The sequence below is a fragment of the Fibrobacter sp. UWB4 genome (assembly GCF_002210345.1).
Classification (GTDB): domain Bacteria; phylum Fibrobacterota; class Fibrobacteria; order Fibrobacterales; family Fibrobacteraceae; genus Fibrobacter.
Map to the genome: position 1 here is coordinate 173,014 of NZ_MWQI01000001.1, position 230,686 is coordinate 403,699.

The following is a 230,686-nucleotide window of genomic DNA, read 5'->3' on the forward strand; positions in this document are numbered from 1 at the left end:
TATTGAAATGCGGTCTGCCAACTGCATCACAATAAAATCAAAGGATTTAAGATGAATAATTCTGTGCGATGTTTTTAGTTCTTCACGACGCGCTGTGCGTTGTATTTAGTCTTCAAAATGTAGGCGCCTTGATGAAGCTTCGGCTTGATTGTCCCGTTGTCATTAAGGGCTTCGTTCTTGAGTCCCTTCCATACAAGATTGCCGTTCAGGTCGAAAATCATGGCTTCGCCGTTGTTTCTGTCGGCAAAGTTTGTTCGGATGTTCTTGATAGAAGATGTTCCGCAGCCTTTTGCGACAATCTTTGCAATGTAAATGCCTGCATTGTCGCTGTTGAACGAAAGCTGGGTTGAACCAAACGGAGCGCCTGTAGAGTCAATTTCGTTGTCAAGTGGAACAGAAACTTCGGCCCAAGAACCGGCGGGAGCTGTGTTGCCGTACTGGTAGTTTTGCCATGTGCTGCCGCCTGCGCCGCCGATATTTACGGAAGCGTCTTCAGTGTCGATGCTGCGCATGGTGAATACAAGTTCTTTGCACTTGATCAGCGGGTCCTTTACGGCTGCTGCATCTGGGATTGTAAAGAGAGCATGCTGGTAGCCGCAGTCATCCTGAGCACAGTTGGCGAGCGGAACCTTCACGTACTTGGAAACTCCATCGAGAGCCGTTGTTTCAAATGTCACGGCGTCGAGGGTCTTGTCGCTTGTCCAGCCTGCGGCGGACGATTCGTCTGCATAGTTGACAATGACGAGAGAATCACCGATTTGCTTTGATGGATCGATGTAAGGGTCTTCAATGGGGGAGTCTTCGCACTGGAGCGCAGCAGTGTTGCTCGTTGTGAACACGACCGTCGTAATGGACTTTGCCGGGGCGTCGATGATGGAGCCTGCGGTAATGGCCTTGCTCTTGTCGCCGCTTTCAACGGACTGGACTGCAGATACCGGAGTGTAACCATTGACAGAAAAGCTCAAGTTCTGTGCTGAACCCTTGTTGATGGCGATAACAGAGATGGAGTCGCAGTCGGCACTGCGGAAGGCAACTGCGTAGAGGTCTTTTCCGTCGCTTGTTGTGCTAACGACGCGCCAACCCGGGTTTACGAACTTGGAGTAGTGGCGCATGGCGTGGTATTCAGGGTTGATGTAAAGCTTTGCTTCGGTACAGCTGCTCCAGCCATTGCCCGGGCATACGCCGATGAGCTGGCCGTTTTGTTCACCCCAGAAAAGTTCCCAGGCGATGTAGGCGTTGAGCTTGCCGCTCGTAAAGCCGACCTGCATGATGTGTGCAAGGCCGAGCATGTCCTGTTCGCGCACGGCATTTTCCATCGTGCAGAATTCCGTCATGATGATGGGCTTTGCGTCACTGCCGTAGTTCTTGCCGATGGCGGTCATCGCTTTGCGGAAGTTTTCCGGGTTCAGGTAGTTCGTGCCGGAATTGTCGTTGCCATCGCCTGCATGGTACAGGTGGTAGGCGTAGCCGTCGAGATTGTTGTTGTCGAGAGCCTTTGCGTATTTTTCAAAGTTGTTGTAGCCAATGCCGAGCGGTTCTGGTCCGAGGATTTTCGGCGGATTGGCGAGCGAACTCACAGAATCGCGCACAGCCTGGAGTGCCTGCTTGTAACCGGCAATTTCACTTGTTTCGGTGGGTTCGAACAGAGTTTCTTCGTACGTCGCTTCCATATCGGGTTCGTTTTGGAGGCTGATGTAGTCCGGGATGATTCCCATCTGTTCGTAGGACTGCAAGGAGGTTTTCCACCAGTGGGCAAATTCGCTATAGACGTATTTGCCGTAAGGGTCGTTGCTTGAGGTCTTAAGCGATTTGTCGCTCTTGGAATGTCCATCCGAGCCGTTCACGCTGCCACTTGGCTTGAGACGGCCTGGTGCTGACCAGCTGGACATTTCGATTTTGAGGTGGTTGCCGAGACGCTGCTTGCCGGCTTTGACTATGGCTGCATCGGCTGCAATGCTTGTTGTGTCTTCCTGTTTCCAGTTGCCGATGCGGAGCAGCGAGAGGTTGAGTCCTGTAAATGCTGTGTCGTAGAAGTCCTTTTGCAAGGAAGAACTCATTGCTGTAATCCAGCTTTGGTAATAGGCGGCTCCTGCGCCAAATCCGACTACCTTCTGAGCTGTAGTGGCTGGGTCAACTGAAATTGTTGCGGCAAATGCACTTGAAGCGAGCAATGCCGTGGTAATGATTTTTTTCATAAACGCTCCTTATATCACACCAAGATATACCATACACCGGGAGAGAAAGATACAAAAAGTAGTAAGGAGTTTCAAGAATTTTAAAGCTTGGGATTTAGACGAAATGTGATCCTGACCACGTAAGGAGCAGGATCCAGTAAAATTATTTACTAGAAAAAATGGATGCTTCGTTCTTCGAATTCAGCATGACGAGTGTGAAAGGAGCATTTCACTAAGGAATCTGAATAAAAGTTCCTAACTCCTAATTCCGAATTAATATGCCCCGTCACCCTTGAACACGACCTTGAATGTCTTGAGAATGAGCTTGAAGTCATCCCCAAGCTTGCCGTCGCGACGGATGTAGTCGTTGTCGAGACGCATCTGACCTTCGAACGGGATGTTGCTGCGACCGCTGACCTGCCAAATGCAAGTAAGGCCCGGCGTCACGGAGAGACGCATGCGGTGCCACGGTTCGTATTCGGCCACTTCGGAGGGAATTGGCGGGCGCGGTCCGACAATGGACATGTCGCCTTTAAGGATGTTGATGAGCTGCGGCAGTTCGTCGAGACTGAACTTGCGGAGAATATGGCCAAACGGATAAATACGCGGGTCGTTCTTCATCTTGAAGGTCTTGCCGCCTGTTTCGTTCATGGCCATGAGTTCTTTTTTGCGCTCTTCGGCGTCGGCGTACATGCTGCGGAACTTGTACATTGTAAACAGGGTGCCGTTTTTGCCGACTCGTGTCTGCTTGAAGATAATCGGACCCTTTGGATCGCTGATTTTTACGGCGAGTGCGCAGAACAAAAGGAGCGGGGAGAGCACTATCAATGCTGCAGAAGTGCAGGTGATGTCCACAATTCTCTTGATGATGTGCCTAAAACGGATCTTGTGCGGGTGGACCCAGATGTCCGAAAGGTTCAGTCTGTTGAGCGTGAAGAAACTTCCGTTCGTACTGTTGAATTCCTTCAGCTTATCGTCCATTTCGAGGTTGTCCTTTTCCTGGTAGCCGGTGTAAAGGTAAGCCTGGAAGATAGGGGCCTTTGGCTTGTGGCGGAGTGCCTGGATAAGCCCTGCATCGTTTAGCTTGTGGAGGATTTCCTTGCGGATGCTTTCGAGCGTACTCATGTCTGAGTTCAAAAGGATAATGCCGATACCGCTGTTGTCGCTCAAGTAACCGAGGACGTCGATAAAGCGCAGATGCGAAAACATCGTGAGTACGCTGATTTTCCAGGTGTTCTCGACAATCTTCGAGGGACGGCCCCAACCGAGAACATCGAACTGGTGTGAATAAATCTTGATGAAAAGGAAAGGTTTTCGGGTGCGATTCGCGCGCAAAAATTCTTCGTTCAGCCTAGCTTTGAAGAGCTTGGCTGGATACACAATGTTCTTTAACTTCTGTTCGTTAAGAATCGAACCAATTGCGGGATTGACGGTTTCCTGTTCCATGCGCTTAAATATAAAAAAAAGGGGATTGCTTTCAATAAGGGTGCTTTTTTAGGCGTTGTAAATCAATGTTTTCAAATTGAAGAATTTTTATTAGATTTTTCATAGAAGGATAGAAAATGAAAGTTAGACTTTTTTGGATGCTAATTTTTGCGGCATTTTTTTTGGGGTGTCATTCGGAAGGGGGGAGTTCTCCAGGCGAGGATATTCCGTATTCGGTCATGCAGAGGCAAATGTTGCTTGTCGAGGGGTCCAAGGATACCGTTGTTTTGGGTACAAACAAGAAAGGTGCCAAAATAGACGAATCTCCGGAAATGGAAGTTTTGCTCGACTATGACTATTGGGTGGACGGACATAAAGTAACTTGTGGTGAATTTAAATCGGTCATTGATGAATCGGTTGTTGAAAATCGCATCGATTGTGGCCCGGATAGCTTGCCTGTTGTCAATGTGACTTTTTTTGATGCCGTTCTCTTTGCGAATGAAAAAAGTAAAACAGAAAATTTGGACACTGTCTATGAATATTCTAGTGCGGAATTTGACAAAGACGGCCGTTGCGTGAATCTTGCTGGGCTATCTTTCCTTCTCAATAGGAAGGGGTTTAGGCTTCCGACCGAAGCGGAATGGGTTAAGGTGGCCTCACAAAAAGATAAATGCCTGGATTGCTTCGAAAGAGAGAAGGAGTATGTCAACGACTACAAGGGTATTTTCAAAAATGAGGTCATGATAAATTATGCGGGCGCTTCCAGTACAAATGATGTCGATGAGCGAATTATCAAGGGTGGAGCTTCGTCAAGCCTTTATTCAAGAGGGGGAACGTATCCTGTAAGTCCATCTACCTATGATGACTATATTGGATTTCGTTTGGCGATTGGCGTAATCCCTGATGCGGCTTTTTTGGATCAAGGCGGAAAAATCGTAAATTCTCCTGTCAAAGTGGTTTCATCGGTATTGAAACTGTGGGATTATACAAAGACTTCTAAAGTTAAGCTTGTCTTTAAGAACGAAGCTACAGGGAACCTCAATTACATTGATTATGACAACGAAAGTAAAGTTGTTGAACTAGTGGATTCGGTGCCGGCTTATCACCCGGATATTTCACCGGATGGGAGCAAGGTAGCCTATTGTACGGGGATTGAGGGGCTAGATCGCAAGTCTCAGGTTTATGTCCGTAATTTGGATGATGGCAACTCTGGTATTGTGAAATTGGATGTAGAGAGTGCCGCAATTCCTCGCTGGAATGTTTTAGAAAATGGTGATACCGTTATTACCTATGTGACGGGAGCCGGTAACAATTCGAGCGGAAAATCCTTCAAGAGCATGAGCACGTGGCAAGTTCCTTTTGCAAACGGAAAGTTCGGAAAACCTGTTAAGTTGTTTGATGGTTCGTACCATGGTGGTGTCAGCGAAGACGGAAGGCTTGCCGTTACGGGGGCGAAAATTCTTCGGGCTAATGTCAACGGAAAAGAGACTGTCTGGTATAATGGGGAACAATCTTGCAATGTGTCGCTTTCGAGAGATTTTAGCAAGCGTACGTCATTTCTCGATTTCCATAGCGCCACGGGTGAAAAATTTGTGGGCGATAAGTACAAGGTTCATGAAATTCTATTTGTGGCGGATAGTACCGGAAACCTTATTCAATATGTAAAGGCTCCTTATGGCTATGCTTTTGACCATCCTGAATGGGTGACTGGGCGCGTGAACCAGAATATTGTGGCGACCTTTACAAATTCGGATGGCGCTCATTCAAAAATTGTCCTCGTCCATTTGCCCGATAGCTCTATTACATATCTTGTCGAAGGCGATGAACTGTGGCATCCGAGTCTTTGGATTCAGGGGAAAACGAAGGCGCTTTCTAGTTCTAGTGCGTCTGTTGAACGTTCCGAATTATCAAGCAGCAGTGAAGAGATTGCTTCGAACTCTTCGAGTTCTCGCAATGACGAAAAAAGCTCTAGCAGTTCTTCGGAAAATCTGGTTGAAAAGTTTGTGCTGGATGAGGATAGCGCAGGATTTTATGTGAAAAACAATGAATTCCAGGAAGCGCATTGGAGTTATAAGATGGAGCTTGTCTGGACCTATATGGACCAGGCCGATGTCGTTGTTTTTGGGTCTTCCAGGCCGCATCATGGCATAATCCCGGACTTGTTCAGTAAGCAGTTCTTTGTGGTGAACCTGGCTAGTGCTCATGGCAATCTTCATAGTTCCTATTATATGGCGGTAAACTACGTGTTGCCCCATTATAAAAAGTTAAAGTACATTATCATTGAAATTGCGCTGGATAGGCTTTGGCTGACAAAGCAAAACAGTTTCTTTTATCTTAAAAGTCCAGAAATCAAGGGGTATGTTTACGATGCCAATCACGATTTCTGGAAGTTGGGCGTTCCCGAAGGTTTGTTGGAGCATACGCAGAATGTTCCTAAGGCTTCCTCGTATTCAGCCAACTTGACCGAACGGGGGTATATGCCTTTAAAAGGATGTAGCGACTGGAGGTCGTCTGTTTACGCCGAAAGGGATGTGGCGTGGCTTGATACGGGGCGTGTGCGCCTTGAAGAGACTTTGGGGTACTTGACTGAAATTATCCAGTTGGCAAAGGCAAAAGGTATTAAGGTGGTCGGTGTAGAAATGCCGCTAAATCCGAATTACAAGAACGTGAATGCTTACGGAAAGTACGGGCTACGCAATAGCGATGCTCCAGAAATCATTGAACGTTTAAACGCGCTGACCCAGAAATATGACAATTTCACCTTCTTTGACCAGCATAAGATGGGGGAGCACGATTATCTCAATGGCATGAACTACGATGATGACCACCTCTGTCGAGCTGGTGCTGAGCAAATGACCCACCGTCTGGATTCCCTGTTGAAAACATTGAAATGATTTTTCTACATTATAGCGCGTAAAATTTAAAATGGAGACGCTATATGTTGCGTATTGGTTTAATTGGCACGGGTACCGTTGGTGGTGGTGTCATTCAGATTCTTGAACAGAAGATTGCCGAATATAAGGAAAAGCTTGGCGTTGAACTGCAGCTCGCTTGCATCTGCGCTAAGTCCGAAGAAGAAGTGGCCCCGTACAAGGCTAAGGGCTACAAGGTCTCGACCAATGCCGACGAAATGATTGCTGGCGACGATATCGATGTTCTCGTGGAACTCGCCGGTGGCTACAACATGCCGCGCAAGTGGATCCTCGCTGCTCTCGAAAGCGGCAAGCACGTGGTGACGGCTAACAAGGCTCTCCTCGCCAAGTACGGTCACGAAATTTTCCCGCTCGCCGCAAAGAAGGGCTTGCATGTCCTGTTCGAAGCTGCTGTCGGCGGTGGCATTCCTATCATCCGCAGCGTCCAGGAAGGCTTCGTTGGCTCTACGGTCGAAAGCCTGAGCTGCATCATTAACGGTACTTGCAACTACATCTTGAGCCGCATGGCTGAAGAAGGTCTCGACTTCGACGTCGTCTTGAAGGACGCCCAGAAGCTCGGCTTTGCTGAAGCTGACCCGACTTTCGATATCGAAGGTATCGACTCCGCCCACAAGACGGCCCTCCTTGCTAGCCTTTGCAGCGGCAAGCGCGTGGACTTCGAAAAGATTCACGTCACCGGTATTTCCAAGATTACCGCCCAGGATATCGCATTTGCCAAGGAACTCGGCTGCTGCGTGAAGCTCCTCGGCATCTACCACCGTGACGGCGACCGCGTGGACGCCCGTGTCCATCCGTGCTTCGTCCCGAACACGAACTTGCTCTCTAACGTGAACGGCGTCATCAACGCTGTTTACCTCAAGTGCGACAACCTCGGCGAAACGGTCCAGACCGGTGCCGGTGCAGGCCGCCTCCCGACCGCATCTGCAGTCGTGGCAGACCTCGTGTCCCTCGCTCGTTCTACCGACCAGGGCAGCCGCAAGGCACTCCCGATGGGCTGGTTCAATGTCGAAAACTCTGCAACGCTCGTTCCTATCTCTGAAACTAGCGCCCGCTACTACCTCCGCTTCACATCCCGTGACGCTTGCGGTGTGCTCGCCAAGATCACGAAGATCCTTGCAGACAACAACATCTCTATCGAAACGATTATCCAGAAGAACGTGAACGACCCGGGCAAGGTGTCCATCGTCGTCATTACGGAAAAGACTCTCGATAGCAAGCTCTCCAAGGCTGTCGATGCTGTGAACTCTCTCTCCGAAATCGTTGAGAAGAGCCAGGTCATCCGCTTCCTCGCTTAATTAAAGTTAAAGGTCGTATATGATTCGCGCAACTACTATGGAACGAATTCTTTTAATCCTCTCGGATTTTGCCGCTTTGTCGATTTGTTTCGCCTTGGCGTTTTGGGTTCAGTTCCATAGTGGCCTTATCGTAGACAAGTTCGACCCGACCAAGACATTCGAAAGCTATTGGCAGTTCGGACTCGTCTTGAATATCGGGTGGCTGACCTTGTTTGCTTTTGCCGGATTGTATCGCTCCTGGCTTTTGTTATCAAGAACGCATCAGGTTTTACGAGTCCTCCGTGCAGTCGTAATCGGTGTGGTCCTGATAATTGTTTGTCTTTTCGGTGCTGAATTCATGGGGAAGGTCTTCACGAATCAACCGCTCAGCGAAGGCTATCTCTATGGATCTCGGTTCCCGTGGATATTTATATATGGCGGTTTAGCCATTTTGCTCGTTGGCTTGTTCCGCATGTTCATCTATATCTTCTTGCGGGCGTTGCTCCGTAAGGGCTATGGGGCGAACAACATCCTTGTGCTTGGTGCTACGGAAGCGGGCCGAAAGATTGCAGAAGATTTGGCAAGGACTCCTGCACGCGGTCAGCGCGTTGTAGGCTTTGTCGATGAACGCTACCAGGTCTTGCCGAAAAAGTTTGCGAAGGTCCCGGTTCTCGGTAAGTATTCCGATTTGCCTGCACTTGTCAAGAAGTACAAGGTCAGCGGCATTATCATTGCGCACGAAAGTACTTCTCCGCAAGAGATTATGCGCGTGCTCGTCTGGATTTGCGAACTCCCGCTCCATATTTACATTGTTCCTGAACTTTATAGCGTCGTGAATGGCCGCTTCAAGGCAAACCTTGTTTACGGTTTTGAATTGCAGGAACTTTTTGCGTTTACGATGCCGCCTTGGCAGGTGCGTGTCAAGCGCATTATCGATATTGCTTTTGGCTTGTTCCTCGGGCTTTTGTCGCTCCCGGTCTGCTTGTTTGCTGCCATTGCGATTAAACTCGATGACCATGGCCCTGTTTTCTATTCGCAGGAACGCATTGGCCTTTACGGCAAGCCGTTTACGGTCTACAAGTTCCGCACGATGCGTACCGATGCCGAAAAGTTCGGTGCCCAGTGGGCGACCAAGAAGGACCCGCGCATTACGCGAATCGGCCGCTTCTTGCGCAAAACCCGCATTGATGAACTTCCGCAGATTCTTTGTGTTTTGAAAGGCGACATGAGCATGGTGGGTCCGCGCCCGGAACGCGCCGTGTTTATCGGCAAGCTCCGTGAACAGATTCCGTTCTACATCAGCCGCCTCAAGATGAAACCGGGCCTCACTGGCTGGGCTCAGGTTTGCCACCATTATGATACGAGCATCGAAGATGTGCAGATCAAGCTCCAGTACGATATGTATTACTACGAGAATATGAGCTTGCTTTTGGACTTCCAGATTCTTGTACGAACAGTTTACGTTGTTTTAACCGGAAAAGGCGCACAGTAATGTACGGCGATAATTCTACTCCAGTATTCCCAACCGAAGATGCTTTGACCATGATCCGCCTCGCTTTGGCGGAAGACGTTCGCACGGGCGACGTGACCAGCGAATGGACCATCCCCGCAGACCAGAAACAGCATGCCCGCCTCATCGCCAAAGAAGATGGTGTGCTCGCCGGCCTCCCGATTATTGAACTCGTGTTCCAGGAACTCAAGGCAAATGCCAAGGTGACGCTCCACAAGAAAGATGGTGACGTCGTGAAGAAGGGCGACCTGATTGCCGAACTCGACGGAACAACGCACGAACTTTTGACAGGCGAACGCACGCTCCTGAACTTCATCCAGCAGCTTTCCGGCGTGGCTACTGTGGCTCACACGTTCCAGGAAGCATTGAAGGGCGGCAAGACCAAGGTTCTCGACACCCGCAAGACGATTCCGGGTTTCCGTACTTTGCAGAAGTACGCCGTTCGCGTCGGTGGCGGTTCCAACCACCGCATGGGCCTCTTTGACATGGTGCTCGTGAAGGATAACCATATTGCAGCTGCCGGTGGCGTACTCGAAGCTCTTGAAGTCGTCAAGAAGAACAACAAGCAGGGCTTGATGGTCGAAATGGAAGTCGAAAATTTCGACCAGCTCCGCGCTCTCCTCAACAAGGGTGTCGATGTCATCATGCTCGACAACATGAGCAACGAAATGATGGCCGAAGCCTTGAAGATTATCAAGGAAAGCGGCGACAAGTGTCTTGTAGAAGGTTCTGGCAACATGACGCTCGAACGTGCGAAGCAGATTGCGACGCTTGGTCTCGACTTCATCTCTGTCGGTGCCCTCACGCACAGCGTCAAGGCCCTCGACATCTCGATGAGAATTTAATTCGAATTTGTCATGGCGGGCATTGCCCCGCCATCTAGCTGTTAAGCTTGATGCTGAATTGTCATGCCCGACTTGATCGGGCATCTCCTATTTATAAGTCTACTAAGCTCTAAGTTCTAAGTTCTAATAACTGCGGCAAAGCCGCTCCTTTACTATATTTCCACTATACAGACGCTTTATGGGAGTTTTTATGCGTTGTTTAGTTACTGGTGGTGCTGGATTCTTAGGAAGTCACCTTTGCGAAAGACTTTTGAATGACGGTCACGAAGTCATTTGCCTGGACAATTACTTCACAGGCCGTATGGCTAACGTTGCCCACCTGCGCGACAACCGCAATTTTGAACTCATCCGTCACGATGTGACCGAGCCGATTCTTCTGGAAGTGGACCGCATTTTCAATTTGGCCTGCCCGGCAAGCCCGATTCATTACCAGTTCAACCCGGTAAAGACCATCAAGACAAGCGTCATGGGTGCAATCAACATGCTCGGCCTTGCAAAGCGCGTCAAGGCCCGCATCTTGCAGGCCAGCACAAGTGAAGTCTACGGCGACCCGGCTGTGCATCCGCAGACCGAAGACTACTGGGGAAACGTGAACCCCATCGGCATCCGCAGCTGCTATGATGAAGGCAAGCGCGTCGCCGAAACGCTCTTCATGGATTACCACCGCCAGAACAAGGTCGATATCCGCATTGTCCGCATTTTCAATACGTACGGTCCGCGCATGCTCCCGAATGACGGCCGCGTTGTTTCGAACTTCATTGTCCAGGCGCTCAATGGCGAAGACATTACCATTTACGGTGATGGTAGCCAGACCCGCAGCTTCTGCTACGTGGACGATCTCATCGAAGGCTTTGTCCGCATGATGAACCAGGACAAGATTATCGGACCGGTCAACATCGGCAATCCTGGCGAATTCACGATGCTTGAACTCGCTAAAGAAGTGCTTGAACTCACGGGTTCCAAGAGCAAGATTGTCTACAAGCCGCTTCCGGGTGACGATCCGAAAATGCGCCGTCCGGACATCACGCTTGCCAAGAGCGCCCTCAAGTGGGAACCGACAATTCCCTTACGCCAGGGCCTCGAAAAGACAATCGTCTACTTCGATAACTTGCTCAAGACGAAGTAACCTTTTATCTTAAATATTTGTCATTCAATCTCTTAATTGGAGGAGTTGTCGAGACTCCTCTTTAAATTTTTGTTTCAAAGTTCTACTTTTTACTCCAAAGAGTGTGATATGTTGTATCGAAAATTATTGCCATTACTTTTATTTTTGTCGGTAAGTGTATTTGGTGAAGATATTTCCAAAGGCATGGTCCCTGATGTGACGAACCCTATTCCGTTGGGCGTTATACCCTTGTTTTCGGTTCCGCCACAGACATTATCCGAAGATTCTATCAATGTCGAGTATTCTATTACAAATACGACTTTTGAGGATACTCTTGATGTGGAAGTCTTGAACAAGCCCAAGGAGCTGTCTCCGTTCATTGTTCTGGGCGAAATTTTTGGATTTAACGGGTTTGTATGGGCTTGGGACCGCTATGTCCTTGATAAGGATTATGCCCGTACTGGCCCGAGTTTCTGGAAGCGCAATTTTAAGGAAGGGTGGGAATGGGATCACAACCATTGGGCCATTAATTTCTATGGGCATCCTTATCAGGGGGCGACTTATTACAACTTTGCTCGCGGTGCGGGGTATGGATTTTATGCGAGTCTTCTGTTTTCTGCAATTGGCAGTTACACGTGGGAAATGTTTGCAGAAACGGAATATCCGGCTCCGAACGATCTTATTGCGACATCTATTGGCGGAGCCGTTTATGGCGAAGTCCTTTACAGGCTTTCGCGAAAATTTTATGGGGTTGATGAATCTTCCTGGTATAAGCAAGTCGGTGCGTTTGGACTTGCCCATGCCGCATATCTGCAAAGAAAGGTCTTTGGAAATCGCGATGGCATTACAGGAAACACTCCGATGGACTTGTCCTTGTTCTTAGGAGCTGGTTCCCGTTTTGGAAATATCTACAGGTTTGGTGGCCGCAACGAGGATGATCTGGACCAGCGCTGGGATGATAAGCATATCATGTATGGTGGCGAGATCGAATATGGTAAACCGTTCAGGAAGGTCAAACGTCCTTTTGATTATTTTACTTTATTTGCTATGGGGGAAGTAGGCCCCGATGGTACGCTTTTTCAGCTTGATGTGACTGGAAAACTTACAAACGTTGGGGTTCATGGTCGTGGACACTGGGTGGACTTTGCAACCTATCTCGACTATTGTACATTCTATGGCGACTTCGCAACGGTCGGCACAATTTCTATCGGAACGGGTATCGATTTTTCGCTCTGGCTCTTGCCATCGCTTCGCTTCCGCATGTACCACCAGATTTATTTCATTCTGCTTGGAACAACGGACATGGGCTATGATGACTTGATCCAGGCTGTACATCCGGAATATGAATCTGATATGGACAATTACCAGTACAACATGGGCGCAAAGTATGTTTTAGGTGTTGAAGTGCTGGTTGGGAAAAAGTTTCGTTTGAAAAATAAAATGATTATCGATGTTCTGCATACAATTCCTGGTTCGCTTCCGCACTATGGCGCCGATGGCTGGGATATGTTGCTGATGAATTACACTTCGGTTGAGTATGATCTGACGGATGTCTTTTCTGTAGGAGGCCGCCTGGATACTTATGCAAAGATTGCTGCATATTCCTCTGAGTTCTTTGAACCCATGAGCCGAGGCGTCTTTGCGTACACCATGTATTTCAGCTATAAACTATTCTAATGGAGTTATTAGTCCTTAGTTACTGGTTTTTAGAAATGTCATCCTCGAAGCGAAGCGTAGGGAATCCATCATTTCTCGTAATGCAATTGGGTGGAAATCCATTTTTTTAATAATTGACATTCATTCTACTTTTTTCTATGATGTTCATATAATGAATGACATTCCTTTTCATAAAAATGCGAATATCCGCACGGCGGATTTTTCGATATTGAATTATTTACAGCAAGTAAATGTGTTGCCTGACAAGATTGCCATGTTTAGCAATCTCAAGGAATTCGGACTTGAAAATTATGTAAAAGTACAGGCGGCAGTGCTCCTCTTGGTGAAACGAGGCTCTGTGGATGTTGAACTTGACCTTAAGACCTATCATCTTGAGGCGGGTGCTTTGTTTGTCGTTTTCCCAGAGCAGGTCTTGCGAGCCAAGAAAGCGTCAGAAGATTTTGATCCAATCTGTATCGCTTGCTCCAAGAATATGATTGATGAACTGATCATTCGCTTTGACGACAATACGCGCTTGATTTTAAGGTTCCGGGAAAATCCGCTTCAGCAACTGAATAAGGATGAGTTCGATCGCCTGAATACAAGCTTCGAATTCCTGAAGAAAAAGTTTGAAACGACTGAAAACAATTCATGCCGCTTGCAAGTTCTCAAGAATCACCTGATTGGCCTCTTGTATGAATGTATCGGCTTTGTCGAGGAACCGCTTACAACGGATGTGGTCAAGAGCCGTGGCCAGGTGCTATTCGCGCAGTTCATTGACCTCGTTGTCGAAAAGCATCGCGAGCAGCATTCTGTGAAGTACTATGCCGATGAACTCGGAATCACGCCGAAGTATCTCTCTGCCGTTGCCGAAGAGCAGACGGGCAAGAATGCCAAGCGTTGGATTGACGAACACATCGCTCTCGATGCAAAGGTGCTATTGCGCTCGTCATCCAGAGACATCCAGAAAGTCTCCAAGATTCTGAACTTCCCGGACGTCTCGTTCTTTGGCAAGTTCTTCAAGCGCCTCGTCGGAGTTTCTCCCAAAGCTTACCGCAAAACCGCAGAATAAGTTCGTTAAACCAATGTTGTCATGCCCGGCCTCGACCGGGCATCTCCTTTTATTTACGATAATTTAACTGATTGTCTATAATCAATCGTGTGTGCAAGTTGTAAATTGCTGAAAGTTATTAATTTGCAAAATAAACGAGTTTGATTATGAAATTGAGAAATGTCGTCTTATTCACGCTGCTTTTTGCCTCTGTTTTGTTTCTTGCTGCTTGCGATGAAGAAGAACGTAAGGAATATTACGGTAACGGTGCGTTAAAATCCATTACGACATATCGTGATAGTGTAATAGATGGCCCGTACATCTCGTATTACGAGAATGGAAAAGTATGGGAAAAGGGGCAATATAAAAATGACGAGAAAGATGGGGCTTGGAATACATATCGCGAAAATGGAAAAATCGCAGAAGAAGTAAATTATAAATCGGGTCAAGTAGATGGAGAATGGAAAACTTGGTATGAAAAAGGAAAATTACGTAGTGTAAAATATTACAAAGAGAATTTGGAAGATGGCTCTTGGAAAGAATGGTTTGAAAACGGTCAACAGAAAACTGAGGTGAAATACGAAGCTGGTGTTTGTGACGCATGTTTTTGCAAATATAAAGCCGATTATGATAAAGTTTGTTTTGAAAAAGAATGGTATGAAAATGGACAATTGAAGGAATGGCGTTATAAAACTGAAAATGAGGAAAAATGCGTTGTGAAAATATGGTATATGAATGGACAATTAAAAGAGGTTCTGGATTATAAAGATGGTAAAATATTTACTTATAAATGTTGGTATGTAAATGGCAATCTGCAAGAAGAAATAGTATCATCTAAAGGGTTTGATGATGGAAAATGGCGCACTTGTGTTGAAGAATATGGATCTCGTAAGTTACTTGCAGAGTCTTTTAGTGAAGAAGGATTTTTGAAGGAATGGTTTGAAAACTGGAAATGGAAAAATATTGAGAACATCAAAAAAGGGTGGAAAAATGGTGCTACGTCTATTCGGAATGCTATTCGAAAAGAATGGTATGATGATGGAAAATTACGAAGAGAAAGATATTACAAAGATGGACGTGATAGTCTTTGGAAATCATGGCATGAAAATGGTCGTTTGCAATCGGAATGTTCATATAAATTAGGCAAACAAGACGGAAAATGCCAGGAATGGTATGAAAACGGCAAATTAAAAAATATCGAGAGCTACAAGGATGGATGGAAAAATGGTGTTTGGAAATCATGGCATGAAAATGGTCGTTTACAATCGGAATGTTCATATAAATTAGGTAAGAAAACTGGAAAATGTAGGGAATGGTATGAAAACGGGAAAATAAAGAAAAAAGAATATTATAAAGATGGTGAACCTGATGGTGTTCACAAGGAATGGTATGAAAATGGAAAATTGTCTGCAATACGAAAATTTAAAAAAGGCTTGTTTACGGGCTTATGGCGTTCATGGTTCGAAAATGGAAAGGTTGCAACAGAAATAAATTACAATAATTGTCAGGAAGATTGTATTGAGAGACATTGGTTTGAATATGGAGCGTATTTTAGGGATTATCATGTTCCTTCAAGTAATGTTTATTCCAAATAAATGATATTTTGCAATAAACGAGTTTGATTATGAAACTGAGAAATGTCGTCTTATTCACGCTGCTTTTTGCTTCTGTTTTGCTCCTTGCTGCTTGTGACAAAGAAGAACGCAAAGAATATCACGGTAATGGAGTATTAAAATCCGTTACAACATATTGCAAAAATATCAAAGAGGGCAAATACATCTCTTATTATTGGGGTGGAGAAGTAAATGAGATGGGTTTTTATAAAAATGACAAACCAGAAGGTGCTTGGAAAAAGTGGCACGAAAATGGACTACTAGCATTTAAAGGCTTTTATTATGATGGTATGCGGGATAGTGTTTGGAGATGGTGGCATAGCAATGGGCAATTGTCGAAAGAAGAATTTTATAAAGGTAAAATGTATAGTTACTGGATTCAGAATTGTCGTCGAATTTCGGATTGTAAAGATGAATTTATTCGAGATGGCGTAAGTAGAGAATGGTATGCGAATGGAAAAATAGAATCAGAAGAACATTATAAGAACGGAGTGCGAGATGGGTCTAGTAAAGGTTGGTTTGATGATGGTCAATTGCGTTCTGAAAAGTTTTATAAGTCAGGAAAAATTGATGGCATCTGGAAGATTTGGCATAACACTGGGCGAGTGTTTGGGGAATATAGTTACAGATTGGGTCAACAAGAAGGTGTGTCAAGAAATTGGCATATAAATGGTCTTTTGTCACACGAAGGAATGTACAAGTCTGGTAAAAAAAACGGGACTTGGAAATCTTGGTATTGGAATGGACAATTGCAGGAAGAATCTTTTTATGTATCTGGTATAATAGATGGTGTCAGAAAAAAATGGTATCAAGATGGCAAATTGAAAGAAATGATTTCGTATAAGTTAGGGAAATTTGATGGCGCTTGGAAAGCGTGGCACGAAAATGGACAATTGAAAGAAGAACGGTTCTATAAGAATGGCGAGTATGAAGGTACCTGGACAGAATGGCATAGAAATGGTCGCCTGAAATCGAAGGTCATTTACAAAGATGGTAAACGTTATGGAACTTGGAAATGGTGGTATGATAACGGCAAAATGCAATGGGAAGATAATTATGTATTAGACAGAGCTCATGGAGTATGGAAAAGATGGTATAAAAATGGAAAATTGAAATCCTTATTTTATTATAAAGATGGTCATTTAGAAGGCGCTCGGAAAAAGTGGTTTGAAGATGGAAAAATCGCTGAAGAAGAACATTATAACGATGGAAAGCTCGACGGCGTTAGAAAAACGTGGTTTGAAAATGGACGTTTAAAGGCTGAAGAATACTATGAGTTAGACAAGCCCATTGGTGTATGGAAAAAATGGAATGAAAACGGAGAACTGATAGAGGAAGAAACCTATAAAGACGGATTTAAGACATCCGTCCTTGATAAACCTGTTAGTCGCGATGATGGCCAATATAAAAAGAAACGGAGACGAAAGTCTGTACCAACAATGAGTGTAATTGGGAGACTAAGAAGTTATAATATTGATGATTCTTTAAAAGCTCGGCAGTCTATTACTGACGAGCCAATTTGGAAACGGAAACTCGATTGATCCGCCACCTCATTAAACTTTCATCGCATCGACTTGATTCACGATTGCGGTAACGGCTTCGATGTGCTTGTTGATGTTTGATATAATCAAATTTTTGTCGTCGGTCATGTTTGGAATGCGTACTCCTGGGAACATCTCGTAAACTTGTTCGTGATTTTCAGGATATTTGCCGGTCGCAAGGAAATAGACGCCGTAAAGCAACGGCAAAAGCGTCGGCTGAGAACGCACATAAATTCCATGAGGATGGCGATCTTCCTTGATGTAGAGGAATGCCCGGCGTAAATGCACGAGCAATCCGCGCAGTTCGCGTTCACATTCGATTCGCAGTTCTGCAAGGTTCGGGCTGAAGTCTGCAAGCGGCGTCTCGCCACAAATCGTTGCATTTCGGCTTTTGATATGCAAAAATTCCAGCGGGAACACGTCCTGCGAAGACTTGATTTCATAACGGGTGAATACGTGATTGAACTCGATGTTCTCGCGCTTTGCCTTTGCTGTGAGCTTCTGCAAGGGGAGCATGTCTTCGACGGAATTGGACTTCAAGATAAAGCTGACGGTCCACGGAAATTCCAGCGCAGAATATCCTTCCATAAGGCAATCGCCGTGAATGAATGCCGATACGAGATTGTCGCCGAACGCTTCTTCAAAGAGCTTCGGCCATTCCGAATTCTGAAATTCTGCAACACTTAAAATCTTTCTCATAGGGAACCTCTAAATTACCAGCTTCCGCCGGAGCCGCCACCGCCAAAGTGGCCTCCTCCAAATCCACCGCCGAAACCGCCTCCAAAGCCGCCTCCGCCAAATCCCCCGAATCCTCCGCCGAAACCGCCGCGGTGGTGACCACGACTGCTATTGCTAAGGGCGTTTCCGAGCAAGAACCAGAGGCATCCGTTTCCGCGTCCGCCGCCGTTCTTCGAAACGAGCAAGAACAGAATCACGAAAATAATGAGTGCGAGTCCGAACGGACTGTTTTCTTCTTCTTGCGGGAGCTGGTCAGTGTTGACCTCGATCGTAATGCCTTTTTCCTTAGCGACAACTTGAGCGATTTCCCAAGCCAATAGCATGACGCCTTGACCGTACTTTTCAACTCTGAATGCTGGCACAATCGTCTTTTGCTGGAGCCGTTCCACAAGCACATCGGGCAAGTAGCCTTCGGCTCCATAGCCGACTTCGACGCTGCGCTTGTGCTGCTTCATCGCCGCAAAAATCAGGACACCTTCGTTCGTCTTGCCGCCAACGCCCCAGCTTTCGGCAATGTTCAAGGCATAATCTCTAAAGTCTGCAAAGCCGATGTCATGGATGAGTGCTACAGCAAGCCCAAAGCCTGTTTTCTTGTAAAGTTCTTCAGAAAGTGCGTTGATGAACTGAATTTCTTGTTTTGAAATCAAGCGATCTTCATCGTACACGTAACTGTTCTGCGGGCGCTTCGGGAGTCCCGCCTTGTTTACGCGAAAACCTGCCGCAACTGGGATTGCGAGCAACAGAATAAACAGTATTGATAAAACTCTTTTTCTCATAGAAAAAAGCCGCTAACCAGCGGCTTTGTAAAGATAAAAACTATTAGGCCCGAAGTTGTGCCAACTAATTCTTACAGAGCGGCAACAGCTGTTTCTGGAGCGGGCTAAAGTCCGTTTTCTTGATCGCGCTAATTGTGGCGTCGACTTCAGTCTTGCCGACACCTTTGGAAGTCGTGAAGAAGTTTACCTTGTCACCTTTGATAGCTATGGAGAAATCGAAAGATGAAATGAATCCGAGCCTGCCTCTGAATGTGTTGTCAATTTCAACGCTGAGTTCCGGTACGCTCGCTTCTTCATCGGAGGTGACGAATATGGACTTCTTGGAAAGTGCATTTTCGAGAGCGTTGCAAGTGTTTGCAATCATGTCGCATTCAAGCTTGATTTCACAACGAGAAAGCTTCACGCGGTACGGAACTTCAAGAGCGTTTCTCAAACCTGTTTTTTTCAGAAGTTCTAAAGGAAGATTGGGTTCCACGGTGATTACATAGGGTCCTTTTTCGTAGTTCACGTTGCGGAGCTTGAATGTTGCAATGCCGTTTTTCTGTGTGCGGCGTTCAGAGAGAGTCTTGCTCTGGCGGGCAACTAACGGGAAGCTCGGCACAGGACCGACGGAATCCTTGACAATCACATTCCAGGACGGCATTTCTGCACGAGTCAATTCAAAATTGGGTTCAGTTGTAGTCGTGATTGTTAGGCTAGAGAGCTTTTCGATGAGGACTTTCTCGATTTCCGGGAGACCGTGCTGTAAGCGGTGGCTGTCATTGAGCGGATAGACATCGGCAAGCTGCAGTAAGTAGAAGTTGTATTCGTTGACTTTGTCTTCTGCGGTTTCAAGGTCGTTGGCCGCATTGACGTAAACGCGTGTATCGATTGCTTTTCTTGCAGATTTTTCGAGCTTTGCAATTTCTTGCTGTAGCGTTTTCAAACGGAACTGGAGACTTGCTGTGAACTCGTCCATATCAAGAGTCGCAGTTGCCTTGAATCCCTTATCGGCTTTGACCGGAGTGACTTTGACGCCCTTGAGAACGACATTGCTTTTCACGTTATTCTTTGCGCGGTAAGTTTCACCAAGAACACTTTTCCCGTTGGTGATGTCTTCGTACTTGGTTTGCGTCTGTGTTGCTGAAACCTGGGATTTAACTTGTTTAGCAACACCTGCAATAGCCGCGTTGTTCGCTTCTTCTTGTGAAACTTTCGACGTTGCCGTATAGGTGACGATTTTCCCTGCCATTGCTGGAACTATAGCGAGGCAAGCGCAAAGGATAAGGGATTTTATATTCATTGCTAATTCAGCTCCATCAAAATCAGCTTACGTGTGATGTTGATTTTCTTTGTCTCTGCGATTGGCTTGAAAATCTGTCTGATCTTCGAGTAAACTTCCTGGGAATCCCTGTACTTTATGGGATTGGCATAGATGACAAAGTCCAGAGTCTTTGCGGTCATGACATTGACTTTCACGGAACTAAAGTTTCCTTTGAGACCTTTCATGATGGCATCGTGCAAATCTTCAGTCTGGCTGTCGGAGTATTCGCCTTTGATATTTGCTACAACTTTATACTGGGTACCCTTGGCAAGATCCATTTTCCAGTAATTGAGGATCTTTTGTTCCAGTCCAGGCATTGCCTTGCGGACTGCAGCGCCAATGTTTGAATTGATGTTGATTTTGGAAGTGTGTCCATTGTTGCGAACGACAGCGGACTGTGAACCGAGGAGACGGGCGGTCGAGGTCTCGTATGCAGAAACTTCAACGGAAACTTCTTCGTTTGTAACTTCTGGAGCGTACTTGATATAGATGTCGGCATCAAGAGCGACACTAGCAAGGTAAGACAAGTCGTCTTCGGTATTGGCGATGTCGCTTTGCATCTGGAGGATACTGCTCAATTCGGACTGGCCATCGATGGACTTAACCTCGTAGTTCTTCTTGGTGAGGAACCCGTTGATGGCTTCTGCTGTTGTGCGGGAGTACGGACTTTCAGCGGACATGTCCGGGACGCCATCCTTCATGGTTAAGACTGGAGAAACCATGATGACGGGCTGGGATGCTCCTTGTACGGCATCCTGGTCGATATACGTTTCGGCTGCCGCAGCCGTTGCCGCGACCTTCTTGGATGCTGTGTTGATCCCAGATTTGGTGCTACTTCCGGCTGTGGAACCATAGCCATTTAATTCGTCGTAGGCGCTTTCTGCTCTTTGACGTGTAGCCGCGTTCTTTTGACGTGCATCAGAATCGCCACGCTTTACAGCGTGCGGTGCGGAACAGGCTGTTTCGGCCAGAAGGAGTGCTAAGCAGAGAGATGGAATCAAGTGTCTCATATTACAAAATCTCTTTTTAAAGAGTTTCCTACATTTTTTATACAGATAATATACAATGTTTTGCCTTCGAAAGTAAACAAATAATACGAATTGTAAAATACTTTTTTTAAGAGTTGCTATCAAAGGGAAAATTGGATATATATACCATTAGAGCTACGTTTGTTAAAAAAATTTCGTTGATATTGGGAAGTTTGTTAACAATTATGTAGTTTGGAGAGTGTTAGGTAGATTCTTCACTTAAAGTGAGGTTGAAAATGAGCGAAAAATGGATCTGGCTGCCAGATTGGGCTTCAAATTTGGGTGTTTGGGAGGATGATCTGATGGACGTCGCTCCTTCAGCAAACCATAATTATGTGGCTTATAGCTTGATGGCTGATTTTCTGGAAAAGCCGGAGAATATTCCTGATTTCAAGAAATGCTCTACGGTTGTGGCTTGGGGACTCGGTGCTTTGTCGCTGATGTGTTCTACGGAAGGGCCTCAAAAGGGGCAAAAGTGGATATTGCTTTCGCCTTATGCCGATTTTTGCGATGAAATCGGTAACTGGACTGTGCCGAACTTGCATTTTATGGCTCACCAGCTAGAAACAACTACTGAACCTGCGCTCAAAGCCTTCATGGAACTGTTTGAGGATGATTTTGGCGACTGGCAGGACGACTGGTTCAATGAAGCCAAAAAATACGATGCGGAGTCTCTGGCTAAGGGGCTTATGTACTTGGCGTCGCATCGCGTAGAATCCGTAATCCCGAACAGCGAGAATATTCAGGTGCTTTATGGACGACTGGATGCGACTGTCCAACCAGAATGGACGCTGAAGCTTAAGGAGTTTTTGCCAAAAGCAGAATTTAAGGAACGCCCCAAGGCTGGCCACTGGCCGCCGATGCTGTTGCTTTAAGTGGTCCTTTATGCTGTCATGCCCGCCGCCGAGCGGGCGTCTCCATTTTCACTTAACAAGAAGGAGATTCCCGCTTTCGCGGGAAAGACATCATTGAGTAAGGTTTGCTATAACTTATTTTTCAATTTTCCAAGCGCAAACATCGCTACAAGGTAGATCGCAAAGAACCAGAGCAAGAACTTTTCAAAGAATTCACCGACAGATGTGTAGATGGTGCTCCTCGTCTTGAGGGGCATCTTTCTTTGTATGACGCGTTCTTCGAAAATGTTCGTGTTCTGATCGTAGTGACCATACTGGTCGATGAATGCTGATACGCCGCTGTTTGCAAGGCGAGCAACCGGGTAACCGTAAGTTACAGCGAGGTGGCGTACGATGTTCAGGTGCTGGAAAGGCGCTGTGCTGCGGCCGAACCATCCGTCGTTCGTGATGTTTACCATCAGGCGGGAACCGGCCTGGATTGCTTCTCGGATGAGATCTCCGAAAATCGCGTCGTAGCAGATGTAGGGCGTCCAGTTGTAAGGACCGTAAACTGGAGTTTCCTTTCCGGGAACGAAATCGCCTTCGCCAAGATCGACATAGTTCAAAATGGGGAAAACGTCATCGAAAGGAATGCGTTCGCTAAAAGGAACGAGATGCTTTTTGATGTATCGCTTGGGAAAATCATTGTCACCTGGCGTAAACAGGAATGATGCGTTGTAGATCTCGAAGCGACGCGGGTTGTTCATGTCGTTTGAAATTCGCTTGTAGTCCAGCGCTCCGGTCAGGATGCTTGCGTTTCTCATGTCTGCCATTTGGTGCAAACGTCTGAGAATGATCGGCTGCCTACGGATGTGGTCTGGGATTGCTGTCTCAGCGAGGAGGATTATGTTGGTGCCCGGTTGAGCGCTGTCCAGCGCCATGTTAAATGTCTTGGTGATTATGGAATCGAAACGGGTTTTGCTCCACTTGACGCCTTGCGTAATGCTTGGCTGCACCATGGCAATTGACGGATTTTCAGGAGCGTCGGCGTTATAGTATGGAGAAGCTTCAGAGGATGAGAGTACACAAGATCCGTGAATCAAAAGAGTCAGGAAAATCACGAAAGGAATGGCGAAGATCGCAAATTTTTTGCGGCCTTTCTGCAAGAATGCATAAGCGACGGCCTGGTTCGAGGCGACAATGAGAATGGAGTAGCCGAATACGCCGATGATGGAAAGAGCCTGAATCAGTTCGAGGTGGTTACCGAATGTGTAGCCGAGATGACTCCACGGGAATGCGAAGTCACCTGTTGTGCGCACCATTTCAATTCCTGCAAAGAAAACCGGGAAGAGGATCAGCAGGTAGGCTTTGCCCTTGATCTTTAAATTCTTGGCGGTGGAATAAGCAAATGCGGCGAGGACATTGAACAAGCTGAGGTATGCGATGAGGAGGATGAGGCCGAGGAAGATGAGTCCCGAAGGCGCTGTCTCTACGTTCATCACATTGCGGATCCAGTAGTAATTGATGGTATTGTAGACCATGCTTGCCCAGAATGTCGCAAAGACTGCGGTCTCGCGATTGTACTTGTTGAGCATGATGAACCATGGTACAAGTAGCACGAGCATAGCGGGACCAAGCGGCAGGGGCGGGAATGCGAATGCGACGAAAATCCAGGAAATTGTAGCCAGGGCGAGAGCGATGCGGGCGTCTTTTTGCTTAAAGAGCTTCACGTTCCAGCGTGCAAAAAGCGAGAACCAGTAAAGCATCATCGGGATGAACGTCGTTACAATCTGGAAAAGCCCTGCATGGCTGCGCGTGACGTAATCCAGCGCTAGGAACGCAAAGACGATGATGCCGTATGTATTCATGAACCGCGCAAACGGGCGGCGGGCGTTTTTGAAGAACAGGAACGGGATTGCTGCAACGATAGGCAAAAGCTGCGGAAGTTGCGTGTAAAGCCCCGGCGTATCCGGACGCAACAAGAATAACACGAATTCAACGGCAACAAGAATCGCGACGTAAACCTTGTACGCCCGCGGAAGAGTCTTCAGTTTATTTAAAATATGATCAGTAGTCATTTTTATCTATGGGGTCGGCGCGTTGCGCCTTTGGGGTCGCTTCGCTTTGAGGTTGTCAGGTATGGGATTGTGAGGTTGAATGCTTTTTAGAATTTGCTCATAGCCGAAAGCGTAGCGTGCTCAGAGAGCGAAGCTCGACCTCATGCCCGAATCTCACAAACCGCTTTTGTCTTGAGGATTGAACACGAGTACGAATTCGCCTTTGGGCGGGTGCGATTTGAAGTGCGCAGAAATCTCCGTCGGCGTTCCGATGAGGTGTTCCTCGAACTTCTTGGTAAGTTCGCGCATCAATGCAATCTTGATATCTCCAAAGACAAGCTTGATTTCTTCGACGAACTTGTCGATGTTGTGCGGGCTTGCGTAGAAAATCTGTGTCGCTTCTTCGTCTTTCAGCTTCTCGAGCAAGTGGATGCGCTGGGCGCTCTTCTTGGGAGAGAAATACTGGAACGTAAAGTGGTCGGTCGGCATGCCGCACGAGACGAGTGCGGTAATCATCGCGCACGGTCCCGGGATGGCACGGACATCAATTCCTTCGCGAACGCATTCGCGCACGAGATTGAATGCCGGGTCTGCAACGCCGGGCGTTCCAGCATCGCTTACGAGTGCGATGTCGCCAGTGTTCTTCAAGAAGTCAACGTACTTGGGCGTGACCTTTTCTTTGTTGAAGTCATGGTAGGCTTCCATGGGCGTCGTGATGCCGTAATTGTCAAAGAGAATTCTCGAATGGCGGGTGTCTTCGGCAAGGACGAGGGGAACTTCCTTAAGGATGCGCACAGCGCGGTAGGTGATGTCTTCCATGTTCCCGATGGGAGTCGCTACGATGTATAAAGTGTATGACATGATGTAAAAATAGATTTTAGACGGGAGACGAGAGACGAAAGACGAAAGAAAAATAGTGATTAGTGGTTTGTAGGCGGTAGGAAGTAGGAAGAATGTGTCATCCTGAGCGAAGTCGAAGGATCTAGTTAAGTGCCGAAGTTTCTTTGTGGTATCTAGTAGTGCGTAGACAAGAATTTACTGGATTCTTCGTCCCTACGGAACTCAGAATGACGTTTCTCTACAATGACTAATAACTAAGTGCTAATAGTCGCTTGCGCTGTTTAAATCGGTGAGCCTGTTTGCGTTGAGTTCAAACGCCAGACGCTGCACGAGCTTGCGGTGCATTTCATTGGAAGCCTTGTTCACGAGGTCTGTGCGCATGCGCCCGTAAAGAATGGCTTTAACGTCTTGCTGCTCAATGAATTCCACATGGCGTACAAGCGCCCCGTTGCAGAATATTCTGGCCGAAAGGGCGTATGTCCAGGATTCATTGACGGGGAGAATTGGCCATAGCGGAATGAGGACGCCGATATTCCAGGCGGAGTTCGGTTCGTTTTGCTGGACTGTTGCCTTGATAGTCGCTTCGCCGCGGCAGGCTTCGCGCGGAAAATCTGTAGCGCTTGCAGCTTCCGTGTAGGCTCGCAGCAAATCCTGTGATAGCTCAAGAGAATCACCGCCATAAATGAACGGTATATTTCCGAAAAAACTGTTTTTTTCGGTTGTCAGGGGGATTCCTTCGAGGTTCCCCTGTGTAAGTTTCATGGAGCATCCAGAGAAAAATGCTGCTAAAGCGACGGCTAAACATGAAAATTTGACGATGGAGCGCATGTCTCAAAGATATAAAAAAACGAACGTCATCGATTTTATTTAGATTGTGCCTATGGAATTGCCTGCTTATTTTATTAGTGACGCTCATTTAGGAATCGACCCGCCGGGTGCGGTCCCCGACAGGGAGCAAATGTTTGTTCGGCTTCTTTCTTCGTGGAAGGGCAAGGCGAGTCATGTCGTCGTGGTTGGCGATCTTTTTGAATTCTGGTACGAGTACAACTATTATATAGCGTCGGCACATTTCGATTTATACCGCGCCTTTGCAGAACTTGTAGAATCTGGTGTAGAAGTCCATGTCTTGCAGGGAAATCATGATTTTGCCTATGGAGACTTTTTCCCGAAACATTTGGGTGTTCCTGTCCATAAATCCTTGATTCTCGAAATTCAGGGTAAGCGCGTGTTTTTTACACATGGCGATGGCGTTCCCAAGTCTGATTCCGGTTATCGAATAATGCGCAAAATTCTGGATTTACCGTTAAATAGGTTCCTATTTAAGCAGATTCATCCAGACTGGGGAATGGGGATCGCCCGTTTTGTCGGGCGCAACAGCCGTAAATGTGGCGAACATCGTGTCGTCCGGATTGATGAATATCTAGAATGGGGCGACCGCATGCTGAAGAAGGAACATTGCGATTACTGCATTCACGGTCATCACCACCATGCAGGAATCTGGAATACGCCCAATGGCGTAGTCGCTTCTCCCGGAGAGTTTATAAAAAATCCCGCCATCCTCTGTATGGAGAATGGCGGGCTGAAACTTGTTTCGCTTTAGTCGAAGACTGGTAGAAACCTATTTCTCAAGGTCTTCAGCGTGTTTTTCTGATGATTTGACCAGTTTCTTGCTTGAGTTTGTACCCCAGAGCTTAGCAACTAGGTCCACGCTGGCGAACTTTTGCCAATATTCTTCTACCCAACACCAATGGTGAACAACGCCTTTTTCGTCAGTAATCGTCCAATTTTTCTTTACAGAGAACGTCATTGTCTGAGGTTGCTGTGTATAGAATGGATCGGACGACGGTTCCGGATCGATCGTTATTGTCCACTCCCTGTCTACGGTGCGCTTATATATACCGATATTAAACGCTAAGAGCAGGATTAAGGTGATGATGCTCCACTTGTAGTTCTTTTTCGTCAGCAGATATATTAATAGGAGAACCAGTAATATACATAACGCTGCGAAATTATAGTGAGTCGGATAAAATACTTTGAGAACCTCAATCATTTTATCACCTCTCTTCTGGAACTAAAGTGAATTACTTCTTCTTTGCTGCCTTCTGCTGAGCGACGAGGGCTGCGACGCTGAACGTGAGGACGTTCTTGTCGACCTGGCTTTCAGTACGGAAGCTCTTGAGCGGAAGAGCGATGCCGTGAGAGGAAAGCGTACCCATGAACGATGCATTGGCATGGCTTGCGATTGTACGGACGTTGATGAAGCCCTTGTTCTTGCTGAAGGTCAGCTTAAAGGTCTTCTTGGCTGCATCATATTCAGCAACCATCGTCTTGTTTTCCTTAGTATTCAGAGCATTTTTGGTGTTGTGGTCAAAAATGATGGTACCACGGGTGTCGATGGAAAGCATGGTCTTGTTGCCCACAGCGTTACGGCATGCGAGAGTCGTCCATTCGCCCTTCTTCTTGGAACCCTTTGCAGTGAAGACATACTTGTTGCCTTCCTTGACCAAAGTGTAAGCACCGGTTGCTACCTGAAGACCGATGGCATTGAATGCGCCCTTGAAGTAAAGGAACTTAGACTTGGAACCGATGATTCCGTTAATGAAGCGGAAAGATGTGGACTTCGGGGTCTTGATCGGCGTGATTGCAATGCGCTTGCCTGCCGGATCGACTTCGACGTCTACATAAGGACCGACATCGACTGTTCTGCCATCTTCAGTCTTGGTCTGAGTGGCAAGCTTGTCGAGCTTGAGGGCCTTGACAGCTTCTTCCGGGAATCTGATGAAGCCGCGAACATCCATTTTAACGATTACGTTTTCCATTTACACCTCTTTTGTTTGTTTTTTGTTTTGATTGACGATAAAATAAAAATTTATAGTCCAAATGTCAAAGAATTTCACGAAAAAAGCATGTACAAATGATAAAAATAGCTTTTTCGTAACCAATAACATCTGTTGTATAAAAAATAATAATAAAAAAGTAAAATGTTGCAACAAATGAAAAAATTTTTTCTTTATTTGCGGATAATCACGTTTGATATGGCTTCGGATAGGGTTTGAGAGCCTCGCTTTGATAAGTTAATGTCCTCAAATGACAGCTTGAATGTATTAGTTCGCTCGTTAAAACGGGCCCTGTCTGACAGAATCACTACGTTATTGGAGGTGGAAATGTCCTTTTTTTCGATCTTTACGTCAGCACGGACAAGAAATTTTGGGTAAAGGAGGCGATATTTGTCGGAAATTGCATCGGCAATACTCCAAATTGGATCAATTAGAAGGATGTTGTTTTCCTTTTTGACCATTTTTGTCGCTAAAATGGCTCCTGTCCCGCGTCCAGCGACGATTTTTGGTGGTCTCCCGTTTATCTGTGTTGCGCATTCGTGAATCATCTGTGCGTCGGATATGAATGTTTCTTCAGAAGGTGTACCTTTGTTTTCTCCGCTTCCACGGTAATTGAATGTTGCTGCGGCATAGCCGGGGAGGCTGTCCAGTTCGGCGAGGAACTGTGCTGCGTCTTCGTCGGCATCGGGATAATAAAGGAGGACATTGTTCTGTTCGTTTCCGACAATGAAGCCTTCAAGAACCGTGCCGTCATCGAGTGTGCAATTGATGTTTTTTGCCTTGTCTGCGATAGCGGCTCGAGCTTCGTTGTGGGTGATTGCGCGCGGGAATGCGTTTCGGCGTTCGGTAAGCGCCAGGTAAAAGATCATGCTTACATATATAATAAGGAGGATGCCTGCAAGGCGGAGGATGCGGCTAAGCGTTCCCAGAGCAAGTTCTTTTATTTTCATAAAGTAGTCGTTAGTCATTAGTCGATCGTTATTAGTTAGTAGTGAATTTAGAAAAATGCAGACATCCTGGCCCATCGCCGTCATCCTGACGCTGAAAGCGGAAGGATCCAGTGAAGTCTTGTTGTTGGTGGAGTGTGACTGGATACTTCGCTGCGCTCAGCATGACGGGAATCAAGATTGCATGCTGGGTCCAAAAACACAAATGCGTAGGCCGAGAGTCGCGAAAGAGGATGGTGTGGGCAAAAAAAACACAAATGCGTAAGGCGAGAGTCGCGGCCATGCTTGCATGGACATGACCGAGCCGTAGTGTTTGGTTTTTTGACCCTTTGGGTCAAAAACAAAAGGACTTCCGGTGGAGTACAACCGGAAGTCCGAGGGATGGGATTGGGTGTTCCTTTAAATTAAGCAATTTTTTTTGAAAGCGTATCACCTAAAAAATAAAAAGTGTTCTCGAAGTGTTCTTTTTTGCCGAATTTAGAATGGTATAGGGCATTTTTTCGGTATGTTTTCAAAAACAGGTGTTCCCAAAAATTTCAAAAAAAATTAGATTTCTTTTTGATGAACGTATATGCCTACTACAATTATCGAAAGTACCTTCAGGACTACTATGAATATCGTAAGTCCGTGCAGAGGTATTTCTCGTACCGGTCTTTTGCAAAGAAGGCTGGGTATTCCTCGTCCGGTTTATATCTGGACTTGATTCGCGGACGCAAATCTCTCACCCCGCAGATGATTCCAAAGTTTATTGAAGCTCTTGGACTCAATGAAAGGGAAGGCCGCTACTTTACCTTGATGGTTGATTTCACGCATGCGACGACAGCGTCTTCGAAACAGCAGATCTTTGATCAGATGTCGGCGCTTTTGCCGCGTACCATCAAGAACTTGACCAAGAACCAGCAGGAATACTACAGCAAGTGGTACTATGTTGTAGCTCGCGAAGCTCTTGCCGTTTTGAAGATTAACGACAAGAACATTCAGGAACTCGCGCTTTTCCTGAATCCGAAAATTTCTCTCCCGCAGGCAAAACAGACTATTCAGCTCCTTCTCAATTTGGGACTTATAGAGCTTGGCGATGATGGATTCTACCATTCCGTAAACAAGGCAATTACGAATGGCAGTGAAATCGCCCCGCTTTTCGTTCATCAGTTCCAAAAGCAGATGATTGATTTGGGCAAGGATGCGCTAGATCACTACAGTACGGAACGTAGAAATGTATCTTGTATGACGATGAGTGTATCGGCGCAGGGATTGGAACGTATAATTAGCAAGATTGACTTGTTCCGCAAGGAAATCGTAGATATAGTCCGCTCGGATGAAGGCGAATCTATGGTTTGCGAATTGAACATCCAGTTCTTCCCGCTGAGCAAGGAAAAGTTGGCTCTTCCGCCAGAGGCCGATGATGGGGAGGGTGAAGATGAAATTTGCTAAGTCTTATCTAGGTGTACTTTCTGCACTTTGTGTTTGCATGTTTGCTTGCACGGGTGAAAATGGCGACATTGCAGGTACCGTCACGGATACGGGGAATACGATCGCGCTTGGCGGCGTCGTGACTCGTACCGATGGATCCCGTGCTGTTGCCGCTATGGTTCGCATGGCTCGTGAACCTGTTGTCGGTGATACTCTTTCTGAACTGGAGTATGTTGAAACGGTAACGGACTCGCAGGGCGTGTTCTCGTTTGATTCTGTGTTGGCCGATACGTTCCAGCTGGCCGTCGTTGACGCTGAACACCAGGAAATTTCGTATAAGCCGCGTGCGACTGTGACGAAAACGAAGAAGGGTACGGTGTTGGATAGCATCAAGCTTGAAAAGGCCGCCGTGTTTAGCAGTGTGCTTCTGTATGAAAATGTGTCCGAACCATCTGTGGTGGTCGGGGATCATTTCAAGGTGTTCATGCCGGGTACGCCGTTCTCCCAGAGTGTGTTTGCTGGGGATTCTTTCTCCATGCTTATTCCTGCTGGTGAATGGTGGTTTGGGTTCTGTCCGGGCGATCCTCAGATCGTGGCTCGACTTACTGATTCCGGTATGGCCGATTCATTAATTTATCGTACATGGAGCATGGACGGTAAGATAAAGTCGGGAGACACGCTTTCTAAAGGCCCGTTTATCTGGAGCCCGACGATGGAGGTCGATTCTCTTATCAAGCTCGAAGAACGAAAAGCCAAGAAGCCTTATATATCCGGTGTCGTGAAGTGTGGCTCTGAAAAGACTTGCTCGAATGTTCAGGTTGGCGTGATTACTGACTTGTATGGCTTTGACTTTGTTGAAGGTGATTCTACAAGTTTTGTGTGGCAGACGGTGACGGACTCTTCTGGACGCTGGGTGTTGCCTGCTCCGGAAAAGGTCCCTTATGATAGTCTTCGCATGGAATATCGATTGCTTTCCGAAGAAGGAAAAGTAATTTTGGCCGGTGTAAGTCGCTATGTAAGAGCTTCTGAACTCAAAGGCTTGAAAGATACTCTTAAGCTTGAAGAATCTGAGCTTCTGCCGCCATCGGTGCTTGTAAGTGGTGTCAAGCTTGCTATTGACGGTGCCGATACCGATACGACAGAAATCGATAACTGCATGGCCAACAGCGTGGTTGTGGGTCTGAAGGGTACAAGCCATTTTGTGAGAGAAATGGTTTGCAATATGCTCAAGATTGAAAATATTCCGGCCGGTGGGCATGATATCGTTTTGTACTCGGGCGATCCTAAGGTTGTGAAGACACTCCAGGAATCGGGTGCCGAAATAGGTGATTATGTGAGAGCTGCTCATGTCCAGTTGCCGAAAAATGATACTCTGGATCAGCAATGGATGACATACGAACCGCCAACTTTGCAATTTGTGAAATAATTTTTCAATTACCCCTTGCAAAACTGAAAATTATTTTCTAAAATTGGTGCGCACTGATGAGCTATGGTGTAACGGTAGCACAACAGATTCTGACTCTGTTTGTCTAGGTTCGAATCCTGGTAGCTCAACTAAAGTCCCTCTACTCCGAGGGGCTTTTTTTTGTGCGGTGGGTGGCGCCGAGATGCCGCCGGATGTGCGGAAATGTCGCGGGGGCGCGCGAAATTTTGAAAAAAGTGCGTTTTTTTACGTCAAAAATGATGGAAAAGTACGGAAAATGACGTAAAATTTTGTACAAACTAAGTAAATCTTGCGAAAAAATGATTGAAAATGGGTGAGGTGCCTGCTTGCTTGGTGCTTTTTGGTGCTTTGGGGCTAAAAATTTGGCTTGGAAGGGCGCCAAAATGTTGAAAAAAACTAAAATATTACATACAAAGTTAAAATTTTACGTCAAAAATTGATGTTTGTGGGCTTTTTTTACGTAAATTTGGGCGATTTTCGAAAATTTGAATTTTTACAGGTGATGTAGTTTGTTTGTACCCAGCCGATTTACCAGTTTTTATTTTGCATTTTTGCCAGCTCTCGTCTCTCGTCTCACATCTTTCGTCTATATTTGTGCTATGGAATTTTTCGACTACTTTGAAGAGGTTTATGGCGAGCGCTGGCCTGCGTTGCTGGAATCGCTGAAAGGCGAGGGCTGTGCTACAAAGCTTCAGTTCGATGAAGCCTTGGAACCATACTTTTTGGACGAGGCTTCGGTGTTTGCGGCTAAGGCGCTTGCGGTAGAGCCTGGAATGGACGTGCTCGACATGTGTGCCGCTCCGGGCGGTAAGTCGCTTGTGATTGCCTCGATGCTCAAGGGTGAGGGTTCGCTCCAGTGCAATGACCGCTCGCCGGATAGGCGTCTGCGTTTGTTGCATGTGCTCGAAAATTCCTTGCCGGAGTCTTGGCGCTCGATCATCAGCGTCACGGGCTACGATGGCGTGAAGTTCGGTATGCACAAGAAGGAATGCTACGACCGCATTTTGCTTGATGCGCCGTGCTCTTCGGATAGGCATGTGCTGAATTCGCCTTCGCATCTGGAAGTGTGGTCGGTGAAGCGCGTGAAGCGCTTGTCGGTGGAACAGGGGTCGCTCCTTGCATCGGCGGTGGATGCGCTTAGGCCGGGTGGCGAGCTGATTTACGGAACTTGTGCGCTTTCGCCTCTCGAAAACGATGCCGTAGTTGCCAAGATCCTGAAAAAACGCAAGATGATGGAATTTGTTCGAATTGAGGACTTGCCGGAGGGCGCGGACCGCACGGAACTCGGTGTTCATATTTTGCCGGACAAGACCCGTGGCTGCGGACCTATCTATTGCGCGAAGATGGTTAAGAGGGTTTAGGTGAATTGTCATCTTGAGTGAAACGAAAGATCCAGTAAAGTTATTTGCTAGAAATAACTGGATTCCTCGTCCTGACGGACTCAGAATGACGTTGTAGTTTGCTATATTTCCTATCGGTATATAGGAGATTTTTTATGGCAGCATTGAATCTTACTGCAGAATCCTTTGATAAAGTTATTTCTTCGGGGCAGCTTGTGCTCGTTGACTTCTGGGCTACCTGGTGCCGCCCGTGCATGATGATGGGTCCGGTGGTCGAAGAACTTTCCAACGAATTTGATGGCCGCGCAATCGTTGCAAAGATCAACGTCGATGACGAAGGTGTTTCGGACATTTGCGCTCGTTTTGGCATCACGAACATCCCGAACATGAAGTTGTTCAAAAACGGTGTCGAAGTGGGCAACGTTGTCGGTGCCGTGCCGAAGAACACGCTCAAGAACGCCATCGAAAAGAATCTCTAATCGCTTGGAAAAATGCGTTTGAAAGAGCTCGGTTTGATGTACCGGGCTCTTTGTTGTTGACGGCTTTTGCCAGTTTTCTACATTTGGAATATGCTCACGAAACGTTTAATTGTTTGCTTGGATGTCCGTAACCGCAAGGTCACGAAGGGTGTAAAGTTTAAAGGTAATATCGACATTGGCGATCCCGTAGAAATGGGTGCGCGTTACAGCGATGACGGTGTCGATGAACTTGTCTTTTATGATATCACGGCGAGTGCCGAAAACCGCCCGTGTGACATGGAAATGATTCGCCAGATTGCAAAGCGCGTGTTTATCCCGTTTGCAGTGGGTGGCGGTATACGCAACTTGGACGACATGCACGAAGCTCTCCTCGCAGGGGCCGAAAAGGTGAGCGTGAACAGCCTTGCTGTGCTGCACCCGGAAATCATTGCCGAAGGCGCGAAGGCGTTTGGACGCCAGTGCATCGTGCTTGGCATGGATGCGAAGTTCGTGGGCGTTTCGGATAAGATTCCGAGCGGTTACGAAGTGTTTATTCGCGGTGGCCGCCAGGCGATGGGCATCGACGCTTTGCAGTGGGCAAAGCGCGCCGAAGATCTCGGCGTTGGCGAAATCTGCTTGAACTCCATCGACACCGATGGCGTCAAGAACGGTTACGAACTCACGATTACCGACATGATTGCAAAGGCTGTGCAAGTGCCTGTGATTGCAAGTGGCGGTGCTGGAACTCCGGCTCACATCGTGGACTTGTTCCGCAAGACGAGTGCCGATGCGGCACTGGTCGCGTCGATGGTACATTTTGGCGATTATACGGTCCCTGGTATCAAGGGCGAAATGCTTGCTGCCGGAATCCCGGTGCGCAAGAAGATGAACGGCGAGGTATAAAGTGAATCCGGAAGTTGCCGTCAAGATTTTTGAAGCCGGCAAAAGTGCCGGGGCTGACTTTGTTGAAATTTTTGAAGAAGAGACCCGCAGTTCAAGCCTCGGCTTGAAGGATCGCCAGATTGAAACGGCGACCGCGGGTACCGAGTACGGTATCGGCGTTCGCCTTTTGTACGGGACGGAAGTCCTGTACGGGTTCACGAGTGACGACAGCGAAGAAGCTCTTATAAAGCTTGTGAAGACGCTTGCGTTCGGGCGCATTGCCGCCGCAGCGGGGGCGGAAGGCGCGGCTGCAAGGCCGTTTGAATTTGCGCCTGAAAAGCGCGTTTGCGATTTTAACACGGCTGTTTACAAGGATCCGCGTGTGCTCGGACAGGCCATGAAGCAGGACTTCTTGTTCCGTGCAGACAAGGCGGCCCGTGCGCTCTCGCCGAAGATTGCTCAGGTGGGCGCTAGCGTAACCGACAGCTGCACTTCGATTTCTCTTTTGAATAGCGAAGGCTTGCATCTGGAAATGACTCGTGGCCGCTTGCGTGTAAACGTGAACGTGACGGCAACGGACGGCACGGAACGCTTGACGACGCACGAAGCTCCGGGCGCTCTTGGCGGTTATGAACTTTTAGCAAACTATTCTCCGGAAGCTTTAGCAACGGAATGTGGCGAGCGAGTGCTGCGCATGCTCGATGCCGGCTACATCACAGGCGGCCAGATGCCGGTCGTGATGGGCAATGGCTTTGGCGGCGTGATTTTCCACGAAGCATGCGGCCATCCGCTGGAGACTGAATCTATCCGTCGCAATGCAAGCCCGTTCTGCGGAAAGCTTGGTGAAGCGATTGGCCAGCCTTGCTTGACTGCTATTGACGATGGCACGATGGATGGCGTGTGGGGTAGCCTCAAGTACGATGACGAAGGAACGCCGACGCAGCGCACGACGCTTATCGAAAACGGCATCTTGAAAACGTACATGAGCGACCGTGTGGGCGCCATGGAAGTGGGTGTGGAACGCACCGGAAGTGCCCGCCGTGAAAGCTACAAGTACGCGCCTGTAAGCCGTATGCGCAATACGTTTATCGCTCCGGGTAAGGACACGCTTGATTCCATGATTGCAAGTGTGGATAATGGTCTCTATGCGGCCCGCATGGCAGGCGGTTCTGTGAACCCGGCAACGGGCGAATTCAACTTTGCAGTCGATGAAGGTTACGTCATTCGTAATGGCAAGATTTGTGAGCCGGTCCGCGGAGCAACGCTGATCGGTAAAGGTCACGAAATCATGCCGCGCATTAGCATGGTCGGAACGGACTTTGAGCAGGCCGCAGGCGTCTGTGGCGCCTCGTCTGGACACGTGCCGGTAACCGTTGGCCAGCCCTCCATTAAGGTCGATCAAATCCTCGTCGGTGGACGATAGTACAGCATCGTCATCCTGAACGCGGAGCGTGAAGGATCCAGTTATATCTGGTTTGTAGAACAAGACTTGACTGGGTTGGGCTAAAGCCCCCAACTCTTTGGCTCGGTTATAAAAATGAGCCAGCTCATTTTTGCAACACTCGCCTTCTGAGTTGTCCTCACTTCGTTCGGAATGACGGTGAAGCATCGTCATCCTGAACGGCAAAACTGCTCGTCATCCTGAACGCGGAGCGTGAAGGATCCAGTTATATCTAGTTTGTAGAACAAGATTTAACTGGGTTCTTCGCTACGCTCAGAACGACGAGATTTTGACTTCGACTGGGTTCTTCGCTGCGCTCAGAATGACGAAATTATAACTTTAACTGGATTCCTCACTTCGTTCGGAATGACGGAGATGCTACGGAATGACGGTGTTCATAAAGGAAAAGCCCTCGTAAGAGGGCTTTGGAGTATTATGGGTTGTCATTTCGAGTAAAGTACAAAAATGTTTTGAATAAAACAAGAAAAATGGATAAAAAAGAAACAACGGCATCTCCGAAGAGGTGCCGTTGTTTTGGTGTATGGGATGTTTGGTTTTGTATCCATAAAATAGTTTAAATTGGAATAATCGTGGTATATTTTGGTTCTTTTTCTGATGTAAAGCTTTACAACGCTTACAATATTTAATTTTCACCCTTGGTGGAACTTTTTATCCCATTTTTGTTGGGCGACTTATATAAAAACTTTTAAAAAACTTACAAAAATTAGAATTATATATTGCAAGTAAGAAGATTTTAATGTATTTTGATGTCAACAATTAAGAAGAAGGACGAAAAACCATGAAAAAATTACATCTGACACGTTATGCCGCTGTGGCGACTGTCGCTCTGATGGGTTCTACGGCAGCCTGGGCTGCAACAGGAGCCAGTGCAACGGGTTCTACCTTGACGTTGCAGTCGAACGTATCATATGATAACGTTTCGATTGCTGGGGGGGAATTCTCTGGGATTAGTACAATTGTAGTTGACCGTGGAAACGTTGCAGCACCAAAATATTCGACCATCATGCTTCCGGTGACCGTTAAGGTGAGCGAAGCTGTTGAACATACTGCGAATGAAGGAAAGGTGAAAGCTGCTTATTACCCGACGAACTACAATTCGGAAACGTTCACGCTTGACATGCAAAGTACCGATGAAATTGTAGCGAACACGCCATACATTGTTGAGGTCTCGGGTGCTCCTCAAAGATTTGATTTCGAAAAAACTTCAGGTTCTTATACAATTGTGTCTACCGGCGATAACGAACATGCTACTACGTTGAGTAGTACTTGCTGGCAATTCACTGGTTCATATGTGCAAAATAGTTGGGGATCTGCGGAAAACCTTTATGGTTTCGATGCTGCTGATGGTGTTTTTGTTAAAGCTCTCAGCGCGACAATTTATCCAATGCGTGCTTACTTGACCTGTAAAAATGCTAGCCCTGTGTATGGTTTGGGTAAAGTTGCAGCCGAGGAAACTCTCCCGGATGTCATCAAAGTTCGTTTCTTGGATAAGGACGGCGGTATATTGTCCATCGGCAAGATGAACACCAGAACCGGCGACATCCAGATGCAGGACCGTTACTATGACCTCAAGGGCCGCAAGCTGAACGGCAAGCCCCAGAACAAAATCATGTACGTCAACAAGAAAGTCATTAAGCACTAGTCAAAAGGAGCATAAATTATGAAGAAAAAAGAATACGAAACTCCTAAGATGGATACCATTGATTTCGAATACAAGACAACCCTTTTGGCCGGTTCTGTTAGGGAAAATGTTATCTTTGGCATGAATAATGATGATATTACAGATCCCAAGGCTTAAGCCTTGAAACGTTCCCTTGACGAAATGTTCTGTGAACTCCTGCGAGTCGCCCTCGGGCTCTCGCAGGTTTTTCCGTATATACCGACCGACAAGGAATGGCAAGCGCTCTATACAATGGCGCATCGCCAAACACTGTTAGGGGTCGCTTATAACGCCATAGCGCGTTTACCCAAGGAATCTCAACCGCCACGTTTGTTAATGTTGCTTTGGGCAAGAGATGCCGAGGCTATCTGCGGCAAAAACCGCCTTATGAATCAGGAATCGGCCCGTTACACGCAACTGTTTGCCGAACGTGGGTTCCGCAGTGCGATCTTGAAGGGCCAAGCCAATGCGCGTTTGTATCCTGATCCATTTTCAAGGCAACCCGGCGATATTGACATCTATGTTCCCGGCGGTTACGACAAGGTTCTGGAGTTGTTACAATGTCTTGGGATTCCAAACCTTGAACATCTGACGCCTGATTATCACGACATTGAATTTGTAAATGAGAAAGGCGTCCTTGTGGAAGTTCATCACAAGCCCACGTCTGCAACATATGCTGTCCGCTTGAACAAGACTTATGACGAAATCCTGAAAGTCCTGGAACCAGAGCTTGAAAACCTGACGCTTACGCCTGAAGGCTTTTACAGCCCAAGTATCCGATTTGCGCTGCTGATGCAGCTCGTTCATTTGTACAAGCACGCTTTACTTTCGGGAATTGGTTTTAGGCAGTATATGGATTACTATATGCTGCTGACACACTCTACCGAGGCGGACCGTCAGTACACATGGGAATTCGTCAAGAAAATCGGTATGCGGCAGGGTTGTGCTGCTATTATGGGGGTCTTGGGGCGAGTCTTCAAGTTGCCAGAAGATAAAATGCTCTGCAAGCCAAGTAAATTGGGTTGCAATGTCCTGTACCGCGCGACATTTGCCGAAGGCGATTTTGGAGCTAAAAGAACATACAAACGGAATGTGAATGTGTTTAAACGATGGTTCAACGATCGTGTAAATAACTTATGTATATTTCCTGTTGCTCCTCAGTATTGCATTTACAAAGAATCTAAATATTGGATCAATACCATTTCGCTTATTCCTGAGCGTATCCGGCGTCGGAAAATTGCTCTTTAGTTTTCTTGATTGCTTGGAAACAATTCGGTTAAGCTGTGAAGAAGACTAATGAATAAGAGATATTTTAAAGTAGCAGAACATCTTTTTTCGGTTGATGCTTGTGATGAAATTGTATCGCAAATGGATAATTATTCGCCATTTGCAGTGAGTTCAAGCGATGCGTCTTGTGAAAATCCGGTGTTTTCGCTTGTGGTGCAAGAGGCTGTAGCGCCTGAATTTACCGAGGATACTCGCCAAGAAGATGAGGGCCAGTCCATTATTTGCGGGTGTACTGCGGATGGTTTGCCGGTATTTGACTTTTGGCTTATGGAAAAGTCTACGGGTGTGCTCGTATGCGAAAAGGATTTTAAGTACGCGGTGCTGTTTTTAGGTGAAAAGGGCAATGGTGCGAATGCTGCAAGTGCGGCGATTGCCGGAATGCGCCAGTTTGCGCTGAACAATGCGCTGATGGTCTTGTACGCCCTTGCAACGGCTGGGCTTGGCACGGCTCTATTCCATGCGGCGAGCGTGAGCTATAAGGGGCTTGGTTATTTGTTTTTGGGCAAGAGCGGTACGGGCAAAAGTACGCATGCAAGGCTTTGGCTCAAGTACATCGAAGGTACAGAATTGTTCAATGACGATAATCCTGTAGTGCGTTTATTTGAAAAAGACGGTCGAAAGTTTGCGGTTGCTTATGGCTCGCCGTGGAGTGGCAAGACGCCTTGCTACAAAAATGTCAAATTTGAATTGGGCGGTTTTGTGCTATTGTCGCAGGCTCCATTCAACAAGATTACTCCGCTGAAAGGCGTATCTGCTTATGCGGCGATTCTGCCGGGCATTTCGGGAATGCGCTGGGACAAGAAAATTGCCGATGGCTTGCATATGACGCAAAACGGGCTTGCATCGAATGTGCCGGTGTGGTATCTGGAATGCTTGCCCGATGAAAATGCTGCAAGGTTGTGTTGCCAGTCGATTGTTCGTGAGATTCAATGATGGATTCCGCGAAAAAAAGTGATGTGTTCATCATGGCCGAGGCGATTCGTCTGGTGGGCGAGGGTGTGAGTGTCTCGTTTCCGGTGAATGGCTGTAGCATGTTGCCGTTTATCGTGGGCGGTCGCGATAGTGTGATTCTGGAAAAGCCTGAGAATCTGCGTGTAGGCGATGTGGTGCTGGCGCATGCGATCCCGGATAATGTCGCGCTTTTGGAAAATGCAGAAAAGCGTTATGTTATCCATAGAATCGTTGCGCTCTCGGACGAAAATGTGGTCCTCATGGGAGATGGGAACCTTGTGCAGCGGGAATACTGCAAGCGATCTGAGGTCTATGCAAAGGTTGTTTGCGTGGTCCAGCCGAACGGGAAAAAATGCCCGACGGGAGCTTTTTGGGGACGGATTGCTGCAAAAGTTTGGTATATTCTGTTACCAGTGAGACGTTATTTACTTTGGATTTATCGAAGGGTGAAAAGATGAAAATCAAGAACGGTTTTGTATTGCGCGATGTGTGCGGTGAACAGGTTATCATGGGCGAGGGCATTGGTGCCTTGGATTTTGGCCGCCTTTTGTGTTTGAACGAAACGGCTGCATGGCTTTGGAAACAGGCCGAACAGCAAGGTGATTTTACTGTGGAATCGCTTGCTCAGGCGCTTTGCAACGAATATGACGTGAGCGAAGAACAGGCCAGGGTCGATGTCGCTACGATTGTCGGTGAATGGCAAAAGGTGAACGTGCTCGAATGAAGTACATCGCTTGGCTGTGGCGCGGAACGGAAGGTGTCCGCGTAAATATTGTCATCCGCATTTTGGCGGGGACCGCGCGCGTAGCGTGTGGCCTTTTGATGATATGGCTCAGCAAGCGGTTTATCGACGAGACGATTCGCACCGGGACGCAAGACGACATTGTGCAGATGATCTTGTTCCTGGTGCTTACGGTGGTGGGGACGATTGTCCTTAGGCTTTTGTATTACTACATGACGGCTGCTGCTACGGTCAGAAAGACGAATGCACTTAGGCTGTTCTATTTTGGTACGCTGTTCAGGCGCAAGCTTTTTGACGGCCATGAACTGCATTCGGGCGATGTGTCTTCGAGGCTTTCGAAGGATATCGAAACGGTATCGTCTTCTATTATTGATACGATTCCGCAGATGGCGGTGACCGGAATCCAGCTTGTGGGCGCGTTTTTGCTGATGCGCTGGTTCGATGCGCGGTTGGCGTGGGCGCTGTTGCTGCTGACCCCTGTTCTGGTCGTGGTTGGCAAGCTTATTTCTCGGCGTTTGCGTAACATGACGCTTGAAATTCGCGAAGGCGAAAGCCGCATCCAGATGCAGGTGCAGGAGGGCGTGGAATATAACGCTGTTTTGCGCTCGCTCGAAAGCGAAAACTGGGTGCTGGAACGCCTTGGTTTGAAACAAAGTAAGCTTGAAAACGACGTGATGCGCCGTACGCGTTTTACGGCGGTGGCGCGCTTTGCGATTGGCTCTGCGTTTGGGCTTGGGTACTTGCTTGCCTTTATTTGGGGCGGGCTTGGACTGCGCGAGGGGACCATCACGTTTGGTGTGATGACGTCTTTTTTGCAGCTGGTCGGGCAGATTCAGCACCCGATTTTGACGTTGCTTGGAATGGTGCCGCAACTGGTGCATTCGACGGCGAGCATTGATCGCCTGGATGAACTCGAAAAAGGCGCGGATGAGACTCCGGAGCTTGTGCGCGAAGGTGTAACGCGCGAGATTGAATGCGCGGGAATGCGTCCGGGAGTGCGCGGGCGGCTCGGGTTGCGCTTGGACAACGTAAGTTTTGGGTATAAGGGTGGGGACCGCGAAGTTTTATGCGGGTTCTCGCACGATTTTAAGCCGGGCAGCAAGAACGCCATCATGGGCGAGACGGGCAAGGGCAAGACGACTTTGTTCAGGCTTTTGCTTGGATTTATAAAGCCTGATTTCGGTCGAATAGATGTTTATTCGGAATGCGAAGACGGTGCTGTCACTGGACTTGATGTGGAAATGTGCGGCGATTCGGTTGAAATTTCGGAGGCGACCCGCTCGAATTTTGTGTACGTGCCGCAGGGCAATACGCTGATGAACGGTTCCGTGCGCTATAATCTGCAACTTGCAAAACCTGATGCGACCGATGACGAAATGAAGCGTGTCTTGCATATTGCCTGTGCTGAATTTGTGAATGATTTGCCGGATGGTCTGGACTGCGAAATCGGCGAACGCGGGCATGGACTTAGCGAAGGCCAGGCACAGCGTATTGCGATTGCCCGTGGACTTTTGCGCCCGGGCAGCATCCTGCTTTTTGATGAAATTAGCTCGTCGCTGGATGAGGCGACCGAGGCGGAACTTTACCGCCGGCTGTTCGAGGCTTTCCCGGAAAAGACGATGCTTTTTGTGACGCACAGGACTGCCATTTGCGAAATGTGCGATGAGACCGTAAGGCTTTAGCGCGCCGCCTTGGGGGCTGTTTCAAAAAAATCCTCTGAATCGTTGCTTTTGAAACGCTGGCGTGTTATTTTTTGAATAGGTGGGGTTTGGGAACGGCAGAAAATTGATGTTTTTTCGCTGAAAATCGCGATTTTGGGGAGCTTGGGGACTTTTGGCACGCTGTTTGCATAGGGTAAGGCGTAAAAAAAGAGGATTAGATCATGTCAGATTTTACTAACGATGCAGAAAAGGTCTTGGCCAAGGCGCAAAGCTTGCGCGACCGCTGTTCGCACTCTTACCTGGGTGCGGCTCATTTGGCCGTTGGTCTTGTTGAAGGCCCCGATGCAACCCTGAAAAAGCTTTATAAGTCCAAGGGCGTCAAGACGAACGAACTCCGAGGCCGTTTGGAACCGTTTGTCCAGAAAATCCCGCGCATGGAAGGCGTAAACCCGGATGTGGAACCGGATAGCGACTTGAACCGTATTTTGCGTGCCGCTGTGCAGGCGGCCCGTCAGGTCAGCCGTATGGTGACTCCGGGCGATTTGCTCGTGGCCTTGATGAAGTTCTCGGGCGACCGTGGACTTGCCAAGGTCTTTGAAGATGCTCTTGGCTCGACCGAAGTGGTGGAAACCTGGCTTTCGGACCCGTTTGCGGGAGCCGCGAACGCCGAGGAACAGTCTCCGCTGAAACTCTACGGTCGTGAACTCGTGGAAATGGCGGCTGACGGAAAGCTTTCGCCGGTGATTGGCCGTGAAGAAGAAATCCGTCGTGTGATTTTGATTTTGAGCCGTAAGACAAAGAACAATCCATGCTTGGTCGGTGAACCGGGCGTGGGTAAGACGGCTATTGTCGAAGGCCTTGCCGAACGTATTTACCGTGGCGACGTGCCGGATGCGTTGAAGGGCAAGAAGGTCTTTGCACTTGATTTGTCTGCCTTGATGGCGGGCGCCAAGTACCGTGGCGACTTTGAAGAACGTCTCAAATCTGTGATTGACGCTATTGAAGAAGATGGCAATACGCTTATGTTCATCGACGAACTCCACAACATTGTGGGGGCGGGCAAGACCGAAGGCTCGATGGACTTGGGCAATATGCTTAAGCCGAAACTTGCTCGTGGCGAACTCCATTGCATTGGTGCAACGACGACTCAGGAATACCGTAAGTACATCGAAAAGGATTCCGCTTTGGAACGTCGTTTCCAGCCGGTGCAGGTTTCGGAACCGAGCGAAGACGAAGCTATTTCCATCTTGCGTGGCATTAAGGATGGCTTTGATGCGCACCATGGCGTGCGTCTGCACGACAATGCGCTTGTGGCTGCAGTGAAACTTTCGAACCGTTACATCAGTGACCGATTCCTCCCGGATAAGGCTATAGACTTGATCGATGAAGCCGCTAGCCTTGTGAAAACTCAGATGGACACCGTGCCGGAAGCGCTCGATACATTGCAGCGTAAGGAACTCCAGATGAAAATCGAGGAGCAGGCGCTATCGAAGGAAACGGACGAAGCAAGCGTCAAGCGCTTGAAAGAACTCCGTGAAGACCTTGCCGTGACCGACGCTGCCGTCAAGCAGATGCAGGAACGTTGGCAGGACCGCCGTGCCGCATTTGCCGAAGTACAGGACTTGAAGAAATCCTTGAAGGCTGCAAAGGACGAGATGGAACAGGCCGAAGCCCGTTACGACTTGAACCGTGCTGCTGAACTCAAGTACAACAAGATCGTGAACATCGAAAAGGAACTGGCTCAAAAGACCGAAGCGCTCCGCAAGAGTGCCGAAGAAGGTGGCTTGAGCGAAGAAGTGACCGAAGAGACGATTGCGCTTGTGGTGAGCCGTTGGACGGGCATTCCGGTGACAAAGCTTTGCGAAGGTGAAAAGGCGAAGTTGTTGCACTTGGACGAACGTCTGCATGCCCGTGTGATTGGCCAGGACGAGGCTGTGGAAGCCGTGTCCGAAGCGATTTTGCGTAACCGTAGCGGCCTCTCCCGTGAAAATGCGCCGATTGGAAGCTTCCTCTTCTTGGGCCCGACGGGCGTGGGTAAGACGGAACTTGCAAAGGCTTTGGCTGTAGAACTTTTCGATAGTGAAAACGCACTTGTCCGTATCGACATGAGCGAATACATGGAAAAGCATAGCGTTAGCCGTTTGATCGGTGCTCCTCCGGGATACGTGGGCTATGAAGAGGGCGGCCAGCTGACCGAAGCTGTGCGTACGCATCCGTACTGCGTGATTTTGCTCGACGAAATCGAGAAGGCGCATCCGGACGTGTTCAATACGCTGTTGCAGGTGCTCGATGACGGTCGTTTGACGGACGGCAAGGGCCGTACGGTGAACTTCAAGAACACCTTGATTTTGATGACCTCGAACTTGGGTGCCGAAAAGTTCCGCTTGAGTGCGGCTAGCGCCAAGAACGGTGAACCGCCGCAGGTGGCGCTTGCGGATGTCGAAGCTGACTTGCATGCGTTCTTCCGCCCAGAATTCTTGAACCGCTTGGACGAAGTGCTTGTGTTCCAGAGCCTCTCGAAGAAGCAGATTCGCGAAATCGTGAAACTCAAATTTGCAGATTTGGCGAACCGCGCTGCCCGTCAGGACTTGGTGCTTACACTTTCGGATGCGGCTCTTGAGGCGATTGCGGAAGGTGCTTACCAGCCGGAATTTGGCGCACGCCCGATTCAGCGTTACATCGAACGCAATATTGAACGTCCGTTGAGCCACGCGATACTCTCGGGAACCGTGAGTGCGGCAAAGCCCGCTGTCGTGGACTACAAGGACGGAATGTTTGTGGTGAAATAGGGGTATGAGGTCTGGGCACGAGGCTAAAGCCTCTTTGGGGTCGCTTCGCTTTGAGCAATTTGCTCATAGCTCAAAGGGAGCCAAAGGCGACCGACCCCATAGCTCATAGCCCACAGCGGCGAAGCCGCTACAATGCTGTCATAACGTAAAGGGCAATGGTCTTTCGATCATTGTTCTTTTCTTGCATAACGCCGACGTCAAAGTCGATGCGGACGTGTGTGTCGCCGAAGGTGAGCTCAATTTTCGGGATGATGTCTATCATGAAGTCATCGCGAATATTTCCGACGCTAAACGACGAATTGATCTCTAGGAAAATTCGAAGAACTTGTCCAAAGATGAGCGTAGGGATCATGGCTCCTGCGATTTTTGCATAGCCATCTTTGCCGGTGGCGCCTTCGAGAAAGCCTGTGCGGATTTCATAATAGGTGGCAAAGCACTTGGCGATAAATTGCTGTGTCCCGAGGGTAAAGGCGATTGCACTTCCGTTCATGTCGCTTAAGTCGAGGTAGCCGTCAAATGCAATATAGGAACTGGGTTTAAAACGGTAACGAACGCCTAGGTCTAGGGCAGTCTTTATTTCTTCTAGTTTATTGTAGGTGTTGATGTCGAGCTTTGCGCCGACGTCAAATTCTTTGTTCAGTCGTGTAGTCAAGTTGATAGGAAAGAGCACATCGGAATTGAATGGAGAACGGATACCGAGGCCGACTCCGATTTTTGGCGATGGGCGGCTTTCGGGACCGAAGTTGTAGCGCATGTCCCAGAAACGGTCCACAGCAAATGCATTTGTTGCTAAAATGGCAAATAGCAGGCAAAGAATGTGTTTCATGTCCATCAAAGTTAGATAAATCGTTTGGTAAAAGCTAAATTTACACGCGTTAAAATGGAGGTATTTGTGGTCGAACCGCGTCCAGAACTTTCAAAACTTTCCGATTACGTCCCGGGCAAGTCCATCGACGAAATTCGTGAACGTTATGGTCTTAAGAATGTTGTAAAGCTTGCGTCTAACGAAAACCCGTTGGGTGCTTCTCCGAAAGCGGTGGAAGCGTTCCACGAAATTGCTAATTCGTTGCACTTGTACCCGCGCGGTGATGCTCCGAAGCTCATTGATGCCATTGCAAAGATGTATGGCGTTTCTACCAACCAGATCGTGATTGGTAACGGTTCCGATGAAATCATCGACATGGTGGGCAAGGCTTTTATCCGCCAGGGCGACAACTGCGTGGGCATTACGCCGACGTTCTCCGTGTACAAGTTTACGACGCTTTCGAACGGTGCCGATTTTATTGGCGTTGGCGAAGGTGACGAAAAGGCAACGCTTGATAAGCTCGCCGCAGCCGTTAACGAAAAGACTCGCGTGGCTTTCATTTGCAACCCGAACAACCCGACCGGCCACTATTACACCGAAGCGGAAATTCGCAGCTTCCTTGCGAAAGTGCCGTCGAACGTTCTCGTGTTCTTGGACGAAGCTTACGCTGAATTTGCAACGGCTGCGGATTATCCGAAGATGGCTCCGCTGCTTTCGGAATACCCGAACTTGTTCCTCAACCGCACATTCAGCAAGATTTACGGTTTGGCCGGGCTCCGTGTGGGTTATGCGATGGCTAGTGTTGAAGTCGTCCGTGCCATGTGGAAAATCAAGCCGCCGTTTGACGTGAACCAGGCTGCTCAGGTGGCTGCCGTGGCAGCGCTTGCCGATACCGCTCACGTCGAAGCGACCCGCAAGAATAACGCTGTTGGCTTTGAGTATTTGAACCGCGAACTTAGTGCGCTCGGTTTCAAGGTGCTCCCGACGCAGGCAAACTTTATTTGCGTGCACATCGGTGAACGTGCTAAGGAACTCGTTTCGTTCTTGGAACAGAACGGTATGATCGTTCGTGGCCTTACGAGCTTTGGCATGCCGGAACACATCCGCATCACGGTCGGCAAGCCCGAAGAAAACGAACTCCTCGTTTCCCTTGTCAAGAAGTGGGTCGGCTAGGAGCTTGCTATGGAAAATCGTGAAATTGCAAAGGCCGGTGTCTCTCCCGAGAATTTGGAACTCTTGAAGATTGCACTCAAGACGGCAGAACTTGCCGAAGAGAACATCCTCAAGTTTTACCAGAACGATGTTGGTGTCGAATGGAAGGCGGACAAGACTCCCGTGACGATTGCTGACAAGGGAACGGAAGAACTCGCCCGCAAATTCTGGGCAAAGGAAACTCCCGGCTTTGGCGTCATTGGCGAAGAATTCGGCATTGAAAGCCCGGATGCGGAATACCAGTGGGTGATTGACCCGATTGACGGAACAAAATCGTTTATTCACGGAGTGCCTTTGTTCGGAACGCTGATTGCGCTTTATCGCAAAAACGTTCCGATTGCAAGCGTAATCCGATTGCCGGCAATGAAGAGCGCTGTGTGGGCGGTGAATGGCGGCGGCGCTTTCTTGGACGGTCGCGAAGTTCGCGCTTCGAAGGTGTCGCAGTTGAGCGATGCGCTTGTGCTTTCGGGAACGGTCAATACGATGGAAGACAAGGGCTTTGGCGAAGGCTTTACGAAGCTGCGCCGCAGCGCTCGTTTGCACCGAGGCTGGGGCGATTGCTACGGCTATTACCTCGTGGCTGCTGGCCGTGCCGAAATCATGGTGGATCCGGTTGTTTCGCTGTGGGACATTGCTCCGTTCCCGCTTTTGATGAAGGAAGCGGGCGGTAAGTTCAGTACCATTGACGGTAAGACGGAACTCTTTGACGCAAACGGCAAGCCGACGGCTCCGATTTACGAAGGCTTCACGAGCATCGCGACGAACGGCCTGTTGCACGATACTGCACTGGATTTCCTTACACGTCGTTCTGAAGGCTGAAAGCCTGAAGAATCCAGTTAAGTTAAGTAATTACAAGATTTGACTGGATGGGGCAAGCCCCAACTCTTTGGCTCGGTTATGCCCATGTAAGCATGGTCGCAACACTCGCCTTTTAAGTAGTCTTCCACCTTCGGTGTCAGGATGACAATGTGTGTGACTTTACTGGATCCCTCACGAGAGGGTGGTGCCCGCTCGGTGGCGGGCATGACAAGCTGTTTACCACATTGTTGTATAGCTTACTGAATCAGGGACGAACGTGAACGTTATCGTCCCTTTTTTTGCGGTGTTGATGTAGGGGATGTGGAGCGAATCGAGGCGGTCGGTCACTTGCTTGTGCGGGTGTCGGAACTTGTTCTTGCGACCGCTTGGGATGATGGCGTACATGGGGGAGACGGCTGTCACGAACGGCACGCTGCTGGATGTTTTGGAGCCGTGATGCCCAAGCTTTAGCACGTCGCTTTTCAGATAAGCGTCTGTTTTCATGATTTCTTTTTCGCCTTTGACGGTGAGGTCACCGGTGAGGACGGCGGAATGCCCGAACCCTTTGAGCCGAAGCGTGATGCTCCCTTCGTTCGCTTCAACGCAGACATCGTTTCGCGGGTGGATCGTCCGCATTTCAAAGTATTTCTCTTTCCACAGGATGCCGCGATGGATGTTGCGGATGGGGATGTTTCTTTTGCGGGCTTCGCTGAGGACTTGTTGCCAGTCGGGTTTGCTTTCTTTCATAGAACAATCGCTTGCCCAGAGTTCCTTGATGGGAAACATTTTCAAGAGCGAAAGCGCTCCGCCGAAATGGTCCTTGTCGGGATGCGTGATGATGAGTGCGTCGAGCTTGCTTACGCCAATGTGGTGTAAAAATGGTACGATGATGTCTTTGCCGGAATCTTGACGACTGTTGTCGCCTGCGTCCACGAGAAAATACCTGCCGGATGGCGCCTTGATGAGATGGCTGTCGCCTTGTCCGACGTCAATAGTCGTGAGCGTCCAAGACGGATGCCGTATTTCTTGGTAAGCTTCAAATGCGAACGAGGCTGAGGCGGCTAAAATGCATAAAAACATGTACTTGCGGGCGATGTAATTCTTGTAGCAAACCGGCAAAAGTAAAATCAGGATTCCGAGCGCAAGCAGAACCGCAGGTGGGAACGGCCCGACTGTCATCGATGCGGCTGCGCAGTCCGAGAGGATGCGCGTCAATAGCGATGCCAACCGCAAAAAGAATCTCGCGGCGGCGCAGAATGTTCCGCAGATAAAGTCTACGGGCGAAAGCTGTGCAAAAAGCCCCGCCTGCATGCCAAGCGAAATCGCAGGCACGATGATTAGATTCCCGAACCATGCGAACGGCGAAAGCGTCTTGAAATGGTGGATGAGGAATGGCGCTGTGGCGAGTGTTGCGCAGAGCGTGACGTAAGTCGGGTCAATTGCGAATGATTGAATCTTTTGCCAAAGTTTATTTTGCTTGAAACTGTCGGGCAAAAGCTTTGTCGGGTTGTGCGGTGTGCCGATGATTATCCCTGCGGTGGCGGCAAAAGAAAGCTGGAATCCCGGATTCCATATGACGCTTGGCTCTGGCAAAATGATCAGCAATAGTGCAACGCCCAGACTGTTGAGCGTATTTGCGGGTTTCCCGAATAAAGTGCCGATTTGCGGGATGACAAACATCATGACGGCGCGGCGCACGGCTGGCGAGCCTCCCGTAACGGGAACGTAAATGGTGAGAAGAATTGAAGCAATGATAGTTACGATTTTATGTGGAATCCCGGTCGCTTTCAGGAAAATCATGAGCATTCCCGCAAGCAAGACGACGTGAAAACCGCTAATCGCAAGTACATGCACAAGTCCCGACCGCTGAAAATCGCTCCGCAGCACTTCTGGAATCCCCGAGCGGTCGCCCGCCAATAGCCCCATCAAGAGTCCCGTTTCGGCTGGATCGAGGAACTTTGCGAATCTCGCCTGCATAAATTGCCGAAACTTAAAAAAGCTCCGTTCGAAAGTCCAATCACCGGGGTACGCTTCCCAATGCTTAAATTTGCCATAAGCGGCCAAATTTTGCGATTTTAGCCAGTTTTGCGTGTCAAATGCGCCGGGTACGCTCGGCGGCGTCACGGGGTACCATGACGCTTCAAAACAGATGGAATCTCCAGGCAGGGGGAGGTCCGGGAGGTTTCTTTTTTCTGTCAGGCGTACTTTATACTCCCCGCGCGCATTCTTGCGAACCGTTTCCTCGGCATTTGCTGAAACATTGATGATAAACGCCGTCCCTTTGGGCCGTGGGAGCCTAGATTCGACTTTCCCGCACCCGAAATTGCTTATGGCATCATTTTTGCGAACCTCATAAGACCGCTCGGTTAATACCGGGCGTTTGTTGCTCACAAATTGCTCGTTCGATAGCTCAAAAATCCCCGGAATCCCCTCGTGGGCGACAATTCCTGCGGCTATGGAGATGAATATGACCCATTGGATGCGTTTTCTGAATAAATGCGTCGAAAAAAGCAGTGCTCCTAGTAGAAAAAATGCGTATTCGGGCTTGTCGATGGATACTAACGTGATGACGGTCGCTGTTGCGCTCACTAGGGCCGGTTTCCCATTTAGCGGGGCTAAAAGATCCCTAAATGTGATAAATATTTTTTCTTTGATATTTTTTTTCATTTTATGATTTCTTTTGTATTTTAAGTGGGTGTCTGTTTCTTATACACGCATTTGAGGAGAATTTGGGTCCGCTTTTTATGAAAAATGTTTGTAAAAAAATGTGGGTTTTGGCGCTTTTTTGCATTTTGTGGACAAGCTTTTTTACATCATGTTCAGACACTGTTGGTGCCGATGGTGACGTGACGTTACCTCCGAAAAACCTTACGATTGTACATAAGCTTTATCCAAACGACTTGGCGAAAAATGATTCTGCTGCGGCAAATCTCGCTTTTGGAGTAATGCTTGTCGTTCATCCTAAAGCGTCTTATACTCTATCGTTTGATATTGATTCTACGCAACCGGCTCCGGAATTGCAGTTGTTCCGTACTTTTGATATAAACGATTCTGATGGGCGTGTCGGCTATAACAAGGTGCGTACGTTATTGCCGGAGATTGTCGGGAATCGCTATGTCTATTCTTTTGTTTGCGAAGAAAATAAAATGTCGATATGGTTTACGACACTGGGCGTTGATGGAAATTATTATGAAGGTAAAATCAATAATATAAGCTTTAATGGTACTGGCACGTATAGCGATCATTTTTCTATTAATTTGATTGTTGTTGGTGCCATGGAAAAAACGTGTGACGGGAAAAATGTCGATGAACTTTCCCGCTACATGCTAGATCTTTTTCGCGAAAAGTATTACGGTGTAACCATTGATACTCTTTATGTGCGTTATGCGCATGAACATCCAACGTTGGGGAGTAAATATCCGGCGGATAGGCCCTGGGTCGCTGGTGAAAGTTCCGAAGACACGTTCCTGAGTGAACTGGCGGGGTGGCCCGAAGACAATCTTCGCAATTCGCTGAATGTTATTTTGGTGCATAGCATTGGGGAAAATGAAATTATGGGTTTTGCCCGCTTGTTCTCGGGCGTTCTTGGCGCAGGAAAGGAAAATTCTGTTGTGATTGGTGCGCATGTCAGAAAGTCGTTGAATGAACTGGAACTTCTTTCGTCCTATAACATTGTGATGACTGCCGTTCACGAGACGGGACATTTCTTTGGGCTAAGGCATACGTCGGCAACGCGGCGTGATTTGAAGGGCGATATGTCAAACATCGAAGATGGGCTGACGGATACTCCGTTCTGTGGGTATTTCTTGACGAGTACTCTTTATAAGCAGTCTGGGCGTTCTGATTTTGTTTCCAGTGGTTGCCGTGAAAATTGCGCCATTTCGAGAAACGATCCGATTTATGCTTGTCCGGATTTAGATAATATTATGTTCCCTGTGACGGTTGACTGTAATGAGGGCGCCTCGTTTACGAACCAGCAGATGGAAATAATTCGATCTTCCTTGATGATTTTCCCGCACTAAAAAGATGAAAGCTTCTCAATTTTCCGAAAATGCGCAATTGATTGCGTTTGTGTTGCAGAAAGGGTCTGAATGGGACCCGAAAGTAATTGAACTTCTTGAAAAAACTTGGGGACCGATCCGCCATAAGGGTCGTCTTTTTGCGTTTGACAAGACGGATTACTACAAGCCTGAAATGGGCGATGACCTTTATCGTGGGGTCGTTTCTTTTGAAAAGGAAATCCCGCCAGAGACGATTGCAGAAGAAAAGGAACGCAGCAATGCGCTAGAACTTACGACCGCTTCGGCTGAAGCTCCTGAACTTCGCCATGTAAACATTGACATTGGCTACATGGACATGGACAAGGTGGTGCTGCCAAGTTATAAGCGTGGACCGTTCAAGCTTTATGCGGGCAAGGGCGTGTGGCTCGACATGCTTTTAACATACGCCAAGGGCGTTTTCCACCCGACGGCATGGGCTTTTGATGATTTTGTACGGAATCCCTACCAGCACGATTTGCAGCTGATACGCGAAAAGTTCAAAAAAGCGCGTAAGGGATAATTCGGAATTAGGAACAATCGCTCAATATCGCTTGATTCCCTCCCTTTGGTCGAGAAGGACGATTCTCTAAGTCTAAATCTTTTTATATTGCATATTGATGAATAAGAAGCATTTACTCCTTGGTCTTTTGACCACCTCGCTTATTGCGTGTTATTCCCCCGATCCGTTCGAGGCTGAATCATTGAATAGTTCTGGTTCCAGTGTGGAATCGGAAATTGGAAAGGTTTACCCGGTGGATGGCGATGCCAAAGATGGAGAGCAAACTTGCAATCCCTCTGTGAGCAATGATCCCGTAAAATTCCCGGCGTCGATGCTGTGGCTCAACTTCGGTAAAATCAACGTGGGAAAGCATGATTCTCACTATAGCGTAGAAAAAGTAAGTGTGCATGACCGCTTAACGGTTTCGGATACGGCTAACGATGTGAAGTGGTACTTGATGCGCGATGTATCCAAAGGCGAATGCGAGTTCCAGGACCCTGAATGGAGTACGCATGCTGATTATATCGTCGCCTTGCGTGGTTATGATGTCAATGGCAGCAAGGCCTGCGAAGATCTGGACTACGGGATTTTTGCCGTTCGCACGTCGGATAAGGAAAAATTCTGGTTCTATGAAAAGAAGATTATTGGAGAAGCGACACCGCATGTGTGGGTTGATCCTATGGCGGAAGCTCCTGAAGATGGCGATGATTCAACGATTGAAGGTTTCTTTGGTACAAAAAATGTGCACCTCACCTACATTGAGGGGGAACAATATCCGCAAAGGAAAATCGTGTTCGTTGATTATGCGAACGGAGGCAAGGCCGTTAGGCTGAAAAAGCCGTCTGATCGCGAGAACTGGAATATTGATAGCCCACTGATTTCGCCGGATGGAAAGTTTGTCGTCTATAACATGAAAAAGAGCGAAAACACCTGGGAAGCCTATGTGCAGGAACTTTCCGAGAATTCTAAAGCTGTAAAGATTGAATTGACGAAGGACATGATGTCTGAGCCGGCACAGCCGCATTGGTTCCAGTTTAATGGTCGGCTCTTTGTTTTGTGGGCAGAGTTCCCGCAGAGTTCGGAAATGCAGATGCTGAATAAGCACAAGCTGAATGAAGCATCGAGCCAGGATGGTTCTGTCGGACGTACGGTGATGCGCGAGATCCGCTTGAATGCGGGGGCGCCTGCTGACCTTGCCGTGGAATGGGTCGGAAATAATATCGAGATTGCGCCTGTGCCAATGACGGGTGGCCGCTCTCCTGATGGCAAGTTCCTGGCGACTGGCACAAACAATGCCTATTTGATTAAGCTTCCGTGAGGTCCGACATGAAAAAGAATTTATTGGTTGAAGGCTCTTCTTTAGTCGCGCTTGTTGCGGTTGCTTTTTATGCAGGCTTTAATTCTCCTGTGACGCCTGCGACTCCGTGGCAGTCCATTGGCGGTTGCGGTGCGGGTGGATCTGGAGGTGGCTCTGGCGATGGCATTAAGTGGATTGGCCAAGGCGTTTCTGGCGGCTATCTTGAAGCCGAGGTCTTTACGAAGTACAATGTTGGGCAGAACTTCTCGGCACTTTCTGTAAATCCGCATTTTTCGATTAAGCCGACCTGGGATACGAAGCTTGGTGTTTCTATTCCGCTTGTGAGCCATCAGGGCGAAGTACAGTACCGTAGTAACCAGGCTCCGACAGACCGCAGTACGGGTGGCCTTGGCGATATCTCGTTTGACTTTTCGAAGACGATCGGCAGTGGCGGTGCGGCTTCACTTTCGGCATCGCTCACGATTCCGACTGGGCAGTACGATATCAAGCGCGGTACGGATAATTCAAAAGAAATCTTGCCGAGCAGCTTCCAGAAAGGTAGCGGGCTTTATTCGCTTACTCTTGGATGGGATTACAGCCGCGATACGGACAAGGGTATTTGGCTTTATAGCCTGAGCTACACGCACCCGTTTGCAATGCACTTGTTCTCGGGGAAAAACGAGTTTAACGACAGCTACTGGAAGAATATCAAAAAACACGGAGATCGCTTCAAATACCGCTTTAAACCGTATGGAGAGAATGACCTCGGCGCATTTACGCCTCCGTCCGTTGGCGGCTCGGTGGCTTACGGTTATCGCGGCCGTACCGGCATTGTGCAGTCGTTCGGTTTGAACTTCTCTGTTCCGCTTGGCGTGGCCTGGATTCCTTCTGAAACGGAGGGCGTCTATGACCCGAAGCCGGACCCGGATCACCAGGCTTGGTCGTTCTCACTTGTGTATGGCATTGAGTTCTCGAATCCGGATTTCCCGGTGTTCCTTGCGCTTTCGTTGCCGATTCACGACAAGGCAGGTGGCGCTAATGCCAAGAATGAATACGATGAAAGTCCTATGAAAAAGTGGAACGCTCCGGACTGGAAAGATATTGGCCAGCAGTGGACGATTGCCGTCGGCGTTAAGGGAAGCTTCTTTTAGTTAGTAGACAGTAGGCAGTAGTCGGTAGGAAGTTTTATAATCGCGGCTGCGCCGCCTGACTTGGTTCGCTGCGCTTGGGCTATTGCTCATACCTCAAAGGCACGGAGTGCCGACCCCATACCTCGAAGCACCGTAGGTGCGACCTGTTATGCCCTGGGGTGAGTCTTCTTGAAGGCTTGCTTGAGGCGTTCTGCGTTTACATGCGTGTAGATCTGCGTGGTGGAAATGTTTGAATGTCCGAGCATTTCCTTGACACTCATGATTTCGGCGCCGTTTTCTAGCAGGTGCGTTGCGAAACTGTGGCGCAGTACGTGCGGGCTTGCCTTGCCTTCCCAGCCGATTTCGCGGAGCAGGTCGTGGATATCGTTGCGTAATGTGCGGATCCCAAACGGTTTGCCGTCTTCGCTCAGGAATACAAAGCTTGTGGCGCCTGGGGCGTGTCCTGCATTGATCTCTGCCGCCCTGAATTTTTCGAGCCAGGAAATGAGCGAATCTGTAATGGGGACGATGCGTTCCTTGTTTCCTTTACCGATCACGCGGACAAGCTTTTCTTTTATCTGTAACTGATTCCAGCAGAGGCTTTGGCATTCTGAAATTCGCAGCCCTGAACCGTAAATGAGTTCGAGCAGGAGGCGGGCGCGGACTTGCTTTAATGACGGATTCTCGGGGAGTTCCGGGAATTTTTCTTCGGCGAGATCTTTCTGTCCGAGAAAGGAAACGAGACGCTTGGGACGCTTGGGCATGGGGATTGCTTCTGCAGGATTTTTTTGCAATACCATGGAACGTACGAGGTACTTGCCAAAGCTTTTTAATGCGGCCAGGTGCTCGCAGATGCTTGTGGGTGCTAGTTTCTGCTTGATTTTCAGGTCCCAGACAAAAGCCTTGATGTTCATTTCGGAAAATGCTTCGAGCGGTGATGCGCCTTGTTGCGCATTTGGATCGGGGGACTTGTTTTCTGCCAGTGATGTGATATATTTTTCGAGTGATTTCCGGTAGGTTTCGACCGTTCTTTCGGAGTACCTGCGCTGTGTTTGCAGGTATAACAGGAAATTTTTGATGTATTCGTCTAAAAGCATTGTTCTTCGCTGTTGTCAAAAAGAAAAATAATCTATCTTAGTTGACACCAAATGTCTTTTTTGAAAAAAAATATATCTCTTCGGATTTGTTTTCTTGCCTGTGCGCTTGTGCCGGCGGTTTTTGCCGCTGACCGCGTTGTTGGGGCGAATGCGACTCTTGATGTTGAACCGGGTGCACGTTCTGCGGCGCTGGGTTCGGCGACCCTTGCTGTCGAGGGCGACTATCTTGGACTTACGACTAATGCGTATCAGCTTTCCCAGGCTAAGTATATGTGGGCCTCGTTCTCGCATACGGCTTATTACGAGGATACCAAGTACGATTATGCGTCTATGGTGATTCCTCTTCCTGGTAACCAGGGATTGGGTGTTGCGTTTTCAAGATTTGGTGCGGATGACATCCCGTATATCAAGGATGGCGAACCGTTACCCGAGGGTTCGAATTACAATACTCTTTCTATAGCTGACTGGGTGGTTTCGGCGGCCTGGGGGCGTCGCATCATGGACCGACTGGACTTGGGTGTTGCGTTTCACGTGCTGTACCGCGATATGGACCAGAGTGGCTGGGGCTTCCGCGGCGATGCTAGCGCCCGCTATCGGATCAAGGACGATTTTTATGTATCTGGTCTATTGAAAGGTTGGACTTCGTCGGCTGCAACCTGGGATTCTGGCGAGTTTGAATATTCTGCGCCTGAATTTTATCTGGCTTTGAGCTATGGCCTACCTGTGGAATACTTGTATGGCAAGTTCAATTTCTATTGGCAGAGTGCAGGCTTGTTCCATCGCGAGGCGAGAGACCTGGATCTGGATACCGATACTAAAGGCAAGCGCATTTGGGAAAATCCTATCGACTGGCTATCCGGTGGCCGTGGTGGTGTTGAATTTTCTTTTGACTTTGGACTTAAGTTGCGCGTTGGCCTTAGCAGCTTCACGACGTTCAAGAGTGTAACGGCGGGTGCTGGTCTTACAATTGCGAACTTCCTTGTTGTGGACTATGCATTTGAATCTCATCCGGTTTTTTCTCCGGTGCATCGCGTGAGCGTAAGCTTTAGCCCGTACCTCTTTGGACACAAGCCTAGAGAACAGGGGCACTTGGACAAGGCTGCTGCATCAAGGAAACTTGTCACTGAAGAACCAGAAGAGCTGCCTACAGAAGAATTTGTGGAAGAGAGTATCCAGAAATCTGTTGCTCCGACAGCTCCGGTGGAACCTCCGGCTGAAACGATTGTTCCTGCGGCGCAGGCGACGGCTGCTGAATCTGTGTCTTCGGACGCACCTACAGCTCCTTCAGCTTCGGAAACGCCTGAAACTCCGGCTCCTGCGGTTACGCCTGCTCACCCAGCTGCGATTGTAGAAACGGATGACGAAATTCTGGAATAGAGGGCTACAAGATGGGAAATGTAAAGAGTGTGGGTTTGTTTCTTTTGCTTCCGGCACCACTCAATCCGATTGGGGCTTTTGACGCGGAAACCTTTAAGGCGGATTTCCGCGCTGCGGTTGCTGCAAATTCAAAAGCGAAGTTTATAGGAGTAGACTTATCGGGCCTTGATTTTGTCTATAGCGATGCCTACAACGCTTTTATGCAGTTCCATCAGGAGCTTTCAAAGCGCAAGGGCGCCTTTGCGGTTCTTGCCGATAAGGAATCGCTTGCCAAGAGCTTGAGAAAAGTGGGGCTTGAACGGTTCATTCGCATCTTCGGGAGTGTTGATGAAATGGCTGCGTACACTCCGGTTGATCAAAAGAATCCGACAGCAGTTGTTGATGAACCTGCAAAGCATGTAGAGGAGGCTTCTTCGCCGACGAGTGCATCGCAAGTTGAATCTCCGGTTCACCAGGCTCCGGCGGTAGACCCGAAAGTCATGGATAAGAATCCGCTTGTTGATGAATCGTCGTCTTCAAAGGGTTCCTGCATTGCGGTACTTGTCCTTTTGCTGGTTGTTGTCGCTGTTGTTTCCTATTTAGTTTTGTAATCGATGGCTGTAGAATTTTCTGAGTATCAAGGGAAAAAAAGAAAACCGCGGGAACATGGTAAATTCCCGCTGATAAGGATTGTCCTTGTCTTTACGTTGATTGTGGTTGCCTATACGAATGGGTGGTTTCACAAACTAGTGGAGCTGCTTCCGCTTCCAGGGAATGAAGAACCTGTGGCGCCTACGGTTGAGGAATGGATTGCGGGATGCACGTTGTATGACGGAACTCCCTTTGAACTCAAGAAAGAATATGCGCAATGTTCCTGGATTGTTACGGATTCTTTGGCGCTTCCCAATTCGTTCTTGCGCTATGTCAAGAACTTAGCCAGTGATGGTTCCAAAATCCATTGGGTCGCTTCTAAAAAGGATTTTGGCGATGCACTTCTTGTCGTCCTTGAGGATTCTACCCGCAACGTCTATTTGCATATGACCCGCGAGGATTCTTCGAAGGTCTGGGTTTCAAGCAAAACTGGATGCCTTTTCCCGGGACCGTGTCCGCATGTACCTCTGGGATGGTCGGCGCTTGCGATTGTAGACAACTTTGACTTTGAAGGTATGGAACAGCTGCTTTCTGCGGATGTCTTTACTGGACTTGGCGAAGCTCCGATCTATCCTGTGCTTCCTGGTGTTGTGCTGGAAGCGGGGCGTGATTCTCTTGGGAATTTTGTTGAGCTTAATCATGGTAACGGGATTACTTCGCGCATGTTTGGCATTGGTTCATGGAAGATGGCGCCGACGGTTGGCAAGGTGCTTGGTGTCAAGGATGCGGTGGGCCGCCTTTCGCCACAGGATAGCTCCACGTTCTTTTTGACTGTTCGTCAAAATGGCTTGTTCGTGCGTTGGAAGGATTTTTACAAATCAACGCATCCGGTGGATTCAACCCAAATTGCTATATTCAAAAAGAATCTGCCTTTTTGAGTGAGTCTGTATGAAGCGTAAATCCGCAGTGCTTAAATTCCCCTTTTGCTTGCTTTTCTTTTTGGCGCCTTTGTTTACTAGCTTTTTGTCTTCGTGCGCACAGGATGGCGATGGTCCGCTTGACGTGATGCCGAACGGAAAGGCTGTAGAAGGTAAAGGCTATTTCCTGGAAGCGACGCTTGATTCTGGCAAGGCCATTCACTTGATCTCGGATACGCTTTATGTTACGTTATCTCAAATATGGTCTTTTTCGAATTGCTCGTTGACGTCGATCGATTTGAAATATTCCTTTGTAGATTCTGTTCTTGTCATTTCTCCAACAGTACAGATAAAGGTGAACTCGGATGATTGCCCTGCTCCGATGTATCGTCCTGATTCGACGTTTAAGATGCTGATGGATAAGGACATTCCTTCTAAGATTACAGAAATTGTCGTGAAAAATGATGTGGATTCACTTTTAGATTCCATTATGCTTCGCCGGGGAAAATTTGTGCGGGATACCTTTAGCATTTTTGTGGATTCCGCATTTGGTGAACCGGGGCAGTTTCCGTTAAGGACGAAAGGATCCCCTTCGATTTTGCGCGTACTGGATTCGATTACACCGCAAAAGTTTTTCTGGCGTACACTTCGCGCAAACTGCGCCATGCGCGTAGATATGTGTGATTCCGTTGTCGCCGATACTATTTATCCTGGACAGTGGATTGCTGATGATACGGTGCTTGTGCCGGTGCGTCGTGCTTGTGCCTTTGAAGATTCAACGTATTGCCTGGAAGCAAAGTGGGAATATGATTCTACCGCTCTTGGCAAGGTGAATGAACGCCTTGATACGGTTTGGCATACGAGCTTGTATTACATAGAGAATATTCCTTCGTGTGGACAGATCAGCGAATTTTCGCATACGGGATTTATCCTTGGTCAAAACATGGTGTTTTGGCGCGAACTTTTTGAGCCGGATGAAAGTGAACTCTCCTGTGGCCCTTCGACAAAGAAAGATTGGTTGGTCTATAACCTTGCTACGGATAGCCTGGTAACTGAATCCGAAGAAAAAGAATTTATAGATAGTTTGTATAAAACCTGGAAGTCGGCAACGGTTGCTAACGATACGCTTAAGGCCGATTCGACGGAGTCAAAATGATTGAATATTCCTTTGCTGCTGAAATTGCCGAAGAAGACAAGCCGGTAATTCTCGAAAGCAAGATTTATAAGCAGTGGCTAGAAGCTTCCGAGAAAAAATTCAACATCACGAAGGTGCATTTTGCTTCGGTCGATTACTTTAGCAAGCGCCATGAACCGCTGTTCATCAAGCTGAATGCGACGGCGTTCTTGCCGGACGGAAAGCCTGTGCATGGGATCGTGCTTGTACGAGGCCATGCGGTGGGGGTGCTTGTGGTGCTCCATTGCGAAGGCAAGCGTTATTTGCTCCTGGTGCGCCAGCCGCGATTTGCAATCTCGGAAACGGATTCGCTTGAAATTCCGGCGGGGATTCTTGACTGGTCGGGCGATTTCCGCAAGGTGGCGCTCTCGGAACTTGAAGAGGAAGCTCAAATCAAGGCGAAGGATTCAGAGCTTATTGACTTGATGGATTTCTGGTACAAGGGTAAATACGACGGCTTTGCTGGAAGCTGCGGGCTTTTGGATGAACGCATCCGCCTTTATGCGATTGAACGCAGCGTGACGCGCGAAGAACTTAATGCGATGGACGGCAGGAACCAGACCTACACTGATGAGAACGAATGGATCCGTACGGAGGTCTTGCCTTACGAAGAGGCCGCTCACCAGTTTATCGACGGAAAGAACTTTATTGCGCTGTTCCTCTACGAACGCTGGCTCGAATCGCAGAAAGTGTATTACTAGCTATTAGTTTTTAGTTCCTAGTTATTAGTTCGAAGTTAGGCGGCTACGCCGCGGTTACGATGCAAATGACCAAAGACTATTGACTAAAGACTAGAAAATCGTATTGTTGATCGTAAGTCCAGCGAAGAACAGGATGAGGTAGCCGTACCAGAGGCCGGTCGGAACGTAGTTCCAGATGCGCTTGTACTTTTTCGGTTCGTCCTTATTTTTGTCCTTAATACGGATAATGTTTTTCTTGAGGTAAAAACCGCAGAGCGCAAGCCCTCCGAAACTGATAAGGATAAGAAGTACGTAAGCCATGCCACAAATATAGCATATTGCCCCATTTTTATACTCTATCAGTTGCCTAGTGCAAAAAAAATTTCTCTATTTGGTGTGTACTGACGTTCGTGGGTTCAAATTTGGCTTGAACGAGCCGGATTCGGGTCCGAATACGAACGCCGTTTATTGTAAGAGGTTTATTTGGTCGCCCAAGAAAAACTGAATTCTCTCATTGCCGATGCATGCAAGTCCGCATCTGTTACGCTTGTGGAAGCTGATGTGTTCCGTGCTGGCAAACGCAAGACATTGCGAATCTTTATCGACAAGCCCGAAGGTGTAACTATCGATGACTGCACGAACGTGAGTCATTTCCTTTCGGATGCGCTGGACCTGGATCCCGAGTTGATCGAGGGCGCTTATACGCTTGAAGTTTCTTCTCCGGGAATAGACCGCCCCCTCAAGTCTATGGCGGATTTTGAACGCAACAAGGGGCGCCTGCTCCGTGTGACCCGCTCGACGGGCAAGCCAGTGACTGGTGAACTTTTGAATGCCGACGAAGAAAATCTGACGCTCAAGCTCAAGGGCAATGCCGGCGAAATCGTCATACCGCGGTCCGAAGTGCTTTCGGCCAAGGTCGAAGTAGAAATTAAATAGGAAGGTCAACTATATGAAGAACGAACCGAAAGTAAACTTGCTCGACGTACTCAAGGAAGTCGTTGAAGACAAGAGTGTCGATGATTCCGTGATTTTGGACGCCCTCAAGAAGGCTCTTATTTCTGCGGCCCGCAAGTATCTGCACATCGAAAAGAAGATCAACGTCGATATCGACATGGAAACAAACGAAGTCCATGTGTTCTTGAATGTCGAAGTTGTCGATGACTATCCGGACTACGACCCGAACATGACTGCCGATGAAGTGGCTGAAATGGACGAAGGCTACATGCTCGTCGAAGAAGCCCGCGACTTCAATGAAGATGCTCAGGCAGGCGACAGCCTTTATATGGAACTCCCGACCTCCTCCTTTGGTCGTCAGGCCATCCAGACTGCAAAGCAGCTCTTGACCCAGCACATCCGCAGTGCCGAATGCCAGCGCATCATGGACATCTACCGCAGCCGCATTGGTACGATCATCAACGGTACGGTACTTCGTTTGGAACAACGTAACGTGATTGTTGACCTTGGCAACAAGATTGAAGCTGAACTCCCGGCTCGCGAACAGATTCCGCACGAACGCTTGACTCAGGGCGCTTCTGTGAAAGCTGTGATTGCCCGCGTGGAAGAATCTACGAAGAGCGGTGCTCAAGTTATTTTGTCTAGATCCAACGCCGACTTCCTCAAGGCGCTTCTCCGTCAGGAAGTTCCGGAAATCTACGAAGGCACTGTCGAAATCAAGGCTGTTGCCCGTGATTCCAAGAATCGCCGTGCAAAGATTGCCGTCTATTCTCGCGATGAAAAGATCGACCCGGTTGGCGCTTGCGTCGGCATGAAGGGTGCTCGCGTTCAGACGATTGTTCGCGAACTTGGCAACGAACGTATCGATATCGTTCACTGGGACGAAAACTTCGACGTGTTCGTTCAGCGTTCCTTGGCTCCGGCTTCTGTCCTTAAGATGTTCCCGGTTCCGGATACGGACCGTATCGTGATCATCGTGGATGACGAAAACCTCGCTCAGGCTATCGGTAAGGGTGGCCAGAACGTGGAACTCGCCGGTCGCTTGGTGGATCGCAAGCTTGACGTTCATGGAGAACAGGAATGGTCTCAGATGGACGAAGAAGCCAAGAACAACATCCTCGCTCCGAACTATGAGGATGAAAGAAGAATGAGAGCGAAGCGTATGGACGAAGACAGAAAGGCAAAGGCCGCAGCTGTCAAGAAGGACGTGAACGCTTAAAAACTTTTGCGCAGGGCAAATAGTTTAACGGAAGAATAAGAAAAGGAATTGAATAGGCTATTCATGACGAATGAATCTCAAATGAAACCTAAGGATTGGGCAGATGCTCATGGATTGAAGGTTGATGTGGTGATGAAGCTGCTCCGCGATGCAGGCGTTGCAGTTCGTACCCATATGTCCAAATTGGATATGGCAGACTTTGCTAAAATCGAGGATGCTGCCGCTGCCGAAAAACAGAAGCAGGATGCCCGCAACAAGAATCTCAAGAGGCCTACAGCTTCTGAATCTGATTCTTCCGCTTCCGCTCCTGCAAAGAAGAAGGAAACGTCGGTTGCGACGAACAGACTTGGCTTGAAGGTGAGCCTCAAGAAAGGCCCGGGTCCTCGCAAGGAGGCTCCGAAGCCTGCTGCTAAACCGGAATTGAAATCTCCGGTTGCAAAACCCGCTGCTCCGGCTACCGTAAAACCGGCCGCCCCGGCCCCGGCACAAGTTGCTCCGAAGCCTGCCGCACCTGCTCCGGCTCAAGTGGCTCCTGCCGCTCCGGCACCGAAGCCTGCAGCACCTGCTCCCGCACCGGCCGCAGCACCTGCTGCTCCAGCCGCACCGGCTGTAAAGCCCGCTGCTCCTGCCCCGGCCCCGGCACCGCAGGCAAAGCCTGCCGCCCCGGCGCCTGCACCGGCTGCCCCGAAGCCCGCTGCTCCTGCTCCGGCTGTAAAGCCAGCCGCTCCGGCCGTCGCAAAGCCCGCTGCTCCGCAGCCGACAATGATGTCTGCTTCTACGGAACTCAAGCAGCCGCCGATGAAGGCTCAGGTCTTCAAGCCCGATGCTGCAATCCTTGCCCGTATCGAAAAGTCTCGCCAGCAGGCTCAGGCCGCTCGCAACAACCATCGCCCGAATGGTGGAAATCGCAATGGCGGCAATGGTCAGGGTTACACGGGTACGTTTGGCCGTCTCTCGAACAACGGCAACGGCGGTAACGACAACCGCAACAATAACAACAATAATCGTCGCCCGAACGGCGGTAACGCTAGCAGCAGTAGCCGCGGCTATACCGGTCGTAACGGCGGATTCTCCAGCGGTTCCATGCAGGAAGCTTTCAACGCTTCCAACAACAATAACCAGGCTCTCGGCCAGAACAACCAGAACGGAAAGGGCAATGGCAAGGGCCAGAACGGCCGCCACGGCAACGACAAGAACCGCCGTAGCAATACTAAGGACCGTCAGGAAATGCAAAGGGAACAGCAGCAGGAAGCCGTTCGTCAGAACGTCTCCCGCGTGATGGCATCCCTCTCCAAGAACCCGGTCAAGAAAGTTTATCACAAGGAACATTCCGAAAACAACTCGGGTGAAGAAAAGAAGATCCTCAAGACTTCTGACTTCATTACCGTGGGCGAACTCGCAGGCCTCATGGACCAGATGCCGGCACGCGTCATTGCAAAGTGCATGGAAATGGGCATGATGGTGACCATCAACGCTCGCCTTGATTTCGAAACGATCCAGATTTTGGCTGATGAATTCGGTTACGAAGCTCAGCTGATGGAAGAATACGAAGAAGAAGCTCTCGGTATCGAGGAAGAATCTCAGGAAAATCTCCAGCCGCGTCATCCGGTGGTTACCGTCATGGGCCACGTTGACCACGGTAAGACTTCTCTCCTCGACTGGATTCGTAAGACCCACGTGGTGTCCGGCGAATCGGGTGGCATTACGCAGCACATCGGTGCATACGAAGTCACCACCAAGCAGGGCAAGGTTACCTTCCTCGATACTCCGGGTCACGAAGCCTTCAGTGCTATGCGTGCTCGCGGTTCCCAGGTGACCGACGTTATCGTTCTCGTCGTGGCTGCAGACTCCATGGTCATGCCGCAGACGGTTGAATGTATTGAACTTGCAAAGCGCGAAAACGTCCCGATGGTCGTCGCCATTACAAAGATGGACCTTCCGACCGCAAACCCGGACAAGATTCGCGCCCAGCTCGCAGAACGCGGTGTGGAAGTCGAACAGTGGGGTGGTCAGACCAGCTGTATCGAAGTTTCTGCACGTACGGGTCAGGGCATGGATGTCCTCCTCGAAACGCTCGCTCTCGAAGCTGAAATTCTTGAACTTAAGGCCAATCCGGATACGCATGCCCGTGGCGCTGTCGTTGAATCCAAGCTCGACGTGGGTAAGGGTTCCATGGCTACGATCCTCGTGCAGAACGGTACGCTCCATGTGGGTGACCCGTTTGTTTGCGGTATCTACGCTGGCCGTGTCCGTGCCATGTTTAACGAACGCGGTGAACAGATGAAGGAAGCTCCTCCTTCTGCTCCGTGTCAGGTGCTCGGCTTTGATGGTACTCCGCAGGCCGGTGACGAACTTGTCGTGGTGGAAGACGAAAAGACCGCACGTGAAATTGCTTCCAAGCGCCGTATGGCCGCTCGTGAACGCGATCTCCGCGCCCGTAAGACGGTCTCTCTCGAAAACTCCTTCAACGCAAAGAAGGAAGGTACGCTCTCCGAACTCAACCTCATCGTCAAGGCCGACGTGGGTGGTTCTGCAGAAGCTTTGGCCGCTTCCCTCGAAAAGCTTACCAACAAGGAAGTCCGCGTCAACATCATCCGCAAGGGTGTGGGTACGATTACGGAATCCGATATCCTGTTTGCAACGACCGCACAGGCTATCATTATTTCCTTCCACCTTATGCCGTCTCTCGCTGTCCGCGAAATGGCTCAGAAGGAAGGCATCGAAATCCGCAACTACCGCGTGATTTACGACTGCATTGAAGATATTAAGAACGCTGTGGAAGGCCTCCTCAAGCCGATCATGCGCGAAGAACTCGTTGGCGAAGCCGAAATCCGCCAGGTGTTCAAGGTCCCGAAGGTCGGTCTCATCGCTGGCTGTATGGTTACCGACGGCGAAGTCGACCGCACGAGCCATGTCCGCGTTTACCGCAACGGTATCGAACTCGGTACGACCGTGGTCCAGTCCTTGAAGCGCATGAAGGACGACGTCAAGTCTGTTGCTCGTGGCTTTGAATGCGGTATCGGCCTCAAGGGTTACGACGATATCAAGGAAGGCGATAGCCTCATCTTCTTCAAGGAAGTCAAGGTCGCCCGTACGTTGGAAGACGTTGCCCGCGAAGAAGCTGAAGAAAAGGCAAAGAAGGCTGCTGAAGAAGCTGCCGCAGCGAAGGAAAACGCTTAATGACTCGTAGAACCGATAGATTAGGCGAGCAGTTCCGCGAAGAAATCTCCAAGCTCATCCAGAAGGGCTTGAAGGATCCGCGCGTGAGCACTCTCGCGAGCATTACCCGTGTGGACATTACTGAAGACCTGAGCTATGCAAAGGCCCTCGTCTCGGTGATGGGTTCCGATAAAGAAAAGCGTGATACGCTTGTCGGACTCAACAATTCCGCCGGCTTTATCCGTGGCGTCTTGGGCAAGGCCTTGAAGATTTTCAAGGTTCCGGAGCTCAAGTTCGTTCTTGACGAAAATCTCGAACATGCCATGCACATTGAAGAAATCCTTGCAGAACTGAAGCAGAAAGGGGAACTTTAATTGTCCTCTTCCGGCTTCGTCCTCTTGGACAAAATTGCAGGTGAAACATCTTTTAAGGCCCTTTTCCCTCTGAAAAGGGTCTTTTGTACTAAACGCGTGGGCCATGCGGGTACGCTTGATTTGCGTGCAAGCGGGCTCATTATTGCTGCCACTGGTCGTGCAACGCGCCTTTTGCCCTACATTGAGGCGAAGGACAAGTGCTATACGTTCAGGCTCCACCTTGGCTACGAAACCGACACTTTAGAGTGGGACGGGGAAGTGGTTAAGGTAGACGACAAATGCGTGGGGCGAGAGTCGCAGCCATGCTTGCATGGATATGACCGAGCCCAGCATTTGGGACTTGAGCAAAGCGAAAGTCCAAAGACGAGAGACGAGAGTAGTTGTCATCCTGGAGCCGAAGGCGATAGGATCCAGTGCGGAGTGCCTTCGGTGACGCGCGCGGACCTCGAAGCGGTTTTGCCGCAGTTCATTGGCGACATTGACCAGGTTCCGCCGAATTACAGTGCTGTGAAAATTGACGGCCATCGCGCAAGCGACTTGGCGAATCGTGGTCGTGAAATTGAACTCAAGCCTCGCCGCATTCATATCGAATCGCTCAAAGTCGTGGACGAGGGCAAGGTTACGGAAGGCTGTACCGGCAAGTGCTTTGCCACGTTTGATTTGGAATGCAATTGCAGCAAGGGAACGTACATCCGCTCGCTCGGTCGTGATTTGGCTCGTGCGCTTGGTACGTGCGGCTGCGTCTCGATGATCCGCCGCCATCGCATTGGTGATGTGACGGTAGACCATGCCGTTCGCGGGGACGCTCTCACGCCGGAACATTTGCTCCCTGTGGACCAGGTGCTTGATTTCCCGGTTGTCCGCTTGAATGACGACCAGGTGAAAGCGATTCGTTTAGGAAATTGGGTGCCGTGGCGCACTCCTGTTGAAAATTTAAGCACGACGCCAGGGGCGGAAAAGTTTGTCTTTACCGCTGATAAAGATGGCGCTGTGATTGGGCTTGGCGTTTATGACCCGGGCCGCATTTGCCCCAAGTTCTTTTTAGGTGATGATTAAAAAGGTGATTCCCGATCAAGTCGGGAATGACAGATAAGGTGATGATTAAATGAAACGCGCTGTGACAATGGGTAATTTTGATGGATGCCATTTGGGGCATCAGGCGCTTTTTCGCACGCTGAAAGCGGTTGCCGAAGTGAACCATTTGCAGCCGACGGTCATCAGCTTTGAACCCCATTCCAATTATGTTTTGCGTGGGCCGGGCGATCCGTTGCTCCTCACGACGACCGAAGAAAAACGCGAATTTGTCGAGAGCCTTGGCATTGAATTTTTGGTTTTGCCGTTCACGAGCGAATTGGCTAAACTCCCGTTTGATAAATTTGTCCGCACGGAACTGATTGAAAAGCGCGAAGTCGTTTCGATGTTCTTTGGCCATGACCATTGCTTTGGTGCTGGCGGCAAGGGCAATTACGAGACGATTACCGCTGCGTTCCCGGAACTCTCGACGCAGATGCTTTCAATGGTTTTGCACAAGGGCGAACGCGTGAGCTCTTCTGCCGTGCGCAATGCTCTTTTGAACGGCGATGTGGACCGTGCGCAGACTTATCTCGGCCGTCCGTATCGCTTGTCCGGAACGGTTGTGGTCGGCAAACGCCTTGGACATACGATCGGATTCCCGACGGCAAATGTGCAGATGGAACAGTTCAAGTTCTTGCCGAAAGGCGGCGTGTATGTTGCAAGCGCTAGACTTTCGGATGGTCGCATTTACCGCTCCGTCGTGAACATCGGAACGCAACCGACAACGCCCGGAACGCATAACCTTGCGGTCGAAGCGTATCTGCTTGACTTTAACGAAGACATTTACGGCCAGCACTTAGCGCTGGACTTGCTCGCCTTCTTGCGCCCTGAAAAGAAATTCGCAAGCATCGAAGATTTGGTCCGCCAGATTGGCATGGATGCCGATACCGCCAAGAATTACAACGGAAATCACTGGGCGGAGTAGGGGAAGTTTTTGTTCCCTCATATTCCTTTGGTGCAATCTTCCACTTTTTTGACGACTTCTTCAGGTGTTACGAAATTAAGAATGCTGAATGCAGTCATTTCATTGCCCATATCCTTAAATGATGCTCCGAAGTGATATACAGTGTCATCTATAAGCAAAAAACGGTCGTGAATTGTACGCATCGTTTTTAATTCTAGTCCAGGATATTGTTTGTTGTGCAGCTTTTGGGCTTCCTTAAATTCTGGGGTGATTCGTGCTGCGTAGATGATTGCTGTAATGCCTTTTGATCGCATTGCTGCCAATTTTAGTACTTCGATTGTAGCAAACGGGTCTATGAATATAACTGAACGCTTGGCTTTTTTTACGAGGTCTGCAATCAAGACAAATCCATCGAAACGAGTTCCTGTTGCTAGAATCCCGCTAGTTGGTGTTTGTGCCGATTTAATGAAGAAGTCTATATGTTGCTCTACTGTCGAAAGTCGGGAGTTTTGTTCTACGATGGTCTTACGAACATCTGCGATTTCTGAACTCTGCTTTTCGATGAGCCGCTGTTGCTCGTGTAATCGATCTGCAATTTGTAGGTCTGTTGCCATTTTTCGTTGGTTGATGGCATAGCCCTTGAGCATGTAGTCTTTAAGAACTTGATTTGCCCAACGGCGAAACAAGGTGGCGTTTTTACTATTGACGCGATAGCCGATAGACAGAATTGCATCAAGGTTGTAGTATTTGGTTTCGTACACCTGTTTTGAATCGTTACCCATATGTTCCAAAACGGAACATGTGCTATCTTCGTCAAGTTCTTGCGATGCATAGATGTTTTTTAAGTGCTTGGTAATTGCAGGACGTTTTGTCCCAAATAGATCTGCTATTTGCGCCTGTGTGAGCCAAACGGTTTCCTTTTCAACGCGTACTTCTAGCTTGGTTTCGCCCTCCGGCTGATAAAGTACGATTTCACCAGTTTCTTCGTTCTTGTTCATTTTCTCCTACGACGCAATAGATATTGTTGTAAAAAATGCCGGGCGAGCATGGCGCCTGCCATGTTCAATCGGTATCGCGAGATACTCTTTCACCCCCCCGGCGTAGGTGTACCGGCTTCACCAAATGTCGTTGCCGTAGCAGAGCGACCCCCCGGTATTGTTTTTTCGATGAAATTAAATAATGTGCGGAATCGGAGCAATAGCTGGAACTTTTGGTAAAAATGGCAAGAAAGGATTGTTTTTAATGTCTTTGCTTTCGATTTCATTAAAAAACTTCGTTTTTTGCGAAATTTGGGGGATTGGGGTGGGTCTGATTCAATGTGTGTAAAATTTTGGAAATGAATTTTAGTGTTGTTTTATTCTAATTTGGAATAGCATTATCAAGGATTTTTGTCAAAAAAAGCATTTTTTGAGGAGAATGGGTGGTCAATTGTAAATTTATTGAATGATGTAATCGTTTTTAAGCTATCTTTAGAGTGTATAAAGAGTTTTTGCTCTTGTTCTTTGGACGAAATCTAGACAATTTCTCTAACCGAGAACAAGGCGAACGCTCACGCAGGCATACCGTTTTGCGGTATGTTTCAGTTTGCTGTACCGACTATGCAGTCGGTCTTTGGCCGTATGGTCAGAGGGCAACAGCCCTTTGGGGGCGTGGGTCGTTTGTGTTTGTCGGTTAGTGGCAGTCTAGAGCCCCGTTCAGATAAATGCAACGATCTGCGTCCTTTTTTGTATTCTCAAAAATCGGCCAAATAATTGCTTGCAAGGGAGAAACTCCATAGGTGTATAAACAAATGGAGGCTGTTATGGCTACTAACGGAATGTTCAATGCAATCATCACGAAAGTGACATTGACCTTTGTATTTCTCCTTGCGGCCTGTGGCGGTGGTGACAGCGGTAATCAGGCTGTTGCTCCTGAAAATGGTAGCGAATTATCGTCTAGCTATGATTATGGTAATGGTGCATTCACAACATCGTCTTCATTTGGTTTCGTAAATCCTCAATCAAGTAGCTCTGTTCAGTTCTTTTATGGGTCTTCTAGCTCTTTTCTGATTTCTTCTCCATCATCTAGTTCTAGTCAGATTTATTCGAAGTCATCGACTTCTATAGTGAAAAGTTCCAGCTCCAGTAAAAAAATACAGTCTTCGTCATCTGTGAAGAAAAAATCTAGTAGCTCGTCTGTTCCTTATAGTTCGATGACCGATTCTCGAGATGGACAAACTTACAGAATTGTCAATATTGGCAAACAAACATGGATGGCTGAGAATTTGAATTATAAAATAGAGGGGAGTTACTGCTATTTAGGGAAAAATGAATATTGCGATAAATATGGTCGATTGTATGATCGGGGGGCTGCTTTTATTGCATGCCCTAGTGGGTGGCATTTGCCGACAACTACAGAATGGTTTACTTTGAATAGTTATGTTGGTGGTGAAAGCGGAAAAAAACTTAAGTCAAAAAGTGGCTGGGATAAAAATGTTAAAGCATTGGATTCGTATGGTTTTTCTGCTCTTCCTGCAGGTTATGCGTTATCTGATATAAAAGGATATACATGCGAAGGAAAGCAATCGCGTTTTTGGAATTATGATGAAAATAGTATTTTTTCTTTTTTTGAGATAGATAGCAGTGTTGCCGCAACCGTTTGGCAAATGAAAAGTGATGAGCATACATATGCTTATTCTATTCGTTGTCTTAAGGGAAAGGCTACATACATTTTGCCTTCGTCAAGTAGCAATGTTTCCCTTTCTTCTTCCTCCTATTCAAAATACTCTTCCTCTCAAAAAAGTTCTTCATCACGTTTGTGGTCGGAACATACGATGACAGACAGCAGAGATGGAAAGATTTATAAAACAATACTTTATGGGTCTGGTACTGGAACTACCCTTTTCGAATGGATGGCTGAGAATTTGAATTACTCAGAAATGGGTGTATGTGATGTCCATGACAATTGTAGCGAATATGGACGATATTATACTTGGAACGAAGCGTTACAAGCTTGTCCCCAAAATTGGTCTTTACCAGACACTTCTGAGTGGAAAAAATTCACTAAGATTGCATATGGAGACGGAGCCTTATTAGATAGTTTTTCTGCTGCTAAAGGAGGATTGATGATAGATTATCTTGCTACTCATCATGATCGTATGTACTCCTACTATTGGACTCGATCGACTGGTTTAAACGGAGGTAAACCAATCTATGCATCTTATTGGTCTTTCAAGAGCACAGCATCAGGATCTTGGAGTGCTCCTAGAGATTACCGCATTCCTGTGCGATGCATACGCGTCTACTACTAACAAACCCTAAAATAAAGGTGTTCTTTATGAATTCAATGTTTTACAAATTTCTTCATGATGATGAAAATCATACTGTTTTGAAAAGTTGCCTTGATGGTAATTTACTGTTTTCGCGTATTCCCGAGTTGAATGATTTTTCAGAAACTTTTGCTGTTGCGGATAAAGAAGAAATTGATCGTTCTTTGGCTGAAATGCGGCGAGATGGATGTAGTGAAGAGGAACAAAGATGCTTTTATGAACATGTAGAGTTGATGGAAAAAGTTTTTCCCGAATTTAAGAATGTTTTTGAGTCATTTAAATCATTGAATCTTTCGCGACCTTTTCCATTTTCTCAAATAGGTGGACTGATACAAATGGTTGCTGGAAATGGGTTGGAAATTAATCCCTTAAATAAAATGATGAATATTTTGCCAAGTTTTTTGCAGTTGACGAATGAGCTAATCCAAGATAGAGTTGGAATTTTTTGCGTGTCAGAAGATGTTGATAATTTTCCAATGTGGGCTCATTATGCCGATAATGCAAAAGGTTTTGTCGTAGAGTATAAGAATCTTGAGGTGCTTTTTTGCGGCGATGGAACTAAAATGTTGAATCAAATTCAGGAAGTTGACTATTATGGGGTGGAACGTCCTGCTGTTTCATTAAAACCAGATAAATTGAATGCGTTGTTTTTCTCAAAACAGGGTAAATGGAGCTATGAAACTGAGTGGCGAGTTGTTAAGCCTCTCGCTGAATGTAAAAAGAAATCGGTGGGTTGCGGTAGCGAAAGGAGCTTTTTCAAGATGGAAAATCCTAAAGATTATATCAGTCGAATAATTGTTGGATGGAATGGAAATCTTGAAGAAGTAAAAAGTATTGTTGATGAAAAAATGGGTGTTCCTGTAGTTCAGGCTAATGTCGTTAATGGCAATATTGAAATCCCGCAAAAATGAATGAATAATTGCTTTTGTTCTTAGAAAAAACGGCAGGCATTTTGTCTGTCGTTTTCTTTAGCTATAGATAAAGATATAGCTAAATTTAGCACAGAGACTTTAATTTCTAAGTGTTGCTAATCTACAAAATAGAATTTTAAAAGTCAAGCGACCTGTTTTACACAATCGTGTTGTCCAGGCAGAAGACTTCGGCGAGTTGCTTGTCGTCCATGTCGGCGAGCCATGTTTCGCCAGCGTTCACGGTCAAGTTGGCGATGGCTTTTTTGGTTTCGAGGAGGGAGTTGATCTTCTCTTCGAAGGTGCCTTTGGTGATAAAGCGGTGGACTTGGACGTTGCGCTTTTGGCCGATACGGAAGGCGCGGTCGGTGGCTTGCGCTTCGATGGCGGGGTTCCACCACAAATCGTAATGGATGACTTGCGAAGCGGCAACAAGGTTGAGGCCGGTGCCTCCAGCCTTGAGCGAGAGAATGAGCACTTTGCAGTCCGGATTTTCCTGGAAATCCTGGATCATTTCGGAACGCTGCGTTTGTGTGCAACCGCCGTGGTAGAAATGCGTACGGAGGCCGAGTTCGCTTTCGATTGTGGATTTTAGCAGGTGCCCCATTTCGGCAAATTGCGTGAAGATGAGCGTCTTTTCGCCTTGCTCTTGGATGGATGTGAGGAGGTCCAGGAGCATTTGCATCTTGCCGGATTCGAGCTTGCTGGATTTAGGAACGTTGGACAAGACTTCACTGGATGGGGCTTCGCCCCTCCCTTTGGGCTCGGTCATGCCCAAGCCTGCTTGGTCGCGACACTCGCCTTTAAGGTAGTCTTCCTCCCGGTGATCGTCTGGATGACGTTGGGACGGGGAATTCGCGCTTTCTGTAGGGACTGCCGCGGCGTCTTGTGCTGAGGTTGCGGCGAGACCTTTCAGGAATGTGGCGGGGTGGTTGCAGATTTGCTTGAGGGCAAGAATCATCTGCAAAATAATGCCCTTGCGCTTGAATAGTGCGTGGGCATCGTTTGCCTTTTCGCTGAGCGCCTGCTCCATCTCGAGCTCTTGCATAAAATGTTCAAGTGTCTTTTGATAAAGAGCGGCTTGTGAGCGCGTGAGTTCGGCGTATTCGTCTTGGATGATTTTATCGGGCAAGTCGCTGATGATGCTCTTGTCGGTCTTGAGACGGCGCAGCATGAATGGTGCTGTAATTTTGCGGAATGTTTCGGCGACAATCTGGTTGCCGTTCTTTTGAATTGGCGTTTCGAATTTTTCGCGGAATTCACTTGCGCTCGGGAAGAACCCGTGGTTCGCAAAATCCATGATGGTCCAGAATTCCATAAGGCGGTTTTCGACCGGGGTGCCACTCATCGCGATTTTCATCGGGGCGCGCATGCGACGGAGCAATTTACTCTGTTCGCTATCGGCGTTTTTGATGTTTTGTGCTTCATCGATGATAATCGTTTGCCATTCGTGCTTGTCGAGTTCGGCAAAGTCCTTGCGGAACGTGGCATATGTCGTGAGCAATACGTCGGCGCTGAACTTTTGTAGGTCGCGGCGGCCTCCGTGGTACGCAAAGAATGTGAGTTCCGGCGCGAACTTCTTGATTTCGACTTGCCAGTTGCAAAGGAGGCCGGCGGGCATTACGACAATGGCTTTTTTCTCCGCGAATTTGCCTTCCTGTTTCATCTTGAGGAGGAACGTAATGACTTGCAGCGTCTTGCCAAGACCCATGTCATCGGCGAGTATGCAACCGAATCCGATTTCTAGATTCTTGTACATCCAGGAGTAGCCGCGCATTTGGTAGGGGCGGAGTGTCGCGTTTAGATTCTCGGGCAATGGAATGTCCGTTTCGGCGCGCCAGGCGTCGAACTGTTGCTTGAAATCGCTTGCCATTTCCACCGGGATGTTGTCGCATTCACCGGTGAAGCAAGCTTGTACGAGTTTGGCTTGCGTGATTTCTGGAACGGAATCTTCTTCGAGGATTTCGTCGGCGTTTTCCGCGGCATTATCAGAAGACGTTCCCGCATCATCCCCAGCAGTTTTTTTGCCTTTGCCATCTTTGGCGTCTGCGCCAGACTTGCCTTCAATTTTATCGCGGATGGATTGCAAATCCTGTTCAGTAATTTGCACGTAACTGGACTTGTATTTTAAAAGTCCGTCCGCTTGTTCTGCGAGTTCCAAAAATTCCTTTGCCGAAATGTTTTCGTCTCCAATCGCAATTTCCCAATCGAAGTCTAGCAAGTCTCCGGCTGTAAATGCACCAAAGCTCATGCTTCCTTGCAAGCGCATCTTGGGCTTCGGCTTTCCGATGTTCAAGAGGTTCTTTGGAATTTCCGTCTGGATGCCGAACAGTTGGAGTTTTTTGAGGCAATCCTGCAAAAATTCGAGGAGTTCGGCGCCTCGCATCAAAATCGGTTCGCTTGCTCGGCGTTCCAAGTACGCATCGAGCGGCTTGAAGCCATCGGCAATGCCGTTCAGAACGCTCATAATCGAGAGCAATCGTGAGTCGTTGTTTTCGAATAATTCCGAAAGCGGCGTGCGTCTCGGGGCATTCACAGGTCCCGCCGCATTCCCGCTTGCACTCGCTGCATCTTCGTCAAGTACAAAAACGTCCAGTGCCACATCTTCGTCCATTTCGCTACAGACAAAGAGAATCTGCGTGCGACAACCGAGGCAAGAATACACCGAGAGCCATTGCTGGATTTTCCCCGGAATGGCATGTGCGTTGTTTGCGAGCTTTCCTGAAACGCTATCGAAAAAGAACGAGAGCAAGTTGCCGTGATTCGTCTTGAGAGGTGTCTTGTATTTGCGCGCAAATTTCAAGAGCTGCGAGATGAACAGCGACAGAATGTGCTCGGCGGGCTCCGCAATTTCAAAGAAGGCTTCTTCTTTGCTTGTCCACGCGAGTTCTCTCGGGGCGGTGACTTCGAGGTCTGCGACAATGTAGAGAATCTCGGGGAGCATCTCGGCGGGGAGCCAGCGCATTTGCGCTACGTCTTTCCCGATCCAGAAAACTTGCGGGTAAATCGCTCCGGTGCGCACAAGGTAAAACGCCACTTGCAACATCAAGTGCAAGTAACGCACGGAGTAATGGTGCCACGAAAAATTCCCGGCGCTGAGGCAGCAAAGAGCGCCCATCACGTTTGTGACGGTAAGATTGCTATTGATGACCTTGTCTGCCATGGACTGCTCGAAATTCCAATGCCATCCGGGCTTGTGGAATAGTCGCAGTTGCTCGTTTTCCATTAGGAACGTCTTTGCGTTGTTCACGCGGAACTGTTCCGAGAAAGCGTCAAAATTCTCGAAGTCGGTAAAGAACTTGTGGCACGATTCTAGTTCGTCCGTAAAACTCTTGCGGAAATTTCCGGCGGGGCAGAACTTCGGGAAGTTTTGCAACATCGCGGGCAGAATGTGCGAGTAGTCTTTCCAACTCTTGAAATCGAATGTTGGCAGTTGCTTGGGTGGAATGCTGTTTTGCGATTCGCGGCCTGAGCCTTTATACCCACCAAATAAACTTGCGCTCGCGTCTTCCGCATGAGAAAGTTCGGCGGCGTTTTGGGCCTCGCGTTCATCGCTTTCTCCGGCGCTTCTCGCAACAGCACTATCTGCGCTTTCCCCATTACTTCCTGCGACATTCCCGTTTGCGGATGCATTCCCGGCGGCATTTTCGGCATTAGAGCCTACGAGTCTTGTTGCCTTGCTGAACGACCTCACGAGATTTGTTTCGCTGGGTGCTTCCATTTCCATGGAGTCCGGCTTGTAGTCCTTGATAAAATCCAGGTCGAGTCCGTGAATCTTGAAAAGGACGTTCGGCTCCTTGTCCGCCTGTTCTGCGATTTTCAAAAACGTGGCGACGAGGTATTTGCACGGGCGTTCGTCACGGCAGTCGCAACCCATGTTGACTTTGGCCGGATCGTCAAAAAGCTGGAGGCCGCTTTTGCTCATCAAGAGTTCAAGCGACGGGCTAAGCGCCTTGTTGTTTAGGGCCAATAGTTCCGCAGGCTGCTGCTTCAAAAAGCTCACGAAAATTTCGGAAGATTCTTTAGAAAATTTCGGGAAGACGATGTAGTTGTTGTGGAGGCCTCCATTCGGGCCTTTCACCACGGAAATCACGCGGTTATCGACGATGTCGATGCTTGTGACCTGGCCCCGCGCGGCGAACTTGAGTCCTTGCAAAACAGCTTGATCGCTTGCTGTCGCAAGAATCGAGTTCAGCCATTTGTTTGCCCACCAAGTCTTTCCGTAATTTCCAAAATCCATGCGTTCAAATATAGTAAAAACTGCTCAAATGAACAAATGAATTGAGCTTGCTGGGGCTTAAAAAATAGCCTTGCTATCTATTCTTGTGGCTTGTTTTTTCTTGGAGAAATGGCGATGAAAACGAGAACGCTCACGAGAAGCAGGAATGGATAGAACATGTAGGGGATTACGTCAAACGCGCTGATGTTTGCGTCTGGAATTGCTGTCGAAATGGCTGCAAGCGCCACAAGCATTTGTGCACCGTAAGGCAAAATCCCTTGAACCACGCAGCTGAAAATGTCCAAAAGTGATGCGGTCTTTTTCGGCGAAATCCTGTATTCGTTACCCATTTGCTTTGCGATGGGGCCAGCCATTACAATTGCAACGGTGTTGTTTGCTGTTGCAATGTCGAGAGCGCTTACCAAAAGACCTACGCCCACCTGCCCGCTGCGGTGCCCCTTAAATACTTTGTGAATAAAGTCAAGTAACGCTGCAAAACCGCCGTGAATGCGGATGAGACCGCATAGAGCGCTCACCAGAACGGCTACAAGGATCGTTTCGTACATTCCGGAAATGCCGTTCCCGATGTTTTGTAAAAGTCCAATCATGTCGAGAGGTCCAAAGCATACCATAATCACGGATGCGGCGACAATGCCGACCAGCAGCACTGTAAACACGTTGATCCCCGTAAGGGCAAGCACCAGTACGAGTACGTATGGAATCAGTTGAACGAGGTTGTATGGGCTTTCTGCAACGGTCTTTGCTTCTGTTGCAAAAGAAATTGCCGTGATAATTAAAATGGCAAGGATCGCCGCAGGGGAGGCAATCAAAAAGTTCACGTGGAATTTGTCTTTCATTTTGCAGCCTTGCGTTGATGTTGCTGCAATTGTTGTATCAGAGATAAAACTCAGGTTGTCTCCGAACATGGCGCCGCCAATCACGGTTGCAACGCAGAATGGAACGCCGAAGCCTGCAACTTGCGCAACCTCGACGGCAATAGGCGATACGACTGCGATTGTCCCGACGGATGTCCCCATTGCGGTAGAAACAAACGCTGCCACGACGAATAACACCACTACGGCAAACTGCGCCGGAATAAAATCCAGAAGCAGGTATGCGGCTGCCGAAGCGCTTGACCGCCCGAGAATCCCGGCGAAAATGCCTGCACAGAGGAATATCAGAATCATCAGGAAGATGTTTCTGTCGCCAAGTGCTCCTGCCATCACGTTCATCTTTCTGTCAAAATTCAGTTTACGGTTTTGCACACATGCCACAAAAATGGCCACCAAAAATGCCGCAACAATCGGGATGTTGTAAAATCCCATCGGAATCTTGAGTACGTATTCGAATGTGATGCCGAGTCCAAGATAAAGTATCAAGAAAACGGCGATGGGCAAAAGGGCGATTGGGTTACCCTTGATTTTTTCTTCTGTATATTCGTTTTGCATGTTCCAAAGATAAAAAAAGGTTTTCTGCCAGATTCCCTAAAAGCCTCGATTTTTGGCGTTTCGTCGGAAATTGCGGCGGACACAGCTATAGGTTTATGGGGATATTTATATATTTCTACGCATGAACACGAAAAAGTCGTTTACTGAAAGATTTTCACAGTGGTATATTCCGCTTGTCTGCCGGAATAAAAATAAGGCTCTAGCCTTTTACATTCTACTTGCCATTTTGATGGCTTTCCCGATTCTTGTAAAGCCGGGATTAAAGCTGGACGCCGACCTTTCGCACCTCTTGCCCGAGAATACGCCGAGCGTAAAGGCTCTTGAAGAGTCTTACCAGCGATTTGGTTCCACCGACAGATTCATGATTGCCATTCAGAGCGACGATGCGTACTTGGTCGCCGCCTTGCAGGATTCAATCAGTGACTATATTCGCAAAAATTGGCAGGGCGATGTTGTCTCGACTCAGGTTGATAACGACAATAAGTTCTTCAAGGATAATGCGCTTTTGTACCTCCCGGTCAAGCACCTTGAACGCATTCGCGACAACTTGGAAGATCTTCAGCTGGAAATTGGTCGAAAAAATGGGCCGCTTGTAGTCGATTTGCTTGGGGATGCCTCTGCCGATTCTTCGTCTACAGAAAAAAAGGAACGCATCTGGTTTGATGCTAATTTACCGCAGGAGCTGGGCCTTCCCGATGAAGCTGCTGGTGCTTTTGATTCGTTCTTTAAGAAGAATAAAGAAAAAACTGAACAGCAGGTTGCATCGTCGGACAAGCCGAAATGGGATGGCAAAAAGCCTGTTCCCGAAGATTTGAAGACGCGTCTTATTGGTTGCCCTCGTCCTGACAGTACAGGGAAAATCTTGTTCAATGGTATTGTCAATGCAAAGCTCATCAGGCCATCTACGGATTATGAGTTTGTAACGCATATTCTTGAACGCACGGATTCCTTGCTTGCTTTCTTCCGCAGCAAAACTTATCCTGTTCCTACACGATTCTCTGTAGAAGGAACTTATGAGGGGCTTAAAGAAGTCGATGAAGTGGCAAATGATTCCATTTTCTCGTTCGGCGTAAGCCTTGTCTTGATTGTGCTTCTGACAATGTTCTTCTTTAGGAGCGTGAAAGGCCCGATCCTTGTGACGGCATCTGTGCTTTATGCTTGCATTCCGACGCTTGCATTTACCGCTTTGTTCTACGGTAAGATGAACCCGTTTACGGTTTTTGTGGCGTCCATTATTCTTGGCATTGGTATTGACTATTCTATCCATATTTTGGGAACGGCACAAAAATTCTTGCAGAAGAGTTCTACGCTTGAAGAAGTTCTCGAACTTGCCCAGAGAAGGATGCTTAAGCCCTTTATTCTTGCAAGTTTTACGACGGTGGCCGCATTCCTTACGCTTTTGACGGCTCATTTCCGCGGCTTTTATGAATTTGGTCTTGTGGCATCGATGGGCGTGATTTTCAGTATGCTCACATCTGTGCTTGTGCTTCCTGTCTTTATCAAGTGCATGGGCGGGATCCCTGCTGCACCTAAGGGGAGTTTGTTACCAAAATCCTGGAGTGATGCAAAAATTGTCAGCTTTTTCAAGGTCCTTGCCTTTATCGGCTTTGCTCTTGGTATTGTGGCAATCTGGTTTGCACGAGATGTTGATTTTGAACACAACCTGCGTAATTTGCGCCGTGTTTCCATTGAAAAAACAGAAAAGAAAGACCGAATTGGGACTGGTGAAGCGCGTAGCAACAATCGCGCGTCATCGACTCCGGCGGCAGTTATGGGCAGCAAGTCAGAACAGCTGGATCTGCTGTACGACACCTTGATGGTGCGCTTGCATGTTGAACATGATACGTTGCTTCGCAGCTTCTTGACGCTCAAAACATTTGTTCCGCCTCTGGATTCCCAGGAACGCCGCCTTGAGGTGATTGAAGAAATTCGAGACCTTGTTGAGGCTAGAGTTTTCGACCGCGCTGAAGGGGAGGACTCCGCAAATGTGGCGACGCTCAGAAAACTTTCTTCGGTGGATAGAGCTTTTGAAGCTAAGGATATTCCTGATTGGGCTTTGGACCTGTTGCGTGAAAAAGATGGCAGCTATGGAAAAATTGGCTTTATCTATGGCGGATTCCAAAGCTGGGATGCTAAGGCTTTGCATTTGTTCCAGGACCGTTATGGACACTGGGATTTTGATGGCGAAAAATTACGCACATTCTCTTCGCAGTTCATTCTTTCGGATGTGATTCAGTCTGTGAAGGAAGATAGCTTTAGCCTTGCGTCTGTTATTATTATCGTCATTTTTGGTACGTTGGTCATTTCGTTCCGCAAGCCAAAATATTTCCTGGCGGGTTGCGTTTCGTTTGGCATGGGAACGCTGTTGACTCTTGGCGTTTTGGGTTGCTTGACGCATTTCTTTGAGTTTGGAAAAATCAGCATCTATAATGTGATTGTGATTCCGATGACTCTTGGTATCGGTATTGATGCGACGATTCACTTTATCACATCCTGGACTTCAAATTCTAATAAGAACATGTCGATACGCCAGCTCTTTGACACGACGGGCCGTAACGTGATGGCTAGCTCCACGACGACGATTGCGGGCTTTGTGGGGTTCCTCTTTACGACGCATCGAGGCTTGCAGGGCATTGGACACCTCGCTTGCATAGGAATCTTTATGTTCCTCGTGACAAGTGTTATCTTCTCGATGTATTTTTGTGGTTCCTGGCTCAAGAAAAAGGATGAAACGAAATAAGGATGATTTATGAGTAAGATCAACACAATAGTCGTTGCCGGTGGAACGCATGGCAACGAGCGCACGGGCGTGAGCCTGGTCGAAAAGTGGAAGGCTCATCCTGAATGTTATAACACGCTTTGTAAATCGGCAACGGTTGATGTAGTGCTTGCAAATCCGGAGGCGGTTCGCCTTAATCGCCGTTACCGTGACCATGACTTGAATCGCGCTTTTTCGCAGACTTGTTTGGATGTGACTGTAGAGCCTGCGCCGTATGAATTCCGTCGCGCTCGTGAACTCAATAAGATTTATGGCCCCAAGGGTGAGAATACGCGTACGGACTTGATTCTGGACGTGCACAATACGGGTTCGAACATGGGCTATTGCTTGATTCTTTCGACTCGTGATCCGTTCACGATGAAGGCGTCTGCTGTGCTCACGCAAGAATTCGAGGATGCCTGGATTTATTACCAGCCCGAAGAACGCAGTGCTTCTCCGTATTTTGGAACGGTCGCCAAGGCGGATGTGTGCATTGAAATTGGTCCGCAGCAGCATGGAACGTTGAACGCTGAAATTTTTGAACGTTCCGAAAAGCTCGTGAAACGTTATTTGGAACTTGCGGAAGAATGGAACCGTGGCGAGCTGCAGAAGCGCGCCCCGATTAAGGTTGAAGTTTATACGCAATGGCGAGACCTGGGCTACCCGAAGCCGCAGGGTGGTGGCGCCATACAGGCGATGATCCACCCGGAATTGGATGGTCATGATTACCGCGAACTTAAGAAGGGCGACAAACTTTTCCGCACGTTCGATGGCAAGGATATCCTGTTTGAAGGTGAACCGGACGGTCGATCGGTCTACCCGATATTCATCAACGAACCTGCGTACTACGAGAAAGACATCGCTATGAGCCTCACGGTGAAAACCGTGGAAGAATGGTGATATTAGACGAAAGACCGCTTCGCTGGTAGACGAGAGACGAAAGAAAAATCACTCGGCGCTTGTCATCCTGAGCGAAGCCCGTAAGGGCGTAGTCGAAGGATCCAGTGAAGTCTAGTTTTGGATCGTAGATACTTTTCTACATTTGTCGAGTAAAAAATAGAGGTCACAATGGCAGAAAACGAAGAAGAATTGAAGTCTATCACGGGCGAAGAAAGCCTGAACAGTTTTATGGAACTCGTGCAGAAGTTGAAGGACGAACCTTGGACTTCCCGTTTGAACGAAATTCTGGATGCCTTTGAAGATTTCTTGACGATCCGTCCGGAACCGCCTCAGTCCTGGCAGGACAACTATGCCTCTAGCGGTAAAAAGTTTGACTACTACCAGATAGTGTTGCCCGAAGATTTCCAGGACCCGTACGAAGACGATCTTGGAAACATCAACCGCTTGCGCGGTGAATTTGCCCGAGTGCCGAGTACGATGGCTCTTGAACATGAACTCGTGAGCCGCAATTACTTTATTTTTGAAAACGGCCATGCCGAACCGATTCCTGCACCGCGCCCGATTCTGATGCTCGAAAGCAAGGACCGTGCCGATGACGAAAAGCCGCAGGAAGGCGATATCACGTGGGATTGCTGCATCTCGATTTTTGCGGATGGTAGCTACGTAGCCTACAATCTCGATCACGATGACGAAGAAGAACTTGGCGAAGATTTCAAGGTCGTTTTTGAAAAGCACATCAAGACGCTTTCGAAGTTGCAGCTTGTGATTCCCGTGGAAGGTCGCGATTACGGCATCCTCCGTAGCGACGCATAAGGGCTTATCGCGCACTTGTCATCCTGAGCATCGCGAAGGATCCAGTCAAATCTAGAGTTTAAGAATCATCTTTCTCGCTAAGATGATGGTCAAAAGCGAATTTTAATGGAACAATTTGAAACAGAAATCTACCTGCGTTACAAGCAAATTATTGAATCGCAAAGTGCGAGTACGCCCTTGCGCACTCTTGTCATTCCCGGCTCCGACCGGGAATCTCCATTAGAAGCGGCTTTGCCTCGTTCTGTTTCTTTACCCGAACCGCCCCGTGTCCACATGGCGGATTTGCTGGACCGTTACGATGCGTTTTGCTTTGATGGCTATGGAACGCTCTACAATCGCGGTAGCTTTGTTTACCCCGGTGCGATGGACTGGTTTCAGATGCTCCGCCGTGCAGGGAAACATCTTCGATTGGTGACGAATGCTGCCTCGGATGTCGATGAAGTCTTGGCTCGTGATGCGGACAAGCGCGGTTTTGACTTTTCGACGGAAGAGACGATTTCGTCGGGGAGCTTGTTGCGGGAATTTGTGGAACGGCTGCGTCGTGGTGAACGCGCGGACGGAAATGCGACTGCCGGAATTGTGAATGGATGCGCTGGTGGAACTGCCGCGAAACCGCTTGGATTGCGCGAGGTCTATTACATCGGTCGCGAGACGGGCAAGCATGTGCTTGAAGCTTGTGGAATCACAGCTGTTGCGATGGATGCTGAACCTGCCGAGCCGATTGTTGCGATTTCTTCAGCGAAGGATACGCCAGAAACATTTGCGCGCGCGGTTAAGATTTTGCAGCGCCCAGGTGCAATCCTTCTCGTTCTCAATTCAGATGCATGGGCGCCCAAAATTCCTGATGAAAATGGCGTGACTGTTCGTGAACCTGTTTCGGGAGCGCTTTCAGAACGCTTGCGTCGTGATTCGATGTGCGAGGCGAATGGGGGAGTGGGCTGTGAAACTTATTACTTGGGCAAGCCCTTCCCGCAGATTTGGGAACGTGTTAAAGCTTCGCTTCCTGCGGACTCTCGTGTGCTGATGATTGGCGATACGCTTGGGACGGATGTGTTCGGCGCAAAAGTTGCCGGCTTTGACTCGGCGCTTGTGATCGGTCGAAATGTGCCAGCCGCAGAATTAGAAGCTGATGAAGTGGCTCTCGGAATCCGCCCAGATTATTATTTGGAACCGTAATTTATTGGGGATGGACCCCTCTTCTCGGGTTCTCGACCTGCTTATATCACTAGTAAAATAAAAGACCAGGCTTTGAGCCTGACTTTTTAATTTCGAGCGGGAACGGGTTTGATTCGTCGTCAGTCTCCGCTAACGCGGCTGACTCCTCACCCTAACGGGCTTATCGCTTGCGCGATAATTCCAAAATTCGCTCTTCGGACTTCGTCCATGATCGAATTTTGTCGAACCCTCTTCTCGGGTTCTCGACCTTATTTACGAATAAAAGCAAAAACGACACCATAAAGGTGTCGTCTTTGCTTTCGAGCGGGAACGGGTTTGATTCGTCGTCAGTCTCCGCTTGCGCGGCTGACGACTCACCCTAACGGGCTTATCGCTTGCGCGATAATTCCAAAATTCGCTCTTCGGACTTCGTCCATGACCGAATTTTGTCGAACCCTCTTCTCGGGTTCTCGACTTGTTCACAATCTAAAATAAATGGACCCCAAAAGGGATCCATTTATTTTAGAGCGGGAAAAGGGTCTCGAACCCTCGACATCGACCTTGGGAAGGTCGCGCTCTACCAACTGAGCTACTCCCGCGTGGGTAGTCTTAATTTAGTAAAATTAGGGGGCTTGTAAAGGGATGCCTTCTTTTTTTCTATTATTGAAATATGCTTAATATCAAGTTTAAATCTATTTGCAAAGTATTTACTCTCTTTGTTTGTCTTGTTTCCTTGAACACCGCTTGGGGTGAAGAGCGCTCCTTCTGGCAGCGCTTTGCGAACTTCTTTACGCCAACGGGAGCAGTTAAAGGTGAAGGTCCTGTGTTCGATGAACTCAGGAGTGTTGAATCGCAAATTGATAAGATTGAAGTCCAGTACTCTAGAGAGCGCCGTCCGGGCAATAAGACGCGTTACCGCAAGCAGTTGGACAGCCTCCGCAATGTCCGTGATTCGTTGATAACGGTGATTGAAAAAATGCCTTCGTCTGTAACGAGCGTTGCGCAGTCAAGCGCTGCCCTTTCTAGTGCTGCGCAGTCTAGCTCCAGTGCCGCTCAGTCGAGTTCTTCTGCGGTTGTTTCTGTGCCGGTGGCGAATTCTTCTTCTGCGATGATTCCCGCAAGCAGTACTGCAAATGTTGTCTGCTCTCGCGACACGGTCTTTGTCCACGATACACTTGTCGTGCGCGATACGGTCGTGATTCACGATACTTTATACGTTGTACTTGCGAACAAACCCGAGGCTGCACCTAAGACTGCTCCGAGTAAGGCGAAGAAAAAGTAACTGGATTCTTCGGGCTTTACCCTCAGAATGACATGATGAAAATGCGCGGCTTATCGGCCGCGCTTTTCTGTACTCGTCATCCTGAACCCTGTAAGGGTGATATATGAAACTAGGCACTTTAGTGCCTTAGTTGAATTAGGTTCGAAGGAGCAGGATCCAGTAATTTCTTGCTGTTGCATTATTCCTTAATCGTATATCCCGAACGGAAATTCTCGATCAGGCAACTGCTGATGCTTACGCTCGTGTCGTATTCGGGAATGTCTTCGCGCTTGACCCAAGTGGCGCAAGCGAGTTCCGCTTCTTGCATGTGAATCGTCGGATCGCCATCGAGTTCTGCTGTGTAGCCCGAGATGAGCGATTCCGAGAATGGCCACGGCTGGCTGCCAAAGTACTTGATGTTCTTCACGCGGACGCCCGCTTCTTCCAGGACTTCGCGCTTGACCGCCTGCTCAAGCGATTCGCCGATTTCCACGAATCCAGAAATCAGGAACATGCGTGTCTTGTCCGGATTGTCCAAGTTGCGAGCCATCAAAAGTTCATTGCCGTTGCGAACAGCGACAATTACGACCGGCGAAATCTTGGGGTAGACCGTGTTCTTGCAGCTTGGGCAGATCATGGAGCGTTCTTTGAGGCCACGCTTCATGAGGCATCCACACTTGCCGCAGAACTTGTTCAAACTTTCCCACTTGGCAATGTGTGCCGACGTTGCACCGCCGAGGCGCTCCAAATGGCTTTCAAGCGTACGGAACGTGCGGTTGCCGCGGAACTCATAGCCTTCTGGAACTTCTGGCAGATTCGTATTGCACAAGAAATAAACGTCCCCGTCAATGCTGATCAGGTAATGGCATTCGCACTGTGGAAACTCGCTTACACGCGGAATGGCGAAGTTGTCGCCAGCTTTCTTGAAAAGCGTTTGCTCGCCATTGAAAATAATCAAGTAATCAGTGGGCTTCGGTGCGATGTCTTTAAATTCGTTATCTAACTTGTGCGGAGCAATTTCGTGAATCATAAAATAGTTACTAGTATAACCAATGACACTTCTTTCGGCTCTTGGACCATGGGCGGGCAATCCCGCCTACAGTCCTGTCTACTTCCTACTGTCTACTTCTTACTCCAGATACGTGTATCCGTAAAGTCCGGAACGATAGATGTTCAAGAATTCCTTGCCTTCCTGAAGCGTAATCTTTCCTTCCTTCACAGAGCGCGTGACCCAGTTTTCCATGTTGCGGACAAGAGCCTTGTCGCTGAAGTTCACGTAGTCGAGCACGTCTTCCACGGATTCGCCGTCAATCACCTTGTCGATGTCGTAGCCGCCGTTGTCGTTGCAGACAATGTGTACGGCATTCGTATCGCCAAAGAGGTTGTGGAGGTCACCGAGAATTTCCTGGTATGCACCGACGAGGTAAACCGCGATAAAGTATGGCTCGTCTTTCTTGATCGGATGGAGCGGAATGGTTCGTGCCACTTCGCCGCCGCGAACGAACATGTCAATCTTGCCGTCACTATCGCAAGTCACATCCTGAATTGTCGTCTCAATCGTCGGCTCTTCGTCCAAACGCTGGATCGGCATAATCGGGAACACCTGATCCACGCCCCAGCTGTCCGGGAGGCTCTGGAAAAGGCTGAAGTTGCAGAAGTACTTTTCGGCAAGCAAGCGCGGAAGTTCGCTCAATTCATAAGGCGGATGGCGCAAGTCGCGAGCGAGCTGGTCCACCTTGCGGGCGATGCTCCAGAACAAGCGTTCGCTCATAGCGCGCGTCTGCAAATCCACGTCGCCCATCTTGAAACCGCTCAAGGTGTCGTCGTTAATCTGCATGGCATCGTGCCAGCTTTCGAGCAAGTTCTTCGGAGAAAGGCTCTTGTAAATGCCGTACAAGTCCTTCAGTGCTTCCGGCGCATCATCGCTGATTTCATGAATACTTTCGTCAAAGAACGCCTGGCCAGCCGTTTCAAGCACGTTGAACACCAGGATGGAATGGTGAGCCGAAAGAGCACGGCCTGATTCCGCAATGATGTTCGGGTGAGGAACGTCGCCGTTTTCGCAAGCTTCGTACATCGCGTACACGACGTCGTTTGCGTATTCCTGGATGGAATAGTTCACGGAGCTCGCGTTAGAACTGCGTGTACCGTCGTAATCTACGCCTAAGCCGCCGCCCACGTCCACGAATTCAAGGCCCATGCCCATCTTTCTAATTTGGACGTAGAACTGCGACACTTCGCGGAGTCCATTCTTGATATGGCGAATGTTCGTAATCTGGCTACCCAAGTGGAAGTGGATGAGCTTCATACAGTCTTCCATCTTCTCTTCCTTGATGTAGTCGAGAGCTTCCAAAAGTTCAGAGCTATTGAGACCGAACTTGCTGTGGTATCCGCCGGATTCTTCCCACTTGCCGCTGCCTGAGCTTGCAAGCTTGATGCGGATGCCGATGTTCGGGCGCACTCCGATGCGACGAGACAAGTCTACAACCAAGTGAAGCTCGTTCATCTTCTCGACGACAATGAAAATCTTCTTGCCCATTTTCTGTGCGAGGAGTGCAAGTTCGATAAAGTCTTCGTCCTTGTAGCCGTTGCAGATGATCAAAGCGTCCGGGTTCTGCATGTTCGCAAGAACCGCATGGAGTTCCGGCTTGGAACCTGCCTCGAGGCCGATGTTGAACTTGGAACCGTGACTCACCACTTCTTCCAAGACCGCACGCTGCTGGTTCACCTTGATCGGGAAGATGCTGTAATGGCCACCCTTGTAGCCATATTCAGTCGTCGCCTTCGTGAAGCACTCGTGAATCTTTTCGATGCGGCTGTCCAGAATATCCGGGAAACGCAACAACACAGGAGTCGAAACATCGCGCAAGGAAAGTTCCTGCACGAGCTCGTAAAGGTCAATGCTCGGACCGCCGTTCTTGATCGGCGAAACCGTCGCGTGACCCTTGTCGTTAATGTCAAAGTAACTTACGCCCCAACCCTTTACGTTGTAAAGATCTCGGGAATCGTCAATGCGCCATTTTTTCATGAATGATCCTTCGGATCAGTAGACAGTAGACGGTAGGCAGTAGACAGTTTTACTTGCGTTATTCCTGTCTACTTCTAACTTCCTACTTCCTACTAATCGACAAGCACCGGGTTGAAGTCTTCGTTCCACGGGAGACCGTACTTAGTGAGGGCTTCCATGAACGGATCCGGATCGAACTCTTCGACCGTATGCACACCCGGCTTGTTCCACTTGCCCGTGAGCACCATCATGGCACCGCACATAGCCGGAACGCCAGTCGTGTAGGCGATAGCCTGGCTGCCGAGTTCCTTGTAGCATTCCTGGTGGTCGCAAACGTTGTACAGATAGTAAGTCTTCGGCTTGCCATCCTTAGTGCCCTTGAAAATGCAACCGATGTTCGTCTTGCCCACCGTGCGAGGACCGAGGCTTGCCGGATCCGGGAGGAGAGCCTTGAGGAACTGGATCGGAACAATGTCCTGACCCTGGAACTTGATCGGCTGCGTGCTGAGCATGCCCACGTCTTCGAGGCAACGCATGTGGTCGAGGTAGCTCTGACCAAACGTCATGAAGAAGCGGATGCGCTTGATGCCCGGAATGTTCTGGGCCAAGGATTCAATTTCTTCGTGGTGGAGGAGGTACATGTCCTTCTTGCCGACCTGTGCGAAGTTGTATTCGCGCTTGATGCTCATGGCCGGAATTTCAACCCAGTGACCCTTGCCGTTTTCGTCCGTGTCCCAGTAGCTGCCCGGAGCAGAAACTTCGCGGAGGTTGATTTCCGGGTTGAAGTTCGTGGCGAACTTGTAACCGTGATCGCCGCCATTGCAGTCGAGAATATCGATTTCTTCGATCGTGTCGAACTGGTGCTTCAAGGCGTAGGCGCAGTATGCCTGAGAAACACCCGGGTCAAAGCCGGAACCCAACAATGCCGTGAGACCAGCCTTTTCAAACTTTTCCTTGTAAGCCCACTGCCAGCTGTAATCGAAGTAGGCGCTAAAGCCTTTTTCCTTGCAGCGCTTGTCGTAGACCTTGCGCCATTCCGGATCATCGATATTTTCCGGCTCGTAGTTCGCCGTGTCCATGTAGTTCACGCCACATTCAAGGCATGCATCCATGATGGCGAGGTCCTGGTAGGGGAGAGCGATATTCATCACCAGGTCCGGCTTGTATTCTCTAATAAGAGCAGAGACGTTCTCGGCCTTGTCCGCATCGACAGCGGCAGTCGTGATGACCGTCTTCGTATTCGGGCGGAGTTCCTGAGCCAACTTCTCGCAATTTTCGCGATGACGGCTGGCGATGCAGATTTCGCTAAAAACTTCGCTGCAGGTGCAGCACTTCTTGATAGCAACTGTGGCAACGGCGCCACAACCGATAATCAATGCTCTTGCCATTTTTTGTTTGTTCCTCATTTGTTGAGAGTTAATCCATCGGGATGGCGATCCCGGTAGAGAATGTTACTATGCGAAAATGTAGGAACTTTTTCGTATGACGAGTGAAGCGGGACTGCTTGCAGGACCATTTTTGAGTCTAAAAAAAAGGCACACGAAGTGTGCCAAAGACGAGTGCTGCAAAAATGAGCTTGCTCATTTTTATAGCCGAGTCGCACGACATGCACCCCAATGGGGTGCCATGTAGTAAAAGACGGGGGTACGTGCTTCTCGTCATTCTGAGCGAAGCGAAGAATCCAGTAAAGTTTCAAAAAACGCGCTTCGACCGCGTCATGGGGGCTTTTGCCCAATCCAGTAAAGTCTAGTTATTGCATATTAGCGGTGTCATCCTGAGCGTAACGCTAGTGAAGTCGAAGGATCTAGTGATTCTGTAAAAATGCGTTGTGAGCTGAATGCTCGGCGGTTGGGCGTTCCCTTGCCCATGGGCAAGGTCGGGCTATATTCTAGGGGCAACCGCCTTCGCTACGCTCGTCGCTCACCTCCTAGAACGGAGCCTTGCTCCGCCACACCGTGGTCACTATCCCTAACGCAATTTATCTGTACAAAACGACTACAAATATTCAAATTTGTAGTTGCTTTATTGATTTTTAAACGAAATTCGGAGTGATTAAACAATTTCCGTATTTGGATGAAATTTCACCAGAAAATACTTAAATTTCTCTAAAAACCGCCTTTTTTGAGCTTTTCCCATAATCGAAGAACTCCTTTTTGATATATATTTACACCGATGCCCGAAAACAAGAAAGATCTTTCCGAAGAAGATATCAAGAACCGCTACATTACGCCGGCGTTAAACGCTGTGGGCTGGGCGGCCGAAGATATGCTTATGGAAAAGTATTTCACCGATGGGCGCGTTATTTTCCAGGGTGGCAAGCATGCCCGCAAACAGGGAAAAAAGGCTGATTATCTGCTTTATTCTTCGCCGAATTACCCAATCGCTATTGTCGAGGCGAAAGACAACAACCATCCCGTAGGTGGCGGCTTGCAACAGGCGATGGACTATGCCCAGATTCTTGACATTCCATTTGCTTACAGCAGCAATGGAGATGGCTTTGTAGAGCATGACTTTTTGACGGGAATGGAAGCGGATATTCCGCTTGACAAGTTCCCGACTCGCGAACAGCTCCTTGAACGCGTGCGAGCAAGTAAGAAACTTACCCCAGAGCAGGAAACTGTCATCAACCAGCCTTATTACTGGGATGCCGACACACATAAGCCGCGTTATTATCAACGTATCGCAATTAACCGAACAATCGAAGCGGTTGCTAAAGGTCAAAAAAGAATTTTGCTCGTGATGGCGACGGGCACTGGTAAGACTTTCACTGCATTTCAGATTATTGAACGTCTGCACAAGTCCGGTTGCAAAAAGAAGATTCTGTATCTTGCGGATCGTAATTTCCTTATTGATCAGACGATGATTCAAGATTTCAAGCCCTTCAAAAAAATAATGACGAAAATCAAGGGCAAGGACATGGACTCTAGTTACGAAATCTACATGGCTCTTTATCAACAGTTGGTTTCGTACGATGAAGGCGTTCCCGATCCGTTCATGGATTTCAAGCCAGAATTCTTCGATTTGATTCTTGTAGATGAATGTCATCGTGGCTCCGCAAAAGAAGATTCCGAATGGCGAAGAATCCTAGAATATTTCAGTGGTGCAACGCAGATTGGCATGACGGCGACGCCAAAGGTCAAGTTTGGAGCGAACAACCTGGAATACTTTGGCGAACCGCTTTTCACGTATTCGTTGAAGCAGGGAATCGAAGATGGCTTCCTTGCTCCGTACCGCGTGACAAACAGTTTCTTGAATGTGGACTTGAAAGGCTGGGCGCCAGAAGGCCCGCAAGAACTGGACCTTTTCGGTAACGTCATTCCGGAGCAGTTGTATCAGCGTCCGGATTTTGGCCGCGAACTCGTTATCAAGACCCGCCGCGAGGTGGTTGCTCGCCGCATTACGCAGATGCTTTACAAAATTGGCCGCATGACCAAGACCATTGTGTTCTGCACCGATGTAGAAGAAGCTGATGCTATGCGCCAACTGCTCGTTTCCTTAAATGCAGACATGGTTAAGGAAGACCCTCGCTATGTAATGCGCATTACGGGCGATGATGCGGTTGGAAAGAAGGAACTGGGAAATTTCCTTGAACCCAGCGAACCATATCCGGTTGTGGTGACAACCTCCGAAATGTTGAGTACGGGAGCTGACTGCAAGACTTGCGGACTTATCGTCATTGACAAGGAAATCGGCTCGATGACGGAGTTCAAGCAGATTGTAGGCCGCGGCACCCGACTCAAGACCGACAAGGGCAAATGGCACTTTGAAATCCTTGATTTTCGCAATGCAACGCAGATGTTCAAGGATCCTGAATTTGATGGTGAACCCGAAATGCCCGAGGAACCTGTGCATAGTGGCGGCGGTGGAATGCATGAAAACGTGCGTCCGTACAATCCGGGTCCTAAAAAGTATTACATCAACCACGTTGAAGTGAAAATCGATGCCGAAACGGTTTCGTATCTGGGTGCCGATGGCAAAACGCAGGTGGTCGAAAGCTTTACCGACTTTACCCGCAAAAACATCCGCGGCAAGTTCGCAACACTTGATGACTTTATCAAGCGCTGGACAGCCGAAGAACGCAAGGCGGCCGTCGTTGACGAACTCAAGGAATACGATGTACTGATTGACGCCATCCGCGAGGCGAACCCGGCCCTTGCGAAAGTCGATGTGTTCGACATTATTTGCCACGTTGCGTTCGACCAGAAACCGCTGACCCGCAGTGAACGCGCGAATAACGTCAAAAAGCGCAATTATTTGGCAAAATACGAGGGCAAGGCCCGCGAGGTTTTGGAAGCCCTTCTCGTAAAATACGCCGATGACGGCATTTTACAGATGGAACAGAACGAAGTCCTGAAACTGGACCCGTTCAGCCATATTGGCACCGTTCCCAAGATTATGAAGCTTTTTGGCGGCCGTGAAGGCTACGAAGCCGCCGTTATAGACCTGAAAAAGCAGCTCTACTTGACCGACGACGTCGCATAATATATATTTAGGATGTCGGTGTAAATGTCGGTGTATTTGTCAGTGTAAATGACTATGTATCTGTCGGGGTATTTGTCATATTATTTGTCGGAGTAAATATGTACGAGCCGCCATACAAATTGAACTCGGAAATTTTAAAAAATGCGACGGAAATATCGTCGTTGATTGAACGATTTGTCATCCGTTTGGAACAAGCCGACTCTCTTAAATTGCGTAAAGCGAATAAAATCAAGAGCATTCATAGTTCCCTTGCTATCGAGGGCAATTCGCTTAGCGAAGATGTGGTAAGCGACATTATTAACGGCAAGAGGGTTCTTGCTCCTGTGCAAGAAATTCTTGAAGTTAAGAATGCTTTGGCGACATATGAACTATACCCCAAATTGAACGCATTTTCTATTAAAGACTTGTTGAAGGCTCATGGTGTAATGATGCGAGGAATCGCTCTAGATGCAGGCAATTTCCGCAACTGCAACGAGGGCGTTTTCAAAGGGAAAAAATGCGTCCATTTTGCTCCGCCTCCAAATCGTGTGCCGATACTTATGTCAGATTTATTTGAATGGCTAAAAAAGAGCAACGAACATTTGTTGATCCGTTCTTGCGTGTTCCATTACGAATTTGAATTTATACACCCGTTTAGCGACGGCAACGGCCGTATGGGTAGGCTTTGGCAATCCCTTATTCTTGGAAAATGGAACCCGGCCTTTGAACATTTGCCGATAGAGAACTTGGTATATGCGAACCAGCAAAAGTATTATGACGCCATTGCAAAGTCCTCTGCTTCAGGCGAATGCAGCCCATTTATTGTATTCATGCTTCAGAATATTCTTGATTCATTGAAAAAATTTAAGGATGCTCCTATTGAGGGCGACGTTTCAACAGTAATCGAAACGAAGCTTTCAGCACGTCAGCAAAAGATTGTTGATATGATCCGAAAAGACGATATCACGATTGCAAGTGTCGCGAAAAAATTGAAAGTTTCTGAACGAACTATCGAACGTGAAATGTCGAAACTGCAGCAACTGATGGTTATTTACCGCGAGGGTTCAGACAAAACCGGTCGCTGGATTGTCAAATAGGTTTTATAAGGTAATATATGTCCGTAAACAACTTGGTCAAAAGATTGCAGAACGAAATGCGCGGCGATGCCGGTATCAACGGCGACGCCCAGCGAATCGAACAGATGGTGTGGATGTTTTTCTTGAAGGTCTATGACGCCCAAGAAGAAATCTGGGAATGCACCAAGGACAAGTACAAATCCATCATTCCCGAAAAGATGCGCTGGCGCAACTGGGCTGTAGATGAAAAAGACGGCAAGGCGCTCACGGGCGATGCGTTGCTCGCATTCGTGAATAACGAACTTTTCCCGACGCTCAAGAACTTGCCCGTAAACGAGAATACCCCTCGCGGCAAGGCGATTGTGCGGATGGTCTTCGAAGATTTGAACCAGTACATGAAAGACGGCATCATCCTCCGCAAGCTCATCAACATCATCGACGAAGTGGACTTTAGCGATGCTGATGACCGCCATACCTTCGGCGATATTTACGAAGGAATCCTGAAGGACTTGCAGAGTGCAGGTAATGCGGGCGAATTCTACACCCCGCGTGCATTGACCGACTTTATCGTGCAACAGCTGCACCCGAAACTCGGCGAAACCTTTGGCGACTTTACCAGCGGAACGGGCGGCTTCTTGACCAGCTGCCTGAACTACCTGAAACCCTCCGTAAAGACCACGAGCGATGAAAAAAAATTCCAGTCGTCCATTGTCGGGCAGGAATGGAAGCCGTTGCCTTATCTGCTTTCAATAACCAACATGCTTGTCCATGACATCGAAGAACCGAACATCACCCATACGGATTCGCTCGGTCGCAAGGTGACGGAATTCAAGGACAGCGACAAGGTGGATTGCATCGGCATGAACCCGCCCTATGGCGGCAGCACCGGCATGAACGCCAAGCTGAACTTCCCGATGAATATGCAGAGCAGCGAAACCGCCGACCTTTTCATTGTGCTCATCATGTATCGCCTCAAAAAGATGGGCCGCGCGGGCGTGATTATCCCCGACGGGTTCTTGTTCGGTACCGACGGCGCAAAACTCGCCATCAAGCAGAAGTTGCTCCGCGAATTTAACCTGCACACCGTCATTCGCTTGCCGGGCAGCATCTTTAGCCCTTACACCAGCATCGCGACGAACATCCTGTTCTTCGACAACGAAAAGGCGAAAGGCGCCCCGACAGGGTTCAGCACCAAGGAAACCTGGTTCTACCGCCTCGACATGCCCGAAGGCTACAAGCACTTCAGCAAGACGAAACCCATGCGCCTGGAACACTGCAAGCCCATAATGGACTGGTGGAACAACCGCGAAGAAATCCTCGAGACCAACGACGACGGCGAAGTCGTGAGCGAAAAGTCCCGCAAGTTCACCCCCAAAGAACTCGTGGAAATGGACTGCAACTTTGACCAGTGCAAATTCCCCAAGGAAGAAGAGGAAGTGTTGCCGCCCGCAGAACTTCTGGAAGACTACCACAAGAAACGCGCCGCGCTGGACGCCAAGATTGATAAAAAACTTGAAGAAATCCAGAAACTTTTGGGAATTGACACCATTGTCATCCCCGACTCCGTTCGGGGATCTAGGAGCTAGCGACGATGGACGGAAAGCAACTCAAGAACAGCATTCTGCAATGGGCGATACAAGGCAAGCTCGTTCCGCAGAATCCCAAGGACGAACCCGCCCAGAAATTATTGGAACGCATCGCCGCATCCCGAAATGGTGACGTGTCACCCTGGAGCGAAGCGATAGGGTCCAGTAAGAATTCAAAGAAATCCTTATCTACGTCATTGCGAGGCCCCTGTAAGGGGACGAAGCAATCCAAGAACCCGACATCCCGTATCTACCGCGAAAACGGTGTGTGGTACGAACAAGTCGGCTCTGCCGCCCCCAAGGACATTTCAGATGAAATCCCATTTGAAATTCCTGAAAATTGGGCGTGGTGCAGAGTATCACAAGTAATGGATGTCAAAGGAGGAAAACGAATTCCTTTGGGAAATTCGTGGATGAAAACTGTTACAAAGCACATTTATATTCGCGTCACTGATATGAAAAATGGCACGATTATTGACAGAGATTTACGATATATCTCTGATGATGTTTATGAAAAAATAAAAAACTATACGATCTCAAAGAATGACCTTTATATAACTGTTGCAGGAACAATTGGCGCCGTGGGGATTGTTCCTGAAAAATTTGATAATATGAATTTAACTGAAAATGCAGATAAAATAACAAATATTTGCATTGATAAAGATTTTATTGTAAAATGTTTTAACTCGCCCTTTGTTCAGAGTCAATTTAAAGCATTGACCAATCAGATGGCGCAACCAAAGTTGTCCATTCGAAATGTCTTAACGACTTTATTTCCCCTCCCGCCCCTAGCCGAACAAAAACGAATCGTCGCAAAACTTGAACAAGTTCTCCCGCTCGCCGAAGAATACGGAGCCGCCCAGGAACAACTCGACAAACTCAACAAGGAACTCCCCGAAGCCCTCAAAAAAAGCATCCTCCAGCAAGCAATCCAAGGCAAACTCGTCCCACAGAACCCCAAAGACGAACCCGCCCAAAAAATACTGGAAAAAATCGCCCTTTCACGTCATTCTGAGCGCAGCGAAGAATCCAGTAAAGGCTCAAAGAAGGCGTCATTGCGAGGAGCTAAGGCGACGAAGCAATCCAAGAACCCGCCTTCCCGCATCTACCGCGAAAACGGAGTGTGGTACGAACAAATCGGCACTGCCACTCCCAAAGATATTTCAGATGAAATTCCCTTTGAAATTCCTGAGAATTGGGTATGGGCAAGATGGGGAGAATTGTCTGATTCCATTCAATATGGATATAACGCTCCAGCACTACAATCTGGACGAATAAAAATGGTCAGAATTAGCGACATTCATGACAATAAAATTGAATGGAGTAAAGTCCCCTATTGTCAAATAAAAGAAAGTGAAATTCCAACATATCTCCTCCAAAAGAATGACATTTTATTCGCTCGAACAGGAGGTACTGTTGGAAAATCTTATTTGGTTGGTGATATTTCCACAGAAGCTGTTTATGCAGGTTACTTGATTCGAACTCGATATAATTCAGAATTGTTGAGTCCGCAATATTTAAAGTTTTTTATGGAAAGTTCTTTTTATTGGGAACAATTACGAGAAGGGACGATTGCAACTGCACAACCTAATTGTAATGGTAAAACTTTAGGAAAAATGTTATTACCCCTTCCTCCCTTAGCCGAACAAAAACGAATCGTCGCCAAATTAGAACAACTCTTTAAGGTGCTGTAAAAGGAGCCTCTTGTGAAATACGATTTTTCAGTATTGAGTCCTGAAGAATTTGAGGAAATGGTAAATAAGTTGCTGTCTCAAAAGGATATTGTTGTTGAACAATATCGAATGGGGCGGGATGATGGATATGATGGATATCGTGTGAAAATCCCCGAAAAAGCAATGATTCAAGTAAAGCATTATGCGAATTATCAAAAATTAAAAAGTGTTATAGAAAATGAGGAAATAAAAAAAATAAAAAAAGAACAACCCGAAGCATACGTTTTAGTGACATCCTTTGATTTGACGCATCATCAGACGGTTGAGTTGAAAACAATAATTTCTACGTATGTAAAAGATGCTGTTGTTTTAGGATATAAAAGTATTTGCGAATTGCTCGATAATAATCCCAAAGTATTAAAATCAATGGTGAAATTGTGGAGCCTTAATGCAGAATTGATAGAACAAGTTCTTCATTCTGAAAAAAAGAGCCGTTTTTACCAGCTAAAAAATAGATTTGACAAAATAAATGAAAAATTCGTGACAACCCCAGATTTGAAAAGAATACAAAAAACACTTGATGAAAAACATGTAGTTCTTATTTCTGGTGAACCAGGCGTAGGAAAAACAACGTTAGCAGAATATTTGTGTTTTTATTATTTGGCTCTCGACTTTGATATTGAAATTTTTGAAGGTGATTTTTCAAGAGAATCCTATAATTTAAACAATCCTGCGCAAAAAGTTCTTTACTATTTTGATGATTTTCTTGGTAGCAACTATCTAAATTGCATTTCAGACAAGAGTGATTCTGCCATAGTCAAATTTATGAACGCCATTCAAAATGAACCTAATAAATTATTCATACTGACATCTCGAACAAATATTGTAAATAGAGCTTATGAATATAGTCAACCATATAGAAATTATCGGCTAAAACAGAGCCAATACATTGTAGATGTTGGAAAGTATGATGAAATAACGAAAGCCCAAATTTTACGCAATCATTTAAAGCTTTCTGATTTGGAAGCAAATTGCATTCAAGATGTTGTTCGTTTAAAAAAATATAATGAAATCATACGCCACAGGAATTTTAATCCAAGATTAATTGAATTTGTTACTAGAAATGTCAATTTTGAAGACAGCAATAAGTCGTATTTAGATTTTGTGAAAGATTCTTTAGACAACCCGAAAGAGATTTGGCATCAATGCTTTACTGCACAATTAAATCAGTTTCAACGACTACTTGTTAAATTAGTTGTTGCGAATAGAAATACAATTGAAGAAAAATATTTAAAGAGTGCTTATGAACGGGCCAAAGTTCTCTATAGCCTTCCAATTCCTGAACAAGAACGCGTTGACTACGAATACACACTAAATATCTGCGAAAGGTGTATTCTTAATAGGACTATAGAAAAAATCAGTTACCCTCACTACCATGAGAAAACGATCGTAACAGTTTTTAACCCATCTGTATCAGACTATGTTTTGCCATCAATCAAAAATGATGCTGAACTAGAAAAGTTGTGTTCTGCGTTAAGAACGGTTGAGTCGATTTTATTTATTGAATTAATGGATATGAAAAATGAACAAAAAATTTTAAAAAATGTACTTCGAAAATATGAAAATGACGAATGGGATGATGCAAAACTTAAACTGATGGACTGCTTGAATGTGTTTGAAAACATTGACTTTCTCATTGATGCGATTAATCACAATGATTTAGTGATATCTCAGAGGAATCGAGACACTCTTCTTTCCATTATTTCAAAAACAATTGACAAATATGATTGGTCTGATTTCTTGAATGAACATATAGAAGAACTTCAGGATGATTCTGCCGGTTACTGCAATATTTATGAAGTTTATAAAGATTCTCCTTTTTGCCAGGAAAGTGTTTTAGAAAAAATTCGGCGAGAAATTGTAAATGTGCTAAAAAATGGGGTAAATGACAGAATATTAGAGTCTTTCGATTATGAATTTGATGAAGATATTACAGAGGGCCAAATATATCGAAGATTTGAAAGCATTCAGGAAGATTTGGGTCAAGATTATCAATGGTTAGATGATGATGATTTTGAAGAAATTCAAAATGGAATTAATGCTAGCTTTCTTGTTGAACAAATAAGTGTTCAGGCTAGAGAAGACCGTTGGGCGTCAGAACGCGATGATTACGAAGATGAAGTAATTACATCAACATTAAGTGATGCTGAAAAAATAGACCGCATGTTTTCAGATTTAATTCAGGAGTGAGTATTAGACAAAGAATTGTGATGTATAACGATGTAAAGAAACAACATTATGTTTGGGAATTCTACTTGAAAGCCTGGTGCTTTGAAGGAAACAAAATTTGGTGCAATAGAAATGGGAATATTTTTAATACATCAACAGAAAATATTGCACAGGAACGTCGTTTTTATGAAATTACGCCATTAACAAACGATGAAATAGGTCTGATTGAGGCTGGCATTAACACCATGCCCAAAGAGAATCGTAACATATTAAATCTGAAGTTAAGGAATCTTATTGAATACAGTTTACACAGCGACAACACACGCAAAAATGCTTTGGAATGTGAATATGCAGATATGGAACAAAGAACCGTATCAATATTACAATCCATAAGAAAAGGCTCAATAGATGTGCTAGACAATCAATACGATAAAAATATATTCAGCATTTTTTTAGGGATGCAATATACAAGAACTCCAAAATGTCGAAATGGAAAAATAAATTGCTTGCCCGAGGGTCTGTTTCAAATTAGTGATAATTTTATGTTCTATTGGAATTACGTTTTTTTCTCAGATGCCATCGGCTCCTGGATTTCTTCAGCAAAGGTATCTTTGTTAAAAAATAAGACCAATATTCCGTTTATTACAGGAGATCAACCTGTTATAAACATAAAATCAGAATATGACAATACGCCTGCTAAAGAAATACAATTATATTATCCCATAAGCCCCAAATTGGCATTACTATTTGATGAAAAAGAACTCTTTGAAAATCCTATTTCTGTAGATGACGTTCTTTTTTATAATGAAAAAATAAAACAAGCTAGTGAAACTCTTATAATAGGCAACAAAAAAGAAACTGTAGAAAACGTCTAAGCAATATTCAAAAGGGATACGATGATTCCAAATTTATTATACAAGTACCTAGATGTCGAAGGTGGTTTGAAGATGTTAAAATGTCATAATCTTCAATTTACCAATGCATCAAGACTGAATGATCCTTTCGATTGTCATCCTGGTCTAATAAATTTTTCGAATGTTCCTGAAGCAAAATGTAAAATTTGGCCTCCCGATATCATCAAATTATTAGAATCCTTCCCGTACAAAAGAAATTGGGAAAATGCTTGGATTTGCAGTTTGTCTAAGGTCAATGATGCTTTACTTATGTGGAGCTATTATGGAAATCATAATGGCGTATGCATTGGGATAAATATGGAAAAAGCGGATAAATATTTGTCTCAAATATGGCATGGAAACTATATTGGAGTGCATAAATTGGAGGTCCAATATAAAGATATTGTCAAGAAGCCAGATTATTTCCATGATATAGATAACGGAAGATTTTTTGATTATCAACTAGGCACAAAAGCAAAGGCATGGGAGCATGAACAAGAAGTTCGTTTGTTGATGAGTGAACCTTATCCCGGACTTACTCCTTGTGAATTTCGACCTAAGACAAAGAACAGAAAAAGAAATAGCGACATTAAGGATCTTCGTTTTTATCCACAAATTGGTAGAGAGTGCTTTTGTTCGCTTTACATTGGTATTAATACGCCCGAAGATAAGCAAAAGGAAATTTTGAAAGTTGCACGATTGCTCAATTCTGATATGAATATTTATAAGATGACTGTCGACCCTGATGCGTTTCGGCTGAAACCCCAATCCATAGATTTTGATTAATTTTCGCATAAATGTTCCAAAATGTCATAATATGTCGCTAGTGGATTGTATATTTAGTGAGAATAGTTTTTTTATTAGGAGAATGCAATGAAAGTCCTTTTAGATACAAATATCGTGATTCATCGCGAAAATGTGAAGGTGACGAATCCGTCGATTGGGCTTTTGTTTTATTGGCTTGATAAACTGCATTACGAAAAGTGCATTCATCCGTGGTCTCTTGAAGAGTTAAAGGGCTATAAGGACAAAAATATGCAGGAACTTTATGAAACGAAGTTGCCTGCGTATACAATCTTGAAATCGGTCTCTGTTCCCCAAGAAGTTTTTTTGGCGAAAATGCCGAAAGAAGAATCATCGAACGACAAAATTGACCATCAGCTGCTATGCGAGGTCTTCAATAATCGCGTAGATTTGCTGATTACAGAAGACAAAAAACTTCGAGAAAAGGCCCGCAAGCTCGGCATTGGGCAGAAAGTCTATTCGATTAATGAATTCGTTTCAGAAAAAACCGAAGAATATCCCGAATTAATCAGCTACAAGATGCTCTCCGTCAAAAAGGAGCTTTTTGGCGACATTGATTTGAATGACGTATTCTTTGACAGCCTTAAAGAGGCTTATCCTGATTTTGTTCCCTGGTTCAACAAGAAAAGCGAAGAAGAGGCCTACGTTTGTCGTACCGATGAGGGGGTTATAAAGGGGGTCCTGTACATCAAAACAGAAGATCAGTCCGAAAACTACTCAAGTATTGAGCCGAGTTTTTTGCCAAAGAAAAGACTGAAAATCGGAACATTCAAAGTTGATGTTTCCGGATTTAGACTTGGAGAACGCTTCATAAAGATTATTTTCGACAATGCTCTTTACCGAAAAGTAGATGAGATTTACGTTACTTTTTTTGAGGATAGTCCGAAATTGGAGGCTCTGAAGGGTTTGTTGGAAACATGGGGCTTTGTGCGGCATGGCATAAAACACTCCTATGGGAAAGAAGAGGCTGTATTCGTCAAGAAATTGAACGCATTTAACCCTGAATTGTCAGCAAAGAATAATTTCCCAAACATTCTGTTCGACAAGCAGAAATTTATTCTTCCGATAATGGCGAAATACCATACTTCATTGTTGCCGGATTCTATCCTGAAAACAGAAAAGCAAATTGACTTTATGGGCAAAGACGCCCAGAAATACGCTTTGCAGAAAGTCTATATTTCGTGGTCGCCGGAGCGGAATATCAATCCCGGTGATTTGGTTCTGTTCTACAGAATGGGTGAAGATGGCTCCAATAAGAAATACACGTCGGTCTTGACAACTTTAGGGATGGTCGACCGAATTCATTATGGATTCAATAATAAAGAAGACTTCTTGAAGCAATGCCAAAATAGAAGTGTGTTTTCAAAAGATGATCTTGATTATTTTTGGAACCGGCATCGGGCCAATTTGATGGTTTTGAAATTTGTTTTTGTAAAAAGCCTGAAGAAACGCCTGACTTTGGATTATTTGCATCGACTTGGCGTGGTCGAACCTCCTAATGGACCGCGTCCATTTATGCGAATATCTGATGAGGTTTTCAAACAGATTCTCTCGGATTCGAATACAAATGTTAAATTTGTGGATGGTTAAACATGTGTACGATTCTTCTTTCCATTAAACCCGAATACACCAACCGGATTCTCGAAGGTTCAAAAAAATTTGAGTTCCGCAGAAGCGTCGCCAAAAGAAAGGTGGACCGCATTCTGATTTATTCAACCGCTCCAGAAATGAAAGTGGTTGCGATGGTCGAAGTTATTGGTGTCATAAAGGATTCCCCAAAGAAACTTTGGGAGAAGACTCGAACTCATGCAGGAATTTCTCGCCCGAAATTCATGGATTACTACGCCAACCGGTCGGTGGCATATGCTTACCAATTGGGCGAACTGCAGAAATTTGATACGCCTAAGACGCTTGCAGAATACGGCATTTCTGCAGCCCCGCAGTCTTTCGTGTATATTGAAAAATAAATTCTCAGTTTTACTGTGACATTTTTTATGTCACAGTAAAATAGACGCTGAAGAAAATCTCTGTAAATATATATATATGTTGGGATAAAAATGCCTTTCCCAAATCCGTAATCTCCATTACTCTCAATTTTAGGAAAATGGTATTTTAAAAGAGCCTTCACGACCTCCAAAAATTAAGGAATTTGCCAATGCTTCAAAAATTATGGAATAAATGCCAAAAATGCGGCTGCGATAAAGCCGAAAGCTCCGAAAAACTTTGCGAATCGTGCAAAGAAAAACGTCGCGAATTTTGGAGCGATATCAAGAAGATTGTGGGCGTTGGCGGTGCCGCCTTTCTAGTGCTCATCGTGGGCGGCAAATTAACGAAGAATAAATGAATGCTTAGTTGTAGATACAAATTGTATCATAAATGATTCATTTGAATGGCGAAAATCGCAATTTGGCTGTGATTTTGTTTGTGAGGGCTGTGTGAGAAAATTATATGCTTGACAGAGGCGTTTTCTAAAGTTAAATTACTTTCTAACAAACTTGGAGGAACGATGGATAAGAAAATCCTATTTACGGTGTGTGCAACGGCAGCTATGGCTTCTGCACAGTCAACTGCAAACATTGACGATTTTGAAGATGGCAACGGCTTGGCCAAGACTGGCAAGGACGATGCCTGGTATGCCTACAACGACAAGAACGACCAGGGGGCTTCGACTTACTCGAATGTTGAAGATCAATATGGCCTTGTTGTCGTGTTGGAAGAGGCCGCTGCGGATGGCTCAAAATATGGGGCCGGCTTGACGGGTATTAAGCTTGTTCAGGGAGACAATCCTTATGATCCTTATGTTGTTCTTGGCCTGAATGTCGCTGGCGGTCTTTCTGGCTGTACCACGATCTCTTACAAGTACAAGGGTGCTGGCCATAATTTGAAGGCTGTGATGGATGGCGACGAAACGGGTGCATTGACCGAATACAACAGGCATTCAAAGGCTCTTGCTGGCAGTACGGCTTGGAAAACGGCTTCGGTTCCTGTATCGCAGCTTGCTCAGGATAAGGGCTGGGGTACCACAGTCGCTTTGAAAATGGCTGATGTTGTGCAGCTCGCTTGGGAAGTCAAGGGAGAGGCTACTTCGAACTACCTCTACATTGATGATGTGAACTGTGCAGGTTATGCTGGTGGTTCTTCCTCGAATCCTGGTGGCGGTACTACGAATCCTCCGGCAGGTACGACGGCTACGATTGACGACTTTGACGATGGTAACACGACTGCGGAAAGTCTCGGCAAGAAGGCTTACTGGTACTTGTACTCTGCGGGTGGATCTTTCACCAATACGCAGGGAACGGACAAATCCTGGGATATGATCGCTACGGATGGCTCAAATTCCTATGCTGCAATGACTGGCATTTCTGGTATTACTCCGGGTGACACGACTTATCCGTCTGTCGGTATGGAAATTGCCTTTGATGAAGGTATTCTTGCTAATTGCACTGCAGTGCGGTATGATTACAAGGGTTCTGGTCACCATCTCCGCGCTTCTGTGGCTGGTGTCAAGGCCAATGCTGGTTATGAACACGTTGCTCCGGACCAGAATGCCGCTTCTGCTTGGAAGACGGTGACGGTTTCTACCATGTCTCAGCCTGAATGGGTTGCCGAGGTGGCTCCGGGCAGCATCAAGGCTTTCTCCTGGGCTGCTGTTTCCAAGTTGACCTGGGTGGTTGATGAAAAACTCTCTGCTGCTAATCTCGGAACTGAACTTGCAATTGACAATGTCAAGTGCGTAGGAACTCTTCCGTCTGTTGGCATCGCTGCAGCCAAGGTTGCTAAGGCTTTCAACGCATCTCTCCAGGGCAATGCCTTGCACATGACTATTGCCAAGGCCGGTATTGTAAAGGTTCAGGTTTTTGACATGATGGGCCATGCTGTTGAAAATCATAGCGAAAAAATGGCTGCTGGCAGCTTCGTGCATACATTCGGTGCGATGCCTAGCGGTTCTTATGTGGTTCGTGTGCAGCAGGGTTCTGCGGTCAAGACCATGAAGATGCAGGTCAAGTAAAAGTTCCTGTAAACGATTAAAAATTTTGCCTCGGTTCGAAATGAGCCGGGGCTTTTTTGTAAAAAAAAACACCGGATTTCTCCGGTGCCTGTTCAATGAATTTTAGTCTAGACGAGCGGCGCGGTGTCTTGTTGTAACATCCCGCGCTTCTTGTCGCGACTCTCGGCTCTTAGTAGTTTTCTTCGTGAACTTCGAAGTAGGCTTGCGGGTGGGCGCAGACGGGGCAGACTTCCGGGGCCTTCGTGCCGACCACGATGTGTCCGCAGTTGCGGCATTCCCAAACCTTGACTTCGCTCTTTTCGAAGACCTTGGCCGTTTCCACGTTCTTGAGGAGGGCGCGGTAGCGTTCTTCGTGCTTCTTTTCGATGGCGGCGACCATGCGGAACTTCTTGGCGAGCGCGGTGAAGCCTTCTTCTTCAGCGGTCTTCGCGAAACCTTCGTACATGTCGGTCCATTCGTAGTTTTCGCCTTCGGCGGCGGCCTTCAGGTTCTGGGCGGTGTCGCCGATGCCTTCGAGTTCCTTGAACCAGAGCTTGGCGTGTTCCTTTTCGTTGTCAGCGGTTTTCTGGAACAAAGCGGCAATCTGTTCAAAGCCGTCCTTTTTGGCGCGGCTTGCAAAGTAGGTGTACTTGTTGCGGGCCTGGGATTCGCCTGCGAAAGCGGCTTCCAAATTCTTTTCGGTCTGGGTACCTGCGTATTTATTTGCCATAATAACTTCCTCATTGATAGGTTTATTTTAATATACCTCATTTTGCGCCTGTGAGGAAACTTTTGTGACACATTTTTGTAATAAGTTGGAGTAATTGGGTTATTGGATCTGCTCATTCTTGTCATCCTGAGCGGAGTGTAACGGTGCCGATATATGAAACTTGGCACTTTAGTGCCTTAGTTGAATTAGGTTCGGAGGAGCAGGATCCAGTGACTTTTTTATTAATGATACATTGTGTATCTTTTAGATTTTAAAATTGAAAAATATTTATATAAATATCTAAAAATTTGCAATTTTCTTTGATTTTGTATCATTTTGAATATTGCATGCAGTTCGCTAAAAACTTAAATTTATACATGTAAGAACGGTTGTTCTAACCAATGACCATTGACTAATAACTAATGACTAATGACTAATGACTAATGACTAATGACTACTTATGAAACCGATAACAGAATATAAGGATTACCGCCTGTACATGCAGGACTTTTACGAAGAGCGTAAAAGGACGAGCGCATTTTCGTGGCGTGAGTTTTCCAAGCTGGCTGGCTTCAAGTCGCCGGTTTACCTAAAGCTTGTTTGCGAAGGCAAGAGCAGCTTGAGTCTTGTCAAGATGGAACAGGTCGCACATGCGATGGGGCTTGTGGGGCACGAGTTTGCTTACTTCACGCAAATGGTCAAGTTCGGCAATGCAATGAAGGACTCCGTGAAAAAAGAGGCGCTTCTTGAAATGCAGAAGATTGCTCACGAGCATCAAGTGCGCGTTGTCGATGCGGAATCTTTTGAATTCTATGAATCGTGGAAAAATCCGACGATTCGCGAACTCGCTCCGATGATGCCTGGAAAGCGCCCGCTCGAAATGGCGAAAACTTGCCATCAGGTGATTTCGGCAGAACAGGTACGTGACTCGCTGGCATTCCTGGTGCAGACGGGATTTCTCAAGCGTGAGGCAGAGCATACTTATGTGCAGACTGAAAAAACGGTGATTGGAACAAAGGAATCTTTGCCGATTGCAGTTCGTGGCATGCACAAAGAAATGGCATCGCTTGCGAGAACGGCTATAGATAAGTTCCCAATCGAAGAACGTCATTTCACGGGGGCTACGCTTGGGCTTTGCGAAGAAGCCTACGCCCGCATTTCGCAGGAACTAGACGCGTTTGTACGCAAGGTGGCAAACATCGCTGCTGAATATGAAAACATCAACCAAGTTTATCGACTGAATCTTCAGTTGTTCCCTTTAACAAAAAAGGTTGAGGAGGAATCTTATGAATAACGTAATTAAATTCACTATGGCTGCGGGAGTTCTCGCTTTAATGGGTTGCACCGACAACAATGTCAGTGGTGCTGCGATTGAAAGCAACGCCATTGCAGAAAATAGTAGTTCATCAGTTGCGAATAACAGTAGCGCTTCGATGAATGTGCCTGTTCGAATTGCTTTCTCGACCAAGGCAACAGAGGTAATGAATGTTGACAATGCCGATATTTCTGTCTATGGCGAAGAAAACGGCGCTGAAGCGGGTTGCACGGCTGATGGAAAATCTTTTGAGGCAAAACTCAAGGTGAATGATGGCCTTGTTGAAAACTCCATAGAAATGAAAAACTTTGGAAGCTCTTGTGATAGCGTGCTTGCGGAATTTGTCGCATCGTGCCAATCCAGGGCGCTTGTTTTCAATGGTAGTAATAACAAAGAATCCTGTGATGAACATGGTAATGTGATTGCCTATTGCGTTGATGATAGAGCTGTTGCTATGACTGTGTGTACAGAGACTGTTCCTGGTACTTGCTCGACTAAACCTGCAGAAGCGTCCGTCGATTTCAATGAACTCTTCAAGGATTTCTCGAAGTTCTCGGGGAATGTGTGCAACGCTATTTCCAAAGGCGCTAGCTCAACGACGGGGCGTTTTACAACTCCGTCTTCGACATCTCGCGATATGTCTAGTTCAAGTACGGGAAATAAGCCGACGAGTAGTTTCGTTGATCCCAATATTAAATGCTTGGAAGAAACAGGGAAAAAGTGCAATGAATTGGAGGTGAAGCCCGTGGATCCGCGTCAGGAATTACCGTCTTATTCCGCCATTGGTGTAGATACGAATTCCAATCGTTCCTTTGTCATAAAGCCGAATGTTGAAACTTTGAATGTGTCTGATGCAGAACGCTCTGTTTTGGATAGCCTTGCGAGAGCTTATCCTCAAAAGACAAAGACTGATGCTATTGATGGCATGACGATATTTTTAAGTTACGAAGCCGAATATCGTTTTACGACTGAAAAGGAAATGTTCTATGTTCGTGGCGAAGGAACGGAACGTAGCGAGGTTGATGTGTATCGCGAAGAAAATGGTGTGAAACGTTCTATGAATGTGCTTCCACAAGATGTATATGGTGGTATGGGTAACATTCCTGTAACGACACTTCAAGTTTCTGAATCCTTTATAGTTTATATGGTACGTGCTACGCTTGGTTCTTATGCTGGTCAAGTTATAGAAGCTTTCAAAACGGAATGTGAATCTACTCGTGGTTCGTTTTATGAATATAGTCCGGCATTTAATGCGGATGTGGCAGTAGTGTGTGCCGTCAAGAATTTTTCGGGAATTACGTTTGAAGGAATTCTTGGACAACAGAAAAACATGTTCAGAAATGCGTATAAAGCTTTTGTGAAGCCCGTTATAGATTGACAGTTTGCAATTCCTCTATAATAATTCTAGATTGTTCTCCGTATAGTACGGAGAACTTTTTTGTATAAATGAAAACCACCAGCTAGGCTGGTGGTTCAAAAGAGCCTTCTGGCGTTGCGTCCTCGGATAAAAAGAAATCCCTTGATTACTGTTGATATGCGGTCTGCCAACTGCATAACAATAAAATCAAAGGATTTCAAATGAATTATAGAAATAATAACACATTAGCTCATACATCGTGGAACTGCAAATACCATATTGTGTTTGCTCCTAAATTTAGAAGGAAAGTTTTTTACGGGGAGAAAAAGGTTGAAATCGGGGCAATCCTGAGAAAGCTTTGCGAATGGAAACAGGTCAATATTTTGGAGGCTGAGGTTTGCCCGGATCACGTTCACATGTTGGTCGAGATTCCACCCAAAGTGAGCGTTTCGGGTTTTGTCGGGTACTTGAAAGGGAAAAGTAGCCTGATGATCTACGAAAAGTACAAATCACTCCAGTTCAAATACCGTAACAGGGAATTTTGGTGTCGCGGCTACTATGTTGACACGACTGGTAAAAATACGGCAAGGATTGCAACGTATATTCAAAATCAGCTGAAGGAAGACCAGTACGGAGAACAGTTGACAATGCTGGGAAAACTATAGCCCGTTTACGGGCCGCCGGTAAGGAAAACTCGCAAGTGGCAGATCGTGTTACGCGACGTGACGCGTGGCTAGTATCCTAGGGCAGGGCCCGCATATGAAGAACCACCGGCTACGCCGGTGGGTTCCTTTTTTATGGCTATTTATAACAACATTCTCGAAACGATTGGCAATACGCCGCTCGTTCGCATTAACAAGCTCAATAAGGGCGATGCCGAAGTCTATGTGAAACTCGAAATGTTCAACCCGCTCGGTAGCGCAAAGGACCGCGTGGCGCTCAACATGATTGAACGTGCCGAGCAGGAAGGTAAGCTCAAGCCGGGTGCGCTTATCATTGAGCCGACGAGCGGTAACACGGGCGTGGGCCTTGCTTATGTCGGTGCCGTCAAGGGCTACAAGGTGGTGCTCACGATGCCCGATTCCATGAGCATGGAACGCCGTATGCTTTTGAAATCGCTCGGTGCCGAAGTAGTGCTGACCGAAGGTGCTAAGGGCATGGCAGGTTGCATTGCGAAGGCGAATGAAATTGCCGCTGCCAACCCGGGAAGTTTCATCCCGCAGCAGTTCGACAATCCTGCAAATCCCGAAGCGCATTACCTCACAACAGGTCCGGAAATCTGGCGCGATACGGATGGCAAGGTGGATGTGTTCATCGCTACCGCAGGCACGGGCGGGACCGTTTCTGGTACGGCAAAGTTCCTCAAGGAAAAGAATCCGAACGTCTACGTGATTGCAATTGAACCGGACGATTCTCCGATGATTTCCAAGGGCGTTGCTGGCCCGCACAAGATTCAGGGCATCGGTGCAAACTTTGTTCCGAAGAATTACGATCCGAAGGTGATTGACGAGGTCTACCTCACAAGCACCGAGAAGGCGGGAAATGCCGCTCGCGCAGCTGCTGCCGAAGAAGGAATCTTTGTCGGGATTTCGTCGGGTGCCGCTCTTGAATGCGCACTCACTGTTGCCAAGCGCCCGGAATTTAAGGGCAAGCGTATTGTCGCTGTGCTCCCGGATACCGGTGAACGTTACCTCAGCACCTGGCTCTGGAATACGTAATTACTTTGTCATGCCCGCCATTGCGCGGGCATCACCCATGAAAAGGAAAATGCCGACTCTCGAGGAGCCGGCATTTCTATTAAGTGAGGAATTCATTTAGAAGCTATTTAGAAAGCATTTTGCCGTTAAGCGTTGCTATCCAGTGCTTGTCTCTTGCCTTTGCAGGAACTTCCAACATCGTGGTTCCCGTCTTGATTCTTGTTTTGTACAGAACAGCACCGTTCAAGTCAACAATGGCAAATGTTCCGCCTAAATCCGTTTGAATTTCAATGTTGTTGCCGTTCACGACAAAGTAGTTTGTCGGGGAGAGCCTACTGAAATTATCCGGGTGGATTTTTACGGTACCAGGAATGGAATCATTGTCATTGTCCTTTTGCCAATCCGGTTCATGGATTGAAGGATCGACAGGAGCCATCACAACTGGGCTTGCGGGTTCAGAGAATCCGAGCTGTTGATCCATCCAGGCCATTCTTTCTTTCATCTTTTTGCGGAGATGTTCGACTTCGCCATCCCAAGTTGTTGCATTGTAGCCACCCATGGCCATGCCAAAGCCACCACCACTGCTGTTGCAGAATTTCATCGGCTGTGGATCAGGATCGTTTTGACCGCTAGCCTTGCCCAAGTTCGGCCAACGCTTGAAGTTTCTGTCGGCAGCGCTCTTCAGGTACGTCTTCATGGAATCCAAGTAGAGGTCTAAAGTTTTGGTGTGCCAAACGCCACTGCGGAGTTCAGCCCAACGAGCCTTCAGTTCTTTCTGGTAATCGGCGTCTTTCCACATTTTCAAGAGCCAGTTCGGAGCCTTCAAGGAACTTCCCATCATGCCACCACCGCTCTTCATGCTGTTTTCTATTTGCCAACCGTTGCCGGAGCTACTGAAGCCGCCACCGAAGCCACCGCCAAAGCCGCCGCCACCCCACATGCCGCCGCCACCGCCGCCTTGGCCGCCACCATTTTCGGGCTGGCTGCCATTGCTCATAGCGAGGTTGAAGTCCCATGGAGGGCCAAGTGTAACTTTGCCTTCTTTGAGTTCTTTGCCATTCTTGCCACCCTTATCTTTGGGTTTGTACAAGAAGAAACTGCACCAATAGGAGTCTGCGTTGTTGGTGACTTCCTGGTGCAGAACGTAATCTACAGCAGAGCCAACATCGACATACTTGTCGTATCCCTTTCCGCTACCACCATTCTTGAACAAGCCTTCAAGATTGTTCAAATATTGTTTCAGGTAGTTTTCCTGCTGCTTTTGAATGTTTTCTTTCTTGGGGTAGTGCAAAATGACGTTCAAGCCGTCAGAAGTGCTAAATCCTTCCTTTTCAATTGGGCCACTGCCTGCGCCACCGGTGTTGGTTCCGGTCTTGTCGAATGCCCAAATGTAACCGCCGGTAAGGCTATCGCCTGCAATGTCGGTTTCTTTTAGCTTGCTTACGTCAACGCGGTACTTGCCACGTTTGATTTTTTCGATGAGCACGTACACGCCGCGGTAAACGCCGTTGATGTACAAGTCAAAATGCTTGGTGCGCGGGCTGTAACGGCCTGCCTGTCTAAAAAGCCAATGAGCAAGAGCATTTCGGAGCATACTCTTGTCAACATAAGGACCGTGGAAAACCCAGTCGTCTGCAGGCGGAAGGTTAAACAAACTTACATCCATGCCTTCACCCGTTGAATCGCGGACTTCTACGCCGTAACCCGGTTTGGGGAACATGGCGGAGGACTGGCCTCTGACTTTGATTCCAATGTTGTAGAACGTGCCTTTAGCACTGTCTGCCACATTGTTTGTTTTCCCGTCCAGTACTCGCATGGTTGCGGGAATTTTTTCGGTGACTTTATTATCGAGGCATTTACCCTTGGTGTCCACGAAGACTATGGGCAAATCGTAAGTTTGCGCTAGGGACATTCCTGCTGCAAAACAACACGGTAATATGATTTTTTTTAACATAAAGCGATCCACACTCCTTTTCCATCACCTCTATAAAATAAATGCACCCTTAGCAAAAGGGTGCGTTTATTTCTGTTTACACGTTGTTTGCGTTTACAACTTAACAACGGCTTATTTGACGCAATTTGGGGCTTTTAAGCCTTTATGCGCAGGCGTGCATATTCGTACAGGCCGAGCGAGAGGGCGACAGAAGCGTTATAGGAATGGGCTTCGGGCTTCATCGGGATGCGGAGTATGGCGTCGCACTGCTTCTTGATGAACGGGGGAAGGCCCACGTCTTCACCGCCGACGGCGAGAACTACGTGGTCTGCAAATTCAAAGCCGGCGAGGTTCGTTTCAGTGTCGGCGTCGAGTCCGAGAATCTGGTAGCCGGCCATCTTGAGTTCGCCAATGGCGCCTTCAAGGTTGTCCGGGCGGCAGATGCGGAGCTTTTCGAGGGCGCCTGCAGAAGTGCGGGCGACGCTCGGGGTAATGCCGCACATGCCCTTCGCAGGGAGGAGCAGAATGTCAACGCCCAAGGCAAGCGAACTACGGATGCATGCACCCAGGTTACGCGGGTCTTCGATGTTTGTCGCTACGGCGATAAGCTTCTTTTCGCCCGTATCGCGAGCGTTGAAGAATTCTTCGCGGATGTCCATCCAGTTGAGGAGTTCCTTCTCGTTCATGAGGGCTACGACGCCGTGGTTCGGGCGGGCGTAGCTGTCGAGAATCTTGGAATCGACCTGCTGCACGTGTACATGGGCGCGCTTGGCGAGCTTCTGGAGTTCATAGAGCTTCGGGTTGCCGGACTTGTGCATGAAGAGCACACGGTGGACCTGGAGCGGGCTTTTGTTCAAAAGCTCTTCGACTTCCTTGATGCCACCGACGGCGACTTGCGGGGCTGCGTCGGCATCACCGACTGCCGGTACGAAGTTTTCCTGATTGGCACGGCTTTTGTCAAAATCGCGGCGTTCCTGTGAAAATTCGCGGCGTTCGCCAAAATTGCGCTCGCCTTCAAAGCGCTTCGGGCGGTCGCTGTTGAAACGGCTTGGACGGTTTGCAAAATCGTCGCGGTCGCGACGGAGGTGTGCCTGGCTACCGATGCCACCACGGCGTTCCTGTGAAAATTCGCGGCGTTCTGGAGCGCGTTCACCAAAGCTGCGATTGTCGCGTTCGTTACGTTGTGCCGGTTCGTCGTCCGGATGTTCGCGGTTGAACTTCGCCTCATCGAACGTGGGGCGTGCTGTGCGCCCAAAGTGGCGCTTGCGATCGTTACCAAAACCGCGACGGCTGTCGTCATTATTGAAACTCATTTTCTGGATTCTCCATGAAAAGGATTTTAGTTGTTTGTCATTAGTCAATAGTCTTAGGTCATTAGAGAGTCTTGATTTAAAAATCTCTAGTAACTAGTAACTCGGAACTTTGAACTTAATCTAAAAATTTAGAATTCCACGCTAGTACTTTTCTCGGCAGGCGATCACCGTGTGCATCTTCACATCGGTTTCTTTCTGCACTAGCGGTTCCTTGGAAAGTTGCGCCGGAGTCATAATCCCTGCCTTAAATGCGTTCGGGTATTTTGCAAGGAACCTATCGTAATATCCCTTGCCGTGACCTTGTCTGCTCCCGTCCCAGTTGAACTTTACGCCTGGGACCAGGAACACAGGAATGTCGCCTTCAAACTTCTCGATGCCTTCGCGGGGCTCCATGATTCCATAGTGCCCCTTGACCAAGTCCTTCTTGAGGTTTGCAATCTTGTAAAAGTGCATGATGCCGTCTCCTTCGCACTTCGGGAGCAAAAGGCGTCCTTCGGTGGCGAGTTTCTCAAGAATCGGCATGATATTCGGCTCGCCCTTGAGCGGGTAAAAAGCCGCGATGTTTCTTGCATCGTGGTAGCCCGGAATGTCGTGGATTTCTTGCCACGGTTCCTTGATGATGTCATCGCCTTTTTTCATGCGACGCATCTTCAGGATCATCTCGACGATGGGGCTGCTGCCGAAAATCAGCAACACTAAGATTACAATAACGATGGACGCTGCCATTTAAAAACCTTTGTTTTGAGGCTTTATTCTTCGTCGCCAATGCGCTTTGCCGTCGGCAACTTGTCACGTAAAATTTCGTTCCAGATATTTTGTTGCCAATGCATCAAGTGAGCTTCTTCGTAGCGCTTTTCCCACGGGATGTTCCCCGGGGCAGCAAGCCAGATCAGCTGAGACTTGTTCGCAAGGAGCGCTGCATCGATTTTCAGCTCTTCGGCTTTTTCGTCACGCCACGTCTTGAGTGCGTTGAGCAAGTCCGAATGTGGGATGACTGGCGGTGGTGGAGCCTTCGGGAGGCGCATCGGCCAATCGCATTCCGGGACGGCCACAGCTGTGCGCAGCATGTTCAGGAACGAATCTAGACGGTCGCCCTTGAAATTGCGGGGGAGCTTTGGCAGGAACGTTTCGCTGACTTCCGGGAAATGCGAATTCTGGGCGTTTACAATCGCAAGCATCAGCTCGGACTGCATCACCTTATAAGGCGGACGGTCGAGTTCTTCGGCTTGCTTTTCACGCCATTCCCACAAGTGCTTGAGAATGTTCAATGCGCAGGGGCCATAAATGCTGGAACCCGTAATGCGCCACGGATCTTTTTTCGGGGCGTTCGGGGTCCTTGCGTGTTCGATAAGCGTGTTGCACTGCTCCGTAAGCCAGTTCATGCGACCGGCCTGTTGCAGTTTTTCAGCTAAAATGGCACAAAGTTCGTGAAGGTAGAACGTATCGTGGATGGCGTATTCGCACATGTCCAGCGAAAGTGGTCGAATCGTCCAGTCGGCTCTCTGGTTTTCTTTCTTGAGCTCGTCGCCAAAATATTCCTTGACCAAATCGGCAAGCCCGAGGTGCTGTTCGCCCAGAAGCTTCGCGGCAAGCATCGTGTCGAAAATGCTCTTCGGCGAAAAGCCGTAAGTCTGCCACAAAAGTCTGAGGTCGTAATCTGCACCATGGAAAATCAGCGTCTGCATTGCCCGCGCCTTGAACAGCGGTGCAAGGTCCAGCCCACAAAGCGGGTCCACAATATAATGGTGTTCGCCAATGGTAATCTGGATAAGACAGAGACGAGCCGTGTAATGGTACATGGAATCCGCTTCGGTGTCGACTGCGGCCATGTCATAGAGTTCCAAATCTGCAAGCAAGTTTGCGAGCGATTCTTCACTATCTACCAATATGTATTTCTCGTCTTTAATCATTTGACAAGGAAATGTAATAAAAGAAAACGATAGCGCGCTATTTTTCCCCCGAATTTACCCCAACACGGCACTTTCCCCGTGTAAGTGTGCGTTTGCGCACAAAAAAGTCCTGTTAACGATGAATTTTTTTGAAAAAGTGCATTTTTTACGTCAAAAATGAGTTGTGCAAATCGATTTTGACGTAAATTTTGATACAAATTAATCAAATTTGCTTCTGAAATAGGCATTTTTTTGAGTTTTGATGAGCAGAATTGATTCGTCCGCTTCCAAAAAGAACCTATTTGAGGTGGCTTGGGGGCGTTTTTTGCGGAAAAATAGAATTTTGTTACGAATAAACTAAAGATTTTACGTAAGATTTTGAATTTTTTGTGTTTTCTGACGTAAAAAGCGGCGTTTTTTCAAAATCAGCAGTTTTATTGTTTGTTAATTTGTATATTAAACAGGTTCTTATATCTTTTCTTATATCCTTTTTAAATTGTTTCTTTTATGAAAGCTCGTATAGCCAATTAGGATGGCGAGGATATTTAATGAACAATCTGAAAATGGATGTCTCTGTTGATTGCATCTTGTCTCAGGCTCAAAAACGTATCGATGAACTTCAGCAAGTTATCGAGTTCCTGCAAAAACAATTGGAAAAAGCCCCAGAAGGATCCCTTTATGGTACAAGTAGTCATTTCCAGTTGCAATGGCAGCGTATTATAGGTGAAAAACGTATTTATTTGTCTGGCGGAAAATCGAAATTGATTAAAGCTCTTGCGCAAAAAAAGTACAATGCTTTGCTCCTCGAGGATTTTAAGCGCCAAAGGAAAGCTTTGGATAAACTGATAAAAAGTTATGTTCCGCAAAATGGCGAAAGAACGTATATGTCCATGAGCGAAAGATGGCGAAAGCAAATTGAACCATTGAATATCCCGGATTCGGAATATGTTGATTTATGGCAGAGCTTGCGTTATAAAGGAAAATCTGTTGAAAATACAGGACTTTGGACTTCAAAAGGGGAGTGCGTTCGCTCTAAATCGGAAATCATAATTGCTGATGTCTTAGCAAGTCTGGGGGTTCCATATCGCTATGAGTTTCCGCATAAGTTGAAAAACGTAGATTCCTCTCGCTGCATCGAAGTATATCCAGATTTTACTTGTTTGAATGTCCACACCCGCAAGGAGTTCGTGTGGGAGCATTTTGGAATGATGGATGATGCTGAATATGCCTGTAATGCTGTTGCGAAAATAGAAATGTATCTGAACAGCGGGTATTTTTGGGGCGACAATCTCATATTTACTATGGAAACTCACGAGAAACCTTTAAATTCGAAAATCGTGCGAATTTTAGCCCAAAAATATTTGGTGTAAATAAACTAATTTATAGCGCTGCGGTATTGATTCACGATTTTGGTCGATTTTTACGTCAAAAATGAGCTGTGTGAATCAATTTTGACGTAAATTTTGATACAAATTAATCAAATTTGCTTCTGAAATAGGCTTTTTGGGGATTTTGATGGGCAGAATTGATTCGTCCGCTTCCAAAAAGAACCTATTTGAGGTGGTTTGGGGGCGTTTTTTTTGCGGAAAAATAGAATTTTGCTACAGACAAACTAAAGATTTTACGTAAGATTTTGAATTTTTTGTGTTTTCTGACGTAAAAAATGGTGTTTTTTCAAAACAGCTTCTTTTCCGGCAGTTTTATCGTGCTTGAGGTGCTCGCTGGGCTTGAAATTTTCCTAAATTGCACGCCATGAGAAAGATTTCACTTACCGGTATCAAGCCGACGGGCACTCCCCATCTCGGCAACTATGTGGGCGCAATCCGCCCGGCTCTTGAACTTACGAAGACTTACGACACGGTCTATTTCATTGCGGACTATCACGCTTTGACGACTGTGCAGAACGGCGCCGAAATGCGTGCGAACATCTACAAGGTCGCAGCGACTTGGCTTGCTCTCGGTCTCAATCCGGAAGAATCCCTGTTCTACAAGCAGAGCGATATTCCTGAAATCTTTGAACTTAGCTGGGCTCTCAGCTGCTTCACGCCGAAGGGCTTCATGAACCGTGCCCACGCCTACAAGGCTAAGGTCGAAGCCAACACCGCCGCTGGTGTTGATGTGGACTCTAACGTGAACATGGGCCTTTACTGCTACCCGTGCCTCATGGACGCCGACATCCTCATGTTCAGCGCCGACATCGTGCCGGTGGGCAAGGACCAGAAACAGCACGTCGAATTTGCTCGCGATATCGCCATCAAGTTCAACAAACATTTTGGCGAAGACGTGTTCACCGTCCCGGAACCGGTTTTCCAGGAATCCACCGGTGTCATCCCGGGTCTTGACGGACGCAAGATGAGCAAGTCCTACGACAACTACATCGACATCTTCCTCGAACCGAAGGCTCTCAAGAAGCGTCTCGGCAAGATTGTGACGAACTCCCAGGGCATCGAAGAACCGAAGGATCCGGATACTTGCAATGTGTTTAAGTTATACAAGCTCTTTGCAACGCCGGAACAGACCGAAGCTCTCGCAGCCCGCTACCGTGCAGGCGGCATGGGCTGGGGCCACGCCAAGCAGGAACTTCAGAATGTTCTCGAAGAGCATCTCGGTGCCGCTCGCGAAAAGTACTTCTACTTGCTCGACCATACCGACGAAATTGAAAAGATTCTCGCTTACGGTAAGGAACGCGCCCGCGCCAAGGCCAAGGTCATGATGGACAAAGTTCGCCATCTGTTAGGGACTTACTAGTCCTTCTAAAAATCATTTTACAAGGCTCTCGGCTTTCCCGCCGAGGGCTTTTGTGTATATTGAACTTTATGATAAATTTCTTTTGGCCATTGCTTGATCTATATGACGATCCCGACTTTTGTGGCATTTTGTGCGTGTTTTCTTTGTCATTCTTGCCTCATTTATTAGGTTTCCTGTTTGCTTTATTTTATGAAAAATTTCGCTTGAAAAAGCTTTGGCTTTCTTTGTGGAGCGTTCTCCTGTGTGCCCTTGTATGTGGCTATGTTATCTTTGTTTATAAAGCCGATGAAGACATCATGGTTGAAAATTTTGTTTCAATAGCGATGCCTTTTTTAGTGATGCTCCTTTATATAGCGTTCTTTTTTGCTTGTAGCTTGTTCGGCAAAAATTTTGATTCGAAAAGACTTTATTGTAAATTGTTGCTGCCACTTGTGGTTATAATTCCAATGCTACTTTTATGGTCTTTGGGGTGGAGTGTCATGGTTCATCCTTATGGTGAAATCTCTGACGAACCTTTGGAGCAAGCCGGGTTAAACGTTTCCCAGGGCGCGGATTACGAAATGTACTTTTCGATAGCCGATGCTTGGGGAAACGATTCACGAAGCGTAACCATTCTCGAACGGAATGATTTGGTCTTTTTTCAATTCGGTTACAGCGAGTGTGCTGACGTTCAGTACGATACCACTAAAAATCTGTTGACGGTTCGACACGGTGGTGATGCCGTGGGCAATTGGATTTTATTGGATGCCGAAAAATCTGCCTCAGTTCGAAAGTTAAAGAAATCCATTGAAAAGTACACTCAGGAATATACTACGGATGATGTCCTCGATGGCTATGGCTCTTCGGTCGTACTCAAAGACTACAAGCGCAAAACACGCCGTCATTTGTATTTCCCAAACGCTAAACATTCCCGCGTGCACGATGCCGTGACGATCGAAAAGACGTTCGTAAGTTTCTTGCCTTCGCGAGACTCTTACGCTTCAATGTCATATAGCGATGTTTCAAAAAAATGCGCAGATTTGCAGAATGAATTGGTTGTGCAAATGACGATGGGCGAACCGGATAGTTCCATCAAAAAGAAACATCCCGAACAGACGGGTTGGGCAGAAAAAAGAAATTGAACCAGGCGATTGAGACTTTGTTTATGCGAGATTTTCTTTTAAAATTTTATAACGAAATGGATTGTAATTTGATCGAGTCTATTCCCATTGTCATTTTGGGAATGGTTTTGTTTGCGCTCTACAAGCATACTTCGAAGAAAAAGTTGTGGCTCGTTCTTGGCTGTATTCCCTTGGTTGTCATTGTTGTACGTACCCTCCAGTGGGTTATTTGTAAAAATTTATACGAAATGGCGCTTGTAGGAATTTATGTTACCGCTTTTTATGGGATTGGTTGCTTAATAGGCAATTTCTTTAACCCTCGAAAGATTTGGCATTGGTTGCTTGGCCCGGTAGCCTTGCTGCTTGTGTTTTTGGTACCGAATATTGTCTCCTATTTTTCAAAAGATTATTGGCATCCCTTCGGCACCATCGTCGATGAACCTTTGGCTCTCGATTCCGCGGGCGGTTCTATAAATAACTTAGCTGGCGGATTGGCCGCACGTTTCGATTATGAATTGAACATCAGCTTCTCGGACGCATTCATTTTTGACAAACGAATGGCGACAATTCGCGTCAAGGCCGATTCCGCTTTAGTCTGCACGTCCAAAAAAGTTTGCGGCGTTCTGGATTCTGTCGAAACATGCGAATGGAAAACTTCTGAGTCTGCGCGGTCCTTGTCTAAAGAACCTCCAATGCGATATCTTGTGAAAATCGATTCCGCTTCTTTTGGAAAGCTAAAGGGCTCCACCAGTCCGTTCTGTGTCTTTTGCACATTGCCGTATGTTGTGATCGAAAAGAAACCTATAGAATTTACTTTTGAAAGTTCTCCAGAAAATAAGTCTATCTCAAAAATTCACGAGCTGAAAAAACTAGTTGAATCGTATCAAGAAGAAAAAATTCCTTACGATGTTTTTGATGGTTACATCTTCGAAGTGACTTTGCTTGATTACCGTCGCGGAGTCAAGCGTTATTTAGAACTCAGTAATGCCATGGTTGGAAAACCGGATGAAGTTCCCAATGCAAAACGCATTGACCAAATGGCGAACCCGTTCCTACCCATCGACGAAAATACTCCAATCGATTGGGATGGCGAAAAATGCCGTGATTCCAAGGCGAAAGACTGATCGAACCTAAAAATCCTAACCACTAACCACCAACCACTAACCACTATTTATTAAATTACAGTCGTGCGAATTCTTTTTTTAGTCCTCTTGTTGATTTTGAATGTCTATGCCGAAGCTAAAGCTTCCGGTTCCGTTTCGCGTAAGGATAAAAAGTCGAAATCTTCTGTTGTTGTTAATGACTCTGCCGCTTCCGAAGTGGATTCATCAAAAACAGCGGAGTTCGGTATGGCTTTTGTTCCTGCGGCTTCGGATTCAACCGTTCTGCTTCGGGCGGATAACGGGGCTGATTCGCTTGTTTCTGGAGAAGCCGTTCAGGATACGGTTGTCGATACGGTTTATGTGATCATGCCGGAATCGATTAAAAAGAAAAAAAAGCAGCCGGAGGAACGTAGTATCCCATTGCCGCACCAGACGGCGTATCTTGGCAAAGGGCTTTCTGTTGGTATCGGTGCAGGGCTTTTCAAGGCGTCCGATGACTGTGACTGTCTTGGCGTTTGGGAGGGTCAGGTCGAGTATCACTATAAAAAATTTATAACTGGTGGTATCGACGTTCGCTTCTTTGGCGGCACTCTTGACAGCGATGTCATGCTTATGTATCAGCGTTATCGTTTTAACGCCCGTCTTCACAAGACTTTTTCCTGGATTGACTTTTATGCTTCGGTTTTGTTAGGGCTAGAAACGACGGACCTTTCAGAATTCCGTAAAGAGTTGGAAGATGGTGTCCTTAAAAAGCGTAACAACAGCGATTCGGATTCGAGCGAGGTTGCAAGAAGTTCTGTTGCAAGCGAAGACTCTGTTGATGTGGAAAATCAAGAATTTCTGGATGAAGAAAACAATTGCGAAAAGATGTTTTCGCTTGACGGGTTTACGCTTGGCGTTGAAGTGGGCATGGGTGCCGCTTTGGGCCGGTATATTGGTCTTGTTGGCAGTGCCAGTTATGAATTCAACTTTTCGTGGGCGCAGCAGGTGACGTTTAGTTCTGGCCTTGCTTTCAATTTACGCGAAGTATGGCCTTGGGCACGAAAGAATCTCCGTTCCACGTGGATTTCCTTTGAAATGGTCTTCCAGCGATACTTCAACCGCGATGTAAAGGAATGGGCTGTCGCGGGATTCCTCGGCCTCCAGTTCGGCATTTAAAACATAGGCCCTCCCGACCTCCGCCCGGGGTTTGACATCGAAAAAGCTTTTTTCTATATTAGGCGCACCGATTTTAATCGGAACCCTCCCGGAACCAATGTCGGTATCCGGGCGATAGACCAAAGGGACTCATTATGAGACAATACGAAACGATGGTGATCATCGACGCTATGATCTCTGACGACGCTATCAAGGCTGAAGTCGAGACTATCGCCGCCAACATCACCAGCGGCAACGGCGAAATTCTCCGCCGTGACGACTGGGGCAAGCGCAAGCTCGCATACACAATCAACAAGCGCCAGCACGGCTACTATGTCATCTTCTACTACAAGGCAGAAGCTGCAACAGTCGCTGCTATGGAAGCCGCTCTCAAGCTGAACGAAAACGTTCTCCGTTGGATGACCCTCGCTGATTATCCGATGAGCGAAATCGTCTACGATCAGACTCAGACACAGTCCACCGAAGAAATTGTTCCGGTTGACGCAGAAGAAGGGGAGGCTGAATAATGGCTTTTGAAGATAAGAAGCAGGCTACTCGCATCCGCCGCAAGAAGACTTGCTGGTTCACCGAGAACAACGTCAAGTTCATTGACTACAAGGACGAAAAGACTCTTCGTCGCTTTATCTCTGAACGTGGCAAGATCATCCCGCGCCGCATTTCTGGCACTTCCGCTAAGTATCAGCGTATGCTGAACGAAGCTATCAAGCGTGCCCGTCAGATGGCTATTCTCCCGTTCGTTTCGGACAGCATGCGTTAATAGGAGGAACTAGACTATGGAAATTATTCTTAAGGCTAACGTCCCCCACTTGGGCAAGATGCTCGACGTCGTGAAGGTTAAGGATGGTTACGCTCGTAACTACCTCTTCCCGCGCAAGCTCGCTGTTCGCGCAACTAAGGAAGCCAAGCTCGAAATCGAAAACAACCGCGCTGCTGTTGAAGCTCAGTTCCAGAAGGAACTCGCTCTCGCAGGTGACGTGGCTGCAAAGCTTTCTCAGATTTCTGTCAACCTCGAACGCCGCGTTGTTGAAGGCGAACGTCTCTACGGTTCTGTGACCGCAGGTGACATCGCTGAAGCAATCACCAAGGCTGGTGTCAAGGTTTCTCGTGCTCAGATCGACCTTGCTGAACCGATCAAGCAGCTCGGTGTCTACACCGTGACTGTCAAGGTCTTCAGCGATGTTGAAGCACAGGTCAAGGTTTGGGTGGTTGCGGAGAAGTAATTCTCTTCAGTTCCACTGAAAATCTTACGGACCGCTCCCGATTGGGGGCGGTTTTTTGCGTTGAAGCCCCTATTTTACAACGATTTATCGTGATTGCTGTTGAAAACGTAAGTAAAAAATTATATTTTTCAATGGGTTTGATTAAAAAGAGAGTGGTTTATGTTTAAAAAGATTGCTATGTTCGCTCTTGCCGTATCGGCAGCGTTTTCAAATGCGGTTGCCCAGGACGATTGTTCAGTTACATTGTCTGGTGCCACTGTATTCACGGGTTATCAGATTCAGCCTTCGGTAACAAAGGTCATATGCGGAGACAATGAATATACCGCAGACCAGTTGACATCGGTTTCTTATGGAGCAAATATCAATGCTGGCACAGATGCCGGTTCTGTTACGGTAAAGTTGCCCAATGGGGATCGAATTACAAAGAACTTCACTATTAAGTCGAAAGGCATCCTTGTAAAGATTGAAGATTGCGAAAAGGAGCTGGGTGGTGAAAATCCGGAGTTCTCCTGGTATATCGAAGAACGAACGAACATGAGCACTCTCCAGGCGGATACGGCTAAGAAATTTCAGGCTGAACTGGCCAAGAAGTTTAAAACGACTTTGGCTTCGGGTGTCGAAGAGGTCGGCTTCAAGTTTGAAATTTCTAACGACAAGTCTGTTGATTTAAAAAAGCTCTTCCCTAACTACGATATTATGGTGACTAGTGGTTACATGACCATTACGAAAACCAAGATTAAAGTTACTGCGAAAAATGCGGGCAAGACTTATGGCGCTGCTGATCCGAAATTAGAATATACGATTACGGGTAATATTAAAGAAGCTGATTACAAAAAGCTGGGAACGATCACTCTTTCTCGAGCTGAAGGCGAAAATGCTGGCACCTACGATATTTCAGTCTCTGTAGTCGATGAAACTGAAGATTACATTGTTACGGCAGTTCCTGGTAAGTTTACCATTTCTCCTGTAGCCGCATCCTTGACTGTTGATAGTTTCACAAAAATCTATGGCGAGACTACTCCTGAATTTACATACAAGGTCTCTGGACTTATTGGAAAGGATGTGCTGAAAGATGTCACTCTCTCGTGTGCGAAGTGCCTTTCGACGAATCTTGAAAATGTGGACGAATACACAATTACGGCTAACGTAAAGGCCGGCTCCAATCCGAACTACACGGTGAAGGTAACGAATGGTACGCTTACTGTTACTCCGAAGGATGCAAAGGTCTATGTTGGTACTTTCGAAAAGCTTTATGGCGATAAAGATCCGACATTTACGTTTGAGACGGAAGGTCTTGCCCGTGAAGGCGAAGAACTGGAACTGCCGAAGGTTACCCGTGCCAAGGGTGAAAATGTCGGTACTTACAAGGTCAGTGTTTCTTTTGCAGAAGGTTCGAACACTAATTACACATTGACTATTGTTCCTGGTTCTTTGACCATCAATCCGAGACCGGTTGTTTTGACGGTAACAGATGTTGTGAAAAAATTTGGCGAAAAGGACCCAGAACTGGGATACACGGTTGACGCTTTAGCTTCTTTCGACGGTGTTAAAGATGTGCTGAAGGGCGTTGCCTTGCAGCGTGAACCCGGTGAAGACGCTGGTGACTATGCGATTACTGCAACGGTCGATGACGAAGCCAATCCGAATTACGTTGTGAGCACGGTTGATGGCAAGTTGACCATTGTTGCTAACAATGACAAGATTGTTGTTACGGTTGTTGGTCACGACCTTACTGCGGAATACAATGGCAAGGAACAGGTTGTTAAGGGCTTTGATATTTCTTGCAGCAGTGAGGCTTATTCCCTGGACTATGTGGAATACACCGGTGATTCTGTTGTGACTGGACTCGACGCTGGTAAGTATGTAATGGGGCTTTCCGCAAAGAATTTCAAGAATACATCGCTCAACTATCCTAATGTGACTTTCAATATTACGGATGGCGTCTTGACGATCACCCCGAGAAAGCTGATTGTCTCGGCAAAGGCTGATACGATTACGTATGGCGATGAAATCCCGACTGAATTTAAATGGTCTGCGGATAGCCTTCTGGAAGGCGATGAGCTGACTGGAATTCATGTGGCTCTTTATAATGGCATGCAAGTGGATGAAAATGGCTCGCTGAGTGTTGACGCCAATGGTCGCCTTGCTGCAGGCAAGTATTTACTGGATTTCGATCAGCGTAATCCGTCAAATAAGAATTATGTTGTAAGTAAATATGAACCGAGCTATCTTACTGTGCTCAGGAAAGAGGTGGTCCTGGCTATTGCTGATACCTGTAAGATCTATAGCGAAGCTGATCCGGACACGTTTGCTTATGAGATTACGGGTCTTCTTGAAGGCGACAGGCTTACCGGAATTTATGTAGCTCGTGAACTGGGCGATACCGTGCGCCCTGCTGGTGATTTGTATAGAATTTCGGCATTGGTTGATGATAACCCCAATTACACCGTGGTCGTTAAGCAGGGCTACTTTACGGTTAAACCCTATACGGGAAGAATTACAGTTGCCATCTATGGCGATGTCATCAAGTCCCTTTATACGGGTGAAGAAATTACGGTGTTGAAGACTTTCGATGTAAGCCCGATGAAAATTCCTGGTGAAGAATGGCTTGCTGATAGTATTGCCTACAAGAAAGAATTTGTGGCTTACAAGGGCGATCTGAATATGTCTGGCGTGGATATGGGAACTTATCCTATGGGCCTCCAGGCTTCCGACTTTGTCAATATTTCGCCGAACTTTGAGAGAGTCAACTTCATCGTTGCCTATGATGGCAAGCTGGTGATTACGGACGAGCCGATTTCGATTGCTGCTGTTAAGGGAATTAAGGCTTTTGAGGTTTCTTCCATGAATCGCCGTATTCAGATTAGCGGTTCCACGGTGGGTAAAGCTTATGCCGTGCTCGATATGCAGGGAAAGGTTATCAGCAGGGGCTTTGTCAAGACCCCGAATTTCGGAATTACAGTCCAGAATTCTGGTGTCTACATGGTGCGAATCGGTTCTTCGATACAGCGTGTTCGCGTGAAGTAGCCTTTGTTTTAAGAATTTATTGAAGAAAGCCTCGGATTTGTGTCCGAGGTTTTTTGTTTTGACAACATTTTTTGCTATTTTAGAATCATATGCGCAAGTATGTCCTTTTACCCTTGTTTTTAGGTTTGTCTCTCGCCCAGGTTTCTTTTGCTCAGGTGCGAGATCTTTTCGCTGAATTTGAAGAAGAGGCTAAGGCCCCGGCTTCTGTTCCGGCGAGTTCTGCTTCTGTTGCTCCTGTGGCTACAGAAAAGCCTTCGACTCCGGCGGTTGCCCCGTCTAGCTCTGCGGCAAAGGCACCGGCAAGCTCCGCTTCCAAAAAGTCTAAAGCGAAGTCTTCTAGTAGCAAGGCTGTTTCGAGTTCTTCCGCTGTTCCGTCCAGTTCTTCGGAAGTCGTCATGAACTCGTCCGCCGTAGAGGTTAGCGTTTCGAGTTCGTCGGTGGCTGTGGTTGAGTCTAGCTCATCTGCCGATGTTGCGCCAGTTGTTGCTGTAACGGACACCTCGGTACTGGATTCTGCGGCTCGTGATTCCTTGATGCGAGAAGCTGCTATTGCCGAAGCCGAAAAGGTCCGTGCAATGGCCGATTCTTCAAGGCGCGCTGATTCTATCGCTCAGGCTTTGTCCGCTGGTCTTACGAATGTGAGCAGCAGTTCCGTTGCCGCTTCTTCAAACAGCATGAGCCGTCGCGATCTTTTGGGACCGGTAAAGATTTCCAAGGTTCATGGGATTGATGAAATGAAGGGGCGTTACAAGAACCCGCGTAAGGCTTTGTTCCTTTCGCTCTTGGTCCCTGGCGTTGGACAGATGTATGTTGGCGGTTCTACGGCGACTTATGTTCGTGGTGGCGTTTACATGGCCTTGGAAGCGTTCTTGTGGACCGGCTGGGGATACTTCTCCGTCCATAAGTACAATCAGCAAGTTGATAAGTACAAGAAGTTTGCAAAGGAACATTATTCCATTGGTCGTTACGAAGCCGTAATGCGCAATCTCTATAGTGCAGAGGGTGGTGATGTGTATCGCCAGGAATTCAATAACCGCTACATGGGAACGCGTAAGTCGTTCTGTGAAGCCTTGTACGGTAATGCAAGCTACGGTGGCTGCTATCATGAAAATGTCCTTTTTGATAACGATTCCAAGCACTTGAGCAATTTCCCCAACCCAGATGCAAGCTCCGATAAGAAAAAAGCCAACTTGGGCACGGAAATGAAGAATTTCAAGGGAAATTTCGACAAGGAATCTGAAGTGTTCCAGTTGATTTCTGAAGGTGCGTATGTCCGTGGCTGGGATGATGTTAAAAATGGCGGTACTTTGGCCATCAATCTTAATCTCGAAGATCCAAATTCCGAAACGGTTCCGCTCGGTGAATCGGACAACTTGAAAAAGTACCGTTCTATGCGTAACAAGGCGAACGATTATGCCGACATGCAGGCGTGGTTCATAGGCGGTTTGATTTTGAACCATATCGCTTCTGCAGTGGATGCTGCCTTTACAGCTAATGCGCATAATAAGGTCCTTTACGAAGAAAAGGTTTCTTGGTACGATCGTCTGCGTTTCGATAGTGGTTTTTCGTTTGCGGATTCCTTCAGTTGGGAAGTTCGTGCAAATTGGGGATTCTAATGCGCATCATTCTTGCCATACTGCTTGCGTCAGTTGCCGCTTTCTCGCAGATTGTAGTGAGTGTCGATGCAGATGTCTATAGGAACCGCGATAAGAACGTGTTTCTTGCTATAGGCGCTTCGGCGCTTTTGCCTGGCATGGGCGAGTCTTATCTGGGTGAACAGAAAATGGTTCGTCCGTTTTTGTGGACCGACCTTGCTCTATGGGTTGCAACTATTGGCTCTTATGTGGTGGGCGACCGCTATTTGTCGTCTGCTCATAATTATGCCGTCCGCCATGCAGGATTCAATGGCAACAAAAGTGTAGCCTTGTTGAATACAGTGGGTTCTTACCGCAGCCGTTCCGGCGTGTTTGGTCAGAATTCCTCGCCAGATATGAATGAAGATTATAATCAGGCGATGATCCGTTCGGGTAAAAAAGTCGATGAAGAATTCTCGAATGATGTCCAATGGGACTGGGGCAGTTCTGACAATCCAGAATCGTCCAGGAATATTGATGAATTTAAAAGTCGCATGCGTCATTATCGCGTGAGCCGTATTGTGTTCCAGGCTTCTGTGGGGGCGCTGATTTTGAACCGTGTGGTTTCCATGCTCGATGCAATACGCATTTACCGTGCAACCTCGGCCAAGTCGTTCTCTAGCAGGGTGCAGTTTGAACCGGAATTTTACCAAGACGGCGGCGCGCTCTTGATGAACGTGAAGTTTTAAGATTGTCATTCCCGCCTCAGTGCGGGAATCTCCTTTTATGCAACTCTTTAAGTAACTCAAGCATCTAAATCTGCGAAATTGAAAAGCCCTGGATTCTTCCACCTTCGGTGTCAGAATGACAGAATAAAATCAAACCACTTCTTACTGTCTACTTCCTACTTCTAACTGATTATGAAACACCTTCTTCTAATAGCTCTCTCTTCTCTCCTTCTTGTTGCTTGTGGTAGTAAAGGCGATTCCGCCAAGGGCGCTCCTGGTGGTAAAGGCAATGGCGGCAAAAAGGGTGGCGCTCAGAGAGTGCTGAATGTCGAAGGTTATGTGGCAGAGCTTGGGCTGCAGGGCAAGAATTTCCAGACGATGGCAACTCTCATGCCGAAGAACAGCGTCTCGCTTTCGGCGGCGACTTCTGGCCGTCTGGTAAGCCTCAAGGCAAAAGACGGTGCGATTGTCAAGAAGGGGGCGCTCCTTGCAAAAATTGACGATTCTGAACTCCGAGCGCAGCTCAAGCAGGCGCAGTCGAACAAGATGCTTGCCGAGCAGAAGGAACAACGCGTTCGCAGCCTCTTTGAAAAGAATGGCGCGACCAAGCAGGATTTGGAATCGGCAGAAGCTTCTCTCAAGTCCGCTCAGGCAAGCGTAGAACTCATCCAGGCTCAACTTGCAAAGACCGAAGTCCGTGCGCCGTTTAGCGGTAAACTCGGTTTTGTCGATGTGTCCGTAGGCGCCTGGCTCAATTCCGGCACGCCGATTGCAGAACTCAGCGAAGTGGACCGCCTCAAGGCAAAGTTCTCGCTCCCGCAGCGCTATGCGTCTGTCATCAAGGTGGGCGACAAAATTTCTCTCAAGGATTCTGAACGCAACGTTGAAAAGCTCGGCGTTGTCTCTGCGCTTGATGCTGTGATTTCTGAAAGCAGCCGCACTCGCCGCGTGATGGTCGATGTCGATAATGCAAAGGGCGAACTCATTGCGGGTAGCTTTGTGAGCGTAAATGTTGCCATGGAAGCTAGCAACGTGCAGAGTTTTACGATTCCGTCCGAAGCGATGATTCTCGACAGGGAAGGCGCTTACGTTTTTGTGAGCCAGGGCGGCAAGGCTAAGATCAAGCATATCACGACGGGACTCCGCACACCGATGTCTGTGCAGGTGCTTTCGGGCCTTGATGTTGGTGATACGGTGATTGTTTCGGGTATTGTGAGCCTCCGTCCAGGTGCCGATGTCAAGATTAAGGGACTCCGCCATTCGATCAATTATGAGGTAGAGTAATGAGCGTAAGCCAGCTCTCCGTCCGTCGCCCAGTCCTCATGACAGTGATGGCGCTTGTCATCCTGTTGCTCGGATTTTTTGGGCTCAGCTCTCTCGGCATTCGTGAATACCCGAACGTCGACTATCCGTTGATTCAGGTGCGTACTTCTTACCCGGGCGCAAACGCTGCCGTGGTCGAAGCGGAAGTTACTGAAATCTTGGAAGCCTCCATCAACAGTGCGTCTGGTATCAAGGCTTTGACGTCTACAAGCCGCGATGGTTTCTCTTACATCAGCATTGAATTTGAAACGGGCATGGACCTGGAAGCGGCTGCAAACGAAATTCGTGACCGCGTGAGCCGTGTGCGTCGCCGCTTGCCGGACGATGTCGATGAACCGACGGTCTACAAGTCCGATAGCGACAACGACCCGATTTTGATGGTGAGCCTTGTGAGCGATAGGCTTGATCCGATGGAAGTTTCGGAAATTGCGAACAACCATGTGAAGGAACGCTTGCAGACGATTAACGGCGTTTCGGAAGTGGCAATCTGGGGTGAAAAACGCCCGGTGGTGCGTTTGTGGATTGACCCGGTGCGTATGCAGGCGCTTGGCGTCTCGGGAGCGCAGATGGCGGCCGCTTTGAAGCAGGGCAACCTGGAACTTCCGTCCGGTTCTATTGAAGGTTCTGAAACGACGCTTTCGATCCGTACGCTTGGCCGAGTTCTCGATCCGAAATCGTTTGGCAACATTGCGGTGAGAACGGCTGAGGATGGAACTGTAATCCGCATTTCAGATGTCGCGGATATCCATTACGAACCGAAGGATACGCGTACAGGTTTTAGACGTAACGGCAAGAATTCCATTACGCTTGCGCTCATGGCGCAGCCGGGCAGTAACCACGTCGAAATTGCAAACGAATTCTACAAGCGCGTCGAAGATATCCGCCGTGAAATCCCGGAAGGCGTAGAACTGCTTTACGGTCGCGATACTTCGATTAACATCCGTGCTTCCATCAAGGAAGTGGTGGAGACTATCTTTATTGCGTTTATCCTCGTGATTGCGATTATCTTTGCTTTCCTCCGCGAAGGCCGTACGACGTTTATCCCGATGGTCGTGGTGCCTGTATCCGTGATCGGTAGCTTCTTTGTGCTTTACCTCTGCGGGTTCAGTATCAACGTGCTTACGCTTTTGGCGATGGTCCTTGCAATTGGCCTTGTTGTGGATGATGCGATTGTGATTGTGGAAAACATTTACCACAAGATTGAAAGCGGCATGACGCCGAAACAGGCGGCGATTGCAGGGACAAACGAAATCTTTTTTGCGGTGATTGCAACGTCAGTCGTTTTGATGGCGGTGTTCATTCCGGTGCTTGCTCTGGGAGGCACGACGGGGCTTTTGTTCCGCGAATTTGTGGCTGTGATGATTGGAACGGTGTTTCTTTCGACGCTTTGCGCTTTGACACTTTCGCCGATGCTTTGTTCCAAATTCCTGAAGCACCAGAAGAAAGGCCGTTTCTTTAAGCTCACGGAACCGTTCTTTGATTGGCTGAACGGGATGTATTCCCGCTTGCTGGGCGGATTCCTCAAGTGGCGTTTGCTGTTGTTCCCGATTGTGGCGGTGCTCTTGTTTGGGGCATACTTCTGCTTTAACAACATGAGTAGCGAAATGGCGCCGACTGAAGACTCGAACGCCGTGATGGTGAACATGAGCATGCCCGAAGGCGTGAACCTTGCAAGAACCAAACGCATGGCAGACGAGTTTGCTGATGAGGTGATTTCTATTCTCGATACGAATGAATATTCAGAATTCCAGGCGGGCGCCTGGAATGCGGGCAACTCGAGAATGCGCTTGTTCTTGAATGATGACAAGAAGGCTCGCCGTCCGCAGAGCGAAATTGCCCGTGCAATTCAGGTGCTCGGTAACGAATACCCGGATTTGCGTGTGATGGTGTTTGAACCGCAGAGCATCAGTACGCAGCGCGGTGGCCTCCCGGTGCAGTTTGTGCTACAGGCTCCGAACATCGAAGTGCTGCGAGACCTTGTTCCGAAATTCGAAGAAGCGGCTAGCAAGAGCCCTGTGTTTAGCGTGGTGAACAGCAACTTGCGCTTTACGAAGCCGGAACTCCACATTGAAATTTTACGCGATAAGGCTAATGAAGAAGGCGTGTCGGTGAACGATATTGCACAGGCGGTGCAGCTTGCGATTAGCGACCAGACTTATGGCGATTACTATAAGGACGGCCGTCAGTACGATATCATTGGCGCTGTCGGTTACCAGTACCGTGATACGCCGGAAAACCTCTCGATGCTCACGGTCAAGAACGGCAAGGGCGAGTTGGTGAGCTTGGACAACTTTATTACGTACAAGGAACAGTCCGCTTCTCCGTCGCTCCCGCGTTACAACCGCTTTAGCGCTGCGACTATCCAGGCGGGCCTTGTGCCGGGCAAGACGATTGGCGATGGCGTCGAAGAAATGCGCCGCATTGCAAAGACTTTGTTGAAGGATTACCCGAGCGTGAGTACGACCTTGAGCGGTTCGTCCAAGGAATTCGAAGAAAGCTCTTCGGGATTGTACGTGGTGTTCTTGCTTGCGCTTGCGCTTGTATTCCTGGTGCTTGCGGGGCAGTTCGAAAGCTTCCGTGCGCCGTTCGTGATTTTCTTTACGGTGCCGCTTGCGCTCTCGGGTGCATTGGTAAGCTTGTATGTCACAGGCCAGACGCTCAACATCTTTAGCGAAATTGCCTTGATCTTGTTGATCGCGCTTGTGACGAAGAACGGTATCTTGATTGTGGAATTTGCAAACCAGATTGCCGAGAATACGGGCTGCAGCAAGCTTGAGGCGGCTCGGATGGCGGCGGAACGCCGCTTCCGCCCAATTCTCATGACGAGCCTTTCGACGGTATTGGGCGCGGTACCGCTCATTTTGACCGGCACCCCGAGCCGCATTGCAATGGGTGTTGCGATTGTCGGCGGTCTCACATTTGCGACGTTCATGACGCTCTTTATTGTGCCTGCCGCCTATAGCTTCTTTGCCGGGAAGGTCGAATCCGTCCGCACCGATGCAAGTAAAATGGCGTAAGCAGTTAGCAGTAGGCAGTAGACAGTAGGCAGGAATAGTTAGGCGGCTTTGCCGCGATTATACAAACTTCCTACTTCCTACCGACTACTTCCTACAAATCATCACTTCACCAGCTGAAATACTTTCTCGTTTTCGCGGCTCATGCCATAGTGGGTGCGAAGTATTTCTTCCTTGTAGAGGGAATCGCTCTTTAATTTCTGAATGAGCTGTTCTCGATTCTCTAGAACTTTACCTAGAGAATCAATTTTTTTCTGGTAGAGTTCGATTTCCTTCGTGATTCTACGCTGTTCCGGAATGCTGTTCTTGCCGAACAGCAAATGGAAGACCAAGAACGCGAATGTAATCGCGGTGGCAATTCCAATAATAAGTCGTATGTGCAACTAATTATGCTCCGTTAAAATAGAATTGGAAGTTGTCTTTTGATGAAACCAGACCAGATATTTCTAGCTCCGTCAATATAGCTAAAAGTTCTGGTGCCTTAAAGTCAAATTCCTGTTGAAGTTCCGAAAATGTTTTGCGAAAACCGTTAAAACGCTTAAATACCTTTTGTGCCCCGCTTGAAAGTTCCACTCCGCATGCATTCAGATCTTCGATATTCGCGCCTTCGATGAGCGGTATTCCGGCCACTGACCGCAAGCTTTCGGGGATGAATACCGGTTTTGCGCGACCGTTGTCGAGGAGCGCGTTTGTGCCGCTGTAGAGTTCGCTGTCGAAGTTCCCGGGGCAGGCGAGGAGCAGTTTCCCATCGTCTAAACAGAATTGCGCGGTGAGGAGTGCTCCTCCTTTTTTACGGCTTTGCACTACGAGCGTGGATTGGCTGAACCCGCTGATGATGCGGTTTCGTGCGATGAAGTTCCCCTTGTAGGCTGGTGTGTCGCCTTCGTATTCGCTTATTAGGGCGCCTCCGGCTTCGAGAATACGCCTCGCGAGAATGCTGCGTTCTCCCTCGATTTTGGCGTCTAGCCCTTGCGCTAGAACGGCTATCGTTGGAATGCCTGCATCGAGCGCTGTACGGTGGCAATAGCTGTCTATGCCCTGGGCTAGCCCTGAAACGACGATGGCGTTTGTCCCTTTGAGCGAGAAAACGAGACGGCGGCAAAGTTCTTCGGCGTTTGCGGACGGACGGCGTGTACCAACCATGGCTATGCCGATTTTATCAGCGGTGGGGAGGGTTCCCTTGTAGAAGAGCTGTTTGGGGCAGTACTTGGAAGTTCGTAATGTGTGAGGGTAGTTCTCTAGTGTCAGCTCGTTGTATGTTTTCGTTTCCATAAAAGCTTGTGTTGATATAAGAAACGATAAAATTAAGAATCTAATAACGGTATTACTAATTTACAGAATTTGTCAAGAAAAAACAAGGGGCGCATTTACTTTCTATCTTTGTGTACATGAAATATTCGTTTAATGATCTCGTCGATATTATGGCTCGCCTTCGTTCGGAGAATGGCTGCCCGTGGGACCGCCAGCAGACCACTCATTCACTGCTGCCGTATCTGGTTGAAGAAAGTTGTGAATTTATCGATGCCGCACAGGATGGCGACAAGGAACACATGTGCGAGGAACTCGGCGATGTGCTGTTCCAAGTGATATTCCATTCTCAGGTGTGCAAGGAACAGGGTGACTTTACGATTGACGATGTTATTCAGGGATTGTGCGAAAAGATGGTGCGCAGGCATCCGCATGTGTTTGGGGATGCTAAAGTGGATACGGCAAGTGACGTGAGCCGCCGCTGGGAACGCATCAAGGCGCAGGAAAAGAATAATTTAAAACATGCTGGCGAGTCTATTATGGACAAAGTCAGTAAGAGCATGCCCACGCTTGCGCGCTCGCAAGACATTATTCGCCGTGTGGCAAAAGTCGGTTTTGACTGGGGCGAGGCTGCTCCCGTGTTCGACAAGGCTCAAGAGGAATTTGCAGAATTCCGTGCCGAAATGGAAAAGATTACTCCCGAGAATGCAAACGTGGACCGTCTGGAAGATGAATTCGGCGATATCATGTTCAGCCTCGTGAATGTGGCTCGCCATTGCGGTTTCAACGCCAACATTGCCTTGCAACGCGCAAACAATAAATTCGAAAGGCGCTTCCGCGAGGTGGAGCGCCGTGTTAAAGAACAGGGTAAAGAAATTAAGGACGTGGGGCTAGAAGGCCTGCAAAAGCTCTGGAAAGAAGCTAAACTTAGCCGTTAGTTGTACGTCTATTGCCTTTCAATTTTAATTGAATCCAGCAAGTCGATGCGAAGAAGTCCGTCTACAGCAGAGATGTAGAACTTGTCGTAATTACAACCGTTGTTTTCGGCTTCAGTAGCGTCGAATTCCAATACATCACGGTAAGTTTTCTTGCCGATTTCCAGCGAATCGAGCATACGGACTGTGTAGCCGTCCGCATTTGTCATCTTGTTTCCTTTGAGATTCTTGAAAACGATTTCAGGACCGTATTGCCAGCTTTCATCGCGGAACTGCTCGATGCAGTATATGGTCATGTTCCCGCCGTTGCTGTTGCATTCGATTCTTGCGCCGACATGGATTTCGTTGAGGGAACCTTTTGCTTTGAAATCGAAATTCTCGTTTTTGTGACTGTATAGACGTTGTTTGTAATTATCCTCGATTCCGATATTGTCTATGACATCAATCGAGTCGTTCCATTCCTGTTCTTTCCGAACAAGCTTTCCGAAATCTCCGCCGACATAATCATCGTCCAGGCTTAACCCGCATGAAGTTAATAGGAATGAGCCTGCAATAAGAGCTAGTACATTCTGCTGAATCTTATTCATTGTCGCCTCCTTCCTTGATGGTGAAATATTCGTCATCCGAGATTTCAAGTTTCAAGATCCCTTTCTTTTTTGAAAAATAGAGACGTGATTTGTCATCATTTTTTACCACGAGAACGCTATCGTAAGTTACGCCGTTGAATGTAATTGTGTCTAACGTTGAAATGTTTTCTTCATCAAGTAAATGTTCTGATTCTAGTTCTACGTAAAAAGAGGTTTCGCTGTTGCGGACCGTCATTGGAGTCGTGTATTCGCTTCCGTAAAAGTTTATTTCAACGCTTATGATGGGGTAGGTTGAAGAAAGTATAACTGAACGAGTTTCTTCAACACCGTCTACGCAAAAATCTCTCAACTTTTTCGTGTAGATGGAGTCTTGCGTAACGGCTAGATCGAATTCGAAACCGTTGGAATGAACGTAATGGGTGGTCTTGCCTTTTTTGAAATTCCCGACGGTTTTCTGGATTTCTGCGAGCTTGTTATCTGGATGAGCGACATCGTTACAGGAATCTGTACAGCCATATAGCGCGGTAAGTGCAAGGGCGAATAGTGCGAATAAAGATGTTGTTTTTTTCATAAATGAATTCCTTGCTTTCATGGGTTTTCGTTTATATTGCATGAATACTCAATTTAATGTACAAAAAAAACAATTTAATAATCCAATATGGAATGTTCTTTTTAGGAATTTTAACTTTTTAGAAATTTTGTACGCACTTACGATTCGTGTGCTATATTATTCTTGTGGCACAAGTAAATTCTGGTTCTGAGACGGGATGCCGGATCGAATCGCGGAGTAGAACTTACTAGTGTTACGTTTATAAGAGAGTCCCGTGAGAGCATTGCGGGACTCTTCTTTTATACGAATTACTGTGTGTGTGTTAACCCCAAACAAAAAGACCTGCAACTTCCGTTGCAGGCCTTTTAAACTTTCGAGAAATCTCGACTTTTTGGGGATTTCGTGAGCAAAAAGAAGCTCCCGGTATGAACCGGGAGCTTCTTGCGAGAGCGAGGGGCCGACGGAGGTTCTTTGCCTGCGTTTAGACCTGAGCGGTCATTTCTGTGAGCAAAAAGAAACCCTCGGTATTAACCGAGGGTTTCTTGCGAGAGGAACGGCAGTGAAGTAATTTCTTACTTAAGTCTAGCCGTTCCGGTCGTATTTGTGAGCGATAAAAAAGCCCCCGGTATTAACCGGGAGCTTTTTAGCGAGAGCGAGGGGCTGAAGGAGTTATTTAGCCTGCTTTTAGCCCCGAGCGGTCGTGTTAGGCTCTTGCCTTGACCTTGTCGCCGTACTTCTTGATGAGTTCTTCCTGGATGTTCTTCGGAACCGGGAGGTACTTGCAGAATTCCATCGTGAATTCAGCCTTACCCTGGGTCATGGAACGGAGGTCCGTAGCATAACCGAACATTTCGGAAAGCGGAACTTCAGCAGTAATCGTGGTCATGCCGAGTTCTTCGGAAGTACCAACGATGCTACCACGACGCTGGGAAACGTTACCCACGACACCGCCCTGGAATTCGGTCGGGGTCTGGATTTCGACCTTCATGATCGGTTCGAGGATCTGAGCGCCTGCCTTAGCGAAAGCTTCGCGGAAGGCCATACGGGCAGCAACCTGGAACGCCATATCAGAGGAGTCGACCGGGTGGAATGCACCATCCTGGACTTCCATTTCGATACCAACAACCGGGAAGCCGATGAGGGAACCTGCTTCCATGCAGCTCTGGAAACCCTTATCGCAAGACGGGATGTATTCCTTCGGAATACGGCCACCGACGACGGAGTTGACGAAGTTGTAGACCTTTTCCTGGTCGCCTTCGACAGCCATCGGACGCATTTCGCCGACGACCTTAGCGTACTGACCAGAACCACCGGTCTGCTTCTTGTGGGTGTAGTCGAACTTGGCCGGGCGGGTGATGGTTTCGCGGTAAGCAACCTGCGGAGCACCAGTCGTCACGTCGCACTTGTATTCACGGCGCATACGTTCGATATAAACGTCAAGGTGGAGTTCGCCCATACCCTTGATGATGGTCTGACCAGATTCCTTGTCCACTTCGACCTGGAACGTCGGGTCTTCCTTCGTGAAGCGGTTGAGGGCCTTGGACATGTTGTCGAGGTCGTCACGGTTCTTGGCTTCAATAACAAGTTCGATAACCGGGTTAGGAACGTGCATAGAAGTCATGTTGTAGTGGTTCTTGCCATCCGTGAATGTCGTACCGGATGCGCAGTCGATACCGAACAGAGCAACGATGTCGCCTGCACCGGCTTCGGTGATATCCACCATTTCGTCAGCGTGCATACGGACGAGACGGCCAACGGAAACCTTCTTGCCGGTTGCCATGTTGGTGATCATGTCGCCCTTCTTGAGGGTACCCTGGTAAACGCGGACGTAGGTGAGCTGGCCATAGCGGTCGTTCACGAGCTTGAATGCGTAGCAGACGAGCGGTGCGTTGTCTTCGGACTTGAGAACAACTTCAGCTTCGTTGTTGTCGAGGTCGAGAGCCTTGTTTTCAACGTCGGTCGGGCACGGGAGGAAGTCGATAACACCGTCGAGGAGCTTCTGGACACCAATGTTCTTGTGAGCAGAACCCATGAACACCGGAGTGATGTCGAGACGGATGGTAGCTTCGCGGATGACCTTCTTGAGGAGGTTCTTGTCGATCTGGTCGACACCGTATTCGCCTTCCATAGCCTTTTCCATGACTTCGTCGCTGTAGTCAGCGCAGCAGTCAACGAGCTTTTCACGGTATTCGTTAGCCTGGTCGACGAGTTCTGCCGGGATTTCCTTTTCGATCATGTCGTCGCCATTGTCGCCTTCGAAGTAGTATGCCTTCATTTCGAGAAGGTCGACCACGCCCTTAAGATTGGATTCCAAACCTATAGGAATCTGCATGACGCACGGCTTGTGGTTGAGCTTTTCCTTGAGCATGACTGCAACGCGGAGCGGATTTGCACCAGAGCGGTCGCACTTGTTCACGAACACGACGCGCGGCACATGGTAACGGCGCATTTGGCGGTCAACGGTAATAGACTGGGACTGGACGCCTTCAACGCCAGTGAGGACGAGGATAGCACCGTCCAACACGCGGAGAGAACGTTCCACTTCGATCGTGAAGTCCACGTGCCCCGGGGTATCGATGATGTTGATGGAGTCCTTTTCACCGGTCTTGGTGTGAGTCCAGTTTGCAAACGTAGCGGCAGACTGAATCGTGATGCCGCGTTCGCGTTCAAGTTCCATGGAGTCCATCGTGGCACCGACGCCGTCTTTACCACGAACTTCGTGGATAGCGTGGATACGCTTTGTGAAGTAGAGGATACGTTCGGTAAGAGTTGTCTTACCGGAGTCGATGTGAGCAGAAATACCAATATTTCTGTGCTGCTGAATGTCTTTCATATTTTTATTCCACTAATGGAGTTGATGTTATTGAATGTTGCGCCCAAAAATAGAAAAATTTGGGGGGAACTCAAGGGCGGTTTTTCATTTGATAGTATAAATGAGGGCTAAAATGGGTAAAATTTGCGTTTTTGCACAATCTGGTAGACTAAAAATCCCGTTACAATAGAGATTCCTGTCCATATGGCAAGTGAACGAAATGACATCCAAGGACCCAAATTCATGAAATAGCGCTGGGATATTCCGTAATAATCGTTAATAACAAGGGAATATGCAAATCCATCGATGTTTAGTGGTATGTAAAAATGACTCAGGGCGATTTGCAAGGCGAGTAACGCTGCGACAGTCTTTGCGCTTAGGTTTGTTTTGTCGAGGGTGTCGCCGAGCGGGACAAGAATCAAAGGGAGTAGCGGAATGATATGCCTAGCCTCGCTGTCGATAGCAAAGAACATGAAGACGAGGAATGCAAGTGCGTAGCCGGGACTCCGATTGAAAATGTTCTTTGAAAAATCGCGGAACAGAAAAATCACAAGTAGCGGCAAGATACCGAAATAGCAGATATGCGAGACCGGTGTGATGAACGGATACTTGAGCGGGCGTAAAAAGGCTTGGAGGATAAATGCGACTTCACTAAAAAAGAATTTGTCATTCGCATGTGCGTGGAGGTAAAGAATGATTGCGATGAAGGGGATGAGGATCATCGCCAATTTTTTCCACAGGGACTGGCGGATAAATTCACGGGCGTATGTGGACGGGGTGTAGATGTGGCCGTCGCAGTTTCGAAGGACGATGTAGAGGAAAGCACTCCAGGCAATAGCGTTTACGACGAGTAAAGGCTGGGATGCAGGGATGAACAGCATGCTTTCGAGAAGCTGCTGCTTGTGTAGCAGGTAGAGCGCGGCAACAGCTCCGACAGAAAGTAACGGAAGCGTTAGGGCGAGAAGTTTCCCGGTGTGGATCTTTAGGTAGTGTGCGTCTTGTGAAAAAGGTTTATTGAAAAAGTAAAGGAGCCAAATGATGTAGGAGACTGTTGGCCATGTAAAAATGCCCAAAAATGAAATGGCGATTGCCAGCATGTTTTTTTGCCGCAGCAAATAATAAAAGGACACAAGGAAAATCGTATTTGCGAAGGCGTCCGTCTGAAATATTTCGTAGCCGCAGTTTTTGAGTATGAAATGATTGAAAAAGAAACACCCAAAGATTAAAGCCGAGGTCGTCTGTTTCCAGGCGCACAGCTTTGTGAGCTTGAAGAAAAATAATATCAGAATGGCGAGATTGCAAAAATGGAGCACGTACATGGAGTGCATCAGGTTTGCAAGCGTAGGCTTGATGTCAAAGAACGAGAAAAAAAGATTTATCAGGAAAAATGGGAAAATACGGAAAATGCGGAATCGGTCGTAGCCTGTCGTCCAGAAGTCTGTGGTAAAATTTTGCGCGACCTGGTAGTAGAAGGTTCCGTCGTAGCCGATGCCGTTGTTCAGCGGCGTTTTTTCGCCCGCAAAAGATAGCGTAAAAAGAAACAGTAAAACGAACACAAGGAGCTCAGAGGCCCCTTGCATTTTAATCAATTTACAGATTTTATGTATGACGCTCACTGTGGAACGCTGACCGTTAAAAAGGAAAACGATTAGTTGTTTTCGTCAGAACTATGTACTGTCGATTCAGCGCTGTTTTCTCCGCTTGCGCTTTGATCTGCACCATCATCGCCAGATTCAGATTCCTTGTCGATGGCGTTTTCGACGAGTTCCGGCTTTTCTACGCCTTCGAGAGCCTTGAAGTAAGATTTTGCCGTCTTGCCGACCTCGTTTGTGTCGAAGTACGTGTAGGCTCCGTTACCGATGGCGCCAATGGCCGGGATTGCGCGGAGGGCGATTCGGCCGAGGAAGTTTGCTGAAATCTTGACTCCGATTTTCTGGAGCAGCTTCTGGAGGGCTGCAAGCGATAGCTTCTGTACGACAATGCGGCTGCCCGTGCGGACGGCGACATCGCGGAGGAGCGAGGCTGCACTGTGGCGGAAAAGGCACCAGACCATTGCTTCACGGGAGAGCATCGCGAATTTGCCGTATGTGCAAGCGATATCGGAAACAAGCTGTGCCTGGATGCGCCAGACTGCTGCTATGTCCGGAATGGAGGTGAGGACTCCGGTGAAACCTGCCGGGATAGAAAGCGAGGTGCTAACGGCTGCGGCCTTGAGGGCTGCCTGCTTGATCAAAATATCGGCTCGCGTATCGGGGTCCCTGTTGGGGCAGAGGAGCGAGTCCGGAATATCCGTAATCAGGTTGAAGACGACCGAATTGAACATTTCCTGAATGGAATTGGATTCGTCTTTTTTGAATTCGTTAAAGTTTAACATGGCAGCCTCCTTCTATTTCAAGAACATTTTAACAATTCCTGCGAGGTTTGGGGGAATCATGTAATTAAAACTACTCTTTTCTAACCACAATTTCACAATTTCATCTACCCAAAGTCTATCTGAAGCGATTTTTGTGATGAAAAACTCGGTTCTTTCGCCATTTTCGACAATTTTGTAGTTTAAATGGAACGAGATGGGTGTCGTTTCGCCATGCGGAATGACTGTAAGGTCCATCGTCTGCTTTTCGGCGTTGACGCTGAAGGAGACGTTGTTCAATGCTTTCTGAAGTAGCTCTTCCATGATTGCTCCATCTGTGGCGGTTAGAACAAAATTTTTGCGAACAAACCCGTGCCCTTAGGGAGTGCTTTCTTGATAGAATGGTTTTTGAACCACCAAGCGGCGATTTCATTGACCAGCGTTCGTGGACTGTCTACTTTGTTTATGACAATCATTGTACCTTGTTCTGTATCTTCAAAACAGTAGTGTGCACAAAGTGTGGTCGGCGTAAATTCTCCGTGCAGAAGGATGGTCACGGTTGCTTGATTTTCTAGTGAGTCGATATCGACGTTCTGGATTTCACCAAATCTGTTGATGAAGTCATTGCGCCGGAAGAACATCTCGATGGCTTTGTCTCGTGCGTTGCTGAGAAAGGACATGGTACTTGCTAATTAGGATTTAGGAGTTCGGAATTAGGAATGACTTTGGATGGTTGTAATATATAATTTTTCACGAGAATAACAAAAAAGGTGTGCATCGCTGCACACCTTTTAAAATCTTGCGAAATCGCAAATCTTTTTACTTCACGACCTTGTAAGTCTTGTCGCCAACAATGACGAGGAAGTTGCCTCTGCTGTTGATGCGGACTTCTTGCAGGGCTGAGCTTGTCTTTGCAGACTTGAGCACACGGCCGTTCATATCCGTGATTGCGAACTTGGTGCCGGTTACAGCGTTTTCAATGACGATGGCGCTGTTGTTGGACCAGACCTTCACGGAGTTGTTGAACTTGGGCTTAGAAGAGATAGAAACATTGTCCGGCTTTGCGTTCACCTTGTAAAGCTTGCAAGATTCAAACGAATAGAAAGTCGTGTCTTTTGCAATCTTGACGCCGTTGTGTTCGTTGGCGGTGACTTCCTTTTCCGTAACTTCCGGCTTCGGCTTCCAAATCTTGAATGTTCCGCTCAAGTGGAGCATGGCGAGGTAGTGCACCAAGCCATCGTAGTAGCGGTACTGACCCGTCATGAGGTTTCCATCCCAAGCCATCTTGAGATTCTTCTTGACGGCGTCATTATACTTCGAATCGTTCATCAAAGCCATTGCAGCCACGGCATTTGCGCCGGTTTCGCCAAGCGTGTACTGTTCCTGCGGATTGGAGCCGTCCCAGTTGAAACGAGCGTGCTTGTAGCCATCCTTTTCAAAGAAATCGATGATGCGGCGGGCCATTTCTTCTTGGCGAGCAGAATCAGCGCCGAAGAGGTAGTAGTCCATACCGAAGTTCATAGCGCAACGCATGGCATCGTACATGTACTTTTCGGCATTGCCATTGTAGCTTACGCCATGCGGAGTACCGTCGAAGTTGTTGTAATCCGAGAACAAGCCGGACTTCGTGTTTGAGGATTTGTACAAGTGATCGCGCGTTGCCTTTGCAGCCTTGCTCCACTTATCCTGATTGGAGGTGGACCAGCGAGCGAAAAGATCGACATAGGCTGGCAAGTCGTAAGACGGGTCGGAGAAGTTGTTTTCGTTGCCTTGCGGCTGGAACGTGATAACGTAATGTTGCGGGTTGAAAAGGCTATGCTGGCCGTTGTCCCACATCTTCTTCAAGATGTACTGGGCATCGTCCATGTACTTGCTGTCATTCCAGCGGTTCGCTGCAAAGAGGAGCGACATCATAAAATACATTTCGCCGTCCGGAGCGCAGTTGTCGTCACCGCCGGAGCCGCTTTCGTTGCGCTGCCAAGCGAAGTAGCCATCCCAGCCACCGCTCTTGTGCCACATGTGGTTCTTGGCCCAGTTCCAGAGCTTGTCGAATTCTTCTTTGTGGCCGGTCTGCACAGCAATCATCATACCGTAAGACATGCCTTCAGAACGGACGTCTCTGTTGTTCACGTCGAGAATGTAAGCTTCGTTGCCCTTGTCGTAATAGACCTTGGAATTGTTGTCGCCCTTAAAGTAGTGGTCCCACAACTGATCCATTTTTGCCTGGATTTCTTCGTCGGTCTTGCCCAAGACGGTCTTGAACGGGCTTTCGTAATTACCGGTGTAGTATGCGCCGGAATAGTTTTTTTCTTTATCGCAGTCCGGGCCATAGTAAGCGCCGTTTTCGTCAAAGAAATTGCCTACGGTATCGGCTGCAGTGGCCATGGCGGCACTGAACAGCAAGGAGAGGGAGAATGCAGAAAGTTTTGTTGTTTTCATGTCAACTAAATTATTCTTTTTTGATTTTTTTGAAATAGGAGCTGGTAAAATACTATTGTAAAACATTACATCAAAAGATTTTATACGTAAAAAGCCTCGTGCATTGGATTGCGCGAGGCGTTTTTACATTTCTTTCGTCTTTAGTCTGTAGGGCGAAGCCCGTTCTTTCGTCTATCTAGGAAGCGTGAGGATGTCAATGCCATCCTTGGTCTTCACGACGGTGTGTTCCCACTGGGCGCTGAGAGAGCCGTCGCGAGTGACTGCGGTCCAGCCGTCAGCGAGAGTCTTTGTGCCCGGGCGACCGACGTTGAGCATTGGTTCGACCGTAAAGACGTTACCGATTTCAATGAACGGGCAACGTTCGTAGTTGCGGAAGTGGTAGACGGTCGGTTCTTCGTGGAAGCCGCGACCGATGCCGTGACCGCAGTAGTCTTCGACAACGCTGAAGCCGTGTTCATCGGCGATGTCCTGGATGGCGCAGCCGATGTCGTTCCAGTGGGCGCCTCTTTCGCCTGCAGCGCGGATGCCTTCTTCCATGCAGAACTTGGCTGTGTCCACGAGTTCGCGGGCGATGTCGGAGACCTTACCAACGCAGAACATGGCGGAGGTATCGCCGTGGTAGCCGGAGAGGATCGTCGTGATGTCGATGTTCACGATGTCGCCATCCTTGAGGATGGTGTTTGCGTTCGGGATGCCGTGGCAGACAACTTCGTTGATGCTGATGCAGGCATAACGCGGATAACCGTGATAGCCCATGCAGGCGGAGATGCCCTTGTGTTTACGCGTGTAGTCGCCGATGAATTCATCGATTTCGAGCGTGGAGACGCCGGGCTTGCACATTTCGCCCGCACGGATCAGCGTTTCGGCAGCGAGAGCGCCGGCATCGCGGATCAGTTCTATTTCTTTTGCGGATTTTACTTTGATCTTTGCCATTTGAGATTTTGAGTTCGCGCTTCGCGCTTTGAGGTCGCTCGCGTTGCTCACTTTGAGGTTTAAAAGTTAGAAGTAGGAAGTAGGCGGTAGGAAGTTTTATAATCGCGGCTGCGCCGCCTAACTTATTCTGCCTACTGATAACTGTCTACTGCCTACTGTTTCCTCCATGCGTATCTGTCGAGCAGGTAGGCAAGTAGCATCTGGTCGTCGGTCGTGCCGTTCGCGAGATCCTTAACGAGCGGGAGCATGCGGCTGATGCGTTCGGTTGCTTTTTGACCGCCGAAGTGCTTGCGGACTTCTTCGAGGCGGACGCGTGTACGTTCACTCACCTTCTTCGCGATTTCTTCGTTTGTGAGCGGGTCCATCTTGATGAAGTTGATGCCGAAGTCGACGGCCGTCTGGCGGAGGTCGATTTCTTCGACCGGCGTGATGAGCGAGATGCAGAGACCGCTGCGGCCTGCACGGGCGGTACGTCCGCTGCGGTGCACATAGACTTCGTGGTCGGCGGGGTGGTCGTAGACGATCACGTGTGTCACGTGGTCCACGTCGATACCGCGGGCGGCAACGTCTGTGCAGATGAGAATCTTGAGCTTCTTGTCGCGGAATGCGTTGAGCGTCTTTTCGCGAAGGCTCTGGGTCACGTCGCCGCTCAATGCGCCGACTTCAAAGCCGTAGCCGGAGAGCACCTGTTCGAGGTAGCTTACGTCGCGCTTGTAGTTGCAGAAAATCATGCAGCTTTCAGGATTGTAGTATTCCAGAACCTTGATGGTCATGGAATCCTTTTCCATCACGTCGCAAGTGTAGTAGCGGTGTTCGAGGTTGTTTGCGATGACCTTGTCGTAGCTGAGCGAAAGGAAATCGGCACCCGGACGCTGGAATTCGCGGGCAAGGCTCTTGACCGTCTGCGGAATTGTGGCGCTGTACATTGTGCAGGAGATGGCCTTCGGCAAGTACTTGCGGATCTTCTGCATGTCGGGGTAGAAACCCATCGAGAGCATTTCGTCGGCTTCGTCGAGGACGAGGTCGCGGATCGAAAGCAGGTCTACGTTTCCGCGCTGGATGTGGTCCATGAGACGGCCCGGGGTAGCGACAATGACATGTACGCCGGAACGGAGTGCCTTGATTTGCGGTTCGTAGCTTACGCCACCAAAAATAGCGACAGACTTGATGCCCGTACCCTTGGAGAGCTTTTCGAATTCTTCTTGCACCTGGATGCAAAGTTCACGAGTCGGCACGAGGATAAGTGCCTGCGGATACGGATGGTCACGGACAATGACCTGCAAAAGCGGGAGGGCGTATGCGCCCGTCTTGCCCGAACCCGTCTTCGATTGCACGAGCATATCGCGGGCGGCGAGCATGTAAGGGATGGATTTGCGCTGGACAGGCATCAGTTCGGTCCAGCCGTGTTCCCGGAGAATAGCCTTCTGTTCTTCGGGGAGCATATCAAACGTATAATCGGGGAGCTTGTTCTTGGGCTCGATAATTTTGACAGGCGTTAAAAACGGATTTACTCTTTCTTTCGTTTCTTCTTTAATTTCGTCACTCATAGTGACGCCAAATGTAGAAAATAGACGAGAGACGAGAGGCGAGAGACGAGAGAAATGCTCCGTTAATAGAGCCAAGAATGTCTAGTTTTTGCCTGAAAAATAAAAGCGTCGGCCAAGGTATTTTCTTCGCAGTAGCGTGCAAAACGAGTGTTGCGACGGGCTGCTTGCAGACCGGCATAACCGAGTGAAGCCGCTGACGCCAGAGGCGTCAACTCCGAGCTGGGGCCCCGCCCGCATGCAGCTCTTGTCAAGATTTAAACACTTTTAAAAGTGCTTTAAATCTAAAGCGTCCAGTGGTATTCAAAGCCGAGGCTTACGAAGCAATCGAGGGTGAATCTCCCGATTGTTGTGGGGGCGGCGCCTGCGTCGGGTGATGGCGCTTCATAAAGGTCTCTTCCACGGCTTGAAATCCCTGCGCGTAAGTCGAGACCATAATGTTTTTTGAAGATGAACTGACCGCCAACGCCTACTAACGCGCCTTTATAAACATCTTCGAACTTGATGCGGTATTTGTAAGCCCTGGATGGTGTTTTGACACCTTTTTTCAATTCGATATTTTCAGAATAGAACGAGTATTGGAATCCAAGGAAAAATAGCGGTGTGATGTCTAGCCATGTGGTGATGGGGTAGGTCATGGACAAGAGTGCATTGAGTCCGATGTCATGCTGTCCAAAATTCCAGTAGTCTAGTTCGCGGTAGACGGTATCGGCTTTGTCTGTTTTCATATCGCGGTTGGAATAGCGGTACAAAAGTTCAATGCCTATAAAACCGTGCCAGGTTACGCCTGTGTAAAGAGCTAGGAACGGATCGGCATCGTCGATAAAGTTCCAAAGGCTTACGGAGTCCTTGGTGATGCGGTAGTTCCTGACTTTGCTTCTGGTGTGGCTGCTTGTCCAGTTGTCGGGGGTGAGCGGGAAATGCGCCCGTGAATAGCCGATGCCTGCACCCGCCCAGATTTTCAAGTTCGGAACTTCCTTGTAAAGGTCATCTGGTTCGGTTTGCTTTTTGAGCCGTTCTTCCTTGGTTAGGCGGCGCTTGGTGCGCTTGTCGAAAAATGTGGCGGCGATATCGTCGCTGAGGGCTATTTTGTCGTTGTTTGCCTTGACGATGCCTGCGGCTTTGGGTTCTTGCGCCGTTTCGTCAAAAATGGCGACTTGGATGTTTTTCCCTTGTGGTGCGAGGAACAGGACGATGTTGTCTTCGAGAGCCTGGATCTTTGCTGCCATGCCGGGGTGCCTTGCGCGCAAATAGCTTGAGGGCAATCCCTTTTCAAGATTGTTGGAAAGCCAGGAACCGTAGCGTGTAGCAATGGTGTCGCGTTCCCATTCGCCGAGTTCGCGGCATTTGGGTTCTCCGATGCCTGTGTTGTTGCGTCGAAGCGAAAGGCAAAACTCATTGGCATTGATAGGCGAGTTGCCGTCGAGCGTCCAAATGTAAACGGTTGCATCTTTCCAGAGCGTAAAACGGGAATCGAAATACACTTCGGATGCGCTTGCCCAGGCGGCCAAAAACATCAAGATAACGAGGAGCTTTTTCATTTGACAACTCCTTCGTAAAGATTTTTCCTGATTTTCTGTACCGCAATCTGGACCAGGTTTGTCAAATTGTTGAGCTTGTAAATTGTAATGGGCTGCTGAATTTCGTCAACGGCGCTGAATAACGGGCGCTGCTTTAGGTTGTCCCAGAGCGTGTAAGAGAAAATGGCGCTGACGTTATCGGGTTTGCGGATGCTGCCGCTTTCATTGTGGATAAGTGCATAATCAAAGAATGCCTCGCGTTTCAGATCCGTACCGATAATGAATTCGTGCAGTATCAGGACAACGGGAGGGACATTCCCTGCGGAGTCCTTGAGCGTAACGCCTTGTTCCGGAATGTGGCCCTTGATGAATATGCGTTCATCAAGCTTTAAGCTCTCTTCTGGAAAAATGCGGTTCGAGGAATCCGGGATGACAATGAGATTTCCGTATGCCTTGCGCATTTCGGTTTCGAAGGTGTTGCGGCAATGGAGCGTTCCCTTGATCTGGATGCTGTCTGTTCCGATTTCGAGACGCTTTGCAAACCAGTTGGAACGAGTAATGACAAATGCGTTTTCGATGCCTGTTACCGCAATGCCGCCATAAGGTGCCTTATGGTATGCGGGGTGGCTTGCTGTCCAATGATAAGAATCTGCACACCCTGTGAGCATGCAGATTGCAAATCCAATGGAAAGTATAGACTTCTTAAATGTCATTTACTCTCGTTTTCTCAGAAGCTTTAGACTGCGCCCCATTTTTCGCGGTAGGCATAGACGCGATCAAGGATTCCTTCGGGGGCGTTAATGGCCTTGCGGTTTTCTTCGCTTTCGAGGAATGCGATGATATCGTTGATGTTTACGATGGAGTGGGCTTCGATGCCGTATTCATCTTGCACGGTCTGGAGAGCTGACTTGCCGTTTTCGAGTTTTTCCTTGCGGTCCACGGAAATCAAAAGGCCGATGACGTTTGCGTTTTCGATCTGGGAAAGCGCCTGCATGGTTTCGTTGACGGACGTGCCTGCGGTGATCACGTCTTCGATGATGACGACATTTGTCTTTTCGGCATACTTGTAACCGACGAGGGAACCGCCTTCACCGTGGTCCTTTACTTCTTTTCTGTTGTACGTGAAGGTGAGGTTCTTGGCGTACACGTCAGAGAGTTTCATGGCGGTAGCGGCGCAGAGGGGAATGCCTTTGTAGGCTGGACCGTAGAGGTTCTGTGCCTTGTCTGCAAAGTGTTCCATGAAGGCTGCTGCATAGAATTCAGCAAGCTTGGAAAGAGATGCTCCCGTACGGAACTCTCCAGTGTTGATAAAGTAAGGCGTTTCGCGACCGCTCTTGGTCACGAAGTTGCCGAATTTGAGAGCGCCAGATTCTACGAGAAAGTGTACAAAAGTGTCTGTTTTATTCATTGCAAATTCCTAAGCTTTGGCTCCAAGAAGGAGAGCTACAACTTCAGAGATCATGTTGTAATCGGTTATGAACTGGATCGCAACCATTGCGACCAAGCACAATACGCAAAGTACTAAATAGCTGTGGAAGGATTTTTCGAAACCCTTGATTTTTAGCTTGAAAGTGAGCCAAACGCCAAAGCTCAGGATCGAGCTAAAGACCCAGGCGGCGGATGTGTTCAAGTCTACAAGGCGGCTAACAGCAAACGTGATGGTAATGCCCGGCAAAAAGAAGAATGCGATGCTCAAGACGACGAGCAATGCAAATCCTACATAGTAGGCAAGTCCGCGGTCTTTCTTGATGATGACTTGAGAACCGATCGAGGTCTGTTCTTCTTCGCCTGTCATCGGGTTTACGAAAGTTTCCGGCTTGAACTGTTTGTACGGAGAATTCGAAGACTTTTCCTTCGGCTTTGCCGGAGAAATGACTTCGCCAGTCAGCGGGTTCACAAGTTCTTCGGTAGACTCTTCGATTGGCTTTGTGACTTCGGCCGTAGCTTCGGTCTTGACTTCGCTATCTACAGTTGCGGTCGGCTCTTGAGCGGGGACTTCATTCTTGATTTCTTCGGACATTGGGTTCTCCTAGAGAATAAATGTTCTGCCGGCGTGAACGAACACACGGTGTTCAAGCCACAGTTTGAGTGCCTGCGACAGCGTACGCTTTTCAATGTCCTTGCCGAGTTCGACGAGTTCATCGATGCTTGCCGTTTCAGGAACGCGCTGGATGTCTTGACAAATGATTGGCCCCTGGTCGAGGTCCTCTGTCGCAAAGTGTGCTGTTGCACCGATGATCTTTACACCCTTGTGCCATGCCTGGTGGTAGGGCTTTGCCCCCTTGAATGCCGGGAGGAATCCGTGGTGGATGTTGATGATGCGGTACTTGAATTCTTCGGTAAACGATTCACTCAAGATCTGCATGTAGCGGGCGAGTACAACGGTGTCGGTATTTGTTTCGGCAATGATTTCGCGGAAACGGTTCTCGGGAATAGACTTATCCGGGTTGGACGGCACATAGTAGAACGGTACGCCAAAAGATCCGCCGACAGGACCTAGATCCGGGTGGTTGCCGACGATGCAGCTGAATTCGCAGGGAAGGTCGCCGTCGCGATGCTTGAGGAGCAGGTCGTAAAGGCAGTGGTCAGTCTTTGAAACGAATATGGCAACGCGTTCGGTTTTGGATGTATCGAATAACTTCCAGTTGAGCTGGAGGTGCGGGGCGATTGTCTCGAGGTGTCTTTTGACTTCGGGAATGTCGTCTGATTCGATGTCGAATACGGCGCGTAAGAAAAAGGTTTCGATATCCTTAGCGGTGTGTTGCTGGAGGTCGATAATGTTTGCTCCGGCTTTGGCAAGGACTTGCGTGGTGCCGGCGATAAGCCCTTTTTGGTCAGGGCAAAGGATCTGAAGAATATAACGAGTCATAGACATATTACAATATTAAAAAATTTAGGCCATATTACCAAATATTTTACGAACAACTAGATGAAAAATAACTAACATTACAATAAGAATATAAAAAGGATTGATAAATGGAGAGAATTAAATTGTTCAAACTTGGAATTTGCTCTGCGCTCGTTTTATCTGCGCAGGTATTTGCTGCTCCCCCAAAAACGTGGGATGCCATTTTTAACGCCGAAGGTCAGGGTGACTACACTGCGGCTAAGATTGACGGCAATATCCGTTTCGGTGAATACACGCACTACAAGAATATCCAGCCGGTTTCGTTCCGTATTCTTGATGACAAGTTTGACTTTTCTGTTGCGGGTAACATGACTGTTCCGGCAAAGATGGTCGAAGATCCGAATTTTTACGAAAGCTGCCGTAATACGATGGAAGCCTGGGTTTCATACTTTGACAAGCCGCGTCGTTTTGGCAACGAAGACCTTATCATCAATATCGCCGGTGTCGATTTTGCTTGCGGTAATGACTTGTTCAACGTCCATGATTTGCGTATAAAGTTTACGAATCCGCAGGCCCAGAAGGCTTGGGTGGCTGAACTTGAAGGCCGCCAGAAGTACAAACGCGAACAGCTCTCTGCATTCCGTGTTGCCGAACAGGAACACCGCGCCGAAATCCGCGACAAGTCTACCTCGTTTACAGACCCGCGTGACGGACAAGTTTACCGAATCATCAAGGTCGAAGGCCGTGAATGGTTTGCCCAGAACGTGAACTACAATGTCGAAGGTCACTCCTGGTGCTATGAAGACAAGGATTCTTACTGTGCCCGAAGCGGTCGTCTGTACGACCTCGAAGGTGCCCGCAAGGCTTGCCCGGAAGGCTGGCACTTGCCGCGTGACCGCGAATGGTCCGACATGCTCAAGGGCCTCACGGGTTGCTACGATGGTGTGGACAAGTGCGGTAACTTTGCTACAAAGATGAAGGCTACGACTGGCTGGCAGGGCGGTGGCGGTACCGATGAATACGGTTTCACCATTTTCTCTTCGGGCTATCGCAAGCTTCTCGGCAAGTCTACGGTTCGCTATGAAGACATGGGCGAATACGCTGGCTTCTGGTCTGCACAGAACGGCCGTAACGAAACGATTTGGCTTTGGGCTATGGGCCGAATGAGCGACCAGATGGTTCGCCAGCTCGTTCCGGCAACCGCAAGGAATAATGGTTATTCTGTGAGATGCATTAACGGGAACTAGTAGGGCTATGGGCTATGAGGGCGGTCGCCAAGGCTCCCTCTGAGCGCGCTTCGCTTTGAGGTTTTAAATACAAATGAAAAACGAGAGCTTAAAAAGCTCTCGTTTTTTTTGCTTTTGCTCAAAGCCTTGCTTTGCAAGGCGAGCCCAGAGTGCGGAGCACGAGCTCATACCTCACAAGCTGCTACATCTGGCGGATCGGGAAGAGGCCGAGGAGGTCGAGGACGTTCTCGAGCACAATCTGCGTAGACTGCACGAGGAAGAGTCTGGACTTTTCTTCGGCAGATCCGAGTACGCGGTCTTCGTGGATGAACTTGTGTGCGGCTTCGGCAATTTCGAGTGCGTATTGCGCGAGTACGCTCGGTTCATCGTCCTTGACGGCGGCGAGAATCTTTTCGCCCTTCTTGGCGAGAATGTTGATGAGGCTGTAGGCGGCGTCATCGGTAAGCTGTGCGTAATCCACATCGGCCACCGGAACGGTGTAGCCGGCCTTGCGCATAATGCTGCAAAGACGGACGTGTGCGTTCTGCACGTACGGACCTGTGTCGCCTTCGAAGCTCATGACGGCATCCCAGTCAAAGCGGACATCCTTCAAGCGGCTGTTCTTCAAGTCGTTGAAGGTAAGGGCGCTGATGCCGATCTGGCGCGCGATGAGTTCCTTGTTTTCGAGAGTAGGATTCTTTTCGTCGATGAATTCGAGAATCTTCTTCTGGGCGGCTTCGATCACATCGCGGAGGAGGCTTGCCGTACCGGTACGGGTCTTGCCCTTTTCCCACTTGCCATCGACCATCTGGAGAATCACGCCGAACGGAATGTGGTACATGTCCTTGTACCATTCGCGGCCCATCTTCTTCAAGACGTGGAACACCTGCTTGAAGTGGAGTGCTTGTCCGAGGTCCACCACATAAAGGCACTTGTCGAAGTTGTATTCCTTCTTGCGGTAGATGGCGGCGGCGAGGTCACGGGTTGCATACAACGTGGAACCGTCACTCTTGCGGATAAGGCACGGGTTCAGGTCGAATTCGTCGAGCATCACCACGTCTCGTTCCTGGCTGTTCACCAACAAGTTCTTTTCACGGAGTTCGTCGAGCACTGCCGGAATCTTGTCTTCAAAGAAGGATTCGCCGGTGTAGTGGTCAAAGCCAACGCCCATCATGTCGTAAATGCGCATGAGTTCCTTGAGCGTTGCGGCGCGGAATGCGGTCCACAGCTTGCGGTAGAATTCGTCGCCCTGTTCGAGCTTCGTGAATGCGGCGCGTGCTTCGTCTTCGAGACCGGGTTCTTCCTTGGATGCCTTGGAGAAGCTTGCGTAAAGAATGTTGAGTTCCTTCACGGTGAGTGCGTTCAAAGTTGCATCGTCGGTCGGGAGCTTTTCGCGGAGGTACATCACGATGAGCTTACCGAAAGCAGTGCCCCAGTCGCCCAAGTGGTTGATGCGTTCGACTTTGTAACCGGCTGCCTTGTAGATGCGGGCAAGCGAGTTACCGATCATTGTGGAACGCAAATGGTGGAAGGCAAGTTCCTTACCGATGTTCGGGGAGCTGTAGTCGATGCAGACAACCTTGCCGTTCGGTGCGGCGTGGCCGTATGTGAGACCCTTGGCGGCGATTTCGTCGAGGGTAGACTTGGCGAGAAATCCGCGGTCGATGAAGAAGTTGAGGTAACCGTTCACGGCTTCAACTTTAGAAAGCCCTGCCGGGAGCTGAACCTTGGCGGCTAAATCTTCGGCAATGAGCTTCGGTGCCTTGCGGAGAGTCTTTGCGAGAGAAAAGCAAGGAATGGTGTAGTTGCCGTGACTTGTGTCAGGCGGTACGGAAATAAGTTTCAATGCGGCTTCTTCGTCAAAAGCTCCAGTTGCTGCAAGTGCCTTTGCGATTTCTGCATTAAATGAGTTCATTGTCGTCTCCAGACTTCTTAGCGTCTTCGCGGATGAAGTCGTGTTCGTCGAGGTTCATGAGTTTGCCGTCTGCATAGAGGCGGTCGAAGGAAATTTCGTTTCTCTTTTCTTCTTCGAAGAGGTGAACCATCAGGTCAAGACCAGCATCGAAGATGGCCCAACGCACACCTTCCTTGTATTCTACACCAACGTAGTGGAGCTTGCGAGCCTTGAATTCCTTGGTAAGTTCATTCAGAATGGCCTGCATCTGGGCTTCACTTTCGCAAGTGGCGATGAGGAAGTAATCCGCTTCGTTTTTGACACCGCGGAGGTCGATGAGCTGCACGTTCTGGGCGCGAAGTTCAAAAAGGATTCCTGCACCAAGCTTAACGGTTTCAGAAAAATCTTGGTTATTTGTTGCTGTCATTTTGTTCTCCCTGATCGGGTTCTATTATTTGTTGAAAATCTCTACCTGTGTGTACGACGGCATCGACTGTGGCGTTTTTGTCGAGTAAAACAAGAACGTTCTTTGTCTTTAAGGTGGCGGCGAGAGCCTGTGCACCTTCCCATTCCGGGTTCCTAAGCACGATGATCGTTTCGTCGTAGTTCTGGAGGCGGTCATTGCCGATATGGACGACATCAAATCCATTATTGCGTAAGAAAGCGCGCATCTGGGTGGCGGCACCTTTCATGCTACAGCTGTTCAGCACTTCGACTTCGCCTTTGATGTTATGAACTTTGCGAACGACTGGCGCTGGCTTTTCTTCTTCGCAGCCACAAAACGCTGTAGCGACAGGCAACAGCGTCAATATCGTCAAGGCTTTGCGAAGCTTTTTGCAAGCTTGGATTGACTGAACATTCATCACCTGCAAAAGATAGAATTTCTCCACGGAGTGCATGGCTCGTAGAGATAATTATTTGGCCCGTAGGCCCTGAATGCATCTCGTTCGTTGATGTACATGACCCTGAATGTCATTTTATCGTTTGGCTTGTATTCGAGTGAAATGTCTGGAATCAGGACGCCTACGTTTCCCTGTTTTACATCTTCCCGTGCGATGCCATTGCCAAATCGGAGACTTGAATAAAGCGGCATCCAAAGACCTACATTGGCATACAAATGAAGCGCTGGCGTAAATTCGTATGCGAAATGTGCCATGAAACTTTGCTGCGCAAACGATCCAAATGAACCGCCGATGAAGCTCACGGAATAGGTGTAGGCTACTTTTAGTGCGGGATCAAAGGTGTCGTGACGTACAAGGCGTTCTGGGTCAAAGTTTTCGCGATTCCAGGGAATGCCGCTTTCTTGGATAACGTAGATTGTATCGACAACAGTATCCTGGGATGCAACGAGTGTTTCCGAGAGCGCTCTCGAATCCGCTTTTGCGGGGGAGGCCGCAAAGGCAATCGCAGCAAGGAATAGCACTGTAAAACAAACGAATCGCATATAATGAATATATAAAAAAGGAGACTTCGGAATAATACGAAGTCTCCTGGTTGAGATGAATTTTTCAGGAATTATTTTTTGTTGTCGGCTTTGGGATCGTCGTTTTTGGTGACTCCAGCGAGCTTTGCACCGAACATGGAACCGAGTACGGTGCGGAGGTCGATGCCGAGCGAATCGGTGAGGCCGTTTGTGACCTGCGTGAGCGTCTTGGTGATGTCGCCAGTGAGCTTTGCCGTGTTGCCTTCGCCGTACATGGTGATGTTGCCAATCTTTTCCATCGGCTTTGCGATGGCGGCTGCGATTTGCGGCATCTGCTCGAAGTACTTTTCGATGGTCTTGAGCTGCATTTCCTGGCGGGCGGCGTCACCGTAAAGTTTCATGGCTTCGGCCTTCTTGTTGAGCGCTTCTGCTTCGGCAAGACCCTGCGCCTTGATGGCTTCAGCTTCGGCGAGACCCTTTGCCTTTGTGGCTTCAGCTTCGGCTAAGGCTTTTGCTTTAGTGGCTTCGGCTTCTGCAAAGGCTTTTTCCTTTTCGGCGTCTGCAATCTGCTTGATGGCCTTGGCACGCTGCTCTTCCTTGTAGCGGACGGCTTCTGCGTCTTTCTGTTGCTGGAAAAGTTCTGCTTCGGAGCGCTGGATTTGTGCCTGGCGTTCGGCTTCGGCTTTCTTTTCGATTTGAGCTTGAAGCTCTTTTTCTGTCACGGCGACCATGCGTTCGCGAATTTCAATTTCCTTTTCTTGCTTCGCGACTTCTGCTTCGGCCTGAGCCACGTTGATTTCCTTTTGTTGCGTCTGCTTCTGGATTTCGTAGGCCGCGTCAGCGATTGCCTTTTCGGTATCGGAAATCTTTTGCAGGTTCGCTTTTTTCACGGCGAGGTCGTTTTGTTTCTGTGCAATTTCAAGTTCGGCGGCAACTGCGGCGTCGTTTGCTTCTTTTTTCGCTTGAGATTGAGCAACGCTGATGTCTCGTTCGGCGTTTGCCTTTGAAATAGCGGCCGCCTTGCGGATGGCAGATGTCTTATCGACACCGAGATTTTCAATTACGCCGTTTGCGTCTTCGAAGTTCTGGATGTTGAACGTCTGCACCACGATACCGAGCTTTTCAAGGTCCGGGATTGCGTTTTCGAGCACAAGTTCAGAGACCTGCTTGCGATCGCCCACGAGGTCTACGAGTTGCATGCGGCCAACAATTTCGCGCATGTTACCTTCGAGAATATCGACAATCATGGCGCGGATATCTTCGGGCTTCTTGTTCAAGAAGTTCTGAGCAGAGGATTTGAGACGGTCCGGATTGTCCGAAATCTTGGCGGTCACCACAGCATCGACTGAGACGTTGATGTAATCCTTGGTGGGGACGGGGCTACCGGTTTTCACGTCAATCTGGATCAACTGAAGAGAAAGGTGGTCGGCGCGTTCGAAGAACGGAATGCGAAGGCCTGCACGCCCGATGATGATGCGCGGTTGCTTCTGGATGCCGGAAACGATAATCGCTTCGTCCGGAGCTGCCTTGATGTAGGACATGACAAAGACAACTACTAGGAGTGCTACGATTAGGAGAATGGCTGGAATAATAATGTTTTCTGGCATTTATTACCTCTTTATTATAGTTTACTTTTAATATACAACATTTACATTGTCACAAAGTGTCAAAATGAAAAATTTTTTGAATTTTATGGGATGGTAGCGCAAGTTTCGTATAAATTTTCAGTGCTTTATCATAAAAAAAAGCCCGGCGAAACCGGGACCTTTAAATGCATATATTTGCGTTTTAGATTTTTTCGATAATTTCGTTTTTGCCGTTGACGCGGATAACGGTTGGCTTCCAGGTCTTGGCTTCTTCTGGGGACATCGTTGCGTAAGCCACGATAATCACGAGGTCTCCCGGCTGAACAAGGCGCGCTGCGGCACCGTTCAAGCAAATCACGCCAGAACCGGCTTTGCCTTCGATCACATACGTATCAAGGCGGGAACCATTATTGACGTCAAGGACGCCAACTTTTTCGAAGGGGAGGATGCCTGCTGCATCCATCAGATCGCGGGCTATAGTGATGGAGCCTTCATAGTTGAGGTTCGCATCCGTAACTGTTGCGCGATGAATTTTGCTTTTAAGTAATTCTAGCTGCATTGCTGCTTAGAACTTGACATTGAAGAAACTTGCAACGCCCTGGTCCGGAGTCGGAATGATGCCAAAGCTGAAGCGGTTTGCGTCTGGATTGCTATCCCACTGAGTGGTGATAAAAGCATCTGCAAAGGACCAGAGATGAGCGGCAGCGATTCCGATGAATCCCCACCACCAGTAGCTCTTATCCTGAGAGTAAAGAACAATTGTCGTTGCGATACTGCCAATTTCGAGGACATCCATGAAGGTTGCCTTGGCAGTCTGCTTTGTTTTCCACTGATAGTAAGACGGAATCAGAAGAGAAATATAGGCACTGCTCTGGTCGCCATTACGATAGCGGTAAGAACGGTCGATGTCTGCATCTTCCATGCCTTCGGCACGCTGGCTGAGCCAATCTTCTTCGCTCACGCCGAGACGATTCCACGGCTTCTGGAGATATTCCGTCGGGCGGATACCGAGTTCAACGAGCTTCGTGAGCTTTTCACGAGAAACGCCCTGTTCCTTAGCCTGCTGATATTCCCATTGAGTAAGGCCCATATCTTCGTACTTGAAGCCTTCCCACTGGCCACCGACGGCCTGAGCGTTACCGATGTTTGCTTGATTTGTTGCTTCAGCGTTTGCCTGCGCAATGGAGTCTGCTGTTGCAGCATCTTGGAAATCGTCAGAAAAGAGATCGTCAGACTGAGCAAACGCTAGTGAGCCCGCGAAAAGAACAGCAGAAAGCACTTTGAACATGTTACTCATTTTGATCTCTTTCTTAAACGTTTAGTGCCGGGGGAGGGAATCGAACCCTCACACTCTCGCGAGTACTGGATTTTGAGTCCAGCGCGTCTACCAATTTCACCACCCCGGCGGGGGAGCACAACAAATATAGCACTATTTTTGCTTTTTTTGTAGGTATAAAGCGAAAAAACGCAAGTTTTCTGCGTTAAAAACTGTAAAAAAATTTTTTGAGTATAATTTTAGTTGCTTAAAGGGATTGCTTGATAAGCATTGGCCTAAATTCCACATTGAGCGGAGCCAGCTTTTTTGCACCGTAATCTACTGCGCTTTCCTTTGTATCGAATGGGCCTGTGCGCACGATATAGAGGACTTTGCCGCTTTCAAGCGTGTTCTGGCTGATGGTGCAGTTGATGTTGCGCTTTTTAAGATTGTCTACGAGCAAATCGGCGTTGGACTTGACTCCGAATGCGCCTAGCTGCAGTTGCCATGTAGATTTCGTTTCGACAGGCTTTGCCTCGGGAGCCTTTGTTTGTGCGGGTTCGGCTGTGACGGTGTTTGCTGCGGCCTTGGGTTCAACGACTTTGGCTGCGTTATTGTTTGCGGCCTGTTCTGCCTTGGCTTGAGCTTGTTCCTTCTTGGCGGTGGCTTGCTTCATGGCTTCCGGATTGCCGAGGTTTTTGCAGGCTTCGTTCAGCTCTTCGCTGTGGGCGCGGTCTTGGACGGCTGCGCAGACTTTCTGCAGCACGGTCACTTGATGCGGTTGCGACGTTTCAATAGCATGTACGAGGGATTCGGCGGCCTTGTTGTAGCGGCCAAGGTACATCTGGAACTGAGCCTTAGTCATCATGAGGTCCGCGTAAATGGCTTGCTGCGGGTTCGTCTTGTCGATGAGACTGTCGAGACGCTTGCCCGCCTTGCTGAAATCAGCGGCGATGCCTGTTTGCGAAAGCGCAAGCACGTTCCATAAATAGCATTCTGTGCGAGTGGCTTCGGGCTCGTTTGGGCAAACCTGCTCATATGCGGCGGCGGCGACTTTCCAGTTGCCGTTGACGTAAGCTTTTTGGGCGGTGGCGAGAGTCGGAGCGGCCTCAGCGAAGGATGCTGTGGTGGCAAACGCGCTCAGTGCGCCTGTAATAACCAAATTGTGAATAAAATATTTAGCCATATTACCCTCTAGTTACCCTCAAGAGTAAAGATATAAATATTTTTACAAAATGGCTTGCGCTGAACACGTAACTCGTTGATATTCCGTAAGTTACGTGAACTCGACTAGGGTGCGTGGTCTGTGGCGACCGGTCGTACTACACTAGGGTTCCGCGGAGCGTCCAGCCACGGATATCGTCAATTTTCACCTTGACGTAATCGCCCGGCTTGATGATGCGGCCTTCTTCCGGCTTGAAAATGACCTTCTTGAAGTTGTCCGTCTTGCCGACGAGTTCTGTCTTGTCGCGGGTGGAGCCGTGCTCGACGAGGATTTCTTCGGTGCGGCCAATCATCATCTGGTTGCGCTTGAGCGTGATGGCGTTCTGGAGTTCTACGAGGCGCGAATGGCGTGCCGACTTTTCTTCGGGCGTGAGGATTTCGGCTTCATTGAACGATTCGGTGCCTTTGCGCGGGCTGTAGATGAACATGTAGGCCGTGTCGAATTGGCAAGCTTCGAATGCCTTGATCGTCTGTTCAAAATCTTCGTCAGTTTCGCCCACGAATCCGCAGATGACGTCTGTCGAAATCGCGTAGTACGGATCCTTGCTGCGCAACTGCTCGATGACGGTCATGTACTGATCCATGTTGTGCTGGCGGCGCATCTTCTTGAGGATGGCGTCGGAGCCGCTTTGGAGCGGAATGTGCGCGTAATGGCAGACCTTCGGGTTGTTCAAGAGAACGTCGATGAGTTCGTTCGTGTAATGGCGCGGGTGCGGGCTTGTAAAGCGGATGCGCTTGATACCACCGATTTCAGAAACTTTTGTCAGTAATGTCGTGAAGTCTGCGTTTGGCGTCTTGTAGGCATTCACCGTCTGGCCGAGCAACATCACTTCGGTGATGCCCTTGTCGGCGGCTCGCTTGACTTCTGTCAGCACGTCGTCCATGTCGCGGTATTTCTCGGGACCGCGGAGGTACGGCACGATGCAGTAGCTGCAGCGCTTGTTGCAACCGCGCTGGATCGCGACGAATGCGCTCACGTCATTCTGGAGCTTCGCGTATTCGCCGAGGTAGTTCTCGTCGCGGTCTTCGTCGATGAACATCTTGTGGTGCGTCTTGTGCAGCGGGCTCTGGGCATCCCCGAACAGAAGTTCAGGAATTTTGCGGTACTGGTCCGGGCCTACGATGTAGTTCACGTTCTTGAGGCGCTTGAGCAGTTCCGGCCCGCGATTCTTGGCCATGCAACCGCACACGACGACTTTCACGTCGGGATTCTTCTTGCGCAAGTACTTGAGCTTGCTGATGTTGACAATGGCTGTTTCCTCGGCCTTTTCACGTACGCTGCAGGTGTTCACGATGATGATGTCGGCGTCTTCCTGGTTGTTCGTCTCGACGCAACCGCACATGTCCAGCTCCTGCGCAATCATCGCGGAGTCGTATTCGTTCATCTGGCAGCCGTATGTGGCCAAGTGGTATTTTTTCATGCGCGCAAAGATAGTAAAAGCATGCAAGGCGAGAGAAGCGCGAAAAGTTGTTTTCGCATATTTGAGCCGCCGCCACGGACGCCGGAGGCGTCAAAAGGCGAGCGATGCGCGAGTCAAGCTTGCTTGAATGAGCATGTCCGAGCCGTACTAAATGCATGCGAAGCGTGCCAATTTAGTAAAAGTGCGCAAGGCGCAAATGGCGGATGTTGCTGCTCGAATATGCGGAAAATGCGAAAATGTGCTACAAAATTGCCAAAATACCTGATTTAGTAGCATGAAATTTGAATAAAATAACTAAAATTAATGCATGATTTCATGATTGAGCTCTTTTGTATGCTACAGGATTGCGTAAATGCCCGTTTTAGTAGCATAATTGCTGCGGCCTAGTCTTTAAATGTTGAATATAAAGTAAAATTTGTGCTACTAAATTGTTAATAAGTTCATTTTTGTAGCATGTTTTTTCAAAAATTTCTCATTGAATGTGAAATATGCTTCTCCACTTGTTTTTTCGCGACTATTTTTGCATATTTCAAATGTCGGGTTATGCAACCTGACCTATCTTATTATATATAGGATGCGTTCGCTCCTTGGTTTGCTATATCGTTTATTATATGAACTATTACAAGAAGGTGCGATGCAATCATTTGAATGTTTGTCTCCCGACATTTTATTGCTATCGTTACAAAATCGTGCGGAGGAACTTCTCCGTGCTGTTGAAAGAACGAAAAAATCTTTGAAACGTGCTCCGCAGGGGCATTTGAGGCTCGCAAAACGCGGAAATCAATTTTACGGTTATCATTTGACTGATGCCAAATCGCTAAAGGGCGAATATATTCCCAAAGACAATGTTTCGCAAATGTCAAAACTTGCGCAGAAGGATTATGACGAAAAAGTACTTCGGGAAATGGAACATGAACTTTCGTTAATTGATGGTTTTATTGCAAAATACAGTCCCGAAGAATTGACAAACATTTACAATCGGATGAATGAAGTCCGCAAGTCTTTGGTTGAACCAATCCTGCTTTCGGATGAAGAATATGCGAGGCGTTGGCTTGCGGTGTCGTATAAGGGAAAACATTTTGAAGCGGGAGTTCCAGATTTGCGGACTGCAAAGGGCGAACGAGTTCGTTCAAAGTCAGAGGTGATTATTGCGGATACGCTTGGACGTTTGGGAATCCCTTATAAATACGAATGTCCGTTGAAACTCACGGATGGTGGTCGGAGCGTTTATCCAGATTTTACTTGTCTTGATTTGCGTACACGTAAAGAACTGTTATGGGAACATTTGGGAATGATGAATAATCCTGAGTATGCTTCTTTGGCGGTCAAAAAATTATCGTCTTACCTCCAATGCGGCTATGTCCCTGGGAAAAATCTCATAATTTCAATGGAAAGTTCTGAAAAACCGTTGAGCCAAACAGAAGTAAGATTAATTATTCAAGGTGTATTTAGGGTGAATGGAAAATAACTCTGAAATACTGTATGTCGATGAAAATTTGTATTATTCCTACTATGAATAATATTGCAAAATCTCATTTGTTCTTGCTTGCTTTTGTTCTCCTGACAATGCTTTGGTCTGTTATCGGAGTTGAAGATACTTACCTCACTTGGATTCTTGAAGCGGCTCCTGCGATTGTCGGGCTGTTGGTTCTTGTGTTTACTTACAAAAAGTTCAGGATGCCTACGTATCTTTACGTGGTCATGGCTCTCCATATGGCGGTGCTTTTGGTGGGGGCGCACTATTCGTATGCGAAGGTTCCGCTTGGATTCTGGATGCAGGATTGGTTCGGTTTTACGCGCAATAACTACGATAAAATCGGGCATTTGATGCAGGGCGTGACGCCGGCACTTGTGATGATTGAACTTTTGCGCCGCACAACTCCGATCAAAACGGCGGGCTGGACGGTTTTTTTGTCGGTGTGCGTAGCTGAGGCTATTTCTGCACTTTATGAAATTATCGAGTGGCTGGCATCGCTCAGCAATCCGACGGATACGGAAGCATTCTTGGGAACTCAAGGCTACATTTGGGATACTCAGACGGATATGTTCATGTGCCTTATCGGGGCAACCATTTCTGTTTTGATTTGTTTAAATGCTAAGAAATTGCGCAAATCAGAAGTTTAAGAAATATATTTAAATTATGGTTGGATTTTGGGTTAAAGCTTTAGATAAAAAGATGGTGGCGTTTGGTGCGCTTGCCATTGCGTTATTTTTCGCTGCTTGTGGCAACGACGATAACGGTTTTGTTTCGGTGAATCCTATAGGTGGCGAAAGTTGCGCAGCTGTTGAAAAATCGAGTTCTTCTACGGATGAGCTTGTTTCGGTATCAACGATTATTGTAGAAGATACGCTTGAAATTTTTGCATTCGGGGGTGTGAAACTTGACGTTGTTGCAGATTCGTTCCTGACAAAGTTTGATTATGGCGATGTCGTGACTGTGATGATTGCGGGGTACGATACGTTGGATGTTCCTGTAGTTGCGGGTTACGGATATGTTTTCCCCGGTGAATTCTTTTTGTATGTCTCTGAGGGATTGAACTATATCAAGCTTGAGGCTCGTTATGGCCAAATGGCAGAGATTGTTGGTCTCGGTCGCGATTTGAAATTCCCGATAGATGTTGTTGTGCAGATGAAGGAAAAGGGAGGCTATGTAGACCATCTCGAAAATCTGAAGTCGCTTTCGTTTGCGTATTCTCCAGAATCATATCCTGATTTGTCAATTGAAGAGTTTGCGAATTTTAGAATGGTGCGCACAACCGGAATGGGTGAGGGAGTGCTGTATCGTTCGTCAAGCCCGATTGATCCTTCGATTTATCGTAATGCAATTGCTGATTCCTTAGCGGCTCTTGCTGGCGTCAAGACATTTTTGAATCTTGCGGATGATAAGCGATATGCTGAAGAATACAATGGTTTTGCTGAATCTTATTATGCGACGCAGAATGTGGTGTATCTTACGGTTGACCCTACTTTTGCGAATACGCTTTTCAAGGATGGGCTTGTCAAGGGATTGCGCTATATGATAGAGCATGATGGCCCGTATCTGGTGCATTGTACGTATGGTATGGATCGAACTGGGTTTACGATTGCTGTGCTCGAAGCGCTAATGGGTGCGACCGCTGATGAAATCAAGGCGGATTACGCTACGACTCACAAGAATTTTTACAACGTGGTCGATGGCAAGCATATTGGTTTGACGGAAAAACAAGTAGAGCTGCTTCAGGCGATTATTGTCAGACTTATGCAGAATTCGTTCAAAACGGCTGGTGTTGACATCTCTAATTTCGAAAATGCAGATTTGGCGGCCGCAACAGAAAAGTATTTGCTGGCGCTCGGCATGGAACAATCAGAAATCGAAGCGCTGAAAGTTCGGCTGAAATAGATAAAAGTCTTTGGGATTATTTATTGGAGTTGTTAGCGTCTCTTAAATTTTGTTATTTATGATGTATGGCAAAAAACTTTAGCAAATTTCTTGGCAAAATCGCTTTGATGACCGCTGCAACGTTGTGGTCGGCTTGTAACGATTCTGATAAAAAGGAATCCTCTAAATTTGATACACCTAAAGCGGAGAAGGCCAATGAACAGCAGTCTGATACTCTCAAAGAAAGGGCTATAGTTTATCCGTTAAAATTAAAAAAGGTTGATGTCCCTAAAGTTAATATCGATACTTTCTCGGAACGGATTTCAAAGGGATTGGACGGTCTTTTGCAGAATGCAGCTCTTTATGGTGTCCTTCCGGATGTTGTTCACAAAGGGGGTGATGGCAAGGTGGTCCCTAGATGCCGTATTAAGCCTTTGTCTGCAAAAAACGTTGTCGTTGAAGGTCGTGATATTGATGTTCAGACTTTTTTAAAGGTTTATCGCCAACGAGTTCATGGTTTACGCTTTATCTTCGATAAGAATGTAAGGCGTCGATCAGATTTAGCAAGTGAATTTGAAGGAAGAATTGTCTTGACTTTGAAAATTGCTTCAATCGGCGAAGTTGAAAATGTCCAAATTAAATCGACTACAATTGCCGAAAATAGCCCCTTTAGTGCTATTAATGAAGATGTCAAGGAATCTGTCAGCCATTGGAAATTCCCGAAAACGAAAAACGGGGCGACATTCTCATTCCCGATTTCATTTTACATGATGCTTCCGCAACCATCGATGTTTGATGATTCGTCTTCAATAAAGAACAAGTAGCTTGTCGCGAAGTTCTAGCCTTTCTGCGGTTCGCGATTTTCGTAGTCTTCTAGGAATGAATGCAGTTCGCCGCCGGCCTTGAATCCGGGGAAAGTCTCGATGCAGACGGAGTGCAGGCTGTTAAAGATGCTTCTTTCGATGTTCGGATTTTCGCGTTTGAGGCGCTTGATGAGCGCCTTGATTTCTTGGCGTTTGCTGCCGCCACCGCCGTTGTCGCAGACGGTGCAGCTTTCGGTAAAGCGGCAGGCGCACTGGATAAATTGCAACCCGTTGTAGTTTTTCCAGTTGATGATGTCCTGCTCGTTGATGCAATACATGGGGCGGATGAGTTCCATGCCGCCGAAATTCAGGCTGTGGAGCTTGGGCATCATGCCTTGCAGTTGCGAGCCGTAGAACATCGCCATGACGGTGGTCTCGATGACGTCGGAGAGGTGGTGACCCAGCGCAATTTTATTGCAGCCCAGGTCCTTTGCCTTGTGGTAGAGGTGGCCGCGGCGCATCTTGGCGCAGACGTAGCAGGGGGAACGTTCGGTGTTGTTCGCCACGTCGAAAATGTTTGTCTCGAAAACGGTGATGGGGATTTCCAAGAGCTTCGCGTTGCTTTCGATTTTCTGACGGTTGATTTCGTTGTAGCCGGGGTCCATCACCAGGTATTCCACGTCGAATTTCACGTCGCTATGGCGGTGGAGCATCTGGATGAGCTTCGCCATGAGCATGGAATCCTTGCCGCCGGAAATGCAGACGGCGATTTTGTCGCCTTCTTCGATGAGCTTGTAGTTTTTGATGGCGGTAATGAACGGCGTCCAAAGCCTTTCGCGGTATGTTTTTGAAATGCTCCGTTCTACGCTTTGGACAAATGAAAGTTCTCGTGCCATTTTCATTACCTTTTTGCGGTTACTCGCAATGTTCCTTGTAGCAGCTGTCGAATGCGGCCATGAATTCGTCGATTTCTTTTTCGGTGGTGAGGTGCGAAAGGCTTATGCGCCAGGAGTTCAAGGCGTTTTTGCGGTCGCGGCTGACGGCAAAAACGGCGCGGGAGGGGAGCGCATCTACGCTGCAGGCGGATTTGACCGATACGTAAATCCCCTTGTCCGAAAGCGCTTTTTGGAAAACGCTTCCGCGAACCCCTGCGACACTCAGGTTCAAGATGTGCGGGACTGCGTCTGCGGGCGAATTGATGCGGACTTTCGGATAGCCGCAGAGTTTTTCTTGCAAAATCGTTCGCAGTTCCTTGACGCAGGCAAATCGCTCTTCGAAATGTTCCATGGCAAGCGACAGCGCTGTTTCAAGGGATGCGTCCAACGCGAGTGTCGGGGTGCCGCTGCGGTAAATGGTGGTGCTTGCTCCGCCGTAAATGAGCGGTTCCATGGCGATACCGCTTTTCTTGTACAAAAGCCCGCTGCCCGAAAGCCCGTAGAACTTGTGCGCGCCGATGCTTGCCGTGTCTGCCAAATTCAGGTTTATGGGCGTTTTCCCGATGGCCTGCGTCGCATCCACGTGAAGGCTGCAGTTCGGGAATTCGTGGACAATCTTGCTGATGGATTCTAGCGGCTGCACCGTCCCGAGTTCGCTATCGACCGCGTTGACCGTCACAAGCACCGTATCTTTGCGGAGCAGGCTCTTCAAGTCTTCCAGGTCGATTTTCCCGTCGGTGCCGATTTTTGCCATCTCGATTTCGTAGCCCGCTTCTTGCAGGGCCGTGAGCGTTGCGCTTACCGAAGAATGTTCCAGCGGGTTCGTGATGATGTGCTTGCCCACATGGCGCTTGGCCTGGACGATGCCACGGATGGCGGTGTTGTTGCTTTCGCTTGCGCCCGAGGTGTAAATGATTTCGTCGGGGTTTACGCCCAAAAGTTTCGCGATGGAATCGGTCACTTGGGCGAGAAATGCTTTTGCTGCATGCCCTGCTTCGTGATTCGAATTGGCGTTGCCGATAAACCTGCGTTCAACTTCGCAGAATCGTTGCAAGGCTTCTTCGCATGCCGGGGTGTTTGCCGTGTAGTCGAAATAGGACATAACTATCAAAAAGATAGAAAATTGGGAGGTGCCTTCTGCGGTTAAATGAACTCGGCGAAGTCCTTGATGTGGCTTGCGATGTAGCGCGGTTCTAGCGGGAGCAAGTTCTCGGCTTTGCCGAAGCCTTCAAAAAGCGTGATGCAGTCAATGCCTGCGTTCTTTGCTGCTAGAACGTCGGGTGTGTCGTCGCCAATCATAATTGCTTTTTCGGGGGCGATTCCTGTCTGGCGGAGAATCTCGTAAATGCCGGCGGGGCTTGGCTTGCGTTCGGGTGTGGTGTCGCCGCAGAGGTATGTGGCGAAAGAATTTTCGAGACCGAATTTTTTGAGAATCTTTTGCGCGGGGGCGACCGGCTTGTTTGTGAGCATTGCCGCGCATCTCGTCCCGGCGTGGTTCTCGTCACGATTGAAGACCGCGCGGTTCCCATCACGGTTTTCATCGGCGATTCGTTGCACGAACTCTATAACGCCTTCGTACGGTTCCGTGTTTTCGGTGCAGTGTTCCCAGTAGTATTCAGAATAAACTTTATGGATTTCCTTGATCTTCTCTTCGATGTAGTTTTCTCGGGAGAGCGTTTCGGAGACTTTTTCCATGTCGCGGGTGCTTACGACGGGAATGAAATTGGCAGCGACAGCTCGGCGGATCAAGTTCATGGAACCGTTTCCGATGAATGTGCGCACGTCATCGTTGCTATGCGTGTGTAGGCTGAATTGCGTCATCGCGTAATTCACTGCGGGTGCCAAATCGCCAAGTGTATTGAAGAGCGTACCGTCCAGGTCGAAAATGAACAGTTCTTTTTGCGCGATGAGAGCCTTGATTTCGTCGAGTGGAGTCATGGCGCCAAAGCTAGAAATTTTGTATATTCACACCATGATGTCTAGATTTTTTAAAACTGTTTTTGCGACGGCTCTTGCTTTTTCGGCGACTGTCATGGCTGAAGATATTATCCGTTTTGTGCCGGACCCGTACCCGATTGGTTATGCGGACCAGGGCGATGTGCGCCATATCGTCATCAAGGGTGCTAATATTACAAATAAAGAAATTGTCCTTGAAACCGTGATGGGCCAGGGCATTGGCATGTCGAACTTCAAGTATCCGACGAAAATTGCGCCGAATGCTGCGGTGACGATTGAATTCGATATGGATTTTGCGGGTATGGACGGCCAAATCAACCCGGTCGTGGTGATGGTCGATAACCAGGGCAAGTCGTATGCTGCCCAGCTTGATGGCTATGTGAAAAATCCGATTTTCTTTGGCGAAAAGCTTTTTGATACGGGTTATTATGCCGCCAATGAAAAGCGTGAATGGACGTTCTACGTCTGGGGAACGGACAAGAAGACGCGCCCGGATTTGGCGCTTGACGAAAATGCCCAGAAGGAATTTAAGCTCAAGACCAAGAACGTGATGCTCAATGTCGATGACATGGGCAAAATCAAGGAAGGCGGCAAGGTGCCTGGCATCAAGGTCACTCTTTCGACTGCAGGGCTTTCCCGCACGGGCTGGGAACTCAAGCAGAAGAGCATTCGCAAGATTGTGGGCTTCAAGAGCAAAAAATTCCCGAAGGCAACGCCCGAAGTGCTGATTGTTGGTTACTGGAAGGACTAGCGCTATTCTAGAAAGGACTGGAACTGCCGGAATGGGCTAATTAATGCTTTTTTCGGGAGTTTGCCTTGAAAAAATACCGTGGTTTAACTAACTTTGGCATACTCTTGCAAGAGACCTCGGGATGTAGCTCAGCCTGGTAGAGCGCTTGAATGGGGTTCAAGAGGTCGCTGATTCGAATTCAGTCATCCCGACTAAAAAGACTCGTCATTGACGAGTCTTTTTTGCGTTATAGCCCGCAGGGCTTTGGAACGGGTTTTATGATCGTTCGCTTTTTTTATTGGCGATTTCTTTGTACAGCGCGAGCTGGCGCTTGAAACAATCGTTCCAGCTGAATTTTTCGGCGTACTTGCGGGCTTTGATTTTTTTCTCGGTGAGGTCGGAATGGTAGAGTTCGACGATGGCGTCCGCCAAGGCTTCGGGGGTACGTTCCTTGAGGATTGTACCTGCGCCAGAGGTGGTGACGTGCTCGAATGCGGCTCCGGCGGCGGCTCCGACAAGGGCGTTTCCGCTTGCCATGCTTTCCAGAATCGAAAGCCCAAAGGTTTCCCAGCCAGAAAGTGCAAGTCCCATATCGACGCTTGCGTAATAGCGGGCCATCTCGTCGATGGAATTGACAAAGCCGATATAGCTTACGTGCTTGTATTTGGCGGCGGCTTCTTGCACGAGCGGGAGGCTTGGGCCTGTGCCTGCAAAGACAATGGCGGGTTCGTGCCCGAGCTTTTGCGCTAAAATGTCGTAAGCGCCAAGAACGAGGTCAATGCCTTTTTCGTTGCAATGCCTGTGCGGGAAGAATATCGTGAGACGGTTCGGGTCGCCGTCCTTGAGTTCGTTCACGAGCGCTTCGTCGCGGCGGCTTGGTGAGAATGTGTCGATGTCGCAACCGAGCGGGATCCAGCGCGGGTCGGGGAGGCCGTTCTTTTTGAGGCGCGCCATTGCTTCTTTTGAAGATGCCTGTACGCAATCAAATCCGCTGAATTCCTGGTTGGCGTACCAAAACGCGAGCTTGCGGAAGAACGTGCCAGCGCCAGCGCCAAGCTTTTTGGCTATCGGGCGCCCGACATAAGTCACTGGGAAATCGGCATGCCAAAAACTGAACAAAGCCGCGTTCGGCACGATTTTCTTTGCAATATGGCGAACGACTGAAGGCAAAATATAGGGCGATCCCACTTCAATCACGTCTGGCTTGTACTTTTCGAGAATCGGGCGAATCTGGTGGGATTTCCACATAAAGCGGTATTCCCAGTTGCCCGGAAATCGGAATGCCTCTACGTGTTCGATGATTAACCCTTCACTTCTGGTTTCGGTGTAGGTACTTGCAGAAGGCATCACGAAAACGGAACGCACATCGCTTTGGCGTTCGTAAAACGCCATTTTTTGCAGGTGGTAACGGCGGACTCCGCCTCCCGACGGACTCCAGAAATTATTGAAATCGACAATGGTAAACATTAAGCTTCTTTCATGCGGCTTGATTGAGGGTCCATCGAAATTTTATTTTCGTAAATGCGGCTTGAGCCTAAACGCCTGGAATCGACGGAAAGGTTCAGAACGCCATCCTTTTCGGTAAGCCAGTAAATGGCGTCGGAATCGCGAAGGTACGCACGCGGGCCGAGGAGTCCCATATTGGAATCGATGAGCTCTCCACCGAGGAAAATTGGAATGTCGAGCGCTTTGTACAGATCGAGCATGATGGACGAACGCTTCTCGTGGATGTCCGGGAGTTCCGGGCGGTCGGTAATCTTCATGTGGTCGATGCCGTCAATTACGAGAATCAAGTCCGGATGGTCCTTGAGTTCCTGGCTAAGAGTCTTGAGCAAGTCGCTAAAATCGAGCGAAGGCATGTCGTCCCAGATTTCGAGACGGTTGTTGCGCACATAGCCCATCAGGTCGCGAGTCGCATCTAAAATCTTTTTGTTGATTTCGTTGTCTGTATTTTGCTTGCGGACGGTCAGAATGGACTGCCCGATGAGCATGGAAACAAGACGGTCAAAAATTTGGCGGCGAGGTGTTTCGTAGGCAACGTAAATGACCTTGAGGTTCGGGTTGCTTTCGATGAGGTCTAGCGTAAGGCTTGAAAGCAGGAACGTCTTGAGGCCAAACGGATGCGACGAAACAAAGAAGCATCCCGACTGCACCCCATCAATTTCTTGGGTAAGCTTTGGGAACGTACTGAGCTTATAGCCTACGCTTTGGTCTGGCGGGCATGCCATCGCTGTATCGAAGTTTTCCTTGATGTCCTGCAACAGCATGGAACGACGGTGCGAGTGTATTGTATCGACTTCGGTTTTTGAAATGAGGTCGAGAAGCTTGTCGGCGCCGTTCTTGCGTACAAAAGTATCGACAGTTTCGTCCTTCGGGAGCACAATGGACTTGAGGCTCATGTGCATTTGTTCGGCAAGCTTCAGGTACTTTTGAATTTTAAGTTCCTGGTTTCGTCGATCCTCTTCGCGGCGAAGTATGACGGTAAATGCTTCGGCGCCACAGGCTTTGAGCTTGTAGAGGTGATTGACGTTTAGTTCCTGGTACATTGTGGAGACAACGCCCGGGATGCCGGCGAGGTCTGCGGTGAGCGCATCGAAGAACCCTTGCACGATAATTGGGTTTTCGCTGTCGGGCTGGATGTTGAACGGAATGACGGTCGGTCCCGAAGCGTAAGTGATATATGTGTGGCTCTTTTCGTTATCGTCGATGAGTCTTCCGTAGACGGAATGGATAAATCCCTTGGAATTGCGGGCCGGAATTGTAATTCGCGGTTCGTGGTACGCTTCGAGGTTGTCAAGGTAAAAACTGATCTGGTGGCGTTCGATGCCGGAGAGCATGCAGTAGCTGATAAACGGTTCGGGGTCGCCACTGTAATAGCCGAGACCGTAAAGTTGGGCTTGTCCAATGCTCCAGCCGCGGGCTTCGAGGAACTTTGCCGAGGACGGGCTTTTGCAGGCGGCCCAGTGGCAGTAACGCACAAAGCATTCGAGCACCTTGGACTTTTCGCCGCCGACTTCCTTGACCCAGGGGTGTTCGCTATCCTGGTTGTTTGCCAGATCCTTGTCGAGTGTGCCCAGGAATTCAAAGGCTTCAGTACGCGCGGTCTGTTCGTCCATGCCATTAAAGCGGCTTTTCATGAGAAAGTCGACCAGATCGCCTTCGGCGCCGCATTGAAGGCAGCGGTACCGCCAGTAGCCTAGAGCATCGTAGAAAAACAGCGATGTCTCTTCTGGAGCGTGGAACGGGCAGCAGGCAATAAGGTTACGGCCCCAGCGGCTCAGAGGAATCCCCAGCTGCCTCGGGTGGGCTTTTGTTCTCATGTAGTCAGCGTGTTCCTGGTCAATTAGCATTGCGGCCTCCTATAGAGAAATCTAATAAAGTACGCTCCCGTAGATGCGTTTTTTTTGAAAAAAAGGCAATTTTATCTATTTTTTGAATTATGGTTATTCTTGGTATTGACCCGGGTTCGATTACGACCGGATATGCGTTCTTGAAAAAGACTGGCAACCAGATTCAGGTGCTGGAATATGGCACGTTCCATGCGAATGCGACTAAAAATCTCGAAGACAGGCTTGTGCATATCGTGACGGAACTCGAAAAGCGCCTGGACCATTACCACCCGGATGCACTTGCTATGGAAGGCGTGTTCTTTGCGAAGAACGTGAAAAGTGCCTTGGTGCTCGGGCATATCCGCGGGGCGATTCTTGTGGCGTGCCACCGTCGCGGAATGACGTACGAGGAATACCCGCCGAAAGTCGTGAAGCAGGCCGTGACAGGCAATGGTGCTGCTTCGAAGGAACATGTCGCTAACATGATTTTTGCGCATTTGGGAATCGCAGGTGGGGATCTCCCGCTCGATGCTTCGGATGCGCTTGCGATTGCATGGACGCATGCAAACCCGGCGCCCTTGGCGCAGTCGCTATTGGGTAAAAAGTCGAAGCCCAAGAAGAAAACGACGGTGCAACAGTGGAAAGACTTGATTGAAAAGATGGGAGGGACGATTCTATGAAGGACTTGTCGTCTCAAGATTTGTTGCCCTACGGCCTTGGAACGCCGGACTTGGTGGAATTCCAGCCGGGATACTTTGTAGACCGTGAAATTGTAGACGATTTGCAAGCTTTATCAAACGAAGCCAAGGCGAATGGTTTTGAACTGCGCGTTGAATCGGCGTACCGCTCGTTTGAAAAGCAGCTCTCGATTTGGAACCGCAAGGCGCGCGGCGAACTGAAACTCTTGAATGAAAATGGCGAGCCGATGGAACGCCCGAAAGATGAAGAAGAGCTAATGTATGCGATTCTCACATGGTCGGCATTGCCGGGAGCGAGCCGTCACCATCTGGGGACGGACATCGACGTGGTCGATGGAGCTGCGTGCCCGGAGGGCTACGAAGTTGAGCTTACGCCTGCGGAGTGCAGTGGCATGTTCGCGAAGTTCCATGCGTTCTTGACATCCCGGATGGAGTCTGGCTCGTCATTTGGCTTTAGCCGTGTGTTTATTCCTGGACGCGGGAAAATCAAGCCTGAAGGCTGGCACATTGCGCACTTGCCGACATCGCGTAAGCGCTTGGATCGTTTCTCGCTAGACACGTTGCGGAGCATCTATGAACGCTCGGACATGGAATGCAAACGCGTCGTGCTTGCCCGCTTGCCCAAACTCGCGGAGGATTATATCTATCCTTACTTTGTATGATGAGCGGCTTTGCCGCAGTTCTGAGTTCCGAGTTACTAGTTACTAGAGTTTCATGCCAAGAATTACTAGTAACTAGTATCTATTAACTAGTAACTTACGGTTCCTATTATGTTTCTATCTCCAGATTCTCGCGGTATTGTCCGCTTGCCTTCTCTTGAATATGGACGCTCTGTGCTGGGCGCCCCGTTGCTGTACTACCCGTGCAAGAGCGAATGCAAGTTGCTTGTAATGGCGGGAATCCATGGCGAAGAGCCTGAGACGACGTTTCTCCTGAGTCGTGTGCTCCGAGCTTTTGACGAACCTTTTGATTCCATTGCTTTTGTCCTGTGTGTCAATCCGGACGGAGTCGCTCTTGGAACGCGCGGAAACGCCAATGGCGTAGACTTGAACCGCAATTTCAAGACGCAGAACTTCTCGACGGAAAAGGTGGGGTCACGCTCGATTCTCGAAGCGCCTCGTGATACGCTTTTGTCTCCGGGATCATTTGCAGGGAGCGAACCGGAAACGCAAGCGCTTGTCGCGTTAATCGAAAAGCTGAAGCCCGCGAGCGTACTTGCGATGCATGCCCCGATGGGCTGTGTCGATGCCCCGCAAAAAACATCGCTTGTCGAAGGCGTGATGGATACGTTTAATTTGCCATGGCTGCCGGACATTGGGTACAAGACGCCGGGAAGCTTCGGGACGTGGTGCGGGGAACGCGGCCTCGAATGCGTGACTCTTGAACTCCCGCGCATGTCGCTAGAACAATTGTTTGACCGCTACGGCCGCGCGTTCGCGGAATGGCTGGAGGTCGCGGAGTCTTGCTAGAACGTTTCTTGGAATGTCTATAAAACAGAAATGCCCGCTTGTTGCGGGCTTTTCTCATAAAATTTAACTGGATCCTTCGTTCGTGCTGCGCACTTCACTCAGGATGACGTGGTTCTAACCACTACTTCTTACCCGCTTTAGCTTCTTCGATAATCTGTTTGCGGTAGATGATGCCCACACCGAAGCCGATCACCATGTAGCTTGTACCGAGGATGAGCAGGTATTCGAGAATGTACGGCACTTTTTCGTTGTAGAAAAGGAGACCGGCAACGTAGGTAAGCAAAATCAGCACAATCTGGAAAATGTTGAAAGGCTTGTTCTTGCGCGGCTGGAGCTTCGGGAGGAACAGCGGGCTTACCATCAGGAATCCTGTGATGACAAATACGATAATCGGGAGCCAGAAGATGAATGTGCTCGGATCGTCAAAAGTGCCTTTGCTTTTGAGGAATACGATGAGGGTCGCGTTCACCATGCCGGCGAAAGTGGAAGGAAGTCCGGAGAAGTGGTGGTGGTAGGTGTCGCAGTCGCAGGCGTTGTACTTGGCAAGGCGCATGGCGGCGCAAAGTACATAAATCGCGAGTGCGATAACCATCAGCAAGCCGTGGTTCTGGAACCATTCCGGCGCGTAAGTCTTGTAAGCGAAGAAAAAGCCGAAAGCCGGAGCTAATCCGAAGGCGATCAAGTCGGCGAGGCTGTCGAACTGGGCGCCGAATTCAGAACTGGCGTTCACGAGGCGGGCGGCAAAGCCGTCGAGCTTATCAAAAAGGGCACTCAGGATGACGAAGTAGGCACCCATGCGGATCGGGTCTGCGGCACTAAACGAACCGAATGCGCCGGTTGTCCAGCATATGGAAAAAACACCCAACAAAAAGTTTAGACTTGTGAAAGTATTTGGCAAAATAAAACGTAATTTTCCCACGATATACTCCTTGAAATGGTCTGCTAAAAATAATTTTTTTAATGGAAAAAGAAACTTTTTTATTGATTATCCTGCTGCTTGACTGGCACAATTTCCCACAGTGCACTCACTCCGGCGGCGACAACGAGATTATTTGGCGGTGCATATGGGTTTTCTGCGGTAGGGAAGTTAGTCCAGTGCTTGGTTGAAAACTGATAGTAGGTAGATGGCCTGTACATGATCGGGAGAACAGGGACTGTTTGCATGAATAAGCTGTTTAGTTCACGGTAGGCCTGCACGAGCGTATCTTCGTCTGTAATGGTCGGAATTTGCATCAAAAGGTTGTTTATCTCTGTATTCTGGAAACGCCCCTGGTTAGCAAAGGTCTCTTCGCCAACGGGCCTGTACGTGGTGCTGTTGAGCATCTGGTAGAATCTGTTCCAGGGGTTTGCGATGGAGTGTTCCGATGGCGGAGTCTTCATAGCGAGGTCGAATGTGCCTCGACGCAAGTTCATGTCCCAGATCCCGTAATCTTCGATTTTGGGAACCGCTGTAATTCCGATTTCTGCAAACGATTCTACAATGACATTGATGGCGTCGATCCAGTCGGTCCAACCTTGCGGACATTCGATGGTGATGCTCCGAACAGGCTTTTTCTTTTTATCGAGCAGTTTGCCTTCTTCGTTCCAGGAATAGCCGGCATCCTTGAGGATTTCACGAGCTTTTTCAGTGTTGTAGCTATAGCCGAAAGCGTCGGCATCTTCTTTGTTGAAGAACTTCTTTTCTGGGCCGAACGGGAGAATGAAGCCGGGCTGCATGGTGGGGGTATAGTTTGAAAGTGCCCGAGCCTTTATTTTTTCAAAGTCGACCGCATGAATGAGCGCACGTCTAAAGTTTACGTTGTTGAAGGGCTCTTTTTGCGTGGCGACGACCAAGACTGTAATGGTCGAGGGGAGCTGGTAAGGTTCCTCTCTGCTCCATGCACGGATACTGTCCTTTGTTTTTTCCCAGATTCTAGGCAGGTAAATGGAAGAGACGTCCAAGTTGCCACGGACCATGGCACTATTGAAATTGTCATTTCCGTCGTAAATGGAGTGGATGATGTACTTGGGGGCCGGTTTTCTTCCGCTGTAATTGCTGTTCCGCCAGTAGTTCTCGACACGTTCAAGCACGATCTGGTCGGGCGAAAAATTCTTTAAGATGTATGGACCCGAAGCAACCGGGTTGTTCTCGTTCCTGAAAATGAGAATCTTGTCCATGTTGTAGGTCTTTCCGACCTTGGCGGACTTGACCAGGGGTTCAAATACCGATTTGGGGAGAATGGATGTTTCGGCTATGGCGTTGAGGACCATGAGCGGATTTCTGTTTGCAGAAAGATGGAACGTGATGTGGTTCCCGCTGTCGGCAGAAATCGTCTTGATGTACTTCCAGTTGTTGTGGTGCGCGGTCGGGAGAACGGAATCCAGCTTGAAGGTGTATACAACATCTTCGGGTGTGATTTTTTCTCCGTTATTCCATTTCGCGCGTGAATCTAGGTGGACCGTAATGGAAGAATCTGTCTGGGTGTATGAATCCGCAAGCATCGGATCGAGCTTGCCGGTAAGCTGGTTATAGGCAAGGAGCGATTCGTACATGAGGCGGATATTTCCGTCGGCAGGGAAGTTTGGGTCGGGGTCGAGCGGGTTGAATGTTGTGGGCGGTGCCCAGTCAAAGCCGCCGATGTAAAGAGTCTCGTTTCGCGGGTAATCGGAGAGCATTGCCTTGGGCGTCTTGGAAACTTCATCTTTACAACCTGTAGCCATGAACGCAATCGTCATGGAGAGGGTGAATGGGATGAATTTCTTAAAGTGATCGCTCATTGTATTCCTACAAAACAAGATTGGTCAAATGTAGTGAGTTTTTTCAAATCTGACCACTAAAATTTAGTTTACTAATACCTAAAGTAATTTCTATAGGCTCTGTTTATAGCGGAAAACCGTATAGCACTCGTTTCGGGGAGGCACTAAACAGGGTATGGTTCAAAATGAAGGGGGTGCCTGCCCCGCCCGGGGTGTTGAATGTCTTTACGACCTTGCCGGTTTTGATGGATAGTGCGATGACTTCGCTTCCCTGGTCTATCCATGCTTTGCCGTCATAGATGAATGGTTTTGAAAATATGGATTTTTTTCCTTGATATTTCCAGAGCGGGGTTCCGATGTTGGAATAAAGGAGTATCGATTGATCTGCTAGCGAAATAATGATTTTATCTTCGTTTTGGTCGCGGAATACTTGCGTAGATACGATCGGGTATTCCATAAGCACCTGTGTCGGGCTGAAATCCTTGTGCTTGGTGTTTTGTAAAAAGAGCTTGTTTGTGCTTGATACAAGAACGAGCGTGGAATCGATCCCTTCCATTGCAGTGATGTTGACCTGAACTTTATTTACTGAATTTTCTATAGCGAAGCCGTTGTCGTCATTGAGCCGCATGAGTTCTCCGTCGAGGTTGCACAATTGCAGGTTGCGGTTCTGCTTCACTACGTGGAACGGCATGGAATAAACTTTGCGGGACCAGATGATGCTGTTGCTTGAACGTGAAATTTTGAGTAGAAAACCGTTCCAGGTCGATGCGTAAATATTGTCGCCACTCAGGGTGAAGTTGAACGCTTTGCCTGGCAAAGGCAGCGGCTTGTTGAATGCGTCCTTGTTCATGTCGTAGACATGCATCTGGTAGCCGGTTGAAATGACAATGGAATTTTCGTCAGATTGAATAACGGGGGCGTTCCCGATTTTCCCAATGTGCTTGCTCCAGCGCTGTTCGCCTGTTTCGGCGTTGATGCAGATCAGCTGTTCTGTAGCTGGGTCAACGGTGTAGAGGTTCTTTTTTGAACCCAGAAACTGCGGATACACCGTCTTTGGCGAAATGTTTAACGGGCTTGCAAAAATGGCGCCGATGACATCGCTGTAATGGCTCAGAATCGTCCCTGCAATTTGCGGGCTTCCAATAGAAAGCCTTACGGCTTCTGCCCATGCGTTTTGACGGCTCTTTTCAGGAACTTCCTGTCTTTCCAGGTTTAAGGCCTTGAGAAAGTGCGCTTCTGCATTACCGGGTTCGTTTTTAATGATTGTGTCAAGTATCGGGATTACATTTTCCCAGAGATTCTGCTTGGCCTGGAACATGGCTTGTGAGGCAAGCTTGCTCGAGTATAGTGGCCTTTGTCCATAGTAATGGGCATCAATAGCAAAGATCTTTTTATCGTTAAAGGAAATGTAAATGAAGCGTTTCTTGATGATGGGGCGCATCTTGGGGGGCTTTGCAAAGTTGAAGCGCCACAAGGGGCGAAGTAATGTATCGACGGTGATGACAGAACCTTCGTTAGAGAAAAGCCCCAGAGTCCCCTGTGCCAGCGGGTACATGTTGGATGCGTTTGCGCGGATGCTTGAAAGGACGGCTCCCGTGTAGTGGTTGTACAGGCTTATTTTCCCGGAAGCTTCTAGGGTGACAATGTTGTTTTCAAAAGCCTGGATGCTCTCGATGTTTCCGACGGCTACTTTCCACAGAGGTGTTTGCGTATTTTGCAGGGAATAGCAGAACAGCGTGTTTCCAGAAATCAGGTAAACTAAGTTCTTGAAAATGAAAACGTGCTGTATGACATCGTATTGGGCGATGGTGAAATTTTCAGTGGCGGAACTTGCTGAAACGAAGTGGAGCGCGTTATCTGGACAATTGATGATAAAGTTGTCGTTGATGATCTGGTCTTTCTGGAGCTGGCATGAATTGTAGTCGGCGCTTCCCTTGATGATAGAGCCTTTGCGGTCAAGGATGTAGAAACTTTTGTCGATGATGGCTATGGCGATCCCGTTCACTGCTGTAAACTGGTGCACGTCTTTTATATCGTAAGATGTTATTTGTTTGGGCGAGTTATGAGGCTTGTAAAAGAGAGAATCTCGTGCGGGATTCTGGTACCACATTCCATCGGAATCAATATGCAGCAGATGTTCGTTTTCGTTTAAGCGCGAAGAAATTTCAAGAATCATGCCGCTTTCGATTTTTGCAATACGTCCGTTTTCAAACAGGATGTTTGCGTTCTTGCCGTCAAAAATCTTTCGGACAGGACTAGCAAGGGGAATTGTCTTTTGCAAAAGTCTTTCTGGGGCAAAACTTGTGGCTGCGTCTCGTCCGGCAAGCCAGTAAGCTTTACTCGTGTTTGCTGTAATAGCTTGACTGCGGCTGTAAAAGTGGTTGGCCTGTGCTTTGTTATTGGCTAAGTCGTAAATTTTACCGAGGTAGAAAAAGGCGGATTCCTTGTCTTCTTCGTCTCCCTGGCGTGAAATTTTTTCAAGAAGCCTTATGGCGTCATCGACTTCGCCTTTCATTTCGAAGAGGTAGATGGCTTCTTGAAGTTGCGAAGCCATTTTGCTTGCATGTACATGAGCCGAAAATAACGAGCAGAGGGCGATGGTTATAAGTAACCACGCCTTGCAGATGTTGTTTTCTCTAAGTCTCAAACTATGCATCAAACTTGTAGCCTGCACCACGGATAGAAAGGATGATTTTGGGATTGGCCTGATCGTCTTCGAGTTTGCGTCTCAAGTTTACAATGTGGTTGTCGATTGTTCGCGTGGACGGCATGTTGTCGGGCGTGTAGCCCCAGAGGTCCTGCAACAGATCCTCGCGCAGGACCACTTCGCCACGACGTTGCCAGAAGTATTTGAGAATCTGGAATTCTCTTGTGGAAAGTTCCAGAGGAACACCGCCCTTTGTGGCGACGAATTTCTTGAAGTCCAGGTGGATGTCGGCAAAATCGACGGCATCGACAGAAGCGAGCTGCTTTGTGGGCCGTGCTTGCGCCTGCAAGTCGATTCTACGGAGGAACGCTTTTACGCGGGCCAGAAGTTCAAGGATTGAAAACGGCTTTGTCACGTAGTCGTCGGCACCCATGTCGAGTCCTGCGACCTTGCTCGTCTCTTCGGTCTTGGCGGTAAGCATGATGATAATGCATTCCGGGTGCTTTTTGCGGATGAAACGGCAGACCTCAAAACCGCTTTTCTTGGGGAGCATCACGTCCAGCAAGATGAGGTGTGGCTGGAATGAGTCCGTCTTGGCGATGGCTTCTTCGCCGTCGCATGCCGTTTCAACTTCGTAGTTTTCGAGTTCAAAGTTGTCCTGGAGCCCAAGCCGGATGATTTCTTCGTCTTCTACAATGAGAATTCTGTGTTGTTGCATAATCATTCTGCCTTCTTGAATCGTACGGTAAAAGTAGAACCCTTGCCTGGTTTGCTGGTGAGGGAAATTGTCGCCTTGTGGGTCTCGGCCACGCGCTTTACGATGGCAAGCCCAAGACCGGAGCCTTTTGTGCTGCGAGTCATTTCGTCACCAACCCTATAAAAATCATTAAATATATTTTTTTGTTCTGAAGAGGGAATCCCAATTCCTGTGTCGGCAACGGAGAAAACGACTCTGTCTTCATCGGGGGCGACCGTGATGGTGATGTCGCCAGGAGCGTTCGTGTACTTGATGGCGTTTTCGATAAGGTTTTGCACTAAGCTGTAAAGTGCTGTGTAGTCGCCAATGACAAATAGGCCCGGCTCGATTTTTGTATTGAACATCAGGCCTTTTTCGACGCCGATGTCTTCTACATTGTCAAAAACCTTCTGTACGCAGGCCGAAAAGTCGAGCTTTTCCCAGTGGAAACCGCCCTTGCCGTGTTCCATACGCGTGTAGTTCAGAATGGCGCCGATGAGGTTTTCGAGGCGGGTGGCCTCCTTGCCGATAAGCCCTGAGTATTCCTGCACTTTTTCGACTTTCTGCACACGCCCGCGGGCCATCATTTCGGCAAACATCTTGATGGAGGTGAGCGGCGTCTTGAGTTCGTGTGAAACGCTCGAAAGGAAGTTCGCCTTCATCGCCAAAAGCTTGTGTTCTTGCGTGAGGAATCTAAACATCACGATGGAGCCAAGCAGCACTGTAATGAGCGAGAACGATAGAAGCCCGTACATGAGGAACATGCGCTTGCGGGTTTCCTTCTTGATTTCGCTTAAGCCTTTTTCGTATAGCGTTAAGTTCCATGAAATGACTTTATCTAAAACGACTTGCGTTAAAACCGCAGAACTGTCGGAGACGTGGCCGAGGATGAGGGCCTTGTCGGAACCTTCGGTGATGGAATAGGGAATGCCCTTCCAGCCTTGTGCAGAGGTCTTGAGCTTGGATCTCATGCGTTCGCGGTATTCATCGATATTCACCTTGGCAAGAACGACCTGGTCACCGGATAGAATCGGGTAGCTCATCTTGATGAACGTCGTCTTGTTATTGCTCATGATATCGATGCCGTTCTTGGACGTCGATTCCTTGTTCATTAGCGCCTGGACAAGATCTTTATTGTTAAAGAATATATCCATGTAGCCGAGCTGGCGGTTAAAGTTCTCGCGCAAGTTCCAGAACGCTTCGCGCTTTTCCTGGGTCAGGTTCTCAAATGAAAGGATCTGTGTAAATGTCGTTTCAAAGAAGAATTTTGCCGAGGGCAGGTTCTCGATGTTTTCGCTTTGCAGGAACTGGTTTAAAACAGAAAGTGTGTAATCTTCGGCTTCCTTGTGTTTTTTTTGGGCCACAAGTATTTCAAAGTGCAGCAGGTTCACCGAACGGGTCAGGTCTGAATGGAGATAGCCTTGCTGGTGCGGGTGCTCTTCGAGGATGTTTAAAAGACGGAGCGCTTCGTCGTAGTCCTTCGTTTTATAAGCGATGCGCACAAGCCCAAGAATGTTCTGGATCTGGTCATCGGCGGAATCGTACGAAAATCGCAGCTGGCGGGCCGATCGCGAAAGGTTGGCTGGCTGCGGCATGGCCGAGGTGACCTCTTCGCGGAACAGCATCTTCTCGAATGGGTTTGCAATGCTGTTTGAATAATCTGAGGTCTTCGAGAAATGCTTTGACGAAATGTCCGGATATATAAGCGAACCCTTGTTGTACAGGAACATCGCTTCGATGCCGTTCACGGTCTTGAACTGGGTCGCGTTTCCGAAGTCCAAGAGGCTGTGTGGCTGTTCGTAAAGGTAAAGCGATGCGGACTTGACTTCCTGGAAAATTTTATTTTGTTCTTTGTTGATTGTCGATACGCATTGTTCCCGGAACGTTGTCGTGCTTTCGCTAAAGTTCTTTTGCGCGAGGAAAGCTTCGTTCTGGATGTTACGGACACTCAAAAACGAAAGAATCGCCGTCGGTAGGACGATTCCCCCTGCAAAAAAGGAAAGAAAGAGAAGGTTGCTACGAGATATCTGCATTGGAGAGCACTTCCTTAAAATGGAACATGCGCTGACAATTCAGGATAATTCAGTATAAGAACACTTCCAGCCATCAAGATCGCTAGAATCGAAATCGCAATGCCAATTATTATTAATAAGTTCTTTGTCACTGTGCCAATTTCGCTTGATGGGTTATTGAAACCTTGTGTCCAATTTCAATGCGGCGGCTGTTCGAGTAAACTTCGCGAACGAGAACCGTAGATTCGTTGTCGGTTGCCCTTGCGATGATGCCACGTCCAAGAAGTCTCGGCGGAATGCTTGCATCCGAGCGGTCTTCTTCCCAGATGGCAATGGCGTCGCCGGTGTTGTACTCTTGCTTTGTTCCCTTGTCAACCATGATATAGGCGTACGCGCCGATGATGAGCATCGGGTCCATTGTATAGCGGATCATTGCCATTTCTTCGACTTTTGCTTCGGGAACGGCCGTGTAGCCAGAGACATTTAATACGTTGAGGGGCTGCTTTAAACGGGCCTTGGCATGGTCTAGCTTAATTTCCCTGAAGCTCTGGACAATCTTCGCTCTCGAAAGAGTATCTCCGATGGCGGTAATCTTTGCATAACCCGAAAGCCTTACCAAAGCGAAATTGTCATAGCTCTTGCCCTTGTGGGCGGGAACTTCGATAGCGCGGGCATCCAGGATTTCAACGAGGTCGCCCTTTTTGAGGGACTGGTTTGTCTTGCGCCCGATGCCTACGACAACTTCGGATTCCGGAATATGGATAATCGGCTCCTTCTTCTCGCCAGAGCGGATGGAGAAGAACCGGGAATCCTTCTTGATGGAATCAAGTGTGTAAATCTCGGGGGCGAGAATCTGGTAGTAGCCGTTGAAAATCTTTGGAGCCGGACGCTTTTTGTAGAGGTAGGTATCAGCCTCTTTTTTCTTCTTGTGCTTTTTGTCCTTTTCGCGCAGGTTCCCGAGCATGTTCTCAAAATCGCCATTGCGGGCGTCCCTTTCATCGCAACCGACGGAGGTAATTCCCTTCGGCAAGTTGGAATCGGCGACAGCGGCTTCGCACGGTCTCGTTTTCGGGAGGCGGTAACCTTCATCGATGCCGTCCCCCAAGTAAATGGAGTCGCCCGGATAAATCCAGTGCGGGTCTTCAATGTGCCTGTTGTTTTCCCAGAGGTCCGGCCAAGCGAACGGATCATTTAAAAATTCAGCACTCAAGTCCCAGAGGGTGTCGCCTTTTTTTACCACATAGGCGGATGCAATCAGAGCTGAAAGACCGAGACAGATCGAAGCACATTTTAAAAATCGCATACAATTCCCTAAGCAAAATTTGGTATTTGTTAAATAATTTAATCTTTTCTTTGCTTAAAAGATGGCGTTTTTTGCACAAAATGCGGAATATCCGACGAATTTGAGCGCATGGGGCGTTCTTTCGGGCGCTGGATATTGCGTGAACGGTGTGCAAGGGCTGGGTTCTGGCCCAAAATGCCAACTCTATCCGGCACAAACAAGAAGAGGATTTCGAAGGTGCCGCGGCCCGGTTCCATGTAAAGCGGGATGTTCTTGCGGAGCATGTAGCCTTCGTTACGGAAAGCCTTGATGGCCTTGGAGGCGGTTTCGAGGTTCCCGGTCTGCAAAAGGATGCGTTCAGGGCGGGATCCTGCGAGCGTGAGAATCATTTCCGAAGTGAGTGTGTCGTTCATGCCCAGGTTGAGGTAGAACGTCCAGCGGCCTTCGGCGTTATCGCTCTTCGAGAAGAATTTCGAAATGAAGTTTGCATCCAGGTGGCTGCGGTGGAAACGCATGTTCTGCGTGGCGACATTGCGAATGTTCAGCTTGGACGACTGCATCGCCACTTCGCGGCAGTCGAGCGATTCGACTTGCTTGAAGAACGGCGCGAGCGATGCTGAAACATAAGAGGAACCGGAGCAGAATTCAAAGAAACGGTCTTCGCGGTTCGGGTGGATGGCATCCTTGATGCGCACGGGGAGGTTGAGCCATGCATCCTTGATGCGCGGCGTCCAGTCGAGAACGTGCATGCTAAAGCCAGTTGATGCAATCGGCATAAAGCTACTGCCGAAGGAGCACTTGGCTTCGACTTTCATGCCTTGTGCATCGGCAGGGTCAAAGAGACGGTCCGGCAAACACTGGATTTGGTGGCAGCTGATCACTTCGGGGCAGCTGCGTTCGATAAAGTCCACGAACGTCTTGTAGCCGTGAGCCGAAATTTTGCCTTTGACGTTTACTTGTACGAGGAGTGCAAATCGTCCGTCGCCAGTAGCGCGGAACCAGATCTGGCGCAATGCCTTTTTGAAGATGCGCAAATGATCCTTGTGGAGCTGATCCAAGACTCGGCTCACAAGCTCAATCGGCTTCATGTCGCGGGACGGAGCGTCGATGACCAGGTTTTCCTGGGCGCCATGGAATTCCTTGACGATTCTCCAGTCGGAATTCTCGGGTGTGGCTTCGGCGGTAAACCATGCCTGCAACTTTCCCGGAATGCGGTCGTTTTCCATCCATGCGGCAACTTGGGCCTTGATGTCGTCGAACGAAAGAATTCTGCGGACAACAGGCTTTTCGGCCTTTGCCTTCTTTTCTTCGAGTTCATCGTCCTTGCGGACATCGGATTTTCTGGAAGCGTGGAACTTGCCTCCGGCGAGAGGTTTGCCGATTCTGTTGCCCATGGTGTTACGGGCAATGCTCCCTTCGGAGCGGCGTGAAAAACGATTGTTCTGTTTGTACATCTTTATAATCGTGTTGAATGTTTAAACTACAAATCTAGGATAAATCCAGGAGCATTCACGGGCGAGCGTCTTTGGAAACTCGCGGAACGAGCCGTTAATCTGATACGTGTTGAGGCTGCCTTCGACTGGCGAGAGTGATAGGACGCTATCGGCGCGGGATTCAAGATAGGGGTATTCGCCTATGTTCGTGGACGTCACAACCGCGCAACCCGTGAGGGCGATAATCGAGTCTACCATCTGCATCAGAATCTGGTGCGGGGAGCCGCTGAGTCTTGACGACTTCGGGTTGTGCAAAACGGCTGAAATCGGGTCGATCACGACAACCTTGTAATCGTGATTTTCGAGCTTTTTGGCGCCTTGGATGCGCTTCGCAATGAGCTGTGCGATTTCAAGCGGCGTAAGCGCTGTACCGCGTAGGTTCAAGAAACCGAACTTGGGCGTGTTAGGTTGTAAATTGCGCTTTTCGCCAAGCAAAAAGAGACGGTTCAGGAACACGGACTTGGTGAGTTCCAAGTTGATGTACAGAACATCGTTTTCGTTTGTCGTGTTGCCAAGCCAGTCTTCGCCATGGCAGATAGATAGAGCCATGTCCATGAGCGCAAGCGACTTTCCGCTTTTCGGCGGTGCTGTGAATAAGAAAAATTCACCGGCACGGAGCATGTTCTCGATAATACATGGATCCTTTTTCGGAGCTTCTTCGCTATCGCTTGCAAGTTCCACAAGCGGCTTGCCGTCAAGCGAGTATTCCGCCCATTCGCGCCATTCCGTGAAGTTCTTGGCACCTTGTTCCAATGCGATGAGGTACTGCTGCTTGCCATTGCGGAGTACGCCTGGCATGCGGACCATCTGGTTCGGGTTCCTGTTCCCGTCATCGACTTTAAAGCCTTGCGATTCAAGCGTCTGGAATAAAAAGTCAACGCGCTCGTTGTATTCTTCCTGGTCGTGAGCTTCGATCTTGATCCAGGCCTGCACGGAATTTGCGCCTGTGTTCACAAGGGCGGCGCAGGGGAGGTTCAAAGCCTTGTAGTAGGCAAGCTGCTTCGCTAGCGTCATCTTCGGGTTGTCTACGACAACGTAACGGTAATGCCAGCTTTCGTCGGTCGCGTCGGCGCCGCCTTTCACGGCGTTAATCGTGAGGAGTGCTCCGTCCGGGCCGTCGAGCTGCTTCATGATCTTCTTGAGTGCTTCGTCTTGCGCGACAATCTTCGAGACGATTTCGCGCGAGCCTGACGGCGTATTTGAAATCTTGAATTCAATCGTTTCGTCGGGCTTGAACGTCGCGGCTAGGAGCTTTGCAAAATCCTTGCGCCAGTCAGGAGCGGGCCACGGAATCGAAAGCGCTTCGGGGTCAATCTTGAAGTTCTGCAGCAATTCAAGGGATTGCGTGTCGAGACCGAGCGCAATCATCTGCTGCATCATCGTTGCCGAAAGTGGCGAGATGACGGTTGGCCCCATGGCGGCATATCCCGGAGCCATGCCCGGCTGGGCTTGTGCGCCTTGGACCATTTGCGGGGCGCTTGCTGCGTTCGCTTGGGCGGCTGCCTTTTGTTCGGCTTCGCGTTCGGTACGGCGCTTTTCTTCGGAGAATGCGTTGCGCAAAATCTTCTCGACATCGTCTGCCGAAAGCCCCTCGTCGCGGGCCTTGCCGCCGAGCTGGAATGTGGCGTCCATGAACGTCCAGCCTTCGTCAAGTGCGGCAACGCCGGCTTGGAACAAAGCCTTCTTCAGTTCATTCTGGTCGGCGAATTTGCTCTTTACGAAGTCGTTAAGAATTTTCTTTCCGTTTTCCATGGACACCTCCAATTCTCTCGAGTGGTTTGGTGAGTTTCAGTTTACTTCAGCGGGTCGCTATTCGGGTCGAGCTTGCCGGTCTTTACGTATTCCTGAATGTCTTTAGAAATGCGCATCGAGCAGAACTTCGGACCGCACATCGAGCAGAAGTGCGAGGACTTTGCGCTATTGCCCGGGAGCGTTTCGTCGTGGAATTCTACGGCGCGTTCCGGGTCAAGCGAAAGCGCGAACTGGTCGTTCCAGCGGAAGCTGAAACGGGCGCGCGAAAGCGCGTCATCGCGGAAGTGAGCGGCAAAGTGGCCCTTGGCAAGGTCTGCTGCGTGGGCGGCGAGCTTGTATGTCACCACGCCTTCACGAACGTCGTTCTTGTCTGGGAGGCCCAAGTGTTCCTTCGGCGTCACGTAGCAGAGCATGGCGGTACCGAACCAACCAATCATTGCAGCACCGATAGCGGACGTGATGTGGTCGTAACCCGGAGCGATATCTGTGGTGAGAGGGCCAAGCGTGTAGAACGGAGCGTTGTGGCACATTTCAATTTGGCGGTCCATGTTTTCGCGAATCTTGTGCATCGGCACGTGACCCGGACCTTCAATGATGACCTGAACGCCCTTCTTCCAGGCAATTTCGGTGAGTTCGCCGAGCGTATCAAGTTCGGAGAACTGTGCCATGTCGTTGGCGTCTGCAATGGAACCCGGACGCAGCCCATCGCCCAAAGAAACGCAAACGTCGTACTTCGCGAGAATGTCGCAGATTTCGTCGAAGTGCGTGTAAAGGAAGTTCTCTTGCTTATGGACCATGCACCAGCGGGCGATGATAGAACCGCCACGGCTTACGATGCCCGTCGTGCGTTCGAGTGCAAACGGAATGTACTTGAGCAAAAGGCCTGCGTGGATCGTAAAGTAGTCGACGCCCTGTTCTGCCTGTTCAATAAGCGTATCGCGGAACACTTCCCACGTGAGGTCGTCGGCGATGCCGTTCACCTTTTCGAGGGCCTGGTACATCGGCACCGTTCCTATAGGCACGGGGCTGTTGCGCAAAATCCATTCGCGCGTTTCGTGGATGTCCTTACCGGTCGAGAGGTCCATCACCGTATCTGCACCCCAGCGCACAGACCAGACCATCTTTTCGACTTCCTGTTCAATGGAAGAAGCGACAGAAGAGTTTCCGATGTTGGAATTGATTTTCGTGAGGAAGTTGCGGCCGATAATCATCGGTTCGCATTCCGGGTGGTTCACGTTCGCGGGGATGATGGCGCGGCCTTCGGCGAGTTCCTTGCGCACGAATTCCGGCGTGATGGCATCACCGCTACTGCCAAAAATTTCGTCCATCTTCTGGTTTTCGCGGATGGCGACATATTCCATTTCGCGAGTGATGACGCCTTCGCGGGCGTACTGCATCTGAGTCTTGTGGGCACCGTCTTTTTCCAGGCGTTCGCGGATCCACGGTTCACGAATGCGTTCAAGTCCTTTCTTTACATCAATCGTCTTGTCGGGGTCGCCATAAGCGCCACTCGTATCGTAAACAGGGAGCACGGGGCATTTCGGGTCGTCGAGTGAAATTTCGCGCATGGCGACTTTCAAATCCGGGAAAATCTTGCCGGGGACATAAATCTTGCGAGACTGCGGGAATGGCTTGAAAAAGCCGTTGGATTCAGACATATTCGTTCCTTTTGTTCAATTACGAACCAAGTTCAAGGGGTATAATCTCAGCCCGCGTATTAAGTGCAGGCACCCCGCCTATAATATAGATAATAAAAGTAGGAAGTAGGAAGGGTGGTGTCATCCTGAGCGGAACGTAGTGGAGTCGAAGGATCCAGTGATTTCTAGAAGGTGGATTTTAATGAGCAAAGCTATTTTATTTTCGTGCAATAATTAGATTTTTTACGTATTTTTTTTGAAAAATGCAAAGGAGAGGTTATGTCGGAAAAAGAAATGAACAACCAGAGGGCTATTTATGTGCTTTCTGACCTGAGAATGTATGCGAGTTCGCGTTCCTTGGATGCGATTGATTACGCTATTGAAGTCTTGCAGAAATTGGAAAATGCAGGGATTAAAAATCCGCTCGAATCATTAAAACCAGAGGAAAAGTAATTTATGGAACAGGCCACAAATACAGTAATGGCTTATGGAACTTTCTGGGCGCTTGTGCCGGCTCTTGTCGCGATTGTTCTAGCTCTTGTCAGTAAAGAAGTTTACTCGTCGCTTTTTGTGGGCGTCATTGTCGGTGGGCTTCTTCTTTGTCAAGGAACGGGTTCGGGATTCTTTGATGCCGTTTTTAAGAACGGTTTGATTGCAAAGGTCGCAGACCCCTATAACGTGGGCATTCTCGTGTTCCTTGTTATGTTGGGTGCAATGGTCGCTCTCATGAACAGGGCTGGGGGATCAGCCGCTTTTGGCAACTGGGCCAAGACGCATATCAAGTCAAAAGTCGGCGCGCAGATTGCGACGATTTGCTTTGGCATCTTGATCTTTATCGATGACTATTTCAACTGCCTCACGGTCGGTAGCGTGATGCGCCCGGTAACAGACCGCTTCAAGGTGAGTCACGAAAAACTTGCATATCTGATTGATTCTACGGCGGCTCCGATTTGCATCATTGCGCCTATCAGCTCATGGGCCGCTGCGGTTTCGGGATTCGTGGAAGGGGAGGATGGCCTCACGCTTTTCATCAAGGCTATCCCGTTTAACTTTTATGCTCTCTTGACGATACTTGCTTTGTTCCTAGTTGTCATCTGGAATGTGAATATCGGTCCGATGAAAAAACACGAAATGCATACAAATGCTGTCGGCGATAATTTTGAAGAATTGAATTTTACATCGACAAAAGGCGGAGTTCTTGATCTTGTAATGCCGATTGCCTCTTTGATTGTGTTCTGTGTGCTCGGCATGATTTATACGGGCGGCTATTTTGCATCGGGCGATGCGGCAAAGGGCTTTGTCGATGCTTTTGCTTCTAGTGATGCATCTGTCGGTCTTGCGATTGGCTCGTTTGGCGCGTTTACCTTTACCGTTTGCTTCTATATGAGCCGCCGCGTATTGCGCTTCAGCCATTGCATGGCTTGCTTGCCGGATGGCTTCAAGGCGATGGTACCTGCAATTTTGATTTTGGCTTTGGCATGGACGCTTAAAGGCACGACAGATGCGCTTGGCGCAAAGGAATTTGTGGCGGGCCTTGTGAAGGGCGGTGCCGCTGGATTCATGAACTTCATGCCGGCGATTATCTTTGTGATTGCTGCGTTCCTTGCTTTTGCAACGGGAACATCCTGGGGCACGTTCGGCATCCTCATCCCGATTGTCGTGGCGGCGTTTGGCGGTGTGGATTACAGCCTCATGGTCATTTCGATTTCTGCATGCATGGCGGGTGCCGTTTGCGGTGACCACAGCTCTCCGATTTCGGATACGACGATTATGGCAAGTGCCGGTGCGGAATGCAATCACGTGAACCATGTCAACACGCAGATTCCGTACGTACTCGTTGTAGCTGCAATTTCATTTGTGACTTACATTGTCGCGGGCTTCACCCGCAGCGCCATACTTTCGCTGTTGTTCGGCTTCGTGCTGACCTTCGGTACGCTCGTGATGATTAAAAAGCGTACCAAGAAGAATGTCTAATATGTCATTCCCGCCACTGAGCGGGAATCTCCCTCTGGTTGTTTAAGTATGCTTCTATCGGCGTCTGATTTTGACTTGCGCAAGGATGACGGCGGTAAACATTAGCACACAGCCGATTCCTTCCTGAAGGGTGAATCGTTCGCCAAGAACAGCCCATCCAGAAATTACAGAAAATACCGATTCAAGGCTCATCAGTAGCGATGCTAGGGTGGGCCTTATTTTATTTTGGGCGATAATTTGCAATGTGAACGCTACACAGCTCGAAAGAATCGCGGCATACAAAAGCGGAATCCACGGCCCGAAATGCGAATAGACTTCAATGATCGTGCCGAAACTTGCGAAACTCCCTTTCAGGTCTACAAAGAACATCGGGAAAATGGAAAGCGTTGCGACTACGAGAAACTGAATGGCCGAAAGTCTCACATTGTCCATGTAGGGACCGTACTTCCCGATAACGAGAATGTGTGCTGCAAAAGCGAGCGCGCACAAGAGCAGAACCGTATCGGAAATCTCGATTGAAAAATCGCCCTTGATGCAGAGCAGATAAAGCCCGATGACCGTGATGGCGACGCAAAGCCAGATTTTAGTGGAAATCCTCTTGCCGAAAAACAGACTCAGGATCGGGACGAATATGATGTAACAGGTGGTGAGGAACCCCGCCTTTCCGGCAGAGCAGCCCAGGTAAAGCCCGGTCTGTTGCAAGTTCATCGCAAAGAAAAGCGTTAGTCCGCAGAATAAGCCTGCTTTCCAGAGCTTGCGGCGGTCTTCCTTGTTCTTGGGACGCCTTGGATTCTTGCCGAGCTTGTCTAAAACTTTAGCCAGCCCGAAGAGGACTCCCGTGGCGATGAAATTTCGCATGCACACGAACGCGAACGGACCGATGTCGTTGCCTTCGATTTGTGCGACAAAGGTGGATCCCCAAAGGAATGCCGCCAGAACCAATAAAAAACTATATCCAATATTTGCCATTCTAGTGTAAAAATAGAAATGCTTACCGAAGATTGTTTGCTTTAAGTTCTGTAACCTTATATTGCCACTATTTCCTCTCGTCTCTCGTCTCTCGTCTCTCGTCTATTTTCTAAATTATCCGCTGTAAAAATCAAAGGATTGAAATATGGAAATCCCCGAATCTTCGAATTTTATTCAGGACATTATCGTTAACGACCTCCAGACCGGCAAGCGCGACCACGTGTTGACGCGTTTCCCGCCTGAACCGAACGGCTACATTCACATTGGACATGCCAAGTCCATCTGCTTGAACTTCGGCACTGCCAAGAAGTTCGGTGGCTTTACGAACCTCCGCTTCGACGACACGAACCCGACCAAGGAAGATGTGGAATACGTCGATTCCATCCGCGAAGACGTGAAGTGGCTCGGCTTTGAATGGAAAGAAGAATTTTTCGCAAGCGACTACTACGACCAGATTTACGCCTTTGCCGAAAAGATGATTGAAATGGGCAAGGCTTACGTCGAAGATTTGACTCGCGACGAAATGCAGGAATACCGCGGCAACGATGCCGGCAAACCCTCCCGCCCGAGTCCTTACCGCGACCGTAGCGTTGAAGAAAACATGAAGCTCTTCCACGAAATGCGCGACGGCAAGTACGCCGACGGTGAAAAGTGCCTCCGTGCCAAGGTTGACCTCGCAAGCCCGAACATGAACATGCGTGACCCGGTCATCTACCGCATCAAGCATTGCACACACCATCGTACTGGCGACAAGTGGTGCATCTATCCGATGTACGACTTTGCCCACCCGATCAGCGACTGGATCGAAGGCATTACGCACTCCATCTGTACGCTCGAGTTCGAAGCCCACCGTCCGCTTTATGACTGGTTCCTCATTGAACTTGGTTTGCAGAACCGTCCGCAGCAGATTGAATTTGCCCGCTTGAACCTCACGTACACGATGATGAGCAAGCGTAAGCTCCTTGAACTTGTACAGACGAAGGCTGTGCTTGGCTGGAACGACCCGCGTATGCCGACCGTTTGTGGTTTCCGCCGCCGTGGCTTTACCCCGAGCTCCATTCGCGAGTTCTGCAGCCGCATCGGTGTTTCCAAGGCCGACTCCATGGTCGATGTGAACCTCCTTTACTTCTGCATCCGCGAAGAATTGAACCAGACCGCTAACCGCGTGATGGCCGTGATTGACCCGGTCAAGCTCGTGATTGACAACTGGGAAGCGGGCAAGGTCGAAATGATCGAAGTCGAGAACAACCCGAACGACCCGAACGCAGGAACCCGCAAGGTGCCGTTCAGCGGTGAACTCTACATCGAAGCTGATGACTTCATGGAAGAACCGCCGAAGAAGTACTTCCGCTTGAAGCCGGAAGGCGAAGTCCGCCTCAAGGGCGCTTACTTTGTCACTTGCAAGAGCGTCGAAAAGGACGAAAACGGCAAGGTCACGGTAATCCACTGCGAATACGACCCGCTCAGCAAGGGTGGCGAATCTCCGGATGGCCGCAAGGTCAAGGGCACGATCCACTGGGTTTCTGCTGAACACGCTGTAGACGCCGAAGTTCGTTTGATCGATAACTTGTTCACGCTCGAAGATCCTGCTCAGGTTCCGGAAGGCGAAGACTGGCACGATTACTTGAACCCGGATTCCATGGTCATCAAGCAAGCTAAGGTCGAACCGGCACTTGCAAACGCCAAGCTCGAAGACCGCTTCCAGTTCATGCGTCAGGGCTACTTCTGCCTCGATAGCGAAGACTCCAAGCCGGGTCACCTCGTGTTCAACCGCACGGTGGGATTGAAGGACTCTTTCAACCCGACAAAGTAAATTCGAATTATAACCTTCGCGATACGGCGTTGCTCACCCCCTCACGTACGCTTAGTACGCTACGGGGTCTCGCGCCTTGTCTCGCTCGGTTCTAATCCGAATTAGATTTTATGTCCTCGGCTTAACAGCCGGGGTCTTTTGTTTTTGCTGTAAAAAAATTGTAGATTAAAAAGAGGTCCTTTAAAAAAGGAGGTCTTATGAAACGTTTAATGACTCTGCTCGTGGCTATGCTTGCGTTCCCGCTGATGGCGAACGCGCAGTCCCGTTACACGCCTTCGGAACTGGATACGCTTGTTTCGACGATTGCGCTTTATCCGGATCCGCTCCTGGTCCATGTCTTGGGGGCTTCCGAGCATGTTGAAGATATTCCCCGAGCTTCGGCTTTTGCAAATGCGAATCGCCATCTGAAGGGCGACGATTTGGCTTATGCCATTGAACGTGCCGAATTGGAATACGATGAATCGGTAATCGCGCTCATTCCGTTCCCGGATGTGCTCCGTAAAATGACGAAATATGCGACATGGACAAAACAGCTTGGCGAAGCGGTTGAAATGCAAAAAGCCGATGTGATGGATGCTGTGCAGAGAATGCGCAAGGTCGCTCACAAGAATGGCTATTTACAGAGCGATGACAAGGTTGCGGTGACCGTTGATGATAACGTATCCATTCAGCCAGTTCGCGAAGAATATGTGTATGTTCCCGAATACGATCCGCGTGTTGTTTATTATGTCGTATCGAATGATAACGCTCGAATCCGTTATGTTAGCGGGACATGGATTGGTTCAGGACTCATTTATTGGGGCTGGGATCCGTTTTATTATGACTGGGTGCACCGCCGCCCGCATTATCGCCATCCGCACCGCTATGCGCCTCCTCCGCGTCATCGTGCAAGGCCCAGACCTGCGCCGGGTCCGCGTTTGAACAATCCTCCTCCGCGTGGGCGTTTTGACAACCCACCACCACGCCCGCATTCTTCGTGGGAAAGGCGACCCTCCGCTCCTGCGCCGGCTCCGTCGCGCACGTTGAACAAACGTCAGGAAACACCATCGGTACAGCCGTCAAACAATAGTCGTCCGGCTCCGCCACCACCGCCGTCGAATTACAAGCGTCCGGCACCACCTCCGCCACCGCCGCAGGCTTCTAGCTCAAATGACGATGAGGAAAATCGTTGGAATTCTCGCCATTCAGAACGCCATCACGGCTCACATAACCCTCCTGCGCCACCATCGCGTAGAAGGTAAGGGTGTCACCATCTTGTCATTCCACATCGTGGCCTGACATGTTCGCCTCGGATATAGAAACATGCAAGCATGTTTCTGCATCACTCGGCTCCTTTGTCATTCCCGCCACCGAGCGGGAATCTCCTTTTTTAGGGTTACTTGTGCTTTTTTACTACGGAGCATATCGGGCACTCTTCGTCTTTATGCCCGCGCGCTTTGCAGTAATTGCGCCCAAAATAAATGATTTGCAAATGACGCTTTTCCCATTCTTCTTTGGGAAAAGCTTTTTTTAGATCTTCTTCGGTCTTTTCGACGCTCGAACCGTCGCTTAAACCCCAGCGTTCGGCGAGACGATGAATGTGCGTATCGACCGGAAATGCCGGGAGCTTGAAAATGTGGCTCATGATGACGCTTGCCGTCTTATGTCCGACTCCAGGGAGGCTTTCGAGTTCCTCGAACGTGTGTGGGACTTCGCCTTTGAACTTTTCGACGAGCGCTTGCGAGAGCTTGAAAATGTTCACGCTTTTGGTGTTAAAGAAACCGCAGGGCTTGATGATTTCGGCAATGCGGTCTACTCCGAGCTTGATCATCTTGGCGGGAGTGTTTGCTTCTTTAAAGAGAACCGCGGTCACCTGGTTCACACGGATGTCGGTGCATTGGGCGCTTAAAACAACGGCAACGAGGAGTGTGAATGGGCTTGTAAAATCCAGCGGAATGGGCGGATTCGGGTATAGTTCGTCCAGCTTATCGCCAATGAATTTGATTTTCGCGGCCTTGTTCATTTGCGCGATTCTCGCCTTGAACGTTCTTCCGTTTAATTCTTGTCGCGCGTGAAGTCTTGCTGCATGTTGAAGCTCGGCATGTCATCGTGCGGGTGCCCCACCTGAACGGCCGGGACGCCTGCATAAGTCGTGTGAGCAGGAACATCACAAAGTACCACGGCGCCAGCGCCGATCTTTGCACCGTCTCCGATGTGGATGTTGCCGAGCAGCTGGGCATGTGCACCGAGCATCACTCCATTTCCGACTTTCGGGTGACGGTCGCCGATTTCGTTACCCGTACCGCCCAAGGTCACGCCATGCAAAAAGCTCACGTTGTTTCCGACGGTTGCGGTTTCGCCGATGACGATATTTGTGGCGTGGTCCACCAAAAGTCCGTAGCCGATTTTTGCTGCCGGATGAATGTCCATGCCGAACTTGCGACTGATGATGCTCTGGAGCATCTTGGCGGGGAAGTGGCGGCCTTCTTCATAAAGGGCATGGGCGACGCGGTAGGCTTGCAGTCCTTGGAACCCCTTGAAAAACAGCAGCGGTTCGAGGGGGCCCGTGCAAGCGGGGTCGCGAAGGACTGTTGCATGCAAGTCCTTTGTCGCGCAAATAAGCAATTTGGGATACTTTTCGTACATGACGCCGAACATCTTCTCGAGTTCTGCTCGGTCGATGACTTCGCCGGCGAGCTGACAGGCGAGGGTGACTCCAAGCATATCCGCAAAGTTCTTGCGGTTAAGGATTTGCTCTTCGAGCATCAACTTCGAAAACGGCTCGGTCTTGACGAGTTCTGCGGCTTCCTTGCGGAGTAACTGTTCCATTTCTTCTGGTGTCATGATGACGCCAAATATAGAAAATGTTGATGGCTTTGCCTTAGAGTTGATTTAGAATCAAAATGAAAATTATGCGGGCGGGGCCCCAGCTCGGAGTTGACGCCTCTGGCGTCAGCGGCTTCACTCGGTTATGCCGGTCTGCAAGCAGCCCGTCGCAACACTCGTTTTGCACGCTACTGCGAAGAAAATACCTTGGCCGACGCTTTATTCTCTCGACGATTTATTTTTTTTTAGGAATTACAAGTATGTCTCGCATTGACTACAAAATGTTTTATTGTGAAAATACGGACATTTTATTATTGAATCTTACAGCGCAAGTAGCGCTTTGGCGGGGATCCAGAACCAATCGGGCCTAAATTCCAGCTCGTAGCATGCTTCGTAGATGGCTTTCGCGAGAATGTAGGGCTTGGATTCCTTCTCGATTTCTTCGGTGGAAATCCCGGAGACCTTGGAATATCCGGTGACAAACGCTTTTTGCGCTTCGGCCGGGTCGGCCTTGGCAACGGCGCCTGCATAGGCAAAACTGCGGAGCATGCCTGCAATATCGACGGCGGGGGAGCGGATGGTGCGCCTGTAGTCGAGGCTGCGCGTGGGTTCCCCTTCAAAGTCAATCATCTCGAAATGCTTGGTGCCGTTCGCACTTTGCGTGATCAGCACCTGCCCGAGATGGTAATCCCCGTGGATGCGCTGCTTTTTGATGGTCTTGTCGCTGAAAGTCTCGCGGAGAAGGTCGCTGTAGCGGATGCGCAGTTCCGGGAGCTTCTCGCGCAGTTGCGGTGCGTATTCAGTGTCCGTTGAGCTTTGAAGCAATTGTTGCAATCGGTCGAACGGAGGCTCGATGCCGCTGTATTTTGGACCGCTTAAACGCTTGAGGCTTTCGTGCATCTGTGCTGTGGACATCCCGAGCTGGAAGGCGTCCGTGCTATCCATGTTTTTGCAGAACTCGCTCCAGGCGTCAAGAGCGTTCGGGAAATGCTCTTCGAGGATTCCCCACGTGTAAATTTCGCCGCCTTTCGTCTTGTAGTTGCACACTGCATAGAGCCTCGGGACGCGGCTACTGTCGGCCTTGTTCAAGGCTTCCAGAATTTCGGCTTCGGGGTGGATTCCTGCTTCTAGCCTGCGATAAAGCTTGAAGAAAAACTTCCCTGGAGCGCAGAATGCGGAATTGCTCTGTTCCTTTGAAATGGGCTTGATGCTTGTGAGGGCGCCCCTAGAAATCGGTCTTGTAAGCCGAAACGAAAAGAATCCTTTGTCGCCTGAAAATATGGATTGCTGTGCACCGTCGAGGAATGCGTCTTCGAGAATCTTTCCGACCGCGTTCTCGTCATCGATGATTGCGTAAATATCGCTTTCGCCATCGGCAAACGAGACTTTTGCAAGCCTGATGCGAGTGCCTCCGGCCTCTGTGGAATCGAGCTGATCCACACGGGTTACGTTTCTGTTTTTCCCCATGAACCAGCGTTGTTTGCTAAAATATTTTATGAGGTTCATGTTTCGAATATATAATTTCTCAGATGAAAATATTTTTTTAATAACAATTTTTCTCGATCAAATAATGTATAATATAAACCATAGGAGATGGAAGGGTGGATTCTCCTTGGAAAAATAAAGAAAGTGTCTTCGATTATGTTTCGACTAGTTCATGACTAGATTCGAGCGGGATTAGGAGAGGGCACTTTCTTTTTCGTTTTATCCGCTATTTACCTGGACTTGTGAGAGGTGCGAAATATCCCTGGGAGCGCAGTGAGGCTAAAACTTTTAGCTGCTGCGGGACGGGTTCGCGTGGAAGGCCTTCGACGACGAAGGGCGGAATCTGTTTGATGGGCTTGAATGCTTCTGGAACATCACTGTAGTCGCAGAGTTGCCATGCGGCAAGCAGTTTTTCGATGAATGTACTCCACGGAAATTTGTCGGTGGGGTGCATTGTGAATCTTGCGGGTTTGAGGTTGTCCCTCGCATCGAGCAAGAGGCTCCCGTCTTTGTAACAGGCAATAACGGCGGCTTTCCTGGATATGCCGTCTGTTGCTTTCTGGGCGGGAATGTCTAAAATGAGCTGCAAAATAGAACTTATGCTGTAGCGAGTTCACGTTGGATCAGGCTGTACTCGTATTCAGAAATGGAGGTCATCTTTAAGATCAGTTCGCGCTTGAGACCTGCTTTGATAAGTTCCTTTGCTTCATCAATCTTGCTTGTTGTTGCCATATAGAGCCTCTTATTTTATAGAATGTAATATAAAAATAATTTTTCTGTGGCAAAAATGTCAATATTGGAAAGAAAAATTTTTGGCAAATATATAAAAAATGTGTTCTGTAACACATTGATGGTTAATGAATTAGAATTGACAAGTTGTCCAAGGCCGATTTTTGAGTAGTGCCTATAAAAATTCCGATGGGACAATTCCGTCGAGAACAGGGAAAGACTTGCGGTAGTGGCGCTCGGCCTCGAGGTCCAGTTCGGCAGAAATGACGGCTTCGCTTTGGGCAGGGCCTTCGGCGAGGATGTCGCCGTTGGGTGAAATGATGAGAGACGTGCCGGCGAGTGGAACCTGGGTGTCTGGGGATTCACTTACGGCATTGACGGCGGCGATATAGACCTGATTTTCGATGGCTCGTGCCTTGAGGAGCGTTTCCCAGTGGGCGCGCCTTTTGGCGGGCCATGCCGCCTGGATCGTGATGAGTTTTGCACCTTTTTGTGTCGCATGGCGGAAAATTTCCGGGAAGCGCAAATCGTAGCAGATAAACGATGCTACCGTCCAATCTTGCAGTTTAAATAAATTAACCTCAACCCCTGGTCGGAACGAATCCTTTTCTGGAAAGAACAAATTCATTTTATCGTATCCGCAGAATTCCTGGGCTGAGCGCGGATTGTATATGCTGACGTGGTTTAAAAATTGATTGCAGCTGTTTGCTTCACGCGCTCTTGAAATGCCTGCACCCATGATGGTGCAGCCTGTTGCGGTCGCGACTTCGGAAAGCATGTGTGCGGTTTCGCCTGATTTGCAAGTGCTGAAGTCTTCGGCAGCTTCGCTTAGATTGGCCGGTACGTAGCCCGTGGCAAACATTTCGGGGAGGAGCACAAGGCTTCCTTCTGTAGGCTTTTTTTCGAGAATAATTCTCTTTGCTCTTGCGATATTCTCGGTTTTATCGCCTTTGGCACTGTCCAGCTGGATTAAATAAACTTTAAGCATGCGTATAATATAAGATGTTGCGGCGTGGCTAAAAATTTTCTTGCATAAATTATCTATTTTGAAAGCATGAATTTTCGTCTAATTTTCAGTTTTGTCCTATTTGTTGTGGTTGGGGTCCTTGCAGCTTCGCCAACAACAGTTATTGGTGTCGTTCTTGAGGCTGAATCGGACTTGCCTATCAAGGATGTTGCTGTCTCGTATCAGTCCGGCAAGCGCATCGGGGAGACTGATTCCCGAGGTCGTTTCGAGCTGACGGTGGATTCTAAAAATGCGACGCTCGTGTTTAAAAAAGAAGGCTACGATAGCGTCTTTGTGGAACTGCAAGATTTTGCAGATCTTCTGGACATGGTCATTACGCTTAGCACGAATGTTACAAACCTCGGCGCAAGCACGATTATCGGTGATGGTGAACCTATCAAATGGGAAGTCGAACGCACTGTGAAGCTCGAAAAGCTTGAAGATGCTGCCGGCATGCGATTTGACTTGACGGAGCATTTGAGCCAGATGCCTGGGGTTTCGGGACAGAAGGATTTTAGCAGTGCCCTTTATTATGATGGATCCCGTGCAAGCGATGTGGCGTACCATTTGGGCCGCCTCCGCATTCCGAATATGCGCCACTTGGACGTCGGATTCCCGGGCAACTTGTCCATCGTGAACCCGCATACATTGAGCGGCATTGAAGTCCACGACCATTACGGTCAGGGACCGCTTGGGCAAGGTCTTGCAACTTCGATCCAGTATATTCCTGAGCAGACAAAAGGCGAATGGGGCTTAAGAGGCTCTGCAGGGCTTACGCTCCAGGAAGTGGTTCTTGATGCTCCATTCTTTATCTGGGATAGCTTCCGCTTTGCATTCCGTCGCCTGGATGGTGATATGCTCAAGAACTTGGGCGAAAAATTCTTTACGGAATTCCGTAAGCGTAACGACGACTGCTCTGGCGACTGCAAGGTGAAGTCTTCGGACCCGTTTGACCTTTCGGCGTTTGACATTTATGCGCAGTTGAACGGTTCTGATTCCTTGGGAAATGCGACTTGGGCTTTGCGGACGTTGTACAGTTCTGATGAATATAAGGTGAGCCAGGATACTTCGTCTACTTATGGCGCCGTCAATTCAATTGATATTATTGAAGGTAGTCAAAGCTATTTGGTCATCGGAGCCGAGTATGCGTCGAAGTTCGGAACGAGCTTCCATGCGGGACTTGTCCGTGAAAGTCTAAGCGACACGCTGCGCGATACGACGGGATTCCGTACGGGCAAGATCTCGGACCCGACGGCAAGATCGTTTATTGATGGTTACAGCCAGACTCATACAACACTGAGTGCTGGTGCAGACAAGAATTTCAATGCGGATATTTTCGGTGCTGACTTGCGTGGCGCAATTCTTTATGAACATCACTTGGTTGAACGTAGCTATCCGGTTCCTGGTGGCGAAGAAAGTAGTGACTACCAGACAGGCGTCTTGTCGGGTGCTGTAACGCTAGACTGGAAAAATGATTATTCGGAACACATGATTTCTGTGGGCGCAGTTGCCGATGCTGCTGACCATAGGGCGCTTCCGACGGCTTCGTTTGATATGGAACGCAATTTGTCCAGGACGGATACCGCTTACTGGAGACTCTTTGGTAATGCCGCTTATCGTGCAGACTGGAAACATTATTTTGACGATGGTGATTTGACTGGGCGCCTGGAATCCGGGACGTCGCTCAAGTTGGGCTTGGGTTACCGTTCAAAATATTTGGTTGCCCAGTTCTCGGGCTTTGGACGTTTCTACTTTGATCCTTTGCTGCCGTTGCCGAAAGCTTTTGCAAATTATAAAGATGTGACTCCGATTGATTTTGCCTGGGTTACCGGCGCTTCGGGTTCGTTCGAATGGAAAACTTCGCACCACTTCTCGATGGCAATGAATGCAAGCTCTGTTTATGGTGAATATGAACTGAAGGGAGGCAAGTCCTTGCCATGGGAAGCCAACTCCCGTCTGGATGTAGTCTCGCACTTTAGGTATTATCCGCGAAAGGATTCCATCGTGTCGGTTATATTGACGCACCATGCAGCATGGCATAGACCTCTTTATTACTATGCCATTAAACCGGCATCGGATGGCAAGAGCGGAACCCGAGAACTCAAGGACTATAACAAGTTTACGGATTTGTACAGAACCGACGTGCGCGTGAATCTCGATTTGACGAAGACGAAGGGTTTCTTTAGAAATGCAAGATTCTATTTGGAACTCGACAACATCTTCTCGAAGCTCGATGTGGGCGCACTTAGATTCCTTGGTTCTGAAAACGGTCGTGAACGCTCTTGGGTTGCTCGCGATAAGGACAAAAATACTGCAAATGGCTATGACCTGGTACCGTTTATCGCAAAGGGCATGGGACTCTTTTTCCAGTTTGGCGTAGAAGTGCAGCTGGGAATTTAGTGAGTAGGCGGTAGGAAGTAGACAGTAGGAAGTCGCGCAAGTTGTCATTGCGAGGAACGAAGTGACGAAGCAATCTATTATTTTAGTAATTGCGCTTTTCGCGGTTTTCTCGTTTGCTCATGTGACGGATAGCTTGTTTGTGCCGCCGAAGCCTGCGAAGCCTTTGCGTTATTGCACTTCGGCAAAACAATGGGTGGATTACGCAAGTCACGATTCAAATTTAGTCGAAATTACACGCATGCGCGGGCTGCGCATGGATTTGCGCTATGCCACGTTTAACAACGTAACCGGCCATGATATGTATTGCGGGATCCAGCGCGCTTTTATCCATAAGGACGGATTGCCCAAGCTTAAGCGAGCGCTCTCGATTATCGCCAAAGAATTGCCGGGGTATTCGCTTGTGATTTTTGATGCCGCGCGCCCGATGTACGCACAAGCTGTTTTGAAAAGCTCTGTTGCTGGAACGCCTTATAGCAATTTTGTCTCGTCGGGTAAGACGGGCGGACTCCATAATTATGGCTTGGCCCTTGACTTAGGGCTTGCCGATAGTACTGGCAATTTGCTTGACATGGGTGCTGATTTTGATTCGTTTGAACGCTGTGCGGGAATCGTGGGCGAAGCGGATGCTTTAAAGTCCGGGCGCCTCACTCAACAGCAAATTGATAACCGCAATTTGTTGCGCAATATCATGAAGCGCGCCGGCTGGGTGATGCTCCCTAGCGAATGGTGGCATTTCAACGCATTCACGCGCGCCTATACTAAGGAAAATTATCCGCTGTTCCCGATTTGAGTTAAGAACTCTAAGTTACGAGTTTCTAGAAAATTTTATGTCAATATTTTCTAATGACCAATGACTACTAACTAGTAACTATAATCTCGTATTTACGGTAATGACTTTATACTTGCGCGTTTCAGGCGGTCGTTGAGTGCCATGCCAACGCCCGTGTTCGGGATGGGGTCCACGAGAATCAAGTCGTATTCGGGCTTGTCAAGGTCGTGCATGAAGGCGTAAAGCTTGGAGGTTGCTTCGACCATGTCACCTGTAGCGGACAAGTTTACCGTAGCGGGGATGGGGCCTGCTTGTATGCCAAACGCAATGCGTACGGTATGCTCCGGGAGCGTGTAGCCTGCCGGAACTTCGCCGTAGTAAAGCGGAACTTGTGGGCGGTAATGCGTATCGCACTGGCCGGGGGCGAGCATCGGCTGGCCAGGCTTGGATGTAGATTCCTTGATTTTCACTTCACCGAGGACGGCTTTGAACATCTCGGGCGTGATGGCGCCTGGACGCATCACGGTCGGTTCGCCGACGAGCGAGATGATGGAACTCTCGACGCCAACGGAGCAGGGGCCACCATCGACAATGCCTGCGATGCGGTCGGCGAGCTGGGCGGCAACGTGTTCTGCCGTTGTCGGGCTCACGTGCTTAAAGAGGTTTGCGCTCGGGGCGGCAAGCGGGAGTCCTGATTCCTTGATGATCGCCTGTGCAATCGGATGGCTCGGGAAGCGCACAGCCACGGAGGGGAGGGCGCTTGTGCAAAGGTCAGGGATGCAATCCTTCTTGGGAAGGATGATGGTCATCGGACCCGGCCAATAGGCTTCGGCGAGCTTGTAGGCGCTATCGGGGATGTCCTTTGCAATGTCGGTGAGCTGTGCAATGTCTGCGATATGGACAATCAGCGGGTCGAACGTCGGGCGTTCCTTGGCGGCGAAAATCTTGGCGAGAGCTTTTGGCTCGAATGCGTTACCGGCGAGCCCGTAAACCGTTTCTGTCGGGATGGCGACGACTTCACCTTCCTTGAGGAGGCGGGCTGCTTCGCTTACACTTGTCCATGGCGGGAATTTCATAGCCCCAAAAATAGAAAATCCAGAAGGATTTAGTCTATTTGTCATTCCCGTCTTGAACGGGAATCTCCATTCTCCAGTGTATAAAAAGAAGATGCCCGCTCGGAGGCGGGCATGACAAGGTCTAGTGAACTTGGCAAGGTCGTGGAGACCTTTTCTGATCGCTTATGCTTCGGTCGTTGCGGCTGCCGGAGCTTCTTCCTTCTTTTCGTCCTTGCGGCCGAAGGCAAACACCTGGTCGCAAGCAGAATTGAAGCGCTTCCAGATCTTTTCGGAGTGTTCACGAGGAACGGCTCCGACTTCCTTCCACAAGCGGCGGAAATGCTTGACCTTGTTCATCGAGGCGACGACCGTCTGATCGTTCAAGTCGGTGAGCAAGTCTTCGGCCTGTTCGCAGAGGAGAATCTTCTTCTGGAGATTGTTCTGGCGAGCCTGTTCCTGAATGTCGAGCTGGTCGCGACGGCGGGTGAAGAAGTCATCGCAGACATCGCGGAATGCCTTGCGGAGTTCGTCATCATCGTTACCGCAAGAACCAAGCGTAACCCATTCCTTCTGGATGTCGCGAACGGCATCGGCGAGCTGGTTGGAGCCTGCGCTTTCGGCAAACTGGCGGACCTTTTCGATCATTTCCTGCTTTTTCTTCTTGATGTCTTCAATCTTGGCCTGGAGTTCCGGGTCAGATTCAGCCATCTTGGCGACAATCTTATTCACGATTGCGTTGAAGCGTTCGTTGATGGATTCGACAGCGTCCTTCGGGACCATGCCAATCGTCTTCCATTCAGCATCGATGGCCTTGTAGGCTTCGATGACTTCCGGAGTGATGTTGGCGATGTCGAGAGCTTCGAGCTTTTCGCAGAGGGCTTGCTTCTGTTCGAGGTTCTTCTGCTTTACGGCATCCATTTCTTCAAAGTGGCTGCGCTTCTTTTCGAAGAAGGAATCGCAAGCGGTGCGGAAGCGCGTCCAGATTTCGTCGGACTTGCTCTTCGGCACTGGACCTGTAGCCTTCCACGCATCCTGCAACTGCTTGAGCTTCGTGGAGGTGGCGTTCCAGTCGGTCGAATCCTTGATGGCTTCGGCTTCGATGCAGAGGGCGACCTTCTTTTCGTAATTGGCTTCGCGGCTATCGTCTTCGCGCTTCACATTTTCCTTATGTTGAGCATAGAAGGCGTTCACGGCGTCCTTGAAGCGCTTGTTCAAAGCGGCAAAAGCTTCCTTCGGGACCATGCCGATGTTCTTCCAGTTTTCCTGGATTTCCTGCACGGCCTTGAACTTGTCCTTCCAGAAGATTTCGGCGTTTGCAACGAGTTCTTCGACCTTCTGGCAGAGGGCTTCCTTGTCAACGAGGTTCTTCTGGCGTTCGGCGTTCTGTTCTTCGATGAACGGAGCGCAGTTTTCCTTGACCTTGTCTACGAGGGCCTGGAAACGGTCGCGGTAGTCCTGGAACTTGGCTGCAGAAATCGGGCCGATTTCACGCCACTTGCCGCAGAGTTCGCGGAACTTGGCAAGCACGGCCTGGCTCGGAGTTTCCTTGGAGAGCGCGTCCATTTCTTCGATGATGGTGTCGCGGTCCTTTTCGTTGTGCCAGTTTTCCCACTGTTGCATTTCCTGGAAACGGGAGGTGGCAATCTTGTATTCCTGCCAGAGATCGTGGTACTTGAACTTCTGTTCGCCGACGATTTCCTTCCATTCCTGATAAGTGTCACGGAGAATCTTGTGGATTTCGCGGAACTCCTGGTTCTCGTCGATGTTCTGGATGCGTTCGATGAGGCCGCGGAGCTTCTTGGAATTTTCTTCGATGACCTTCTGGGCCTTTTCGTTGAAGGCGCTGATGAGTTCATTCAGCTTAGTGCGGAGTGCATTGTAAGCCTGGAGGATCGGATCGTCACCTTCGAGGAGGGCGAGCTTTTCCCATTCGCGGACGATGGCATGCAGATGCTTGCCCGTGTTTTCATCGATTTCCGTTTCGGAAAGCGCCTGGAGACGTTCGAGAAGGCTCTTGCGGATGGCAATTTCTTCTTCGCTTGCGTTTTCAGATTCTGCGGACGGAATTTCAATTTTCTTTGCTTCCTGGGACTTGAAGTAGGCGTTGTTGAAGCGCTTGATCAAGGCGGCGTCCATGACGGACTTGCCTTCGTTCCATTCCTGGATGATTGCGTTCACGCGGTCTGCATTTTCTTCTGTCGTGCCGGCTTCGAGCAAACCTTCGAGTTCAGTGAGCGATTCCGTGAGACGTGCAATCTTTGCCTGCTTTTCGGCTTCGGCATTTTCGGCGGCCTTCTTTGCGGCGTTTGCTTCGTCGTAGAACTTGTTGAAGCTTTCGTAAATTTCATTGAGCGTTGCTGTAGATTCGCCCATGCCGAGAGCGTTTGCTTCGTTCATCAAGTCGTCAAATTGCGGCTTGGTGGCAAATGCGTCCTTCTGGGCGGCGAGGAAGTGAGCCTGCTTGATGAGCGCTTCGCGCTTGCTCTGCAAGAGTTCGGCTGCCTTTTTGCCGTTGTCTTCAGCATCTTTCTTTGCACGAACTTTGTCCGAAATTTTCTTGCGGACGGAGGTGTGCTTGGAACTCTTGATGAGGTCGGCTTGAAGCGTTTCCGATGTCACGCGGTCTGCAGCTTGCAGTGCGATTTCTTCGCTGGAATCGCGCGTTGCAATCTGGGCGAGCAAGGACTGCTTGCTGCACTGCTTGACAAGTTCTTTCTTTAAAATTACGTTGTCTGTAGCCTTGAGGACGTCTTCGGTATAACGAGTATCCTTGATGGCTTCGATGTAACCGAGGACTTCACTATTCAGCGCGGATTCGTTAAAGCTCTTCAATTTTTTGACGATTTCTTCGAAGGCTCTTGTCTCGGCCAAACGGCGTACGCCGGAGTCATTGTCTTTCGTAGAAATTTCCTGAAGTGTCTTAATAATTGCAAGTTTCTTAACTGCAGCCATTCGCACTTCGACATTATCATCGGAAAGGGCAACTCGTTCAATAATATCTTGACAAGTGAGTTCATCCAAGTCGGCAATGGCTTCGATGCGCTTTGCTGGGTTGGAATTTTGCCATTTCGGTTTAAATGCGTCAAAAATGCTCATAATATCTCCAATAGGTAGGTGGGGCTTCCTCAGCTCCATATAGCATAATCTAACTAAAAAAATATTACGGTCAGGAAAAACAGTGCGAATTTATGCCCATTTAAGCTTGTAACAATACTATCTTTGCCCCGTGGCTAAAAGAATACCCAAGACAACGGCTCCAGAGATGGTTAAGGAACGCTGCAATTCGGCGCTTCTCTCTCGTTTTTGCGAAGTCTATATTCCCTTGTCCCCATCTGTTTTTACTTACGGGGTGCCTGAAGGTGTAAATATTGTGCGGGGAAGTGTTGTCTGGGTGCAGCTGGCTCGGCGTAAGCCCTCTCTTGCTTTGGTCTGCCGCGTTCATGATGAAAAACCTGCTTTTGATGTTCGGTATGCATGCCCGCATGAGTCTGGATACGTCTTTTCTGGACGTTATATGGAATCGCTGGAATGGGTCGCTAAGTATTATATAACAACGCCCATGCGCGCATTGAATGTGTTTTGGCCGGCAGATTTTGATAAGTATCTTGATGCATTACTCGCCGAAAAAAATGCTGAACCTCGGGGTGAGGCTCCATCGGTTGGACCTGAAATGGTCGTCTGTTCGAACTTGCCCCCCTTGACAGCTGAACAGGAGACTGCACTTGCCAGTCTTGTGGATGATTTGGATAAGGACGGTTTTCGTGGATCGCTTTTGCATGGTGTGACCGGCAGTGGCAAGACGAGAGTTTATCAGGAATTGGTACGCGAAGCGCTTAAGCGCAATAAGCGTGTACTCATTCTCGTGCCTGAAATTGGGCTTACTCCGCAGACGGCGTCTCGTTTTGAAGACTATTTGAAAGTTCCTGTAGTTGTGCTGCATTCGGCACTCTCGGCTCCGCAAAAGCGCGCTGGTTACTTGTCCGTACTCGACGGTTCGGCTAAGGTTGTGCTTGGAACACGCAGTGCAATTCTTTCGCCGTTTGATTTTGATGTTGTTATTTTGGACGAAGAGCATGATTCTTCGTTTAAACAGCAGGACCCGGCTCCGCGTTACCATACGCGTGACTTGGCTTTCCACTTGGCGCAAAAGTACGGGGCGCTTGTCGTGCTTGGCTCTGCAACACCTTGCCTTGAAACGTATCGCAATGCAAAGACTGGAAACATCAAGCTGTTGACGCTCAAGAACCGAGCCACGGCGGCACCGCTCCCTGAGGTGAACGTGATTGACATGGGCAAGGTCCGCCAGCAGAAGGGAATGCTTTTGTCACCTACGTTGCGCGAAGCGCTTTCGGATTGCATCGTGGGCGGCGACCAGGCGATTATCCTCATGAATCGTCGAGGTTATTCTAAGATTAGAGTTTGTTCTAAATGCGGTGAAACTCTTTATTGCAAACACTGTCATATTCCATTAGTTTATCATAAGCAGTACAATGCGCTGATGTGTCATTACTGTGCGGCGCTGTATCATGTTGATACGCCGTGCCCGACATGTGGTTCGGAAACTTATGAATTTGTTGGTGGCGCGATTGAAAAGCTCGAAGAAGAAATTCAGGAATGGATCGCCAATGCAAAGGTGATTCGCATGGATCGCGATACAACGCAGAATGTAGGCGCTGTCGAAAAAATATTGACATCGTTTCGGAATCGCGAATACAACATTTTGCTTGGTACGCAGATGGTTGCAAAAGGCCATGATTTTCCGGGTGTAAAGCTCGTTGGAATTGTCGGCGCTGATTCTGGGCTTGGTATTCCTGATTTCCGTTCGACGGAACGCTTGTATCAGCTACTGAGCCAGACGGCGGGCCGCGCGGGGCGCGCCGATGGCGGAGGCCGCGTGTTTATCCAGACGCTCAATCCGACAGAACCCGTGATGCAATATGCTATTCGCCATGATTTCAATGGATTTGCCGATATGGAATTTTCAAATCGGCAAATGGCTTTTTATCCGCCGTTCTGCAAGCTTGTTGAAATCAGTTGCGGATCGAAAGATGAGAACTTGCTCCGTGATTCGGTAAATCGTCTAGAAAGTATTTTGCGCAAAGAATCTTCGATGACGGTGCTTGGGCCTGTCGATGCGTTTGTACCGAAAGTGCAAAATGTGTTCTGGGTAAAGCTCTATATTAAAACGCAAAACCTTGCGGTTGTGCGCAAAGTTCTTTCTCCGATTTTGAATGCGCCCAAGGCATGGGTTCCTGGCGTAGAAATTAAAGTTGAATTTGAATAAATAGCGAATTATCTTGGTAAAATATTTTTACGTAAAAAGTTGACTCTGGAAAGTGAATTTTGTAAATTTACGAAAAACTTAAAAAATGGAGCTGGAATGCTTAAAAAGATTTTTGTGTTTTCCGTAATGCTTGCAAGTATGGCTTTTGCAGGTAATCCCTATGGTTATGGCTCTTCTGAAGATGCCGATGCTGCTGCAGGCGTTCTTGAACAGAATAAGGCTTCTGCAGAATATCAATCTGTCGTTAGCCCTCAATATGAAGATAAAAAGTTTGCTCTTGTGTTCCACCCGATGAGCACGATTGTCTATGGTGCGCAAGGTGTATTTATCTTCCACTTAAACTTTGAAGCCGGCTTTGGTTCCTTCTTTTCCTTGATAACCCGTCCTGCTTATGTGAATGGCACTAATAACGGTGTTACTGCTTCTGGTTTTGGCATTGAAGAAGGTTTCCGTTTCTATGTAAGCGGTAAAGGCCATAAGGGATGGTATGTGGAACCTGAATTATGGTTTGCATCTGTTGATGCTTCCAATTCTCGCGTTAGTGCAACTGCTAATTCTATTGGTGGGGCTGTCGTTGCGGGCCATAAATATGTAAATGGACACTTTGTGTTTGGCTTTGATGCTGGCCTTGGTTTTGCCACTGCGTCTGCTTCGTCTGATGATGTGGATGTTGGCAGTTTTGTCCAAAATTCCTTTGGTATAGCAATTGATGTCTATTTAGGTTTTGCTTTCTAGTCAGGAGAAAAAATGCGCACGTCTATTTACGCCGTTCTTGTTTCCCTATTGATGCTTGTGGGTGCCTCTTTTGCCCAGTCCTGGGACAGCTACTCGTCTAATGGTTCTACAAGTGAATATAGCGAAGTTTCTTCTGCACCGAAATCCAATGCTGGAAAAATTTCTCAAGTAGAAAAGAAGTGGTTCATCGGTGAAAACATGGTGACGCAGGAAGCTGTTGAAGCCGCCTTGAAAACGAACTCAGAAGCTGCAAGTGATCTGAGCGCTTCGAAGGTGTTCTACTATCCGGCTCTTGTTATTGCAACTGCGGGTGGTGCTGCTGTTGGTTATGGCGTTGTTGCCTGGATTAAGGGCGATAGCGATCTTGGCATGCCGCTTACACTTGGCGGTGTGGGTGCTTGTGGCCTTGCTTTCTTGCTTGGCTATGTTTCTGGGAATTATTTTGATTCTGCTGTGGAAATCTACAACAAGAATCTTGATTCCCAGACTAGCTTGCAGGTAAAGTTTGGCGTGATTCCGCAGGGCGGAATTGGCCTCGCTTTTGCATTCTAGAATTTATTTGTCTGCAAGCAGACCGAAAAATTGACCTTTCACGAGCCAGCTCACGCCGAAGAACGTGAGCGCAATGGCTTCGACGATGAATATTTTGGCAGAGAAGGTGATGGGGAGAATTAATAAAATCAGCGTGGAGAACATTCCGATACCGCAGACTTTATAAATGATGTTCCTAATCCTTTTCTGCTTGGTGTTGCTTTCGCCGAGTGTGAACAAGAATAAGCTGTTTATGGCTAATAGCAGGAAAAATAGAACTGCTGCTGTACAGTGGATCTTGTCCGAGATGTCCACCGGCAGCTGGAAAAATCCGACAGTGCCTGGGGCAATTGAACATTTGCAAGGGAATATGACAATCATCAATCCGAAAATGCCGGACAGCGTAGAAACAAGATTGTCGCGCCAGTCATAACCTTTATAACAAATCAGGACGATTGCCGCTGTTGTAAGAATCCCGGTCAGAGATGGCGTTAGGTAATAGGTCGCTGAGATGGAGAGCGTTTCCCAGAAATCGTCGGCGATGATGTTTGGCTGTGCTTTGGCCACGATTGCGGCGCCAGTGAGCGCTATCCACGGAAGAATCATTCCTAGGAATCCCGCAAAATTACGGATGCGCTTCATCCATGTTTCGGCACATTTCTTTGTAATGGCTTTAACGTCTTCTGCGTTGCATTCGCTAGTAACCTTTTCTTCACTCATAAAGAACCTCTTTGCTCCGTTTGCTTTTCAACAGAAGCTTAATATAATAAACTCTTGAAAAAGTCTTGCTTATAATTCTACGATAAATCGGTAAAAACAAAGCGCGGCTACGCCTAGAATAAATGTGAGCACGATGATGAATTGGATTGGATGCTCGTGGAAGTCGTAGTCGGCTTGACCGTACGTAAACTTGCCGCGGACAATTGCGCTTATGAAAAGCGCTAAGAAAAGGATGCCTAAAAGAAGAGTCATGGCGGATAAAATAGAAATTAAACGTGATTGTGCTTTAACCCCTTTGAGTAATGAAAAGGCAGAAACGATTTTTCCTAAAAAAGTATATCGTGGTTAATCTGCCGAAGTTCAATAAGACCGCAGACGGGGTAGAAAATCCTGTTGACGCGTGGCTTTATGTGCTCAAACACGCGCATGAGGGCGACCCGCTCCCTGACTTTGGAAACGGAATTGTCAATGAAGCTTTAAAACGCATCAAAATCGAAAACTTGGACAAAACAACCTTGACTGAATTGGAGCGAGAAATGATTGCGAAAGAAGAAATTGAATGCCGTTTGGCTGGAGCGAATATTTTTAACTGCATTATATAGCCCGGTTTTGCCGGGATTTTTTGTTTTATTTTTGCACGAAGTTCTTTAAGGACGGATCGCTCCATTCACTTTGTTGATTTCCCCGTCGAAATAGACGAAGTCGCTGTCTTTATTTTTCCATACGGCGCGGAAAACGGTGGGGCGTTTGATGCCATCGGAATAGGTTTTGTAGTTTTCGCATTGCGCTTCCCACGGGGTGTATTCAATTGTTCCGTCGGGTGAAATTTGACCGCGGTCATTTGTTGTAAACGAGGTCATTTCGTAAGCGTCATTGAAGTGGAAAATACCGGTAGCTGTTACGCCTTTGTTTGTGATTGTGGCTTCTACGGTGCGTTCGTCAATTTGCGTGAATGTGATGAAATCTTTTAGGAGTGCTTCTGGCAAAAAGAATGCTTCGGCGAGATAGGTGATGAGGCAAGCCTTGTCCATTGCAGGACCGGTCTGGTCAAATAGCGTAACGAGCTTTGCGAGCACACCTTTCATGCCGCCTTTGCCGTTCATGTAGTAATCGTAGCCTTGGAATGGAATGCCGAACATTTTGCTGTCGATAAAGGCGAGCCTATTTGGCGAATCGGCAAAGTCCACATGCGTGTAATCGATTTTGATTCGCGGCTTGTTTACGCCCATGCCGAAATCGACATCTTTGTATTCCATGATTAAGTGCGAGCGCCTTTCGCTGCCGATGTAACCGTTCGTTTTGAGATATTTTTGAATGAGGGGAGGGAGGCTTGCGATACTCGCAGAATCTAGCGTTCCGGTGATTGCTGCGGAACTTTTCAACCTTGTTGCGACATCATTGTGGAACTGCGTTTTGACGGGCGAATAGGGAATGTTAAACCAAATTGCTGAAAGTAAAATGATGGTGGCGATGATAATCAGGATGGTCATGAAAATTCTCTTTGCGGGTTTCGTTTTTTTTGCGTCTTTCATCGTTTAAAATTTCTGTTAGGAGTGTTAAAATAAATCTAGCGTACTGTCTAGATAAATTTCTTCGCGGACTTTAAGTTGATACTCGGGCTTGGTCATGTAATAAAGTAGAAATTCCAAAATGAGGGCGCTGCCGAGGCTGCGACCTTCGATTTTGAAGTGCTGGAATCCTGCGGGGGCGTAGATGTTTTGAATGTCCTTGATTCCGATGAAGCCGGGATTCTTCATGGCGTCGGAGAAGCGGTAACCCCTTTGGGCTGTGGGCGAAACGCAGACATGGTCTTCACTTTTTTCGCCAAGACTTTTCTGACTCACATTCTCGTAGCATTTTTTGCGGTCGTAGCAGCCGAACCAACAACATTCATTGCATAAAAATTCGACCTTTTGCTTTTGCGTATCAGTAAGCGTATACAGTTTGTCGAATTGCTTGTTGAGCCTGAAATCGGGAACGACATAGCGGAATTCTTCGCGGTCCAGTTCCGCTTTGAACTGCTCAAAATCGGTGATAACTTTTGTAGTTGAGGATACAAAATAGAAGCCAGGGTATTTTGCTTTGATGTAATTCAGCAACATGTCAGAATGGACAATGATTCCGTTTTGAACTGTGTTCATTTCGCTTGCATCGGAATACTCGCGACTCTTGTCTGCATTGGGAACTGCGCGCATCTCGCCAGCGCTGGAAACTGCGCCTTTTTCGAACATTTTGCACAGCTTATTGCATCGAGTGTCGGCAAGGTGCTCTTCGCGAATCAATGAATTGCTGAAAGTGAGTCGTGCTGAAATCCCGTATTTGTGCATGAGCGCTGCGACTTTCCGCGGCTCTGCATCGCCGAAGCCTACGCGCCCACCGCCCCAAATGCAGTCGCTTGGCGCTCCGTAAATGGATCCGATTTCGCACCAGTCGTAAAAATATTCCCGGTGCTCGCGCCAAAGCGGCAGAAACGCCTTGTATAAGTCGTAAAATTCAAATAGGCCGGGGAGGTGGTAGTAGATTTTCATTTGTTTTTTTATGAATGTCGCAAAAATTATAGCGATTTTTTTGACTTCGATATCTGTTTTTCCTCCAATTGTGCTCAATTTCACGTTCTTGAAAGACGTTCTTTGATGAGTCCTGAAAAATATGGTATATTAAAGGTGTCCAAAGTTATCAAGAGGGGCTTATGAAAAAGGCTTATTTAGCTTTTTTGTTTTTTGTTTTTTTGGTGGATTGTAGTGACAGTTCCCCTAGTTTTGTAGATGGAGCATCCAATGGTTCTTCAAAAAAAATGGAAGGGATGATTCTTGTTCATGGAGGGACGGTTACTTTAGGTAGTAATGATTCTCGGTATAGAGTGAATGAACGTCCTGCAATGAACGTCTTGTTGGATTATGATTTTTATATGGATGTTCATGAAGTGACTTGCGATGATTATCGGAATACAGCAAAAAGTGGAAATCTCAAAGATTTTACCGAATGTGAAGATGACCGATATCCTTTGTCCAATGTGACCTACTACGATGCCGTTTTGTTTGCAAATGCAAAGAGCAAGTTGGAAAATTACGATACCGCTTATACATACAGCAAGGCTGTTTTTGATGGTGATGGACATTGTACAAATTTAGATGGCTTTGCTTTCCATCCAGAAGTAAAAGCCTATCGTTTGCCCACAGAATCAGAATGGGTGTATGTAGCCTCTCGTGGGTGGGATCCTTCGCGTAATAGTTGGAATGCCGATAATTCAGATTTTAAAGCACACCATGTCTGTACTGTAGAAAAAGATTCGCTTGGTTTCTGTGATTTGGCAGGAAACGTAAAGGAATGGGTCAATGACTGGGCTGGCAAATTACTTGACACTACTATTGTGAATTTTGTGGGAAATGCTGGCGATGGCAATATCGGTGAACGCATCTTGAAAGGTGGCTATTATTCGGATTATGCATCCAATATGAATGTCGTTTCTCGTGGGGATGACTATACGGTTGTTTCTTCCTCTATGGCAAAACATATCGGTTTTAGACTTGCTTGGGGTGCGATTCCAGAGCCGACATGGTTAAGCGCTAGTGGAAATGTTCAATCAAGTATTGTTTCTCCGATTGCAAGTGCTTCGGTATTGAAACATTACACGGGAACCAACGATATGATACTTGCGTTCCGCAATGACGTTAACGGAAACTTGGCTTACATAAATTATAAGGACGCTATTTTGACTGTAACGGAAATTAGCGATTCTATAGATGTTTATCATCCTGATATTTCACCCGATGGAAAAAAAGTGGCGTTTTGTACCAAGTTTGAAGGTCTCGGTGGTGACTCGCGTCTTTATGTGCGCGATTTGAATGAAAAAGGGACGAACCTTGTAAAACTGGATGTTGCTAGTGCCGCTATTCCCCGATGGCGCATCCTTGAAAACGGAGATACTGTCATTGTCTATGTTACAGATGCGGGCGATAACAAGGATGAAGCTTCTTTTAAAAAATCTTCTACTTGGCAGGTCAAATTTGCAGATGGCAAATTCGGCGTTCCAGAAAAGCTTTTTGATGGGGCATACCATGGTGGTATCAGCGAAGACTATTCACTTGCTGTGAGTGGGGCTCGTCTGTTGCGCGCTCGCATTGCTAAATCTAGCTCTACGGTCTTAGATGAAGCTACCGATACGGTTTGGTATAATGGTGAACAGGCTTGTAATGTTTCTCTAGCTCACGATGGTAGCAAACGCGTTGCGTTCCTGGATTTTGGTGGAAATACTGGTAGAAAGTTTGCTAACGAAAATTATTCCACACACCAACGTTTGCTTGTCGCTGACAGTATGGGTAAATTAATAAAGAGTATTAAGGCTGCATCGGGCTACACCTTTGATCATAGCGAATGGGTGAGTGGTAGTGAAAATTCTAACATCGTAGCAACACTAGCCAATGTAAATGGAGCGCACTCAAAAATAGTCCTTGCAAGTCTTGATGACGAAAGTATCGTTGAATTGGCTGAAGGCGAAGAACTTTGGCATCCGACTTTATGGGTGAAACGCAAAGCAAAAATATTTGGCAATGATTCTGGTGGTTCTCAAGTTGGTAGTTCAGTACTAGATTTAGATAGTGCTGGAATGTATTACAACAATTCAGGAGCATGCCCTCGTGCCGCTATTTTCCGTTACAAAATGGAACTTTTATGGCATTACAAGGACTCTGCTAAAACTGTCATTCTTGGATCCTCTAGAGCTTATCACGGAGTCAATCCAAAATTATTTGATGAAAAAATGAAGGCCGTCAATATGGCGGTTCCTGCTGCCACTATCTATGGAAATTTGTACCTATTTGAAAATTACATATTGCCCCATATGAAAAATATTAAGCTCATTATTACCTCCATCGACATTGATCGTGGGTACCTTACAGGGCAGGACTCCGAAAATATCTTCTACAAGACCTATAAATCTTATCTAGGCTACGTTTATGACGAAAACCACAATTTCTGGAAAGACGGGTACCCCGAAGGACTTTATCAGGCTACGTATGAAAGCCCTAGTGCCGATTCTGTATTGGAACGAAAGATGCGAGAGGATTTGGGTTATTATTCCTTATTTGGCTCATCCTGGGCGACAACGTATATTCGGGTTCGAGAAGATTCTTGTTGGATGGATAAAAAATCAGATATATACAGGATGAATTTTGGACTTTTAGAGCGCCTTTTACAAATTTGCAAAGAGAATGATATTTTTGTTATCGGCGTTTTGTTCCCGCAAGATCCAAAATACAAGAACACGGGGGCTTATGGTTATACGGGGCTTCGCCGGAGTGAAGCGCCTGCTCTTATCCAGGAAATATCAGATTTGAGCAAGGTTTATTCTAATTTTATACTAATGGATGAGAATAAAATGGGAGACCACGATTATACGGACATCATGGGGTATGACAATAGCCATATTTCGGATTATGGAGCCCGACAGCTGACTCATCGATTGGATTCTTTGGTTCATACGTTAGATATTGAATTTTGAAAAGAATCGCAATGATTATTTATTAAGTACATAAATAAGAAATTTTTTGTAAATGTCGAGAATGTCATAATATGACATTCTTTAAACGTATATTTGTCATGTAACCTTCAGAAAGGAGGCCTGCAATGGCAAATGAAATGTTTTACGTGAAGATTGAAACGTCCCGGGACATAACGGTTTACGGGTTCTCGCGAAGCGCGACCGGAATTCTTGATTTTGTTGATGGCGCATCAGCAAAAGATGAGGAACTTTCGCAGATGCAGTGCGTTGACGGGAGTGCTTATTTCACGCCTTCTTGGTACATGTTCCTGCCCAAAGATCTGCAAGCGACGATCAATGTCTATTTGCCGAGCGATGTCAAAAATCTGGATGTCGGGCAGTATTCGTTCTTGCTGCATGTGGGGGCACTGTTGCTTGCTGTCGATGAACGTGATGGCTTGCTTGTCGCCGAACTTTTACGCCGCCGTGTGACTGTATTTTCGAGCTTTTTACCGCTTGTGCTTCACCTTATAAAGCCTGTGGCGGCGGAAGCTTTGTTTGCATATGTTTATGGCGGTTTCCGTGGCGATTCTAACTTTTCGCAGATTTACAAGGCTAATGTTCCGATTGCAACGGGCGAAACGGATGTTTCTGCGATTCTCCTAGAGGCTGCAAAGGACGCTCTCAAGCCGAATCCCGAAAAGGAATCGCCGGAAGAAATGTTTATCCGCTATTTCCGCGAAAAGGAATTTTTTGACTTTACGATCGGGCTTGTGGGCGCAACGAACCACCCCTGGATTGCTGGTATCGAAAAGTATGAATCCGTAGTAAAGGCGGCGACGGCATTTCGTTTCTTTGATGATGCTGCGGTTGGCGCCAAAAGTCAGGAATTTTTTGAATCGCTCTCGACCAAGGTGCAGGCGGAACCGTACAACCCGCATGACCACAATGCGATTAGCGTAAGCATAGATGACTTGGGGGCAAAGCTCAAGGGCTTGGTTTCCAAGAGCAAGGCGGGGTATCTGCGTGCAACGGGGGCTGCGATTTTGCGCAAGGCGCGCCCGAACATGTTTGCGTACGACTCTAAGCTGTGGCGCTTGGGTGCGGATCCGAGCTTCTTTGAAAATTCCATTGTCGTAAGAATTCACACATAACACCTCACACAAAAATTCCCGCCTCTCGGTAAACGATGGGGCGGGAATTTTATTAAATGCGAATTCGATGTAGGATCATGGCCAATGACTAATGACCAATGACCAGCAACCAATTTACTTCTGGCTCAAGATGGCGCGGAGTTCGTCAGCAGCCTTTTGCAAGTCGTCGTTCACGATAGTGTATTCGTACTTGCCTTTGGTCTTTGCAAATTCGATTTCCTTCTTGGCGTTTGCAAGACGGAGCTGGATGACTTCTTCGCTATCGGTGCCACGGCCACGGAGGCGGCGCTCGAGTTCTTCGTCGCTTGGCGGCAAAATGAAGATGCCTGTTGCGTCAGGGTAGACCTTGTCGAAGTTCACCTTGCCGAAAACGTCAAGGTCAAACAGCACGCGGTTTCCTTCGGCGAGAGTCTTCTCGACAAAGCTCTTGGGCGTTCCGTAGTAGTTGCCGTGGACTAGGTTGTATTCGACCAAGGCGTCGTCCTTGATCATCTGCTCGAATTCTTCCTTAGTCTTGAAGAAGTAGTGGACGCCGTCAATTTCACCTTCGCGCGGCTTGCGCGTTGTTGCGGAGATGGAATACTTGATGTCCGGGAAATCCTTGATGACAAGATCCTTGAGGGTGGTCTTGCCCGCGCCACTGGCGGCACTCATAACGAAAAGCTTGTTTTTCATTTTTTAGTCAATGGTCGATAGTTGTTAGTCAATAGCCGTTAGCTTTAACTAGGCTCTATATGCGCCAAATATAACTAATAACCAATGACTAACAACACTTTTGACTATTTCTTGTCTTCGATGTACAGCGGGCGCTGCTTGACTTCGTCATAGATTCGGCCGATGTATTCGCCGAGAATGCCGATGGTCAAAAGCTGTACGCCTGCGAAGAACACGATGGCGGTCATGAGCGATGCCCAGCCTGGAACCGTTGTCGCAGGGGAGAGGAACTTTTCGAGAATCGACCAGACGAGGAGTGCAAAGCCAACGATTGTAGCGATGAAGCCCATGTAGAAGCTGATCTTGAGCGGAGCCGAGCTGAAACCCGTGATGCCATCGAACGCGAGGCGCAACATCTTCTTGAGCGGATACTTCGAAGTGCCTGCGGTGCGTTCGGCGCGGTCGTACTTGACGCCGATCTTCTTGAAACCGACCCAGCACACGAGCCCGCGCAAGAAGCGGCTGCGTTCTGGGAGGTTCTTGAGCTGGTCTACCACGCAGCGGTCCATGAGTCTGAAGTCGCCTGTATCAGGCGGAATGTCGATGCTCGTGAGCTTGCCGATGATGCGGTAGAAGCAGAATGCCGTAAAGCGCTTGAAGAGAGTCTCGCCTTTGCGCTTGTTGCGCTGGGCGTAAACGACCTGGTAGCCTTCGCGCCATTTTTCGAGCATCTCGTGGATGAGGCTCGGCGGGTCCTGCAAGTCGCCGTCGATGATGACGACGGCTGCGCCCTGGGCGTGGTCAAGACCTGCGCTGAATGCAGCCTGGTGGCCGAAGTTACGGCTAAAGTTGATGATTTTGTTGTTCGGGTTCCCAGGAAGGAGGCTTTCCACGATTTCTCGGGTGCGGTCCTTGGAACCGTCGTTTACGAAAATGAGTTCGTGTTCGATATCCTTAAGCTCTTCCTCCAAGACGCGGTAGGTTTCGGCGACGATCTCTTCTTCATTAAAAACAGGTATAATTACGGATAAAAGCATAATGCAATTATAGCAATTTAAAAAATAGTTACTAGTTAATAGTTATTAGTTACTAGGGAATTTTTATATAAATTACATCTAGTAACTAGTAACTTGAAACTTGGAACTGCGGCGAAGCCGCTATGGTATAAGAACCGGGTTGATGATATCAACGTGGCTGCAGTTGATGCCTTCTTTGGGGAATGTCCTGATGGTAAGGTTTTGGACGCCTGCGATATTGGCCTTGACTTTGTGCAATTCGCCGTTCCTAAAGAACGGTGTCTTTGCAAGTGACTTTCCGTCACCGAGAACTTCTACAGCAACGCCTTCGCTGCATAGCGATTCATCGTCAAGTCCTGTAGAAAATTTGAGCGTCGAAAAACTTTTCCCGATATCAAAAGTCGTTGTAGAGGATGCGTGGACGCCGATGCCATAATCATAACGCTGTCCGTTTACGTTAAACTTGTTTCCTTCGATGCTTTCGTTCTTGTGCATTTTTCCCCATTCCTGAGTGTGACTCTTGATTGGGTAATCAGAAAGCGCAATGACGCCATTGACATCATAAAAGAAAAATTTCGAAATGTCGGCAAGCTTGCTTTTGGTCGCTGCATCCTGTACGGTAAAACGGATTTGGTTATAACCAGGCTGTAATTTTTCGATATCGATATCCTTGCTGTATTCGCCAGATTTGTATTGCGTTGCAGTAACAGATTCGTCATTCACAGTCAGTGACATGGACCAGTTGGCAGCTGCGGCTCCTTTTTCATTGAGGTTGTAGTTTATTCTTAATGAAACGGCCTTGCTCTTGGTGGAATCGTCCGTGACGACTTCTAATTCGCTGGTGGATATGATTTTTTCGGGGTTGTAGTTTTTACGACCGTTGAACTTTGCGATTTGGACCCAGTAGTTGTTTGTAATCAAGATGTTCTTGACGCCTGTCAAATCCATTTCTCGTTCAAAGATATCGCATGTCGTGGCGATGCGGTGTTCTACGGCTTTCCTGTGGTAGGTGTGGCTATCCCAGCAGTCCAGTCCGCGGATGTAATAGACTTCGCCTTTGTACTTGTCGATGAGTTCGCTCATTTCGTGGTTGGACATCTTGCGGGCGTTGTCATAATGGATGGAAGACATGCCGTAACCCACAAAATGCCATGGGCGACCGTAAATAAAGAACCTGTCGGCTTTAGGCTGTTCCTTGAGCCATCCGAGAATTTCGTATTCTTCAATGGTCAAGTGGTTGCGGTTGTACATGATGTTTTTGTTAAAGTCCTTTTTGTAGTGGTATGTCCATCCGCTGAAGATCAACGCGACAATGAGAATGCCGAGAACTGCTCCCTTGCCGTTCTGGTCTCTGCTTCCGTTCGGTGTGGCAAAGTACTGGACCATGTGGGTTATCGGGAGGGCGGCGACAAAGGCCATGGACGGCAACATCACGAGACTATAGCGCTGGTTGATTTCAATGCTGAAATCGCCGGAGACGTTTTCCAAAATCATAAATGTTTGCAGATGGTACAGGAGCAAGAATCCGAGAATCTTGAGATATGTGAAACTGCTCTTTCTGGCATCGTTAATGGCGCGGAAGACGAGGTAAATGCCGCCAATCGCAAACAGGTAGTTGAAGTAACTGAGGAACGGGTTTTCAAGTTCTCCGTTGCTCTTGAGAGGCTTTGTCATCACTTCCCAGTTCTTGGTGAGGTCTTCAAAGAAGTGGCCGTGGGCGTTGAACTCGCCTCCCTGGAATCCAAATCCCTGGAAGTAGCTGATGGTGAGGAGTGCAGGCACCGAGAAAAGCGAAAGCGTCATGAAGAAAACGGGAGCTTTTTCGTCTTTCTGGTCGAGAAGTTTCGGGAGTGCAAAAAAGATGAATGCAAAGATGCAGAAAATTGTTTCTTGGCGGGTCTGGGCAAAGAAGGCTAGGATGAGCGCGAGAAGCGTCCAGTGCCAGACGGTGTTTCTGTCGTAAGCCCATTTGAAAACAAGCAGCGACAGCGCGGAGAGGAAAATGTAGAGCGGTTCAACGGACATCGATCGGAACTGGAATAGCACGGTCGGTTGGAGTGCCATGAGGAGCGATGCCAGGAACGCTAGGAGCGGTTGCTTTGTCCAGGCGACAATCGCAAGGAACATAAGCAGGAACGCAAGCGGCAACATCAAAAGTTCAGCTTTGAAAATCCAGCGGAGGTCGCTTCCGAACAGCGGCATGCCGATGCGGTAAAGGAACGATAGGCCTTTCGTCTTGAAACTGTTGGATGTGGATTTGCATGTTAGGGCGCCGTTCTCGAATTCGCCCTGGTTGCAGGTGCCGGATTCGTTATTGTAGTACATGTTCTGGGCAACGGACATGAATACGCTTTCGTCGCTCTGGACACGGTGGCGGGCCTCTATTTGTGTGCCTGCGAAAATTGAAACTGTAACGGCGAACACGAGCGTCATGATGCTTATGGACTTTGCGGGGAGGATTCCCTTGATCCATTCCCTGAAATCCTTGCTCAACATGCAGAACAGGACGATGCCTGCGACGAACTGTATCGCAAAAAGCGGCAGGGGGAGGTTCAAGTCCAGTTGTCGGATGGTTTCCCTGTGATTGATGTTCGGGGCGAGGTAAATAAGGAACGGGATGGCTATGGCAACGAGGGTGCCGAAAATGCCGGCGGGGTGAGCTAAGTTCTTGAAGAGCCTCAAGATAGCGTCTTTGTAGTTCATTTTAATCCTTCTCGAAAACACGTAAAAATCGCTCCAGGAATTGCTTCTTTTGGGGCGTTTGGGCTTATTTTAAGTTGTTGCTGAAATATAACTTTTTATTGCTTTGGGCTTTTCATTTGACAATATACCTTGAGAGTTTCGCAAGAAAAAACTAAATTTGCCGCGTAAAAACAAAACTCTAAAGGGGTTAGACCGTGCAAGATTCATTAGTTACAAAAGCAGCTGACAACGTCCGTATCCTTTCTGCCGCGATGGTGCAGAAGGCCAAGTCCGGGCATCCGGGTGGAGCCATGGGCGCCGCAGACGCCATCACGCTTTTGTTTGCCGAGTTCTTGCGCTATGATCCGGACGACGCCAACTGGATGGCTCGCGACCGCTTCTTCATGGACCCGGGCCACATGAGCCCGCTCCTCTATTCCGAACTCGTCCTTACGAACCGCCTCACGCTCGAAGACTTGAAGAACTTCCGCCAGCTTGGCAGCCGCACTCCGGGCCATCCGGAAGTCGATGTCGCTCTCGGCATTGAAAACTCCTCGGGTCCGCTCGGTATCGGTCACGGCATTGCTCTCGGTGGCGCTATTGCCGAACGCTTCATGGTCGAACGCTTTGGCTCTATCCTCGAACACAAGACCGTCTGCCTCGTTTCTGACGGCGGTCTCGAAGAAGAAATCGCATACGGCGTGGGCCGCATTGCAGGTCACCTCAAGCTTTCGAACCTCATTTTCTTCTACGACGCAAACCAGGTCCAGCTCAGCTGCAAGACCGAAGACGTGATGGACCACGACTTCGTGAAGCAGTACGAATCCTGGGGCTTCCGCGTGATTGAATGCGACGGTTCCAACATTGCAGAACTCCGCAAGGCATTCAAGGCCGCTTGGGCAGAAACTGAAAAGCCGGTTCTCGTCTACGGTCACACCACGATGGCCAAGGGCGCTATCGCCGAAGACGGCAAGAGCTACGAAGGCGCTGTCTCTACGCACGGTCAGCCGCTCAATGCCGCAGGTGCTTCTACCTCTGCTACAGTCAAGAATCTCGGTGGCAATCCGGACGATCCGTTCCAGGTCTTTGACGATGTGAAGGCTGGCTTTGAAGCCCGCGCTAACGAACTCCGCAAGCAGGTTGCCGAATGGAAGAAGGCCAAGGCCGCTTGGGACAAGGAAAACGCTGAAAAGTCCGCTACCCTCAATGAATGGCTTTCTGGCAAGGGTCTCAAGATCGACCTCTCCAAGCTCAACATCAAGGAAGGTGTTGCCACTCGCGTCACTAGCGGTACGGTTCTTGGCTACCTCGCCGAAAATTATCACAACATAATCTGCAGTTCTGCTGACCTTTCGAACTCCGACAACACGCAGGCTTTCCTCGACAAGACGGGCATCTTCCGTGCTAACGACTTCAAGGGTGCTTTTGTCCAGGTCGGTGTTGCAGAACTCACGATGGGCGCCATTGCAAACGGTATCGCTCTCCACGGCGGTCTCTATCCGATTTGCGCAACGTTCTTTGTCTTCAGTGACTTCATGAAGCCGGCAATCCGTATGGCAGCTCTCATGGGCCTCCCGGTCAAGTACGTGTTTACGCACGACAGCTTCCGCGTGGGTGAAGACGGCCCGACGCACCAGCCGATTGAACACGAAACGCAGATCCGCTTGCTCGAAAGCCTCACGAAGGCTAGCGGCAAGGCCGAAATGCTCGTTCTCCGCCCGGCTGACGCTTACGAAACTCTCGCCGCATGGGAAATGGCTTTCGAAAACAACGACAGCCCGACGGCTCTTATCCTCACTCGCCAGGTCGTGAACACGCTCCCGGGTGAAAACCGCTATGAAGCTGCCAAGGCTTGCCGCAAGGGTGCTTACATTGTCAGCGACAACACTGCTGCTGGCAAGAAGCCGGATCTTACTTTGGTTGCAAACGGCAGTGATGTTCTCCTTGAACACCAGGCTGCTGAACTCCTCCGCGACGAAGGCAAGTCCGTTCGCGTGGTTTCCATGATTAGCCCGGCTCTCTTCCTCAAGCAGCCGAAATCCTACCGCGACAGCATCATCGCTCCGTGGACTCCGGTGTTTGCAAAGTCCAGCGGTCTTCCGCTCTTGTTCGCACAGGTCGTGGGTGGCTTCGGTAAGGTCTCCGGTCTCGAACGCTTCGGTGCTTCTGCTCCGGCTGGCGTCCTCGAAAAGGAATTTGGCTACGTTCCGGAAGCTGTTGCCGCAGCCGCTAAGGAATACCTCGCTGAATACGCCAAGAACGTCGAAGACTTCAAGAAAGCTAACGCTTAATTAGCGAACGCAATTGAAACATTTAAAAACGGTGCCGATGACGGTGCCGTTTTTTTTGCACTACTTCTAACTTGTACTCTCGCTACGCTCAAGTACCAAATGCTGGTCTCGGTCATGTCCAAGCAAGCTTGGCCGCGACGCTCGACCTATGCATTTGTCCTACATCCTACTAAAACAATGTAATTTTATTGTGATTTTGCGCACTTTCCCTTTAAAAAGTGTTATATTCAGTGCATGATTTGCCCGTTTTGCAAGAATGATAACGACAAGGTTGTCGATAGCCGCGTGAGTGGCTCGTCCATCCGTCGTCGTCGTGAATGTTGCGCTTGTGGCCGGCGCTTTACGACCCGTGAATATATTGAAGTCCAGCCGCTGACTGTCATCAAGCGCAGCGGCGAGCGTGAGCCTTTCCAGCGCGAAAAATTGCAACGTGGCATTATGAACTCCTGCAAAAAGCGCCCGGTTTCCATGGACGATATCGAACAGCTGGTAACGCGCGTGGAAAATTCGTTGCAGATGTCGGAAGGCTTTGAAGTGAGCTACGATCAGATCGGGAACCTCGTGATGCAGGAACTCAAAAAGCTCGATGCTGTAGCCTACGTTCGTTTCGCTTCCATCTACCGTGAATTCAAGGAAGTGGGCGAGTTCGTGGATCAAATCAAGACTCTTGATAAGTAGAGCGGCGCAGAGCGCCTTTGAGGTTTGGGCTCGCTACGCTTTGGGGTATGAGCGATATTATTTCTGCAATAAAAAGCTATCTTTGAATTAAATCTTATACCTCAGAGGGAGCCGGAGGCGACCGTGCTCATACCTCATAGCTGCAGTTTCTTATGAATTATAAATACTCCGATCTTTTAAAGTCTGCATTATCCAAGCGCGCTCCGTTATTCGATGTGACGGATGCTTTGCGCTTTGTGAATGGCGCTGCCGACGGTTTTCCGGGACTCACGATTGACAAGTTCGGTGACCGTTATCAGATGCAGTTTTTTGGACCGGAGCTTTTGACGAGCAAGACTGAGATTGTCGAAGCCTTGTCGGCTCTTTTCAATCCTGTTTGCGTTGTAACAAAGGAACGTCTTTCAAGCTCTGGGCGTTCGCTTGAAAACGCTCCGATGGATGTGGTGGTTGGCACACGCGAAGATGCCGTGGGGACCGTTCGCGAGGGCAATGCCAATTTTCATGTGGACTTGCTCGATACGATCAATCCGGGGCTTTTTCTCGACATGCGTCATGTGCGCCTCGAAGTCGAAGAACGCTTCCGTGAAATGTCCGGCGCATCTTCGGCGAATCCCGAAACAGCAAACGCATCTACGGCGAATCTCGCAGACTCGGTGAATCTCGAAAATCCCGCGACCGGCCTTCGCTTCTTGAACTTGTTTAGCTATACGTGCAGTTTCTCCGTTCACGCCCGTCTAGGCGGTGCTGCGGTCGCTACAAACGCCGATATCAGCGGCAAGATTCTTGACAAGGGCCGTGAAAATTATGCCTTAAATGGCCTTGATTCGCGCCCAGGAGAGTTCTTCCGCGGTAATGCTATCGAGTATGTGCATTGGGCACAAAAGAAGGGACTCCGCTTTGACGGTATCGTGCTTGACCCGCCGAGCTTTGCGCGTTTCAAGGGCTTTAACTTTAACGTGCGTGAACACCTGATGCCGCTCGTTGCCGACTGCGCGACGCTTTTAAATCCCGGCGGATTTTTCATGGTGAGTTCCAACTACAGTGAGTTTAACTTGTCCGCTTTTGCCCGTGATGTTCTCGCGGCAGTTTCGTCCGTGCATCCAAACGCAAAAACGTCTTGGAAAAAATCCCAAGACGTAGACTTTGTCGGTAGCGGTTCTACAAAAGATTCTTGCTTAGTCGCGACTCTCGTAGAAGTGTAAACTGCGCGATTCTTGACTGCGCTAGTCCTCGCCGCCGTCCATTTCAATTTTAAGCTCTTTGAGCTTGCGCCAGAGTGTCGCGCGGCTAATACCGAGCTTCTTGCAGACTTCCGTCTTGTTGCCTTTGCAAATGCTTAAGGCATGCAGAATGTGCCTGCGTTCCATCTCGTCGAGCGAAAGAATTTCTTCTTCTTCGGGCGCAGGATTATGCGTGATGAACTTTGTCGGGTTGTGCGTCAGAAACCCTGCGCTATCCGTCTTGCCCGAAATCGGTTCAAAGTGAATCGGCTTTCCGAGCGGGTTCTCAGCCGATTTCTCGTTCTCTTCCGCTTCTTCATCATTGTCGAAAACAGGCTCGCCAGCGCTTTCTTTAAGGCTCACGGCTTCCTTGATATGCGGAATCGCAACCGTCTTTTCTCGGGCTTCCACCTGCACGTATTCCGGCAAGTCTTCGAGCTTGATGACGCCACCTTCCGAAAGTACGATCGCATGCTCCATGATGTTTTCGAGTTCGCGAATGTTGCCGGGGTAGGGGTACTTTGTCAAAGCGTAAAGAGCTGCCGGTTCAAGGTCATGAATTTCCTTGCCCTGTGCTTCCTTGTTCTTTAAGATAAAGTAACGAATTAAGTTCGGGATGACGGGCTTCCTGTCGCGGAGCGGCGGAAGCTGCAAGTGGAACGTGTTCAGGCGGTAGTAGAGGTCTTCGCGGAATCGCCCTTCGTGCATCGCTTGTTGCAAATCGCGGTTTGTTGCTGCGATAATGCGGATGTCGAGGTAGCGGGCTTCCGTTTCGCCCACGCGACGGATCTCGTGGCTTTGCAGAAAACGTAAAAGTTTCACCTGCGTTGCGAGAGAGAGTTCGCCAACTTCATCGAGGAACAGCGTACCGCCATTGGCGGATTCGAACAGACCTTTCTTATCTGCGGTTGAACCTGTGTACGATCCCTTCTTGCTTCCGAAGAGTTCGCTTTCTACGAGGTTCTCTGGGATGGCGCCGCAGTTGACTGGCACAAACGGTTCGTTCGCGCGCTTGCTGTAGCGGTGAACGACGTTTGCCAAAAATTCCTTGCCCGAACCAGACTCGCCGGTTATAAGCAAGGTGCTGTTGGTCGGTGCGACCTTATAAACTGTCTTTAAAATCTTACGCATCTCGGGCGTGTCGCCGAGAAGGCTGTCCAACACTTGGGATTCCATGAGCTGCGTGTTGGACTTGTTTTGCTGTTGAGCCTGGATCTTGCTTGCTGTGCTCTCAAGGAGCGAAAGCGTGACCGGCTTTTTCAAGAAACTGCTTGCTCCACGCGTTATGGCGCTAGCGGCTCCCTGCCAGTTGCGGTCATCGCACAATACAAAGATTTCGACACCAGGCTGGCGTTCCTTCAAATAGCTGATCAAATCCATATTGTCGAGCATTAAAAAAGGAACCTCGATAAACGCAAGGTCTATCGACGTCTTTTTTATTAGCGGCATCAAAGTTTTTTCGTCGGAGCAGACCAGGAGGTTCGTTCCGGCAATAGACCAGTTCCGCTGTAGCTCCTCGACAAATTTCCGATCAAAATCAGCGATCAGGATATTCATCATTTATGCGCTATTACGAATGTGCTTTGATAATCTCGTCAACTTTGTTGCGAAGCAGCTGGAGATCCAGCGGCTTGCTGAAAATTGCGGCAACATCGAAGTGCTGCGCTGTTGCAAGGTAGTCTTCTGCAGATGTACGGCCACCACCGCTAATGGCGATTGTGCGGTCGCTCATGCCCATGCGACGAAGATCAAGGACAACTTCAAATCCATCACCTTCCGGCATAATGATGTCGGTGATAATCACATCGTAGGTATTCTTCTGATAAAGGGACTTTGCTTTCTTACCGTTGCTAGCAGTATCGACAGTGTAACCTTTCAATTCCAAAGCAGACTTCAACATGAGGTTGAGCTGAGCGTCATCGTCAATGATGAGTATTGTAGACATTAAGCCTCCATTTTCTCGTTTCTTATAGACCAATATAGATTAAAAATAGTTCCTTCGCCCAAGGTTGTTTGAACTGTATAGCCTGCATTGCCTTCTTTTAGCAGTCTTAATGCAGATGACAAGCCCAAACCGAGTCCTTCGCCCGGTGCTTTGGTCGTAAAGAACGGTGAAAAGATGCGTTCGAGGGTCGCCGTATCCATACCGGTGCCTGTATCCTCGACGGTAATTTTTGCGTATGTGCCCGCATCGATTTGCGGGGCATATGGCGTAATGAGCGGTTCCGAAAGCACTTCGCGCTTGAGTGCGATCGTGAGTGTACCGCCGTTTTCCTTCATGGCGAAGATGGCGTTGTTTGCAAGGTTGCTGATAATGCGGTCGAGTGCCGATACGTTTCCGACAATGCGGATGTTCTTGTCTAGGTTGTCAGCCTTGACCTTTACGTTTGGCGGGAGCGTAATCCAGAGCTTCTTCACCACATCGTCGATAATCATGTATGGGGCAAATTCGGTAAGCTTGTCCTTTTCGGAAGTCTTTCCGCGGATGGTGTTCAAAAGCTCTTCGAGAGATTCCTTGCCGCGGGTGGCGGCCTTACGCGCTTCCTGAATGAACATGTAAGCCTGGTTGTCCTTGTCGAGGACTTCGAGCGCGAGATCGCAGAACCCAATTTGTGATCCGAGGATGTTGTTGTAGTCGTGCGCAAAGCCACCGCAGATGGTACCCAGTTCTTCGAGCCTTGAATGGATGTGCTTTTGTTCTTGCAACATGTCGCGCTCTTTTTCAAGGCGCATTTCCTTGGTAATGTCGATTTTGATGCCGATGATTTTGTACGGTTTGCGAGGGGCCATGATTGGGATGAACATGTTGTTGAAAATCATGATATCCTTAGCAATCCCTTTGCGGACGGCCATGTTGTAGTCGTCCTGGTTCAAAATCTCGATGTCATCTTCTTCTTCGTTTTTGTCGTTGATTGTTTTCTTAATTCGTTCGTAAGAAATGAAACTTTGCGGTTCGCCTTCATTACGGGCTAGGAGTTCCTGTGGCAGAATCTTATTGTCTGGCTCGGATGTCTGTAGCATGTTTCCGCGACTTTTGATGTCTGTCTGGTTCTGTGTCATGAACACGCCTTGTTCGTTCTTGGACCAGAAGCGGAACGGCAGTGTACTGATAAGCGTATCCAGGAAGTACTTGCTTTCATCGACTTTCTTTTTCCAGATGTTCAGGCGCTCCTGGTAGCGGATCTGGTCAAGCTGGTACTCCTTGAACTGCTCGTCGCGAATCTTTATAATTTGTTGGTAATGCAGGGTGTTCGAAACATCGCTAAAGAATGCAACATTGTAGTTGGTTGTCAGCGATTGTCGAATTTCAAAAATCGAGACATTGAAAATATGGTCTTCGTTGTCGATTTTAACTCTTATTTTATTGTAGGTCGATTCTTTTGACGGATCGGTAATCTGCGGGAAAATCGAGGTCATTTTTTTATTGTGTAAAGCTTCTTGCGTTGTGCGCAGAATACTTAATGCGGCCGGGTTTGCAAGCTGGATTTCGCCTTTGTAGTTGTAGTACAAAAGTCCATCGACCATTCTGTCTTTTAATTTATCCAGAAACCACGAAGCGCTTTTGTTCTTGAATGAAACCGAAGTGAAGTATTGGCCTGAGAGTATTGCTAAAAATACCGAGATGAACTGAGTCCATTTCAGTATTTGGTCGTAATCAGTAAAATTTGTAGAAATAGGAATTATAAAGTCAAATAGTGTCGCCAGCATTATAAAAAACATGAAGCTGATCAACATGTAGATACTGACCTGGTGGGGGAGAGTCGTATCACTAGATTGCACTATATTGCGAAGAATGATATAACCTGTTACAACAATGTTGGGTACGACAAATATGCAGAATAGAAAACTGAAATAATAGAACATCGGCCTCTCGGCGAATGGTCTATATCCAAAAATGTTTAGGTTCGGGATAAAGTTTGGTTCTCTAATGAAAATGTAGGTTGAAACAATAACGGCAAGACCTCCGAAAATATTCAGGAGTTTCCAGCCGTTCTTCCGCTTTACCTTGAGACTTACTTCTGCAGTGTGGTGTACCGCATTTCCCAGTTGAATCCAGCCAAGTGCCGCGGCTCCGAATATGAGTTGCCTTGCCGTAAAGGGCTTAGTTCCTGCAATAAAGTTTTCGCCGCTAAAGAATATATCGCCAATCAAGTTGCTCGCTTGCCAGAATATGCTGATGATCACCAGCTGGTGTATGGGGCGCGGGAGCTGCTTGACTGACGTCTTCTGCCCAAGCATTATGGGAAAATAGCATACGATGATTAGCGCGACAACTGATAACGCTATAACGTAAGGAGAGCTTGAAAAAAGACTTTCTTGCATATTTTCCCAGTGGCTTAAGCCATTTTACTTTGTTCTCTTGATACCGAATGTCTTTTTCTGTTCAAAGGATGTCTTTGTCGAGAAGTTCTGGACAAGCTTCTGATTGTTCTTGATTTCAGGGTTGCTCGTGTTGGGTGAGAACTTCGCTTCAATTTCAGCCTTGTAAATGTAGGCGCCAGTGCCGACCGCTCTGTCTTCATGAGTGCGGATGCCGGAAGGAGCCTTGTTTGCCCATTCGATTGCGAATACCACCTGGTTGTTTGAATTGAGGTACTGCTTCGGATTGACATTGAACGACTGCTTGAATCGGTTGACATAGTTACCGAGGTTCGAGTATATCGGAATATTGAACTTGACAAGAAGATTTTCCCAAGCGCATTCGTCGCCGATAGATGTACCACGGGGAACCGTGAGTGTCACATCGAATATGGCTCCACCGATGTCGGCAGAATCAATACCCGTTTGTGTTACTTGTTCCTTCTGGATCATGTCAAACTTGCCTGTTGCCGCATTCTTGATATAGAAACGCATAGCTTCATTGGCTTCTACCTTGGTACGGTTCAACGAATTCAAGTTGTTGATTGTTTCGCGGAGCTTCACGTCGAACTTGATTCTCGGAACGCCGTTTCCGTTGACCAGAACCCAGGGCACTTCAAATTCTGGATAGTTGCCGTTTGCATCCTTGAATGTGCTTGTCATCATCGAACCCATTCTTACAAAGTCACCTTCCATGACGGATCCAGAAAGGTCATCCATGTAAATGAATGTGAGAATGGTGTTGTTTTGAGCGAAGTTCCAAGTAGAGAAGCTGCCCTTGGTTATGTTGGACTGCTTTTCGGCTCGCTTGTGTCTAAAGAATTGCTGAGCTGTATCTGCAATAACCAGCGGTTCACTTGCGGTGATTGTCAATACGTCTGCTGACGATGTCTGGTTGATTTTTGCAGTCACAAAGACCGGGCCCACCTTGTCTTCGGCGAGTACGGAATTTGTTTCGAGAGCGGCGCCTTTACCGAGGTATTGCGTGACAAGTCCTGCGTGTTCAAGGCTCTTTCCGCCAGGAACTGTTCCTTCGTAATTACCTGCGGTATTGCCAAAATTGAATGGCTTTACAAGGTCGATAGAGAGATTTTCGCCGTTAAGGACGAAGTTGCTCTTTTCGACGGTGAGCGTTTCAGGCTTTGCCGTACCGAAGATTATTTCCAAAGTCTCTGGCGTGTGTGTGGCATCGAGAGGCTTTGCAAATGTCACATCGACATGGCTTGCGTAACCGTTTTGGTGCTTGTCTGTAATGACCGCATAGGTCATCGGAATCGGCAAGACCTTGAGCAGTATTTCGATCTTTTCTGGAGTGCAGAGACCTGCGACTCCGTTTCCGTTCAAGTCCGTAATCGTACCTGCGGGGTTGAGCTGTCCCCACATGCCTGCTGTGATAAGGGAGCCGTTTCCTGCGTCGAAGGCGATTTCAAAGTCCCAGATGTTCTTCGATTCGTTGTAAAGCTTTGCCGAAAGGACTGTAGGCGTTGTAGCCTGGGTTATGCCATCCTTGGCGTAAAGAATGAGCGGGAAGCTTGTGCCTGGAGCGGAAATCGGTTCGCTGAACTGCAAGTAGAGGTGGTCTGTAGTTGCTGTATCTAGGCGTTCGAGAATCGTTGCAGATAGCAGTGCCGGCGGCATGCCGTCATAATAGGAATCTTCGACCGTCTTTACCTGTCCCTGAACGTCGCTTGAAAGCGTGATTTTTCCAGTAGCGTTCGTAACAATGTCCTTGATATCGTCGAATTCGACAACGAGAGACTTGCCGTTCAACGATTTGACCTTATTCGTGGTGTATGACGTTCCTTCGTAGACAAACGAAATGCTTATGAACTTCTGGTTTTCGCCATATTCCGAAGAAAGGGTAATGTCCATTGCATCAGGAATGTTGTCGCAGTTCAAGTCAACAATCTTGGCGACATCGATAATCGGCCATGGCGGCAAATCCTCGATGACCAGTTCTGCGA

Annotated in this window: 189 protein-coding genes and 4 tRNA genes (1 of these 193 cut by a window edge); 105 read left to right on the forward strand and 88 right to left on the reverse strand. The window is 48.3% G+C overall.

What is annotated here, in order from left to right; translation table 11 throughout:
• Window positions 1-74 precede the first annotated feature (74 nt).
• Window positions 75-2,195, reverse strand: a complete 2,121-nt coding sequence (locus tag B7990_RS00765) for a glycosyl hydrolase (RefSeq protein ID WP_088639173.1) — start codon at window positions 2,193-2,195, stop codon at window positions 75-77.
• Between the two features lie 252 nt (window positions 2,196-2,447).
• On the reverse strand, window positions 2,448-3,620 hold the full coding sequence (locus B7990_RS00770) for a sugar transferase (RefSeq protein WP_088639174.1): 1,173 nt from the start codon (window positions 3,618-3,620) through the stop codon (window positions 2,448-2,450).
• A 218-nt stretch (window positions 3,621-3,838) separates the two neighbouring features.
• Between B7990_RS00770 and B7990_RS00775 the strand changes: the two genes are divergently transcribed.
• The 9 genes from B7990_RS00775 (at window position 3,839) to B7990_RS00815 (ending at window position 17,127) form a co-directional block, all read left to right on the forward strand.
• On the forward strand, window positions 3,839-6,493 hold the full coding sequence (locus B7990_RS00775) for a TIGR02171 family protein (RefSeq protein ID WP_254917252.1): 2,655 nt from the start codon (window positions 3,839-3,841) through the stop codon (window positions 6,491-6,493).
• 44 nt (window positions 6,494-6,537) lie between these two features.
• A complete protein-coding gene (locus B7990_RS00780) occupies window positions 6,538-7,827 on the forward strand; it encodes a homoserine dehydrogenase (protein WP_073423289.1) in 1,290 nt (429 codons plus the stop codon).
• Window positions 7,828-7,864: 37 nt separating this feature from the next.
• Window positions 7,865-9,298, forward strand: a complete 1,434-nt coding sequence (locus tag B7990_RS00785; protein ID WP_254917253.1) for a sugar transferase — start codon at window positions 7,865-7,867, stop codon at window positions 9,296-9,298.
• Entirely contained in the window at window positions 9,298-10,161 is an 864-nt protein-coding gene (nadC, locus tag B7990_RS00790) for a carboxylating nicotinate-nucleotide diphosphorylase (protein ID WP_088630674.1), read from the forward strand. Before B7990_RS00785 ends, nadC begins: the two co-directional genes overlap by 1 nt.
• 190 nt (window positions 10,162-10,351) lie before the next feature.
• Window positions 10,352-11,287 carry a UDP-glucuronic acid decarboxylase family protein gene (locus B7990_RS00795; RefSeq protein WP_088639177.1) on the forward strand — a complete coding sequence of 312 codons (936 nt, stop codon included), beginning with the start codon at window positions 10,352-10,354 and terminating at the stop codon, window positions 11,285-11,287.
• A 108-nt stretch (window positions 11,288-11,395) separates the two neighbouring features.
• Complete coding sequence (locus tag B7990_RS00800) at window positions 11,396-12,943, forward strand: DUF3943 domain-containing protein (RefSeq protein WP_254917254.1); 1,548 nt, start codon at window positions 11,396-11,398, stop codon at window positions 12,941-12,943.
• Between the two features lie 151 nt (window positions 12,944-13,094).
• On the forward strand, window positions 13,095-13,994 hold the full coding sequence (locus tag B7990_RS00805; RefSeq protein ID WP_088639178.1) for a helix-turn-helix domain-containing protein: 900 nt from the start codon (window positions 13,095-13,097) through the stop codon (window positions 13,992-13,994).
• Window positions 13,995-14,140: 146 nt separating this feature from the next.
• A complete protein-coding gene (locus tag B7990_RS00810; RefSeq protein ID WP_088639179.1) occupies window positions 14,141-15,568 on the forward strand; it encodes a toxin-antitoxin system YwqK family antitoxin in 1,428 nt (475 codons plus the stop codon).
• A gap of 29 nt (window positions 15,569-15,597) precedes the next feature.
• Complete coding sequence (locus B7990_RS00815) at window positions 15,598-17,127, forward strand: toxin-antitoxin system YwqK family antitoxin (RefSeq protein WP_088639180.1); 1,530 nt, start codon at window positions 15,598-15,600, stop codon at window positions 17,125-17,127.
• A 12-nt stretch (window positions 17,128-17,139) separates the two neighbouring features.
• Here the strand turns inward: B7990_RS00815 and B7990_RS00820 are convergent, their stop codons facing one another.
• The 4 genes from B7990_RS00820 to B7990_RS00835 form a co-directional block, all read right to left on the reverse strand.
• The gene (locus tag B7990_RS00820; RefSeq protein WP_088639181.1) at window positions 17,140-17,826 is read right to left on the reverse strand and encodes a hypothetical protein; all 687 of its coding nucleotides are present in this window, start codon (window positions 17,824-17,826) and stop codon (window positions 17,140-17,142) included.
• A gap of 14 nt (window positions 17,827-17,840) precedes the next feature.
• Window positions 17,841-18,641 carry a YgcG family protein gene (locus B7990_RS00825; protein WP_088639182.1) on the reverse strand — a complete coding sequence of 267 codons (801 nt, stop codon included), beginning with the start codon at window positions 18,639-18,641 and terminating at the stop codon, window positions 17,841-17,843.
• Between the two features lie 64 nt (window positions 18,642-18,705).
• Complete coding sequence (locus B7990_RS00830; RefSeq protein ID WP_088639183.1) at window positions 18,706-19,923, reverse strand: hypothetical protein; 1,218 nt, start codon at window positions 19,921-19,923, stop codon at window positions 18,706-18,708.
• Between the two features lie 2 nt (window positions 19,924-19,925).
• Window positions 19,926-20,954: a hypothetical protein gene (locus tag B7990_RS00835; protein ID WP_088639184.1), complete on the reverse strand. Its 1,029-nt coding sequence runs from the start codon at window positions 20,952-20,954 to the stop codon at window positions 19,926-19,928.
• Between the two features lie 254 nt (window positions 20,955-21,208).
• Here B7990_RS00835 and B7990_RS00840 point away from each other — a divergent pair, with 254 nt between their 5' ends.
• Window positions 21,209-21,847: an alpha/beta fold hydrolase gene (locus tag B7990_RS00840; RefSeq protein ID WP_088639916.1), complete on the forward strand. Its 639-nt coding sequence runs from the start codon at window positions 21,209-21,211 to the stop codon at window positions 21,845-21,847.
• 107 nt (window positions 21,848-21,954) lie between these two features.
• Here the strand turns inward: B7990_RS00840 and lnt are convergent, their stop codons facing one another.
• The 3 genes from lnt to B7990_RS00855 all read right to left on the reverse strand — a co-directional run bounded on the left by lnt (window position 21,955) and on the right by B7990_RS00855 (window position 25,464).
• The gene (gene lnt, locus B7990_RS00845; protein ID WP_254917255.1) at window positions 21,955-23,883 is read right to left on the reverse strand and encodes an apolipoprotein N-acyltransferase; all 1,929 of its coding nucleotides are present in this window, start codon (window positions 23,881-23,883) and stop codon (window positions 21,955-21,957) included.
• A gap of 153 nt (window positions 23,884-24,036) precedes the next feature.
• Complete coding sequence (gene rsmI / locus B7990_RS00850) at window positions 24,037-24,723, reverse strand: 16S rRNA (cytidine(1402)-2'-O)-methyltransferase (protein WP_073423278.1); 687 nt, start codon at window positions 24,721-24,723, stop codon at window positions 24,037-24,039.
• Between the two features lie 240 nt (window positions 24,724-24,963).
• Window positions 24,964-25,464 carry a hypothetical protein gene (locus B7990_RS00855; RefSeq protein ID WP_254917256.1) on the reverse strand — a complete coding sequence of 167 codons (501 nt, stop codon included), beginning with the start codon at window positions 25,462-25,464 and terminating at the stop codon, window positions 24,964-24,966.
• A gap of 118 nt (window positions 25,465-25,582) precedes the next feature.
• Here B7990_RS00855 and B7990_RS00860 point away from each other — a divergent pair, with 118 nt between their 5' ends.
• Window positions 25,583-26,302 (forward strand): UDP-2,3-diacylglucosamine diphosphatase, encoded by a 720-nt coding sequence (locus B7990_RS00860; RefSeq protein ID WP_088639186.1) that lies wholly within the window; start codon window positions 25,583-25,585, stop codon window positions 26,300-26,302.
• Window positions 26,303-26,320: 18 nt separating this feature from the next.
• Here B7990_RS00860 and B7990_RS00865 read toward each other — a convergent pair whose 3' ends face one another.
• The 3 genes from B7990_RS00865 to B7990_RS00875 form a co-directional block, all read right to left on the reverse strand.
• Window positions 26,321-26,752: a hypothetical protein gene (locus B7990_RS00865; protein WP_088639187.1), complete on the reverse strand. Its 432-nt coding sequence runs from the start codon at window positions 26,750-26,752 to the stop codon at window positions 26,321-26,323.
• Window positions 26,753-26,783: 31 nt separating this feature from the next.
• Window positions 26,784-27,521: a hypothetical protein gene (locus B7990_RS00870; RefSeq protein ID WP_088639188.1), complete on the reverse strand. Its 738-nt coding sequence runs from the start codon at window positions 27,519-27,521 to the stop codon at window positions 26,784-26,786.
• A 191-nt stretch (window positions 27,522-27,712) separates the two neighbouring features.
• The gene (locus tag B7990_RS00875) at window positions 27,713-28,489 is read right to left on the reverse strand and encodes an alpha/beta hydrolase (protein WP_088639918.1); all 777 of its coding nucleotides are present in this window, start codon (window positions 28,487-28,489) and stop codon (window positions 27,713-27,715) included.
• 558 nt (window positions 28,490-29,047) lie between these two features.
• Here B7990_RS00875 and B7990_RS00885 point away from each other — a divergent pair.
• The 15 genes from B7990_RS00885 (at window position 29,048) to B7990_RS00950 (ending at window position 44,572) form a co-directional block, all read left to right on the forward strand.
• Window positions 29,048-29,917: a TIGR02147 family protein gene (locus B7990_RS00885; RefSeq protein WP_088639190.1), complete on the forward strand. Its 870-nt coding sequence runs from the start codon at window positions 29,048-29,050 to the stop codon at window positions 29,915-29,917.
• Window positions 29,904-31,322 carry a hypothetical protein gene (locus tag B7990_RS00890; protein WP_088639191.1) on the forward strand — a complete coding sequence of 473 codons (1,419 nt, stop codon included), beginning with the start codon at window positions 29,904-29,906 and terminating at the stop codon, window positions 31,320-31,322. The genes B7990_RS00885 and B7990_RS00890 overlap by 14 nt, the downstream gene beginning before the upstream one ends.
• Before the next feature lie 57 nt (window positions 31,323-31,379).
• Window positions 31,380-31,450: transfer RNA gene (locus B7990_RS00895), tRNA-Gln, on the forward strand.
• A gap of 489 nt (window positions 31,451-31,939) precedes the next feature.
• Window positions 31,940-32,701 carry an RNA methyltransferase gene (locus B7990_RS00900; RefSeq protein ID WP_088639192.1) on the forward strand — a complete coding sequence of 254 codons (762 nt, stop codon included), beginning with the start codon at window positions 31,940-31,942 and terminating at the stop codon, window positions 32,699-32,701.
• 134 nt (window positions 32,702-32,835) lie between these two features.
• Window positions 32,836-33,159: a thioredoxin gene (trxA, locus tag B7990_RS00905; protein ID WP_088629436.1), complete on the forward strand. Its 324-nt coding sequence runs from the start codon at window positions 32,836-32,838 to the stop codon at window positions 33,157-33,159.
• Between the two features lie 90 nt (window positions 33,160-33,249).
• On the forward strand, window positions 33,250-34,041 hold the full coding sequence (gene hisF / locus B7990_RS00910; protein ID WP_088639193.1) for an imidazole glycerol phosphate synthase subunit HisF: 792 nt from the start codon (window positions 33,250-33,252) through the stop codon (window positions 34,039-34,041).
• A gap of 1 nt (window position 34,042) precedes the next feature.
• Window positions 34,043-35,443, forward strand: coding sequence for a TldD/PmbA family protein (locus B7990_RS00915; protein ID WP_088639194.1), 1,401 nt, complete (start codon window positions 34,043-34,045; stop codon window positions 35,441-35,443).
• A gap of 817 nt (window positions 35,444-36,260) precedes the next feature.
• Window positions 36,261-37,124, forward strand: coding sequence for a hypothetical protein (locus tag B7990_RS00920; RefSeq protein WP_141099193.1), 864 nt, complete (start codon window positions 36,261-36,263; stop codon window positions 37,122-37,124).
• Window positions 37,125-37,142: 18 nt separating this feature from the next.
• The gene (locus tag B7990_RS14895; RefSeq protein ID WP_176407161.1) at window positions 37,143-37,280 is read left to right on the forward strand and encodes a hypothetical protein; all 138 of its coding nucleotides are present in this window, start codon (window positions 37,143-37,145) and stop codon (window positions 37,278-37,280) included.
• Window positions 37,281-37,283: 3 nt separating this feature from the next.
• Window positions 37,284-38,390 carry a nucleotidyltransferase family protein gene (locus B7990_RS00925; protein WP_141099194.1) on the forward strand — a complete coding sequence of 369 codons (1,107 nt, stop codon included), beginning with the start codon at window positions 37,284-37,286 and terminating at the stop codon, window positions 38,388-38,390.
• 48 nt (window positions 38,391-38,438) lie between these two features.
• Complete coding sequence (locus tag B7990_RS00930; RefSeq protein ID WP_088639197.1) at window positions 38,439-39,362, forward strand: hypothetical protein; 924 nt, start codon at window positions 38,439-38,441, stop codon at window positions 39,360-39,362.
• Window positions 39,359-39,838 carry a hypothetical protein gene (locus B7990_RS00935; protein ID WP_217897531.1) on the forward strand — a complete coding sequence of 160 codons (480 nt, stop codon included), beginning with the start codon at window positions 39,359-39,361 and terminating at the stop codon, window positions 39,836-39,838. The genes B7990_RS00930 and B7990_RS00935 overlap by 4 nt, the downstream gene beginning before the upstream one ends.
• Window positions 39,835-40,104 carry a PqqD family protein gene (locus tag B7990_RS00940; RefSeq protein WP_088639198.1) on the forward strand — a complete coding sequence of 90 codons (270 nt, stop codon included), beginning with the start codon at window positions 39,835-39,837 and terminating at the stop codon, window positions 40,102-40,104. The genes B7990_RS00935 and B7990_RS00940 overlap by 4 nt, the downstream gene beginning before the upstream one ends.
• Window positions 40,077-41,804 (forward strand): ABC transporter ATP-binding protein, encoded by a 1,728-nt coding sequence (locus tag B7990_RS00945; protein ID WP_088639199.1) that lies wholly within the window; start codon window positions 40,077-40,079, stop codon window positions 41,802-41,804. Before B7990_RS00940 ends, B7990_RS00945 begins: the two co-directional genes overlap by 28 nt.
• Before the next feature lie 200 nt (window positions 41,805-42,004).
• Window positions 42,005-44,572 (forward strand): ATP-dependent Clp protease ATP-binding subunit, encoded by a 2,568-nt coding sequence (locus B7990_RS00950; RefSeq protein WP_088639200.1) that lies wholly within the window; start codon window positions 42,005-42,007, stop codon window positions 44,570-44,572.
• A 127-nt stretch (window positions 44,573-44,699) separates the two neighbouring features.
• Here the strand turns inward: B7990_RS00950 and B7990_RS00955 are convergent, their stop codons facing one another.
• Window positions 44,700-45,398, reverse strand: a complete 699-nt coding sequence (locus B7990_RS00955; protein ID WP_141099195.1) for a hypothetical protein — start codon at window positions 45,396-45,398, stop codon at window positions 44,700-44,702.
• 54 nt (window positions 45,399-45,452) lie between these two features.
• Here B7990_RS00955 and hisC point away from each other — a divergent pair, with 54 nt between their 5' ends.
• Together hisC and hisN are read left to right on the forward strand one after the other, a co-directional pair.
• On the forward strand, window positions 45,453-46,550 hold the full coding sequence (gene hisC, locus B7990_RS00960; RefSeq protein WP_254917257.1) for a histidinol-phosphate transaminase: 1,098 nt from the start codon (window positions 45,453-45,455) through the stop codon (window positions 46,548-46,550).
• A 9-nt stretch (window positions 46,551-46,559) separates the two neighbouring features.
• Window positions 46,560-47,408 carry a histidinol-phosphatase gene (hisN, locus tag B7990_RS00965; RefSeq protein ID WP_088639203.1) on the forward strand — a complete coding sequence of 283 codons (849 nt, stop codon included), beginning with the start codon at window positions 46,560-46,562 and terminating at the stop codon, window positions 47,406-47,408.
• A 216-nt stretch (window positions 47,409-47,624) separates the two neighbouring features.
• On the opposite strand, the gene B7990_RS00970 is transcribed toward hisN, so the two are convergent.
• Complete coding sequence (locus B7990_RS00970) at window positions 47,625-49,976, reverse strand: DNA internalization-related competence protein ComEC/Rec2 (protein ID WP_254917258.1); 2,352 nt, start codon at window positions 49,974-49,976, stop codon at window positions 47,625-47,627.
• A gap of 155 nt (window positions 49,977-50,131) precedes the next feature.
• On the opposite strand from B7990_RS00970, the gene B7990_RS00975 reads away from it, so the two are divergent.
• From B7990_RS00975 to B7990_RS00990, 4 genes are all read left to right on the forward strand, one after another.
• A complete protein-coding gene (locus tag B7990_RS00975; RefSeq protein ID WP_088639920.1) occupies window positions 50,132-51,409 on the forward strand; it encodes a hypothetical protein in 1,278 nt (425 codons plus the stop codon).
• Between the two features lie 4 nt (window positions 51,410-51,413).
• The gene (locus tag B7990_RS00980; protein WP_088639205.1) at window positions 51,414-51,947 is read left to right on the forward strand and encodes a DUF4416 family protein; all 534 of its coding nucleotides are present in this window, start codon (window positions 51,414-51,416) and stop codon (window positions 51,945-51,947) included.
• Between the two features lie 97 nt (window positions 51,948-52,044).
• The gene (locus B7990_RS00985; RefSeq protein WP_254917259.1) at window positions 52,045-53,244 is read left to right on the forward strand and encodes a hypothetical protein; all 1,200 of its coding nucleotides are present in this window, start codon (window positions 52,045-52,047) and stop codon (window positions 53,242-53,244) included.
• Between the two features lie 8 nt (window positions 53,245-53,252).
• Entirely contained in the window at window positions 53,253-54,374 is a 1,122-nt protein-coding gene (locus B7990_RS00990) for a hypothetical protein (RefSeq protein ID WP_088639207.1), read from the forward strand.
• Window positions 54,375-54,520: 146 nt separating this feature from the next.
• On the opposite strand, the gene B7990_RS00995 is transcribed toward B7990_RS00990, so the two are convergent.
• Complete coding sequence (locus B7990_RS00995; protein WP_088639208.1) at window positions 54,521-55,450, reverse strand: tyrosine-type recombinase/integrase; 930 nt, start codon at window positions 55,448-55,450, stop codon at window positions 54,521-54,523.
• A gap of 51 nt (window positions 55,451-55,501) precedes the next feature.
• Between B7990_RS00995 and B7990_RS01000 the strand changes: the two genes are divergently transcribed.
• From B7990_RS01000 to B7990_RS01020, 5 genes are read left to right on the forward strand one after another with little or no spacing between them, the layout of a single operon-like run.
• Complete coding sequence (locus B7990_RS01000) at window positions 55,502-56,827, forward strand: hypothetical protein (RefSeq protein WP_088639209.1); 1,326 nt, start codon at window positions 55,502-55,504, stop codon at window positions 56,825-56,827.
• A 29-nt stretch (window positions 56,828-56,856) separates the two neighbouring features.
• On the forward strand, window positions 56,857-57,417 hold the full coding sequence (locus B7990_RS01005) for an STAS domain-containing protein (protein WP_254917260.1): 561 nt from the start codon (window positions 56,857-56,859) through the stop codon (window positions 57,415-57,417).
• A gap of 3 nt (window positions 57,418-57,420) precedes the next feature.
• On the forward strand, window positions 57,421-58,335 hold the full coding sequence (locus B7990_RS01010) for a peptidase M23 (RefSeq protein ID WP_088639211.1): 915 nt from the start codon (window positions 57,421-57,423) through the stop codon (window positions 58,333-58,335).
• Between the two features lie 10 nt (window positions 58,336-58,345).
• A complete protein-coding gene (locus B7990_RS01015; protein WP_088639212.1) occupies window positions 58,346-59,470 on the forward strand; it encodes a hypothetical protein in 1,125 nt (374 codons plus the stop codon).
• On the forward strand, window positions 59,467-60,189 hold the full coding sequence (locus B7990_RS01020) for an NUDIX domain-containing protein (RefSeq protein WP_088639213.1): 723 nt from the start codon (window positions 59,467-59,469) through the stop codon (window positions 60,187-60,189). The genes B7990_RS01015 and B7990_RS01020 overlap by 4 nt, the downstream gene beginning before the upstream one ends.
• 90 nt (window positions 60,190-60,279) lie before the next feature.
• On the opposite strand, the gene B7990_RS01025 is transcribed toward B7990_RS01020, so the two are convergent.
• Window positions 60,280-60,489, reverse strand: coding sequence for a hypothetical protein (locus tag B7990_RS01025; protein WP_088639214.1), 210 nt, complete (start codon window positions 60,487-60,489; stop codon window positions 60,280-60,282).
• 162 nt (window positions 60,490-60,651) lie between these two features.
• Here B7990_RS01025 and rimP point away from each other — a divergent pair, with 162 nt between their 5' ends.
• From rimP to ribF, 6 genes are all read left to right on the forward strand, one after another.
• A complete protein-coding gene (rimP, locus tag B7990_RS01030; RefSeq protein ID WP_014546932.1) occupies window positions 60,652-61,104 on the forward strand; it encodes a ribosome maturation factor RimP in 453 nt (150 codons plus the stop codon).
• 13 nt (window positions 61,105-61,117) lie between these two features.
• On the forward strand, window positions 61,118-62,341 hold the full coding sequence (gene nusA / locus B7990_RS01035) for a transcription termination factor NusA (RefSeq protein WP_088639215.1): 1,224 nt from the start codon (window positions 61,118-61,120) through the stop codon (window positions 62,339-62,341).
• A gap of 81 nt (window positions 62,342-62,422) precedes the next feature.
• Window positions 62,423-65,521, forward strand: coding sequence for a translation initiation factor IF-2 (gene infB, locus B7990_RS01040; protein ID WP_254917261.1), 3,099 nt, complete (start codon window positions 62,423-62,425; stop codon window positions 65,519-65,521).
• A complete protein-coding gene (gene rbfA, locus B7990_RS01045; RefSeq protein WP_014546935.1) occupies window positions 65,521-65,874 on the forward strand; it encodes a 30S ribosome-binding factor RbfA in 354 nt (117 codons plus the stop codon). The genes infB and rbfA overlap by 1 nt, the downstream gene beginning before the upstream one ends.
• Window positions 65,875-66,930, forward strand: a complete 1,056-nt coding sequence (locus B7990_RS01050; RefSeq protein WP_088639217.1) for a pseudouridine synthase — start codon at window positions 65,875-65,877, stop codon at window positions 66,928-66,930.
• 49 nt (window positions 66,931-66,979) lie between these two features.
• Window positions 66,980-67,873 carry a riboflavin biosynthesis protein RibF gene (ribF, locus tag B7990_RS01055; RefSeq protein ID WP_088639218.1) on the forward strand — a complete coding sequence of 298 codons (894 nt, stop codon included), beginning with the start codon at window positions 66,980-66,982 and terminating at the stop codon, window positions 67,871-67,873.
• A gap of 17 nt (window positions 67,874-67,890) precedes the next feature.
• On the opposite strand, the gene rhuM is transcribed toward ribF, so the two are convergent.
• Window positions 67,891-68,850, reverse strand: coding sequence for a RhuM family protein (gene rhuM / locus B7990_RS01060; RefSeq protein ID WP_088639219.1), 960 nt, complete (start codon window positions 68,848-68,850; stop codon window positions 67,891-67,893).
• A gap of 803 nt (window positions 68,851-69,653) precedes the next feature.
• Between rhuM and B7990_RS01065 the strand changes: the two genes are divergently transcribed.
• Complete coding sequence (locus B7990_RS01065) at window positions 69,654-71,141, forward strand: FISUMP domain-containing protein (RefSeq protein WP_176407163.1); 1,488 nt, start codon at window positions 69,654-69,656, stop codon at window positions 71,139-71,141.
• Between the two features lie 26 nt (window positions 71,142-71,167).
• The gene (locus B7990_RS01070; protein WP_176407165.1) at window positions 71,168-72,070 is read left to right on the forward strand and encodes a DUF2971 domain-containing protein; all 903 of its coding nucleotides are present in this window, start codon (window positions 71,168-71,170) and stop codon (window positions 72,068-72,070) included.
• 157 nt (window positions 72,071-72,227) lie between these two features.
• On the opposite strand, the gene B7990_RS01075 is transcribed toward B7990_RS01070, so the two are convergent.
• Both B7990_RS01075 and B7990_RS01080 read right to left on the reverse strand, forming a co-directional pair.
• Window positions 72,228-76,307: an SNF2-related protein gene (locus tag B7990_RS01075; protein ID WP_088639222.1), complete on the reverse strand. Its 4,080-nt coding sequence runs from the start codon at window positions 76,305-76,307 to the stop codon at window positions 72,228-72,230.
• 77 nt (window positions 76,308-76,384) lie between these two features.
• Window positions 76,385-77,734, reverse strand: coding sequence for a Na+/H+ antiporter NhaC family protein (locus tag B7990_RS01080; protein ID WP_088639223.1), 1,350 nt, complete (start codon window positions 77,732-77,734; stop codon window positions 76,385-76,387).
• A 121-nt stretch (window positions 77,735-77,855) separates the two neighbouring features.
• On the opposite strand from B7990_RS01080, the gene B7990_RS01085 reads away from it, so the two are divergent.
• From B7990_RS01085 to B7990_RS01100, 4 genes are all read left to right on the forward strand, one after another.
• Entirely contained in the window at window positions 77,856-80,474 is a 2,619-nt protein-coding gene (locus B7990_RS01085) for an RND family transporter (RefSeq protein ID WP_088639224.1), read from the forward strand.
• Window positions 80,475-80,483: 9 nt separating this feature from the next.
• Window positions 80,484-81,392, forward strand: coding sequence for an aspartoacylase (locus B7990_RS01090; protein ID WP_088639225.1), 909 nt, complete (start codon window positions 80,484-80,486; stop codon window positions 81,390-81,392).
• Window positions 81,393-81,560: 168 nt separating this feature from the next.
• The gene (locus tag B7990_RS01095) at window positions 81,561-82,205 is read left to right on the forward strand and encodes a hypothetical protein (protein WP_088639226.1); all 645 of its coding nucleotides are present in this window, start codon (window positions 81,561-81,563) and stop codon (window positions 82,203-82,205) included.
• 105 nt (window positions 82,206-82,310) lie between these two features.
• Complete coding sequence (locus tag B7990_RS01100; RefSeq protein WP_088639227.1) at window positions 82,311-83,381, forward strand: HAD-IIA family hydrolase; 1,071 nt, start codon at window positions 82,311-82,313, stop codon at window positions 83,379-83,381.
• A gap of 505 nt (window positions 83,382-83,886) precedes the next feature.
• Here B7990_RS01100 and B7990_RS01105 read toward each other — a convergent pair.
• Window positions 83,887-83,959 (reverse strand) — tRNA-Gly (locus B7990_RS01105).
• A 71-nt stretch (window positions 83,960-84,030) separates the two neighbouring features.
• Between B7990_RS01105 and B7990_RS01110 the strand changes: the two genes are divergently transcribed.
• On the forward strand, window positions 84,031-84,642 hold the full coding sequence (locus tag B7990_RS01110; RefSeq protein ID WP_088639228.1) for a hypothetical protein: 612 nt from the start codon (window positions 84,031-84,033) through the stop codon (window positions 84,640-84,642).
• A 178-nt stretch (window positions 84,643-84,820) separates the two neighbouring features.
• On the opposite strand, the gene nudC is transcribed toward B7990_RS01110, so the two are convergent.
• The 3 genes from nudC to B7990_RS01125 all read right to left on the reverse strand — a co-directional run bounded on the left by nudC (window position 84,821) and on the right by B7990_RS01125 (window position 89,016).
• On the reverse strand, window positions 84,821-85,651 hold the full coding sequence (gene nudC / locus B7990_RS01115) for an NAD(+) diphosphatase (protein WP_088639229.1): 831 nt from the start codon (window positions 85,649-85,651) through the stop codon (window positions 84,821-84,823).
• Window positions 85,652-85,750: 99 nt separating this feature from the next.
• Entirely contained in the window at window positions 85,751-87,649 is a 1,899-nt protein-coding gene (gene speA, locus B7990_RS01120; protein ID WP_088639230.1) for a biosynthetic arginine decarboxylase, read from the reverse strand.
• A gap of 92 nt (window positions 87,650-87,741) precedes the next feature.
• Entirely contained in the window at window positions 87,742-89,016 is a 1,275-nt protein-coding gene (locus B7990_RS01125) for a saccharopine dehydrogenase family protein (RefSeq protein ID WP_072826787.1), read from the reverse strand.
• A 784-nt stretch (window positions 89,017-89,800) separates the two neighbouring features.
• On the opposite strand from B7990_RS01125, the gene hsdR reads away from it, so the two are divergent.
• The 11 genes from hsdR (at window position 89,801) to B7990_RS01185 (ending at window position 104,359) form a co-directional block, all read left to right on the forward strand.
• On the forward strand, window positions 89,801-92,110 hold the full coding sequence (hsdR, locus tag B7990_RS01135) for an EcoAI/FtnUII family type I restriction enzme subunit R (protein ID WP_088639232.1): 2,310 nt from the start codon (window positions 89,801-89,803) through the stop codon (window positions 92,108-92,110).
• Window positions 92,111-92,208: 98 nt separating this feature from the next.
• Window positions 92,209-93,186: a Fic family protein gene (locus tag B7990_RS01140; protein ID WP_088639233.1), complete on the forward strand. Its 978-nt coding sequence runs from the start codon at window positions 92,209-92,211 to the stop codon at window positions 93,184-93,186.
• A 17-nt stretch (window positions 93,187-93,203) separates the two neighbouring features.
• The gene (locus B7990_RS01145; RefSeq protein ID WP_088639234.1) at window positions 93,204-94,751 is read left to right on the forward strand and encodes a class I SAM-dependent DNA methyltransferase; all 1,548 of its coding nucleotides are present in this window, start codon (window positions 93,204-93,206) and stop codon (window positions 94,749-94,751) included.
• 5 nt (window positions 94,752-94,756) lie between these two features.
• Complete coding sequence (locus B7990_RS01150) at window positions 94,757-96,445, forward strand: restriction endonuclease subunit S (RefSeq protein ID WP_088639235.1); 1,689 nt, start codon at window positions 94,757-94,759, stop codon at window positions 96,443-96,445.
• A 12-nt stretch (window positions 96,446-96,457) separates the two neighbouring features.
• The gene (locus tag B7990_RS01155; RefSeq protein WP_088639236.1) at window positions 96,458-98,674 is read left to right on the forward strand and encodes a restriction endonuclease; all 2,217 of its coding nucleotides are present in this window, start codon (window positions 96,458-96,460) and stop codon (window positions 98,672-98,674) included.
• 20 nt (window positions 98,675-98,694) lie between these two features.
• Window positions 98,695-99,528 carry a DUF4238 domain-containing protein gene (locus B7990_RS01160; RefSeq protein ID WP_088639237.1) on the forward strand — a complete coding sequence of 278 codons (834 nt, stop codon included), beginning with the start codon at window positions 98,695-98,697 and terminating at the stop codon, window positions 99,526-99,528.
• A 21-nt stretch (window positions 99,529-99,549) separates the two neighbouring features.
• On the forward strand, window positions 99,550-100,332 hold the full coding sequence (locus B7990_RS01165; protein ID WP_088639238.1) for a DUF2971 domain-containing protein: 783 nt from the start codon (window positions 99,550-99,552) through the stop codon (window positions 100,330-100,332).
• Window positions 100,333-100,419: 87 nt separating this feature from the next.
• Complete coding sequence (locus tag B7990_RS01170; RefSeq protein ID WP_088639239.1) at window positions 100,420-101,940, forward strand: PIN domain-containing protein; 1,521 nt, start codon at window positions 100,420-100,422, stop codon at window positions 101,938-101,940.
• A 2-nt stretch (window positions 101,941-101,942) separates the two neighbouring features.
• Window positions 101,943-102,317: an ASCH domain-containing protein gene (locus B7990_RS01175; protein WP_088639240.1), complete on the forward strand. Its 375-nt coding sequence runs from the start codon at window positions 101,943-101,945 to the stop codon at window positions 102,315-102,317.
• Window positions 102,318-102,505: 188 nt separating this feature from the next.
• Window positions 102,506-102,694, forward strand: coding sequence for a hypothetical protein (locus B7990_RS01180; protein WP_088639241.1), 189 nt, complete (start codon window positions 102,506-102,508; stop codon window positions 102,692-102,694).
• 162 nt (window positions 102,695-102,856) lie between these two features.
• A complete protein-coding gene (locus tag B7990_RS01185; RefSeq protein WP_088639242.1) occupies window positions 102,857-104,359 on the forward strand; it encodes a T9SS type A sorting domain-containing protein in 1,503 nt (500 codons plus the stop codon).
• Between the two features lie 169 nt (window positions 104,360-104,528).
• On the opposite strand, the gene rbr is transcribed toward B7990_RS01185, so the two are convergent.
• On the reverse strand, window positions 104,529-105,068 hold the full coding sequence (gene rbr / locus B7990_RS01190) for a rubrerythrin (protein ID WP_088639243.1): 540 nt from the start codon (window positions 105,066-105,068) through the stop codon (window positions 104,529-104,531).
• 439 nt (window positions 105,069-105,507) lie between these two features.
• Between rbr and B7990_RS01195 the strand changes: the two genes are divergently transcribed.
• The 4 genes from B7990_RS01195 (at window position 105,508) to cysK (ending at window position 109,437) form a co-directional block, all read left to right on the forward strand.
• On the forward strand, window positions 105,508-106,341 hold the full coding sequence (locus B7990_RS01195; RefSeq protein WP_088639244.1) for a TIGR02147 family protein: 834 nt from the start codon (window positions 105,508-105,510) through the stop codon (window positions 106,339-106,341).
• Window positions 106,334-107,740, forward strand: a complete 1,407-nt coding sequence (locus B7990_RS15040; protein ID WP_254917262.1) for a hypothetical protein — start codon at window positions 106,334-106,336, stop codon at window positions 107,738-107,740. The genes B7990_RS01195 and B7990_RS15040 overlap by 8 nt, the downstream gene beginning before the upstream one ends.
• A 200-nt stretch (window positions 107,741-107,940) precedes the next feature.
• Complete coding sequence (gene tnpA, locus B7990_RS01205; RefSeq protein WP_088639245.1) at window positions 107,941-108,384, forward strand: IS200/IS605 family transposase; 444 nt, start codon at window positions 107,941-107,943, stop codon at window positions 108,382-108,384.
• A 132-nt stretch (window positions 108,385-108,516) separates the two neighbouring features.
• Window positions 108,517-109,437 (forward strand): cysteine synthase A, encoded by a 921-nt coding sequence (gene cysK, locus B7990_RS01210; RefSeq protein WP_088639246.1) that lies wholly within the window; start codon window positions 108,517-108,519, stop codon window positions 109,435-109,437.
• A gap of 103 nt (window positions 109,438-109,540) precedes the next feature.
• On the opposite strand, the gene B7990_RS01215 is transcribed toward cysK, so the two are convergent.
• The 4 genes from B7990_RS01215 to B7990_RS01230 form a co-directional block, all read right to left on the reverse strand.
• Window positions 109,541-111,328, reverse strand: coding sequence for a CotH kinase family protein (locus B7990_RS01215; RefSeq protein WP_088639247.1), 1,788 nt, complete (start codon window positions 111,326-111,328; stop codon window positions 109,541-109,543).
• Between the two features lie 176 nt (window positions 111,329-111,504).
• Window positions 111,505-112,662 carry an RNA methyltransferase gene (locus tag B7990_RS01220; protein ID WP_088639248.1) on the reverse strand — a complete coding sequence of 386 codons (1,158 nt, stop codon included), beginning with the start codon at window positions 112,660-112,662 and terminating at the stop codon, window positions 111,505-111,507.
• A gap of 141 nt (window positions 112,663-112,803) precedes the next feature.
• A complete protein-coding gene (locus tag B7990_RS01225) occupies window positions 112,804-113,388 on the reverse strand; it encodes a 5-formyltetrahydrofolate cyclo-ligase (protein WP_088639249.1) in 585 nt (194 codons plus the stop codon).
• Window positions 113,389-113,411: 23 nt separating this feature from the next.
• On the reverse strand, window positions 113,412-114,548 hold the full coding sequence (locus tag B7990_RS01230; RefSeq protein WP_254917263.1) for a ribonuclease D: 1,137 nt from the start codon (window positions 114,546-114,548) through the stop codon (window positions 113,412-113,414).
• Window positions 114,549-115,099: 551 nt separating this feature from the next.
• Here B7990_RS01230 and B7990_RS01235 point away from each other — a divergent pair.
• From B7990_RS01235 to B7990_RS01295, 13 genes are all read left to right on the forward strand, one after another.
• Window positions 115,100-115,921 (forward strand): hypothetical protein, encoded by an 822-nt coding sequence (locus tag B7990_RS01235; RefSeq protein ID WP_088639251.1) that lies wholly within the window; start codon window positions 115,100-115,102, stop codon window positions 115,919-115,921.
• Window positions 115,922-116,303: 382 nt separating this feature from the next.
• Window positions 116,304-117,299, forward strand: coding sequence for a tryptophan--tRNA ligase (locus tag B7990_RS01240; protein WP_073423212.1), 996 nt, complete (start codon window positions 116,304-116,306; stop codon window positions 117,297-117,299).
• Between the two features lie 68 nt (window positions 117,300-117,367).
• Window positions 117,368-118,420 (forward strand): hypothetical protein, encoded by a 1,053-nt coding sequence (locus B7990_RS14805; protein ID WP_141099197.1) that lies wholly within the window; start codon window positions 117,368-117,370, stop codon window positions 118,418-118,420.
• Window positions 118,421-118,476: 56 nt separating this feature from the next.
• The gene (locus B7990_RS01250) at window positions 118,477-119,523 is read left to right on the forward strand and encodes a hypothetical protein (protein WP_141099198.1); all 1,047 of its coding nucleotides are present in this window, start codon (window positions 118,477-118,479) and stop codon (window positions 119,521-119,523) included.
• A gap of 87 nt (window positions 119,524-119,610) precedes the next feature.
• Window positions 119,611-120,660 (forward strand): hypothetical protein, encoded by a 1,050-nt coding sequence (locus B7990_RS01255; RefSeq protein ID WP_254917264.1) that lies wholly within the window; start codon window positions 119,611-119,613, stop codon window positions 120,658-120,660.
• Window positions 120,661-120,794: 134 nt separating this feature from the next.
• Window positions 120,795-121,166, forward strand: coding sequence for a 30S ribosomal protein S6 (gene rpsF, locus B7990_RS01260; RefSeq protein ID WP_088639255.1), 372 nt, complete (start codon window positions 120,795-120,797; stop codon window positions 121,164-121,166).
• A complete protein-coding gene (rpsR, locus tag B7990_RS01265) occupies window positions 121,166-121,417 on the forward strand; it encodes a 30S ribosomal protein S18 (RefSeq protein ID WP_012820327.1) in 252 nt (83 codons plus the stop codon). Before rpsF ends, rpsR begins: the two co-directional genes overlap by 1 nt.
• A gap of 16 nt (window positions 121,418-121,433) precedes the next feature.
• Entirely contained in the window at window positions 121,434-121,880 is a 447-nt protein-coding gene (rplI, locus tag B7990_RS01270; RefSeq protein ID WP_088639256.1) for a 50S ribosomal protein L9, read from the forward strand.
• Between the two features lie 159 nt (window positions 121,881-122,039).
• Window positions 122,040-124,907 carry an MBG domain-containing protein gene (locus B7990_RS01275; protein WP_088639257.1) on the forward strand — a complete coding sequence of 956 codons (2,868 nt, stop codon included), beginning with the start codon at window positions 122,040-122,042 and terminating at the stop codon, window positions 124,905-124,907.
• An 89-nt stretch (window positions 124,908-124,996) separates the two neighbouring features.
• On the forward strand, window positions 124,997-126,523 hold the full coding sequence (locus tag B7990_RS01280; RefSeq protein ID WP_088639258.1) for a hypothetical protein: 1,527 nt from the start codon (window positions 124,997-124,999) through the stop codon (window positions 126,521-126,523).
• The gene (locus B7990_RS01285) at window positions 126,523-127,230 is read left to right on the forward strand and encodes a hypothetical protein (protein ID WP_088639259.1); all 708 of its coding nucleotides are present in this window, start codon (window positions 126,523-126,525) and stop codon (window positions 127,228-127,230) included. Before B7990_RS01280 ends, B7990_RS01285 begins: the two co-directional genes overlap by 1 nt.
• A gap of 171 nt (window positions 127,231-127,401) precedes the next feature.
• Complete coding sequence (locus B7990_RS01290; protein ID WP_088639260.1) at window positions 127,402-128,493, forward strand: efflux RND transporter periplasmic adaptor subunit; 1,092 nt, start codon at window positions 127,402-127,404, stop codon at window positions 128,491-128,493.
• Entirely contained in the window at window positions 128,493-131,549 is a 3,057-nt protein-coding gene (locus B7990_RS01295; RefSeq protein WP_088639261.1) for an efflux RND transporter permease subunit, read from the forward strand. The genes B7990_RS01290 and B7990_RS01295 overlap by 1 nt, the downstream gene beginning before the upstream one ends.
• Before the next feature lie 101 nt (window positions 131,550-131,650).
• Here B7990_RS01295 and B7990_RS01300 read toward each other — a convergent pair whose 3' ends face one another.
• Window positions 131,651-131,929 (reverse strand): septum formation initiator family protein, encoded by a 279-nt coding sequence (locus B7990_RS01300; RefSeq protein ID WP_088639262.1) that lies wholly within the window; start codon window positions 131,927-131,929, stop codon window positions 131,651-131,653.
• 4 nt (window positions 131,930-131,933) lie between these two features.
• A complete protein-coding gene (locus B7990_RS01305; RefSeq protein WP_088639263.1) occupies window positions 131,934-132,818 on the reverse strand; it encodes a DNA-processing protein DprA in 885 nt (294 codons plus the stop codon).
• A 116-nt stretch (window positions 132,819-132,934) separates the two neighbouring features.
• Between B7990_RS01305 and mazG the strand changes: the two genes are divergently transcribed.
• Window positions 132,935-133,732, forward strand: a complete 798-nt coding sequence (gene mazG / locus B7990_RS01310; protein ID WP_088639264.1) for a nucleoside triphosphate pyrophosphohydrolase — start codon at window positions 132,935-132,937, stop codon at window positions 133,730-133,732.
• Between the two features lie 8 nt (window positions 133,733-133,740).
• On the opposite strand, the gene B7990_RS01315 is transcribed toward mazG, so the two are convergent.
• From B7990_RS01315 to purU, 15 genes are all read right to left on the reverse strand, one after another.
• Complete coding sequence (locus B7990_RS01315; RefSeq protein ID WP_088639265.1) at window positions 133,741-134,316, reverse strand: hypothetical protein; 576 nt, start codon at window positions 134,314-134,316, stop codon at window positions 133,741-133,743.
• A complete protein-coding gene (locus B7990_RS01320) occupies window positions 134,309-134,887 on the reverse strand; it encodes a hypothetical protein (RefSeq protein ID WP_088639266.1) in 579 nt (192 codons plus the stop codon). Before B7990_RS01320 ends, B7990_RS01315 begins: the two co-directional genes overlap by 8 nt.
• A 682-nt stretch (window positions 134,888-135,569) precedes the next feature.
• Window positions 135,570-137,699 carry an elongation factor G gene (fusA, locus tag B7990_RS01325; RefSeq protein WP_088639267.1) on the reverse strand — a complete coding sequence of 710 codons (2,130 nt, stop codon included), beginning with the start codon at window positions 137,697-137,699 and terminating at the stop codon, window positions 135,570-135,572.
• Window positions 137,700-137,806: 107 nt separating this feature from the next.
• Entirely contained in the window at window positions 137,807-139,234 is a 1,428-nt protein-coding gene (locus B7990_RS01330) for a hypothetical protein (RefSeq protein WP_088639268.1), read from the reverse strand.
• 92 nt (window positions 139,235-139,326) lie between these two features.
• A complete protein-coding gene (locus tag B7990_RS01335; RefSeq protein ID WP_254917265.1) occupies window positions 139,327-140,052 on the reverse strand; it encodes an EcsC family protein in 726 nt (241 codons plus the stop codon).
• A 12-nt stretch (window positions 140,053-140,064) separates the two neighbouring features.
• Window positions 140,065-140,352, reverse strand: coding sequence for a hypothetical protein (locus B7990_RS01340; RefSeq protein ID WP_088639269.1), 288 nt, complete (start codon window positions 140,350-140,352; stop codon window positions 140,065-140,067).
• A gap of 20 nt (window positions 140,353-140,372) precedes the next feature.
• A complete protein-coding gene (locus tag B7990_RS01345) occupies window positions 140,373-140,708 on the reverse strand; it encodes a hypothetical protein (protein WP_088639270.1) in 336 nt (111 codons plus the stop codon).
• 139 nt (window positions 140,709-140,847) lie between these two features.
• A complete protein-coding gene (locus B7990_RS01350) occupies window positions 140,848-142,467 on the reverse strand; it encodes a glycosyl hydrolase family 8 (RefSeq protein ID WP_088639271.1) in 1,620 nt (539 codons plus the stop codon).
• A gap of 171 nt (window positions 142,468-142,638) precedes the next feature.
• Window positions 142,639-143,400, reverse strand: a complete 762-nt coding sequence (map, locus tag B7990_RS01355) for a type I methionyl aminopeptidase (RefSeq protein WP_088639272.1) — start codon at window positions 143,398-143,400, stop codon at window positions 142,639-142,641.
• Window positions 143,401-143,552: 152 nt separating this feature from the next.
• Window positions 143,553-144,947, reverse strand: a complete 1,395-nt coding sequence (locus tag B7990_RS01360; RefSeq protein WP_088639273.1) for a DEAD/DEAH box helicase — start codon at window positions 144,945-144,947, stop codon at window positions 143,553-143,555.
• A gap of 281 nt (window positions 144,948-145,228) precedes the next feature.
• Complete coding sequence (locus B7990_RS01365; RefSeq protein WP_088639274.1) at window positions 145,229-146,485, reverse strand: hypothetical protein; 1,257 nt, start codon at window positions 146,483-146,485, stop codon at window positions 145,229-145,231.
• Complete coding sequence (locus B7990_RS01370) at window positions 146,482-147,177, reverse strand: hypothetical protein (RefSeq protein ID WP_088639275.1); 696 nt, start codon at window positions 147,175-147,177, stop codon at window positions 146,482-146,484. The genes B7990_RS01365 and B7990_RS01370 overlap by 4 nt, the downstream gene beginning before the upstream one ends.
• A 23-nt stretch (window positions 147,178-147,200) precedes the next feature.
• Window positions 147,201-147,872 (reverse strand): orotate phosphoribosyltransferase, encoded by a 672-nt coding sequence (pyrE, locus tag B7990_RS01375; protein ID WP_088639276.1) that lies wholly within the window; start codon window positions 147,870-147,872, stop codon window positions 147,201-147,203.
• A gap of 9 nt (window positions 147,873-147,881) precedes the next feature.
• Window positions 147,882-148,484 (reverse strand): hypothetical protein, encoded by a 603-nt coding sequence (locus tag B7990_RS01380; RefSeq protein WP_088639277.1) that lies wholly within the window; start codon window positions 148,482-148,484, stop codon window positions 147,882-147,884.
• A 9-nt stretch (window positions 148,485-148,493) separates the two neighbouring features.
• Window positions 148,494-149,333, reverse strand: a complete 840-nt coding sequence (gene purU / locus B7990_RS01385) for a formyltetrahydrofolate deformylase (RefSeq protein WP_254917266.1) — start codon at window positions 149,331-149,333, stop codon at window positions 148,494-148,496.
• Between the two features lie 107 nt (window positions 149,334-149,440).
• Between purU and B7990_RS01390 the strand changes: the two genes are divergently transcribed.
• Window positions 149,441-150,559 (forward strand): fibrobacter succinogenes major paralogous domain-containing protein, encoded by a 1,119-nt coding sequence (locus B7990_RS01390; RefSeq protein ID WP_088639279.1) that lies wholly within the window; start codon window positions 149,441-149,443, stop codon window positions 150,557-150,559.
• A 181-nt stretch (window positions 150,560-150,740) separates the two neighbouring features.
• Here the strand turns inward: B7990_RS01390 and argS are convergent, their stop codons facing one another.
• The 10 genes from argS to miaB all read right to left on the reverse strand — a co-directional run bounded on the left by argS (window position 150,741) and on the right by miaB (window position 159,341).
• Complete coding sequence (argS, locus tag B7990_RS01395) at window positions 150,741-152,453, reverse strand: arginine--tRNA ligase (protein ID WP_088639280.1); 1,713 nt, start codon at window positions 152,451-152,453, stop codon at window positions 150,741-150,743.
• Window positions 152,440-152,859 carry a ribosome silencing factor gene (rsfS, locus tag B7990_RS01400; RefSeq protein WP_012820303.1) on the reverse strand — a complete coding sequence of 140 codons (420 nt, stop codon included), beginning with the start codon at window positions 152,857-152,859 and terminating at the stop codon, window positions 152,440-152,442. Before rsfS ends, argS begins: the two co-directional genes overlap by 14 nt.
• Window positions 152,843-153,322, reverse strand: a complete 480-nt coding sequence (locus B7990_RS01405) for a LytR C-terminal domain-containing protein (RefSeq protein ID WP_254917267.1) — start codon at window positions 153,320-153,322, stop codon at window positions 152,843-152,845. The genes rsfS and B7990_RS01405 overlap by 17 nt, the downstream gene beginning before the upstream one ends.
• Entirely contained in the window at window positions 153,295-153,876 is a 582-nt protein-coding gene (locus tag B7990_RS01410) for a hypothetical protein (RefSeq protein ID WP_088639282.1), read from the reverse strand. Before B7990_RS01410 ends, B7990_RS01405 begins: the two co-directional genes overlap by 28 nt.
• Window positions 153,877-153,947: 71 nt before the next feature.
• The gene (locus B7990_RS01415; RefSeq protein ID WP_088639283.1) at window positions 153,948-155,462 is read right to left on the reverse strand and encodes a flotillin family protein; all 1,515 of its coding nucleotides are present in this window, start codon (window positions 155,460-155,462) and stop codon (window positions 153,948-153,950) included.
• Between the two features lie 181 nt (window positions 155,463-155,643).
• A complete protein-coding gene (panD, locus tag B7990_RS01420) occupies window positions 155,644-156,000 on the reverse strand; it encodes an aspartate 1-decarboxylase (protein WP_072827166.1) in 357 nt (118 codons plus the stop codon).
• 6 nt (window positions 156,001-156,006) lie between these two features.
• Window positions 156,007-156,738 carry a hypothetical protein gene (locus B7990_RS01425; protein WP_088639284.1) on the reverse strand — a complete coding sequence of 244 codons (732 nt, stop codon included), beginning with the start codon at window positions 156,736-156,738 and terminating at the stop codon, window positions 156,007-156,009.
• 25 nt (window positions 156,739-156,763) lie between these two features.
• A tRNA-Leu gene (locus tag B7990_RS01430) sits at window positions 156,764-156,847 on the reverse strand.
• A 117-nt stretch (window positions 156,848-156,964) separates the two neighbouring features.
• Entirely contained in the window at window positions 156,965-157,882 is a 918-nt protein-coding gene (locus B7990_RS01435; protein ID WP_088639285.1) for an SPOR domain-containing protein, read from the reverse strand.
• A 136-nt stretch (window positions 157,883-158,018) separates the two neighbouring features.
• Complete coding sequence (gene miaB, locus B7990_RS01440) at window positions 158,019-159,341, reverse strand: tRNA (N6-isopentenyl adenosine(37)-C2)-methylthiotransferase MiaB (protein ID WP_088639921.1); 1,323 nt, start codon at window positions 159,339-159,341, stop codon at window positions 158,019-158,021.
• 634 nt (window positions 159,342-159,975) lie between these two features.
• Between miaB and B7990_RS01445 the strand changes: the two genes are divergently transcribed.
• The 4 genes from B7990_RS01445 (at window position 159,976) to B7990_RS01460 (ending at window position 163,523) form a co-directional block, all read left to right on the forward strand.
• Window positions 159,976-160,809 (forward strand): hypothetical protein, encoded by an 834-nt coding sequence (locus B7990_RS01445; RefSeq protein WP_088639286.1) that lies wholly within the window; start codon window positions 159,976-159,978, stop codon window positions 160,807-160,809.
• Between the two features lie 44 nt (window positions 160,810-160,853).
• Entirely contained in the window at window positions 160,854-161,465 is a 612-nt protein-coding gene (locus tag B7990_RS01450) for a DUF2238 domain-containing protein (RefSeq protein ID WP_254917268.1), read from the forward strand.
• A gap of 16 nt (window positions 161,466-161,481) precedes the next feature.
• Window positions 161,482-162,720, forward strand: coding sequence for a tyrosine-protein phosphatase (locus tag B7990_RS01455; protein WP_254917269.1), 1,239 nt, complete (start codon window positions 161,482-161,484; stop codon window positions 162,718-162,720).
• Window positions 162,721-162,785: 65 nt separating this feature from the next.
• Window positions 162,786-163,523: a hypothetical protein gene (locus B7990_RS01460; protein ID WP_088639288.1), complete on the forward strand. Its 738-nt coding sequence runs from the start codon at window positions 162,786-162,788 to the stop codon at window positions 163,521-163,523.
• A 14-nt stretch (window positions 163,524-163,537) separates the two neighbouring features.
• Here the strand turns inward: B7990_RS01460 and B7990_RS01465 are convergent, their stop codons facing one another.
• The 3 genes from B7990_RS01465 to B7990_RS01475 are packed head-to-tail and all read right to left on the reverse strand — an operon-like array spanning window position 163,538 to window position 166,375.
• Window positions 163,538-164,398, reverse strand: coding sequence for an ATP-binding protein (locus tag B7990_RS01465; RefSeq protein WP_088639923.1), 861 nt, complete (start codon window positions 164,396-164,398; stop codon window positions 163,538-163,540).
• Window positions 164,399-164,417: 19 nt separating this feature from the next.
• Window positions 164,418-165,539: a cysteine desulfurase family protein gene (locus tag B7990_RS01470; RefSeq protein WP_088639289.1), complete on the reverse strand. Its 1,122-nt coding sequence runs from the start codon at window positions 165,537-165,539 to the stop codon at window positions 164,418-164,420.
• Between the two features lie 41 nt (window positions 165,540-165,580).
• Window positions 165,581-166,375, reverse strand: a complete 795-nt coding sequence (locus B7990_RS01475) for an HAD family hydrolase (protein WP_088639290.1) — start codon at window positions 166,373-166,375, stop codon at window positions 165,581-165,583.
• Between the two features lie 94 nt (window positions 166,376-166,469).
• On the opposite strand from B7990_RS01475, the gene B7990_RS01480 reads away from it, so the two are divergent.
• Window positions 166,470-167,144, forward strand: a complete 675-nt coding sequence (locus B7990_RS01480; protein WP_176407167.1) for a hypothetical protein — start codon at window positions 166,470-166,472, stop codon at window positions 167,142-167,144.
• A 117-nt stretch (window positions 167,145-167,261) separates the two neighbouring features.
• Window positions 167,262-167,335: transfer RNA gene (locus B7990_RS01485), tRNA-Pro, on the forward strand.
• A 64-nt stretch (window positions 167,336-167,399) separates the two neighbouring features.
• Here the strand turns inward: B7990_RS01485 and B7990_RS01490 are convergent.
• Complete coding sequence (locus B7990_RS01490) at window positions 167,400-168,590, reverse strand: glycosyltransferase (RefSeq protein WP_088639292.1); 1,191 nt, start codon at window positions 168,588-168,590, stop codon at window positions 167,400-167,402.
• A complete protein-coding gene (locus B7990_RS01495; protein WP_088639293.1) occupies window positions 168,590-170,473 on the reverse strand; it encodes a CHC2 zinc finger domain-containing protein in 1,884 nt (627 codons plus the stop codon). The genes B7990_RS01490 and B7990_RS01495 overlap by 1 nt, the downstream gene beginning before the upstream one ends.
• Before the next feature lie 89 nt (window positions 170,474-170,562).
• Here B7990_RS01495 and ruvC point away from each other — a divergent pair, with 89 nt between their 5' ends.
• The 3 genes from ruvC to mpaA all read left to right on the forward strand — a co-directional run bounded on the left by ruvC (window position 170,563) and on the right by mpaA (window position 172,619).
• Window positions 170,563-171,132, forward strand: coding sequence for a crossover junction endodeoxyribonuclease RuvC (ruvC, locus tag B7990_RS01500; RefSeq protein WP_088639294.1), 570 nt, complete (start codon window positions 170,563-170,565; stop codon window positions 171,130-171,132).
• Window positions 171,129-171,812, forward strand: a complete 684-nt coding sequence (locus B7990_RS01505; protein ID WP_088639295.1) for a M15 family metallopeptidase — start codon at window positions 171,129-171,131, stop codon at window positions 171,810-171,812. Before ruvC ends, B7990_RS01505 begins: the two co-directional genes overlap by 4 nt.
• A gap of 108 nt (window positions 171,813-171,920) precedes the next feature.
• Window positions 171,921-172,619 carry a murein tripeptide amidase MpaA gene (mpaA, locus tag B7990_RS01510; RefSeq protein ID WP_088639296.1) on the forward strand — a complete coding sequence of 233 codons (699 nt, stop codon included), beginning with the start codon at window positions 171,921-171,923 and terminating at the stop codon, window positions 172,617-172,619.
• A gap of 121 nt (window positions 172,620-172,740) precedes the next feature.
• On the opposite strand, the gene B7990_RS01515 is transcribed toward mpaA, so the two are convergent.
• From B7990_RS01515 to thiC, 9 genes are all read right to left on the reverse strand, one after another.
• Window positions 172,741-173,538 carry a phosphatidylcholine/phosphatidylserine synthase gene (locus tag B7990_RS01515; RefSeq protein ID WP_088639297.1) on the reverse strand — a complete coding sequence of 266 codons (798 nt, stop codon included), beginning with the start codon at window positions 173,536-173,538 and terminating at the stop codon, window positions 172,741-172,743.
• A gap of 59 nt (window positions 173,539-173,597) precedes the next feature.
• Window positions 173,598-175,376 carry an ABC transporter substrate-binding protein gene (locus B7990_RS01520; protein ID WP_088639298.1) on the reverse strand — a complete coding sequence of 593 codons (1,779 nt, stop codon included), beginning with the start codon at window positions 175,374-175,376 and terminating at the stop codon, window positions 173,598-173,600.
• Between the two features lie 103 nt (window positions 175,377-175,479).
• Window positions 175,480-177,909, reverse strand: coding sequence for a hypothetical protein (locus B7990_RS01525; RefSeq protein WP_254917270.1), 2,430 nt, complete (start codon window positions 177,907-177,909; stop codon window positions 175,480-175,482).
• A 94-nt stretch (window positions 177,910-178,003) separates the two neighbouring features.
• The gene (locus tag B7990_RS01530; protein ID WP_088639924.1) at window positions 178,004-178,720 is read right to left on the reverse strand and encodes a response regulator transcription factor; all 717 of its coding nucleotides are present in this window, start codon (window positions 178,718-178,720) and stop codon (window positions 178,004-178,006) included.
• Between the two features lie 2 nt (window positions 178,721-178,722).
• A complete protein-coding gene (locus B7990_RS01535) occupies window positions 178,723-180,771 on the reverse strand; it encodes a cell wall metabolism sensor histidine kinase WalK (protein ID WP_088639300.1) in 2,049 nt (682 codons plus the stop codon).
• A 127-nt stretch (window positions 180,772-180,898) separates the two neighbouring features.
• Window positions 180,899-182,053: a LysM peptidoglycan-binding domain-containing protein gene (locus B7990_RS01540; protein WP_088639301.1), complete on the reverse strand. Its 1,155-nt coding sequence runs from the start codon at window positions 182,051-182,053 to the stop codon at window positions 180,899-180,901.
• A 38-nt stretch (window positions 182,054-182,091) separates the two neighbouring features.
• A complete protein-coding gene (locus B7990_RS01545; RefSeq protein WP_088639302.1) occupies window positions 182,092-183,486 on the reverse strand; it encodes a hypothetical protein in 1,395 nt (464 codons plus the stop codon).
• A 21-nt stretch (window positions 183,487-183,507) separates the two neighbouring features.
• On the reverse strand, window positions 183,508-185,277 hold the full coding sequence (locus B7990_RS01550) for an AAA family ATPase (protein ID WP_088639303.1): 1,770 nt from the start codon (window positions 185,275-185,277) through the stop codon (window positions 183,508-183,510).
• A gap of 41 nt (window positions 185,278-185,318) precedes the next feature.
• Window positions 185,319-186,935 (reverse strand): phosphomethylpyrimidine synthase ThiC, encoded by a 1,617-nt coding sequence (thiC, locus tag B7990_RS01555; protein WP_088639304.1) that lies wholly within the window; start codon window positions 186,933-186,935, stop codon window positions 185,319-185,321.
• A gap of 258 nt (window positions 186,936-187,193) precedes the next feature.
• Here thiC and B7990_RS14900 point away from each other — a divergent pair, with 258 nt between their 5' ends.
• Together B7990_RS14900 and B7990_RS01560 are read left to right on the forward strand one after the other, a co-directional pair.
• Window positions 187,194-187,367 carry a hypothetical protein gene (locus B7990_RS14900; protein ID WP_176407169.1) on the forward strand — a complete coding sequence of 58 codons (174 nt, stop codon included), beginning with the start codon at window positions 187,194-187,196 and terminating at the stop codon, window positions 187,365-187,367.
• Window positions 187,368-187,370: 3 nt separating this feature from the next.
• On the forward strand, window positions 187,371-188,888 hold the full coding sequence (locus B7990_RS01560; RefSeq protein ID WP_088639305.1) for a Na+/H+ antiporter NhaC family protein: 1,518 nt from the start codon (window positions 187,371-187,373) through the stop codon (window positions 188,886-188,888).
• Window positions 188,889-188,942: 54 nt separating this feature from the next.
• Here B7990_RS01560 and B7990_RS01565 read toward each other — a convergent pair whose 3' ends face one another.
• Window positions 188,943-189,857 carry a DMT family transporter gene (locus tag B7990_RS01565; RefSeq protein ID WP_088639306.1) on the reverse strand — a complete coding sequence of 305 codons (915 nt, stop codon included), beginning with the start codon at window positions 189,855-189,857 and terminating at the stop codon, window positions 188,943-188,945.
• Window positions 189,858-190,002: 145 nt separating this feature from the next.
• Between B7990_RS01565 and B7990_RS01570 the strand changes: the two genes are divergently transcribed.
• On the forward strand, window positions 190,003-191,670 hold the full coding sequence (locus tag B7990_RS01570; RefSeq protein WP_088639307.1) for a glutamine--tRNA ligase/YqeY domain fusion protein: 1,668 nt from the start codon (window positions 190,003-190,005) through the stop codon (window positions 191,668-191,670).
• Between the two features lie 197 nt (window positions 191,671-191,867).
• Window positions 191,868-192,911: a DUF3300 domain-containing protein gene (locus B7990_RS01575; RefSeq protein WP_088639308.1), complete on the forward strand. Its 1,044-nt coding sequence runs from the start codon at window positions 191,868-191,870 to the stop codon at window positions 192,909-192,911.
• Between the two features lie 134 nt (window positions 192,912-193,045).
• On the opposite strand, the gene nth is transcribed toward B7990_RS01575, so the two are convergent.
• The 6 genes from nth to B7990_RS01600 form a co-directional block, all read right to left on the reverse strand.
• Entirely contained in the window at window positions 193,046-193,672 is a 627-nt protein-coding gene (gene nth, locus B7990_RS01580) for an endonuclease III (RefSeq protein ID WP_088639309.1), read from the reverse strand.
• A 32-nt stretch (window positions 193,673-193,704) separates the two neighbouring features.
• On the reverse strand, window positions 193,705-194,493 hold the full coding sequence (gene cysE, locus B7990_RS01585; RefSeq protein WP_088639310.1) for a serine O-acetyltransferase: 789 nt from the start codon (window positions 194,491-194,493) through the stop codon (window positions 193,705-193,707).
• A gap of 303 nt (window positions 194,494-194,796) precedes the next feature.
• Window positions 194,797-195,981, reverse strand: coding sequence for a phosphotransferase (locus tag B7990_RS01590; protein WP_088639311.1), 1,185 nt, complete (start codon window positions 195,979-195,981; stop codon window positions 194,797-194,799).
• Between the two features lie 205 nt (window positions 195,982-196,186).
• Entirely contained in the window at window positions 196,187-196,549 is a 363-nt protein-coding gene (locus tag B7990_RS01595) for a hypothetical protein (protein ID WP_088639312.1), read from the reverse strand.
• A gap of 8 nt (window positions 196,550-196,557) precedes the next feature.
• Window positions 196,558-196,692: a hypothetical protein gene (locus B7990_RS15045; protein ID WP_254917272.1), complete on the reverse strand. Its 135-nt coding sequence runs from the start codon at window positions 196,690-196,692 to the stop codon at window positions 196,558-196,560.
• A gap of 172 nt (window positions 196,693-196,864) precedes the next feature.
• Window positions 196,865-197,677: a nitrilase-related carbon-nitrogen hydrolase gene (locus tag B7990_RS01600; protein ID WP_088639313.1), complete on the reverse strand. Its 813-nt coding sequence runs from the start codon at window positions 197,675-197,677 to the stop codon at window positions 196,865-196,867.
• 66 nt (window positions 197,678-197,743) lie between these two features.
• Here B7990_RS01600 and B7990_RS01605 point away from each other — a divergent pair, with 66 nt between their 5' ends.
• Together B7990_RS01605 and B7990_RS01610 are read left to right on the forward strand one after the other, a co-directional pair.
• Window positions 197,744-200,095, forward strand: a complete 2,352-nt coding sequence (locus B7990_RS01605; RefSeq protein ID WP_088639314.1) for a hypothetical protein — start codon at window positions 197,744-197,746, stop codon at window positions 200,093-200,095.
• Between the two features lie 61 nt (window positions 200,096-200,156).
• Window positions 200,157-200,885, forward strand: a complete 729-nt coding sequence (locus tag B7990_RS01610) for a M15 family metallopeptidase (protein WP_088639315.1) — start codon at window positions 200,157-200,159, stop codon at window positions 200,883-200,885.
• Window positions 200,886-200,977: 92 nt separating this feature from the next.
• Here the strand turns inward: B7990_RS01610 and B7990_RS01615 are convergent, their stop codons facing one another.
• Window positions 200,978-201,940, reverse strand: a complete 963-nt coding sequence (locus tag B7990_RS01615) for an L-threonylcarbamoyladenylate synthase (RefSeq protein ID WP_088639316.1) — start codon at window positions 201,938-201,940, stop codon at window positions 200,978-200,980.
• A 162-nt stretch (window positions 201,941-202,102) separates the two neighbouring features.
• Window positions 202,103-205,015 (reverse strand): DUF349 domain-containing protein, encoded by a 2,913-nt coding sequence (locus B7990_RS01620; protein ID WP_088639317.1) that lies wholly within the window; start codon window positions 205,013-205,015, stop codon window positions 202,103-202,105.
• A gap of 130 nt (window positions 205,016-205,145) precedes the next feature.
• Here B7990_RS01620 and priA point away from each other — a divergent pair, with 130 nt between their 5' ends.
• From priA to B7990_RS01635, 3 genes are all read left to right on the forward strand, one after another.
• Window positions 205,146-207,203, forward strand: coding sequence for a primosomal protein N' (gene priA, locus B7990_RS01625; protein WP_254917273.1), 2,058 nt, complete (start codon window positions 205,146-205,148; stop codon window positions 207,201-207,203).
• 96 nt (window positions 207,204-207,299) lie between these two features.
• Entirely contained in the window at window positions 207,300-207,938 is a 639-nt protein-coding gene (locus B7990_RS01630; RefSeq protein ID WP_088639319.1) for a hypothetical protein, read from the forward strand.
• A 12-nt stretch (window positions 207,939-207,950) separates the two neighbouring features.
• Window positions 207,951-208,490 carry a hypothetical protein gene (locus tag B7990_RS01635; RefSeq protein ID WP_088639320.1) on the forward strand — a complete coding sequence of 180 codons (540 nt, stop codon included), beginning with the start codon at window positions 207,951-207,953 and terminating at the stop codon, window positions 208,488-208,490.
• Between the two features lie 3 nt (window positions 208,491-208,493).
• On the opposite strand, the gene B7990_RS01640 is transcribed toward B7990_RS01635, so the two are convergent.
• On the reverse strand, window positions 208,494-209,189 hold the full coding sequence (locus B7990_RS01640) for a hypothetical protein (protein ID WP_088639321.1): 696 nt from the start codon (window positions 209,187-209,189) through the stop codon (window positions 208,494-208,496).
• Window positions 209,190-209,400: 211 nt separating this feature from the next.
• Between B7990_RS01640 and B7990_RS14905 the strand changes: the two genes are divergently transcribed.
• Window positions 209,401-209,538 carry a hypothetical protein gene (locus B7990_RS14905; RefSeq protein ID WP_176407151.1) on the forward strand — a complete coding sequence of 46 codons (138 nt, stop codon included), beginning with the start codon at window positions 209,401-209,403 and terminating at the stop codon, window positions 209,536-209,538.
• Window positions 209,531-209,791: an Rpn family recombination-promoting nuclease/putative transposase gene (locus tag B7990_RS01650; protein WP_254917274.1), complete on the forward strand. Its 261-nt coding sequence runs from the start codon at window positions 209,531-209,533 to the stop codon at window positions 209,789-209,791. Before B7990_RS14905 ends, B7990_RS01650 begins: the two co-directional genes overlap by 8 nt.
• A gap of 45 nt (window positions 209,792-209,836) precedes the next feature.
• On the opposite strand, the gene B7990_RS01655 is transcribed toward B7990_RS01650, so the two are convergent.
• On the reverse strand, window positions 209,837-210,679 hold the full coding sequence (locus tag B7990_RS01655; RefSeq protein WP_088639925.1) for a DUF6544 family protein: 843 nt from the start codon (window positions 210,677-210,679) through the stop codon (window positions 209,837-209,839).
• 66 nt (window positions 210,680-210,745) lie between these two features.
• Window positions 210,746-211,717 (reverse strand): hypothetical protein, encoded by a 972-nt coding sequence (locus B7990_RS01660; RefSeq protein WP_088639926.1) that lies wholly within the window; start codon window positions 211,715-211,717, stop codon window positions 210,746-210,748.
• A 161-nt stretch (window positions 211,718-211,878) separates the two neighbouring features.
• Here B7990_RS01660 and B7990_RS01665 point away from each other — a divergent pair, with 161 nt between their 5' ends.
• Together B7990_RS01665 and B7990_RS01670 are read left to right on the forward strand one after the other, a co-directional pair.
• Complete coding sequence (locus tag B7990_RS01665) at window positions 211,879-214,689, forward strand: TIGR02171 family protein (protein ID WP_088639323.1); 2,811 nt, start codon at window positions 211,879-211,881, stop codon at window positions 214,687-214,689.
• 125 nt (window positions 214,690-214,814) lie between these two features.
• The gene (locus B7990_RS01670) at window positions 214,815-215,822 is read left to right on the forward strand and encodes a hypothetical protein (protein WP_088639324.1); all 1,008 of its coding nucleotides are present in this window, start codon (window positions 214,815-214,817) and stop codon (window positions 215,820-215,822) included.
• A 114-nt stretch (window positions 215,823-215,936) separates the two neighbouring features.
• Here B7990_RS01670 and gmk read toward each other — a convergent pair whose 3' ends face one another.
• The 3 genes from gmk to B7990_RS01685 all read right to left on the reverse strand — a co-directional run bounded on the left by gmk (window position 215,937) and on the right by B7990_RS01685 (window position 220,195).
• Window positions 215,937-216,497 carry a guanylate kinase gene (gmk, locus tag B7990_RS01675; protein WP_012820245.1) on the reverse strand — a complete coding sequence of 187 codons (561 nt, stop codon included), beginning with the start codon at window positions 216,495-216,497 and terminating at the stop codon, window positions 215,937-215,939.
• A gap of 104 nt (window positions 216,498-216,601) precedes the next feature.
• Complete coding sequence (locus B7990_RS01680; protein ID WP_088639325.1) at window positions 216,602-217,513, reverse strand: glycosyltransferase family 2 protein; 912 nt, start codon at window positions 217,511-217,513, stop codon at window positions 216,602-216,604.
• A gap of 120 nt (window positions 217,514-217,633) precedes the next feature.
• Window positions 217,634-220,195, reverse strand: coding sequence for an NPCBM/NEW2 domain-containing protein (locus B7990_RS01685; protein ID WP_088639326.1), 2,562 nt, complete (start codon window positions 220,193-220,195; stop codon window positions 217,634-217,636).
• A gap of 194 nt (window positions 220,196-220,389) precedes the next feature.
• On the opposite strand from B7990_RS01685, the gene B7990_RS01690 reads away from it, so the two are divergent.
• From B7990_RS01690 to B7990_RS01700, 3 genes are all read left to right on the forward strand, one after another.
• Complete coding sequence (locus B7990_RS01690; RefSeq protein WP_088639327.1) at window positions 220,390-222,465, forward strand: transketolase; 2,076 nt, start codon at window positions 220,390-220,392, stop codon at window positions 222,463-222,465.
• A gap of 234 nt (window positions 222,466-222,699) precedes the next feature.
• Window positions 222,700-223,143: a transcriptional regulator NrdR gene (gene nrdR, locus B7990_RS01695; protein ID WP_012820241.1), complete on the forward strand. Its 444-nt coding sequence runs from the start codon at window positions 222,700-222,702 to the stop codon at window positions 223,141-223,143.
• Window positions 223,144-223,295: 152 nt separating this feature from the next.
• Window positions 223,296-224,345, forward strand: a complete 1,050-nt coding sequence (locus B7990_RS01700) for a class I SAM-dependent rRNA methyltransferase (RefSeq protein WP_088639328.1) — start codon at window positions 223,296-223,298, stop codon at window positions 224,343-224,345.
• 21 nt (window positions 224,346-224,366) lie between these two features.
• Here the strand turns inward: B7990_RS01700 and B7990_RS01705 are convergent, their stop codons facing one another.
• The 4 genes from B7990_RS01705 to B7990_RS01720 form a co-directional block, all read right to left on the reverse strand.
• Window positions 224,367-225,923, reverse strand: a complete 1,557-nt coding sequence (locus tag B7990_RS01705) for a sigma-54 dependent transcriptional regulator (RefSeq protein ID WP_088639329.1) — start codon at window positions 225,921-225,923, stop codon at window positions 224,367-224,369.
• A 10-nt stretch (window positions 225,924-225,933) separates the two neighbouring features.
• Window positions 225,934-226,308 (reverse strand): response regulator, encoded by a 375-nt coding sequence (locus tag B7990_RS01710; protein WP_088639330.1) that lies wholly within the window; start codon window positions 226,306-226,308, stop codon window positions 225,934-225,936.
• Window positions 226,308-228,602: an ATP-binding protein gene (locus tag B7990_RS01715; RefSeq protein WP_173465468.1), complete on the reverse strand. Its 2,295-nt coding sequence runs from the start codon at window positions 228,600-228,602 to the stop codon at window positions 226,308-226,310. Before B7990_RS01715 ends, B7990_RS01710 begins: the two co-directional genes overlap by 1 nt.
• A gap of 108 nt (window positions 228,603-228,710) precedes the next feature.
• Window positions 228,711-230,686, reverse strand: the 3' end of a protein-coding gene (locus B7990_RS01720; protein WP_088639332.1) for a glycoside hydrolase family 9 protein. It continues 3,859 nt past the right edge of the window; the window shows 1,976 of its 5,835 coding nt (coding positions 3,860-5,835); its start codon lies beyond the right edge, outside the window — the gene reads right to left on this strand; the stop codon is at window positions 228,711-228,713.

Bases quoted from the DNA above. Each gene is read 5' to 3' on its own strand.
- B7990_RS01550 (WP_088639303.1), bottom strand. From the start codon at position 185,277: ATGGAAAACGGAAAGAAAATTCTTAACGACTTCGTAAAGAGCAAATTC.
- B7990_RS01240 (WP_073423212.1), top strand. From the start codon at position 116,304: ATGAGAAAGATTTCACTTACCGGTATCAAGCCGACGGGCACTCCCCAT.
- B7990_RS01085 (WP_088639224.1), top strand. From the start codon at position 77,856: ATGAACACGAAAAAGTCGTTTACTGAAAGATTTTCACAGTGGTATATT.
- B7990_RS01340 (WP_088639269.1), bottom strand. From the start codon at position 140,352: ATGGAAGAGCTACTTCAGAAAGCATTGAACAACGTCTCCTTCAGCGTC.
- B7990_RS01670 (WP_088639324.1), top strand. From the start codon at position 214,815: ATGGCAAATGAAATGTTTTACGTGAAGATTGAAACGTCCCGGGACATA.
- fusA (WP_088639267.1), bottom strand. From the start codon at position 137,699: ATGAAAGACATTCAGCAGCACAGAAATATTGGTATTTCTGCTCACATC.
- B7990_RS00815 (WP_088639180.1), top strand. From the start codon at position 15,598: ATGAAACTGAGAAATGTCGTCTTATTCACGCTGCTTTTTGCTTCTGTT.
- panD (WP_072827166.1), bottom strand. From the start codon at position 156,000: ATGCAGCTAGAATTACTTAAAAGCAAAATTCATCGCGCAACAGTTACG.
- B7990_RS01575 (WP_088639308.1), top strand. From the start codon at position 191,868: ATGAAACGTTTAATGACTCTGCTCGTGGCTATGCTTGCGTTCCCGCTG.
- B7990_RS01345 (WP_088639270.1), bottom strand. From the start codon at position 140,708: ATGTCCTTTCTCAGCAACGCACGAGACAAAGCCATCGAGATGTTCTTC.
- cysK (WP_088639246.1), top strand. From the start codon at position 108,517: ATGGCTATTTATAACAACATTCTCGAAACGATTGGCAATACGCCGCTC.
- B7990_RS00810 (WP_088639179.1), top strand. From the start codon at position 14,141: ATGAAATTGAGAAATGTCGTCTTATTCACGCTGCTTTTTGCCTCTGTT.
- B7990_RS01110 (WP_088639228.1), top strand. From the start codon at position 84,031: ATGCTTAATATCAAGTTTAAATCTATTTGCAAAGTATTTACTCTCTTT.
- B7990_RS01705 (WP_088639329.1), bottom strand. From the start codon at position 225,923: ATGATGAATATCCTGATCGCTGATTTTGATCGGAAATTTGTCGAGGAG.
- B7990_RS01290 (WP_088639260.1), top strand. From the start codon at position 127,402: ATGAAACACCTTCTTCTAATAGCTCTCTCTTCTCTCCTTCTTGTTGCT.
- B7990_RS01480 (WP_176407167.1), top strand. From the start codon at position 166,470: ATGGCTGAAGATATTATCCGTTTTGTGCCGGACCCGTACCCGATTGGT.
- rplI (WP_088639256.1), top strand. From the start codon at position 121,434: ATGGAAATTATTCTTAAGGCTAACGTCCCCCACTTGGGCAAGATGCTC.
- B7990_RS01335 (WP_254917265.1), bottom strand. From the start codon at position 140,052: ATGTTAAACTTTAACGAATTCAAAAAAGACGAATCCAATTCCATTCAG.
- mazG (WP_088639264.1), top strand. From the start codon at position 132,935: ATGAAATATTCGTTTAATGATCTCGTCGATATTATGGCTCGCCTTCGT.
- B7990_RS00890 (WP_088639191.1), top strand. From the start codon at position 29,904: ATGAAATTTGCTAAGTCTTATCTAGGTGTACTTTCTGCACTTTGTGTT.
- B7990_RS00935 (WP_217897531.1), top strand. From the start codon at position 39,359: ATGATGGATTCCGCGAAAAAAAGTGATGTGTTCATCATGGCCGAGGCG.
- B7990_RS00765 (WP_088639173.1), bottom strand. From the start codon at position 2,195: ATGAAAAAAATCATTACCACGGCATTGCTCGCTTCAAGTGCATTTGCC.
- B7990_RS00955 (WP_141099195.1), bottom strand. From the start codon at position 45,398: ATGAAACACATTCTTTGCCTGCTATTTGCCATTTTAGCAACAAATGCA.
- speA (WP_088639230.1), bottom strand. From the start codon at position 87,649: ATGAAAAAATGGCGCATTGACGATTCCCGAGATCTTTACAACGTAAAG.
- B7990_RS15040 (WP_254917262.1), top strand. From the start codon at position 106,334: ATGAATAACGTAATTAAATTCACTATGGCTGCGGGAGTTCTCGCTTTA.
- B7990_RS01505 (WP_088639295.1), top strand. From the start codon at position 171,129: ATGAAGGACTTGTCGTCTCAAGATTTGTTGCCCTACGGCCTTGGAACG.
- B7990_RS00885 (WP_088639190.1), top strand. From the start codon at position 29,048: ATGAACGTATATGCCTACTACAATTATCGAAAGTACCTTCAGGACTAC.
- B7990_RS00950 (WP_088639200.1), top strand. From the start codon at position 42,005: ATGTCAGATTTTACTAACGATGCAGAAAAGGTCTTGGCCAAGGCGCAA.
- B7990_RS01225 (WP_088639249.1), bottom strand. From the start codon at position 113,388: ATGGCAGCGTCCATCGTTATTGTAATCTTAGTGTTGCTGATTTTCGGC.
- B7990_RS01185 (WP_088639242.1), top strand. From the start codon at position 102,857: ATGGATAAGAAAATCCTATTTACGGTGTGTGCAACGGCAGCTATGGCT.
- gmk (WP_012820245.1), bottom strand. From the start codon at position 216,497: ATGAAAAACAAGCTTTTCGTTATGAGTGCCGCCAGTGGCGCGGGCAAG.
- B7990_RS01250 (WP_141099198.1), top strand. From the start codon at position 118,477: ATGGATTGTAATTTGATCGAGTCTATTCCCATTGTCATTTTGGGAATG.
- B7990_RS01635 (WP_088639320.1), top strand. From the start codon at position 207,951: ATGCGCACGTCTATTTACGCCGTTCTTGTTTCCCTATTGATGCTTGTG.
- B7990_RS01615 (WP_088639316.1), bottom strand. From the start codon at position 201,940: ATGAAATTCCCGCCATGGACAAGTGTAAGCGAAGCAGCCCGCCTCCTC.
- B7990_RS01020 (WP_088639213.1), top strand. From the start codon at position 59,467: ATGATTGAATATTCCTTTGCTGCTGAAATTGCCGAAGAAGACAAGCCG.
- B7990_RS01415 (WP_088639283.1), bottom strand. From the start codon at position 155,462: ATGCCAGAAAACATTATTATTCCAGCCATTCTCCTAATCGTAGCACTC.
- B7990_RS01125 (WP_072826787.1), bottom strand. From the start codon at position 89,016: ATGGCAAGAGCATTGATTATCGGTTGTGGCGCCGTTGCCACAGTTGCT.
- B7990_RS01000 (WP_088639209.1), top strand. From the start codon at position 55,502: ATGTCTTTTTTGAAAAAAAATATATCTCTTCGGATTTGTTTTCTTGCC.
- B7990_RS00825 (WP_088639182.1), bottom strand. From the start codon at position 18,641: ATGAGAAAAAGAGTTTTATCAATACTGTTTATTCTGTTGCTCGCAATC.
- B7990_RS14905 (WP_176407151.1), top strand. From the start codon at position 209,401: ATGAAAAGCGCTAAGAAAAGGATGCCTAAAAGAAGAGTCATGGCGGAT.
- B7990_RS01495 (WP_088639293.1), bottom strand. From the start codon at position 170,473: ATGCTAATTGACCAGGAACACGCTGACTACATGAGAACAAAAGCCCAC.
- B7990_RS01665 (WP_088639323.1), top strand. From the start codon at position 211,879: ATGAAAAAGGCTTATTTAGCTTTTTTGTTTTTTGTTTTTTTGGTGGAT.
- B7990_RS01545 (WP_088639302.1), bottom strand. From the start codon at position 183,486: ATGTACAAACAGAACAATCGTTTTTCACGCCGCTCCGAAGGGAGCATT.
- trxA (WP_088629436.1), top strand. From the start codon at position 32,836: ATGGCAGCATTGAATCTTACTGCAGAATCCTTTGATAAAGTTATTTCT.
- B7990_RS01235 (WP_088639251.1), top strand. From the start codon at position 115,100: ATGAACAATCTGAAAATGGATGTCTCTGTTGATTGCATCTTGTCTCAG.
- B7990_RS00920 (WP_141099193.1), top strand. From the start codon at position 36,261: ATGAAAAAATTACATCTGACACGTTATGCCGCTGTGGCGACTGTCGCT.
- B7990_RS01180 (WP_088639241.1), top strand. From the start codon at position 102,506: ATGCTTCAAAAATTATGGAATAAATGCCAAAAATGCGGCTGCGATAAA.
- ruvC (WP_088639294.1), top strand. From the start codon at position 170,563: ATGGTTATTCTTGGTATTGACCCGGGTTCGATTACGACCGGATATGCG.
- nth (WP_088639309.1), bottom strand. From the start codon at position 193,672: ATGAACAAGGCCGCGAAAATCAAATTCATTGGCGATAAGCTGGACGAA.
- B7990_RS01090 (WP_088639225.1), top strand. From the start codon at position 80,484: ATGAGTAAGATCAACACAATAGTCGTTGCCGGTGGAACGCATGGCAAC.
- B7990_RS01175 (WP_088639240.1), top strand. From the start codon at position 101,943: ATGTGTACGATTCTTCTTTCCATTAAACCCGAATACACCAACCGGATT.
- rbfA (WP_014546935.1), top strand. From the start codon at position 65,521: ATGACTCGTAGAACCGATAGATTAGGCGAGCAGTTCCGCGAAGAAATC.
- B7990_RS00870 (WP_088639188.1), bottom strand. From the start codon at position 27,521: ATGGAAAACGTAATCGTTAAAATGGATGTTCGCGGCTTCATCAGATTC.
- B7990_RS00860 (WP_088639186.1), top strand. From the start codon at position 25,583: ATGGAATTGCCTGCTTATTTTATTAGTGACGCTCATTTAGGAATCGAC.
- nadC (WP_088630674.1), top strand. From the start codon at position 9,298: ATGTACGGCGATAATTCTACTCCAGTATTCCCAACCGAAGATGCTTTG.
- B7990_RS00980 (WP_088639205.1), top strand. From the start codon at position 51,414: ATGAAAGCTTCTCAATTTTCCGAAAATGCGCAATTGATTGCGTTTGTG.
- B7990_RS00995 (WP_088639208.1), bottom strand. From the start codon at position 55,450: ATGCTTTTAGACGAATACATCAAAAATTTCCTGTTATACCTGCAAACA.
- B7990_RS01285 (WP_088639259.1), top strand. From the start codon at position 126,523: ATGCGCATCATTCTTGCCATACTGCTTGCGTCAGTTGCCGCTTTCTCG.
- B7990_RS00855 (WP_254917256.1), bottom strand. From the start codon at position 25,464: ATGAAACTTACACAGGGGAACCTCGAAGGAATCCCCCTGACAACCGAA.
- B7990_RS00975 (WP_088639920.1), top strand. From the start codon at position 50,132: ATGAAAAATGTTTGTAAAAAAATGTGGGTTTTGGCGCTTTTTTGCATT.
- B7990_RS01455 (WP_254917269.1), top strand. From the start codon at position 161,482: ATGGTTGGATTTTGGGTTAAAGCTTTAGATAAAAAGATGGTGGCGTTT.
- B7990_RS01365 (WP_088639274.1), bottom strand. From the start codon at position 146,485: ATGAAAAAGCTCCTCGTTATCTTGATGTTTTTGGCCGCCTGGGCAAGC.
- nrdR (WP_012820241.1), top strand. From the start codon at position 222,700: ATGATTTGCCCGTTTTGCAAGAATGATAACGACAAGGTTGTCGATAGC.
- B7990_RS01685 (WP_088639326.1), bottom strand. From the start codon at position 220,195: ATGAACTACAAAGACGCTATCTTGAGGCTCTTCAAGAACTTAGCTCAC.
- B7990_RS00930 (WP_088639197.1), top strand. From the start codon at position 38,439: ATGAATAAGAGATATTTTAAAGTAGCAGAACATCTTTTTTCGGTTGAT.
- B7990_RS00945 (WP_088639199.1), top strand. From the start codon at position 40,077: ATGGCAAAAGGTGAACGTGCTCGAATGAAGTACATCGCTTGGCTGTGG.
- B7990_RS01660 (WP_088639926.1), bottom strand. From the start codon at position 211,717: ATGAAAATCTACTACCACCTCCCCGGCCTATTTGAATTTTACGACTTA.
- B7990_RS01080 (WP_088639223.1), bottom strand. From the start codon at position 77,734: ATGCAAAACGAATATACAGAAGAAAAAATCAAGGGTAACCCAATCGCC.
- B7990_RS01715 (WP_173465468.1), bottom strand. From the start codon at position 228,602: ATGCTTGGGCAGAAGACGTCAGTCAAGCAGCTCCCGCGCCCCATACAC.
- infB (WP_254917261.1), top strand. From the start codon at position 62,423: ATGAAACCTAAGGATTGGGCAGATGCTCATGGATTGAAGGTTGATGTG.
- B7990_RS01010 (WP_088639211.1), top strand. From the start codon at position 57,421: ATGGCTGTAGAATTTTCTGAGTATCAAGGGAAAAAAAGAAAACCGCGG.
- B7990_RS00990 (WP_088639207.1), top strand. From the start codon at position 53,253: ATGAAAAAGAATTTATTGGTTGAAGGCTCTTCTTTAGTCGCGCTTGTT.
- B7990_RS01350 (WP_088639271.1), bottom strand. From the start codon at position 142,467: ATGAAAACAACAAAACTTTCTGCATTCTCCCTCTCCTTGCTGTTCAGT.
- B7990_RS01475 (WP_088639290.1), bottom strand. From the start codon at position 166,375: ATGACTCCACTCGACGAAATCAAGGCTCTCATCGCGCAAAAAGAACTG.
- B7990_RS01305 (WP_088639263.1), bottom strand. From the start codon at position 132,818: ATGGAAACGAAAACATACAACGAGCTGACACTAGAGAACTACCCTCAC.
- nudC (WP_088639229.1), bottom strand. From the start codon at position 85,651: ATGATTCACGAAATTGCTCCGCACAAGTTAGATAACGAATTTAAAGAC.
- B7990_RS00770 (WP_088639174.1), bottom strand. From the start codon at position 3,620: ATGGAACAGGAAACCGTCAATCCCGCAATTGGTTCGATTCTTAACGAA.
- lnt (WP_254917255.1), bottom strand. From the start codon at position 23,883: ATGACTACTGATCATATTTTAAATAAACTGAAGACTCTTCCGCGGGCG.
- rsfS (WP_012820303.1), bottom strand. From the start codon at position 152,859: ATGACAGCAACAAATAACCAAGATTTTTCTGAAACCGTTAAGCTTGGT.
- B7990_RS01700 (WP_088639328.1), top strand. From the start codon at position 223,296: ATGAATTATAAATACTCCGATCTTTTAAAGTCTGCATTATCCAAGCGC.
- B7990_RS01600 (WP_088639313.1), bottom strand. From the start codon at position 197,677: ATGCTTAAAGTTTATTTAATCCAGCTGGACAGTGCCAAAGGCGATAAA.
- map (WP_088639272.1), bottom strand. From the start codon at position 143,400: ATGGCAAAGATCAAAGTAAAATCCGCAAAAGAAATAGAACTGATCCGC.
- rpsR (WP_012820327.1), top strand. From the start codon at position 121,166: ATGGCTTTTGAAGATAAGAAGCAGGCTACTCGCATCCGCCGCAAGAAG.
- B7990_RS01145 (WP_088639234.1), top strand. From the start codon at position 93,204: ATGTCCGTAAACAACTTGGTCAAAAGATTGCAGAACGAAATGCGCGGC.
- B7990_RS01295 (WP_088639261.1), top strand. From the start codon at position 128,493: ATGAGCGTAAGCCAGCTCTCCGTCCGTCGCCCAGTCCTCATGACAGTG.
- B7990_RS01075 (WP_088639222.1), bottom strand. From the start codon at position 76,307: ATGGATTTTGGAAATTACGGAAAGACTTGGTGGGCAAACAAATGGCTG.
- B7990_RS01535 (WP_088639300.1), bottom strand. From the start codon at position 180,771: ATGCAGATATCTCGTAGCAACCTTCTCTTTCTTTCCTTTTTTGCAGGG.
- B7990_RS00820 (WP_088639181.1), bottom strand. From the start codon at position 17,826: ATGAGAAAGATTTTAAGTGTTGCAGAATTTCAGAATTCGGAATGGCCG.
- miaB (WP_088639921.1), bottom strand. From the start codon at position 159,341: ATGAAAAAATACCACTTGGCCACATACGGCTGCCAGATGAACGAATAC.
- B7990_RS00780 (WP_073423289.1), top strand. From the start codon at position 6,538: ATGTTGCGTATTGGTTTAATTGGCACGGGTACCGTTGGTGGTGGTGTC.
- B7990_RS01095 (WP_088639226.1), top strand. From the start codon at position 81,561: ATGGCAGAAAACGAAGAAGAATTGAAGTCTATCACGGGCGAAGAAAGC.
- B7990_RS00875 (WP_088639918.1), bottom strand. From the start codon at position 28,489: ATGAAAATAAAAGAACTTGCTCTGGGAACGCTTAGCCGCATCCTCCGC.
- B7990_RS01320 (WP_088639266.1), bottom strand. From the start codon at position 134,887: ATGAAAAAAACAACATCTTTATTCGCACTATTCGCCCTTGCACTTACC.
- B7990_RS01540 (WP_088639301.1), bottom strand. From the start codon at position 182,053: ATGCGATTTTTAAAATGTGCTTCGATCTGTCTCGGTCTTTCAGCTCTG.
- B7990_RS01655 (WP_088639925.1), bottom strand. From the start codon at position 210,679: ATGACCATCCTGATTATCATCGCCACCATCATTTTACTTTCAGCAATT.
- B7990_RS00830 (WP_088639183.1), bottom strand. From the start codon at position 19,923: ATGAATATAAAATCCCTTATCCTTTGCGCTTGCCTCGCTATAGTTCCA.
- B7990_RS01220 (WP_088639248.1), bottom strand. From the start codon at position 112,662: ATGAGTTTCAATAATGACGACAGCCGTCGCGGTTTTGGTAACGATCGC.
- B7990_RS00805 (WP_088639178.1), top strand. From the start codon at position 13,095: ATGAATGACATTCCTTTTCATAAAAATGCGAATATCCGCACGGCGGAT.
- B7990_RS01425 (WP_088639284.1), bottom strand. From the start codon at position 156,738: ATGAGTAACATGTTCAAAGTGCTTTCTGCTGTTCTTTTCGCGGGCTCA.
- B7990_RS01100 (WP_088639227.1), top strand. From the start codon at position 82,311: ATGGAACAATTTGAAACAGAAATCTACCTGCGTTACAAGCAAATTATT.
- B7990_RS01560 (WP_088639305.1), top strand. From the start codon at position 187,371: ATGGAACAGGCCACAAATACAGTAATGGCTTATGGAACTTTCTGGGCG.
- B7990_RS01025 (WP_088639214.1), bottom strand. From the start codon at position 60,489: ATGGCTTACGTACTTCTTATCCTTATCAGTTTCGGAGGGCTTGCGCTC.
- hsdR (WP_088639232.1), top strand. From the start codon at position 89,801: ATGCCCGAAAACAAGAAAGATCTTTCCGAAGAAGATATCAAGAACCGC.
- ribF (WP_088639218.1), top strand. From the start codon at position 66,980: ATGAAACGCGCTGTGACAATGGGTAATTTTGATGGATGCCATTTGGGG.
- B7990_RS00785 (WP_254917253.1), top strand. From the start codon at position 7,865: ATGGAACGAATTCTTTTAATCCTCTCGGATTTTGCCGCTTTGTCGATT.
- B7990_RS00900 (WP_088639192.1), top strand. From the start codon at position 31,940: ATGGAATTTTTCGACTACTTTGAAGAGGTTTATGGCGAGCGCTGGCCT.
- B7990_RS01215 (WP_088639247.1), bottom strand. From the start codon at position 111,328: ATGTCCCTAGCGCAAACTTACGATTTGCCCATAGTCTTCGTGGACACC.
- B7990_RS01410 (WP_088639282.1), bottom strand. From the start codon at position 153,876: ATGCGATTCGTTTGTTTTACAGTGCTATTCCTTGCTGCGATTGCCTTT.
- B7990_RS01470 (WP_088639289.1), bottom strand. From the start codon at position 165,539: ATGTCCTATTTCGACTACACGGCAAACACCCCGGCATGCGAAGAAGCC.
- B7990_RS01150 (WP_088639235.1), top strand. From the start codon at position 94,757: ATGGACGGAAAGCAACTCAAGAACAGCATTCTGCAATGGGCGATACAA.
- B7990_RS00840 (WP_088639916.1), top strand. From the start codon at position 21,209: ATGAGCGAAAAATGGATCTGGCTGCCAGATTGGGCTTCAAATTTGGGT.
- B7990_RS01520 (WP_088639298.1), bottom strand. From the start codon at position 175,376: ATGAGCGATCACTTTAAGAAATTCATCCCATTCACCCTCTCCATGACG.
- B7990_RS01605 (WP_088639314.1), top strand. From the start codon at position 197,744: ATGAATTTTCGTCTAATTTTCAGTTTTGTCCTATTTGTTGTGGTTGGG.
- B7990_RS00795 (WP_088639177.1), top strand. From the start codon at position 10,352: ATGCGTTGTTTAGTTACTGGTGGTGCTGGATTCTTAGGAAGTCACCTT.
- B7990_RS01640 (WP_088639321.1), bottom strand. From the start codon at position 209,189: ATGAGTGAAGAAAAGGTTACTAGCGAATGCAACGCAGAAGACGTTAAA.
- purU (WP_254917266.1), bottom strand. From the start codon at position 149,333: ATGACTCGTTATATTCTTCAGATCCTTTGCCCTGACCAAAAAGGGCTT.
- B7990_RS01315 (WP_088639265.1), bottom strand. From the start codon at position 134,316: ATGAATAAGATTCAGCAGAATGTACTAGCTCTTATTGCAGGCTCATTC.
- B7990_RS01195 (WP_088639244.1), top strand. From the start codon at position 105,508: ATGAAACCGATAACAGAATATAAGGATTACCGCCTGTACATGCAGGAC.
- B7990_RS01450 (WP_254917268.1), top strand. From the start codon at position 160,854: ATGAATAATATTGCAAAATCTCATTTGTTCTTGCTTGCTTTTGTTCTC.
- hisF (WP_088639193.1), top strand. From the start codon at position 33,250: ATGCTCACGAAACGTTTAATTGTTTGCTTGGATGTCCGTAACCGCAAG.
- B7990_RS00775 (WP_254917252.1), top strand. From the start codon at position 3,839: ATGCAGAGGCAAATGTTGCTTGTCGAGGGGTCCAAGGATACCGTTGTT.
- B7990_RS15045 (WP_254917272.1), bottom strand. From the start codon at position 196,692: ATGGCAACAACAAGCAAGATTGATGAAGCAAAGGAACTTATCAAAGCA.
- B7990_RS01565 (WP_088639306.1), bottom strand. From the start codon at position 189,857: ATGGCAAATATTGGATATAGTTTTTTATTGGTTCTGGCGGCATTCCTT.
- nusA (WP_088639215.1), top strand. From the start codon at position 61,118: ATGAAGAACGAACCGAAAGTAAACTTGCTCGACGTACTCAAGGAAGTC.
- B7990_RS01165 (WP_088639238.1), top strand. From the start codon at position 99,550: ATGATTCCAAATTTATTATACAAGTACCTAGATGTCGAAGGTGGTTTG.
- B7990_RS01490 (WP_088639292.1), bottom strand. From the start codon at position 168,590: ATGTTTACCATTGTCGATTTCAATAATTTCTGGAGTCCGTCGGGAGGC.
- thiC (WP_088639304.1), bottom strand. From the start codon at position 186,935: ATGTCTGAATCCAACGGCTTTTTCAAGCCATTCCCGCAGTCTCGCAAG.
- B7990_RS01460 (WP_088639288.1), top strand. From the start codon at position 162,786: ATGGCAAAAAACTTTAGCAAATTTCTTGGCAAAATCGCTTTGATGACC.
- B7990_RS01620 (WP_088639317.1), bottom strand. From the start codon at position 205,015: ATGAGCATTTTTGACGCATTTAAACCGAAATGGCAAAATTCCAACCCA.
- B7990_RS14805 (WP_141099197.1), top strand. From the start codon at position 117,368: ATGATAAATTTCTTTTGGCCATTGCTTGATCTATATGACGATCCCGAC.
- B7990_RS01065 (WP_176407163.1), top strand. From the start codon at position 69,654: ATGGCTACTAACGGAATGTTCAATGCAATCATCACGAAAGTGACATTG.
- tnpA (WP_088639245.1), top strand. From the start codon at position 107,941: ATGAATTATAGAAATAATAACACATTAGCTCATACATCGTGGAACTGC.
- rhuM (WP_088639219.1), bottom strand. From the start codon at position 68,850: ATGAACAAGAACGAAGAAACTGGTGAAATCGTACTTTATCAGCCGGAG.
- B7990_RS01070 (WP_176407165.1), top strand. From the start codon at position 71,168: ATGAATTCAATGTTTTACAAATTTCTTCATGATGATGAAAATCATACT.
- mpaA (WP_088639296.1), top strand. From the start codon at position 171,921: ATGTTTCTATCTCCAGATTCTCGCGGTATTGTCCGCTTGCCTTCTCTT.
- B7990_RS01280 (WP_088639258.1), top strand. From the start codon at position 124,997: ATGCGCAAGTATGTCCTTTTACCCTTGTTTTTAGGTTTGTCTCTCGCC.
- B7990_RS01445 (WP_088639286.1), top strand. From the start codon at position 159,976: ATGCAATCATTTGAATGTTTGTCTCCCGACATTTTATTGCTATCGTTA.
- B7990_RS00940 (WP_088639198.1), top strand. From the start codon at position 39,835: ATGAAAATCAAGAACGGTTTTGTATTGCGCGATGTGTGCGGTGAACAG.
- B7990_RS00835 (WP_088639184.1), bottom strand. From the start codon at position 20,954: ATGAGACACTTGATTCCATCTCTCTGCTTAGCACTCCTTCTGGCCGAA.
- rsmI (WP_073423278.1), bottom strand. From the start codon at position 24,723: ATGTCATACACTTTATACATCGTAGCGACTCCCATCGGGAACATGGAA.
- B7990_RS01170 (WP_088639239.1), top strand. From the start codon at position 100,420: ATGAAAGTCCTTTTAGATACAAATATCGTGATTCATCGCGAAAATGTG.
- B7990_RS00800 (WP_254917254.1), top strand. From the start codon at position 11,396: ATGTTGTATCGAAAATTATTGCCATTACTTTTATTTTTGTCGGTAAGT.
- rbr (WP_088639243.1), bottom strand. From the start codon at position 105,068: ATGGCAAATAAATACGCAGGTACCCAGACCGAAAAGAATTTGGAAGCC.
- B7990_RS01370 (WP_088639275.1), bottom strand. From the start codon at position 147,177: ATGACATTTAAGAAGTCTATACTTTCCATTGGATTTGCAATCTGCATG.
- B7990_RS01590 (WP_088639311.1), bottom strand. From the start codon at position 195,981: ATGAACCTCATAAAATATTTTAGCAAACAACGCTGGTTCATGGGGAAA.
- B7990_RS01710 (WP_088639330.1), bottom strand. From the start codon at position 226,308: ATGTCTACAATACTCATCATTGACGATGACGCTCAGCTCAACCTCATG.
- B7990_RS01570 (WP_088639307.1), top strand. From the start codon at position 190,003: ATGGAAATCCCCGAATCTTCGAATTTTATTCAGGACATTATCGTTAAC.
- B7990_RS01435 (WP_088639285.1), bottom strand. From the start codon at position 157,882: ATGGCTAAATATTTTATTCACAATTTGGTTATTACAGGCGCACTGAGC.
- pyrE (WP_088639276.1), bottom strand. From the start codon at position 147,872: ATGAATAAAACAGACACTTTTGTACACTTTCTCGTAGAATCTGGCGCT.
- cysE (WP_088639310.1), bottom strand. From the start codon at position 194,493: ATGACACCAGAAGAAATGGAACAGTTACTCCGCAAGGAAGCCGCAGAA.
- B7990_RS01275 (WP_088639257.1), top strand. From the start codon at position 122,040: ATGTTTAAAAAGATTGCTATGTTCGCTCTTGCCGTATCGGCAGCGTTT.
- argS (WP_088639280.1), bottom strand. From the start codon at position 152,453: ATGAACTCATTTAATGCAGAAATCGCAAAGGCACTTGCAGCAACTGGA.
- B7990_RS01390 (WP_088639279.1), top strand. From the start codon at position 149,441: ATGGAGAGAATTAAATTGTTCAAACTTGGAATTTGCTCTGCGCTCGTT.
- B7990_RS01630 (WP_088639319.1), top strand. From the start codon at position 207,300: ATGCTTAAAAAGATTTTTGTGTTTTCCGTAATGCTTGCAAGTATGGCT.
- B7990_RS01140 (WP_088639233.1), top strand. From the start codon at position 92,209: ATGTACGAGCCGCCATACAAATTGAACTCGGAAATTTTAAAAAATGCG.
- B7990_RS01360 (WP_088639273.1), bottom strand. From the start codon at position 144,947: ATGAGTGACGAAATTAAAGAAGAAACGAAAGAAAGAGTAAATCCGTTT.
- rpsF (WP_088639255.1), top strand. From the start codon at position 120,795: ATGAGACAATACGAAACGATGGTGATCATCGACGCTATGATCTCTGAC.
- B7990_RS14895 (WP_176407161.1), top strand. From the start codon at position 37,143: ATGAAGAAAAAAGAATACGAAACTCCTAAGATGGATACCATTGATTTC.
- B7990_RS01160 (WP_088639237.1), top strand. From the start codon at position 98,695: ATGTATAACGATGTAAAGAAACAACATTATGTTTGGGAATTCTACTTG.
- B7990_RS01530 (WP_088639924.1), bottom strand. From the start codon at position 178,720: ATGCAACAACACAGAATTCTCATTGTAGAAGACGAAGAAATCATCCGG.
- B7990_RS14900 (WP_176407169.1), top strand. From the start codon at position 187,194: ATGTCGGAAAAAGAAATGAACAACCAGAGGGCTATTTATGTGCTTTCT.
- hisC (WP_254917257.1), top strand. From the start codon at position 45,453: ATGGAGGTATTTGTGGTCGAACCGCGTCCAGAACTTTCAAAACTTTCC.
- B7990_RS00985 (WP_254917259.1), top strand. From the start codon at position 52,045: ATGAATAAGAAGCATTTACTCCTTGGTCTTTTGACCACCTCGCTTATT.
- B7990_RS01380 (WP_088639277.1), bottom strand. From the start codon at position 148,484: ATGTCCGAAGAAATCAAGAATGAAGTCCCCGCTCAAGAGCCGACCGCA.
- B7990_RS01015 (WP_088639212.1), top strand. From the start codon at position 58,346: ATGAAGCGTAAATCCGCAGTGCTTAAATTCCCCTTTTGCTTGCTTTTC.
- hisN (WP_088639203.1), top strand. From the start codon at position 46,560: ATGGAAAATCGTGAAATTGCAAAGGCCGGTGTCTCTCCCGAGAATTTG.
- B7990_RS01465 (WP_088639923.1), bottom strand. From the start codon at position 164,398: ATGGCACGAGAACTTTCATTTGTCCAAAGCGTAGAACGGAGCATTTCA.
- B7990_RS00865 (WP_088639187.1), bottom strand. From the start codon at position 26,752: ATGATTGAGGTTCTCAAAGTATTTTATCCGACTCACTATAATTTCGCA.
- B7990_RS01680 (WP_088639325.1), bottom strand. From the start codon at position 217,513: ATGCTTTTATCCGTAATTATACCTGTTTTTAATGAAGAAGAGATCGTC.
- B7990_RS01525 (WP_254917270.1), bottom strand. From the start codon at position 177,909: ATGGCTTCGCAACTTCAAGAAGCCATCTACCTCTTCGAAATGAAAGGC.